The sequence below is a fragment of the Marmoricola endophyticus genome, from assembly GCF_014644415.1.
GTDB classification, from domain to species: Bacteria; Actinomycetota; Actinomycetes; order Propionibacteriales; family Nocardioidaceae; genus Marmoricola; species Marmoricola endophyticus.
In genome coordinates this window covers 2,787,213-3,012,154 of record NZ_BMKQ01000001.1, presented here as the reverse complement: position 1 = coordinate 3,012,154, position 224,942 = coordinate 2,787,213, and the positions used below count along the sequence as shown (strand labels likewise).

223 protein-coding genes, 4 tRNA genes, 1 pseudogene and 1 riboswitch (2 of these 229 cut by a window edge) are annotated in these 224,942 nt (G+C 72.9%); of the genes and pseudogenes, 105 read left to right on the top strand and 123 right to left on the bottom strand.

What is annotated here, in order from left to right; genetic code table 11:
• Together mftB and mftA are read right to left on the bottom strand one after the other, a co-directional pair.
• A protein-coding gene (gene mftB / locus IEX42_RS14780) for a mycofactocin biosynthesis chaperone MftB (protein WP_188780455.1) crosses the window boundary here: on the bottom strand, window positions 1-248 show its 5' portion. 58 nt of this gene lie to the left of the window's left edge; only the first 248 of its 306 coding nucleotides appear in the window; the start codon lies at window positions 246-248; the stop codon falls past the left edge of the window.
• Window positions 248-343 carry a mycofactocin precursor MftA gene (gene mftA, locus IEX42_RS14775; RefSeq protein WP_188780454.1) on the bottom strand — a complete coding sequence of 32 codons (96 nt, stop codon included), beginning with the start codon at window positions 341-343 and terminating at the stop codon, window positions 248-250. The genes mftB and mftA overlap by 1 nt, the downstream gene beginning before the upstream one ends.
• Window positions 344-571: 228 nt before the next feature.
• On the opposite strand from mftA, the gene mdo reads away from it, so the two are divergent.
• From mdo to mftM, 4 genes are all read left to right on the top strand, one after another.
• The gene (gene mdo / locus IEX42_RS14770) at window positions 572-1,864 is read left to right on the top strand and encodes an NDMA-dependent methanol dehydrogenase (RefSeq protein ID WP_188780453.1); all 1,293 of its coding nucleotides are present in this window, start codon (window positions 572-574) and stop codon (window positions 1,862-1,864) included.
• 205 nt (window positions 1,865-2,069) lie between these two features.
• The gene (locus tag IEX42_RS14765) at window positions 2,070-3,308 is read left to right on the top strand and encodes an AAA family ATPase (protein WP_229660888.1); all 1,239 of its coding nucleotides are present in this window, start codon (window positions 2,070-2,072) and stop codon (window positions 3,306-3,308) included.
• Window positions 3,309-3,318: 10 nt separating this feature from the next.
• Window positions 3,319-4,857, top strand: coding sequence for a VWA domain-containing protein (locus IEX42_RS14760; protein ID WP_188780452.1), 1,539 nt, complete (start codon window positions 3,319-3,321; stop codon window positions 4,855-4,857).
• Window positions 4,854-5,807: a mycofactocin oligosaccharide methyltransferase MftM gene (gene mftM, locus IEX42_RS14755; RefSeq protein WP_229660887.1), complete on the top strand. Its 954-nt coding sequence runs from the start codon at window positions 4,854-4,856 to the stop codon at window positions 5,805-5,807. The genes IEX42_RS14760 and mftM overlap by 4 nt, the downstream gene beginning before the upstream one ends.
• 87 nt (window positions 5,808-5,894) lie before the next feature.
• Here the strand turns inward: mftM and IEX42_RS14750 are convergent, their stop codons facing one another.
• The 8 genes from IEX42_RS14750 to bar all read right to left on the bottom strand — a co-directional run bounded on the left by IEX42_RS14750 (window position 5,895) and on the right by bar (window position 14,448).
• The gene (locus tag IEX42_RS14750; RefSeq protein WP_308422238.1) at window positions 5,895-6,548 is read right to left on the bottom strand and encodes a MadR family response regulator transcription factor; all 654 of its coding nucleotides are present in this window, start codon (window positions 6,546-6,548) and stop codon (window positions 5,895-5,897) included.
• A complete protein-coding gene (locus tag IEX42_RS14745) occupies window positions 6,545-7,963 on the bottom strand; it encodes a MadS family sensor histidine kinase (protein ID WP_229660886.1) in 1,419 nt (472 codons plus the stop codon). Before IEX42_RS14745 ends, IEX42_RS14750 begins: the two co-directional genes overlap by 4 nt.
• Before the next feature lie 7 nt (window positions 7,964-7,970).
• The gene (locus IEX42_RS14740; RefSeq protein WP_229660885.1) at window positions 7,971-9,218 is read right to left on the bottom strand and encodes an iron-containing alcohol dehydrogenase; all 1,248 of its coding nucleotides are present in this window, start codon (window positions 9,216-9,218) and stop codon (window positions 7,971-7,973) included.
• An 82-nt stretch (window positions 9,219-9,300) separates the two neighbouring features.
• On the bottom strand, window positions 9,301-9,570 hold the full coding sequence (locus IEX42_RS14735; RefSeq protein ID WP_188780451.1) for a DUF4242 domain-containing protein: 270 nt from the start codon (window positions 9,568-9,570) through the stop codon (window positions 9,301-9,303).
• A 144-nt stretch (window positions 9,571-9,714) separates the two neighbouring features.
• Complete coding sequence (locus IEX42_RS14730) at window positions 9,715-10,521, bottom strand: mycofactocin-coupled SDR family oxidoreductase (RefSeq protein ID WP_188780450.1); 807 nt, start codon at window positions 10,519-10,521, stop codon at window positions 9,715-9,717.
• Complete coding sequence (gene mftD, locus IEX42_RS14725; protein ID WP_188780449.1) at window positions 10,518-11,699, bottom strand: pre-mycofactocin synthase MftD; 1,182 nt, start codon at window positions 11,697-11,699, stop codon at window positions 10,518-10,520. The genes IEX42_RS14730 and mftD overlap by 4 nt, the downstream gene beginning before the upstream one ends.
• 140 nt (window positions 11,700-11,839) lie before the next feature.
• Entirely contained in the window at window positions 11,840-13,330 is a 1,491-nt protein-coding gene (locus IEX42_RS14720) for a carboxyl transferase domain-containing protein (RefSeq protein ID WP_188780448.1), read from the bottom strand.
• Window positions 13,327-14,448 (bottom strand): barbiturase, encoded by a 1,122-nt coding sequence (bar, locus tag IEX42_RS14715; protein WP_188780447.1) that lies wholly within the window; start codon window positions 14,446-14,448, stop codon window positions 13,327-13,329. Before bar ends, IEX42_RS14720 begins: the two co-directional genes overlap by 4 nt.
• A gap of 272 nt (window positions 14,449-14,720) precedes the next feature.
• Between bar and IEX42_RS14710 the strand changes: the two genes are divergently transcribed.
• A complete protein-coding gene (locus IEX42_RS14710) occupies window positions 14,721-15,887 on the top strand; it encodes a CaiB/BaiF CoA transferase family protein (protein ID WP_188780446.1) in 1,167 nt (388 codons plus the stop codon).
• Window positions 15,888-16,019: 132 nt separating this feature from the next.
• Here the strand turns inward: IEX42_RS14710 and IEX42_RS14705 are convergent, their stop codons facing one another.
• The 11 genes from IEX42_RS14705 to IEX42_RS14655 all read right to left on the bottom strand — a co-directional run bounded on the left by IEX42_RS14705 (window position 16,020) and on the right by IEX42_RS14655 (window position 30,353).
• Window positions 16,020-16,955, bottom strand: coding sequence for a carbamate kinase (locus tag IEX42_RS14705; protein ID WP_188780445.1), 936 nt, complete (start codon window positions 16,953-16,955; stop codon window positions 16,020-16,022).
• Window positions 16,952-17,626 carry an SDR family oxidoreductase gene (locus IEX42_RS14700; RefSeq protein ID WP_188780444.1) on the bottom strand — a complete coding sequence of 225 codons (675 nt, stop codon included), beginning with the start codon at window positions 17,624-17,626 and terminating at the stop codon, window positions 16,952-16,954. Before IEX42_RS14700 ends, IEX42_RS14705 begins: the two co-directional genes overlap by 4 nt.
• Window positions 17,623-19,581, bottom strand: coding sequence for a hydantoinase B/oxoprolinase family protein (locus IEX42_RS14695; RefSeq protein WP_188780443.1), 1,959 nt, complete (start codon window positions 19,579-19,581; stop codon window positions 17,623-17,625). Before IEX42_RS14695 ends, IEX42_RS14700 begins: the two co-directional genes overlap by 4 nt.
• On the bottom strand, window positions 19,578-21,662 hold the full coding sequence (locus tag IEX42_RS14690; protein ID WP_188780442.1) for a hydantoinase/oxoprolinase family protein: 2,085 nt from the start codon (window positions 21,660-21,662) through the stop codon (window positions 19,578-19,580). Before IEX42_RS14690 ends, IEX42_RS14695 begins: the two co-directional genes overlap by 4 nt.
• A gap of 75 nt (window positions 21,663-21,737) precedes the next feature.
• Window positions 21,738-23,129 (bottom strand): amidase, encoded by a 1,392-nt coding sequence (locus IEX42_RS14685; RefSeq protein WP_188780441.1) that lies wholly within the window; start codon window positions 23,127-23,129, stop codon window positions 21,738-21,740.
• A complete protein-coding gene (locus tag IEX42_RS14680) occupies window positions 23,126-23,779 on the bottom strand; it encodes an SRPBCC family protein (RefSeq protein WP_188780440.1) in 654 nt (217 codons plus the stop codon). The genes IEX42_RS14685 and IEX42_RS14680 overlap by 4 nt, the downstream gene beginning before the upstream one ends.
• The gene (cutA, locus tag IEX42_RS14675) at window positions 23,776-26,181 is read right to left on the bottom strand and encodes an aerobic carbon-monoxide dehydrogenase large subunit (protein ID WP_188780439.1); all 2,406 of its coding nucleotides are present in this window, start codon (window positions 26,179-26,181) and stop codon (window positions 23,776-23,778) included. Before cutA ends, IEX42_RS14680 begins: the two co-directional genes overlap by 4 nt.
• A 3-nt stretch (window positions 26,182-26,184) precedes the next feature.
• Window positions 26,185-26,769, bottom strand: coding sequence for a (2Fe-2S)-binding protein (locus IEX42_RS14670; RefSeq protein ID WP_188780438.1), 585 nt, complete (start codon window positions 26,767-26,769; stop codon window positions 26,185-26,187).
• Window positions 26,766-27,605 carry an FAD binding domain-containing protein gene (locus IEX42_RS14665; RefSeq protein ID WP_188780437.1) on the bottom strand — a complete coding sequence of 280 codons (840 nt, stop codon included), beginning with the start codon at window positions 27,603-27,605 and terminating at the stop codon, window positions 26,766-26,768. The genes IEX42_RS14670 and IEX42_RS14665 overlap by 4 nt, the downstream gene beginning before the upstream one ends.
• Window positions 27,602-28,972, bottom strand: a complete 1,371-nt coding sequence (locus IEX42_RS14660) for a uracil-xanthine permease family protein (RefSeq protein ID WP_229660884.1) — start codon at window positions 28,970-28,972, stop codon at window positions 27,602-27,604. Before IEX42_RS14660 ends, IEX42_RS14665 begins: the two co-directional genes overlap by 4 nt.
• A gap of 115 nt (window positions 28,973-29,087) precedes the next feature.
• Window positions 29,088-30,353: a PucR family transcriptional regulator gene (locus IEX42_RS14655; RefSeq protein ID WP_188780436.1), complete on the bottom strand. Its 1,266-nt coding sequence runs from the start codon at window positions 30,351-30,353 to the stop codon at window positions 29,088-29,090.
• 77 nt (window positions 30,354-30,430) lie between these two features.
• On the opposite strand from IEX42_RS14655, the gene IEX42_RS14650 reads away from it, so the two are divergent.
• The 3 genes from IEX42_RS14650 to IEX42_RS14640 are packed head-to-tail and all read left to right on the top strand — an operon-like array spanning window position 30,431 to window position 33,929.
• A complete protein-coding gene (locus IEX42_RS14650) occupies window positions 30,431-31,111 on the top strand; it encodes an oxamate carbamoyltransferase subunit AllH family protein (protein WP_188780435.1) in 681 nt (226 codons plus the stop codon).
• The gene (locus IEX42_RS14645) at window positions 31,108-32,511 is read left to right on the top strand and encodes an AllF/FdrA family protein (protein ID WP_188780434.1); all 1,404 of its coding nucleotides are present in this window, start codon (window positions 31,108-31,110) and stop codon (window positions 32,509-32,511) included. The genes IEX42_RS14650 and IEX42_RS14645 overlap by 4 nt, the downstream gene beginning before the upstream one ends.
• A gap of 8 nt (window positions 32,512-32,519) precedes the next feature.
• Window positions 32,520-33,929, top strand: a complete 1,410-nt coding sequence (locus IEX42_RS14640) for a YlbE family protein (RefSeq protein WP_188780433.1) — start codon at window positions 32,520-32,522, stop codon at window positions 33,927-33,929.
• 3 nt (window positions 33,930-33,932) lie between these two features.
• Here IEX42_RS14640 and IEX42_RS14635 read toward each other — a convergent pair whose 3' ends face one another.
• The 4 genes from IEX42_RS14635 to IEX42_RS14620 are packed head-to-tail and all read right to left on the bottom strand — an operon-like array spanning window position 33,933 to window position 37,652.
• On the bottom strand, window positions 33,933-35,069 hold the full coding sequence (locus tag IEX42_RS14635) for an XdhC family protein (protein WP_188780432.1): 1,137 nt from the start codon (window positions 35,067-35,069) through the stop codon (window positions 33,933-33,935).
• A complete protein-coding gene (locus IEX42_RS14630; RefSeq protein ID WP_188780431.1) occupies window positions 35,062-36,177 on the bottom strand; it encodes a vWA domain-containing protein in 1,116 nt (371 codons plus the stop codon). The genes IEX42_RS14635 and IEX42_RS14630 overlap by 8 nt, the downstream gene beginning before the upstream one ends.
• Entirely contained in the window at window positions 36,174-37,058 is an 885-nt protein-coding gene (locus IEX42_RS14625; protein ID WP_188780430.1) for an AAA family ATPase, read from the bottom strand. Before IEX42_RS14625 ends, IEX42_RS14630 begins: the two co-directional genes overlap by 4 nt.
• 9 nt (window positions 37,059-37,067) lie before the next feature.
• Window positions 37,068-37,652, bottom strand: coding sequence for a nucleotidyltransferase family protein (locus IEX42_RS14620; RefSeq protein ID WP_188780429.1), 585 nt, complete (start codon window positions 37,650-37,652; stop codon window positions 37,068-37,070).
• Window positions 37,653-37,709: 57 nt separating this feature from the next.
• Here IEX42_RS14620 and IEX42_RS14615 point away from each other — a divergent pair, with 57 nt between their 5' ends.
• The 10 genes from IEX42_RS14615 to IEX42_RS14570 all read left to right on the top strand — a co-directional run bounded on the left by IEX42_RS14615 (window position 37,710) and on the right by IEX42_RS14570 (window position 51,310).
• On the top strand, window positions 37,710-39,074 hold the full coding sequence (locus IEX42_RS14615) for an MFS transporter (RefSeq protein ID WP_188780428.1): 1,365 nt from the start codon (window positions 37,710-37,712) through the stop codon (window positions 39,072-39,074).
• A gap of 153 nt (window positions 39,075-39,227) precedes the next feature.
• Window positions 39,228-40,463: a S53 family peptidase gene (locus IEX42_RS14610; protein ID WP_229660883.1), complete on the top strand. Its 1,236-nt coding sequence runs from the start codon at window positions 39,228-39,230 to the stop codon at window positions 40,461-40,463.
• 99 nt (window positions 40,464-40,562) lie between these two features.
• A complete protein-coding gene (locus tag IEX42_RS14605) occupies window positions 40,563-41,189 on the top strand; it encodes an alpha-ketoglutarate-dependent dioxygenase AlkB (protein ID WP_188780426.1) in 627 nt (208 codons plus the stop codon).
• A 259-nt stretch (window positions 41,190-41,448) separates the two neighbouring features.
• Window positions 41,449-42,948, top strand: coding sequence for an MFS transporter (locus IEX42_RS14600; RefSeq protein ID WP_229660882.1), 1,500 nt, complete (start codon window positions 41,449-41,451; stop codon window positions 42,946-42,948).
• Window positions 42,945-45,041, top strand: coding sequence for a molybdopterin oxidoreductase family protein (locus tag IEX42_RS14595; RefSeq protein ID WP_188780424.1), 2,097 nt, complete (start codon window positions 42,945-42,947; stop codon window positions 45,039-45,041). Before IEX42_RS14600 ends, IEX42_RS14595 begins: the two co-directional genes overlap by 4 nt.
• Window positions 45,038-46,477 carry an FAD-dependent oxidoreductase gene (locus tag IEX42_RS14590; RefSeq protein ID WP_188780423.1) on the top strand — a complete coding sequence of 480 codons (1,440 nt, stop codon included), beginning with the start codon at window positions 45,038-45,040 and terminating at the stop codon, window positions 46,475-46,477. Before IEX42_RS14595 ends, IEX42_RS14590 begins: the two co-directional genes overlap by 4 nt.
• A complete protein-coding gene (gene nirB / locus IEX42_RS14585; protein WP_229660881.1) occupies window positions 46,474-49,041 on the top strand; it encodes a nitrite reductase large subunit NirB in 2,568 nt (855 codons plus the stop codon). Before IEX42_RS14590 ends, nirB begins: the two co-directional genes overlap by 4 nt.
• Window positions 49,038-49,451: a nitrite reductase small subunit NirD gene (gene nirD / locus IEX42_RS14580; RefSeq protein WP_188780422.1), complete on the top strand. Its 414-nt coding sequence runs from the start codon at window positions 49,038-49,040 to the stop codon at window positions 49,449-49,451. Before nirB ends, nirD (IEX42_RS14580) begins: the two co-directional genes overlap by 4 nt.
• Window positions 49,444-50,583: a uroporphyrinogen-III synthase gene (locus IEX42_RS14575; RefSeq protein ID WP_188780421.1), complete on the top strand. Its 1,140-nt coding sequence runs from the start codon at window positions 49,444-49,446 to the stop codon at window positions 50,581-50,583. The genes nirD (IEX42_RS14580) and IEX42_RS14575 overlap by 8 nt, the downstream gene beginning before the upstream one ends.
• Complete coding sequence (locus tag IEX42_RS14570; RefSeq protein WP_188780420.1) at window positions 50,576-51,310, top strand: sirohydrochlorin chelatase; 735 nt, start codon at window positions 50,576-50,578, stop codon at window positions 51,308-51,310. The genes IEX42_RS14575 and IEX42_RS14570 overlap by 8 nt, the downstream gene beginning before the upstream one ends.
• A 7-nt stretch (window positions 51,311-51,317) precedes the next feature.
• On the opposite strand, the gene IEX42_RS14565 is transcribed toward IEX42_RS14570, so the two are convergent.
• The 4 genes from IEX42_RS14565 to IEX42_RS14555 form a co-directional block, all read right to left on the bottom strand.
• A complete protein-coding gene (locus tag IEX42_RS14565; protein WP_505712076.1) occupies window positions 51,318-52,130 on the bottom strand; it encodes an EamA family transporter in 813 nt (270 codons plus the stop codon).
• The gene (locus IEX42_RS18380) at window positions 52,040-52,498 is read right to left on the bottom strand and encodes a DoxX-related protein (RefSeq protein WP_505712075.1); all 459 of its coding nucleotides are present in this window, start codon (window positions 52,496-52,498) and stop codon (window positions 52,040-52,042) included. The genes IEX42_RS14565 and IEX42_RS18380 overlap by 91 nt, the downstream gene beginning before the upstream one ends.
• 236 nt (window positions 52,499-52,734) lie before the next feature.
• Complete coding sequence (gene groL, locus IEX42_RS14560) at window positions 52,735-54,366, bottom strand: chaperonin GroEL (protein ID WP_188780418.1); 1,632 nt, start codon at window positions 54,364-54,366, stop codon at window positions 52,735-52,737.
• Window positions 54,367-54,561: 195 nt separating this feature from the next.
• Window positions 54,562-55,314: an SDR family oxidoreductase gene (locus IEX42_RS14555; protein WP_188780417.1), complete on the bottom strand. Its 753-nt coding sequence runs from the start codon at window positions 55,312-55,314 to the stop codon at window positions 54,562-54,564.
• Window positions 55,315-55,378: 64 nt separating this feature from the next.
• On the opposite strand from IEX42_RS14555, the gene IEX42_RS14550 reads away from it, so the two are divergent.
• Entirely contained in the window at window positions 55,379-56,467 is a 1,089-nt protein-coding gene (locus IEX42_RS14550) for a right-handed parallel beta-helix repeat-containing protein (protein WP_229660880.1), read from the top strand.
• Here IEX42_RS14550 and IEX42_RS14545 read toward each other — a convergent pair.
• From IEX42_RS14545 to IEX42_RS14520, 6 genes are all read right to left on the bottom strand, one after another.
• Entirely contained in the window at window positions 56,461-57,309 is an 849-nt protein-coding gene (locus IEX42_RS14545) for an ATP-grasp domain-containing protein (RefSeq protein WP_188780416.1), read from the bottom strand. The genes IEX42_RS14550 and IEX42_RS14545 overlap by 7 nt on opposite strands.
• Window positions 57,263-58,216 carry an oxygenase MpaB family protein gene (locus IEX42_RS14540; RefSeq protein WP_188780415.1) on the bottom strand — a complete coding sequence of 318 codons (954 nt, stop codon included), beginning with the start codon at window positions 58,214-58,216 and terminating at the stop codon, window positions 57,263-57,265. Before IEX42_RS14540 ends, IEX42_RS14545 begins: the two co-directional genes overlap by 47 nt.
• A gap of 54 nt (window positions 58,217-58,270) precedes the next feature.
• Window positions 58,271-59,506, bottom strand: a complete 1,236-nt coding sequence (thrC, locus tag IEX42_RS14535) for a threonine synthase (protein WP_229660993.1) — start codon at window positions 59,504-59,506, stop codon at window positions 58,271-58,273.
• A gap of 88 nt (window positions 59,507-59,594) precedes the next feature.
• Window positions 59,595-59,739: riboswitch (SAM riboswitch) on the bottom strand.
• Between the two features lie 219 nt (window positions 59,740-59,958).
• Complete coding sequence (otsB, locus tag IEX42_RS14530; protein ID WP_188780413.1) at window positions 59,959-60,807, bottom strand: trehalose-phosphatase; 849 nt, start codon at window positions 60,805-60,807, stop codon at window positions 59,959-59,961.
• Between the two features lie 113 nt (window positions 60,808-60,920).
• A complete protein-coding gene (locus IEX42_RS14525) occupies window positions 60,921-61,529 on the bottom strand; it encodes a LytR C-terminal domain-containing protein (RefSeq protein ID WP_188780412.1) in 609 nt (202 codons plus the stop codon).
• 52 nt (window positions 61,530-61,581) lie between these two features.
• Window positions 61,582-61,872: a DUF3263 domain-containing protein gene (locus IEX42_RS14520; protein WP_188780411.1), complete on the bottom strand. Its 291-nt coding sequence runs from the start codon at window positions 61,870-61,872 to the stop codon at window positions 61,582-61,584.
• A gap of 170 nt (window positions 61,873-62,042) precedes the next feature.
• On the opposite strand from IEX42_RS14520, the gene IEX42_RS14515 reads away from it, so the two are divergent.
• From IEX42_RS14515 to IEX42_RS14495, 5 genes are read left to right on the top strand one after another with little or no spacing between them, the layout of a single operon-like run.
• Window positions 62,043-63,053 carry a Gfo/Idh/MocA family protein gene (locus IEX42_RS14515; protein WP_188780410.1) on the top strand — a complete coding sequence of 337 codons (1,011 nt, stop codon included), beginning with the start codon at window positions 62,043-62,045 and terminating at the stop codon, window positions 63,051-63,053.
• Window positions 63,053-64,588, top strand: coding sequence for a DUF2207 family protein (locus tag IEX42_RS14510; protein ID WP_188780409.1), 1,536 nt, complete (start codon window positions 63,053-63,055; stop codon window positions 64,586-64,588). The genes IEX42_RS14515 and IEX42_RS14510 overlap by 1 nt, the downstream gene beginning before the upstream one ends.
• Window positions 64,589-64,637: 49 nt before the next feature.
• On the top strand, window positions 64,638-66,068 hold the full coding sequence (locus IEX42_RS14505) for an alpha,alpha-trehalose-phosphate synthase (UDP-forming) (protein WP_188780408.1): 1,431 nt from the start codon (window positions 64,638-64,640) through the stop codon (window positions 66,066-66,068).
• Window position 66,069: 1 nt separating this feature from the next.
• Window positions 66,070-67,260, top strand: coding sequence for an alpha/beta fold hydrolase (locus IEX42_RS14500; RefSeq protein WP_229660879.1), 1,191 nt, complete (start codon window positions 66,070-66,072; stop codon window positions 67,258-67,260).
• Window positions 67,257-68,132, top strand: a complete 876-nt coding sequence (locus IEX42_RS14495) for an SGNH/GDSL hydrolase family protein (protein ID WP_188780407.1) — start codon at window positions 67,257-67,259, stop codon at window positions 68,130-68,132. Before IEX42_RS14500 ends, IEX42_RS14495 begins: the two co-directional genes overlap by 4 nt.
• Window positions 68,133-68,220: 88 nt before the next feature.
• On the opposite strand, the gene IEX42_RS14490 is transcribed toward IEX42_RS14495, so the two are convergent.
• Window positions 68,221-68,293, bottom strand: a tRNA-Arg gene (locus tag IEX42_RS14490).
• Window positions 68,294-68,423: 130 nt separating this feature from the next.
• Here IEX42_RS14490 and tpx point away from each other — a divergent pair.
• The 6 genes from tpx to IEX42_RS14460 are packed head-to-tail and all read left to right on the top strand — an operon-like array spanning window position 68,424 to window position 73,014.
• Window positions 68,424-68,912 (top strand): thiol peroxidase, encoded by a 489-nt coding sequence (tpx, locus tag IEX42_RS14485; protein WP_188780406.1) that lies wholly within the window; start codon window positions 68,424-68,426, stop codon window positions 68,910-68,912.
• A gap of 16 nt (window positions 68,913-68,928) precedes the next feature.
• The gene (locus IEX42_RS14480; RefSeq protein ID WP_188780405.1) at window positions 68,929-69,267 is read left to right on the top strand and encodes an MGMT family protein; all 339 of its coding nucleotides are present in this window, start codon (window positions 68,929-68,931) and stop codon (window positions 69,265-69,267) included.
• Between the two features lie 11 nt (window positions 69,268-69,278).
• The gene (locus tag IEX42_RS14475; RefSeq protein WP_188780404.1) at window positions 69,279-70,826 is read left to right on the top strand and encodes a magnesium transporter MgtE N-terminal domain-containing protein; all 1,548 of its coding nucleotides are present in this window, start codon (window positions 69,279-69,281) and stop codon (window positions 70,824-70,826) included.
• Between the two features lie 44 nt (window positions 70,827-70,870).
• Window positions 70,871-71,470, top strand: coding sequence for a DUF1003 domain-containing protein (locus tag IEX42_RS14470; RefSeq protein WP_373286204.1), 600 nt, complete (start codon window positions 70,871-70,873; stop codon window positions 71,468-71,470).
• Window positions 71,471-71,488: 18 nt separating this feature from the next.
• On the top strand, window positions 71,489-72,649 hold the full coding sequence (locus IEX42_RS14465) for an Mrp/NBP35 family ATP-binding protein (protein WP_188780402.1): 1,161 nt from the start codon (window positions 71,489-71,491) through the stop codon (window positions 72,647-72,649).
• A 32-nt stretch (window positions 72,650-72,681) separates the two neighbouring features.
• Entirely contained in the window at window positions 72,682-73,014 is a 333-nt protein-coding gene (locus tag IEX42_RS14460) for a sec-independent translocase (protein ID WP_188780401.1), read from the top strand.
• 15 nt (window positions 73,015-73,029) lie between these two features.
• Here IEX42_RS14460 and IEX42_RS14455 read toward each other — a convergent pair whose 3' ends face one another.
• From IEX42_RS14455 to sigE, 3 genes are read right to left on the bottom strand one after another with little or no spacing between them, the layout of a single operon-like run.
• Entirely contained in the window at window positions 73,030-74,340 is a 1,311-nt protein-coding gene (locus IEX42_RS14455) for a S1C family serine protease (protein ID WP_188780400.1), read from the bottom strand.
• 4 nt (window positions 74,341-74,344) lie between these two features.
• Window positions 74,345-74,881, bottom strand: coding sequence for an anti-sigma factor (locus tag IEX42_RS14450; RefSeq protein WP_188780399.1), 537 nt, complete (start codon window positions 74,879-74,881; stop codon window positions 74,345-74,347).
• Complete coding sequence (gene sigE, locus IEX42_RS14445; protein WP_188780398.1) at window positions 74,881-75,498, bottom strand: RNA polymerase sigma factor SigE; 618 nt, start codon at window positions 75,496-75,498, stop codon at window positions 74,881-74,883. Before sigE ends, IEX42_RS14450 begins: the two co-directional genes overlap by 1 nt.
• Before the next feature lie 216 nt (window positions 75,499-75,714).
• Between sigE and IEX42_RS14440 the strand changes: the two genes are divergently transcribed.
• Window positions 75,715-76,425, top strand: coding sequence for an O-methyltransferase (locus IEX42_RS14440; RefSeq protein ID WP_444543243.1), 711 nt, complete (start codon window positions 75,715-75,717; stop codon window positions 76,423-76,425).
• Between the two features lie 15 nt (window positions 76,426-76,440).
• On the opposite strand, the gene IEX42_RS14435 is transcribed toward IEX42_RS14440, so the two are convergent.
• Both IEX42_RS14435 and IEX42_RS14430 read right to left on the bottom strand, forming a co-directional pair.
• Window positions 76,441-77,835 carry an MmgE/PrpD family protein gene (locus tag IEX42_RS14435; protein WP_188780397.1) on the bottom strand — a complete coding sequence of 465 codons (1,395 nt, stop codon included), beginning with the start codon at window positions 77,833-77,835 and terminating at the stop codon, window positions 76,441-76,443.
• 11 nt (window positions 77,836-77,846) lie between these two features.
• Window positions 77,847-79,244, bottom strand: a complete 1,398-nt coding sequence (locus IEX42_RS14430; RefSeq protein WP_188780396.1) for an MFS transporter — start codon at window positions 79,242-79,244, stop codon at window positions 77,847-77,849.
• 313 nt (window positions 79,245-79,557) lie between these two features.
• Between IEX42_RS14430 and IEX42_RS14425 the strand changes: the two genes are divergently transcribed.
• From IEX42_RS14425 to IEX42_RS14405, 5 genes are read left to right on the top strand one after another with little or no spacing between them, the layout of a single operon-like run.
• On the top strand, window positions 79,558-80,094 hold the full coding sequence (locus IEX42_RS14425) for a MaoC family dehydratase (protein WP_188780395.1): 537 nt from the start codon (window positions 79,558-79,560) through the stop codon (window positions 80,092-80,094).
• Window positions 80,091-81,320, top strand: a complete 1,230-nt coding sequence (locus tag IEX42_RS14420) for a CaiB/BaiF CoA transferase family protein (protein WP_188780394.1) — start codon at window positions 80,091-80,093, stop codon at window positions 81,318-81,320. The genes IEX42_RS14425 and IEX42_RS14420 overlap by 4 nt, the downstream gene beginning before the upstream one ends.
• 30 nt (window positions 81,321-81,350) lie before the next feature.
• Window positions 81,351-82,511, top strand: a complete 1,161-nt coding sequence (locus tag IEX42_RS14415; RefSeq protein WP_188780393.1) for an acyl-CoA dehydrogenase family protein — start codon at window positions 81,351-81,353, stop codon at window positions 82,509-82,511.
• Complete coding sequence (locus IEX42_RS14410; RefSeq protein ID WP_229660878.1) at window positions 82,508-83,347, top strand: HpcH/HpaI aldolase/citrate lyase family protein; 840 nt, start codon at window positions 82,508-82,510, stop codon at window positions 83,345-83,347. The genes IEX42_RS14415 and IEX42_RS14410 overlap by 4 nt, the downstream gene beginning before the upstream one ends.
• Before the next feature lie 51 nt (window positions 83,348-83,398).
• Window positions 83,399-84,112, top strand: coding sequence for a FadR/GntR family transcriptional regulator (locus IEX42_RS14405; protein ID WP_188780392.1), 714 nt, complete (start codon window positions 83,399-83,401; stop codon window positions 84,110-84,112).
• Between the two features lie 7 nt (window positions 84,113-84,119).
• Here the strand turns inward: IEX42_RS14405 and IEX42_RS14400 are convergent, their stop codons facing one another.
• Together IEX42_RS14400 and IEX42_RS14395 are read right to left on the bottom strand one after the other, a co-directional pair.
• Window positions 84,120-85,664: a leucyl aminopeptidase family protein gene (locus IEX42_RS14400; RefSeq protein ID WP_229660877.1), complete on the bottom strand. Its 1,545-nt coding sequence runs from the start codon at window positions 85,662-85,664 to the stop codon at window positions 84,120-84,122.
• 309 nt (window positions 85,665-85,973) lie between these two features.
• Window positions 85,974-86,141, bottom strand: coding sequence for a DUF3117 domain-containing protein (locus tag IEX42_RS14395; protein WP_188780391.1), 168 nt, complete (start codon window positions 86,139-86,141; stop codon window positions 85,974-85,976).
• A 131-nt stretch (window positions 86,142-86,272) separates the two neighbouring features.
• Here IEX42_RS14395 and IEX42_RS14390 point away from each other — a divergent pair, with 131 nt between their 5' ends.
• Window positions 86,273-87,064 (top strand): enoyl-CoA hydratase/isomerase family protein, encoded by a 792-nt coding sequence (locus tag IEX42_RS14390; RefSeq protein ID WP_188780390.1) that lies wholly within the window; start codon window positions 86,273-86,275, stop codon window positions 87,062-87,064.
• 69 nt (window positions 87,065-87,133) lie between these two features.
• On the opposite strand, the gene IEX42_RS14385 is transcribed toward IEX42_RS14390, so the two are convergent.
• Genes IEX42_RS14385 through dapE form a run of 3 tightly spaced genes read right to left on the bottom strand, consistent with a single transcriptional unit; the run spans window position 87,134 to window position 89,297 of the window.
• Window positions 87,134-87,460, bottom strand: a complete 327-nt coding sequence (locus IEX42_RS14385; RefSeq protein WP_229660876.1) for a DivIVA domain-containing protein — start codon at window positions 87,458-87,460, stop codon at window positions 87,134-87,136.
• Window positions 87,457-88,203, bottom strand: a complete 747-nt coding sequence (locus IEX42_RS14380) for an LOG family protein (RefSeq protein ID WP_229660875.1) — start codon at window positions 88,201-88,203, stop codon at window positions 87,457-87,459. The genes IEX42_RS14385 and IEX42_RS14380 overlap by 4 nt, the downstream gene beginning before the upstream one ends.
• Window positions 88,200-89,297, bottom strand: a complete 1,098-nt coding sequence (gene dapE / locus IEX42_RS14375) for a succinyl-diaminopimelate desuccinylase (RefSeq protein ID WP_188780389.1) — start codon at window positions 89,295-89,297, stop codon at window positions 88,200-88,202. The genes IEX42_RS14380 and dapE overlap by 4 nt, the downstream gene beginning before the upstream one ends.
• A 101-nt stretch (window positions 89,298-89,398) precedes the next feature.
• Between dapE and IEX42_RS14370 the strand changes: the two genes are divergently transcribed.
• Window positions 89,399-90,100 (top strand): NADPH-dependent F420 reductase, encoded by a 702-nt coding sequence (locus IEX42_RS14370; protein ID WP_188780388.1) that lies wholly within the window; start codon window positions 89,399-89,401, stop codon window positions 90,098-90,100.
• 55 nt (window positions 90,101-90,155) lie between these two features.
• Here the strand turns inward: IEX42_RS14370 and IEX42_RS14365 are convergent, their stop codons facing one another.
• Window positions 90,156-90,842: a VOC family protein gene (locus IEX42_RS14365; protein WP_188780387.1), complete on the bottom strand. Its 687-nt coding sequence runs from the start codon at window positions 90,840-90,842 to the stop codon at window positions 90,156-90,158.
• A gap of 50 nt (window positions 90,843-90,892) precedes the next feature.
• On the opposite strand from IEX42_RS14365, the gene dapD reads away from it, so the two are divergent.
• On the top strand, window positions 90,893-91,870 hold the full coding sequence (dapD, locus tag IEX42_RS14360; RefSeq protein ID WP_373286193.1) for a 2,3,4,5-tetrahydropyridine-2,6-dicarboxylate N-succinyltransferase: 978 nt from the start codon (window positions 90,893-90,895) through the stop codon (window positions 91,868-91,870).
• Window positions 91,871-91,874: 4 nt separating this feature from the next.
• Window positions 91,875-92,765 (top strand): hypothetical protein, encoded by an 891-nt coding sequence (locus IEX42_RS14355; RefSeq protein ID WP_188780386.1) that lies wholly within the window; start codon window positions 91,875-91,877, stop codon window positions 92,763-92,765.
• Between the two features lie 6 nt (window positions 92,766-92,771).
• Here IEX42_RS14355 and IEX42_RS14350 read toward each other — a convergent pair whose 3' ends face one another.
• The gene (locus IEX42_RS14350) at window positions 92,772-93,536 is read right to left on the bottom strand and encodes a crotonase/enoyl-CoA hydratase family protein (protein WP_188780385.1); all 765 of its coding nucleotides are present in this window, start codon (window positions 93,534-93,536) and stop codon (window positions 92,772-92,774) included.
• Between the two features lie 243 nt (window positions 93,537-93,779).
• Complete coding sequence (npdG, locus tag IEX42_RS14345) at window positions 93,780-94,463, bottom strand: NADPH-dependent F420 reductase (RefSeq protein WP_188780384.1); 684 nt, start codon at window positions 94,461-94,463, stop codon at window positions 93,780-93,782.
• An 83-nt stretch (window positions 94,464-94,546) separates the two neighbouring features.
• Between npdG and IEX42_RS14340 the strand changes: the two genes are divergently transcribed.
• The 4 genes from IEX42_RS14340 to IEX42_RS14325 are packed head-to-tail and all read left to right on the top strand — an operon-like array spanning window position 94,547 to window position 98,309.
• Window positions 94,547-95,299, top strand: a complete 753-nt coding sequence (locus IEX42_RS14340; protein ID WP_188780383.1) for an SDR family oxidoreductase — start codon at window positions 94,547-94,549, stop codon at window positions 95,297-95,299.
• Entirely contained in the window at window positions 95,299-96,072 is a 774-nt protein-coding gene (locus IEX42_RS14335; RefSeq protein ID WP_188780382.1) for an SDR family oxidoreductase, read from the top strand. The genes IEX42_RS14340 and IEX42_RS14335 overlap by 1 nt, the downstream gene beginning before the upstream one ends.
• Window positions 96,069-97,085 carry a phosphotransferase family protein gene (locus IEX42_RS14330; protein ID WP_188780381.1) on the top strand — a complete coding sequence of 339 codons (1,017 nt, stop codon included), beginning with the start codon at window positions 96,069-96,071 and terminating at the stop codon, window positions 97,083-97,085. Before IEX42_RS14335 ends, IEX42_RS14330 begins: the two co-directional genes overlap by 4 nt.
• Before the next feature lie 9 nt (window positions 97,086-97,094).
• Complete coding sequence (locus tag IEX42_RS14325; protein WP_188780380.1) at window positions 97,095-98,309, top strand: acyl-CoA dehydrogenase family protein; 1,215 nt, start codon at window positions 97,095-97,097, stop codon at window positions 98,307-98,309.
• A 13-nt stretch (window positions 98,310-98,322) separates the two neighbouring features.
• Here IEX42_RS14325 and IEX42_RS14320 read toward each other — a convergent pair whose 3' ends face one another.
• Complete coding sequence (locus IEX42_RS14320) at window positions 98,323-98,709, bottom strand: winged helix-turn-helix transcriptional regulator (RefSeq protein ID WP_229660874.1); 387 nt, start codon at window positions 98,707-98,709, stop codon at window positions 98,323-98,325.
• Between the two features lie 89 nt (window positions 98,710-98,798).
• Here IEX42_RS14320 and IEX42_RS14315 point away from each other — a divergent pair, with 89 nt between their 5' ends.
• Complete coding sequence (locus IEX42_RS14315; protein ID WP_188780379.1) at window positions 98,799-99,452, top strand: NAD(P)-dependent oxidoreductase; 654 nt, start codon at window positions 98,799-98,801, stop codon at window positions 99,450-99,452.
• 16 nt (window positions 99,453-99,468) lie between these two features.
• On the opposite strand, the gene IEX42_RS14310 is transcribed toward IEX42_RS14315, so the two are convergent.
• On the bottom strand, window positions 99,469-100,695 hold the full coding sequence (locus IEX42_RS14310) for a PucR family transcriptional regulator (protein ID WP_188780378.1): 1,227 nt from the start codon (window positions 100,693-100,695) through the stop codon (window positions 99,469-99,471).
• Window positions 100,696-100,867: 172 nt separating this feature from the next.
• Here IEX42_RS14310 and IEX42_RS14305 point away from each other — a divergent pair, with 172 nt between their 5' ends.
• The 5 genes from IEX42_RS14305 to IEX42_RS14285 are packed head-to-tail and all read left to right on the top strand — an operon-like array spanning window position 100,868 to window position 105,745.
• Entirely contained in the window at window positions 100,868-101,662 is a 795-nt protein-coding gene (locus tag IEX42_RS14305; protein WP_188780377.1) for an ABC transporter ATP-binding protein, read from the top strand.
• Window positions 101,659-102,405 carry an ABC transporter ATP-binding protein gene (locus IEX42_RS14300; RefSeq protein WP_188780376.1) on the top strand — a complete coding sequence of 249 codons (747 nt, stop codon included), beginning with the start codon at window positions 101,659-101,661 and terminating at the stop codon, window positions 102,403-102,405. Before IEX42_RS14305 ends, IEX42_RS14300 begins: the two co-directional genes overlap by 4 nt.
• A gap of 12 nt (window positions 102,406-102,417) precedes the next feature.
• Complete coding sequence (locus IEX42_RS14295; RefSeq protein ID WP_188780375.1) at window positions 102,418-103,296, top strand: branched-chain amino acid ABC transporter permease; 879 nt, start codon at window positions 102,418-102,420, stop codon at window positions 103,294-103,296.
• Complete coding sequence (locus IEX42_RS14290) at window positions 103,296-104,417, top strand: branched-chain amino acid ABC transporter permease (protein ID WP_188780374.1); 1,122 nt, start codon at window positions 103,296-103,298, stop codon at window positions 104,415-104,417. The genes IEX42_RS14295 and IEX42_RS14290 overlap by 1 nt, the downstream gene beginning before the upstream one ends.
• Window positions 104,418-104,422: 5 nt before the next feature.
• Window positions 104,423-105,745: an ABC transporter substrate-binding protein gene (locus IEX42_RS14285; RefSeq protein ID WP_229660873.1), complete on the top strand. Its 1,323-nt coding sequence runs from the start codon at window positions 104,423-104,425 to the stop codon at window positions 105,743-105,745.
• A gap of 46 nt (window positions 105,746-105,791) precedes the next feature.
• Here the strand turns inward: IEX42_RS14285 and IEX42_RS14280 are convergent, their stop codons facing one another.
• Window positions 105,792-106,490, bottom strand: a complete 699-nt coding sequence (locus tag IEX42_RS14280) for a maleylpyruvate isomerase N-terminal domain-containing protein (RefSeq protein WP_188780372.1) — start codon at window positions 106,488-106,490, stop codon at window positions 105,792-105,794.
• A gap of 88 nt (window positions 106,491-106,578) precedes the next feature.
• On the opposite strand from IEX42_RS14280, the gene IEX42_RS14275 reads away from it, so the two are divergent.
• From IEX42_RS14275 to IEX42_RS14255, 5 genes are all read left to right on the top strand, one after another.
• Window positions 106,579-107,064, top strand: a complete 486-nt coding sequence (locus tag IEX42_RS14275) for a pyridoxamine 5'-phosphate oxidase family protein (RefSeq protein WP_188780371.1) — start codon at window positions 106,579-106,581, stop codon at window positions 107,062-107,064.
• Between the two features lie 23 nt (window positions 107,065-107,087).
• Window positions 107,088-107,627, top strand: a complete 540-nt coding sequence (locus IEX42_RS14270; RefSeq protein ID WP_188780370.1) for a phenolic acid decarboxylase — start codon at window positions 107,088-107,090, stop codon at window positions 107,625-107,627.
• A 28-nt stretch (window positions 107,628-107,655) separates the two neighbouring features.
• Window positions 107,656-108,321 (top strand): SDR family NAD(P)-dependent oxidoreductase, encoded by a 666-nt coding sequence (locus tag IEX42_RS14265; protein ID WP_188780369.1) that lies wholly within the window; start codon window positions 107,656-107,658, stop codon window positions 108,319-108,321.
• Between the two features lie 79 nt (window positions 108,322-108,400).
• Window positions 108,401-108,613: a hypothetical protein gene (locus IEX42_RS14260; RefSeq protein ID WP_188780368.1), complete on the top strand. Its 213-nt coding sequence runs from the start codon at window positions 108,401-108,403 to the stop codon at window positions 108,611-108,613.
• A gap of 66 nt (window positions 108,614-108,679) precedes the next feature.
• Complete coding sequence (locus tag IEX42_RS14255) at window positions 108,680-110,047, top strand: acyl-CoA dehydrogenase family protein (RefSeq protein WP_188780367.1); 1,368 nt, start codon at window positions 108,680-108,682, stop codon at window positions 110,045-110,047.
• On the opposite strand, the gene IEX42_RS14250 is transcribed toward IEX42_RS14255, so the two are convergent.
• From IEX42_RS14250 to IEX42_RS14230, 5 genes are all read right to left on the bottom strand, one after another.
• A complete protein-coding gene (locus IEX42_RS14250) occupies window positions 110,033-110,482 on the bottom strand; it encodes a hypothetical protein (protein ID WP_188780366.1) in 450 nt (149 codons plus the stop codon). The two genes, IEX42_RS14255 and IEX42_RS14250, sit on opposite strands and share 15 nt — an antisense overlap.
• 671 nt (window positions 110,483-111,153) lie before the next feature.
• Window positions 111,154-111,615, bottom strand: a complete 462-nt coding sequence (locus tag IEX42_RS14245) for a GNAT family N-acetyltransferase (protein ID WP_188780365.1) — start codon at window positions 111,613-111,615, stop codon at window positions 111,154-111,156.
• Window positions 111,612-113,171 (bottom strand): glutamine-hydrolyzing GMP synthase, encoded by a 1,560-nt coding sequence (gene guaA / locus IEX42_RS14240; protein WP_229660872.1) that lies wholly within the window; start codon window positions 113,169-113,171, stop codon window positions 111,612-111,614. Before guaA ends, IEX42_RS14245 begins: the two co-directional genes overlap by 4 nt.
• A 310-nt stretch (window positions 113,172-113,481) precedes the next feature.
• Entirely contained in the window at window positions 113,482-115,215 is a 1,734-nt protein-coding gene (locus tag IEX42_RS14235) for a GMC oxidoreductase (protein WP_188780363.1), read from the bottom strand.
• Window positions 115,212-116,822 carry a succinic semialdehyde dehydrogenase gene (locus IEX42_RS14230; RefSeq protein WP_188780362.1) on the bottom strand — a complete coding sequence of 537 codons (1,611 nt, stop codon included), beginning with the start codon at window positions 116,820-116,822 and terminating at the stop codon, window positions 115,212-115,214. Before IEX42_RS14230 ends, IEX42_RS14235 begins: the two co-directional genes overlap by 4 nt.
• 80 nt (window positions 116,823-116,902) lie before the next feature.
• Between IEX42_RS14230 and IEX42_RS14225 the strand changes: the two genes are divergently transcribed.
• Window positions 116,903-117,301, top strand: coding sequence for a GtrA family protein (locus IEX42_RS14225; protein WP_188780361.1), 399 nt, complete (start codon window positions 116,903-116,905; stop codon window positions 117,299-117,301).
• 53 nt (window positions 117,302-117,354) lie between these two features.
• Here the strand turns inward: IEX42_RS14225 and ligD are convergent, their stop codons facing one another.
• The 3 genes from ligD to IEX42_RS14210 form a co-directional block, all read right to left on the bottom strand.
• The gene (gene ligD, locus IEX42_RS14220; protein WP_188780360.1) at window positions 117,355-118,275 is read right to left on the bottom strand and encodes a non-homologous end-joining DNA ligase; all 921 of its coding nucleotides are present in this window, start codon (window positions 118,273-118,275) and stop codon (window positions 117,355-117,357) included.
• 158 nt (window positions 118,276-118,433) lie between these two features.
• Window positions 118,434-119,324, bottom strand: a complete 891-nt coding sequence (ppk2, locus tag IEX42_RS14215) for a polyphosphate kinase 2 (protein ID WP_188780359.1) — start codon at window positions 119,322-119,324, stop codon at window positions 118,434-118,436.
• 46 nt (window positions 119,325-119,370) lie between these two features.
• Complete coding sequence (locus tag IEX42_RS14210) at window positions 119,371-120,003, bottom strand: MSMEG_1061 family FMN-dependent PPOX-type flavoprotein (RefSeq protein WP_188780358.1); 633 nt, start codon at window positions 120,001-120,003, stop codon at window positions 119,371-119,373.
• A gap of 63 nt (window positions 120,004-120,066) precedes the next feature.
• Here IEX42_RS14210 and IEX42_RS14205 point away from each other — a divergent pair, with 63 nt between their 5' ends.
• Window positions 120,067-120,687 (top strand): LysE family translocator, encoded by a 621-nt coding sequence (locus IEX42_RS14205; protein WP_188780357.1) that lies wholly within the window; start codon window positions 120,067-120,069, stop codon window positions 120,685-120,687.
• A 190-nt stretch (window positions 120,688-120,877) separates the two neighbouring features.
• Here IEX42_RS14205 and IEX42_RS14200 read toward each other — a convergent pair whose 3' ends face one another.
• From IEX42_RS14200 to IEX42_RS14190, 3 genes are read right to left on the bottom strand one after another with little or no spacing between them, the layout of a single operon-like run.
• Window positions 120,878-121,504, bottom strand: coding sequence for an HAD family hydrolase (locus IEX42_RS14200; protein WP_188780356.1), 627 nt, complete (start codon window positions 121,502-121,504; stop codon window positions 120,878-120,880).
• A gap of 9 nt (window positions 121,505-121,513) precedes the next feature.
• On the bottom strand, window positions 121,514-121,945 hold the full coding sequence (locus IEX42_RS14195) for a hypothetical protein (protein WP_188780355.1): 432 nt from the start codon (window positions 121,943-121,945) through the stop codon (window positions 121,514-121,516).
• Window positions 121,946-121,969: 24 nt separating this feature from the next.
• A complete protein-coding gene (locus tag IEX42_RS14190) occupies window positions 121,970-122,758 on the bottom strand; it encodes a 3'(2'),5'-bisphosphate nucleotidase CysQ (RefSeq protein ID WP_188780354.1) in 789 nt (262 codons plus the stop codon).
• A 24-nt stretch (window positions 122,759-122,782) separates the two neighbouring features.
• On the opposite strand from IEX42_RS14190, the gene IEX42_RS14185 reads away from it, so the two are divergent.
• Window positions 122,783-123,787, top strand: a complete 1,005-nt coding sequence (locus IEX42_RS14185) for an aldo/keto reductase family protein (protein ID WP_188780353.1) — start codon at window positions 122,783-122,785, stop codon at window positions 123,785-123,787.
• Between the two features lie 274 nt (window positions 123,788-124,061).
• Here IEX42_RS14185 and IEX42_RS14180 read toward each other — a convergent pair whose 3' ends face one another.
• The gene (locus IEX42_RS14180; RefSeq protein ID WP_188780352.1) at window positions 124,062-124,742 is read right to left on the bottom strand and encodes an NUDIX hydrolase; all 681 of its coding nucleotides are present in this window, start codon (window positions 124,740-124,742) and stop codon (window positions 124,062-124,064) included.
• A gap of 86 nt (window positions 124,743-124,828) precedes the next feature.
• Here IEX42_RS14180 and IEX42_RS14175 point away from each other — a divergent pair, with 86 nt between their 5' ends.
• Window positions 124,829-125,797 carry an SPFH domain-containing protein gene (locus IEX42_RS14175; RefSeq protein WP_188780351.1) on the top strand — a complete coding sequence of 323 codons (969 nt, stop codon included), beginning with the start codon at window positions 124,829-124,831 and terminating at the stop codon, window positions 125,795-125,797.
• Window positions 125,794-126,672: an NAD(+)/NADH kinase gene (locus IEX42_RS14170; protein WP_188780350.1), complete on the top strand. Its 879-nt coding sequence runs from the start codon at window positions 125,794-125,796 to the stop codon at window positions 126,670-126,672. Before IEX42_RS14175 ends, IEX42_RS14170 begins: the two co-directional genes overlap by 4 nt.
• 2 nt (window positions 126,673-126,674) lie before the next feature.
• Here IEX42_RS14170 and pth read toward each other — a convergent pair whose 3' ends face one another.
• From pth to glmU, 4 genes are all read right to left on the bottom strand, one after another.
• A complete protein-coding gene (gene pth / locus IEX42_RS14165) occupies window positions 126,675-127,301 on the bottom strand; it encodes an aminoacyl-tRNA hydrolase (protein WP_188780349.1) in 627 nt (208 codons plus the stop codon).
• Window positions 127,298-127,993, bottom strand: a complete 696-nt coding sequence (locus tag IEX42_RS14160; RefSeq protein WP_188780348.1) for a 50S ribosomal protein L25/general stress protein Ctc — start codon at window positions 127,991-127,993, stop codon at window positions 127,298-127,300. Before IEX42_RS14160 ends, pth begins: the two co-directional genes overlap by 4 nt.
• 262 nt (window positions 127,994-128,255) lie before the next feature.
• A complete protein-coding gene (locus tag IEX42_RS14155) occupies window positions 128,256-129,236 on the bottom strand; it encodes a ribose-phosphate diphosphokinase (RefSeq protein WP_444543242.1) in 981 nt (326 codons plus the stop codon).
• 31 nt (window positions 129,237-129,267) lie between these two features.
• A complete protein-coding gene (gene glmU, locus IEX42_RS14150) occupies window positions 129,268-130,731 on the bottom strand; it encodes a bifunctional UDP-N-acetylglucosamine diphosphorylase/glucosamine-1-phosphate N-acetyltransferase GlmU (protein WP_188780347.1) in 1,464 nt (487 codons plus the stop codon).
• A 71-nt stretch (window positions 130,732-130,802) separates the two neighbouring features.
• On the opposite strand from glmU, the gene IEX42_RS14145 reads away from it, so the two are divergent.
• Window positions 130,803-131,906, top strand: a complete 1,104-nt coding sequence (locus tag IEX42_RS14145; RefSeq protein ID WP_229660871.1) for a sulfite oxidase — start codon at window positions 130,803-130,805, stop codon at window positions 131,904-131,906.
• A gap of 21 nt (window positions 131,907-131,927) precedes the next feature.
• On the opposite strand, the gene IEX42_RS14140 is transcribed toward IEX42_RS14145, so the two are convergent.
• A complete protein-coding gene (locus IEX42_RS14140; RefSeq protein WP_188780346.1) occupies window positions 131,928-132,338 on the bottom strand; it encodes a Crp/Fnr family transcriptional regulator in 411 nt (136 codons plus the stop codon).
• 70 nt (window positions 132,339-132,408) lie between these two features.
• Here IEX42_RS14140 and IEX42_RS14135 point away from each other — a divergent pair, with 70 nt between their 5' ends.
• Window positions 132,409-132,900, top strand: coding sequence for an NUDIX hydrolase (locus tag IEX42_RS14135; RefSeq protein ID WP_188780345.1), 492 nt, complete (start codon window positions 132,409-132,411; stop codon window positions 132,898-132,900).
• Here the strand turns inward: IEX42_RS14135 and IEX42_RS14130 are convergent.
• The 4 genes from IEX42_RS14130 to katG all read right to left on the bottom strand — a co-directional run bounded on the left by IEX42_RS14130 (window position 132,881) and on the right by katG (window position 138,318).
• Window positions 132,881-133,609 (bottom strand): polyprenol monophosphomannose synthase, encoded by a 729-nt coding sequence (locus IEX42_RS14130; RefSeq protein ID WP_229660870.1) that lies wholly within the window; start codon window positions 133,607-133,609, stop codon window positions 132,881-132,883. The genes IEX42_RS14135 and IEX42_RS14130 overlap by 20 nt on opposite strands.
• A 199-nt stretch (window positions 133,610-133,808) precedes the next feature.
• Window positions 133,809-135,407, bottom strand: coding sequence for a M4 family metallopeptidase (locus IEX42_RS14125; protein ID WP_188780344.1), 1,599 nt, complete (start codon window positions 135,405-135,407; stop codon window positions 133,809-133,811).
• 163 nt (window positions 135,408-135,570) lie between these two features.
• Window positions 135,571-135,649, bottom strand: a tRNA-Gln gene (locus tag IEX42_RS14120).
• A gap of 491 nt (window positions 135,650-136,140) precedes the next feature.
• Entirely contained in the window at window positions 136,141-138,318 is a 2,178-nt protein-coding gene (gene katG / locus IEX42_RS14115) for a catalase/peroxidase HPI (protein WP_188781149.1), read from the bottom strand.
• Between the two features lie 301 nt (window positions 138,319-138,619).
• On the opposite strand from katG, the gene IEX42_RS14110 reads away from it, so the two are divergent.
• Together IEX42_RS14110 and IEX42_RS14105 are read left to right on the top strand one after the other, a co-directional pair.
• Entirely contained in the window at window positions 138,620-139,774 is a 1,155-nt protein-coding gene (locus tag IEX42_RS14110) for a hypothetical protein (RefSeq protein ID WP_188780343.1), read from the top strand.
• Between the two features lie 79 nt (window positions 139,775-139,853).
• A complete protein-coding gene (locus IEX42_RS14105; RefSeq protein WP_188780342.1) occupies window positions 139,854-141,959 on the top strand; it encodes a beta strand repeat-containing protein in 2,106 nt (701 codons plus the stop codon).
• Between the two features lie 184 nt (window positions 141,960-142,143).
• On the opposite strand, the gene IEX42_RS14100 is transcribed toward IEX42_RS14105, so the two are convergent.
• Both IEX42_RS14100 and IEX42_RS14095 read right to left on the bottom strand, forming a co-directional pair.
• Window positions 142,144-142,518: a VOC family protein gene (locus IEX42_RS14100; RefSeq protein WP_188780341.1), complete on the bottom strand. Its 375-nt coding sequence runs from the start codon at window positions 142,516-142,518 to the stop codon at window positions 142,144-142,146.
• A gap of 1 nt (window position 142,519) precedes the next feature.
• A complete protein-coding gene (locus tag IEX42_RS14095) occupies window positions 142,520-143,299 on the bottom strand; it encodes a methyltransferase domain-containing protein (protein WP_188780340.1) in 780 nt (259 codons plus the stop codon).
• Window positions 143,300-143,364: 65 nt separating this feature from the next.
• On the opposite strand from IEX42_RS14095, the gene IEX42_RS14090 reads away from it, so the two are divergent.
• The gene (locus tag IEX42_RS14090; protein WP_188780339.1) at window positions 143,365-143,856 is read left to right on the top strand and encodes a MarR family winged helix-turn-helix transcriptional regulator; all 492 of its coding nucleotides are present in this window, start codon (window positions 143,365-143,367) and stop codon (window positions 143,854-143,856) included.
• Window positions 143,857-144,024: 168 nt separating this feature from the next.
• On the opposite strand, the gene IEX42_RS14085 is transcribed toward IEX42_RS14090, so the two are convergent.
• From IEX42_RS14085 to rsmI, 8 genes are all read right to left on the bottom strand, one after another.
• On the bottom strand, window positions 144,025-145,818 hold the full coding sequence (locus IEX42_RS14085; protein ID WP_188780338.1) for an ABC-F family ATP-binding cassette domain-containing protein: 1,794 nt from the start codon (window positions 145,816-145,818) through the stop codon (window positions 144,025-144,027).
• Entirely contained in the window at window positions 145,818-146,720 is a 903-nt protein-coding gene (locus IEX42_RS14080; RefSeq protein WP_188780337.1) for a 4-(cytidine 5'-diphospho)-2-C-methyl-D-erythritol kinase, read from the bottom strand. Before IEX42_RS14080 ends, IEX42_RS14085 begins: the two co-directional genes overlap by 1 nt.
• Window positions 146,717-147,580 carry a 16S rRNA (adenine(1518)-N(6)/adenine(1519)-N(6))-dimethyltransferase RsmA gene (gene rsmA, locus IEX42_RS14075; RefSeq protein ID WP_188780336.1) on the bottom strand — a complete coding sequence of 288 codons (864 nt, stop codon included), beginning with the start codon at window positions 147,578-147,580 and terminating at the stop codon, window positions 146,717-146,719. The genes IEX42_RS14080 and rsmA overlap by 4 nt, the downstream gene beginning before the upstream one ends.
• A gap of 92 nt (window positions 147,581-147,672) precedes the next feature.
• A complete protein-coding gene (locus tag IEX42_RS14070) occupies window positions 147,673-149,118 on the bottom strand; it encodes a CoA transferase (protein WP_188780335.1) in 1,446 nt (481 codons plus the stop codon).
• A 39-nt stretch (window positions 149,119-149,157) separates the two neighbouring features.
• The gene (locus tag IEX42_RS14065) at window positions 149,158-149,913 is read right to left on the bottom strand and encodes an IclR family transcriptional regulator (protein ID WP_188780334.1); all 756 of its coding nucleotides are present in this window, start codon (window positions 149,911-149,913) and stop codon (window positions 149,158-149,160) included.
• 18 nt (window positions 149,914-149,931) lie between these two features.
• Window positions 149,932-151,098: a resuscitation-promoting factor gene (locus tag IEX42_RS18310; protein WP_308422236.1), complete on the bottom strand. Its 1,167-nt coding sequence runs from the start codon at window positions 151,096-151,098 to the stop codon at window positions 149,932-149,934.
• A gap of 243 nt (window positions 151,099-151,341) precedes the next feature.
• Window positions 151,342-152,226: a TatD family hydrolase gene (locus IEX42_RS14055; RefSeq protein WP_188780333.1), complete on the bottom strand. Its 885-nt coding sequence runs from the start codon at window positions 152,224-152,226 to the stop codon at window positions 151,342-151,344.
• 14 nt (window positions 152,227-152,240) lie between these two features.
• Entirely contained in the window at window positions 152,241-153,092 is an 852-nt protein-coding gene (gene rsmI, locus IEX42_RS14050; RefSeq protein WP_229660869.1) for a 16S rRNA (cytidine(1402)-2'-O)-methyltransferase, read from the bottom strand.
• 60 nt (window positions 153,093-153,152) lie between these two features.
• Between rsmI and IEX42_RS14045 the strand changes: the two genes are divergently transcribed.
• A complete protein-coding gene (locus IEX42_RS14045) occupies window positions 153,153-154,778 on the top strand; it encodes a dolichyl-phosphate-mannose--protein mannosyltransferase (protein ID WP_188780332.1) in 1,626 nt (541 codons plus the stop codon).
• A 119-nt stretch (window positions 154,779-154,897) separates the two neighbouring features.
• Here the strand turns inward: IEX42_RS14045 and IEX42_RS14040 are convergent, their stop codons facing one another.
• Entirely contained in the window at window positions 154,898-155,245 is a 348-nt protein-coding gene (locus tag IEX42_RS14040; protein WP_188780331.1) for a hypothetical protein, read from the bottom strand.
• Between the two features lie 17 nt (window positions 155,246-155,262).
• On the opposite strand from IEX42_RS14040, the gene IEX42_RS14035 reads away from it, so the two are divergent.
• Both IEX42_RS14035 and IEX42_RS14030 read left to right on the top strand, forming a co-directional pair.
• Entirely contained in the window at window positions 155,263-155,598 is a 336-nt protein-coding gene (locus IEX42_RS14035) for a DUF202 domain-containing protein (protein ID WP_229660868.1), read from the top strand.
• Window positions 155,599-155,943 carry a DUF202 domain-containing protein gene (locus IEX42_RS14030; RefSeq protein ID WP_188780330.1) on the top strand — a complete coding sequence of 115 codons (345 nt, stop codon included), beginning with the start codon at window positions 155,599-155,601 and terminating at the stop codon, window positions 155,941-155,943.
• Here IEX42_RS14030 and IEX42_RS14025 read toward each other — a convergent pair.
• From IEX42_RS14025 to IEX42_RS14005, 5 genes are all read right to left on the bottom strand, one after another.
• Window positions 155,927-156,376 (bottom strand): CBS domain-containing protein, encoded by a 450-nt coding sequence (locus IEX42_RS14025; protein WP_188780329.1) that lies wholly within the window; start codon window positions 156,374-156,376, stop codon window positions 155,927-155,929. The genes IEX42_RS14030 and IEX42_RS14025 overlap by 17 nt on opposite strands.
• 14 nt (window positions 156,377-156,390) lie before the next feature.
• Window positions 156,391-156,768: a fluoride efflux transporter CrcB gene (crcB, locus tag IEX42_RS14020; protein ID WP_188780328.1), complete on the bottom strand. Its 378-nt coding sequence runs from the start codon at window positions 156,766-156,768 to the stop codon at window positions 156,391-156,393.
• On the bottom strand, window positions 156,765-157,232 hold the full coding sequence (locus IEX42_RS14015) for a fluoride efflux transporter FluC (protein WP_229660867.1): 468 nt from the start codon (window positions 157,230-157,232) through the stop codon (window positions 156,765-156,767). Before IEX42_RS14015 ends, crcB begins: the two co-directional genes overlap by 4 nt.
• Window positions 157,229-157,729: a universal stress protein gene (locus IEX42_RS14010; protein WP_188780327.1), complete on the bottom strand. Its 501-nt coding sequence runs from the start codon at window positions 157,727-157,729 to the stop codon at window positions 157,229-157,231. The genes IEX42_RS14015 and IEX42_RS14010 overlap by 4 nt, the downstream gene beginning before the upstream one ends.
• A gap of 141 nt (window positions 157,730-157,870) precedes the next feature.
• Window positions 157,871-158,941, bottom strand: a complete 1,071-nt coding sequence (locus tag IEX42_RS14005; protein WP_188780326.1) for an oxygenase MpaB family protein — start codon at window positions 158,939-158,941, stop codon at window positions 157,871-157,873.
• Between the two features lie 90 nt (window positions 158,942-159,031).
• Here IEX42_RS14005 and IEX42_RS14000 point away from each other — a divergent pair, with 90 nt between their 5' ends.
• From IEX42_RS14000 to IEX42_RS13985, 4 genes are all read left to right on the top strand, one after another.
• Window positions 159,032-159,691, top strand: a complete 660-nt coding sequence (locus IEX42_RS14000) for a TetR/AcrR family transcriptional regulator (RefSeq protein WP_229660866.1) — start codon at window positions 159,032-159,034, stop codon at window positions 159,689-159,691.
• Window positions 159,688-160,149, top strand: coding sequence for a hypothetical protein (locus IEX42_RS13995; RefSeq protein WP_188780325.1), 462 nt, complete (start codon window positions 159,688-159,690; stop codon window positions 160,147-160,149). The genes IEX42_RS14000 and IEX42_RS13995 overlap by 4 nt, the downstream gene beginning before the upstream one ends.
• Window positions 160,146-161,072 (top strand): NADP-dependent oxidoreductase, encoded by a 927-nt coding sequence (locus IEX42_RS13990; protein ID WP_188780324.1) that lies wholly within the window; start codon window positions 160,146-160,148, stop codon window positions 161,070-161,072. Before IEX42_RS13995 ends, IEX42_RS13990 begins: the two co-directional genes overlap by 4 nt.
• A 74-nt stretch (window positions 161,073-161,146) precedes the next feature.
• Window positions 161,147-162,133 (top strand): NAD-dependent epimerase/dehydratase family protein, encoded by a 987-nt coding sequence (locus IEX42_RS13985; RefSeq protein WP_188780323.1) that lies wholly within the window; start codon window positions 161,147-161,149, stop codon window positions 162,131-162,133.
• 28 nt (window positions 162,134-162,161) lie between these two features.
• Here the strand turns inward: IEX42_RS13985 and IEX42_RS13980 are convergent, their stop codons facing one another.
• Window positions 162,162-162,377, bottom strand: coding sequence for a hypothetical protein (locus IEX42_RS13980; protein ID WP_188780322.1), 216 nt, complete (start codon window positions 162,375-162,377; stop codon window positions 162,162-162,164).
• A 213-nt stretch (window positions 162,378-162,590) separates the two neighbouring features.
• On the opposite strand from IEX42_RS13980, the gene IEX42_RS13975 reads away from it, so the two are divergent.
• A complete protein-coding gene (locus IEX42_RS13975) occupies window positions 162,591-163,400 on the top strand; it encodes a CPBP family intramembrane glutamic endopeptidase (protein WP_188780321.1) in 810 nt (269 codons plus the stop codon).
• 77 nt (window positions 163,401-163,477) lie between these two features.
• On the opposite strand, the gene IEX42_RS13970 is transcribed toward IEX42_RS13975, so the two are convergent.
• From IEX42_RS13970 to IEX42_RS13940, 7 genes and pseudogenes are all read right to left on the bottom strand, one after another.
• Window positions 163,478-163,550: transfer RNA gene (locus IEX42_RS13970), tRNA-Ala, on the bottom strand.
• A gap of 60 nt (window positions 163,551-163,610) precedes the next feature.
• Window positions 163,611-164,399, bottom strand: coding sequence for a divisome protein SepX/GlpR (gene sepX, locus IEX42_RS13965; RefSeq protein WP_444543251.1), 789 nt, complete (start codon window positions 164,397-164,399; stop codon window positions 163,611-163,613).
• 78 nt (window positions 164,400-164,477) lie between these two features.
• Window positions 164,478-164,987: a GNAT family N-acetyltransferase gene (locus tag IEX42_RS13960; RefSeq protein WP_373286203.1), complete on the bottom strand. Its 510-nt coding sequence runs from the start codon at window positions 164,985-164,987 to the stop codon at window positions 164,478-164,480.
• A gap of 98 nt (window positions 164,988-165,085) precedes the next feature.
• Window positions 165,086-165,607: a MogA/MoaB family molybdenum cofactor biosynthesis protein gene (locus IEX42_RS13955; protein WP_373286192.1), complete on the bottom strand. Its 522-nt coding sequence runs from the start codon at window positions 165,605-165,607 to the stop codon at window positions 165,086-165,088.
• Window positions 165,600-166,061 (bottom strand): annotated as a pseudogene (moaC, locus tag IEX42_RS13950) (cyclic pyranopterin monophosphate synthase MoaC); the annotation flags it as partial. The gene IEX42_RS13955 and the pseudogene moaC, both read right to left, overlap by 8 nt.
• Before the next feature lie 404 nt (window positions 166,062-166,465).
• Window positions 166,466-167,710 (bottom strand): molybdotransferase-like divisome protein Glp, encoded by a 1,245-nt coding sequence (gene glp, locus IEX42_RS13945; RefSeq protein ID WP_188780318.1) that lies wholly within the window; start codon window positions 167,708-167,710, stop codon window positions 166,466-166,468.
• Between the two features lie 10 nt (window positions 167,711-167,720).
• On the bottom strand, window positions 167,721-169,151 hold the full coding sequence (locus tag IEX42_RS13940; protein WP_188780317.1) for a UTP--glucose-1-phosphate uridylyltransferase: 1,431 nt from the start codon (window positions 169,149-169,151) through the stop codon (window positions 167,721-167,723).
• A 23-nt stretch (window positions 169,152-169,174) separates the two neighbouring features.
• Between IEX42_RS13940 and IEX42_RS13935 the strand changes: the two genes are divergently transcribed.
• On the top strand, window positions 169,175-169,777 hold the full coding sequence (locus IEX42_RS13935) for a 5-formyltetrahydrofolate cyclo-ligase (RefSeq protein ID WP_229660865.1): 603 nt from the start codon (window positions 169,175-169,177) through the stop codon (window positions 169,775-169,777).
• Between the two features lie 46 nt (window positions 169,778-169,823).
• On the opposite strand, the gene IEX42_RS13930 is transcribed toward IEX42_RS13935, so the two are convergent.
• Complete coding sequence (locus IEX42_RS13930; RefSeq protein WP_188780316.1) at window positions 169,824-172,391, bottom strand: penicillin acylase family protein; 2,568 nt, start codon at window positions 172,389-172,391, stop codon at window positions 169,824-169,826.
• Between the two features lie 147 nt (window positions 172,392-172,538).
• Here IEX42_RS13930 and IEX42_RS13925 point away from each other — a divergent pair, with 147 nt between their 5' ends.
• The 3 genes from IEX42_RS13925 to IEX42_RS13915 all read left to right on the top strand — a co-directional run bounded on the left by IEX42_RS13925 (window position 172,539) and on the right by IEX42_RS13915 (window position 174,091).
• Window positions 172,539-172,922, top strand: a complete 384-nt coding sequence (locus tag IEX42_RS13925) for an FmdB family zinc ribbon protein (RefSeq protein ID WP_188780315.1) — start codon at window positions 172,539-172,541, stop codon at window positions 172,920-172,922.
• Window positions 172,923-173,002: 80 nt separating this feature from the next.
• Window positions 173,003-173,659, top strand: a complete 657-nt coding sequence (locus IEX42_RS13920) for an SAF domain-containing protein (RefSeq protein ID WP_188780314.1) — start codon at window positions 173,003-173,005, stop codon at window positions 173,657-173,659.
• Window positions 173,660-173,725: 66 nt separating this feature from the next.
• Complete coding sequence (locus IEX42_RS13915) at window positions 173,726-174,091, top strand: MscL family protein (protein WP_188780313.1); 366 nt, start codon at window positions 173,726-173,728, stop codon at window positions 174,089-174,091.
• A 27-nt stretch (window positions 174,092-174,118) separates the two neighbouring features.
• On the opposite strand, the gene IEX42_RS13910 is transcribed toward IEX42_RS13915, so the two are convergent.
• The 3 genes from IEX42_RS13910 to IEX42_RS13900 form a co-directional block, all read right to left on the bottom strand.
• On the bottom strand, window positions 174,119-174,325 hold the full coding sequence (locus tag IEX42_RS13910; RefSeq protein WP_229660864.1) for a hypothetical protein: 207 nt from the start codon (window positions 174,323-174,325) through the stop codon (window positions 174,119-174,121).
• Entirely contained in the window at window positions 174,322-175,197 is an 876-nt protein-coding gene (locus IEX42_RS13905; protein WP_188780312.1) for an NAD-dependent epimerase/dehydratase family protein, read from the bottom strand. The genes IEX42_RS13910 and IEX42_RS13905 overlap by 4 nt, the downstream gene beginning before the upstream one ends.
• A 93-nt stretch (window positions 175,198-175,290) precedes the next feature.
• The gene (locus IEX42_RS13900) at window positions 175,291-176,553 is read right to left on the bottom strand and encodes an LCP family protein (protein WP_188780311.1); all 1,263 of its coding nucleotides are present in this window, start codon (window positions 176,551-176,553) and stop codon (window positions 175,291-175,293) included.
• A gap of 122 nt (window positions 176,554-176,675) precedes the next feature.
• Here IEX42_RS13900 and IEX42_RS13895 point away from each other — a divergent pair, with 122 nt between their 5' ends.
• Both IEX42_RS13895 and pdxY read left to right on the top strand, forming a co-directional pair.
• Window positions 176,676-177,377, top strand: a complete 702-nt coding sequence (locus tag IEX42_RS13895; RefSeq protein ID WP_188780310.1) for a uracil-DNA glycosylase — start codon at window positions 176,676-176,678, stop codon at window positions 177,375-177,377.
• A 45-nt stretch (window positions 177,378-177,422) separates the two neighbouring features.
• Entirely contained in the window at window positions 177,423-178,277 is an 855-nt protein-coding gene (pdxY, locus tag IEX42_RS13890) for a pyridoxal kinase PdxY (RefSeq protein ID WP_188780309.1), read from the top strand.
• 97 nt (window positions 178,278-178,374) lie between these two features.
• On the opposite strand, the gene IEX42_RS13885 is transcribed toward pdxY, so the two are convergent.
• The 5 genes from IEX42_RS13885 to IEX42_RS13865 form a co-directional block, all read right to left on the bottom strand.
• On the bottom strand, window positions 178,375-180,117 hold the full coding sequence (locus tag IEX42_RS13885) for a sulfatase family protein (protein ID WP_188780308.1): 1,743 nt from the start codon (window positions 180,115-180,117) through the stop codon (window positions 178,375-178,377).
• 75 nt (window positions 180,118-180,192) lie between these two features.
• A tRNA-Thr gene (locus tag IEX42_RS13880) sits at window positions 180,193-180,264 on the bottom strand.
• Window positions 180,265-180,317: 53 nt separating this feature from the next.
• On the bottom strand, window positions 180,318-181,760 hold the full coding sequence (locus IEX42_RS13875) for a carboxyl transferase domain-containing protein (RefSeq protein WP_188780307.1): 1,443 nt from the start codon (window positions 181,758-181,760) through the stop codon (window positions 180,318-180,320).
• Entirely contained in the window at window positions 181,757-182,950 is a 1,194-nt protein-coding gene (locus tag IEX42_RS13870; protein WP_188780306.1) for a CaiB/BaiF CoA transferase family protein, read from the bottom strand. The genes IEX42_RS13875 and IEX42_RS13870 overlap by 4 nt, the downstream gene beginning before the upstream one ends.
• 44 nt (window positions 182,951-182,994) lie before the next feature.
• The gene (locus IEX42_RS13865; RefSeq protein ID WP_188780305.1) at window positions 182,995-184,314 is read right to left on the bottom strand and encodes an SLC13 family permease; all 1,320 of its coding nucleotides are present in this window, start codon (window positions 184,312-184,314) and stop codon (window positions 182,995-182,997) included.
• 102 nt (window positions 184,315-184,416) lie between these two features.
• Here IEX42_RS13865 and IEX42_RS13860 point away from each other — a divergent pair, with 102 nt between their 5' ends.
• The 3 genes from IEX42_RS13860 to IEX42_RS13850 all read left to right on the top strand — a co-directional run bounded on the left by IEX42_RS13860 (window position 184,417) and on the right by IEX42_RS13850 (window position 187,247).
• The gene (locus tag IEX42_RS13860; RefSeq protein WP_188780304.1) at window positions 184,417-185,136 is read left to right on the top strand and encodes a FadR/GntR family transcriptional regulator; all 720 of its coding nucleotides are present in this window, start codon (window positions 184,417-184,419) and stop codon (window positions 185,134-185,136) included.
• Window positions 185,133-185,891 carry a sulfite exporter TauE/SafE family protein gene (locus IEX42_RS13855; RefSeq protein WP_188780303.1) on the top strand — a complete coding sequence of 253 codons (759 nt, stop codon included), beginning with the start codon at window positions 185,133-185,135 and terminating at the stop codon, window positions 185,889-185,891. Before IEX42_RS13860 ends, IEX42_RS13855 begins: the two co-directional genes overlap by 4 nt.
• Window positions 185,892-185,954: 63 nt before the next feature.
• Window positions 185,955-187,247, top strand: a complete 1,293-nt coding sequence (locus IEX42_RS13850; RefSeq protein WP_188780302.1) for a DUF4032 domain-containing protein — start codon at window positions 185,955-185,957, stop codon at window positions 187,245-187,247.
• On the opposite strand, the gene IEX42_RS13845 is transcribed toward IEX42_RS13850, so the two are convergent.
• From IEX42_RS13845 to cysS, 5 genes are all read right to left on the bottom strand, one after another.
• Window positions 187,172-188,782: a metallophosphoesterase family protein gene (locus tag IEX42_RS13845; RefSeq protein WP_188780301.1), complete on the bottom strand. Its 1,611-nt coding sequence runs from the start codon at window positions 188,780-188,782 to the stop codon at window positions 187,172-187,174. The genes IEX42_RS13850 and IEX42_RS13845 overlap by 76 nt on opposite strands.
• A gap of 27 nt (window positions 188,783-188,809) precedes the next feature.
• The gene (locus tag IEX42_RS13840) at window positions 188,810-189,280 is read right to left on the bottom strand and encodes a hypothetical protein (protein WP_188780300.1); all 471 of its coding nucleotides are present in this window, start codon (window positions 189,278-189,280) and stop codon (window positions 188,810-188,812) included.
• Between the two features lie 95 nt (window positions 189,281-189,375).
• Window positions 189,376-189,834, bottom strand: coding sequence for a hypothetical protein (locus tag IEX42_RS13835; protein ID WP_188780299.1), 459 nt, complete (start codon window positions 189,832-189,834; stop codon window positions 189,376-189,378).
• 316 nt (window positions 189,835-190,150) lie between these two features.
• Window positions 190,151-191,131 (bottom strand): 23S rRNA (guanosine(2251)-2'-O)-methyltransferase RlmB, encoded by a 981-nt coding sequence (rlmB, locus tag IEX42_RS13830; protein ID WP_188780298.1) that lies wholly within the window; start codon window positions 191,129-191,131, stop codon window positions 190,151-190,153.
• Between the two features lie 3 nt (window positions 191,132-191,134).
• Window positions 191,135-192,577: a cysteine--tRNA ligase gene (gene cysS / locus IEX42_RS13825; protein ID WP_188780297.1), complete on the bottom strand. Its 1,443-nt coding sequence runs from the start codon at window positions 192,575-192,577 to the stop codon at window positions 191,135-191,137.
• An 84-nt stretch (window positions 192,578-192,661) separates the two neighbouring features.
• On the opposite strand from cysS, the gene IEX42_RS13820 reads away from it, so the two are divergent.
• The gene (locus tag IEX42_RS13820) at window positions 192,662-193,900 is read left to right on the top strand and encodes a C39 family peptidase (protein ID WP_188780296.1); all 1,239 of its coding nucleotides are present in this window, start codon (window positions 192,662-192,664) and stop codon (window positions 193,898-193,900) included.
• Between the two features lie 19 nt (window positions 193,901-193,919).
• Here the strand turns inward: IEX42_RS13820 and IEX42_RS13815 are convergent, their stop codons facing one another.
• Window positions 193,920-195,500 carry a molybdopterin-dependent oxidoreductase gene (locus IEX42_RS13815; protein ID WP_229660863.1) on the bottom strand — a complete coding sequence of 527 codons (1,581 nt, stop codon included), beginning with the start codon at window positions 195,498-195,500 and terminating at the stop codon, window positions 193,920-193,922.
• Between the two features lie 55 nt (window positions 195,501-195,555).
• On the opposite strand from IEX42_RS13815, the gene ispF reads away from it, so the two are divergent.
• Window positions 195,556-196,029, top strand: a complete 474-nt coding sequence (gene ispF / locus IEX42_RS13810; RefSeq protein WP_268236443.1) for a 2-C-methyl-D-erythritol 2,4-cyclodiphosphate synthase — start codon at window positions 195,556-195,558, stop codon at window positions 196,027-196,029.
• Between the two features lie 91 nt (window positions 196,030-196,120).
• The gene (locus IEX42_RS13805; RefSeq protein ID WP_188780295.1) at window positions 196,121-197,008 is read left to right on the top strand and encodes an alpha/beta fold hydrolase; all 888 of its coding nucleotides are present in this window, start codon (window positions 196,121-196,123) and stop codon (window positions 197,006-197,008) included.
• An 18-nt stretch (window positions 197,009-197,026) separates the two neighbouring features.
• Here the strand turns inward: IEX42_RS13805 and nirD (IEX42_RS13800) are convergent, their stop codons facing one another.
• Both nirD (IEX42_RS13800) and IEX42_RS13795 read right to left on the bottom strand, forming a co-directional pair.
• Window positions 197,027-197,368, bottom strand: coding sequence for a nitrite reductase small subunit NirD (gene nirD, locus IEX42_RS13800; RefSeq protein WP_188780294.1), 342 nt, complete (start codon window positions 197,366-197,368; stop codon window positions 197,027-197,029).
• An 85-nt stretch (window positions 197,369-197,453) separates the two neighbouring features.
• Window positions 197,454-198,413, bottom strand: a complete 960-nt coding sequence (locus IEX42_RS13795) for a helix-turn-helix transcriptional regulator (RefSeq protein ID WP_188780293.1) — start codon at window positions 198,411-198,413, stop codon at window positions 197,454-197,456.
• 103 nt (window positions 198,414-198,516) lie between these two features.
• On the opposite strand from IEX42_RS13795, the gene IEX42_RS13790 reads away from it, so the two are divergent.
• Together IEX42_RS13790 and IEX42_RS13785 are read left to right on the top strand one after the other, a co-directional pair.
• The gene (locus IEX42_RS13790) at window positions 198,517-198,957 is read left to right on the top strand and encodes a VOC family protein (protein WP_188780292.1); all 441 of its coding nucleotides are present in this window, start codon (window positions 198,517-198,519) and stop codon (window positions 198,955-198,957) included.
• 10 nt (window positions 198,958-198,967) lie between these two features.
• Window positions 198,968-199,684, top strand: coding sequence for an IspD/TarI family cytidylyltransferase (locus IEX42_RS13785; protein ID WP_188780291.1), 717 nt, complete (start codon window positions 198,968-198,970; stop codon window positions 199,682-199,684).
• On the opposite strand, the gene IEX42_RS13780 is transcribed toward IEX42_RS13785, so the two are convergent.
• On the bottom strand, window positions 199,662-200,258 hold the full coding sequence (locus IEX42_RS13780) for a 2-C-methyl-D-erythritol 4-phosphate cytidylyltransferase (protein WP_229660862.1): 597 nt from the start codon (window positions 200,256-200,258) through the stop codon (window positions 199,662-199,664). The genes IEX42_RS13785 and IEX42_RS13780 overlap by 23 nt on opposite strands.
• Window positions 200,259-200,329: 71 nt before the next feature.
• Entirely contained in the window at window positions 200,330-200,815 is a 486-nt protein-coding gene (locus tag IEX42_RS13775; protein ID WP_188780290.1) for a CarD family transcriptional regulator, read from the bottom strand.
• A 201-nt stretch (window positions 200,816-201,016) separates the two neighbouring features.
• Between IEX42_RS13775 and IEX42_RS13770 the strand changes: the two genes are divergently transcribed.
• From IEX42_RS13770 to IEX42_RS13760, 3 genes are all read left to right on the top strand, one after another.
• Window positions 201,017-202,123, top strand: a complete 1,107-nt coding sequence (locus IEX42_RS13770) for a UbiA family prenyltransferase (RefSeq protein WP_188780289.1) — start codon at window positions 201,017-201,019, stop codon at window positions 202,121-202,123.
• A gap of 88 nt (window positions 202,124-202,211) precedes the next feature.
• Window positions 202,212-202,838: a hypothetical protein gene (locus IEX42_RS13765; RefSeq protein WP_188780288.1), complete on the top strand. Its 627-nt coding sequence runs from the start codon at window positions 202,212-202,214 to the stop codon at window positions 202,836-202,838.
• On the top strand, window positions 202,835-203,578 hold the full coding sequence (locus IEX42_RS13760; protein WP_188780287.1) for a phosphoglyceromutase: 744 nt from the start codon (window positions 202,835-202,837) through the stop codon (window positions 203,576-203,578). Before IEX42_RS13765 ends, IEX42_RS13760 begins: the two co-directional genes overlap by 4 nt.
• A 280-nt stretch (window positions 203,579-203,858) precedes the next feature.
• Here the strand turns inward: IEX42_RS13760 and phoU are convergent, their stop codons facing one another.
• The gene (phoU, locus tag IEX42_RS13755; RefSeq protein ID WP_188780286.1) at window positions 203,859-204,509 is read right to left on the bottom strand and encodes a phosphate signaling complex protein PhoU; all 651 of its coding nucleotides are present in this window, start codon (window positions 204,507-204,509) and stop codon (window positions 203,859-203,861) included.
• Between the two features lie 104 nt (window positions 204,510-204,613).
• On the opposite strand from phoU, the gene IEX42_RS13750 reads away from it, so the two are divergent.
• Together IEX42_RS13750 and IEX42_RS13745 are read left to right on the top strand one after the other, a co-directional pair.
• Window positions 204,614-205,888 carry a sensor histidine kinase gene (locus IEX42_RS13750; protein WP_188780285.1) on the top strand — a complete coding sequence of 425 codons (1,275 nt, stop codon included), beginning with the start codon at window positions 204,614-204,616 and terminating at the stop codon, window positions 205,886-205,888.
• Window positions 205,885-206,562: a response regulator gene (locus IEX42_RS13745; RefSeq protein WP_188780284.1), complete on the top strand. Its 678-nt coding sequence runs from the start codon at window positions 205,885-205,887 to the stop codon at window positions 206,560-206,562. Before IEX42_RS13750 ends, IEX42_RS13745 begins: the two co-directional genes overlap by 4 nt.
• 162 nt (window positions 206,563-206,724) lie before the next feature.
• Here the strand turns inward: IEX42_RS13745 and IEX42_RS13740 are convergent, their stop codons facing one another.
• Together IEX42_RS13740 and mshA are read right to left on the bottom strand one after the other, a co-directional pair.
• On the bottom strand, window positions 206,725-207,246 hold the full coding sequence (locus IEX42_RS13740) for a type III secretion system chaperone family protein (protein WP_229660861.1): 522 nt from the start codon (window positions 207,244-207,246) through the stop codon (window positions 206,725-206,727).
• A gap of 10 nt (window positions 207,247-207,256) precedes the next feature.
• The gene (gene mshA, locus IEX42_RS13735) at window positions 207,257-208,546 is read right to left on the bottom strand and encodes a D-inositol-3-phosphate glycosyltransferase (RefSeq protein ID WP_188780283.1); all 1,290 of its coding nucleotides are present in this window, start codon (window positions 208,544-208,546) and stop codon (window positions 207,257-207,259) included.
• Window positions 208,547-208,666: 120 nt separating this feature from the next.
• Between mshA and IEX42_RS13730 the strand changes: the two genes are divergently transcribed.
• Window positions 208,667-209,068, top strand: coding sequence for a thiol-disulfide oxidoreductase DCC family protein (locus tag IEX42_RS13730; protein WP_188780282.1), 402 nt, complete (start codon window positions 208,667-208,669; stop codon window positions 209,066-209,068).
• Window positions 209,065-209,808, top strand: coding sequence for an SDR family oxidoreductase (locus IEX42_RS13725; protein WP_188780281.1), 744 nt, complete (start codon window positions 209,065-209,067; stop codon window positions 209,806-209,808). The genes IEX42_RS13730 and IEX42_RS13725 overlap by 4 nt, the downstream gene beginning before the upstream one ends.
• 148 nt (window positions 209,809-209,956) lie before the next feature.
• Here IEX42_RS13725 and IEX42_RS13720 read toward each other — a convergent pair whose 3' ends face one another.
• Window positions 209,957-210,877, bottom strand: coding sequence for an alpha/beta hydrolase (locus IEX42_RS13720; RefSeq protein ID WP_188780280.1), 921 nt, complete (start codon window positions 210,875-210,877; stop codon window positions 209,957-209,959).
• Window positions 210,878-211,095: 218 nt separating this feature from the next.
• Between IEX42_RS13720 and typA the strand changes: the two genes are divergently transcribed.
• The gene (gene typA / locus IEX42_RS13715; RefSeq protein ID WP_188780279.1) at window positions 211,096-212,976 is read left to right on the top strand and encodes a translational GTPase TypA; all 1,881 of its coding nucleotides are present in this window, start codon (window positions 211,096-211,098) and stop codon (window positions 212,974-212,976) included.
• 25 nt (window positions 212,977-213,001) lie between these two features.
• Entirely contained in the window at window positions 213,002-214,045 is a 1,044-nt protein-coding gene (locus IEX42_RS13710; protein WP_188780278.1) for an acyltransferase family protein, read from the top strand.
• Between the two features lie 3 nt (window positions 214,046-214,048).
• Here the strand turns inward: IEX42_RS13710 and IEX42_RS13705 are convergent, their stop codons facing one another.
• Window positions 214,049-214,801, bottom strand: a complete 753-nt coding sequence (locus IEX42_RS13705) for an FkbM family methyltransferase (RefSeq protein ID WP_188780277.1) — start codon at window positions 214,799-214,801, stop codon at window positions 214,049-214,051.
• Between the two features lie 54 nt (window positions 214,802-214,855).
• On the opposite strand from IEX42_RS13705, the gene IEX42_RS13700 reads away from it, so the two are divergent.
• From IEX42_RS13700 to IEX42_RS13690, 3 genes are read left to right on the top strand one after another with little or no spacing between them, the layout of a single operon-like run.
• Complete coding sequence (locus IEX42_RS13700; protein ID WP_188780276.1) at window positions 214,856-215,269, top strand: VanZ family protein; 414 nt, start codon at window positions 214,856-214,858, stop codon at window positions 215,267-215,269.
• 31 nt (window positions 215,270-215,300) lie between these two features.
• Window positions 215,301-216,029, top strand: coding sequence for a glycosyltransferase family protein (locus IEX42_RS13695; protein WP_188780275.1), 729 nt, complete (start codon window positions 215,301-215,303; stop codon window positions 216,027-216,029).
• Window positions 216,026-216,991 (top strand): glycosyltransferase family 2 protein, encoded by a 966-nt coding sequence (locus IEX42_RS13690; RefSeq protein WP_188780274.1) that lies wholly within the window; start codon window positions 216,026-216,028, stop codon window positions 216,989-216,991. The genes IEX42_RS13695 and IEX42_RS13690 overlap by 4 nt, the downstream gene beginning before the upstream one ends.
• On the opposite strand, the gene IEX42_RS13685 is transcribed toward IEX42_RS13690, so the two are convergent.
• A complete protein-coding gene (locus IEX42_RS13685; RefSeq protein ID WP_188780273.1) occupies window positions 216,965-218,791 on the bottom strand; it encodes an ABC transporter ATP-binding protein in 1,827 nt (608 codons plus the stop codon). The two genes, IEX42_RS13690 and IEX42_RS13685, sit on opposite strands and share 27 nt — an antisense overlap.
• A gap of 106 nt (window positions 218,792-218,897) precedes the next feature.
• Between IEX42_RS13685 and IEX42_RS13680 the strand changes: the two genes are divergently transcribed.
• Genes IEX42_RS13680 through IEX42_RS13665 form a run of 4 tightly spaced genes read left to right on the top strand, consistent with a single transcriptional unit; the run spans window position 218,898 to window position 222,937 of the window.
• Window positions 218,898-219,986, top strand: a complete 1,089-nt coding sequence (locus IEX42_RS13680) for a glycosyltransferase family protein (RefSeq protein WP_188780272.1) — start codon at window positions 218,898-218,900, stop codon at window positions 219,984-219,986.
• Complete coding sequence (locus IEX42_RS13675) at window positions 219,979-220,818, top strand: alpha-1,2-fucosyltransferase (RefSeq protein ID WP_188780271.1); 840 nt, start codon at window positions 219,979-219,981, stop codon at window positions 220,816-220,818. Before IEX42_RS13680 ends, IEX42_RS13675 begins: the two co-directional genes overlap by 8 nt.
• Window positions 220,815-221,831 carry a glycosyltransferase family protein gene (locus IEX42_RS13670; protein WP_188780270.1) on the top strand — a complete coding sequence of 339 codons (1,017 nt, stop codon included), beginning with the start codon at window positions 220,815-220,817 and terminating at the stop codon, window positions 221,829-221,831. The genes IEX42_RS13675 and IEX42_RS13670 overlap by 4 nt, the downstream gene beginning before the upstream one ends.
• A complete protein-coding gene (locus tag IEX42_RS13665; RefSeq protein ID WP_188780269.1) occupies window positions 221,822-222,937 on the top strand; it encodes a glycosyltransferase in 1,116 nt (371 codons plus the stop codon). Before IEX42_RS13670 ends, IEX42_RS13665 begins: the two co-directional genes overlap by 10 nt.
• Before the next feature lie 21 nt (window positions 222,938-222,958).
• Here IEX42_RS13665 and IEX42_RS13660 read toward each other — a convergent pair whose 3' ends face one another.
• Window positions 222,959-223,819: an FkbM family methyltransferase gene (locus IEX42_RS13660; RefSeq protein ID WP_188780268.1), complete on the bottom strand. Its 861-nt coding sequence runs from the start codon at window positions 223,817-223,819 to the stop codon at window positions 222,959-222,961.
• Window positions 223,820-223,940: 121 nt separating this feature from the next.
• Here IEX42_RS13660 and IEX42_RS18305 point away from each other — a divergent pair, with 121 nt between their 5' ends.
• Complete coding sequence (locus IEX42_RS18305; protein ID WP_308422235.1) at window positions 223,941-224,486, top strand: acyltransferase; 546 nt, start codon at window positions 223,941-223,943, stop codon at window positions 224,484-224,486.
• Window positions 224,483-224,942: the 5' portion of a glycosyltransferase family 2 protein gene (locus tag IEX42_RS13650; protein WP_188780267.1), read on the top strand. It continues 425 nt past the right edge of the window; only the first 460 of its 885 coding nucleotides appear in the window; it begins with the start codon at window positions 224,483-224,485; the stop codon falls past the right edge of the window. The genes IEX42_RS18305 and IEX42_RS13650 overlap by 4 nt, the downstream gene beginning before the upstream one ends.

The window sequence follows — 224,942 nt, the reverse complement described above, 5'->3', positions numbered from 1 at the left end:
GACGACTCCTGCTGCGGCGTGACGCCGGCCGCGGTCAGGGCCTCACCGGCGGTGTCGTGGTCGGCGAGACCGCGGACCACGTCGACCAGGGTCGGCGTCTTGAGGAAGCTCAGCCGTCGGGTGCGGAAGTCGTAGGCGAGGGCGCCGAAGGGCTCGGGGCGCAGCGACACGGAGTCGCTGAGGCGCCAGGCGGCCTCCGCCCGGACGCGGAGCGGAGTGCCCCGCTCCGCGTCGGGCGTGGCGGTCATCAGTAGACGCCGCACATGCCGTCGATGGAGACCTCCTCGACGAGGACCTCCTCGGCCGGCGCCTCCACCTGGTCCTGCACCTCGGGCTCGTTCATCGCACAGCTCCCCTCGTCGCGTGCCCACGGTTCGCGGGCACCTCGTGGCGTCACGCTAGTCAGGAGGTGACCTGAGCCACAACCGTCCCAGTCGCGTCGCCTACCTGTGCGAACGGACAGGTCGGGCACTGCCTCGCCGGTGCGTTTGTCGAAACCCGCCTGTTGCGCAGGTCACAGCGCTCCTAGGTTCGCCGTACAGCCACGGACGACACCCAGGAGGTCCACGCCATGCAAGTTGACGAGCTGCTCAAGCCGTTCCCGATCAAGGAGTTCCACCCCTTCCCGCGGGCGCTGATGGGCCCCGGCGGGCACGAGATGATCGGCCCGGAGGCGCTGAAGCTGGGTTTTCAGAAGACGCTGGTGATGACCTCCGGTCTGCGCGGCACCGACATCGTCCACAAGATCTGCGAGTCGATGAAGTACCACGGCCTCGAGGTGGTGCTGTACGACAAGGTCGAGTCCAACCCCAAGGACTACAACACGATGGACGCCGTCGCGCTCTACCAGGAGAACAAGTGCGACTCCTTCGTCTCCATCGGCGGCGGCTCCTCGCACGACGCCTGCAAGGGCGCCCGTGTCTCCGTCGCGCACGACGGCCGCAACGTCAACGAGTTCGAGGGCTTCAACATGTCCGAGAACCCGAAGAACCCGCCGCACATCGCCGTCTCCACCACGGCGGGCACCGGCTCGGAGACCTCCTGGGCGTACGTCATCACCGACACCACGACCGACCCCGACAACCCGCACAAGTACGTCGCCTTCGACGACGCCGCGGTGACCACGCTGGCCATCGACGACCCGGTGCTCTACTACGACTGCCCGATCGACTACACGGCCCAGTGCGGCTTCGACGTGCTCGCGCACGCCTCCGAGCCGTACGTCTCGCGGCTGAACTTCGAGCCGTCTCTCGGCAACGCGATCCGGGCGATCAAGCTGACCGCGGAGAACCTGCGCGAGGCCACCTGGAACGGTCAGGACCTTAAGGGCCGCGAGGGCATGATGTACGCCCAGTACATCGCCGCCCAGGCCTTCAACTCCGGCGGCCTCGGCATCATCCACTCGATCTCGCACGCGGTCTCGGCGTTCTACGACACCCACCACGGGCTGAACAACGCGATCGCGCTGCCGCGGGTGTGGGCGTTCAACATGCCCACGCAGTACGCCCGCTTCGCCGACATCGCCGAGGCGATGGGCGTCGACACCCACGGCATGACCAAGCCGCAGGCCGCGGACGCCGCCCTCGCCGCCGCGATCCGGCTGCTGCGCGACGTCGGCATCACCGAGAAGTTCACCGACGTCACCAAGGACACCTACTCGAAGAACCGGCTGGGCGAGGGCCCGACGAAGTACTACGAGGGTCGCGGTGTCATCAAGGGCGACGAGGAGGACGTGGACGCGATCACGAACCACGTCCTCGACGACGCCTGCACCCCGGGCAACGCCAAGGAGTGCACCTTCGAGACGGTGCGCCCCGTGGTCGAGCACTGCATGAACGGCGACCTGGACGACCTGCTCACCTGAGCACCCCGGACACCGGACCGGGTGGCGCGCGATCGCGTCGCCCGGTCCGGTTCGGGCCGCCAGCTCGTACGGAGGTCTCGACGCGCTCGCTGCTCGACCGCCTAGGCCCTCCGCGGGTGGTCGAGCCCGAACCGAGCGCTAGCGAGGGAGGACGTCGAGACCTCCCGCACCGACCCACCCACCGCCACCCCGGCAGGAGCACCGCGTGACCGACACCGACGACCCAGCCGCCGTCCACCCCGGCTTCACCGACGTCGCAGACGCCGCCCGACAGTTCCAGGACGCGGGCTACCTCACCGACGACCGGCTGGCCACGACCGTCTTCCTGCAGACCCGGATGAACAAGCCGGTGCTGCTCGAGGGCCCCGCGGGTGTCGGCAAGACCCAGCTGGCGACGAGCCTGGCCGAGGTCACCGGCCGGCGGCTGCTGCGGCTGCAGTGCTACGAGGGGCAGGACGAGACCAAGGCGCTCTACGAGTGGGACTACGGCAAGCAGATGCTGTACACCCAGATCCTGCGCGAGAAGATCGGCCAGGTCGTCGAGGACGCCGCCGACCTGGCCGAGTCGGTCGAGCGGATCGCCGAGCAGGACAGCGTGTTCTTCTCCGAGCGGTTCCTGACCCCCCGCCCGCTGCTGGAGGCGATCACCTCCGAGGAGCCGGTCGTCCTCCTCATCGACGAGGTCGACCGGGCCGACGAGGCCCTGGAGGCGGTGCTGCTCGAGCTGCTCAGCGAGTTCCAGATCTCCATCCCCGAGGTCGGCACGGTGCGCGCGAGGACGATGCCGTACGTCGTCCTCACCTCGAACAACACCCGTGACCTCTCCGCCGCGCTCAAGCGCCGCTGCCTCCACCTGTTCCTCGACTACCCGACCGCCGAGCGCGAGCTGGACATCATCCGGTCCAAGGACACCGGGCTCTCGGAGTCGCTGGCACGCCGGCTGGTCGACATCGTCCGGGAGCTGCGCGAGATGGAGCTGCGCAAGGCGCCGAGCATCTCCGAGACGATCGACTGGGCGCGCACGCTGGCGGTGCTCGGCGTGAACGAGCTGACCTCCGACGTCTTGTCCAGCACGCTCAACGTGGTGATCAAGTACGAGCGCGACCTCAAGCGCGCGGTCAGCGCCATCCCGCACCTCGTCGACCCCAACGCCGAGGTGCCCGACTCCCTCGATCACGGGCACGGTCACGGTCATGGCCACGGGCACGGGGCGGACCACTCGCACGACGACGCGGGCGACGCCGACGCCGGCGGTGCAGGAGGTCCGGACGGACGCGACGTACGGGCTCGGCGCGACGACCCCGGTCGTCACCCGGGGACGTACGGCGGCCCCGATGCCACCGGCTCGAAGCCGAAGTCGACCCGCTCGGCCGGCGGCGGACGGTCGGTGTCGGCCGGCCAGGGCTCGCGGTCCTTCGGCGGCGCCCGCAAGCGGCCGGTGTAGGGGGCGGGTCGTGGAGGGCGCGGTCCACCGGTTCATCCGGCTGCTGCGGCTGCACGGCGTACGCGTCTCGACCGCCGAGGCGCTGGACGCCATGCACGCGGTCGCCCAGCCCAGCGTGCTGGAGCAGCGCGAGGTGCTCCGCTCGGCGTTGTCGGTGAGCCTGGTCAAGGACCGTCGCGACGCCGAGACCTTCGACCGCGTCTTCGACCGGTTCTTCGGGCTGCGGGCGGTGCTCGATGAGCAGGTCGGGCACGGTCACGGGCACGACGACCTGACCGACGAGGGCGAGACCCAGGAGTTCACGCTCTCCGAGGAGCCCGGCGACACCCCGGAGGAGGGCCACTTCCACGGGGCGCCGGACGACATCAAGGACTACTTCGACCCCGAGGACCTGGCGCAGCAGTACAACCTGCACCAGGAGGCCAACAAGATCGACATGGCCGCCCTGACCGACGAGATCGTGCTGTCCAACGAGAGGACCGGGGACGACAGCGAGGACGCCGCGCGCGTCCAGATCACCACCAACCGCATGCACAACCCCGGCAACCCCGGCGAGCTGCAGACCAACCCCGGGATGGAGCTGGACACCGAGCTGACCGTCGCCCAGGAGATGGCGCTGCTGGCCTGGCTCGACGAGGTCGACCCCGACGACCAGCTCCTCGACGACGGCGACACCCTCGGCTCGCTGGCGGCACTGCGCGACCGGCTGGCGCCGTTCCTCGAGGGGCTCCCCGAGAAGCTCAAGCAGCACCTGGAGAGCCTGCTCGCGATGGAGCACGAGCTCGAGGAGCGGGAGGTCCAGGCGGCCCAGGCCGAGACCGTCGAGGAGCAGGAGCGCGCCGACCTCGAGGAGGCGCTGCGCCGGCTGCTGCGCAGCCTGCACGGCGCGCCGAGGCCGCGGCGCAAGGCCGCGGCGCGGGGCGTGGTCGACGGCGCACGGACGATGCGGGCGAACATGAGGTACGACGGCGTCCCGTTCCGGCCGGTGACGGTCAGCAAGGTGGAGGACCGCCCGCACCTGCTCGTGCTGTGCGACGTCTCGCTGTCGGTGCGCTCGGCCGCACGGTTCACCCTGCACCTCGTGCACAGCCTGCAGTCGCTGGCGTCCTCGGTGCGTACCTTCGCCTTCGTCAAGGACGTCGTCGAGATCACCGACCTGTTCTCCGAGCACCACATCACCGAGGCGCTGTCGCTGGTGATGTCCGGCCTGCCCGCCGGTGGGGTGCTCGACGTGGACGCCGACTCCGACTACGGCTCGGTCTTCGAGGACTTCCTCGAGGAGTACGGCTCCGCCGTCACGCGCCGCACCACGCTGGTCGTGCTCGGCGACGGCCGCGGCAACGCCCACGACCCGGGGCTGCGGCACTTCGAGGAGCTGACCCGACGGGCCCGGGAGACGGTGTGGCTCACGCCCGAGCCGAAGTACTCCTGGGCGCTGGGGCGCTGCGACCTGCCGTCGTACGCCGAGTACTGCGATCGTGTACAGGTGGTGCGCAACCTCTCCGGCCTCGACCAGGTCACGCTCTCCATGGCCGAGCCGAGCCAGTGAGCCTCGTCGTGATCGGCGCCGGACCGCACGCCGTCCCGCCACCCGCGCGCCCGATCGACCCGTTCGCGGCGCTCGTCGAGGGCGCGTACGTCGACGACCTCGTCGCCGTCCGCCCCGCCGGTGAGCCCGTACGAGGTGCCGTACGCGCGACGACCGCGCACTTCGACGTCGCCCGCGACGGCGGCCGTGTCGAGATCGGTCACCGGGTGCCGACGCACCGGCTGGACGACGACCTCGCCGGCCTGGTCGAGCACGAGCTGTTCGGCCCCGGCTGGCTGCGCGGCACCGACCTGTTCGAGCGGGTGCTCACCGGCCTGGTGCGCTCCAGCGACCCCGACCCGGACGCCGCGTGGGAAGGCTTCTACCGACACACCCTGACTCGGATCGAGGCGGTGCTGCACGACGGACCGGGCGGTCGGACCGCCGACGGGCACGGCTCGATCGCCGACTACGCGCCCGTCTACGAGCGGGCGGAGTCGCTCGTCGGGCCGGGGTCGGTGCTCGAGCTCGGCTCGTGCTTCGGCTTCCTCTCGCTGCGCCTGGCCGCGGCGGGGCGTCGTACGACGGCCTCGGACCTCTCGGCAGGCACCATGCGGCTGCTGGACCGGATCGCGCCGCGCCTCGGGGTGTCGCTCGAGTGCGGGGCCGCCGACGCCGCCCGCTACCCCGCGCCCGCGCGCTGCGCCGACACCGTCCTCGCGATCCACCTCCTCGAGCACCTCGAGCCCGACCACGGCGACCGCGTGGTCACCGAGGCGCTGCGCCTGACCCGGCGCCGCCTCGTCGTCGCCGTCCCCCTCGAGGACGTCGCCACCGAGGCGTACGGCCACGTCCGCACCGTCTCCCTGGACGATCTCGCCGCCTGGGGCGCGTCCTGCGCGGCGGCCGTGCCCGGGGCGTCGTACGAGGTCAGCGAGCACCACGGCGGTTGGCTCGTCGTGAACCGCTGACCGCGCAGCCGCTCGGGACGTCATACGAAGTGGCTGCCAGAGCGACCAGCTCGTATGACGTCCCCCGTCTGGTCGCGCGAGCGCGTGCTAGATGACGCCCATCTTCGACGCCTCGTACACCGCCTCGGCGCGGCGGGAGACCCCGAGCTTGCGCAGGATGTTGCCGACGTGGAACTTCGCGGTGGTCTCGGAGATGAACAGCGTGGCGCCGATGTCGCGGTTCGACAGCCCGCGGGCGAGCAGGCGCAGGACCTCGCACTCGCGCTCGGTGAGGTGGCGGACGTTCTCCTCGGCGGGGGCGTTGAGACCGCGGACCATGGCGGCGGCGGAGCGGGCGTCGAAGGCGGAGTCACCGCGGCTGACGTCACGGATCGCCCGGACGAGCGCGGAGGTGTCGACGTCCTTGACGACGTACCCCTTGGCGCCGGCGCGGATGGCCTGCAGGACGAGGTGCTCGTCGAGGAACGTGGTGAGGACGAGGACGCCGATGTCGGGGTGGCGGCGTACCAGCTCGGCGCACAGCTCGAGCCCCTCGGTGTCGGAGGACGAGGAGAGCTTCAGGTCCAGCAGCACGATCCGCGGCTGCGCCCGGCCGACGAGGACGAGCGCCTCGTCGGGCTTCGCCGCCTCGGCCACGACCCGCAGGTCGTCCTCGCGCTCGAGGATCGAGCGCAGCCCCTGCCGCACGATCCCGTGGTCGTCGACCAGCATGATGCCGATGACGTCGCGGTCCTGGGTCACTGCCGACACTGTTCCTCCTGGTGGTCCGGTCCGCTGAGCAGGTGGTCGATCAGGCCCGGCCGGACCGCCTCGGGCAGCGGCAGCGGGACGGCCATCTCGACACGTACGCCACCGAGCCGGGCCCGGCCGAACGTCACCGCGCCGCCGAGGTCGGTGATCCGGGCCTCGATGTTGACCAGGCCACGGTGCCGGCCGTTCACCGACGAGCCCCGCTCGATGCGCAGCTTGCGGTGCAGCGCGGCGGGGTCGCCGTCGCCGTCGTCGGTCACCGAGACGGTGAGCAGGTCGGCGGCGTACCTCAGGCGTACGACGGCCCGCGACGCGTGCGCGTGGGCGGCGACGTTGAACAGTGCCTCTCCGACGGCCCGCGCGATCTCGTGGTGGGCGTCGGCGCGCAGGGTGAGCTCCTCGCCGCAGCTGCGCACCTCGACCGACAGCTCGGGGCGGCAGTGCTCGGCCACCTCGCGGACCAGCGCGACGAGCCGCGGCGTCGTCTCGTCGTGGGCGCGGTGCAGCGCGTAGATCGCACGCCGCAGCTGCTCGACGGCCTCCTGGCTCAGCTGCTTGGCCGTCGCCAGCTGGGCGAGGATGCGCTCCCCCGCCTCCCCGAGGTCCGCGGCGTCGCCACGGGCCATCTCCACGGCCATGCCGGCCGAGAGGACGTACTGCGTGACGCTGTCGTGCAGCTCGCGCGCGATCCGGTGCCGCTCCGCGTCGACCACCTCGCGCTGGCGGGCCTCGGCCAGCCGCTGCTCGACGGCGCGCAGCTCGCCGGTTCGCCGCTCCAGGTCGCGAGCACGGGCCTGCGCCTCGTCGTAGAGCAGCTGGGCACGGCGGTGCAGCGCGGTGCCGGCCTGGTACTGCTCCGAGGTGTGCAGCGAGACCGCCGCCTGGTTGGCGAGGATGCGCAGGATCGCGTGGTCGTCGGGGTCGGCCTCGTCCGCGAGCCCGGGGATCGCGGCCAGCTCCCCGACCTGCATCCCCTCCAGCACGAGCGGCGCACGGACCCAGCCGGGCTCGGGACCCGTCCGAGTCTCGACCCCGGCCCGGATCGCGACCAGCTCCCGCCGGACCACGCTCGGCAGGTCGGCCTCCTCGTCGTACGCCGACCCGTCCGGCCCGACCACCAGGAACCGCGGCCGGGCGCCCGGCAGGCACCCGTCGGTCAGCGCGAGCATCGTCCACGGTGACGACAGGTGCTCGGCGGCGGCGCCCACGACCTCCTGGATCAGTCCCCGCGGCCCCTCGACGGTGCGGACGACGGCGCGGGAGATGGAGTCCATGGCGCGCACGGCGCGCTGGGTGCGCTCGTCGGAGCGGACGTACGCGCGGTAGTAGGACCGCTTGCCCGAGCGCACGCCGGTCAGCGCGGCCAGGTCGGGCCGCTGGAGATCCGTGTGCTGCAGATCGGTCACGGGCGCCTCACAGCGCCTCGCGGAACAGCCGCTCCATGTCGGTGGCCGACGCCGAGCGCGGGTTGGTCGCCAGGCAGGCGTCCTCGAGGGTCGTGCTGGCCAGCCTGGCGAGGTCGGCCTCGCAGACCCCGAGCGCGCGCAGGCCCTTGGGGACGCCGATGTCGTCGGCCAGGCGGCGTACGTGGTCGGCGAGGAGGTCGGCGGCCTCGTCGCCCGGCATGCCCTCCACGGACAGCCCCGCGACCCGGGCGAGGTCGAGGAACCGGTCGGGGGTGGAGCGCGCGTTGTAGCGGATCACGTGGGGCAGCAGCACGCCGTTGATCACCCCGTGCGGGGCGTCGAGCAGCCCACCGACCTGGTGGCTCATCGCGTGGGTGGCGCCCAGGATCGCGTTGGTGAACGCCAGCCCCGCCTGCAGGCTCGCCTGCGCCATCTTCGAGCGGGCCAGCTCCTCGGCCGGCGAGGTCATCGTCGTGCGCAGGTGGTGCGTGACCAGGCCGACGGCGTTGAGCGCGTGGGTGTCGGCCAGCGGGTTGTGCGCCAGCGACACGAAGGACTCGATGCCGTGGGTCAGCGCGTCCAGGCCGGTGGCCGCGTTGAGCCAGTCGGGCATCGTGACCAGCAGTCGCGGGTCGGTGATCGAGATGTCGGGCACCAGCGCGCGACCGAGGATGGTGATCTTCACCGACCGCTCGGTGTCGGTGACGATGCAGAACTGCGAGACGTCGGCCCCGGTGCCCGAGGTGCTCGGGATCATCAGCAGCGGCGGGATCGGGTCGACCACCTGGTCGACGCCGGCGAAGTCCAGGATGTCGCCGCCGTTGCCGGACAGGATGGCCAGCCCCTTGGCGGCGTCGATGCACGACCCGCCGCCGATCGCGATGATCACGTCCGAGCCGGTCTCGACGTATCGCCGGTGGGCCGCCCGGATCTCGTGGTCCTTGGGGTTGGGGGTGACGTCGGTCCACACGACCGGCTCGAGTCGTACGTCGCGCAGCAGCCCGACCAGCTCGTCGACCCACCCCGCCTCGACGATCCCCGGGTCGGTCACCACGAACGGTCTCCGCGCGCCGAGACGACCCGCGGCGAAGCCCGCCTCACCGAGCGAGCCCGGCCCGAAGACGATCTCCGGGGCGTGGAACTTCACCAGCGGGTCCGCCGCGCTCGCCTGCTCCGTCGCGACGTGCGGCCGCTGCGCGGGTGGTCGAGGGGGGAGACCGTCGGTCACGGACTCCTCGCGCACGGTGGTCGTCACGAGTTCCTCCGAGGTGGCTGTCTCCTCACCCTAGTGGGCGAGGTCACATCCGGGTAGACGCCGGGTGCTCGTCGGTCTCGTCTCAGCGTCCCGACTCCGGCGAGATGGTCCCGCGCACGGCGCTGACCCGGTCGCACGGGAACCCGCCCTCCGCGGCGTGCTGCTCGATCTGGGCGGGGTCGTCGGCCTCGTAGACGCAGTACAGCTTGTCGTCGGTGACGTACGACTCGACCCAGGCGATGTCGTCCATCCCCGCGAGCACCTCGTTCGACTTGGCACTGATGTCGTGCAGCTCCTGCTCGGAGAGCGATCCGGCACCGGGAAGGGTGCGCTCGACGACGTAGCGGTCCATGGCTGTCTCCTCGCGTGGGTCCGGCCCGGAACGGGCGCCGAGTCGCCGGCACCCCGTGGCCTGCGGCCAGCCTAGGAGTGGCACCGGTCACACGGACCGGTCACGCAGCGAGGCCCCGACCTGTCCGGTCGGACAGGTCGGGCGTCACTCGGCTCCGCCGGTCGCGGCGACCACCGAGCCGTTGAGCGCGGCGCCGTCGTACGAGCAGCAGAACGCGATGGTCGCCGCCACCTCCTCGGGTCGCAGCGGGCGACGCAGCAGCTGCCGGGCGACGAGGGGCTGCACGTCGTCGAGGGCGTACGACGCCGCCGTCGCACGCAGCATCGCGGTGTCGGTGGAGCCGGGCGAGACGGCGACGGCGGTGACCCCCGTGCCGACGAGGTCGGCGGCGAGGCCGCGGACGACGCCGACGACGGCGTGCTTGGCCGCGTTGTACGCCGCCAGCCCGAACAGCCCCTTCTCCGCGGCCAGCGAGGCGACCGCGACGAAGCGGCAGCCCGACGGGTCCGGCCCGGCGAGCATCCGAGGGACGCAGGAGCGCGCGACGTGCCACACGCCGGCGACGTCGACCGCCCACAGCGTGTCGAGGTCGGCGAGCGGGGTCTCCCAGGCGGGCGTACCGCCGGACATCACCGCCGCGGCGGCGACCGCCACGTCGAGACGACCCCAGCGCTCGACCGCCCGGGCGGCGGCGCGCTCCACGGCCGCGGGGTCTCGTACGTCGGCCACCACCGTCTCGACGGCGTCGCCGAGCGCCGCCAGCTCCTCGAGCTCCGCACGCGTGGCGAGGTCGTAGCCCACACCGGGCAGGCCGTGTTCCTCCCCCGACGCGACGTCGACCGCGACGACCCGCAGCCCACGCTCGACGAGCAGCCGCACGGTGGCGGCGCCGATGCCACGGCCGGCGCCGGTCACCAGCGCGACGCGCTGCTCCGAGGCGTTTTCGCTCAAGCCGGGACGTCGCCCAGCACGCGCAGGAAGCCGTCCGGGACGAGGACGTCGTCGCGCCGCAGGTCGCCGATGTCGGTCTTGCCGAGACCGAGCAGCGCGGAGTCGATGCCGCCGCGCAGCACGTCGAGGACGTTCTCCACCCCGGCCTGGCCGTTGGCGGCCAGGCCCCAGAGGTACGCCCGGCCGATCATCACCGCGCGCGCCCCGAGCGCCACCGCCTTGACCACGTCGCTGCCGCGGCGGATGCCGCCGTCCATCACGACCTCCACGTCCTCGCCGATGGCGTCGACGACCGACGGCAGCATCCGGATCGCGGCCGGCGTGCCGTCGATGTTGTTGCCACCGTGGTTGGACACCGAGACGGCGGTGACGCCGGCGTCGCGCGCTCGGTGGGCGTCGTCGACCCGGGAGAGGCCCTTGAGCATGAACGGGCCGCCCCACTCCTTCGCCATCCAGGCCACGTCGTCCCACGACGGCGGCGGGGTGCCCATCCACTCGCCGTACGCCCCGAAGAAGGTGGGCGCGGGCTGGGCGTCCACCGGGATGTTCGGCGTGGTCAGGTCGGGCAGCTGACCCGAGCGGGCGAAGTCCAGCAGCCAGCGCGGCCGGCGCAGCACCTCGGGCGCGAAGGTGAGCATCGTCTTGACGTCGACCTTGTCGGGGATCGACGGGCTGCCCCAGTCGCGACCGTGCGAGAACGACCAGTCGAGGGTCGCGATCAGCCCGACGCAGCCGGCCGTGCGGGCCCGGTCCATGCGCTGGGCCATCGTGTCGCGGTCCCCCATCCAGTACATCTGGAAGAAGGTCTGGGGGTTGGCCGCGACGACGTCCTCGACCGGCTTGCTGGCGAAGGAGCTCAACCCCATCGCGGTCCCCCGCGCCGCCGCGGCCCGGGCGACCGCCACCTCGCCGTCGGGGTGGACGGCCTGCACGCCGGTCGGGGAAATGATCACGGGCATCGAGATCTGCTGGCCCATGACGCTGGTGCTCAGGTCGTGCTGGGAGGTGTTCCCAGCGACGTGCGGCGCGAACCCGAGCTCACCGAAGGCGCGCAGGTTGTCGTCGTACGTCGAACCGCGCTCGGAGCCCGCCAGGAGCGCGGAGTACACCGACGGGGGCAGCCGCTTCTTCGCCCTGCGCTGTGCCTCCAGCACCGTCTCGAACCAGTCGTTCGCCATCGTGTCCGCGCCCTCTCCCTCGCTGCGTGCCGTGAGTGCCGAGGTTAGGGGTGAGCGCCGACACACGGCCACTGCCCGTCCGGAGGGGCGGGTACCCACCGGCCGGCCGACGACGGTCTCGCCGTCGCCCGCGTGGCTCCCTAGCCGAGACGGGCGTACCGCTCCAGCCGGTCTCGGAGCCGGTCTCGGGGATCGACGCGGACGAGCACGGCGAGCTCGTGCTGGAGCACCAGAGCCAGCCGGTCGCAGAAGACCTCGGCGTCCTGCCCGGCGTCCGCGGGCTCGGCGACGACCCGGTCCACCACGCCCAGGTCGAGGAGGTCGCGGGTGGACACCCGCTGGGCGGCCGCGACCTCCGCAGCCCGCCCGACGTCACGGTGCAGGATGGCGGCCGCGCCCTCCGGGGGCAGCGGTGAGAGCCATGAGTGCTCGGCCGCGACGACCCGGTCGGCCGGCAGCAGGGCGAGCGCCCCGCCGCCGGCACCCTCGCCCAGCATCAGGCACAGCGTCGGCGCCTCGAGCACGACGAGCTCGGCGAGGCACCTCGCGATCTCACCCGCCAGGCCTCCCTCCTCCGCAGCACGACTGAGCTCGGCACCCGCGGTGTCGATGACGCTGACCAGCGGCAGACCGAGCTCTCGGGCCAGGGACATGCCGCGGCGCGCCTCGCGCAGCCCGGCCGGACCCAGCGACGTCGTGCCGCTCTGGTGCCGCCGGTCCTGACCGAGCACCACGCACGAGGTCGTGCCGAAGCGGGCCAGGCACAGCAGCATCGTGTCGTCGACCTCGCCCTGCGCCGTGCCGCTCAGCGGGATGACCACGTCGGCCGCCCGCCGGAGCAGGTCGCGGACCCCTGGTCGGTCCGGCCGGCGCGAGCGCTCCACCGACTCCCAGGCGTCGGCGGTCCCGAGGTCCTCGAGCGGCAACCCGGGCGGTACGGGCACGACCTCCCGCGGAGCCATCAGCACGTCGAGGACCTGGCTGGCGACCTGGGCGAGGTCGTCGACCTCGATGACCGCGTCGAGGAGACCGTGGGCGAGGAGGTTCTCCGCCGTCTGCACGCCCTCCGGGAAGGGCCGGCCGTGCAGCGCCTCGAAGACCCGTGGCCCGAGGAAGCCGACGAGAGCGCCCGGCTCCGCGGCCGTGAAGTGACCCAGCGAACCCCAGGAGGCGAAGACGCCGCCGGTCGTGGGGTGGCGCAGGTAGACCAGGTACGGCAGCCCCGCCCCGCGGTGCGCGGTGATCGCCGCGGCGACCTTGACCATGCCGAGGAACGCCGGGGTCCCCTCCTGCATCCGGGTGCCCCCCGAGCAGGGAGCCGCGACCAGCGGCAGGCCCTCGCGGGTCGCCCGCCGCACCGCGTCGTGGAGCCTCGCCGAGGCGGCGCGCCCCATCGAGCCGCCCAGGAAGCCGAACTCGCTGGCGACGACGGCGACCGGTCGGCCCGAGACGGTGCCACGGCCGGTGATGATCGACTCGTCCGTCCCCGCCCGCGCGCGGGCGGCGGCGAGCTCTGCGGCGTACGCCGACCCGGGTTCGGCCGGCTCGTCCGCCTCGGCGTCCCAGGAGACCCACGACCCCGCGTCGAGGACCCGGTCGATCAGCTCCTGGGCGCCGAGGCGTCGGCTCACGGCGCGGTGTAGCCGGTGGGCTCGTCGCCCAGGTCGACGATCGCGGCCACGGGGCCACCGCCGTCGGGGCCCTGGTGGGCCGCCGAGACCGACACGAACACGGCGGGGTCCCCGGTGACCGAGGCGGTCACACCACCGACGGCCGCCTTGATCTGGCGGTGCCAGTGCACGTCGGAGTCGTCGAGCATCGCGTTGCGGCGACCTCGGACCTGGCCGTCCTGCGAGGTCTCGCACTTGAGGAACACGTTGACCAGCCGGCCCTGGAGATCGCTCGTGCGAGGCCGCTCGGGCAGGTCGAGACCGGCGTCGCGGATCGCGTCCCAGATGCCGTCCGCGTCGAGGGCGTCGTCCATGACCGAGTGTCCGATGCGGAAGCGACCGCCGATGCCCGTCGCGTTGCCGACGACCACGACCTGGGCCCGGTCGAGCTCGACGCCGGAGGAGCACGAGGCGACCGAGGAGAACAGCGTGCGGTCCTTGAGCACCTGCTCGTCGCTCGGCATGTCGATCTCGCCGAGCGCGACGGCGATGCCGAGCGCGGTGCCGCCGTTGGACACGTCCATCGAGTAGAGCGTGTCCTCGGTGAACACGTCCTTGCCCCGCGACTTGGCGTCCTCGATGGTGGAGAGCGTCAGCAGCGGGGTCTTGGTCTGCACGTAGTGCACGTCGCCCGCATCGGAGATGCCGGCCCGCTCCATGGCGACCTTCACCGCGTCGGCGACCTTCGAGACCATCGCCACCCGTCCGATGTCCTCGGGCTGGAGCACCTCGCTCATCGCGAAGCCGACGCTGAGGCGCGGCTCGTCGACCGGCTCGGCGTCGGTGGTGGCGAAGATCGTCGCGTGGGGGCTGATCACGCCGTCGGTCCCACCCGACCAGACGATCGGGATCTCCTTGACCTGCTCGGCGTCGGCGCCCCGGCTGACGAGCGCCTCGCGGAAGGCTCGGTCGGCGAGGATGCGGGTGTAGTCGTTGACCCCGCCGTTGCCCTCGGTCTTGCCGATGATCGCGATCACGCGCTCGGGTGCGAGGACACCGTCGTCGATGAGCTCGAGGAGCCCGCTGGCGTCGGTCACCGAGTGGATCGGGACCTTGCGTACTTCGATGGCGCTGGGCATGGGTTCCTCCGTCTGTGGTGGCTCTCGGGTCGTGTCGCACGTCGGCGACGGGTCGGCTCCGCCTCATCCTCCCCACGGCGGGCGGCACGGGGTACGTCGCACCTCCCCGGGCCGAACCGGAGGGTTTTGGCAGGTGTTGCCAGCAGAGCCGGCACCGGGTCGCGACCGCCCGGTCGGCATCGCCCGCCGGGCAGAGGTTGCCCACGAGGCACGCAAGCCTTGTCAGACATGGCCATAGGGCGTCGCGGAGCGCCGGTCGTAGCGTCCCTGGCATGGCTGAGAATCCCACCGGTCCGCTCGCCGACGTGCTCGTGCTCGACATGACGCGGGCCCTGGCCGGCCCGCACGCCGCCATGATGCTCGGCGACATGGGCGCACGGGTCGTCAAGATCGAGTCCCCGGCCGGGGACGACACCCGGTCGTGGGGACCGCCCTTCGTCGGGCCGGAGGACGATCGCCAGTCGACGTACTTCCTCTCGGCGAACCGCAACAAGGAGTCCATGGTCCTCGACCTCAAGCAGGCGGCGGACCAGGACGTGCTCGCCCGCCTCGTCGAGCGGGCCGACGTCTTGATGGAGAACTTCCGCGTCGGGGTCCTCGACCGCCTCGGCTTCTCGGTGGCCCGCCTGCACGAGCTCAACCCGCGCCTCGTCGTCCTCTCGATCACCGGGTTCGGCCACGACGGCCCCGAGGCCCGGCGCGCCGGCTACGACCAGATCGCGCAGGGCGAGGGCGGGCTGATGTCGATCACGGGCACCGCCGGGCCCACCAAGGTGGGGGTCCCGATCGCGGACCTGATCGCCGGCATGAACGGCGCCTACGGCGTGGTGACCGCGCTGCACGAGCGCGAGCGGACCGGCCGTGGTCGCGTCGTGCGTACGAGCCTGCTGGCCGGCATGGTCGGGGTGCACGCCTTCCAGGGGACCAAGTGGACCGTCGCCGGCGAGGTGCCCGGCCTGGCTGGCGACCACCACCCCTCGATCGCGCCGTACGGGATGTTCGCCACCGGTTCGGCCCCGATCCAGATCGCCTGCGGGTCCGAGGGCCTCTGGCGCCGGCTGTGCGAGGCCGTCGGCTGGGACGCGACCCAGGAGGGGCTGGCCACGAACCCCGAGCGGGTCGCCCACCGCGATCACCTCGTCGCGCGGATGGAGGACCTGTTCGCCACGGAGCCGGCCGAGCACTGGCTGCAGCTGCTCGAGACGGCCGGGGTCCCGGCGGGCAAGGTCCGCACGATCGACGACGTCTACGCCTGGGAGCAGGTGCACTCGCAGGGACTGCTGATCGAGGTGGACCACCCGACGCTCGGCGAGGTCCGGCTGCCTGGTTCGCCGTTGCGCTTCGACGACAACAGCCACAGCGGCGGCCGCGCGGAGCACGTCGCCCCGCCGACGCTGGACCAGCACGGGCCGGCGATCAGGCGGTGGCTGGACGACTGAGCGGGCGGGCGACCGGCAGCGGTCCGCTCGCGGCAACCCCGCTCAGCGGCTGCCGCTGCCGCTGCCGACGGAGTCGACCCGCGGGGTCGCACGGTGGTCGGCAGAGCGCGCCGGGCGCCGGAGGTCGCCGACTCAGCCGGGCAGGATCGCCGTGCCGACCGTCCCGGTCACCGCGTCGGTGATCCGGTCCAGGCTGGTGATCACCGACCGGCCGCCGCCCTGCTCGACGAACCGGCAGGCGGCGTCCACCTTCGGCCCCATCGATCCCGAGGCGAAGTGCCCCTCGGCAGCCAGGGCACGCATCTCGGTGACCGTCACCGTGCCCACCTCGCGGGCCTGCGACGTCCCCCAGTGCAGCACCGCGTGCGGCACGTCGGTCGCGATGACGAGCACGTCGGCCGCCACCGATCGCGCCAGGAGCGCGGCGCCGAGGTCCTTGTCGATCACGGCCTCGACGCCCTGCAGGCGCCCGTCGGACCCGCGCACGTGCGGGATGCCGCCTCCACCGTTGGCGATCACCACGAACCCGGCCGCGCACAGCGCCAGCACCGCCTCGGCGTCGAGGATCTCACTCGGCTCGGGCGAGGCGACCACGCGCCGCCAGCCCCTCTCGCCGCGGTCCTCCCAGGTCTCGCCGTGCTCGACCAGGAGCCGCGCCTCCTCCGCGGGAAGGTAGCGTCCGATCGGCTTCGCGGGCGAGGCGAAGCCCGGGTCGTCGCGGTCGACGAGCGTACGGGTCAGCACCGCCGCCGCTCTCCGGTCGACACCACGCGCGTCCAGGGCCGCCTCGAGCGCGTCGACCAGCACGAACCCCAGCGTGCCCTGCGTCTGCGCACCGCACCAGTCCAGCGGGACCGGCGGCACCACCGCCGCCGCGAGCTCGTTCTTCACCAGCAGGTTGCCCACCTGGGGACCGTTGCCGTGCGTGACGACGACGTCCACGTCGTGCTCGAGCAGCTCGGCGACGGAGGACATCGCCACCTGTGCGGCGGCGATCTGGTCCTCGGGCCGAGCGCGACCGTCCGTGCTGGTCATGGCGTTGCCGCCGAGGGCGAGAAGGACTCTCATCGTGGTGCGCCTTCCAGGAGCATGGTCAGGGTGCGGGTGCCGACCGGCAGCCCGTGCCGGTCGTAGTAGGCGAACATCGCCGAGAGCGGGGCCGGTGCGCTGTCCTCGACCCGGACGGCACGGACGCCCGCCTCCTCGGCGAGCTCACGCACCGAGGCGATCCGGCTCGCCAGCTCGTAGGTCGCGCCCTCGTGGCCGGGCTCGACGAGCACGGTGGCGGCGGCCTCCCCCACCTCGTCGAGGTCGGCCAGGCCGAAGACCCGGTCGACGTCGTAGGGCACCTCGACGTCGGCACCGAGATCGAGGTTCTGCAGGTACGCCCCGGGCTGCAGGATCGTCCAGGGGAGCCCGGAGCGGCGGACCACGTCCTCGGAGACCGCCTTGCCCAGGTGGTGCGGCATCTGCGGGACGTACGGCGAGGCCACCGAGTGGTAGACCACCCGACCGACCCCGGCCCTGGTCAGCGCGGCGAGCGCCTCGGTGACGTACGCAGGCTCGTCGGGGTGCAGGTTCGGCGCGATGAGGTACGCCGCGTCGCAGCCCGCCAACCGCTCGGCCAGCTGCGGCCCGTCGGCGCGGCCGAGCAGGCGGACCGCGACTCCGCGGCGCTCGAGTGCGGCCGCCACGGAGCGACCGGTCTTGCCGTGGCCGCCGAGGATGCCGACTCTCATCGCAGCAGATCGACCTCGGCGTGGGCCGCGCCCCCTGCCAGCTGGGCGTAGCCCGGGCCTCGGTCGAAGAAGGCCTCCGACGGCGCCGGTCGCGACGCGCGCTCCGCCGCCGTGGCGGCCGGGTCGTGGTCGAGCGTGTCGTCGGCGAGCGAGCCGGTGAGCACCACGCCGTAGTCGGCCAGAGCCGCAGCCGGCGAGACCTTGCGCCACACCACGTCGCGCACCACCGTCGCAGGGTCGCGCTCGAGCGGTGAGCCCCAGCCGCCACCCCCGGTCGTCCGGATCCGGATCACCTCACCGGCCTGCACCGGCTCGTCGTCGGCCAGGGCGTCGACCTCGCGCTCGCGCGGACCGCCCGGGTCGATGGTCACCTGGAACGGCTTGCCCGCCAGCCCGCCCTTCACGCCCCAGCAGGCCAGGATCGAGCGGTCGGCGATGGACATGAAGTGGCCGTCCTTGAGCATCCGGATGTGCTTCTCGTAGCCCAGGCCGCCACGGAACCTGCCCGCACCGCCGCTGTCCGTCGCGAGGGTCAGCGCCTCGACCCGGAAGGGGAACCGGGCCTCGGTGAACTCCGTCGGCAGGTTGCGCGAGTCGGGCACGACGTGGATGGTGTCCTCCCCGTCGGCGTAGTAGCGGCCGCCGGAGCCGCCTCCGAGCACCTCGCGCATCAGGTACGGCCTGCCCTCGTGGTCCTCGCCGTACACGCCGGTGTACCGGATCGTCTCCTGGTCGGCCGGCATCCTGCCGTCGACCGCCTTCGCGACCACCCCCGCGAGCACGCCGAGCAGGCGCAGGATCACGAACGTGCGTGCGTTCGTCGGCGCCGGGAAGACGGGGGTCAGCAACGTGCCCGGCGGCGGGAAACGCATCTCGATCAGCGGCACGATGCCCTCGTTCACGTCGAGCTCGGCCATCCGCTCGGGAGTGTCGGCGAGGTTGCGCAGGATCGGGGCCAGCCACTTCTTGAGGAAGACGCCGTCGCTGTGGTCGCCGCAGTGGTTGATCGGGCCCTTCGCCTGGGCGCTCGTGCCGGCGAAGTCCAGGATCAGCCGCTCGCCGTCGGGGTCCTCGGCCGAGGTACGGGTCAGCGTGATCCGCTGGGTGTGCAGCATCGGGTCCTCGACGCCGTCGTGCTCGGCGTAGTCCTCCCACGTCCAGGTGCCGACCGGGATCTTGCCGAGGATCTCACGGCGGTACGTCTCGGTGGTGCGGCTGATGATCGCGTCGAAGCACGACTCGACGGTCTCGACGCCGTAGCGGTCGAAGAGCTCGCCCAGGCGGCGTGCACCCATCAGGCAGGCCGAGCACTCGGCGTCGAGGTCGGCGGCCAGCGAGTCGGGCATCCGCGAGTTGCGGGTCATGATCGACAGGGCGGCACGGTTCGGCACGCCGGCGTCCCACAACCGGATCGGCGGGACCATCAGGCCCTCCTCGAACACGCTCGTCGCGTGCGAGGGCATGGAGCCGGGCACGGCGCCGCCGATGTCGTCGTGGTGGCCGAACGCCTGGACGAATGCGACGACCCGGCGCTGCCCGTCGGCCACGGTGGCGAACACCGGCACCGTCACGCACAGGTCGGGCAGGTGGCCGATGCCGCCCTCAGAGCGGTAGACGTCGTTGTGGAAGAAGACGTCGCCCTCGCGCATCTCCTCGATCGGGAAGTCTCGGGCCACCGGGTGCACCAGCGCGGAGTAGGAGCGTCCGGTAAGCTTGCGCAGCAGACGGTCGTGGATGCCCGCGCGGAAGTCGTGGGCGTCGCGGATCATCGGGCTGCGGCTGGTGCGGCCGATGGCCGTCTCGACCTCCATCTCGACGCTGGCCAGCGAGCCTTGGACGATCTCGACGAGCACCGGGTCGGCGCTCGCACCGGCGTCGGCGGTGAGGTGGGCGAAGGGGAACTCGGTCGGCGCGCGTCGGCTGGCGGTGGGGCTGGGGTTCTGTGCGGTGCTCACTGGTCTGTCTCCCGGGTCACGATGATGTTGAGGTACTCGTCGACGCGGGCGGTGAAGCCCGGGTGCAGCGGCACGGTGGAGCCGAACTCCTCGATGATCGCCGGGCCGTGCACCACCGAGCCGGGTGCCAGCTCGGGACGCCACAGCACGGGGGTGTCGACGTAGCCGTCGGCGGCGTCGAAGCAGACGCCGCGGCGGCTCCTCTCCGGGGGCAGGGTGCCGTCGCCGAGCTCGTGCCGGGCGATCTCCGGACGCTGGATCGGGCCGATGCCCGAGACTCGCAGGTTGACCCACTCGACCTGCTGGGAGGCGTCGGCGGAGAAGTCGTAGCCGTAGAGCGCACGGTGCTCGGCGTGGAAGCGGTCGGCCACCTCGGCGAGCACGGCCGCGTCGACCGGTCCGTCCGGGACCGCGACGCGCACCTCGAATGCCTGGCCGAAGTACCGCAGGTCGGCGGTGCGCACGAACTGGTGCTCGGCCTCGACGAAGCCCTCGGTGCTCAGGGCGCCCGCAGCCTTGACGGTGAGCGCGTCGAGGGTCTGCCCGACGTCGGCGGGGTCCAGGGCCTCCTGGAGCGCGACGTGGGTCTGCACGTAGTCGTTCTTCACGTCGACCGTGAGCAGCCCGAAGGCCGAGACGTTGCCCGGGTTGGGCGGCACCAGCACGGCGCGCAGCCCGAGCACGTCGACCAGCCGGCACAGCAGCAGAGAGCCGGAGCCACCGAAGGTCGTCAGCGTGAAGTCACGGACGTCGAGCCCCCGCTTGACCGTCACCTGGCGCAACGCGTTGGCCTGGTTCCACGCCGAGATCTCGAGCACGCCGGTCGCGCAGGCCTCCGGGGTGAGCCCCAGCTCGCCGGCGAGGGCCTCGATGCCCTTGGCCGCCGCCTCGGTGTCCAGCGGGATCTCGCCGCCCAGCAGGTGCGGGGGGATCCGGCCGAGGAAGACGTGCGCGTCGGTGATCGTCACCTCGGTGCCGCCCTTGGCGTAGCACAGCGGGCCGGGATCGGCGCCGGCAGAGTGCGGGCCGACCTTGAGCGTGCCCTCGGGCGACAGCCACGCGACCGAGCCGCCGCCGGCACCGACGGTCACCACGTCGATCATCGGGATCTTCGACGGGAACGCTCCGACCGAGCCCTCCGTCGTCAGTGTGGGCTCGCCGTCGATCACCACCGAGACGTCGGTCGACGTACCACCGCCGTCGGAGGTGAGGACCTTGTCGAAGCCCGCGACCTGGGCGATCATCGCGGCCCCGAGCGCACCGGCGGCGGGTCCGGAGAGCACCGTCGTGATCGGCTGGTGCACGACCTCGTCGGCGCTGAGCACTCCGCCGTTGGACTTCATCACGTAGAACGGGATCTCGCGGTCGTCGTAGGCGCTCAGTCGGGTCTTGATGTTGGTGACGTACGCCGAGAGCCGCGGCTTCACGGCGGCGTCGACCAAGGTGGTCATCGCCCGCTCGTACTCGCGGTACTCGCGCAGCACCGCGCTGCTCAGCGAGACCGTCGCTGCGGGGTGCTCCTCGCGGATGATCTCCAGGACGCGGTCCTCGTGGGCCGGGTTCGCGTAGGCGTGCAGGAAGCAGACGCCGAGCGTGTCGATGCCCTGGTCACGGAACCAGCGCACCGCCTCACGGGCTCCCGCCTCGTCGAGCGGCCGCACCTCCTGCCCGTCGACGTCCATGCGGCCCTCGACGCCCTTGACCAGCTCGCGCGGCACGATCCGGTCCGGCTTGACCCAGAAGTAGGAGTTGCCGTACCCGTCGGGGACGGACTGGCGCGCGATCTCGAGCATCGACTCGTAGCCGGTGTTGGTGAGGAACCCGAGCCGGTCGACCTTGCCCTCCAGCAGCTGGTTCGTCGCCACGGTCGTGCCGTGGCTGACCGCGTCGATCGTCTCGCCGCCGGCGCCGAGCAGCCCGAGCACCTTGTCGATCCCCGCGAGGAAGCCGTCGGCCGGGTTGCTCGGCGTCGAGGGGGTCTTGGTGGTGACCAGCTCGCCGCTGCTCTCGTCGAAGGCGACGACGTCGGTGAACGTCCCGCCGGTGTCGATGCCTATCCGGATGTCCCGCGCTGTCGCCATGTGCTGAAGTCAAGCCCACCCCCGAGCCCGCATCCACGGCAGAAGTTGCCTACGGGAGGGCCCTTCTCGGGCAGGTCATGCCAGGGCCGACTCCAACGCGGCGGCCGCTTGGAGCAGGAACCGGTCGCGGCCGTGCGCGGCGACCAGCTGCAGCCCGACCGGAAGGCCCGTGGCCGTGCGCCCGAAGGGCACCGACACCGCCGGGCAGCCGGTCACCGTGATCAGGTAGGCGGCGCGCATCCAGTCGAGGTAGGTCTGCATCGGCTCGCCGTCGATGTCGCTCGGGAACTCCTGGTCGGCCGGGAACGGGGGCACCTGCGAGACCGGCAGCACGAGGAGGTCGTGGGTCTCGAAGAAGACCCGCATCCGCTCCGAGAGCATCGTGCGACCGGCGTACGCAGCGGCCACGTCGGCACCGGTGAGCGGAGCCCCGGCGTCGATGTTGTCGGCGAGAGAGGTCTTCAGGGCACCGGGGTGCGCGGCGTGGAGGGCGCCGAGCTTGGCGTGCAGGTGCCACGCCCGGAGCGTGCGGAACACCGCGTCACCGGCGGCCAGGTCCGGTTGCTCGTGGACGACCCGCGCCCCGGCGTCGCGGAAGGTCCCGGCGCTGCCGGCGACGATCTGGGCCACCTCGCGGTCGACCGCGATGGTGCCTGCGAGATCGGGCGAGAGCGCCACCCTGAGCCCGTCGAGGGAACCCCCGAGCGGGGCGGCGAACACCGACCCGGGGTCCCCGAGCGCCTGCGGCGCCCGTGGGTCCGGACCGGCCATCACCGAGAGCAGCAGCGCGAGGTCACCGACGTTGCGCGCCATCGGCCCACCGACCGAGGTGGTCTCCCACTGGTTGTAGTGCGGCCACTCCGGCACCCGCCCCAGCGACGGCCGCAGCCCGACCACGCCGCAGAAGGACGCCGGGTTGCGCAGCGAGCCGCCCATGTCCGAGCCGTCGGCGAGCGGCACCATGCCGCTGGCCAGCGCGCACGCGGCGCCCCCGCTGGACCCTCCGGCCGACCGGGTCGGGTCGACCGGGTTGAGGGTCGTCCCGAAGACGGTGTTGAAGGTGTGCGACCCGGCGGCGAACTCGGGGACGTTGGTCTTCCCGATCACCACCACCCCGGCGGCACGCACGCGCTCGACGATCAGCTCGTCCTGCTCGGGGACGTTGTCGGCCATCAGCGGCGAGCCGTACGTCGTGCGCCAGCCCGCGACCGCGTGGGTGTCCTTGAACGCGAACGGCAGGCCGTGCAGCGGCCCGGTCGGCCTCCCCGCGGCCAGCGTGCGGTCGGCCTCGGCCGCCCCGGTACGGGCCCGCTCCTCGTCGAGCGAGACGATCGCGTTGAGCTCCGGGTTGCGCTCGGCGATGCGGGTCAGGTGCAGGTCGAGCAGCTCGCGCGCGGAGATCCGCCGCTCGGCGACCGCGGCCGCCTGCTCGCGAGCGGTGGAGTCGACGCCGACGTCGTCGCTCAACGCTGCCGACCGACCCGGGAGCCGACGATCACTCCGACCAGCACCAGCGCGGCGCCGGTCCCGACACCCTTGAGGAAGTCGGCCGAGGATCCCACGGACGATGCCGCGGCGCGCTTCGCCGGTGGCGTGAACGTGGTCGCCGGCGCGGCCGCGTCTGGCTGCGTGGCCACGGGGGCCGCGCCTGCGCCCTCGGGTGCGCCCGCGGCCTGCGGTGCGCCGATCGCGCCGGCGACGTTGCCGAAGAACTCGGCGGCCATCCGCTTCGAGACGCTGGTCAGCATCCGCTGTCCCACACCGCCCACCATGCCGCCCACGGTGGCGTCGGCCTGGTAGTCGATGCGGGTGCCGTCCTCTCCCAGGTCGGCGAACGCGACCTCGACGCTGGCGTCGATGGTGCCCGGCGCCCCAGCACCCTTGAGCTTCATCACCAGCGACTCGCGCTCCACGAGGTCCTGCAGCGCGCAGGACCCGGCGTAGGTGCCCTTGATGGAGGCGACACCGGCGGTCACGGTCATCGCGTACTCGTTCTCACCGGTCGTCTCGAGCCGCTCGCACCCGGGGATGGTGCTGACCAGCACGCGGGGGTCGAGCAGGGCGTCCCACACCTGCCCCACGGGGAAGGCGAGGGTGTTGGACCCACTGATCTTCATGCGGTGTGCTCCTGTCGCAGGGTGTACAGCTCGGAGGGGGAGATCGGCATCGCGGCGATGGACATCGACGGTCGCGAGTGCCGCTCGGCGTCCTCGATCGCGGAGGCGATCGCCGCGGCGGTGGGGATGACACCGGCCTCGCCCGCACCCTTGATGCCGAGCGGGTTGAGGGGGGACGGCGTCTCCAGGTGGTCGACATCGATGCCGTCGGGGATCTCGGTGACGTAGGGCATGAGGAAGTCCATGAAGGAGGCGTTGAGCAGCTGCCCCGACTCGTCGTAGGCCATCTTCTCGTAGAGCGCTCCGCCGATCCCCTGGGCGACGCCGCCGTGGATCTGTCCCTCGACGATCATCGGGTTGATGATCGTGCCGCAGTCGTGGACCACGGCGTACTTGAGGATCGTGATCTCGGCGGTGCGCGGGTCGGTCTCGACGATCGCGGCGTGCATCCCGGAGGCGAAGGTCGCCCGGTCCGGGCTGTAGAAGTCCCTGCCCTCCAGGCCCGGCTCGTCGTCCTCGGCGACCGGCGGCTTGCCCGGGTCCCCCACGGAGAACTGGGTGGCCGCCTGGGAGGCCTCGTCGAAGGCGTAGCGCAACGGGTTCGAGAGCACCGAGACGGTGCCGAGGTCGATCGCGCTGGACGGCGCGCCCTTGACCGACACGACCCCGTCGACGATCTGGAGGTCGGACTCGTCCACCTCGAGCGCGTCCGCGGCGACCTTGAGCGCCTTCTCCTTCGCGCGCCTCGCCGCGAGGTGCACCGCGGAGCCGCTCATCACCGCGGCACGGGAGGCGAAGGTGCCGACCGAGTAGGCCATCCGCCTGGTGTCGCCGGAGACGACCTCCACGTCCTCCATCCGCACGCCCAGCTCGTCGGCGACCAGCTGGGCGAACACCGTGGCGTGGCCCTGGCCCTGAGTGGTCAGGCCGATGGCGACCTTGACCTTGCCGGAGGTCTCGATGTGGACGTGGGCGCCCTCGTACGGCCCGACGCCCGTGCCCTCGACGTAGCAGGCCAGGCCGATGCCGACCTCGCGCCCCTGCGCCGCCATCTCCTGCTGGAAGGCGGGGAACTCGTCCCAGCCCACCAGCCGCTTCAGCTTCTCCAGCGAGGCCGGGTAGTCGCCGGAGTCGTACACCAGCGGCCGCCCGTCCTGGAACACCAGCTGGTGGTCGTAGGGGAACTCCTCCGGCTGGATGAAGTTGACCGCGCGCACCTCGGTGCGGTCCTTGCCGAGGTAGTCCGCGATCGCGTCCATCGTGCGCTCCATCGCGAAGCAGCCCTGCGGACGACCGGCGCCGCGGTAGGGCGTGACGATCACGGTGTTGGTGTAGACCGAGTCGAAGCGGACCCGGTAGCTGCCCGGCTTGTAGGGCCCGAGCAGCTGCGTCGAGGTGATGATCGGGACGATCAGCCCGTACGGCGTGTAGGCGCCGTTGTCGTGCCAGAACCGGACGTCGAGCCCGACCACCCGTCCCTCGTCGTCGAAGCCGACCTCGATGTGCTGCTCCTGGCCGCGCTCGTGGGCGGAGGAGATGAAGTGCTCGCGCCGGTCCTCGGTGAACTTCACAGGCTGGCCGAGGACCCGCGCCGCCATCGGCACCAGCACCTCCTCGGGCCAGGGGTGGTTGATCTTGACGCCGAAGCCGCCTCCCACGTCGGGGGTGATCACGTCGACCTGCCCGAGGTCGAGGCCCATCTTCACCGCGACCGCGGCCCGGACCCCGGTCGAGGTCTGCGTCGAGGTCCACAGCTGGAGCCGATCGGTGTCGGGGTCCCAGCGGGCCACCGTGGCCCGGCCCTCCATCGGCATGCACGCGCTGCGCTCGATGCTGAGGTCCAGCTCGAGGCGGTGCGCAGCGGCGGCGATCGCGGCGGGCGCGTCGCCGACCCTCTGGTCGAGGTGCGCGGCGACGTTGCCCGGCACGTCGTCGTGGACCAGGTGCTCGGCGCGACGTGCGGCCTCGACGCCGACGACGGCAGGCAACGTCTCGTAGGAGACGCGGATCAGGGCGACGGCGTCCTCGGCCAGGTAGCGGTCCTCGGCGACGACGAAGGCGATCGCCTCGCCGACGTAGTTCACCTCGTCCCTCGCCAGTGCGAACTGGGTGCGCCCGTGCGTGAGCGCCGGGTGCGGGATCAGCAGCGGGAGCGGCTCGGCCATCGGCCCCTGCAGGTCCTCGTAGGTCCACACGGCGTGGACGCCCTCGGCGTCGAGGACCGCCTCGACGTCGATGTCGAGGATCCGCGCGTGGGCGTGCGGAGACCGCAGCACCGCGGCGTGCAGCACGCCGGCGCCGCTCGCGGTGACGAGCACGTCGTCGGTGTAGCGCCCCTGCCCGCGCAGGAAGCGCTGGTCCTCGACCCGCTGGACCTTCTGCCCCATCAGCTTGGTGGTCACCGCTCAGCCCCCCAGACCGGTGGTCGCCTGGTCCTCGGTCCGGTCCTCGACGCCGAGCTGCCCGTCCTGCGGCGGCGAGGCCGGCGCCGGGACGTCGCCCGGGACGTCCTCGCGCGCGATCTCGGCGGCGCGCTCCACGGCGGCCACGATGTTCTGGTAGCCGGTACAGCGGCACAGGTTGCCCGCGACGATCTCGCGGGCCTCCTCGTGCGTCGGGTCGGGGTTGGCCCGGATGCCCGCGGTGATCGTCGTGAGGAAGCCCGGTGTGCAGAAGCCGCACTGCAGACCGTGGCACTCGGCGAAGGCCTGCTGGACCGGGCCCAGCGAGCCGTCGTCGCGCGTCAGGCCCTCGACGGTCGTCACCTCGTGCCCGTCCAGGGTCACGGCGAACAGCAGGCACGCGCGCACCGGTGCGCCGTCCACCAGCACCGTGCAGGCGCCGCACACGCCGTGCTCGCAGCCGACGTGCGTCCCCGTCAGCCCGAGGTCGTGGCGCAGCGCGTCCGAGAGCAGGCGCCGGGCGGGCACCCGGAGCTCGCGGTGGACGCCGTTCACGATGAGGCGTACGTCGTGCAGGTCCTCGGTCATCGGGTGCCTCCCTGGGTGCGGGTACGGGCGTGCTCGCGGGCGGTGGCGACGACCCTGGGGGTCATCACGCGTACGAGCTGGGCGCGGTAGTCGGCGCTGGCGTGGATGTCGCCCACGGGATCGAGCGACGCCAGGGCGAGGTCGGCCATGTCCTCGGCTGCGACGCCGCTGAGGTCGACCACGGTGGGCAGGTCGCTGACGGAGAGGAACCCGGCGCGCACGACGTCCCCCTCGACCACGGCCGCCACCCCGGCCAGGGCGTAGTCGCCCTGGCGTCGGGCCAGCTCCTCGAAGGCCACCCCGGCGTGCGCCGCCAGGCCGGGCACGAACGCCGACACGGCGACCTCGTCGTGGCGCACCGTGGACTCCAGCGGACCGACGTAGAGCTCCTCGACGGGGATGGTCCGCGGGCCGTCCGGTCCCACGACGTCGAGCGAGCCGCCGAGCAGCCGCAGCACGACCGGCATCTCGCCGGCGGCGTCGGCGTGGACCAGCGATCCCACCGTCGTGCCCCTGTTGCGGATGGTCGCGTGCGCCACGTTGTCCAGCGCGAGGTGCAGCAGCGGCTGGACGCGCCGCACCAGCGGCGAGGCCAGCACCGCCGCGTGCCGGACGAGTGCGCCGATCCGCACTCCCCCGGCCTCGGCGGTGATCTCGTCGAGGCCGGGGATCGCGTTGATGTCCACCAGCGCGGTGGGCGCGGCCAGGCGCATGTTGAGCAGCGGGACCAGGCTCTGACCCCCGGCGAGGACCTTCGCGCCCGGGTCCGCGGCCAGCGCGGCGACGGCCTCGGCGAGCGTGCCTGGGCGCACGTACGCGAACGGTGCGGGCTTCACAGCGCCTTGGTCACCTCGCCGGACGTCCGCTCGGCGACGACGGGGCCGCGACGGTTCACCAGGTGGAAGTAGACGATGACCATGATCGTCCCCAGGGCGATGCCGCTGAGCGAGAAGTTGTCGGAGAACTTCAGGCTCACGCCACCGATGCCGGCGATGATCCCGCCGGCCAGGCCGACGAGGTTGACCGGGTTCCCGAAGTCGACCCTGTTCTCCACCCAGATCTTGGCGCCGACCAGGCCGATCATCCCGTACAGCACCACGGTGATGCCGCCGAGCACTCCGCCGGGCGTGGCGTTGACGACCGCCCCGAACTTGGGACACAGGCCGAGCAGGATGGCGACCACCGCCGCGACGTAGTAGGCGGCGGTGGAGTAGACCTTGGTCGCACTCATCACGCCGATGTTCTCCGCGTACGTCGTGGTCGGCGACCCGCCGAACAGGCTGGCCAGCGCGGTGGCGGCGCCGTCGGCGCCGATCGCACGGCCCATGTAGCGGTCGAGGTCCTGCCCGGTCATCTCCGCAACGGCCTTGACGTGGCCGGTGTTCTCGGCGATCAGCGCGATGACGCCGGGGAGGACGAGGAGGATGAAGCTCAGGGAGAAGCTCGGGCCGTGCACCACGCTCACCCCATCGGCGAGCGTGCCGCTGGGCAGGCCGATCCAGTCGGCCGCCTGGACGCCGGCCCAGCTGACGCGGTCGTGCGTGGTCGCGTCCGTGGCACCGCCGAGGACCGAGGTGATCGGCCCGAAGATGCCGTCGAACGCCCACGAGACCAGGTAGCCGAAGACGAGCGCGAGCGCGACGGCGACGCGGGAGAGGAAGCCCGGCAGCATCACCGAGGCCGCGACGAGGAAGGTCGTGGTCAGCAGCGCGACCCACTGGTCCTGCGGCCAGTACGTCCCGGCCACGACCGGCGCGAGGTTGAAGCCGATCAGCATGACCACGGCGCCGGTGACCGCCGGCGGCAGCACCCGGTGGATCACGCCCGCGCCGGCGAAGTGCACCAGCACGCCGATGACCAGCAGCACCAGGCCGGCCACCAGGATCGCGCCGGTGACCTGGGCGGAGTCGCCGCCCTGCGCTCGGATGGCCGCCACGCCGGCCACGAAGCTGGCGCTGGTCCCGAGATAGCTCGGGACGCGGTTGGCGCACACGAGGAGGAACAGGATCGTGCAGATGCCCGAGAACATGATGGCGAGGTTGGCGTCGAGGCCCATCACGAGCGGGAAGACGAACGTGGCGCCGAACATCGCCACGACGTGCTGTGCACCCAGACCGATCGTCTTGCCCCACGGCAGACGCTGGCTCGGCCCCACCGCCTGACCGGGCTCCGGATCGACGACGTCCCACTTGAACATTGACATTGGTTCACCCTTCGGGGCCGGCGGCGGGGGGCCGCATCGCGAGAGACCTCAACGTAATGAGTCGTGGCTCACGTCCCCCATGTCAACACCTGCCCAAGGACGGCGCAGCCGACTGTCAGGTGATGGCGAGGTCATACACACGTAACGCCACCGCAACGTTCAGGCGCAGGTGCGGGTCGCTCGACAGCGGACCCAGCAGCCGCTCGAGCTTGGAGAGCCGGTAGCGGATCGTGTTGTAGTGGAAGAACTGCAGGCGTGCGGCCTCGGCGAGGTTGAAGTTGACGTCGAGCAGCACCTGCAGGGTCTCCCGGAGCCCCTGCGCGTCCTCGCTGTCGTCGGCCAGGGGGCCCAGGACGTCGCCGACGAAGGAGCGCAGCTCCCTCGAGTCCGGGATCAGCGCGATCAGCCGGTGCAGACCGAGCTGGTCGAAGAACGAGGTCGAGCCGACGCCGCTGACGCGGACGCCGACCTCGAGCGCGCGGCGCGCCTGGTCGTAGGCCTCGGGCAGGTCCGCGATCGAGCGCGTCATGCGGCTCACCCCGACGGCGAACGGTCGCCGCCCGCCTCCCTTGTCCCCGGCGATCGCGGTGACCGCGCGGGTCACGACCCGTTGGCCCGGCAGGGGGTCGAGGTCGTCGGCGTCGACGGGGAGCAGCGTGACGACCTCGGAGGAGAAGTCGACCGACGCGATCCCGTCGCCGAGCGTGGCGCTCACCTGTCGCCACGCCGCCGAGAAGCGGTCCTGCCAGGCGCGCCGCTCCGGGCTGGCGACCGGCTCGTCGTGGGTCGGGTCGATCTCGGCGGCCACCACCACCATGGGGCGGTCGAGGTCCCAGCCGAAGGTCTCGGCGTGCTCAGCGACGTACGCCGGGTCGGCGCTGCGACGCAGCAGCAGGTCGCGCAGGAAGTCCCCCTGGTACTTGTTCTCGACGGCGGTCACCGCCTCCTGCCGCGAGATCAGGAGCGCCGCGACGGCGGCCGCCCGCTCGAGGCCGTGGACGTCGTCGGGGCTGAGCGGGCGGTCGGCTCGCACGCAGACCAGCCGCGCCAGGTCCACGCCCCCGGCAGCCACCCGCAGGGCCCGGGCCTCTCCCGCACCGACCGGCGCTGGTCGGCTCATCCGCTCGGTGCGCAGCCGTCCTGTCGGGTCGAGCAGGTCGCTGGCGCTGAGCAGCGCCCGCACCTCGTCGGTCAGTGCGCCCACCCGCTCCCGGCCGTCGGTCGAGGTGAAGAGCACCCCGACCTCGAGCACCCGCCCGACCTCGGCGGCGATGCCGGACAGCTCTCCGCCCTCGAGAGCGATCTCGGTCAGCCCGGTGTGCAGGGCGTCGACCCGGGCCAGGGCGGCGCTGGCCCGCTCCTCCCGCTCACCGCTTATCAAGTCTTGCGCTCCTCGTCCGCCGTCGTTGGCAACCTTGCACGTCGGCAAACGCTAGCGCCCCGCAATAGCGTCGAGGAATGACACCCGCCAGCGCCTCCGTGTGGATGCGCGACCTCGTGGCGGCAGCGCCCGACGGAGCCGTCCCGCTGCTCCACCCCGGCCACCTGGCGATCTACGTCGAGATCTCCGGTCGCTGCGTGGGGGTGCTGTCCAAGCACGCCAGCGCGGTCCCCTGCGGTCTGCGCACGGTGCGGGACTCGCTCGAGGCCACGACCGCCCACGTGCACGCGGGCGTGCTGCACCTCGACGACGAGGCGTTCCCCGTCCGCCGGGTCGTGGACGTGTCGGTGCCTCGGCTCGCCTGCGCGACGTCCACGCCCGCGCCCGCACCGGGTGACGTCGCCTCAATGGTCGGACGCGGCGACGGGCTGACGCCCTACGGCGACGACGTGCTGTGCGGCTGGCTGGCCACGCACCGCGCCGCCGGCCTGCGTACCCCCGCGGTGGACGCGGCGATCGCCGCCTGTGCCCACCGCACCACCGCGCTGTCGAGGGCCCTGCTGGAGTGCGCGGGTCGGGGGGAGGTCCTCCCGGAGTTCGCCGCCTGGCTGAGCGCCGTCGGCACGGACCAGGAGGACGCGCGGGCGGCCGACCTCGTCCGCGTCGGGCACTCCTCCGGCCGCGGCCTGCTCGAGGGCGCTCGCCTCGCCCTCGCCCACCTTCGTCCCCTGGCCCCCACCCACCGAGGAGCAGCATGACCAACCACGTCGAGGTCCGAGCCGGTGCGTACGCCGACTCCGTCACCCTCCTGCAAGTCAGCCGCACGGTGCAGGCGGTCGACGGCGTGCTCGCCGCCCAGGTCGCCATGGCGACGGCGCTGAACGTCGACGTGCTCGCCTCCATGGGGTTCGACGTGCCCGGCGAGACGACCAGCAACGACATGGTGGTCGCCCTCCGGCTGGAGACCGCGGCGTCGCTCGACGCGGCCCTCGCCGCGGTCGACGAGGCCCTCAGCAGCGCCTCGCGACGCGAGAGCGGCACGACGGAGGTCGCCCCGCCCCGCACCGTGGCGAGCGCCGAGCGCCGAGCGCCGGCGGGGTCGGTCGTGGTCGTCTCGGTGCCCGGCGAGAACGCCTTCGTCGAGGCGGTCGACGCTCTGGAGGCCGACAGCGACGTGATGCTCTTCAGCGACAACGTCCCCGTCGAGCAGGAGGTCCGGCTCAAGACGCTGGCGGCCGAGCGCGGCCGGCTCGTCATGGGCCCCGACTGCGGCACGGCGGTCGTCGACGGGGTGGGACTCGGGTTCGCCAACGTCGTCTCGCCCGGACCTGTCGGCCTCGTCGCCGCCTCGGGCACCGGCTGCCAGCAGGTCCTCGCCCTGCTCGACCACGCCGGCGTCGGCGTGCGTTACGCCTGGGGCGTCGGTGGCCGCGACCTCTCCGCGGAGGTCGGTGGCCGCTCCACCCGGGAGGCGCTGGACCGCCTCGAGCGCCAGGAGGACGTCGAGCTCGCCCTGGTGGTCTCCAAGCCTCCCGCACCCGACGTCGCCGTCGCCGTGCACGAGCACGCCTCCCGGCTCACGACCCCGGTCGAGCTCGCCCTGCTCGGCAGCGGACAGCCCGACCTGACCGCTGCCGTGGAGCGCGTGCTGGAGCGACTGGGGCGCACCGTCCCCTCCTGGCCGGTCACCGGCGCCGCCACGGCGTCCGGCGGAACCTTCCTGCGTGGTCTCTTCGTCGGCGGGACGCTCGCCTCCGAGGCGCGGATCATCGCGACGGACCGCCTCGGAGGCGACCGCGGGCACACCTTCGTCGACTTCGGTGACGACGCCTACACCACCGGGCGCGCCCACCCGATGATCGACCCCACCCTGCGGCTGGAGCACCTGGCCGAGGCGGGGGCGGACCCGGACACCGCCGTGCTGCTGCTCGACGTGGTCCTCGGCCACGGCGCCGAGGCCGATCCCGCGGCCGTGCTCGCGCCGGTCCTCGCGGAGATCGAGCGGCCTGTCGTCGCGGTCGTCGTCGGCACCGCCGCGGACCCCCAGGACCTCGCCCGCACCGTCGACGCGCTCGCGTCGGCTGGCGCCGAGGTGCACCTGTCCAACGCGCACGCCACCCGGCGTGCGGTCGAGATCGTGGAGGCAGCCCAGAGATGAGTGCAGCGATGAGTACGGTCCCCTCAGTCATCAACGTCGGCGCCGACCTGCTCGCCGACGCCGTGTCGGCGCAGGCGGTCGAGGTCACGCGGGTCGACTGGCAGCCGCCGATGCCGGGAACCGCCGGCGACCTCGCCACCGTGGTGGGCGACCCCGCTCGCGCGGGAGCCAACGACCGGGCGCTGCAGGCCGTGCTCGGCGTCACCGCGCGGCTGGTCGACGTCCTGCCCGCCTCCGAGGCCGTCGGCCTCCAGCCCGGGGAGTTCCTGCACGCCGGGCCGCCGATCACCTGGGAGCGGGCATCGGGCCCGATGCGCGGTGCGCTGATGGGCGGTGCGGCGCTCGAGGGGCTGTGCGCCTCTCCCGAGGAGGCACCGACGCTGTTCGAGTCGGGGTCGGGCGTGTCGCTGGCCCCCTGCCACTCCCGCTCCGCCGTCGGACCGATGGCCGGCGTCGTCACGCCGTCGATGTGGATGTTCGTCCTCGAGGACACCGCCACCGGCAGGCGCACCTACTGCTCGCTCAACGAGGGCCTCGGCAAGGTCCTGCGGTACGGCGCGTACGGCCCGGAGGTGCTCGAGCGGCTGCGCTGGATGTCGGAGGTCCTCGGTCCCCTCCTCCAGGCCTCGGTCAGGGCCACCCGCGACAGCGTCGGGCCGGTCGACGTCACCGGGATCCTCACCCAGATGCTGCAGATGGGGGACGAAGCCCACAACCGCAACCGTGCCGGCACGCTGATGCTGATGCGTGACCTGGCCCCGGCCATGGTCACCTCCGGCGGCGAGGCGACGCACGTCGCGGAGGCCCTGCGCTTCATCGGCGGGAACGACCACTTCTTCCTCAACCTCGCGATGCCGGCCTGCAAGCTCGCCCTGGACGCCGCTCGCGGCATCGAAGGCTCCTCGATGGTCGTGGCGATGGCCCGCAACGGCACCGACTTCGGCATCCAGGTGGCCGGCACCGGCGACGAGTGGTTCACCGGTCCCGCGCAGGTGGCCGAGGGGCTCTACCTCGGCGACTACGACCGCAGCGACGCCAACCCGGACATCGGGGACTCGGCCATCACCGAGACCGCGGGCATCGGCGGGTTCGCGATGGCCACGGCGCCCGCGATCGTCCGGCTCGTCGGCGGGTCCGTCCCGGACGCCCTGGCGACCACGCGACGCATGCACGAGATCACGCTGGGCGAGAACCCGCGCTGGTCGGTGCCGGTCCTGGAGTTCCAGGGCACGCCGACCGGGATCGACGTGACTCGGGTGTGCCGCACGGGCATCCTCCCGCAGATCAACACCGGGATGGCCGGTGCGGTGGCCGGGGTCGGGCAGGTCGGCGCGGGGCTGGTGACGCCACCCGCCGAGATCTTCCCCCTGGCGCTGTCGCGCCTGGCCGAGCGGGCCCGGGATCGCGTCGACGACTGACGCTCAGCCCTCCCCGTGGATCCGCCCGGACGACTCCTGCAGCCGGGTGCCCGAGCCGCCCCACTGGGTGGCGATGATCTCGGCGGCGATGCTGACGGCCGTCTCCTCGGGCGTACGACCGCCGAGGTCGAGGCCGATCGGGCTGGACAGCCGCGCCAGCTCCTCCTCGGTCAGGCCGATCTCGCGCAGCCGGGTCACCCGGTCCTCGTGGGTGCGCCGCGACCCCATCGCACCGACGAAGCCGACGTCGGGCAGGCGCAGCGCGACCTCGAGCAGCGGCACGTCGAACTTCGGGTCGTGGGTGAGGACGCAGATGACCGTCCGGGAGTCGATCGCCCCGGCCTCGGCCTGCGCGGTGAGGAAGCGGTGCGGCCAGTCGACGACGACCTCGTCGGCCTCGGGGAAGCGGGTCGCGGTGGCGAAGACGGGCCGCGCGTCGCAGACCGTCACGTGGTAGCCGAGGAAGGATCCGACCCGCGCCACCGCGGCGGCGAAGTCGATGGCCCCGAAGACCAGCATCCGGGGCGGCGGCGCGAAGGCCCAGACGAAGACACGCATGCCCTCGCCGCGCCGCTCGCCGTCCGGGCCGTACGTCAGCGTCGCGTTGCGACCCTGCGCGAGCAGGCCGAGGGAGTCGTCGGCCACGGCGGCGTCGGCCCGCGGGCTCCCGATGCCGCCCGTGACCCGGTGCCCGCCGTCCTCCTCGGGGCGTACGGTCATCCGCCGCCCGACCCAGCTCGGGTCCGGGTGGTCCACGACCGTGGCCACGGCGACGGGGCGGCCGTTCTCGATGTCCTCGGCGATCTCGGCCAGCTCGGGGAAGCTCTCGCGGTCCACCTTCTCGACGTACACGTCGAGGATCCCGCCGCAGGTCAGCCCCACCGCGAAGGCGTCGTCGTCGGAGACGCCGTAGCGCTGGAGGACCGGCGTACCGTCCTCGACGACCGACCCGGCCAGCTCGTAGACCGCGCCCTCGACGCAGCCCCCGGAGACCGACCCGACCGCCTCCTCGGCCGGACCGACCAGCATCGACGCACCCGGCGGGCGCGGCGCGGAGCGGAAGGTCGCGACGACCGTCCCCATGCCGATCGTCTCGCCGGCGTCGTACCACCGCATCAGCTCGGGCAGCACCTCACGCATCGCCCACCACCTCCAGGACCTGCTCGAAGGACCGCAGCGAGTGCCCGGCCACCAGGGCGTCGCAGTGCGGCAGCGCCGCCACGATGCCGCCCTGCACCGGCTGGTAGCCGGCCTTGCCGCGGTGCGGGTTCACCCACACCACCCGGTGCGCCAGCCGGCGCAGTCGCCGCATCTGCTCACCGAGGAGTGCCGCGTCGCCGCGCTCCCAGCCGTCGCTGAGCACCACGACGACCGCCCCCCGCGCCATCCCGCGCGCGCCCCACCGGTCGAGGAACGCCTGCAGCGTCTCACCGAGCCGGGTCCCGCCCGACCAGTCGGGGACCTCGCCGCCCGCGCGCACCAGCGCCCGCTCGGGGTCCGCGGTGGACAGCGCGGCGGTGATCCGGGTCAAGCGGGTCCCCAGGGTGAACGCCTCGACCGGCGCACCCGTGCGGACCAGGACGTGGCACAGCCGCAGCAGCGCGTCGGCGTACGGCCGCATGCTCGCCGAGACGTCGACGAGGAGCACGACGCGCCGCGGGCGCACGTGCCGGCGGTGGTGCTCGATGCGGACGGGCTCGCCGAGGTGGCGCAGGCTGCGGCGGAGGGTACGACGGACGTCGACGTCACCGCGCCGCCACGGGGTACGTCGCGCGGCGCGCCGTCGTGGCGGCCGCGGCCGCAGGGCGCGGATCATCGCGTCGAGCAGGGCCTTCTGGTCGGCGCTGAGGGCGGCGACGTCGCGGTGGCGCAGGATCTCGGCCTCGGACGCGGCCGCGTCGACGGTCTCGGCCTCGTCCTCCGCGCCGCCGGACCCGGAGTCGTCGGTGAGGGGCAGCGGCGAGGAGACCTGCCGCGGCTGCTCGCGGGGTACGACGCGGGGCGTGCCCTCGGCGTCGCCGAACCACGCGTGGAAGACCTGGTCGTAGCGCTCGAGGTCGTCCGGCCCGGCGCACAGGGTGGCGCGGCCGGCGACGTACACCCCGGAGGCGTCGCGCAGGCCGACCAGCGAGCTGGCCGTGACGAACGCCGCCGAGCGGTCCTGGGTGACCGGGAGCCCGGCGGCACGCAGCGCACGGGCGAAACCGAGGAGGATCTCCTCCGGCGGTCGAACCACCTCGGCCGTCATCGGGCCAGCATCCGGTCCAGGGCGTGCTTCACCCGGTCGGTGTCCTCGCGGTACTTCACCACCGCGCCGAGCGTGCGCGCCGCCGTGGCGAGGTCGAGCTCCTGGGTGCCGAGGCGCTGCAGCGCCCGGGTCCAGTCGATGGTCTCGGCCACACCCGGCGGCTTGAGCAGACCCTCGTCCCGCAGGCCCTGCACCACCGTGACCACCTGCCGCGCCAGCTCGGCGGTGACCTCGGGCAGCCGCGAGCGGACGATCTCGACCTCGCGCTCGAGTCCGGGGTGGTCGATCCAGTGGTAGAGGCAGCGCCGCTTGAGGGCGTCGTGCAGGTCGCGGGTGCGGTTGGAGGTGAGGACGACGCGCGGCGGTGTGGCGGCGCTGATCGTGCCCAGCTCGGGGATGCTCACCGACCACCCGGAGAGCACCTCGAGCAGGAACGCCTCGAACTCGTCGTCGGCGCGGTCGATCTCGTCGACGAGCAGCACCGCCGGGGACTCACCGACGGACTCGCGCAGCGCACGGAGGACCGGGCGCGCCAGCAGGAACCGGTCGTCGAACAACGACTTCTCGGCCTCGTCGGCGTCCAGGCTGCCGTCGCCGGCCGCGGCCTCCAGGGTCCGCAGGTGGAGGATCTGGCGCGGGAAGTCCCAGTCGTAGAGCGCCTGCGAGGCGTCGATGCCCTCGTAGCACTGCAGCCGGATGAGGGGGACGCCGTCGACGGCGGCCAGCGCCTCGGCCAGCGCGGTCTTGCCGGTGCCCGGCTCGCCCTCCAGCAGCAGCGGCCGCTCCATCGCCCCGGCGAGGTAGGTCACCGTGGCGAGGTCCTCGTCGCACAAGTAGCCGGTCGTCGCCAGGGCGCGCGCGACCTGCTCCGGGGAGTCCATGCGCCGACCCTAGGGTGCGGCGGTTGGTCCCGGGTTGGGGTCCTCGACCGCGGTGCCGGGCGGGCGGTCCTGGTCGGCCCCCGTGGCCAGGTCCCCGCACTCCACGAGCACCGGGGGGTGCTCGCGCAGGTAGTCGCGGGCCCCGCGGTCGCCGGCGCTGGTCCGCCGTACGCCCGCCCAGTGGTCGCGCCCGAGCAGCACGGGGTGGCCGGGGACGTCGTCGTACGAGGCCCGCGCCAGTGCGCCGCGCCCGGCCGGTACGCCCGCGAGCACCCGCGCGCAGACGTCGCGCCCCACGTCGGGGAGGTCGACGAGGGTCACCAGCGCGCGCTCCGCCGTACCGTCCTCGAGCAGCGCGAGCCCGGCGGCCAGCGAGGCCCCCATCCCGCTCACCCAGTCCTCCGCGACGGTGACTCTCGCTCCCTCGGGCACCAGCGCCCGTGCCTCCTCAGCCCTCGCTCCGAGCACCACCACGACGTCGTCGCAGTCGGCCAGCGACGCCACCGCGTGCGCCAGCCAGCCCTCGACCAGCGCCTTCGGCCGGCCCATCCGACGACCGGCACCGGCGGCCAGCAGCAGCCCCGTCGTCGTCACGGCGCACCTCCGATATCTCGTTGGCTCGTTGTCGGTCCCCGCTGACATCCTGCCGCGGTGAGCACCTCGGGGGCAGCACCGCGCAGCGGACTTCGCACGTTCTGGTCCGACCTGCCGCGCGAGGGCCGGCTCCTCCTCTCCGTGGTGGTCGTGGAGTTCGTCGGCTCGGGCCTGGTGCTGCCGTTCTGGGTGGTCTACCTCCACGAGGTGCGCGGGTTCTCGCTCTCGGTGGCCGGCCTGCTCCTCGCCGTGCAGCCGCTGTTCGGGATCCTGGCCGTGGGTCCGGGTGGGGCGCTGATCGACCGGTACGGCGGCCGCGTCGTCCTCGTCGGCACGCTCGTCCTCGTGCTGCTCGGCCAGCTGGTGATGAGCCAGGCGTCGACCGTGCCGCTGGCGGCGCTCGGCCTGGCCCTGTCCGGAGCCTCGTTCGGGGTCTCGTTCCCCGCCTCGCAGTCGATGATCGCGACCGTCGTGCCGAGCGCGATCCGGCAGCGGTACTTCGGCGTCAACTTCTCCCTGCTCAACCTCGGCATCGGCCTCGGTGGGCTGCTGGGCGGCGCGTTCGTCGACGTCGACCGGCTGTGGACCTTCCAGGCGATCTACCTCGTCGACGCGGTCACCTACGCCCCCGCCCTCGTGCTGCTGCTCGGCCCGCTGCGCCACGTCGCCGGCCGTCCGCCGCGCACCGCCGGCGAGGCGGGGCCGTCGTACGCAGAGGTGCTGCGCAACCCGACCGTGCGGACGCTGACTCTGCTGACCTTTGTCGGGTCGTTCGTGGCGTACGCGCAGCTCAACACGGGGATGCCCGCGTACGCCCGCGCCGTCAGCCGGATCTCCACCGAGGCGCTCGGGGTCGCGTTCGCCGCCAACACCGCCGTCATCGTCGCGCTGCAGCTGGTCGTGCTGCGCCGGATCGAGGGGCGCCGCCGCACGCGGGTGGTCATGGTGATGGCCGTGGTCTGGGCCGCCTCGTGGCTGCTGCTGGGCGCGTCCGGCCTGGTCCCCGGCACCTGGGGGGCGAGCGTCCTCGTCGCGGCCTGCGCGTCGGTGTTCGCGCTCGGGGAGACGCTGCTGCAGCCGACGCTGCCGGCCATCGTCAACGACCTCGCCACCGACCGCACCCGCGGGCGCAGCAACGCCCTGAACTCCGCGGCGTTCCAGACCCCGATGGTCCTCGCACCGCCGTTCGCCGGGTGGCTCGTCGCCCACGACCTCGAGGGCGCGTACGTCGGCGTCCTCGTCGTCGGCTGCCTGGCCGTCGGGCTGCTCTCGCGCTACCGGCTCGAGCCGCGTCTGGACCCGACCGCCAACGGCGTCACCGCGGCGTCCGGCGAGCCGGCCCCGGCGGCGCACGGCACCGAGACGACCCCGGTGCGCCCGAGCCCGACCCGGAGCCCTCCCGGCCGAGCGCAGACGCCCTGACGTCCGTGCCGGCGAGGGCGTTCCGGTCCGCGCCCGCACGTTCGTGCAGGACACCATCCTGCACCCGGGAGGACGTAGCGCGCCCCGGCGCGATCGGTTGTCGTGGTCAAGGGTTCGCCGCTCGGGCGGACGGATGACCAGAGGAGTCGACTCTTGACCAGGAAGATTCTCGCCGCAGCAGCGGCAGCCGGCGCGGCAGCGATCCTGACCGCGGTGGCCCCGGCCGGACCAGCCACTGCGGCGCCCGCACCCGCCGCGACGCAGGCCGCCCAGGTCCAGCAGCAGGTCACCGGCAAGCACGCCGAGCGCCTGTGCGCCCACGCCGCGAAGAAGACCGTCGCGTCCTGCTACGCGGAGGTGCTGGTCAACGACTCGACCGACCTCGCGCCGCGTGCCGCCGCACCGGTGTCGAGCGCGAAGACGCCCGCGCAGATCCAGAGCGCCTACAAGCTCACCGGCAAGAAGTCGGGCGGCCGTACCGTGGCCATCGTCGACGCCTACGGCTACCCGAACCTCGAGCGCGACCTCGGCGTCTTCCGGAGCCAGTACGGCCTGTCGTCCTGCACCAAGGCGAACGGCTGCCTGAAGGTCGTCAACCAGACCGGCGGCACCTCGCTGCCCTCGACCGACGTCGGCTGGGCCGGCGAGCAGGCCCTCGACGTCGACGCCGTGTCCGCGGCGTGCCCGGACTGCAAGATCGTCGTGGTCCAGGCGAACAGCTCCTCGATCACCGACCTCGGCAAGGCCACCCAGACCGCGGCCAAGCAGTCCGGCGTCGCAGCGATCAGCAACTCCTACGGTGGCGGAGACCTCTCCGACTCGCAGTTCGGCACGTACTACAACCACCCGGGCATCGCCGTGACCGCGTCCACCGGTGACGACGGCTACCAGGGCGCCAGCTACCCCGCCTCCTCCAGCTACGTCACCGCGGTCGGTGGCACCTCGCTCAGCGCGTCGAGCAGCTCGCGCGGCTGGACGGAGTCGGCGTGGTCCGGCGCCGGGTCCGGCTGCTCGTCCTCGAACGCGGCCCTCAGCGCGGCGTCGTCGTACGACACGGGCTGCAGCAAGCGCGCGATGGCCGACGTCTCCGCGGCGGCCGACCCGTCGGCCGGCGGCCTTTCGGTCTACTACCCGACCTCGGCCTCGTCCTCGACCTGGGGCCAGATCGGCGGGACCAGCGAGTCCGCCCCGATCGTCGCCGCGGTCTACGCGCTGTCCGGCAACACCTCGGGCTACGCCAACGCCAAGCCGTACGCCACCCCCTCGGGCCTCTTCGACGTGACCACGGGCAGCAACGGCTCGTGCTCGCCGGTCCAGCGCTGCAGCGCCGGCAGCGGGTACGACGGCCCGACCGGTCTGGGTACGCCGAACGGCACGAGCGCCTTCTGACCCCTCTCCCCTCCCCCCTCGCGAGGCGTCGTCCCGGTTCTCGGGGCGGCGCCTCGCGCTTGCCTGGCATCGAACACGCGTTCGGGTAGCCTGCACCGCATGACCCCCGGTTTCCAGGCCTCGCTGCTCGACGTCGCCGACGAACCTGCGCCGGGCGGCCTCGACGCCGTCGCCCGTCGCCCGCTCTCGCACGACGCGTGGGTGGACCACCTGCCCGGCTGGTTCGAGGGGGCCGACGAGATGTTCGCCCACCTCGTCGCCGAGGTGCCGTGGCACGCCGAGCGCCGGGAGATGTACGACGGGGTCGTCGACGTGCCGCGGCTGCTGTGCCAGTACGCCGCCGGCGACCCCCTGCCCCACCCCGCACTGGAGTCCGCGCGGGCCGCGCTCTCGGCGCACTACGCCGACGAGCTCGGCGAGCCGTTCGTGACCGCCGGCCTGTGCTACTACCGCGACGGTCGGGACTCCGTGGCCTGGCACGGCGACAACATCGGCCGCGGGCGCCACCACGACACGATGGTCGCGATCGTCTCCTTCGGCACCCCACGCCGGCTCACCCTGCGCCCCCTCGGCGGGCGCACCGAGGCGGCGTACCCCCTCGGTCACGGCGACCTCGTCGTGATGGGCGGCTCCTGCCAGCGCACCTGGGAGCACGCCGTCCCCAAGACCGCCCGCCCCACGGGCCCTCGCGTCTCGGTGCAGTTCCGCCCCCGCAACGTCTTCTGAGGCGGCCACCGCCCAGCACCGGCGCGGGGCCTCTCGGACGCGACGTCCCTGCGCGTCGACCCGCCAGGAGACGCGACCGCGGAGCCTCGATCAGCGAGCGGTCGTCACCAGGGGTCGAGGCCTCGACGAGCCCGGCCTCCGCCTTGCGGCGACAGGCGTGAGGTCGTGAGGAGGAGTTGACGCTGACCGCGGGCGCGAGGACACATGCTCGAAACACGCGCTGCGCATGGTGGCTGTCCCCCAGCAACCAGGAGCACCCGTGCCCGTCGACACCGCGCCCATCAGCCCGACCACCCCGCCCAGCGCGGCACCGAGCCGCCGGACAGGGCGGTGGATCGAGGAGTGGCGTCCCGAAGACACCGAGTTCTGGGAGGAGACGGGTCGACCGATCGCCCGCCGCAACCTGTGGTGGTCGGTCTTCGCAGAGCACCTCGGCTTCTCGGTCTGGCTGATCTGGAGCGTCAGCTCGGCGCTGCTGCTGGCCCAGGGCTTCGACTTCAGCGCCCAGCAGCTGTTCGTGCTCGTCGCCGTGCCCAACCTGGTCGGCTCGCTGCTGCGCGTGCCCTACACCTTCGCGGTCGGGCTCTTCGGCGGGCGCAACTGGACGATGGTCAGCGCGGGCCTGCTGCTGGTCCCCACGGTCGGCTTCGCGATCGCGGTGGCGAACACCGCGACGCCGTACTGGGTCTTCGTCGTGATCGCGGCGACCGCGGGCTTCGGGGGCGGCAACTTCGCCAGCTCCATGGCCAACATCAACTTCTTCTTCCCCTCCTCGGAGAAGGGCGCCGCGCTCGGGCTCAACGCCGCCGGGGGCAACATCGGCGTGTCCATCATCCAGCTGTTGCTGCCCGTGATCGTCGGCGGCGCCGGCATCTTCGGGCTGGTCAAGGCCAGTGAGAGCGGCACCCACCTCGCTCGTGCCGGCTGGGTGTATGCCGCCCTGGCTGTCGTCGCCACGCTCGCGGCCTGGCGGTTCATGGACAACCTCGGCACCGCGAGCGTGAAACCCCGCGAGCAGCTGCAGGTCGTGCGCGAGCCGCACACGTGGATCCTCTCGGTGCTCTACATCGGCACGTTCGGGTCCTTCATCGGCTACTCCGCCGCGATGCCGCTGCTGATCAAGCTGAACTTCTGGGTCCCCGACCCGGCCCCGCTCGGCACCGGCATCTACTTCGCGTACTACGCGTTCCTCGGCGCCCTCGTCGGATCCGTCACCCGTCCGCTGGGCGGCTGGCTGGCCGATCGGCTCGGCGGCTCGCGGGTCACGCTGGCGGCGTTCGCGGGGATCCTGGTCTTCACCCTCGGCATCCTGTGGACGCTGGGCCGACTCACCCCCAACCCGGGCGCCGACCCGGCCGTGGCCAGCGACAACCAGGGCTGGTTCCCGCTGTTCCTCGGCTTCTTCCTGCTGCTCTTCGCCGCCACCGGGATCGGCAACGGCTCCGTCTACAAGATGATCCCCTCGATCTGGCGGGCCCAGGCACTGGAGTCCACCACCGCCGGCACACCCGAGCGCGACGCCGCCGTCCTCGACTCGAACCGCAAGGCCTCGGCCTCGCTCGGCATCATCGGGGCGGCCGGTGCGGTGGGCGGCTTCTTGATCCCCCTGGCCTTCAGCGCACCGTGGGTGGACAGCCCGCTGTCGGCCACCAAGGGCGCCTTCTGGGTGTTCCTCGCCTACTACGCCGTGTGCGCCGTCGCGACGTACGCCGTCTACCTGCGCCGTACCCAGGCGAAGACCGCGATCGTGACCGTATGACGCCCCCCGTCACGCAGGCTGCCGCCGGCGCGCCGGACGCGACGGCGACCCACTGCCCGTACTGCTCCCTGCAGTGCGGCATGCAGCTGGTCGCCTCAGGACCGCGCGGCCGGTCGCTCGAGGTGCAGCCGTGGCCGGAGTTCCCCGTCAACGAGGGCGGGCTGTGCCGCAAGGGCTGGACCAGCACCGGGCTGCGCGGGCACCGCGAGCGGCTGACCACCCCACTGGTCCGCGACCGGGCGACCGGTGAGCTGCGCGCCGCCGAGTGGGATGAGGCCCTCGACCTGGTGGCCGACCGGCTGCGCGCACTGCAGGCGGCGCACGGCGCCGACGCGGTCGGCGTCTTCGGGGGCGGCGGGCTGACCAACGAGAAGGCCTACCTGCTGGGCAAGCTGGCCCGGGTCGCGCTCGGCACCAGCCAGATCGACTACAACGGCCGCTGGTGCATGAGCTCGGCCGCCTCGGCCGGCAACCAGGCCTTCGGGATCGACCGCGGCCTGCCCTTCCCGCTGGCCGACGTCGAGCAGGCCGACGTCGTCGTGCTCGTCGGCTCCAACCTCGCCGAGACCATGCCGCCCGCCGCCCGGCACCTCGACCGGGTCCGCGAGCGGGGCGGCCAGGTGGTCTGCATCGACCCGCGTCGTACGCCGACCGCCGAGCGCAGCGACGTGGTGCTGCAGCCCGTGCCGGGCACGGACCTCGCGCTGGCGCTCGGCGTGCTGCACCTGCTCGACGCGCGCGTCGCCGTCGACGAGGAGTACGTCGCCGCCCGGACCAGCGGGTGGGAGGACGTCCGCGCCACCGCCGCCGGCTGGTGGCCGGAGCGGGTCGAGCGCACGACCGGCATCGGCACCGCCGAGCTGCACGCACTGGTGGACCTGCTGGCCGGTGCCGAGCGTGCGATGGTGCTGACCGCGCGCGGCGCCGAGCAGCACAGCCAGGGCACCGCGACCGTCCTGGCCTGGATCGACGTCGCGCTCGCGCTCGGCATGCCCGGCAAGCCAGGCGCCGGCTACGGCTGCCTGACCGGCCAGGGCAACGGCCAGGGCGGGCGCGAGCACGGGCAGAAGTCCGACCAGCTGCCCGGCTACCGGATGATCGACGACCCGGCCGCCCGCGAGCACGTCGCGGCGGTGTGGGGCGTCGACCCGGCCACGCTCCCGGGCAAGGGGAGGTCGGCGTACGAGCTGCTCGACGCGCTCGGGCAGCCCGACGGGCCCCGGTCGCTGCTGGTCTTCGGCTCGAACATCGTCGTCTCGGCGCCTCGCGCCACCCACGTCTCCGAGCGGCTGGCCGCGCTGGACCTGCTCGTCGTGTGCGACATGGTGATGTCGGAGACCGCGGCCCTGGCCGACGTCGTGCTGCCGGTGACCCAGTGGGCCGAGGAGACCGGCACCATGACCAACCTCGAGGGTCGGGTGATCCTGCGGCGCCAGGCCGCCAGCGCCCCGGCAGGTGTGCGCTCGGACCTCCAGGTGATCGCTGGGCTGGCCGAGCGGCTGGGCTCGACGGCGACTTTCCCCACCGACCCGGAGGAGGTCTTCGCCGAGCTGGCGCGCGCCTCGGCCGGCGGCAAGGCCGACTACGCCGGCATCGACTACGCCCGGATCACCGCCGAGCACGGCGTCTTCTGGCCGTGCCCGGACCACGAGCACCCCGGGACGCAGCGGATGTTCGCCGACCGCTTCGCGCACGCCGACGGGCGGGCCCGCTTCGTCGACGTCGACCACGTCGGCACCGCCGAGCCCACCGACGCCGACTTCCCGGTGCACCTCACCACCGGGCGGGTGCTCGCTCAGTACCAGTCCGGCGCGCAGACCCGCCGGGTGAAGGACCTCCCCGACACCGGTCCCTTCGTCGAGCTCCACCCGATGCTGGCCGGCCGGGTCGGCGCCCGCGACGGCGAGCCGGTCTGCGTGCGCACCCGGCGCGGCACGATGACCGCGCCCGCTCGCGTCGTCGGCACGATCCGGCCCGACACGGTCTTCGTGCCCTTCCACTGGGTCGGCGCCAACCGGCTGACGAACGACGCGCTCGACCCGAGCAGCCGGATGCCCGAGTTCAAGGTGTGCGCCGCGGCGGTGAGCGCATGAACGGGGCGGACGGGATCGTCGTGGTCGGGGCCGGGATGGCCGCGACCCGGCTGGTCGAGGGGCTGGTGCGGCGCGGCATCGGCCCGGTGACCGTGCTCGGCCGCGAGCCGGACGCGCCGTACAACCGGATCCTGCTCTCGGCCCTCCTCGAGGGCACCCACCGCGAGGACGCGCTCGCGCTGCGCCCCGCGAGCTGGTGGGCCTCGCACGACGTCGAGCTGCGCACCGACGCCCGGGTCGAGGCGCTCGACCGCGAGCGGCACGAGGTGCGGCTGGCCGACGGCACGGTCGTGCCCTACCGCACGCTGGTCCTCGCCAGCGGCTCGATCCCCGTGCTGCCGCCGGTGCGTGGCGTCGTCGGCGAGGACGGTGCGCTGCACCCGGCCGTGCACGCCTTCCGCACGCTCGCCGACGTACGACGGCTCGAGGCGGCGCTGGCGCCTGGCGACGTACGGCGCGCGGTCGTCGTCGGTGGTGGCCTCCTCGGCCTGCAGGTGGCCCGCGCCCTGACCGTTCGCGGCCTGGTGGTCGAGGTGGTCGAGGGCGCCGAGCACCTGATGCGCAGCCAGCTCGGCGAGCGGGGCGGCGCGGTGCTGGCCCGCGACCTGGAGCGCCGCGGCACCCACAGCTACACCGGCGCCCGCGCAGTGCGGGTGACCGAGACGTCCGAGGGCACCGGCCTCGTGCTCGACAACGGCTACACGCTGAGCACCGACCTCGTCGTGCTCAGCGCGGGCGCGCGCCCGGCGACGGGCCTGGCGCAGCGCGCCGGTCTGGCGGTCGGCCGCGGCGTCGTGGTCGACGAGACCCTGACCACCAGCGACGCCGACGTCCACGCGATCGGCGACTGCGCCGAGCACGCGGGGCGCACCACCGGCTTCGTGGCCCCGGCCTGGGAGCAGGCCGAGACGCTCGCCGCCCACCTCGCCGGAGCGAGCGCGCGCTACACCGGGACCCGGACGGTGGCACGGCTGCGCGCGACCGACCTCGACGTCGCCGTCCTCGGCGAGCCGCGCGAGGCGGCCGCGGAGCCCGGCGCGCAGGTGGTCGAGATGACCAACCCGGTCACCTGCTCGCACCGTCGGCTCGTGGTGCAGGGCGGCGCGGTCGTCGCCGCCGAGCTGGTCGGCGACCTCTCCCGGATCGGGCTGATCACCCAGCACTTCGACCGCCGCACCGTCCTCGGCCCGCTCGAGCCGGGCGCCCTTCTCAGCGCCGACCGCCCCTCCTCCGGGTCGGCGGCGTCGGTGACCTCGATGCCCGACGAGGCCGAGGTCTGCACCTGCGCCGGCGTCAGCGCCGGCGCGATCCGAGCCTGCTCCTCGCTCGAGCAGGCCCGTGACAGCACCCGCGCCGGCACCGGCTGCGGCGGGTGCGCACCCGTCGTACGCCAGCTGCTCGCCACCCGTCCCTCGACCCAAGGAGCACGATCGTGACCACCCGCAGGATCGTCGTCATCGGCCACGGCATGGTCGGCCACCGCTTCGTCCAGGCCGCCGTCGACCGCGGCCTGACGCGAGACGCCGAGGTCGTCGTCATCGGCGAGGAGCCCCGCGTCGCCTACGACCGCGTGGCATTGACCTCGTGGTTCGAGGTCGGCAGCGAGGAGCTGTCGCTGCTGCCCACCGGGGCGTACGACGACCCCGGCATCCGCCTGGTCACCGGCACCGAGGCCACCTGCGTCGACACCGGCACGCGCACCGTCACCCTCGCCGACGGCGAGGAGCTGGCGTACGACGACCTGGTGCTGGCCACGGGCGCGGCACCGTTCGTCCCGCCGGTCGACGGCACCGACCTCGAGGGCGTCTTCGTCTACCGCACGATCGAGGACCTCGAGGCGCTGAAGGCGGCCGCCGAGCGCGGCGGCACCGGGACCGTCGTGGGCGGCGGCCTGCTCGGCCTGGAGGCGGCCAAGGCGCTCTCCGACCTCGGGCTGGAGACCCACGTGGTCGAGATGGCGCCGCGGCTGATGGCCGTCCAGGTCGACGACGCGGGCGGCGCCACCCTGCGCCGCCACATCGAGGAGCTCGGCCTGCACGTGCATGTCGGCGCGCGGACCACCGAGGTGATCGGCGAGGACGGCCGGGTCACGGCGCTCGGGCTGGCCGACGCCGACCCGCTGCCCACCGACGTCGTCGTCTTCTCGGCGGGCATCCGACCCCGTGACGCGCTGGCCCGCGAGGCCGGCCTCGACCTCGCCGAGCGCGGCGGCGTGCTGGTCGACAACCGGTGCCGCAGCAGCGACCCGCACGTGTGGGCCATCGGCGAGTGCGCCGCCCCGGCGGGGACGATGTACGGCCTCGTCGCGCCGGGCTACGCGATGGCCGAGGTGGTCGTCGACGCACTGGTCGCGGGCGACGACGCCGCCGGCCGCTTCGACGGCGCCGACATGTCGACCAAGCTCAAGCTGATGGGCGTCGACGTGGCCTCCTTCGGCGACGCCTTCGCGACCACCGAGGGCGCGCTGGAGCTGGTCTACGCCGACGCCGTGGCCGGGGTCTACAAGAAGCTGGTCGTCTCCGCCGACGGCACGACGCTGCTCGGCGGCATCCTGGTCGGCGACGCGACGGCGTACGGCGCGCTGCGGCCGATGGTCGCCTCCGCGCTGCCGCTGCCGGAGAACCCCGAGGAGCTGATCCTGCCTGCGGGCCGCGGCGGCGCCGAGATCGGGCTTCCGGACGAGGCCGTCGTCTGCTCCTGCAACACCGTCACCACGGCCGAGATCGTCGAGGCGGTCTCGGGCGACGACGCCTCCTGCGACACCCCGGCCTGCGTCACCGCCTGCACGAAGGCCGGCAGCACCTGCGGCTCGTGCAAGCCCGTGGTGAAGAAGATCGTCGAGGACCACTTCGCCTCGGTCGGCAGGGAGGTCGACCGCAGCCTGTGCGAGCACTTCGCGCTGACCCGCCAAGAGCTCTGGGACGTCGTCGCGGTGCACGGGCACACCAGCTTCGAGGCTGTCCTCGAGGCGCACGGCACCGGCCGCGGCTGCGACATCTGCAAGCCGGCCGTGGCCTCGATCCTCGCAACGAGGCTCAACCACCACGTCCTCGAGCCGGGCAACCGGACCCTGCAGGACACCAACGACGCCTACCTCGCCAACATCCAGCGCAACGGCACCTACTCGGTGATGCCGCGGATCGCCGGCGGCGAGATCACCCCGGAGAAGCTGATCGTCCTCGGAGAGGTGGCCAAGGACTACTCGCTCTACACCAAGATCACCGGCGGACAGCGCATCGACCTGCTCGGTGCCCGGATGGAGGACCTGCCGGCGATCTGGACGCGGCTGGTCGAGGCCGGCTTCGAGTCCGGCCACGCCTACGGCAAGTCCCTGCGCACGGTGAAGTCGTGCGTGGGCACGAACTGGTGCCGCTACGGCGTGCAGGACTCCACCGCCATGGCCATCGCCCTGGAGATGCGGTACCGCGGGCTGCGCTCACCGCACAAGATCAAGGCCGGGGTGAGCGGGTGCGCCCGCGAGTGCGCCGAGGCGCGCAGCAAGGACTTCGGCGTGATCGCGACCGAGAGGGGTTGGAACCTGTACGTCGGCGGCAACGGCGGCGCCACCCCCGCGCACGCCCAGCTGCTGGCCGGCGACCTCGACGACGAGACGCTGGTGCGCTACATCGACCGCTACCTGATGTACTACGTCCGCACCGCCGACCGGCTGCAGCGCACCTCGACCTGGATGGACTCCCTGGACGGCGGGCTCGAGCGGGTCAAGGAGGTCGTGGTCGAGGACGCACTCGGTCTGGGTGAGGAGCTCGAGGCCGCGATGGCGCACCACGTGGACACCTACTTCGACGAGTGGAGCGCGACGCTTGAGGATCCGGAGAAGCTCAAGCGCTTCGTGTCCTTCATCAACGCCCCCGACGTGCCGGACGCGAACATCGCCTTCGACACCGAGCGCGGCCAGTCCCGGGCAGCGACCGGCGACGAGCCGGTGGCCAGCGGGCCGGTCCCGCTCGGCGCGAGCATCCCGGTCGGAGCACCTCGGTGACCGCGCCGACGGAGAGCTCGGCCTCGCACCCGGCGGCGGGCTGGACGCGAGTGTGCCGTCTCGAGGACATCGAGGTCGAGGGTGGGGTGACCGCACTCGTCGACGGCAGGGCCGTCGCCGTCTTCCGTACCCACGAGGACGAGGTCCTCGCAATGGACAACTTCGACCCGTTCTCGCACGCCTCGGTCCTCTCCCGAGGGATCGTGGGCACTCGCTCGGTAGCAGGTGAGAGCGTTCCCTTCGTGGCCTCCCCGATCTTCAAGCAGGGCTTCGCGCTGCGCACCGGCGCCTGTCTGGACGACGACACCGTGCGCGTGCAGACGTACGCCGTGCGACTGGAGCCCGGCGACGAGTCCGGCGGTCCGACGATCCTGGTCGGCTCGCCCCACCAGCAGGGGACTGATGACTGAGGATCAGACCGAGAGCGCGGGCGCACCGCTCTCAGGCTTCCGTGTTGGCGTGACCGCCGCGCGCAAGCTGGACGAGCAGGTCGCACTGCTGGAGCGCCGCGGTGCGGACGTCGTGCGGGCTCCCGCTCTCTCGCTGGCGCCGAACCACGTCGACCAGCGGGAGCTGAGGGCGACCACGGAGGAGGTGCTCTCCGCCCCGGTGGACCTGTTCCTCGCCACCACCGGCGTCGGCATGCGTGCGTGGCTCGCCGCTGCCGACGAGTGGGGTCTGCAGGAGCGGCTCATCGAGCACCTCGGACACGCCGAGATCTTGGCACGTGGCCCGAAGAGCGTCGGCGCGCTGCGTCGGTTCGGACTGCGCGAGCTGTGGGCGCCGGAGTCCGAGGAGTTCGACGACGTGCTGGACCACCTGCGCGGGCGAGACCTGGGCGGTCGCCGGATCGTGGTGCAGGAGCACGGTCAGTCGCTCTCGATGGCAGGCCACGCGCTGCGCCGGCGAGGTGCCGAGGTGGTGACCGTCGGCGTGTACCGCGTCGTCCCCGCCGAGGACCCGGAACCGATGTTCGCCCTGATCGACCTGGTCGCCGACCGGGAGGTCGACGCGGTCACCTTCACCTCTGCCCCCGCAGTCGCGGCGATGATGGATGCTGCCGGCTCGACGGGGCGGCGCGACGAGCTGGTCTCCGCCTTCCAGGCCGACGTGCTCGCCTCGTGCGTCGGGCCGGTGACCTCGGCGGCCTTCGAGATGTGGGGCGTGCCCACCGTCTACCCCGAGCGCTCGCGACTCGCTGCGATGGTCAAGCAGCTCGAGGTCGAGCTGCCCTCGCGCCGAGACGGCCTGGGCGTCGAGCTCGCCGGCGGCCACCAGCTGCTGCTGCACGGTGACGAGGTGCTGCTCGACGGGACCGAGGTACGGCTCTCCCCCGCCACCAGCGCGGTGCTGCAGGCGTTGGTCAGCAACCCCGGCCACGTCGTCTCGCGGCAAGCGTTGCTGGCGATGCTGCCCAGTGGCACCGCCGGCTCGGAGCACGCGGTCGAGATGGCCGTCGCCCGCCTGCGTGCCGCGATCGGGACCCGATCGGTGCAGACCGTGGTCAAGCGCGGCTACCGACTGGCGGTGGCGCATGGGTGAGCCCGCGGACGGCGTGGACAGCCCCGTCACCCCTCGTCTGGTCACCGTCGCGCACGGCACCCGCAAGACTCCCGCCAACGCCGTCGCCGTGCGGACCACAGCCCTGGCGGCGCAGCGGATGGGCATCGGGGCGGTGACAGCGTACGTCGAGCTGTCGACGCCGCTCCTCGGCGACGTCCTCGCGGCCACGGCGCAGCCCACGGTCGTCCTCCCGATGCTGCTCTCGACCGGCTACCACCTGCGCCACGACCTGCCGCGGGCACTCGAGGCCAGCGCGGGGCCGGCGCTGCTGGGCCGCTCGCTGGGTCCGCACGCGCTGCTCGCCCGCGCGCAGGTCTCCCGGCTGCGCGAAGCCGGAGCCGTGCCGGGGAGCCCGCTGGTCATGGTGGCGGCCGGCTCCAGTGACGAGCTGGCCACCCGCGACCTGGAGCGGGCCGCCCAGCTCCTGGCCCACGCGTGGGGTGCCTCGGTCCGGGTGGCGACGCTCTCGGGCCGCGGCGAGCGACCCGAGGACGTCGTGCGCCGCGGCGACTGCGTCTCGCGCTACCTTCTGGCCGGGGGCTTCTTCGCCGACCGTCTGACCCGCGTGGCGCGCGACGCCGGGGCGCACGCGGTCGCCGAGGTCATCGGTAGTCACCCCGACGTGGTCGAGCTGGTCTGCCGCCGCACGCGCGCCCTCCTGGCGGCCCGCGTCCCGGGCTCGGAGAGGCCGGTCCTGGCCGGCTGAACGCGCCTCACCCCAGCGCGATCGCCGCGATCCCGGCGAGCACGATGCCCGCGCCGAGCAGGCCCCGGACCGGGCGCGCCTCGCGCAGCACGAGCCAGGACAGCAGGGCACCGATGACGATGCTGGTCTCGCGCACGGGTGCGACGAGCGCGACCGGCGCCAGCCGCATCGCCTCCAGCACCAGCACGTACGCCAACGGCGAGAGCAGCGCGACGACGAGCACCCGCCCGCGCTCGGCGCGCCACGCCGACGGCAGCGTCCGGCGTCCCTCTCGGCCGAGCATCACCGTCAGCCACGGCACCTGGAGGGCCTCGCCGAGCGCGAAGTACGGCACCGCGGGGATGGCGAGGTCGGTCACCGCGTGGTCGTCCCACAGCGTGTACGCCGCGATGGTCAGCCCGGTGGCCACGCCCCACGCCAGTCCGGCGCGCGCACCGGCACCGCCGGCGGCGACCACGAAGACGCCCACCAGGACCGCACCGACCCCCACCGCCGCGGCGAGGCCGAGCGACTCGCCCAGGAAGACCACCGCGACCACGGCCGTGACCAGCGGTCCGACCCCTCGGGCGACCGGGTAGACGACGTTGAGGGCACCTCGCGCGTACCCGCCCTGCAGCACCAGCGCGTACGCCGTGTGCAGCACGGCCGTCCCGAAGCCGCCGAGCAGCCACACCCAGCTGGGCCGGTCGCCGCTCACCACCACCCAGACGACCGCGACGGGCAACCAGATCAGCGCCGACCCGACGGTGTAGAGCCAGACGAAGGTCGTGCCCGGGATCGTGACCTGCTTGGCGGCGAAGTTCCACAGCGCGTGCAGCACGGCCGCGGTGAGCACGAGGGCGAGCGCGTCGGCCGGCACGGGTGCGACCCTGTCACGCCCCCGTGGGGGTCTCGTCCTCGGGCAGGCGCGCGGCTCGCCAGCACCACCAGATCAGCGGCAGCTGCAGCGGGAGTCGTACGAGCACAGCCGCGCGCTCGCCGCCCGAGGACCCCGCCGTCCGTCCACGTGTCGTACGCCTGCCAGAGGTTGCCGGGGAAGACCACCACCAGCAGGACCGCAGCGGCCAGCGCGCCGTAGCGTCGCGTGCGCGGCCACACCATCGCCGCGGCGCAACCGAGCTCGGCGACGCCGGAGACCGCTAGTCCCAGGGCGAGCCGCGCTTCCCACGGTGAGCTGCCACTCCCCACGGTGGGTACGCCGTGGGCAGTGAGTGTTCGTCTGCATACCGTGATGAACCGGCACGCGAAAGGGCCCCGGAGCAGTGCTCCGGGGCCCTTCGCTGTGGCGTACACCGATGAGTCGGCGGCGCGGGAGGTCTCGACGCCGGTCACGCGCGGGCTCGCTTCGCAGCGCCCGCGCGTCGACCGGCTCGACCTGATCGCCCACGGCCCCGCCCCGGCTTCGCCGGTGCGGGGCCTGGCGATCAGAAGTCCATGCCGCCCATGCCGCCCATGTCGCCGCCGCCGGGCATCGGCGCCGCCTTCTCGGGCTTGTCGGCCACGACGGCCTCGGTGGTGAGGAACAGCGCGGCGATCGAAGCGGCGTTCTGCAGCGCCGAGCGGGTCACCTTGGCCGGGTCGATGATGCCCGTGGCGACCATGTCGACGTACTCGCCGTCGGCCGCGTTGAGACCGTGACCCGGGGTCAGGCCGCGCACCTTCTCGGCCACGACGCCGCCCTCGAGGCCGGCGTTGACGGCGATCTGCTTCAGCGGCGCCTCGGCGGCCAGACGCACGATGTTCGCGCCGGTCTCCTCGTCACCCTTCAGCTCGAGCTTCTCGAAAGCACCGGCAGAAGCCTGCGCGAGGGCGACGCCACCACCGGCGACGATGCCCTCCTCGACGGCCGCCTTGGCGTTGCGCACGGCGTCCTCGATGCGGTGCTTGCGCTCCTTGAGCTCGACCTCGGTCGCGGCACCGACCTTGATGACCGCGACCCCGCCGGCCAGCTTGGCCAGCCGCTCCTGCAGCTTCTCGCGGTCGTAGTCGGAGTCCGACTTCTCGATCTCGGCGCGGATCTGGTTGACGCGACCCTGGATCTGGTCGGCGTCGCCCGAGCCCTCGACGATCGTCGTCTCGTCCTTGGTCACGACGACCTTGCGGGCCTGGCCCAGCATGTCGACGGTGACGCTCTCGAGGGAGAGCCCGACGGTCTCGGAGATGACCTGGCCACCGGTGAGGATCGCGATGTCCTGCAGCATGGCCTTGCGGCGGTCACCGAAGCCCGGCGCCTTGACGGCGACCGACTTGAAGGTGCCCTTGATCTTGTTGACCACCAGGGTCGACAGCGCCTCGCCGTCGACGTCCTCGGCCAGGATCAGCAGCGGCTTGCCGGTCTGCATGACCTTCTCGAGCACCGGCACGAGGTCCTTCACCGAGGAGATCTTGGACTCCACGATCAGCACGTACGGGTCGTCGAGGACGGCCTCCATGCGCTCGGGGTCGGTGAAGAAGTACGCCGAGATGTAGCCCTTGTCGAAGCGCATCCCCTCGGTCAGCTCGAGGTCCAGCCCGAAGGTGTTGGACTCCTCGACGGTGATGACGCCTTCCTTGCCGACCTTGTCCATCGCCTCGGCGATGATCTCGCCGACGGTGGAGTCGGCCGCGGAGATGGACGCCGTGGAGGCGATCTGCTCCTTGGTCTCGATGTCCTTGGCCATCCCGAGCAGCTGCCCGGACACGGCCTCGACGGCCTTCTCGATGCCGCGCTTGAGCGCCATCGGGTTGGCGCCGGCGGCCACGTTGCGCAGGCCCTCGCGGACCATGGCCTGGGCCAGGACGGTCGCCGTCGTCGTACCGTCACCGGCGACGTCGTCGGTCTTCTTGGCGACCTCCTTGACGAGCTCGGCCCCGATCTTCTCGTACGGGTCCTCGAGCTCGATCTCCTTGGCGATGCTCACACCATCGTTCGTGATGGTGGGCGCGCCCCACTTCTTCTCGAGGACGACGTTGCGGCCCTTGGGGCCCAGCGTCACCTTCACCGCGTCGGCCAGGGTGTTCATACCCCGCTCGAGACCGCGGCGGGCCTCCTCGTCGAAAGCAATAAGCTTCGGCATTCTCTGCGATCCTTTTCGCTGAGACGGGTGACTCCGAGGGTGCCCGCGACGGACGGCCCTGCGCACCGGCCGGACCCTTCCCGGCGGCCGCTGGGACCTCACCACCGGAGTCGGTGGATGGTCCTGCTGAATCAGCACTCTCGCCAGGAGAGTGCCAGCAGCCAGTCTGGCACTCGCCCCCCACGAGTGCAAACGTCAGCCGGGTGCTCCCGCGGCGACCCACTCGTCGAGAGAGCGGCCGTCGATCTCGGTGTCCTCGCCCGCCAGCGCCGCACCTCGCCGGGCCGCCCTCGCCGAGGCTCCCGGGAGCACCAGCGGTACGACGACCCGCCGCCGGCCGCGCGCCGCGTACGCCCTCCGCGCGGCCGTGGTCATCGAGACCACCTGGGGACCCGCCAGCTCCACCGTCCGCCCTTCGTCCGCGCCGTCGACCAGCCGTACGAGGTGGCTCACGACCGTGTCGACGTCCACCGGCTGCACCGGCTGACGCAGGCACAGCCGCAGTGGCCCGACACCGAGCTGGGAGGCGAGCTGCAGCGGGAAGGTGTGGAACTGGGTGGCGCGCAGGATGGTCGCGGGTACGTCCCCGGCCCGCGTCGCCTCCTCCTGCGCGAGCTTGCCGGCGTAGTGGCCCAAGCCCGGCATCCGGTCGATCCCGACGATGCTCAGGGTGACCACGCGCCGCACACCCGCCCTTGCCGCCTCCGTCTGCAGGTGGCGCGCCACCGCACCGAAGAAGTGGACGCAGCGCACCCGGGACTGCGCCGGCGTCGAGGTGCAGTCGAGCACGGCGTCCACGCCGTCGAGGGCGCCGGCCAGCCCGGCGCCGGACTCCAGGTCGACCCCCGCGGACCGGCCCAGCACCACCACGTCGTCGCCACGCTCCCGCAGCCGCGACACGACCCGGGCCCCCACCTGGCCGGTGCCACCGGCGACCGCCACCCGCATCTCGTCCCCCCTCGTCTGGACCGCAGGTTCCAGAGTGTCACCACCCGTACCGCACGATGTCTCCATGGCCACCTGGGCGCGTGTCGCGGCCGTCGTCGTCCTGCTGCTCGCCGGTGCCGGACTGGCGGCGGTGCTCCTGCGCGCCGGGGCGGACGACACCGCGGGGCAGCACACCGTGGCCTGTCGCAACGACGACGGCGACGCCGACCGGATCCAGGACGCCATCGACGACTCGGCGGACGGTGACGAGATCGTGCTGGCCGGCACCTGCCTGGTCGACGAGACGATCGTGCTGCGCGGGGCGCGCGGCTACCGCGGCGCGAGTGCCGCGACCGTCGTACGCGAGGCGCGCGGCAGCAACCTCCCCGCCGTCCTCGCCTCGGACTCGTGGGCGGCGAACAGCCAGGACACCGGCTCCCCGATCAGCCTGCGCGACCTGACGATCGACGCCAACGCCAAGGAGAACCCGCGGGCCGGCGACGGTGTGGTGATCAGGTCCTGGCGCTCGCAGATCGCGGACCTGCACATCATCGACGCCAAGCAGAACTGCCTGCGCCTGACCAGCCGGTCGCAGAACGGCACCGACCTGACCAGCACCCAGGTGGCGGGCACCATCCGCGGGGTGTTCGCCCAGCGCTGCGGCGACAACGGCGTGTACGTCGAGGACAAGGTCAACTCGGTCACCGACTGGAACCTCGTCGAGACCGTCGTCGGCGAGACCGGCGGGGACGGCATCGCGATGGAGAACGCCGGGGGATGGACGGTCCGCGCGAACCACGTCTACGACGCCGGCGGGAGCGGGATCGACGTCTTCCGCCTCTTCGCGACCACGATCACCGCGAACTACGTCGAGGACTTCGGCACCGGCAGCGGGCTCAAGGCGTACCTCCAGGGCGACGCCGCCAGCGTCATCGACGGCAACAAGCTCTTCCAGGCCGGGGACCGGCAAGACGGTGTGCTGCTGGACCTGATCGGGTCGTCGCAGGGACGCAGCGTCGCCACGGTGACGGCCAACGTCCTGGTGGGCAACGGCACCGGGACCGGGCTGAGCTACCGCACCGAGGGCGCCACCTTGGCCGTCACCTCGACGGGCAACAGCGTCAGCGGCGTCGCGACGCCCCTGACCGGGGTCCCGCCCGACGCGGGCTACTGAGCCGCCAGCGCGGCGCGCGCCAGCGCGTCGGCGTTGGCCGGGAGCACGTCGAGGTAGAGCCCCGGCTCGGTGACCTCGAGCTCACCGACCACGAGGTCGCCGTCGTACCGCAGGAGGTCGACCCGGGCGTACGCGAGCGGGACGCCGAGATGCTCCTCGGCCGCGGCGACGGTGCGCTCGGCGAGGGACACGGCCGCCGGCTCGAGGGGTACGCCACGGGTCGCGCCGCCGTAGCGCGGGTGGACGCGCACCTCCTCGCCCCCACCGGTCGTCTTGACCGCCTGCGAGACCGCCCGGCCGCCGAGGACGAAGACCGACCGCTCGCCCTCCGTCCGCACCGACTCGACGAGCGGCTGCACGATCCACGGGCCGGGGCCGAGCCCGGCCTCGTCGAGCCCGGGGACGCCGCCGTCTCGTCCGTCGAAGACCACGAGGCCCCGTCCGCCCGCACCGACGACCGGCTTGACCACCGACTGCTCGGCGGCGGCGAGCGCGGACGGAAGGTCCTCCTCCCCCTCGACCAGCTCGGTCGGGACGACCGGCAGGCCGGCGGCGACGAGGTCGAGCAGGTAGCCCTTGTGCGTGTTCCACGCGAACACGTCGACGCCGTTGAGCAGCGAGGGAACCTGCCGCGCCCAGGAGAGGAACTCGCCCAGGCGGCTCTCGTAGTCCCAGGTCGAGCGCACGACGACGCGGTCCACCGCGGTCCAGTCGACGCTCGGGTCGTCCCAGACCGCCCACGACGCCTCGGCGCCGGCAGCGGCGAACGCGTCGATCAGCAGGGAGCCGCCCGGCTCACCCTCCGGCAGGTCGTGCGAGGTCGCCAGGAGCACCGTCGTCATGGGCCCCAGCCTGCCAGTCGCCGGTCGTCGCGGCACCGTCCGCGTGCGGGCACGAGGGAAAGGTGCCGAGGTCGGCGACGTCGTACCCGTCAGGGTAGCTACGGATCTGCGGCATCTCCCGGACGTACGACGGCCTCTCCCGCGCCGGCCGCGTCGCGACGAACCGTGCGCGCAGCTTGACCCCGCCACGGAACGCGAGACGCTCGAGGGCACTCGGGCGGGCGTACCCGAAGGCGTCCAGCAGCGCGTCGTCCATCAGCGCCTTGGAGAAGCGCCGGACCAGCCATGCCGGCAGCATCGACTGCGGCGGGAAGGTGGCCATCAGGTCCAAGGTGGCCTCGGAGACCGCGACGGCGCCCGCGTCGTACCCGAAGCGCTCGGCCTCGTAGGCGTCCATCGCCTCGCCGAACGCGCGCCAGGTCGCCGGGACGTCCTTGATGTTCATCAGCCTGCCGAGGCGGCGGTAGTAGTTCGCCGAGGCGACCTTCTCGTGCTCGGTCAGCGGGCGGTAGCCGTACTCGTCGAGCCAGCGGATCGGCACCACCACGAAGGTGCAGAGCACGTAGCGCAGGTCGTCCTGAGGGATGTTCCAGAAGCCGTGCATCTGGTTCATCCGGCGCACCGCCCGCCGGCCCTGCGGCGACTCCAGACCGTGCTCGGAGGCCGCCTCGAGGATCAGGGCGGTGTCGTCGTAGCGCTTCTGGGTGCGCTCGGTGAACTCGCCCGTCCGGGCGAGCAGCCCGCCGATGGACGGGACGGCGTACGTCCGGTAGAGCGCGAGCCCGAGCGACTGGTTCATGTCCCAGGGGAACTCGTGCGCGGCGAGGATCCGGTAGATCTCCTCGAAATCCGACTCGGCGTCGAGCGCGGCGACGTGCCGCTGCCAGTGCGTGCGGTCCAGGCTCATCACCGTGACAGTAGTGCTGTCACGGTTGTGCGACAAGGGTCACACGCGCCCCGGTCAGACCAGTCCGGCCTCGGCGAAGGCGTCGTACGAGGCCTTGATCGTGGCCCGCGGGCCGACCTGGTCGGAGACCGCGTCGAGGGTCTTCAACCCGTGCCCGGTGTTGATCGCGACGGTCTCCTTGGTCGGGTCCAGGAGCCCGGCGGCGACCAGCTTCTCCAGCACCGCCATCGTGGTGCCCCCGGCGGTCTCGGTGAAGATGCCCTCGGTGCGCGCGAGCTTGACGATCGCCGCCCTGACCTCGTCGTCCGTCACGTCCTCGACCGCGCCGCCGGTGCGCTTGGCGACGTCGAGGACGTAGATCCCGTCGGCGGGGTTGCCGATCGCCAGGCTCTTGGCGATCGTGTCCGGCTTGACCGGACGGATCGCGTCGACGCCGGCCTTGTACGCCGTCGAGACCGGCGAGCAGCCCTCGGCCTGCGCGCCGAACACGGTGTAGGGCTTGTCCTCGACCAGGCCGAGCTCGATCAGCTCGCGGAACGCCTTGTCCACCTTGGTCAGCTGCGAGCCCGAGGCGACGGGGATGACGATCTGGTCGGGCAGCCGCCAGCCGAGCTGCTCGGCGATCTCGTAGCCCAGGGTCTTCGATCCCTCGGCGTAGAACGGGCGGACGTTGACGTTGACGAACGCCCAGCCCTCCTCCTCCGCAGCGATCTCCTGGGCGAGCTTGTTGACGTCGTCGTAGTTGCCGTCGACGGCGATCAGCGAGTCGGTGAAGACGGCGGAGTTGACCTGCTTGGGGTGCTCGAGGTTGCTCGGGATGAGGACCACGGTGCGCATGCCGGCGCGCGCCCCGGCCGCGGCGACCGCGTTGGCGAGGTTGCCGGTGCTCGGGCAGGCGAAGACGGACGCACCCAGCTCGCGGGCAGCGCTCAGCGCGCACGCGACGACGCGGTCCTTGAAGGAGTTGGTCGGGTTGGTCGAGTCGTCCTTGACCCACAGCGTGTCGATGCCGAGCTCGCGGCCGAGGTTCTCCGCACGCAGCAGCCGGGTGAAGCCGGGCTCGGTGTTCGGGCTGGACTCGATGTCCGCCGGGACCGGCAGCAGCGCCTTGTAGCGCCAGATGTTGTTCGGCCCCGCCTCGATCTCGTCGCGGGTCAGCGCCGGGAAGGAGTAGGCCACCTCGAGGGGGCCGAAGCACTCGGGACAGGCGTACGACGGCCCCAGCGGCTGCACCGCGCCGCACTCGCGGCACGAGAGCCCGGTGGCGTTGCCGAAGGCGCCCTCGCGCAGCTGCGGGTCCTGGGTGACCGCCTTCTCGGTGGTCGGGTCGGCTGCTTCGTCGGCGACGGATGTCGGCTGCGGGCTCACGCGGATCTCCTCCTCATCTTCCCCGAGCGACGGATCTCGACCTCGGGACGGATGTGGCACCAGCTCCGCGCGCAGCGACCCAGGTCGGTCGGTGCGCTCGCGGACGGTTGCCGGGGCTTCAGCGGGCCGTGTCCCTCTGCCCCTCTCGATGAGCAGCGCCAGCCTAGGGAACGCGCGACCTCCGCCGTGAACCGGCGTCCCGCATGTCGGGATACGCGTCCGTGATGCGAGACGGCGAGGCGGTCTCGTCGCCTACCTCACGGGGTCTCGACGCGCTCGCTGGCGCTCGCTGCTCGACCACCCACGTGATCGAGCCCGACCGAGCGCCCAGCGAGGGAGGGACGTCGAGACCACCTGCCCTGGCTCAGGTGTGCTCAGCCGGCGCGGACCCCGGTGTCGGCGGCGAGCCTGCGCAGGAACTCCTGCACACCGTCCGGACCGTCGACGACGACGTCCGCGAGGTCGACCAGTGCGCGCTCCTCCGGGGAGCCGGCGCAGACCAGGAGGCCTGCGACGGCCCCCTGCTCCCGCAGGTCGCGGACCGCACGGAAGGCCGCGACGTCGCCCAGGTCGTCGCCGACGAAGCAGAAGGCCTGCGCCCCGACCTGCTCGACGAGCCGGCGGACCGCGGCCCCCTTGTCGGTCCCCGGGGCGCGGACCTCGATCACCAGCCTCCCCGGCTCGACCTGGAGGCCGAGCTCCTCGGCCAGCCCGCGCACCGGGTCGAGGAGCCGGTCGAAGGCGCCCCTGGGGTCGTCCAGGCGCCGAGTGTGTATCCCGACGGCGAGGCCCTTGTCCTCGACGTACGCCCCCTCGGCGTCGTACCGGCGCAGCAGACCGGGCAGCCGCGACTCGAACGTCGACAGGCCGCGCGGGGGCTGTGGCGAGAGGATCCGGCGGTCCACCGAGGACCAGCGCTCGTTCCCGTACTGCCCGAGGACGTGCAGCACCCGGCCGTGCTGTCCGACGGCCACCCCGACCTCCTCCAACCCGCCCAGGGCGAGCACCTGACGCGCGGGTCGACCGGTGATCACGGCGAGGGCGGAGACGGACTCGGCGAGGTCCACCAGCAGGTCGCCGGTCCCGGGAAGGATGGTGGCCGCGGCCGGGTCCTCGACGATCGGGGCCAGGGTCCCGTCGAAGTCCATGCCGACCACCAGGCCCGAGGCGTGGGCGACGACGTCCTCGTAGTGCCGCTCGGCCTCGGCGCTGCGGAAGTCCATGGCCACGATTCTGTCCCACCCCGGCCATATCAGTACGCCGAAGGCCCTGGAGCGGACCTGGAGCGGCTCCGCACGACTCCGCAACGGCTCCGGAGCGACCTCCGGCCGGCCGGTCAGGCCCGGTAGTCGGCGGTGACGATCAGGGTGAGCCGGTCGTTGCGCATCGGGCTGACCGCCGGCTTGACCCGGTCGATCCCGAGGTCCTTGGCCAGCAGCCGGGCGGCGGGCTCGAGGGACGCCGGGTAGTACACGGTCGGCTGCGGGATGGTGCCGTACCAGTTGTCGGTCCCGATCACCTTCCACCCGGCGCCCTTGACCTTGCCGGAGGTACGGGCGGCGAGACCGGTGGTCGAGGAGTTGTTGAACACCGACACGCTGACCTTGCCCCGCTCGACCGCAGGAGAGGCCGCGGCGGTGGGTGAGGACGTGGCCGAAGGCTTCGCGGAGGGCTTCGTGGACGGCGTCGTCGACGCACTGGGGGTCGACGGGGTCGACGCGGCGGGGGCGCTGGTCGAGGCGCTCGGCGTCTGGCGCGAGGAGGCGGTGGTCGCGGTGTCAGGCTCGTCGGAGCCCTTGCCGAGCCCGGCGACGTACGTCGCCGCGGCGATCGCGACCAGCACGATCGCCACCAGCATCACGCGGGACGGGGCGACGACGCCGGACTCGTCGTGACGCGGCCGCCCGCTCGCCGGGTCGGCGGCGTTGTCGGTACGTCGGGTCATCTGGTCCTCCACGTGCTCTGGGGAAGTGTGGGGCGTGGGGCGCGGGGAGCGCTCAGACCTCGAAGCCGAGGCGACGGGCCTGGCGCTGGCGCTGGCGGCTGGCGCGCAGACGACGCAGCCGGCGGACCAGCAGCGGGTCCGCCTCGAGCGCCTCCGGCCGGTCGATGAGGGAGTTGAGTACCTGGTAGTACCGGGCGGCCGACATGTCGAACTGCTCGCGGATGGCCTGCTCCTTGGCGCCGGCGTACTTCCACCACTGGCGCTCGAAGTCGAGGATCGCGACGTCTCGCTCGGAGATCTCGCGGGGCTCGGGTCGGTCCACGGCGGCACTCTCGGCAGACATGGTCTTCGATCGGCTCCTTCGACGGCGGCGGCACGACGCCTCGTGGCAGCACGAGCGCGTTCCCTGCACTGTAGGCGAGGAATGACAGCGCTGTCATTCGATGCGCGGCGAGTCGCGCGACCGGCCGGGGCCGGTGCCGCACCGGCGGGGACCTGTCTACCGTGTCGGTCATGGACGAGATCGAACCCGTCGGCTGGGGAATCTGCTCGACCGGCACCATCGCCCACAGCTTCGCCACCGACCTGCACCTGCTCAACTCCGCCCGGGTGGCGGCGGTGGGGTCGCGTGAGCTGTCCTCGGCGGAGGCCTTCGCCGCGGAGCACGGCGGCACGGCTCACGCGTCGTACGCCGCGATGCTCGAGGACGACACCGTCGACGTCGTGTACGTCGCCTCCCCGCACGCGCTGCACCCCGAGCACGTCGCGATGGCGCTGGACGCCGGGAAGCCGGTGCTGTGCGAGAAGCCGGTCGCGCTGAACGCGGGCCTGACCTCGACGATGCTGGACCACGCCACCGCCAGCGGGCTGTTCTTCATGGAGGCCATGTGGATGGCCTGCAACCCGCTGGTCCGGCACCTGCGCGAGCGCCTCGCCGCCGGCGACTTCGGACAGCCGCTGCAGCTCGTCGCGGACCTCGGCTTCCGCGTGCCCGACGACGCCTCCCCGCGGATGTGGGACCCGGCGCTGGGCGCGGGCGCGCTGCTGGACATGGGGATCTACCCGCTGACCCTGGCACAGCTGCTCCTCGGGGACCCGGCCGAGCTGGCGCCGGTGGCCCAGCTGTCGTCCTCGGGAGTCGACGTGAACGTCGCGATCTCGGCACGCTACGAGTCCGGCGCCGTGGCGGCACTGACCGCCTCCATGACCGCCCAGTCGCCGCGCACCGCCAGCATCGCCACCGACCGCGGGCGCCTGGACCTCCCCTCGGGCTTCCACCACCCCTCGTACGCCACCTGGACGGCGTACGAGGACGGCCGGGCCACCGAGCCGGTCCGCATCGACCCTCCGTCTCCGCTGATCGGCACCGGGCTGGGCAACGAGGCGGTCGAGGTCGGCCGCTGCCTCCGGGCCGGCGAGCTGCAGAGCCCGCTCGTCCCCCACGCCCAGACGCTCGCCCTGATGCAGCAGATGGACCTGATCCGCTCCGAGATCGGGGTCGTCTACCCCCAGGAACGCGACTGATGAAGCGGGCCGGGGTCGCCCTCGCGCTGCTTGTCGCAGTGCTGGCGACCCTCGCGCCCGCGGCGTACGCCGACGCCGCAGACTTCCCGGACCTCACCGCCGGAACGAGGGTGTACGACGAGACCGGCCGCTCACTCTCGACCACGCAGACCGCCGCCCTCCAGCGCCGGCTGGACGCGCTCGAGGCCCGTACCGGAGCCGACGTCGTGGTGCTCGTCCGCGACCGTGAGGCCGATCCCGAGGAGACCCTGGAGGAGGTCGAGGCCCTGCAGCAGGCCTGGGTCGCGGCTACCGGGACCGACCAGGACACCGCCGGCGCCCTGCTGGTCGACCGCGAGCCCGGCAGCGACGACGACGCCCGCGCCGGCGTCTTCCTCGGGTCGACGTACGACGACGGCAACGTCCCCCGCCGTGAGCAGGAAGACCTCGTCGAGGAGGCGCTGATCCCGCCGCTGCGCGACGGCGACGTCGCCCGCGGCCTGACCGCCGCCGTCGACCGGCTCGAGAACGACATCCGTGACGGCCCCCCGGCGGAGACCGGGCTGCGCGGGCTGGTGGACCGGTCCCCGGCGCTGCAATGGGGGTACGCGGCACTAGTGGCGCTCGGGTTCCTCGCCGCCCTCCTCCTCTTCCTGAGGAGTCACCGGCCGACGTCGCGCCGCCCGCCTCGCACGACCCACCGCCCCGACGAGGACACGCCGCATGCCCTCGTCGCCACGCTCGTCGGACCGTCCGCGCTCTTCCTCACGCACACCGTGCCCGCCACCCTCCTGGCACTGGCGGACCGCCGAGCGGTGGCGTTGGAGCAGGGGCAGGGCCCGTCAGGCCCCTCCGGGCTCCAGGTCCGGCTGGTCGACGAGGACGCGGTCGGGCCCGCGCAGATCGACCGGGCCGTCTGGCGAGAGCTGCGAGGGTGCTCGCACGGCGACGTGGTGCGTGGCGCCGACCTGCGCAGGGTCAGCGCGCCGCGGCCGGCGTACAAGGAGGCCATCCGCGAGGACCTCCGGAGCCGTGGGTGGTACGACGACGGCTACCGCCGCGGACTGCTCCGGTGGGGTCTCGTGGGCGGCTGGGGCGCCGCGCTGCTCGGTCTCGGCTTCGCGATCGTCACCGACGACGGCTGGGTGGTGGGCGTTGCCGCCCTGTCGACCTTCGTCCTGGTCCTCGGCGTGGTCTTCCTCGCCCTGGCGCACCCCGTCCTGTCCTCCGCCGGACGCGAGGCCAGCCAGGCCTGGAAGGCGTACAAGGCGGGGTTGCGGAAGGCCGACGTCGCGACGCTGCGGAGCATCGGGGTCGACGACCTGCTGGCCGACATCGTCGCGCTCAACCTGCGCCGACCGATGCGGCGCACTCTCGCCAGCGCTCTCGAGAACCGCCCGGACGGGCCACATGGGGCCCTCGCGGTCGTCGCGACCGGCTCGGCGGTCGACGGCTGGCGGCTGTTCAACAACACGTTCCCCCGGTCGAGCGGCGGCGGCGGGACGGTGTCCGGCGGCGGCGCCGGTGGTGGAGGCGGCGCAGCCGGCAGTACCTGAGGCGGCGTACACCCACGCGGGTGTCGACACGCTCGCCTAGGCTCACGGCGTGAGCCGGTCCCGACGCAAGCTGCCGCCAGCGGACCTCGTCGTCGTGGCCAACCGGCTGCCGGTCGACAAGGTCGTCGAGGACGACGGGTCGGTCTCGTTCCGCCGCTCCCCTGGGGGTCTGGTCTCCGCCCTGATGCCGGTGATGAAGGCCAACGAGGGCGCCTGGATCGGCTGGCCCGGCGGCACCGGTGATGACGACCAGCTCGACCCGTTCGTCGACGACGGACTGCAGCTGGTCCCGGTCTCGCTCACCGAGGACGAGTACGCCGAGTTCTACGAGGGCTTCTCCAACGCCACCCTCTGGCCGCTCTACCACGACCTCGTGGCGAAGCCGGAGTTCCACCGGGAGTGGTGGGAGTCCTACGTCCGGGTCAACCGCCGCTTCGCCGAGCGCGCGGCGGGCGTGGCCGCCGAGAACGCCGTGGTGTGGGTGCAGGACTACCAGCTGCAGCTGGTCCCGCAGATGCTCCGCGAGCTGCGGCCCGACCTCCGGATCGGGTTCTACCTGCACATCCCCTTCCCGCCCGGCGAGCTGTTCTCCCAGCTGCCCTGGCGCCGCCAGCTCCTCGAAGGCCTGCTCGGCGCGGACCTGGTCGGCTTCCAGCGTCCCGGCGCGGCGCAGAACTTCGTCCGTCTCGTCCGCCAGCGCGTCGGTCACCGCACGCAGCGCGACCAGGTGTTCATGCCCGACGGGCGCACCGTCACCGCGAAGGCGTTCCCGATCTCGATCGACGTCGAGGTCTTCGACACCCTGGCCCGCTCCGAGGGCGTGGAGAGGCGCGCCGCCGAGATCCGGTCCGCGGTCGGCGACAACCGGACGATCTTCCTCGGCGTGGACCGCCTCGACTACACCAAGGGGATCTACGCCCGGCTGCGCGCGTTCTCCGAGCTGGTCGCCGAGGGCGAGCTGAGGGTCGAGGACTGCGTGTTCGTGCAGGTGGCGACACCCTCCCGCGAGCGCGTCGAGCAGTACCGCCTCATGCGCGACGACATCGACCGTCTCGTCGGGCGGGTCAACGGCGACCACGCGCTGATCGGCCGACCGGCGATCAGCTACCTGCACTCGTCGTACCCGCAGGAGGAGATGGCCGCGCTCTACCGCGCCTGCGACATCATGGTGGTCACGCCGTTCCGCGACGGCATGAACCTCGTCGCCAAGGAGTACGTCGCCTGCCGGCTCGACGAGACCGGCTCGCTGGTGCTCTCCGAGTTCGCCGGGGCGGCCGCCGAGCTGCGGCAGGCGTACCTCGTCAACCCGTACGACATCGACGGGATGAAGGCGCAGATGCTGGCCGCCTACCACGCCGACGAGCGGGAGCAGCGGCGACGGATGCGCGCGATGCGCAAGACCGTCGCCGAGCACGACGTCGCGCGGTGGGCCTCGAGCTTCCTGAGCGCCCTCGACGGACCCGAGGACGGAGTGGCCTGACGTGGACCTGATCCCCAAGCCCGACCAGCTGGTCGCCGCGGCGAGCAACCTCGCGACGGGGGTGCTGTACGGCGGCGTCGCCGACCTGCGGCCGATGGCCCGTACCCAGATGGCCAGCGGCGACCGCTGGGAGCTCTACCACTACCGCCCGCGCCGGACCGTCCGCGAGGACGAGGACCCCGTCCTGCTGGTGACGCCGCTGGCGGCGCCGGCGATCTGCTACGACCTGCGCAGGGGGTGCTCCCTCGTCGAGCACCTCGTCGAGGTCGACCGGCCGACGTACCTCGTGGAGTACTCCCGCGTCTCGTTCGCCGACCGCGCCCTGGGCATGGAGCACTGGGTCGACGGGGTCGTCCCCGACACGATCCGCGAGGTCAGCCGGCACGCGGGCGGGCGACCCGTGCACGTCGTCGGCTGGAGCCTCGGCGGGATCTTCAGCCTGCTCGCCGCGGCGGGGGGCAAGGAATTGCCGATCGCCTCGATCGTCGCGCTCGGCTCGCCGGCCGACACCTCGAAGGTCCCGATCATCGCCCCGATCCGGCCGATCCTGAGCCTCGACACCGGGCTGGCGACCCGGCTCTACCGGATGCTCGGCGGCGCACCGCAGCCGTTCGTCCGCGCTGCCTTCCAGCTCTCCGGGCTGCAGAGCCTGCTGACCAAGCCGTTCGTGCGCGCGATGTCGCTCGACGACCGCGACCACCTCGCGCAGCTCGAGGCGGTCGAGCGGTTCATGGACCAGATGACGGCCTACCCCGGCCGGACGTTCGGGCAGATCTACCACCGCATGATCAAGGGCAACGAGCTGCGCGACGGTGCGCTCGAGCTCGGCGGCCGCTTCCTCGAGCTGTCGGCGATCGACGTGCCCGTGCTGGTGGTGGCGGGCAACACCGACGGGATCGCCCCGATCGAGGCGGTCCGTCCGCTGACCCGGCTGCTGTCGGGGTCGCCGGAGGTCCGCCTGGAGATCGTCCCCGGCGGGCACCTCGGTCTCCTCACCGGCAGGGCGGCGCGGTCGACGACCTGGCCCGCGCTGGACGAGTGGTTCGACGACGTCGCGGCGCGCGAGCCCGTGGCGCGCGGGGAGCGGGCTCGCACCCCCGCCGCGGACTCGTCGGCAGGCGGGCGCTCGATCGGTACCGACCCCAAGCGGCGGTACGGCTCCAAGTCCTCCCGGGGGTTGGCGCCCCAGTGAGGCGGCTGCGCGTCGGGGCGGTCGCGCTGCTGGCCCTGGCCGGGTGCGGCGGCCCCTCGCCGGCGCCGGGCGAGCCGGCGCCCAGCACCACGCCGCCGGCGGTGTCGTCGTACGTCGCGCTGGGTGACAGCTACACCTCCGCGCCGTACGTCCCGCTCACCGCCGTGGCCGACGGCTGTCTGCGCAGCGACGGCAACTACCCCGCGCGCATCGCCGACGCGCTCGGGCTCTCCGGCGCGAACGCCGTCGACCGCTCCTGCGCCGGAGCCACGACGCCCGACCTGACGGCCGGCCAGCGCACCTTCGCGGGTGCGCGGGTGGCTCCGCAGCTGGACGCCGTGGACGAGGACACGGCGCTGGTGACGCTGGGCATCGGCGGCAACGACTTCGGGCTGTTCGGCGACCTCGCCGGCTCCTGCGTCTTCCCCGGCCAGGCGGGCACCTGCGGCGAGGTCGACGCGACCCGAGCCACCCGGGTGCTGCCACGGATCGGCGACCGGGTCACGCGTGTGGTCCGGGCGATCCAGGCGAAGGCACCCGACGCCGAGGTGGTGGTCGTCGGATACCCGCGGATCGTCGACGCCTCGACGAGCTGCCCCGCGCAGCTGCCCCTGGACGCCGCCGCGCGGACCGCCCTGGAGCGGGTCAACCGTGAGCTCGACGCGCAGCTGGCCGCGGCGGCACGTCGCACGCGCGCGGCGTACGTCGACATGTACGCCGCCGGCACCGGCCATGACGTCTGCGCGGGCAAGGACGCCTGGGTCAACGGCGTGCGTACCGACACCGACCGCGCGGCCGCCCTGCACCCCTTCGCCGCCGAGCAGCAGGCCGTCGCCGAGAAGGTGCTCGACCTGGTGCACGCCGGCCGCTGAGGGGCGACCCCGCAGCGTCATACGAGGTGGTCGCCCGGGCGACCAGGTCGTATGACGAACCGCGCCGGAGCGGGCTGGTGGCCGTGCGTGCCCCAGGCCAGAGTCGAACTGGCGACCTTTCGCTTAGGAGGCGGCTGCTCTATCCACTGAGCTACTGGGGCCTGGGCGTCATCCTCTCACCGGTCGGGCGGACCGGGTCGTGGGTGTCGGGCGACCCGGTGGGTTCACCTGGGGCCCACGACCCGGGCTCCCGGCTCAGCGCGAGGTCCACGACTGCGGTTGAATGCGGTCATGGCCACCACCGCCCTCGGCGAGACCCCCGTCCAGACCTCCGGCGACCTGCCCGCCGTCGGGAGCGCCGCCCCGGCGTTCACCCTCGTCGGCACCGACCTCGGCGACGTCAGCCGCGGCGACGCTCGCACCGTGCTCAACATCTTCCCGAGCGTCGACACCGGCGTGTGCGCCGCGAGCGTGCGCGAGTTCAACCAGCGCGCGGCGGACCTGGAGAACACCACCGTCGTCTGCGCCTCGATGGACCTGCCGTTCGCGGCCAAGCGCTTCTGCGGCGCCGAGGGGATCGAGAACGTCACGGTCGCCTCGGCCTTCCGCTCGGGGTTCGGCGAGGACTACGGCGTGCTGATGGTCGACGGCCCGATGCGCGGCCTGCTCGCCCGTGCGGTCGTCGTGCTCGACACCGACGGCACCGTGCTGCACACCGAGCTGGTCCCGGCGATCGGGCAGGAGCCCGACTACGACGCCGCGGTCGCCGCACTCGGCTGACCGGCCGCCACGGCCCGTGACCGCCAAGCGCACCGAGGAGTACGTCGAGCGGGTCCTCTCGCTGGTCGAGCAGGTGCCGCGCGGGCGCGTGACGACGTACGGCCTGATCGCCGAGGTCGTCGGCAGCGGCCCCCGTCTGGTCGGCAACGTGATGTCGACCGAGGGAGGCGGCGTGCCCTGGTGGCGCGTGGTCCGCGCCGACGGCACGCTGCCGCCCTCGCACGGTGACGAGGCACGGCAGGCGTACCTCGAGGAGGGCACTCCGCTGCGCCCCAGCGGGGCCGTCGACCTGCGGGCCGCCGTCTGGCTCCCCGACGAGGCGGACTGCGGTCCCGGGGCCGGGCCCCGCCGATAGGATCGGGGCTCGTGAGCGCCACTCCGAGCCGTGTCTTCGTCGCCCGCCTGGCCGGGCTGCCCGTCTTCGACCCGTCCGGGGACCAGGTCGGCAAGGTCCGCGACGTCGTCGTGGTGCTGCGCTCGGAGTACTCCCCCGCCCGCGTCGTCGGGCTGGTCGTCGAGGTGTTCGGCCGCCGCCGCGTGTTCGCCCCGATGACCCGCATCACCAGCATGGACCCCGGCCACGTCATCACCACCGGGCTGCTGAACATGCGCCGCTTCGAGAAGCGCTCCACCGAGACCCTCGTCATCGGCGAGATGCTCGACCGCACGGTGAGCACCCGCGGCGAGGACTCCGTGACCGGCAACGTGTACGACGTCGCCATGGAGCAGGCGCGCAGCCGCGAGTGGGTGCTCAGCCGGGTCGCGCTGCAGGAGCCGGGCCGCGGGCTGCGCCGCAAGGGCCAGACCCACGTGGTGGAGTGGCGCGACGTCGAGGGCCTGGTCGCACCGGTCACCAACACCCAGGACGCCACCCACCTCGTGGCCTCGATCGCCGACCTGCGCCCCGCCGACGCCGCCAACGTCATCCACGACCTGCCGCCGCAGCGACGCGGCGCCGTGATCGCGGCGCTCGACGACGACCGGCTCGCCGACATCCTCGAGGAGATGCCCGAGGAGGACCAGGTCGAGATCCTCGAGCGCCTGGAGTCCGAGCGTGCGGCCGACGTGCTGGAGGAGATGTCGGCCGACGACGCGGCCGACCTGATGGCCGAGCTCCCCGACGACACCCAGCAGATGCTGCTGGCGCTGATGGAGCCCGAGGACGCCGAGGACGTGCGGCGGATGATGTCGTACGACGACGACACCGCCGGTGCGATGATGACGCCGGAGCCGGTGATCCTCTCCCCCGACGCGACCGTCGCCGAGGCGCTCGCGCACCTGCGGCAGGCGGAGCTGACGCCGTCGCTGGCGGCCATGGTGTACGTCTGCCGCCCGCCGCTGGAGACTCCCACCGGGAAGCTCATGGGCGTCGCGCACATCCAGCGGCTGCTGCGCGAGCCGCCGTCCTCGCTGGTCGCCGGCACGGTCGACTCCGGGGTCTCCCGGCTGCGCCCGGAGGCCAGCACGGAGGACGTGGCGGGGCTGCTCGCGACCTACAACATGGTCGCGGCGCCGGTCGTCGACGAGGAGGGCCGCCTGCTCGGCGCGGTCACGGTCGACGACCTGCTCGACCACATGCTGCCCGAGGGCTGGCGCGACGACCGGCTGGCCGAGGACCGGCCGTGGGCGGCCGCCACGAAGTCCGCCGCACCCAAGAAGGCCACACCAGCCAAGAAGTCCGCCGCGACGAAGAAGACGGCCACGAAGAAGGCGGCGGCCAAGAAGACCGCCACGAAGAAGTCCGCCACCAAGACCACAGCGGCCAAGAAGACCACGACGAAGAAGACCGCCACGAAGAGCCCGGCCAAGCGCACCGCGGCCAAGAAGAGCACCACCACGAAGGCGGCCTCCGCCGCTGCCGCCCAGCGGGAGGTGTCCAGCCCCTCCGGCCCGACCGACGAGAGCACCTCGTGAGCTCGCCGGAGGAGCGCAGCGCGCGGCGTGACCGGCTCAACGCCCTGCGCAGCCGGGGCAGCACCTCCAGCCGGCTGGACACCCCCGCCGACACGCAGCGGCCGCTGGTGCGCCGGCCGAGCGTCGACCGGGACGCGTTCGGCGTGTTCGCCGAGCAGTTCGCGCGGTTCATGGGGACCGCGACCTTCCTGCTCTACATGACCGCGTTCGTGGTCGTGTGGATCGTGTGGAACCTGCTCGCCCCCGACGCGGCGCGCTTCGACGGCTACCCGTTCATCTTCCTCACGCTGATGCTCAGCCTGCAGGCGTCGTACGCCGCCCCGCTGATCCTGCTCGCGCAGAACCGGCAGGAGCAGCGCGACCGGATCGTGGCCGAGCAGGACCGCCACGAGAACACCCAGTCGCACGCCGACATGGAGTTCCTGGCCCGCGAGATGGCCTCGCTGCGGATGCTGCTGGGCGAGGTGGCGACCCGTGACTACGTCCGCTCCGAGCTGCGCTCGCTGCTCTCCGACATCGAGGAGCGGTGGGCCGACGAGCCCGACGAGGAGCCGGACGACGACCCGTCGTCGCTCGACCGGCCGGTGGAGGCCGGCGCCGGTGAGACCGATCCCACCTCCGGGGCGTACGACCCGCGTGCGTGACGTCGTACCGTGGAGCCCATGAGCACCCCCGACGTGAACGCCCTGCGCACCGCGCTCGACGGGGTCAAGGACCCCGAGATCAAGCGGCCGATCACCGAGCTGAACATGGTCGACACGCTGGAGGCAGACGACGCGGGCGTGGTCACCGTGACGGTGCTGCTGACCGTGGCCGGGTGCCCGCTGAAGGACACCATCACGCGCGACGTCAACGCCGCGCTCCGTGCCGTCGACGGCGTCACCGACGTCGACCTGACGCTCGGCGTGATGACCCCGGAGCAGCGCGAGGGGCTCAAGGAGATCCTGTCCGACGGCAAGGCCGAGAAGGAGATCCCGTTCGCGCAGCCCGGGTCCCTGACCAAGGTGATCGCGGTGGCCTCCGGCAAGGGCGGGGTCGGCAAGTCCTCGGTGACGGTCAACCTCGCGCTGTCGATGGCCGAGCAGGGCCTCAAGGTCGGCATCGTCGACGCCGACATCTACGGCCACTCGGTCCCGGCGATGCTCGGGGTGGCTGACGTGCGCCCCACCCAGGTCGAGGACCTGATCATGCCGGTCCCGACCGAGAGCGGCGTGTCGGTGATCTCGATCGGGATGCTCAAGCCGCGCCGCGAGCAGGTCGTCGCCTGGCGCGGCCCGATGCTCGACCGCGCGCTCGTGCAGATGCTGGCCGACGTGTACTGGGGTGACCTCGACGCGCTGCTCCTCGACCTGCCGCCCGGCACCGGCGACATCGCGATCTCGCTCGGGCAGCACCTCCCGAGCTCGGAGATCGTCGTCGTCACGACCCCGCAGGAGGCGGCCGCCGAGGTGGCCGAGCGCGCCGGGACGATGGCCTCGATGATGCACCAGCGCGTGGTGGGCGTCGTGGAGAACATGTCGTACCTCCTCTGCGAGCACTGCGCCGCCGAGGGCAAGGACCACCGCATCGACGTCTTCGGCTCCGGTGGCGGTCAGCGGGTGGCCGAGACGCTCGGCGCCCGGTTCGGGTACGACGTCCCCCTGCTCGCCCAGGTGCCCCTGGACACCCGTCTGCGCGAGGGCGGCGACGCCGGCACGCCGATCGTGGCGGCCGACCCGACCGCGCCCGCCGCCCAGGAGCTGAGCAAGGTCGCCACCGCGCTGACCAGCAAGGGCCGCGGCCTGGCAGGCATGCAGCTCGGGCTCACCCCCACCGCACGCTGAGGACGCTGGCACCACCTCGGTAGGTTGACCTCGTGTTCGACGTCGGCATCCCCGAGATCGGGGTCATCCTGATCGTCGCCGTCATCGTCTTCGGTCCCGACCGGCTCCCGGAGTTCGCCCGTCAGGCGGCCCGGATGCTGCACACCCTGCGTACGTTCGCCCGCAACGCGCAGAGCGACCTGCGCAGCGAGCTGGGCCCGGAGTACAAGGACCTCCGTCTGCGCGACCTCGACCCCCGACAGGTCGTGCGCCAGCACGTCCTCGACGCGATGCAGGAGATCGACGACGAGGAGCAGCGCAAGGCCGTCGCCGCGCGCGGGCTCAAGCCCGGCGAGCGGCCGCCGTACGACACCGAGGCGACCTGAGCGAGAGCCGCTGCGTCAGGACACCTTCTCCCTGCGGGAGGTGAGGGTGACGCTGACGTCCCGGCTGGACCCGCCCCGCTCCACGCTCAGGCGCAGCTTGTCCCCCGAGACGTGGCTGCGGATCGCCACCACGAGATCGATCGGGCTGGTCACCGGCTTGCCGTCGACGCGGGTGACGACGTCGCCGGACTGGAGCCCCGCGTCGTCGGCGGGGTCGCCGTCGCTGATCGTCGAGAGCTCCGCGCCCTCGTCGCTGCCGCGGGTGGCGACGACCCCGGCACCGATGACGGGGTAGCGGGCCGAGCCGCTCTTCAGGATCTGGTCCACGGTGGTGACCACCTGCTCGACCGGGATCGCGAAACCGACCCCGATGTTGCCGCCCTGGTCGCCGGTGCCCTGCCCGAGCGAGGCGATCGCGGAGTTCATCCCGACCACCTTGCCCTGCAGGTCGACCAGCGGGCCGCCGGAGTTGCCGGGGTTGATCGCCGCGTCGGTCTGCACCGCGTTGATGTACGACTGGTCGTCGCTGGTGCTGCCGGTCGAGACCGGCCGGTTGAGCGCGCTGACGATGCCGGAGGTGACCGAGCTGGTCAGCCCGAGCGGCGCACCGAAGGCGACGACCGTCTCGCCGACGCGCATCTGTGTCGAGGAGCCGAGCGCGGCGGGCGTGAGGCTCTTTGCGGCGTCGACCTTCAGCACCGCGACGTCGTACACCGCGCTCCGGCCGATCACCTCGGCGCTCGTCCGCCGGCCCTTGGAGTCCACGACGGCGATCGGCCCGCCGTCGGAGGCCGCTTCGGCGACGACGTGGTTGTTGGTGATGACGTGGCCCTCGCGGTCCAGCACGAAGCCGGAGCCGGTCGCTCCCTCGGCGGCGCCGTCGTACTCGGCGATGATCTGGACGGTGCTCGGCAGCACCGCCTGGGCCACCGCGGGGACGCTGCCGTTGTCGGCCTCGAGCGGCGCCGCAGTGCGGCGCTCGACCCGCAGCACACCTCCCGGGACGGTGCCCTCGTCGTCGCCGCCGACCAGCGCACCGCCGATCAGTCCGCCCAGGAGGCCGAGCACGAGCGCGGTCGCCGCAATCGTGGGCCAGGCCCAGCCGGGGAGCCGGCCGCCGGCACGCTCGGGCGTCGGGGCGGCACGGTGGACGCCGAAGCCGGAGTACGGCGGCGGCCCGGGCACCGGCGCCTGCGGGGGAACCGGCGGCGGCGCGGGCCGCGACCAGTCGGGGTACGGCGCCGGCGGCCGCTGGTCGGGGGCGCGCCAAGGGTCACCGCCGGACGTGACGCCACGCTGACCGTCGGGCCCGCCGTCCTCGCTCACGCCTCTAGTGTGCGGGACCCCGCAACCCGACGGGCACCGGTCCGAAGGATGGCGCGCGCCGGGGCTCGGGCAGCCCACGGGGCGCGGCACCGGTGCCGGCGAGCGTGGCGCCCAGCCGCGCGGGGGCGGGACGGGTGACCGGCTCGTTCAGCCCCGCGGGCGCACCGGTGAGCGCGAGCACGCCGATCACGGCCGCCGACAGCGAGCCGGCCCCGACGACCGTCAGGGTGCGCCGACGGGTGCGGGCCGCGATCAGGTCGGTCTCGTGCCAGGCCGTGCGCGTCTGCTCGTCGACGTCGTACAGCGCCCCCATCAGGCCTGCCGTCGGTGCCGGGTCCGCGGCCGGCGTGGAGAACGCCGACAGCCTCGACTTCAGCCAGGAGTGCCGCTGGACCTCCTGGTGGCAGTCCTCGCACGCCTCGACGTGGTCCCACGCCCGTGCCGCCTCGGCCGCGGACAGCTGGCCGTCGACCAGCGCGCTGGCGCGGTCACCGAGGTGGGGGCCCGAGGACGGCCCCGGGAGCGAGCGGAGGCCGAGCATCACGTCGGCCGGGAGGCCAGCGTCGGTCCGGAGTAGCGGACGCGGCCGGGCGCCGGGGCTCGGTGCGCCAAGGCCTTGCGCAGCAGCGAGCGACCGCGGTGGATCCGCGAGCGCACGGTGCCGAGCTTGAGCTGCAGCACGTCGGCGATCTCGTCGTACGAGAGCCCCTCGACGTCGCAGAGCACGACCGCGGCGCGGAAGTCCGGCGGCAGGTCGGCCAGGGCGGCCTCGATGTCGGCGTCGAAGCTCTGGTCCATGAGCAGGCGGTCGGGCGCCGGGAGCGTGCTGGGCAGCCGCTGGTCGGCGTCGTCGGCGAGTGCGTCGAAGCGGATCCGGCTCTTGCGGCGGGCCTGGTCGAGGAACAGGTTCGTGGTGATCCGGTGCAGCCAGCCCTCGAAGGTGCCGGGGGTGTACTTGTCCAGCGAGCGAAACACCCGTACGAAGACCTCCTGGGTGAGGTCCTCGGCGTCGTGGGCGTTGCCGGTCAGGCGGTACGCCAGCCGGTAGACCCGTGCGGAGTGGTCGGTGACGACCTGCTCCCAGGTCGGCGGCACCCAGTCCTCGACCTGCCCGTGGGCGCCGTCGTGGCTGTCGCGGTCGAGGGTCTGCTGCTCCATCGGGTGCCTTCCGTCGACCCTGTGCCGCCGGGAGGCCACTCGTCGGGTCGTGCTGCTCGTCATCGGTGCTGCTCGTCCTCGCTCACGCTAGGGATCCGGGATGAGAGGAGCCTGAGGGTAGGCCCCCGTGTTGCTGTGATCAACGCCCGGGGAGCGACACGCGTTCCCGCGGCGGCGCGCTGCACCGTCAGCGGTGCCCGCGCCAGTAGGGTCGCGGTGACCCGGCCGAGCAGCGACCACCCCGCCCGGCCCCGCCGACGAGGTGCCCAGGAGGCCGTCATCACCGCACCACTGGCTCCGGCGAGCTGGGAGTACGCCGAGCGCTACGTCGCCGAGGACGACGTCCTCGTCCGGGCCCGGGAGCGGGCCGAGCAGATCGGCGTGGCCCCGATCGGTGCCGGCGGTGGCGCGGCCCTGCGCTTCCTGGCGTCCGTCCTCGACGCCCGTGCGGTGGTGGAGATCGGGACCGGCAGCGGCGTCTCCGGGATCTGGCTGCTGCGCGGCATGTCCTCCGAGGGGGTGCTGACCTCGGTCGACATCGAGGCCGAGCACCAGCGGCTGGCCAAGGAGGGCCTGACCGAGGCCGGGTTCACGGGCGCCCGTGCGCGGATGATCCCGGGCGCGGCGCTCGACGTGCTTCCCCGGCTCACCGACGGGCACTACGACCTGGTGTTCTGCGACGGGGACAAGGAGGAGTACCCCGCCTACCTCGACGCGGCCATGGTCCTGCTGCGCGTCGGCGGGATCGCCTGCTTCGACAACGCGCTGTGGCACGACCGCGTCGCCGACCCGGCCCAGCGCGACCCCGAGACCACCGCGGTGCGGGAGGTCCTCCGCACGGTGACCGAGCGCGACGACGTCGTCCCCCTGCTTCTACCGGTCGGCGACGGGCTGCTGGTGCTGCAGAAGGTCGACGGCGCCGCGTAGGCACGCGACCACGGCTCAGACGCGCGCCTCGACCCGCGGCCGGGCCTCACGCACGACGGCGTACGACGACAGGTCGGGCGCCTCGGCGAGACCGGTCAGCAGGCGGTCGAGCGTGTCCACCTGCTCCTCGCCCAGCCCCAGCGACGCGTTGTCGCGGTACTTCGCACGGACCTCGTCGTCGGTCATCGGGAACTCGGTGCCACCGCGCTGGTGCTGCAGCTCGTGCTCGAGGACCCGACCGTCGGTGAGCGACACGCGTACGCCTCCCCCGAAGGAGCCGGGTCGGTCGCTGTAGCGGCGCTCCTCGTAGGAGACGCGCGGCGTGATCGCGAGGACGGCCGGATCGGCGATCGCCGGTGCGGTGAAGCTGGCCACCGGCAGGCCCCCGTGCACCAGCTGGTGGGCGAGGCAGTACGGCAGGCTGAACTTGGCGTCGTACGCGGTTCGCGGTGTCAGCTTGTCGGCCGCGGGCTCGAGCACCACCGGCACCCCGGTGGGCTCGGCGTACACCACGATGCTCTCGACGTCCTCGGCGCCCAGCCCCTCGCGACGCACCAGCGCGGCGAGCGCGTCGACCGGTGCGTGGGTGAAGTGGCAGGCGGCGTACGGCTTGTACGCGATGCGCGGCGTCTCCCACCGCTCGCCGAGGTCCGCGATCTCCCCCGTCGCGTCCGTGTCGACCCCGTGCAGGTACGTCGCGTAGAAGCCGCGCGACCCCTCGAGCACGGTCGCCGGCCCGGTCGCGCCGTGCCGGGCCATTCGGACCGCCGACAGAGCGGCCCGGGCGGCCCACCCCGCGTGCAGCGGCTTGGTCTGGGAGCCGTCGGAGAGGAACTCCAGGACGCCGCCGGCCATCGAGCCGGCCAGCCCGAGCGCGTGCGCGGTCATCCGCGCGCTCAGCCCGTGGACGCGCGCCGCGGCGACGGTCGCACCGAAGATCCCGACGACGCCGGTCGGGTGGAAGCCCCGGTCGTGGAACTCCCCGGCTCCGGCGGTGCCGACCCGGATCGACACCTCGCTGCCGGCGACGAGCGCTGCCAGCACGTCGGCGCCGCTGGCGCCGATCTCCTCCGCCGCGGCGAGGGCGGCGGGGACGACCGCGGTGCTGACGTGCGTGACCGCGGCGGCGTGGGTGTCGTCGTAGTCCAGCGCGTGGCAGCGGACGCCGCCGACCAGCGCCGCGTCCTCGGCGCTCATCGGCAGGCTCGAGCCGATCGCCGAGGACGACCCCGGCGCGTGGCTCTCCTCGGCGGCGTGCTGCACGAAGTCGGCCTCGCCGAGGCCGACCGCGGCCACGCCGCAGCCCACCGTGTCCAGGGCGTGCATGCCGGCAGCGGCTCGTACGTCGTCCGGCAGCTGCGCGACGGTCAGGGTCGAGGAGAAGTCGGCGATCCGGGTGGAGAGGGTCATCTGCGGTCCTTTCATCGGGCGGGGTCGGCGGTGCCGCCGGCCCCGACGTCGTCGAGGGAGACGTTGGTGGTCCGCTCGCCCAGCACGACGAGCACGAGACCCATCAGCAGCGCGGTGGCGGCGAGGTAGGTGAAGACGGCGGTGAAGCCCAGGCCCTGGTAGACCCAGCCGACCACGGTGAGCCCGATGACGCCGGAGAGCCGGCCGGTGCCGTTGGCGATCCCGGAGCCCAGCCCGCGCAACGGCGTCGGGAAGGTCTCGGGGAGGTAGGTGTAGATCACGGCGACGCCGCACTGCAGCATCATCGTGGCGAGGAAGCCGCTGACCACGAGAGCAGCCGGGTCCGACACGAACCCGAAGATCAGCAGCAGGACCGCGGCGAGGACCTCGATGCCGGCCAGCAGCCAGCGCCGGTCGAAGCGGTCGATCAGCGGCACGGCGAGGAACGCACCGGGGGCGGCGGCCAGCGAGAGGATCGCGGTGTACGTGAGGGTCTGCGAGGTGGAGTACCCGTTGTCGACCAGGAGGGTGGGGACCCAGGAGTTGAAGCCGTAGAAGCACAGGATCAGGCAGACGCAGACCAGCATCGTCGAGATCAGCCGGCGCAGGTTGCGCGGCCGGAACAGCTCGATCGCCGGCGCCGGCGCGGCCAGGACGGGCTCCACCGGCTCCGCCAGGGTGGCCCCAGCAGAGCGGGCCTCCTGCTCGAGGTGGTCCAGCGTCCTCGCGGCAGTCTCCGGGTGCCCGTTGACGACCTGCCAGCGGATCGACTCCGGCAGCATCCGCCGAGCGAAGCCGAGGCCGAGGATCCCCAGGCCGCCGATCACGAAGACCCAGCGCCAGTGGTCGCCCCCGAGGGGGACGACGACGCGTGCGGTCAGTGCGACGACGGGCACCCCGACGAACCCGATGCCGAGCGTCAGCGCCTGGTAGCGGCCGCGCAGCGCCTTGGGGAACATCTCGCTGAGGTAGACCAGCAGCACCCCGGTCATCGCCTGCAGCCCCAGGCCGGTGAGGAAGCGCAGCACCATCATCTGGGTCGCGTCCTGGGCCGCGGCGGTCGCCAGCGAGAACACCGAGTAGAAGACGACGGACCCGAGCAGGACCGTCCGGCGACCGATCCGGTCCGAGACGCGGCCGCCGATGATCGCGCCGAGGAACATCCCGGCGAAGCCGATCGAGTTGATGTGCCCGATCTGGTCGATCGAGAGGTCCCACTGCTCGCGCACGGCCGGAGCGGCGTACGCGAACGTGTTCAGGTCGATCAGGTCGAAGGCGAACAGGAAGCCGAGCACCCACATCCACCGGCGGTGGCTGGCGGTGGCGATCGGGATCCGGTCCAGGCGGGCGAGCGGACTGGGCCGGCTGGGCGTCGTGCTCGCTGCCAACGCGTCGGGCGGGAGCGTCATGGATCCTCCTGGGCACTGGTCACCGGCGAGTGACGCCGGTCACGGTGGACAGTAAAGGTTGGATATTCAAGACGCAATAGGCGTCGAGCAATCCCTGCCGCCGCGCGAGTGCGGCAGGCCCAGCCCAGCCGGGCTATCCAGGTACTTCAAGGGATTTTTAGAGATTCGTGACGACCCCGTTGCCGAGAGAAGGCGAGCGTCGGCACCCGACGGCCACGCTTCTAATGTTGGATCTTTTGTGCTCCAATGGTGGTGACGCTGATCACGACGTGCCGCCCACCGGGCCGTGCGTCCGGACGACAAGGAGCACCCCATGACGGTCGAGTCGGGATGGCAGGGACGGTTCTTCGAGGACTTCGAGCCCGGCGCGGTGTACCAGCACCCGCTGGGCCGGACGGTCACCGAGGCGGACAACACCTGGTTCACGCTGCTGACGATGAACACCAACCAGATGCACTTCAACACGACGTACGCCGAGAGGTCGGAGTTCGCCCGCCCCATCGTCGTGTCCACCCTGACCGTGGCGATCGCCGTCGGGCAGAGCGTCACCGACATCACGCAGAACGCCTTCGCCAACCTCGGCTGGGACGCCATCGAGATGACGCACCCCGTCTTCGCCGGCGACACCCTGTGGAGCGAGTCGCTGGTGATCGAGAAGCGCGAGAGCAAGAGCCGCCCGCACGCCGGGATCGTCACCGTGCGGACCCGGACGCTGAACCAGGACGCCGTGGAGGTCTGCACGTTCCTGCGCACCTTCCTGGTGCACAAGCGCGGCTCCGAGCAGCTGGGCGAGGTGTTTCCCCAGGCCGCCGAGCCGATGACCGCCGAGGGTCGCGGGGCGCGCCGATGAGGCCGCTGGAGGACGTCCGGGTCCTCGCGCTGGAGCAGTACGGAGCCGGCCCCTGGGGCTCCCTGCACCTGGCCGACCTCGGCGCGGACGTCATCAAGATCGAGGAGCCCAGCTCCGGAGGCGACGTCGGGCGCTACGTGCCGCCGTACGCCGAGGAGGAGGACTCGCTGTTCTTCGAGGCCTTCAACCGCAACAAGCGCAGCATCTCCCTCGACCTCGCCAACCCCGAGGGCCGCGCCGTCTTCGAGCGGCTGGTGGTCGGCGCCGACGCGGTCTACTCGAACCTGCGCGGTGACGTGCCGGAGAAGATCGGCATCACCTACGACCAGCTCAAGCACCTGAACCCGGCGATCGTGTGCTGCTCGCTCAGCGGCTTCGGGATGACCGGCCCGCGCTCGACCGAGCCGGGCTACGACTACATCCTCCAGGGCCTGGCCGGCTGGATGGACCTCACCGGCGACCCGGCCGGGCCACCGACCAAGAGCGGGCTGTCCCTCGTGGACTACTCGGGCGGGTACGTCGGCGCGCTCTCGATGCTCGCCGGCATCCACGCGGCACGACGCGACGGGGTGGGGATGGACTGCGACGTCAGCCTCTACGACGTCGCGGTGACGATGCTGAACTACCCGGCCGCCTGGCACCTGAACCGCGGCTTCACCCCGGCGCGCACGGCGAGCTCCGCCCACCCGTCGCTGGTCCCGTTCCAGGCGTTCGAGGCCTCCGACGGCTGGCTGGTGATCGGCTGCGCCAAGGAGAAGTTCTGGGTCCGCCTCGCCGAGCGGCTCGACCACCCCGAGTGGGCCACCGATCCCCGCTTCGTCGACTTCGGCGCGCGGTACGCGCACCGCGACGAGCTGATCCCCCTGATCGAGGACGTGCTCCGCGGCGGGACCGTGGAGCACTGGATCGACCTGCTCAAGGCCGCACGCGTCCCCTGCGCCCCGATCCACAGCGTGGGCGAGGCCCTGACCGACGAGCACACGCTCGCCCGGGACCTGGTCGTCGAGACCGAGCACCCACGGTGGGGCGGGCTGCGCCAGGTCGCCTCCCCCGTACGCGTCGGGGCGGAGCGGCCGACGTACCGCCGGGCGCCCCAGCGCAACGAGGACCTGCGCGCCGTCCTGCAGGAGCTCGGCGGGTACGACGACGCCGAGATCGAGGTGCTCGACAAGGAGGGCGCCTTCGGTGGCGTCCCACTGCCCGCCTCCGACCTGCCGACCAGCTGACCCCGTCCCCACCGACCCCAGGAGGCCCCCATGGACTTCACCCTGACCGAGGAGCAGCAGGACTTCCGCCGCGTGCTCCGATCCTTCGTCGAGAAGGAGATCATCCCCGTCGCGCGCGACTACGAGCACGAGGGCCGCTACCCGACCGAGATCGTCGAGGGCTTGAAGGACCTCGGCCTGTTCGGGATCACCGTCCCCGAGGAGTACGGCGGGCTCGACCTCGACCCCGTCTCGTTCGCCCTGGTCTTCGAGGAGCTGGCCCGCGGCTGGATGGGGGTGGCCGGCATCCTCGGCAGCCACTCGCTGTCGTGCCGGATGATCGCCGTGCACGGCACCGAGGAGCAGAGGCAGACCTACCTGCCCGGTCTGGCGACCGGTGAGATGCGCACCGGCCTGGGGCTCACCGAGCCCGGTGCCGGGACCGACATGCAGGGCATCCTCACCACGGCGAGGCTCGAGGGCGACCACTACGTCCTCAACGGCTCGAAGATGTGGATCACCAACGCCCGCTACGCCTCCGTGCTGCCGGTCATCGTCAAGACCGACCCCTCCGCCACACCCGCCCACAAGGGGATGAGCGTGATCCTCGTGGAGGCCGGCACCCCGGGGTTCGAGGTCCTCAAGGACATCGACAAGCTGGGCTACAAGGGTCCGGAGTCCTGCGAGCTGCTCCTGGACAACGTCCGGGTCCCCCAGGAGAACCTCCTCGGCGGCGTCGAGGGGACGGGCATGCAGCAGACCCTCTCCGCGCTGGAGTGGGGGCGCGTCAACATCGCCGCCCGCTCGGTCGGGGTCGGCCAGCGAGCGTACGAGGAGGCGCTGCGCTACTCCCAGGAGCGGGAGGCCTTCGACCAGCCCATCTCGGCGTTCCAGGCCATCCAGCTCAAGCTCGCCTCGGTGGCGACGAACCTCCAGGCCGCGCGGCTGATGACGTACTGGGCGGCGAGCGCGGTCCGCGAGGGTCGTGCCGACGGCGAGACCGGGATGGCGAAGATCTTCGCCTCGGAGATGGCCCTGGACGCCGCCATCGACTCGATGAAGGTGCACGGCGGCTACGGCTACTCCAAGGAGTACGAGGTGGAGCGGCTCTACCGCGACGCCCCGCTGATGAGCATCGGCGAGGGGACGAACGACGTGCTCCGCACCGTGGTCGCCAAGTCGCTGCTCGCCGGCCGTACGGCCGTCGGGTGAGCGGCGGCAGGCTGCCGCGGTCGTACCTCTACGCGCCGGGCAACCGCCCCGACCTGATCCCGAAGGCGTGGTCGGGTGCCGCCGAGGCGGTGATCGTCGACCTCGAGGACGCCGTCCCCCTCGCCGAGAAGGACGCCGCGCGCGCGCAGGTCGCCGCCTGGGCGGCGGGCGTGGACGCGGGCTCCGGCCCCGAGCTGTGGGTCCGGGTCAACCCCGGCCCCACCGCGGCCGAGGATGTCGCGGCGATGTGTGGCGCCCCGCTGACCGGGGTGGTGCTCGCGAAGGCCACCGCGACCGGGGTCGAGGAGCTCACGGCGCTGATCCGCGACCAGGGCGACGACTGGCGGGTCAGTCCCCTCCTGGAGACCGCCGGCGCCGTTCTCGAGGCCCCGCGCATCGCCGGGCTGCCGGGGGTCACCCGGATGCAGCTGGGCGAGTACGACCTCTGCGCCGAGCTCGGGGTCGTTCCCGGCGAGGACGAGCGCGAGCTGGACTGGGCGCGGGCGCAGGTCGTCGTCGCCAGCTCGGCGGCCGGGATCGCGCCACCGGTCGCCCCGGTCTCGATCGAGGTCGAGGACACCGCGCTCTTCCGCGAGCGCACCGTGCGCGCCCGCCGGCAGGGGTTCTTCGGCCGGGCCTGCATCCACCCCGCCCAGCTCGAGACCGTCCACGACGCCTTCACCCCCTCCCCCGAGGAGGTCGCCGCGGCCCGGGACACCCTGCGGCTGCTCGCCGAGGCCGAGGAGCGCGGGCACGGGACGGTCCTCGACGACGCCGGCCGGCTGGTCGACGAGGCGACGATCCGTACCGCCCGCCGCGTGCTCGGCCTGGTCTGAGGCGTACGTCGGTGCGCGATCCGCGGGCCACGGACCGGTAGCGTCCCCTCCATGGCCCGCGGCACCCCGCTGGAGTACGAGCGCGTGGCGCAGGCACTCCGCGACATGATCGTGCGCGGTGACCTGCGCCCGGGCGACCGGCTCCCCGTGGAAGACGAGCTCACCGCCCGGATGGGGGTCAGCCGGAACACCCTGCGCGAGGCGATCCGCGTGCTCACCACGCAGAAGCTGCTGCGCCCGGTCCGCGGCGTCGCCGGCGGCACGTTCGTCGCCGAGCCGACACCGGCCGACGTCGCCGACTACCTCGAGACCTCGCTGACGGTGCTCAGCCGGAGCCGGCTCAGTGTCGCCCAGCTGCTCGAGGTGCGTACCCACCTCGAGGTGCCGGCGGCGGCCAGCGCCGCCCGCAACCGGACCGACGCCGACCTCGAGCGCCTCCAGGCCTCCATCGTCGTCGTCAGCGACTCCAGTGAGCAGAACGTCGAGCGCTGGTGGGCGAACATCACCTTCCACGGGCTGCTGGTCGAGGCCGGTGGGAACCCGCTGATGGACATGGTGACCAGCCCCGTCCTGTCGGTCCTCCGGGACCGGTTCCTGCGCGACCAGGCCGAGCCCGCGTTCTGGCGCAAGGTCGCCGACGAGCACCAGGGGATCCTCGACGCGGTCCGCGCCCAGGACGCCCGCGCCGCTGAGCGGGCGATGCGCTCCCACCTCTCCGCGCTGCGGGACACCTACACACGCATCGACGCCGCGCGCATCCGGTGAGGGCCGGTCAGGAGCGCCGGCGACCGGTGCGTACGCCGGCCAGCGGCTCGGCCAGCTCCAGCCAGTAGAGCAGCGCGCGTACGCCGAACCCGGTCGGCCCGCTGGTCCACTCGGCGTCGGTGTCCGCCGCGTCGCCGACCGACGCGATGTCCAGGTGGGCCCACGGCAGCCCGCCGGTGAACGGCTCGAGGAACAGCGCGGCGATCACCGCGCCCGGCCCGCCGGGCGCGTTGTCGGCGTCCGCGACCGCGCTCCTCAGCTTGTCGCGGTAGTCCGCGGCCAACGGCATCCGCCAGAACGGCTCTCCCGCGGCCGCACCGGCCAGGTGGATCAGCCCGTGCAGCGCGTCGTCGTCGGTGAACAGCCCGGCCAGGCGCTGCCCCAGCCCGACCTTGACCGCGCCGGTGAGCGTGGCCACGTCGACCAGCGCGTCGGGGGCGAGCTCGGCGGCGGCGTACGCCAGGGCGTCGGCCATCACCAACCGGCCCTCGGCGTCGGTGTTCGTCACCTCGGTGGTGCGCCCGCCGTAGTGGGTGATCACGTCGCCGGGACGGGTGGCGTCGCCGTCCACGGCGTTCTCGGCCAGCGCGACCAGACCGGTCACGCGGATCGGGCAGCCGACCGCCCGCAGCGCGGTCATCACCCCGAGCACGACCGCGCCGCCGGTCATGTCGCGCTTCATGTTCTTCATGTTCTCGCCGCCCTTGAGGGACAGCCCTCCGGTGTCGAAGGTGATCCCCTTCCCGACCAGGACGACGTGGGGCAGCTTCGCGGCCTTGCGCCCGGAGACCCCTTCGGGGACGTAGTCCAGCCGCAGCAGGCGCGGCGGCGTCGCCGAGGCGCGACCGACCGCGACGATGCCGCCGAAGCCCTCGTCCTCGAGCCGGTGCTCGTCCCACACCTCGGTGGCCAGGCCCAGCGGCGCCGCCTCGCGCGTGGCCTCCTCGACGAACCACTGGGGGTTCTTCACGTTGGACGGCACGGTCGCCAGGGTCCGCGCGAGCCTGCTGGCCCCGGCGACCGCCAGTGCCCGGTCGAGGACCGGCTGCCGCTCCGGGTCAGCGGTGACGACCAGGCCGCTCGGCGGCTGCTCCGCCGGTCCGTCGCGTCGCATGGAGAAGACGAAGGAGCCGAGCACGGCGCCCTCGACGAAGGCCCGCAGGCCGGCGTCGTCACCGACCGAGGGGATCGACGTCGCGACCCTGCCCTGCCCCGTCGTACGACGTACCAGCACCGCGCCGGCGCGACGCAGGTCAGCGGGCTGCCCGCTCCCGACGCCGACCATGAGGACCAGGAGCGGCCCGCCGCTCGCCGTGGCCGCCGGCAGCGGGGTGACCTCTCCCGCCCGCCCGGTGGCGCCGGCCCGCTCGAGGACCGCGAAGACGTCGGCGTCGACCTCGTCGAGCAGCTCGGCGAAGCCGGGCCCCAGCGTCGGCCCGGCGCCGTCGGGGTCGCGGAGCACCGGGAGCGCCACGACCGCCACGTCCGCCTGCTGCGTCGGGACCGACGGGCTGAGCGTGATCTCGGGGGTCGGCATCTGCGGAGGGAGCACATGGCGAGGCTAGGGCATGGCTCTCGAGCTCTGGCCGTCCGCTGAAGGTCGTCCAGCGCGTGCGCTGGCAACTCCGGGGTCCCTTCGGGAGCGCGAGCGCAGCGAGCGCTCTCGTGGGGTGGTGGCTTGGCGCGGGAGCGAAGGCGGGCCGGCGGCCTGTCGAGCTCGCGCAACGCAGCCAGCGTGCGTGAGGGGCGGCGGGCAGCAGGCCAGAGGTGAGAGCCGTGCCCGGGTCAGGCGGCTCGAGACAGAGCACGACGGCCCCCGCCGTGGTGGCGGGGGCCGTCGGAGGCGAAGAGGAGTCGGCGCTCAGCCGACCACGTCCTTGAGCGCGTTGCCCAGGTCACCGGCCTCGTCCGGCTTGAGCTCGACCACGAGGCGGCCTCCGCCCTCCAGAGGAACACGCATCACGATGCCGCGACCCTCCTTGGTGACTTCGAGCGGGCCGTCGCCGGTCCGTGGCTTCATCGCCGCCATGGTCTACCTCTTCCTGGTCCGTGCGGTCGCGCCGTGCGCGCGGGGTGCCCGCCTGCTGTGCTCGCGACCATTATTCCCCATGCCACCCCCAGCGGCGACTCGACCGGTCCGCGCCGTCCTACAGTGACCCGATGAGCGACTCCCCGGTGACCTACGAGGTCCACGACGGCATCGGCACGATCACGCTGGCGCGGCCCGAGGCGATGAACGCGCTCGACATCGCCACGAAGGAGGCGCTGCTCGAGGCCGTCACGTCGGCCGCCGACGACGACGCAGTGCGATGCGTGGTGCTGACCGGCTCCGGCCGCGCCTTCTGCGTCGGTCAGGACCTCAAGGAGCACGTCACGTCGCTGAAGGACCCGGACTCCTCGCTGGGCTCGACGGTCGAGACGCACTACAACCCGACCGTCCTCGCCCTCGCCACCATGGACAAGCCGGTCGTCGCCGCGGTCAACGGCGTCGCCGCCGGCGCGGGCGCCTCGCTGGCGTTCGCCGCCGACCTCCGCGTGCTCGCCGAGCCGGCCGGGTTCAACCTCGCCTTCACCGGCATCGCGCTGTCCTGCGACACCGGGTCCTCGTGGACGCTGCAGCGGCTGGTGGGACGGGCCAAGGCGCTGGAGCTGCTGTACTTCCCGCGCACCATCGACTCCGCCGAGGCCCTCTCGCTCGGCCTGGCCACCTCGGTCGTACCCACCGACGCCTTCGATGCCGAGGTCTCCGCGCTCGCGCGCCGCCTGGCCGACGGGCCCACCCGGGCGCTGGGCGCCGTCCGCCGCTCGGTGCTGCACGCCGCCTCCGCCCCCTTCGACGAGGCGCTGGCCTTCGAGGCACGGATGATGAACGAGACCGGCGCCACCGAGGACCACCGCGCTGCCGTCGACGCGTTCCTCGCCAAGGAGAAGCCCACCTATCACGGCCGCTGACCGGGTAGTCCCTGACGTTGTCGTCGCTGAGAGCGCCACGGGACGACAGATTCGTCCTGGACTACCCGCCTACCCGGCCGGGGGCGGGGTCTCGTACGGCGAGCGTGCCGGCTCCTCGACCGGCGGGGTCGGCTGCGGGCCGCGCGCGTCGTCCAGCTCCCGGGCCAGCCGCTCGAGCACGGCGTCGACGTCGCTGGCGCGGTAGCCACGCAGCGCCGTGCCGAACCGGACGCCGCGCAGGTCGGCCGCGGTGAGCGGCCGCCCCTCGGGAAGGCGCAGATCCGAGCGGTCGACGCCCACCTCGCGCATCGCCACCGCGTCCCCGCCCCCTCCGACCGCGACGACGACGATGCCACCGATCACGACCACGACGAGGACGGCGAAGAGCAGGCTCACGAGGGGGCCTCGGCGTCGTTCTCGACCATGATCCGCACGGCCTCGGAGACGTCGTCGGTCAGCGTGACCAGGTCGAGGTCGCGCGGCCAGATCCGCCCGCTCTCGGCGACCGGGCCGCGCAGCCAGTCCAGCAGCCCGCGCCAGTAGTCGACGCCGATCAGCACCACCGGGAAGGAGGTGACCTTGCCGGTCTGCGCCAGCGTCAGCGCCTCGAACATCTCGTCCAGCGTGCCGAGGCCGCCGGGCAGGACGCAGAAGCCCCGTGAGTACTTCACGAACATCGTCTTGCGGGCGAAGAAGTAGCGGAAGTTGACGCCGAGGTCGACCCACGGGTTCAGCCCGGACTCGAAGGGCAGCTCGATGCCGAGCCCGACCGAGACCCCGCCGGCCTCGCAGGCGCCCTTGTTGGCCGCCTCCATCGCGCCGGGTCCGCCGCCGGTGATCACCGCGAAGCCCGCCTCGACCAGCGCGCGGCCCAGCTGCTCGCCCAGGGCGTACGACGGGTCGTCCTGCGGTGTGCGCGCGGAGCCGAACACCCCGATCGCCGGGCCCAGCTCGGCCAGCGCACCGAAGCCCTCGACGAACTCGGCCTGGATCCGCATCACCCGCCACGGGTCGGCGTGCAGCCAGTCGGCCGGCCCCGTGTGGTCGAGCAGCCGCTGGTCGGTGGTGGCACCGTCGACCGCACGGCCGCGCAGGATCGTCGGGCCCTTGGCCTTCGCCGGACGTGGTCGCTCGGTCACCGGTCCTCCCCCGTCAGCCAGGAGCGCATCGCGCGCTCGCAGCGGCGCAGGGCCGCGATCGGCACCCGCTCGTCCGCCCGGTGCGCGAAGCTCGCGTCGCCGGGGCCGTAGTTCACCGCCGGGATGCCGAGCGTGCTGAAGCGGGCGACGTCGGTCCAGCCGTACTTCGGGCGTACGGCTCCACCGATCGCCTCGGCGAAGGCCGCCACCGCCGGGCGGTCCAGCCCGGGCCGGGCCCCCGGGCTGGTGTCGGTGAGGCGGACGTCGTACCCGGCGAAGAAGTCCTGCACGAACGCCAGCGCCTCCGCCTCGGAGCGGTCGGGGGCGAAGCGGTAGTTGACGGTGAGCGTGCACGAGGGCGGGATGACGTTGGTCGCGGTGCCGCCCTCGATGAGGACCGCGTTGAGGCCCTCGTGGTACTCCAGCCCGTCGACGACCGGTCGACGGGGCTCGAAGTCGGCGAGCCGCTGCAGCAGCTCGCCGGCCCGGTGCACGGCGTTCTCGCCGCGCCAGGCGCGCGCGGAGTGGGCCGCCTGCCCGGGGACCGTGACCTCGACGCGCAGCGTGCCCTGGCAGCCCGCCTCGATCTCGGCGTCGGAGGACTCCATGAGGATCGCGAAGTCGCACGCCAGGACCTCCGGGTGTTCCTCGGCGATCCGGCGCAGCCCGTTGGCCTCGGCCTCGATCTCCTCGCAGTCGTAGAACACGTACGTCACGTCCCGCACCGGTTCCGGCACGTGCGCGGCCATCAGCAGCGCGACCGCGACGCCGCCCTTCATGTCCGAGGTGCCCACGCCGTGCAGGAACTCGTCGTCGCGGCGGACCGGGAGGTTGCCCGCGACCGGCACGGTGTCGAGGTGGCCCGCGACGACGACCCGCTCGTCGCGCCCGAGCTCGGTGCGCGCCACCATCGCGTTGCCGGAGCGCTCGACGCGCAGGTGCGGCTGGGCGAGAAGCACGTCGTGCACGAGATCGGCGAGGTGCTGCTCGTGCCGGCTGACCGACTCGACGTTGCAGAGCTGCTCGGTCAGCGACACCACGTCGAGCTCGAGGTCCAGGGCGGCGAGGGCGTCCGGGCCCGCTTCGGTGCTCACGCGGTCATGGTGCCAGGCGGACCCGTGCCGCGCGGCGGCCTCCTCACGGCGTGCCGACCAGCGCCGGGGAAGCGGTGGCGGTGCCGGTCGGTTGGCGTGTCATGAGCACTCTCGGGACACTCGGAGCCGGGCACATCGGCAGCACCGTCGCACGCCTGGCGCTGGAGGCCGGGTACGACGTCGTGCTGAGCAACTCGCGCGGGCCGGACACGTTGCGCGACCTGGTCACCGACCTCGGGCCGCGGGCGCGCGCGGGGACCGCGCAGGAGGCCGCCGCGGCCGACCTGGTGCTGGTGACGGTGCCGTTCGCGCGCTACCGCGACCTGGACCCGGACCTGCTGTCCGGCCGGGTCGTGCTGGACACGATGAACTACTACCCCGAGCGCGACGGACGGGTGCCCGAGCTCGACGAGCACCGCACGACCACCAGCGCGATGCTGCAGCAGCACGCGCCCGGGGCGCGGGTCGTGAAGACGTTCAGCGGGATCCGGTGGGACCACCTGGGCGACCTCGCCCAGCCGAGCGGCGCGGAGGACCGTTCGACGCTCCTGGTGGCCGGCGACGACGCCGAGGCGAAAGAGCGGGCCGCTTCGTTCCTCGACGCCATCGGCTACGACGCGCTCGACGCCGGCTCGCTGGCGGAGAGCTGGCGCTTCGAGAACGGGCAGCCGGCGTACACCGCGGCGTACGTCCGCGACGGCCAGACCGGCCGGGTCGTCGGCGAGGTCGAAGGAGTGCCCGCCGACGCCGCCCGGCTTCGTGACCTGCTCGGCCGCGCGGACCGCGGGCTCGTCCTGCCCTGACCGTTCTCTCTCCCCCGGATGAGGGTCTCGTCGGCACGCGAGAAGCCGACCACGGTCACGGCTCCGGGAAGACGCAGAACTCGTTGCCCTCGGGGTCGGCCAGGACGGTCCAGCGCGGCATCTCCCACAGCAGCCGTGCGCCGCGGTCGACGAACTCCTGCTTCGTTCCGTAGAGGTCCCAGTGCAGCCGGTTCTTCACCGTCTTCGGCTCGGGCACCGGCGCGAAGTCCCAGGTGAAGGTGTCGTCGGGGGTGGCGTGCTCCACCGTCCACCAGCCGTCGCCGTGCGCCGTGTGGTCGACCAGCTCGGCGTCGAGCGCCTCGGCCCACCACCGGGCGATCGCGGCGGAGTCGACCGAGTCGATGCCCATCCCGTGCACGCGCCAGGCCGGAAGCGCTGAGAGGTCCGGGCGCACGAAGACGCACAGCTCGTTGCCCTCCGGGTCGAGCATCGTGGTCCAGCCGAAGCCGGTCTCCTCGGCCGGACGGTCGACCCGCGCACCGAGCGCCACGACGTCCTCGACCGCACGGGCGTAGACGTCGAGGTGGACCCGGTTCTTCGCCGTCTTCGCCTCCGGGACCGGGCAGATCGCGATGTTCTGGTGCTCGAGGGCGCCCACGACGTCGGGCACCTCGGTGGAGGTGTACGACTCGGCCCTCCCACCGCCCACCGCGGCCCAGAACTCCGCGATGCGGCCGTCCTCGGCGGTGGTGTCCAGACAGAGCTCCTTGAAGCGCGCCATGCCCCGAGACGCTAGTCCTTCCGGGTGGTCCCGATCCGTAGGCTGGCGCGGTGACCTCCTCGACTGCGACAGACCCGGTGACCGGACCTGCCTGGGCGCACGGCGTGGCGACGTACGCCGTCGGCGGCGATGCCGACGGGGCCGTGCTGGACGCCTGGTTCCCCGTGCCCTTCCTCGGGGCGTACGACGACTCACCCGTCCCCGACGACCTCGCGCCGCTCGTGGGGGAGGACGAGGCGCGCGGCGTGCGTCGCGCGACCGTGACGGTGAGCATCGAGGACCTGCAGTCCGCGCCGGTGAGCACCCTCGAGGTGTGGCTGCGCCTGCAGCTGATCTCGCACCGGCTGGTGGCACCGCGCACGATCAACCTCGACGGGATCTTCGGGCTGCTCACCAACGTGGTGTGGACCAGCGCCGGACCGTGCGCCGTCCCCGACTTCGAGCGCACCCGGCTGCGCCTGCGGACGGCCGGGCAGCACGTGACGGTGCTCGGCGTCGACAAGTTCCCCCGGATGGTCGACTACGTCGTCCCGTCCGGGGTACGCATCGGCGACGCCGACCGCGTACGCCTCGGCGCCCACCTCGCCGAGGGCACCACGGTGATGCACGAGGGCTTCGTGAACTTCAACGCCGGGACGCTCGGCGCCTCGATGGTCGAGGGTCGGATCTCCGGCGGCGTGGTCGTGGACGACGGATCCGACGTCGGCGGCGGCGCCTCGATCATGGGGACGCTGTCGGGCGGCGGCAAGGAGGTCGTCTCGGTCGGGAAGCGCTGCCTGATCGGCGCCAACGCCGGGCTCGGGATCTCGCTGGGCGACGACTGCGTGGTCGAGGCCGGCTGCTACGTCACCGCCGGCACCAAGGTCACCACGTACGCCGCCGACGGCACCAGCAGCCTGGTCAAGGCCGCGACGCTGTCGGGCGCCGACAACGTGCTGTTCCGCCGCAACTCGGTCACGGGCGCGGTCGAGGCCGTGGCCTGGCGCAGCGAGGGCGTGGCGCTCAACGAGGCGCTGCACGCGAACTAGCGCCGTGGCCGTCCGTACTCCCCCTCCCCCGCTGGCGCAGCCCGGCCAGCGGCGCGCCCGCCGCTGGCCGGTGGTGCTGCTCGTCGTGGCGGTCGTGGTGGGGACGGGCGTCTGGATGTGGAGCGACGGCGTCGGTCCGCTGCCGAAGCGGCCGCAGTGCACCGCGAGCGTCGGCGGCACCGTGGTCGACCTCAGCCCCGAGCAGGCCGAGAACGCCACGCTCATCTCCGCCGTCGGGGTACGCCGCGGACTGCCGGCGCGGGCGGTCTCGATCGCGCTGGCGACGGCGTACCAGGAGTCCAAGATCCGCAACCTCGACCACGGCGACCGCGACTCGCTGGGGGTGTTCCAGCAGCGCCCGTCGCAGGGGTGGGGCACGGCGGAGCAGGTGCGCGACGTCCGCTACGCGAGCAACGCCTTCTACGACGCGCTGGCCAAGGTCGACGGCTACCAGACGATGCGGATCACCGAGGCCGCCCAGAAGGTGCAGCGCTCCGGCTTCCCGGAGGCGTACGAGCCGCACGCCGAGGACGCCCGCGCCCTGGCCTCGGCGCTGACCGGCTACTCCTCCGACGGCGCGTTCACCTGCGTGGCCCGCACGCCGTCGGGCGGGTCCGTGTCCGCCGCACGCAGCGACCTGATCTCGGCGTTCGGCGCGCTCGGGATCTCCCGTACGGGCCCGCGCTCCCTCGCGGTGCCGGTCGGCGGGGGCGAGCAGGACCAGCGTCGCGGCTGGGCGGTCGCGCAGTACGTCGTCGCCCACGCCGACTCGCTCGGGGTGGCGTCGGTGTCCTTCGACGGGCTCGGCTGGTCCTCTGGGCGGGACTCGGAGGACGGCTGGGTCGAGCGCGCCGCGGGGCCGCGGCGCGTCGACGTACGCCTGACCCAGGGCTGACCGCCGCTAGCGGCCCTTCCAGACCGGGTCGCGCTTCTCGGCGAAGGCGGCGGCGCCCTCCATTGCGTCCTCGGAGCCGAAGACGGCGGCGGTGAGCCGGTCCTGCTCGGTCCATGCCTGCTCGCTGGACCAGTCGTGGGTAGCGGTCGCGATCTGCTTCGTCGCCGCGACCGCGAGCGGACCGTTGGCCGCGATCCGGGCGGCCAGCTCGAGGGCGCCGTCGAGCGCGGCGCCGTCCTCGACGACCCGGTTGACCAGGCCGAGCGCGGCGGCGCGCTCGGCGCCGACGGGGTCACCGGTGAGCAGCAGCTCCATCGCGACCGCCTGCGGGATCCGCTTGGGCAGCAGGATCGCCGCCCCGGCAGCGGCGACCAGCGAGCGCTTGACCTCGGGTACGCCGAGCTTCGCGCCCGCACCGGCGACGACGAGGTCGCAGGCGAGGACCAGCTCGAAGCCGCCGGCGACGGCGTACCCCTCGACGGCGGCGATCATCGGCTTGGCCGGCGGGCGCCGGGTGATCCCGCCGAAGCCGCGACCCTCGACGAACGGGCTCTCACCGGTCATGAACGCCTTGAGGTCCATCCCCGAGCAGAAGGTCCCGCCCGCGCCGGTCAGCACCCCGACCCGCAGGTCGTCCTCGGACTCCAGCCGCTCGACCGCCTCGGCGACGCCGTGCGCCACCGCGGCGTTGACCGCGTTGCGCGCCTCGGGCCGGTCCAGCGTGATGAGAAGCACCCCGTCGCGGGCCTCGGTCCGTACCTCGTCGGTCATGGGCGTGACGCTAGTGGACGTGTCGGCGCGATGCGCGGGGTGGTTTCGACGCGCTCGCTGGCGCTCGCTGCTCAACCACCCGTGTCGCGCTCGCTGGCGCTCGCTGCTCAACCACCCGTGTCGCGAAAAGGTGGTCGAGCCCGAACCGAGCGCAGCGAGGGAGGCGATGTCCTGAGCAGTGACCGAGGAACGAGGGAACGCGTCGAAGGGACGACGAGACCACCCGGCACGCCGCGAGAGCCGCTACAGGTCGGTGATGCGTACGCCGGCGTGGGTCTTGTAGCGCCGGTTGATCGCGATCAGGTTCGCGGTGAGGGCCTCGACCTGGTGGGCGTTGCGGAGGCGGCCGCCGTACAGGCCGCGCATGCCGGGGACCACGGAGGCCAGGTCGCAGACGAGCTCGACGGCGTCGCGGTCCTCGCCGAGGACGAGGACGTCGGTGGGGACCTCGGCGACGGATGCGTCCTCGAGCAGCACGGCGCTCACGTTGTGGAAGGCCGCGACCACGGTGCTGTCGGTGAGGATCCGTGCCGCCTGCTGGGCCGCGGAGCCGTCCTCGACGTCGAGCGGGTACGGCCCCTGCTTGTCGAAGCCGAGCGGGTTCACGCAGTCGACGACGACCTTGCCGGCGAGGTCGCCGGCCAGGGACTCCAGCAGCTCGCCGTGACCGTCCCAGGGGACGACGACGAGCACGATGTCGCCCTGCGCCGCCGCGCCGGCGTTGTCGGAGCCCGTGATCGGGGCGTCGGCCCCGACGTCCGCCTTCAGCGTCTCCGCCGCCTGCTCGCCGCGGGTGGCGTCCCGGCTGCCGAGGACGACGGGGACGCCGGCCATCGCCAGGCGCCGCGCCAGGCCGCGGCCCTGGGGGCCGGTGCCGCCGAGAACGGCGACGGTCGTCGTACGCAGGGACTCAGGCAGCTCGCTCATCCCGGCAGCCTCCCACCTGGCCGCCGTGGGCCGCGCCCCGGTCCGGGCGTAGCCTCCGTCACACCAACCGAGTAGGAGCGCACGTGGTCGACCTGCAGGGACGAGTGGCCGTGGTGACCGGCGCCAGCCGTGGCATCGGGCTGGGAATCGCACAGCGCCTGGTCGACGCCGGCGCGAAGGTGTGCCTCACGGCGCGCAAGCAGGAGGCGCTCGACGCCGCCGTCGCCGAGCTCGGCGGGCCCGAGCACGCGATCGCCGTGGCGGGCAAGGGCGACGACGTCGAGCACCAGGCCGACGCGATCGCCCGTACGGCAGCGGCGTTCGGCCCCGTCGACGTCCTCGTGAACAACGCCGGCATCAACCCGGTCTACGGCCCGATGATCGACATCGACCTCGACGCCGCCCGCAAGATCGTCGAGGTCAACGCGCTCGGCGCCCTGTCCTGGACCCAGCAGGCCTACCGGGCCGGGATGGACCAGCACGGCGGCGCGGTCGTCAACGTCGCCTCCGTCGCGGGTCTGCGGCCGGCACCCGGGATCTCGATGTACGGCGCGAGCAAGGCGATGCTGATCCACCTCACCGAGGTGCTCGCGGTCGAGCTCGGCCCGGACGTGCGCGTCAACGCGGTCGCGCCGGCGGTGGTGAAGACCAAGTTCGCCGAGGCGCTGTACGCCGGCCGCGAGGACGAGGTCGCCTCGGCCTACCCGCTCAAGCGGCTCGGCGTCCCCGACGACATCGGCTCGGTCGTGGCGTTCCTCGCCTCCTCCGACTCGGCCTGGATGACCGGGCAGACGCTGGTCGTCGACGGCGGCGTGACCCTGACCGGCGGCGTCTGATGCAGTGGCAGGGCGCTCGCGTCGTCGTCACCGGCGCCGGTCGCGGCATCGGCCGGGCGCTGGCCGAGCGGGCCGCGGCCGAGGGTGCGCAGGTCCTCGTCAACGACCTCGACCCGCAGACCGCTGCGGACGCGGCGGCCGCCGTCGGCGGGACGTCGTACGCCGGTGACGTCTCGACCACCCAGGGCGCTGCCGGCCTGGTCGACGCCGCCTTCGAGCACCTCGGCGGCATCGACGTCTTCTTCGCCAACGCCGGCGTCGACCTCGGCGGCGGGCTGGACGCCTCCGACGAGGACTGGGCGCGCTCGCTGGACGTCAACGTGATGGCCCACGTGCGCACCGCCCGCGCGCTCGTACCCCGTTGGCTGGAGACGGGCGCGCCGGGCCGCTTCGTCGTGACCGCCAGCGCGGCGGGACTGCTGACGATGATCGGTGCGGCGCCGTACTCCGTCACCAAGCACGCCGCCGTCGCCTTCGCCGAGTGGCTCTCGATCACGTACGCCGACCAGGGCGTCACGGTGCACGCGATCTGCCCGCAGGGCGTCAACACCGCGATGCTGCAGGGCAGCGGCCCGGTGCAGGGTCTGCTCAGCCACGACGCGGCGATCGAGCCCGCCGACGTCGCGGACGCGGCGTGGGCCGCGATCGAGGAGGGGTCGTTCCTGATCCTCCCGCACCCGGAGGTCGCGGGCTACTACGCCGCCCGGGCCGCCGACACCGACCGGTGGCTCGGCGGGATGCGCAAGCTGCAGAGGAAGGTGTTCGGCGCGTGAGCGACTCCCCGAAGGGCCTCGACCTCGAGGTCTTCGCCCCGTGGTTCGCCGAGCGGACGCAGGTCGACGGCGACCTGTCCGCCGAGCTGATCGCGGGCGGCAAGTCCAACCTGACCTACCGCGTCACCGACGGCGCGCACCGCTGGGTCGTACGACGTCCTCCGCTGGGCCACGTGCTGGCCACCGCGCACGACATGGGTCGCGAGCACACCGTGATGGCTGCCCTGCACGACACCGACGTCCCCGTGCCCGCGATCGTCGCCACCTGTGCCGACGACGCCGTGCTGGGCGCACCGTTCTACGTCATGGAGCAGGTCGACGGCACGCCGTACCGCACCGCGGCGCAGCTGACCGAGCTCGGCGCCGACCGCACCCGCACGATCTCCACCCGCATGGTGCAGACGCTCGCCGCGCTGCACGCGGTCGACCCGGAGGCGGTCGGGCTCGGCGACTTCGGCCGACCCGAGGGTTTCCTCGCCCGCCAGGTGCGCCGCTGGAAGAAGCAGGTCGAGGCCTCGCACTCTCGCGACCTGGCCGGGTTGGACGAGCTGGTCGGCCTGCTCGAAGGGGTGGAGCCGCCCGAGCAGCCGCCGGGGATCGTGCACGGCGACTACCGCCTGGACAACCTGCTGGTCGAGGACGACGAGGTCCGCGCGGTCATCGACTGGGAGATGTCGACGCTGGGCGACCCGGTCACCGACGTCGCGCTGCTGCTGGTCTACGACAAGCTGGCCACGCTCACCGGCGGTGACTCCGTGGCCGACGCCTCCGCCGCCCCAGGCTTCCTCGGCGAGGACGAGATCCTCTCGACGTACGTCGCCGCCGGCGGACGCGAGCCGTCGGGCGGCTTCGGCTTCCACACCGGGCTGGCCTACTTCAAGCTCGCCGCGATCCTCGAGGGGATCCACTACCGCTACGTCAACGGCCAGACGGTCGGCGAGGGTTTCGACTCCGTCGGCGAGGCCACCGAGCCGCTGATCGCGGCCGGCATCGCCGCCCTGCGCGAGAACTGAGAGGACACCATGGACTTCGCCCCCGACGCCCGCACCCTCGAGCTGACAGCACAGCTCGAGGCGTTCATGGACGAGCACGTCTACCCCAACGAGCAGCTCTTCTACGACCAGGTCGACGCCCTGGACGACCCCTGGCAGTTCACCGCGACGCCGGTCCTCGTCGAGCTGCGCGCGGAGGCGAAGAAGCAGGGTCTGTGGAACCTCTTCCTGCCCGGCGAGGAGGGCGCGGGCCTGACCAACCTCCAGTACGCCCCGCTCGCCGAGATCACCGGCCGCTCGGGCGGGCTCGCACCGGCCGCGCTGAACTGCGCCGCGCCGGACACCGGCAACATGGAGGTGCTGCACGACTTCGGCACCCCGGAGCAGAAGGAGCAGTGGCTCGCGCCGCTGCTCTCGGGTGAGATCCGCTCGTCGTTCGCGATGACCGAGCCGGACGTCGCCTCCTCCGACGCCACCAACATCGAGACGCGGATCGAGCGCGACGGCGACGAGTACGTCATCAACGGCCGCAAGTGGTGGATCACCGGCGCGATGAACCCCGACGCGAAGATCTTCATCGTGATGGGCAAGACCGACCCCGACGCCGCTCGGCACCGTCAGCAGAGCCAGGTGCTCGTGCCGCGCGACACCGCGGGCGTGGAGGTGGTGCGCGGCATGCACGTCCTCGGCTACGACGACCACGACCACGGCGGGCACGCCGAGCTGCGTTTCACCGACGTACGCGTGCCGGTGAGCAACGTGATCGGCGAGGAGGGCGGCGGGTTCGCCATCGCCCAGGCCCGGCTCGGGCCCGGCCGGATCCACCACTGCATGCGCAGCATCGGCGTGGCCGAGCGGGCGATCGAGCTGATGTGCCAGCGGGCCGCCTCGCGCGAGGCGTTCGGCAAGCCGCTCTCGGACCAGGGCGTCATCCGCACCTGGATCGGCGAGGCGCGGGTCGCCGTCGAGCAGCTGCGGCTGCTGGTGCTCAAGACGGCCTGGCTGATGGACACGGCCGGCAACAAGGCGGCGCACTCGGAGATCCAGGCGATCAAGATCGCGACGCCGCGGATCGTGCAGGAGATCCTCGACCGGGCGATGCAGGTGCACGGTGGCGGCGGACTGTCGCAGGACTTCCCGCTGGCCAGGATGTTCGCGGGCATCCGCACGCTGCGCTTCGCCGACGGCCCCGACGAGGTGCACCTGAACTCGCTGGCGAAGAACGAGATCCGCTCGCACACCTGACCCGGCGGCGGCGTCAGGCTCGGTCGTACTCCTCCTGCGACGCCGTGACCTCACCCAGGTGCTCGACCGACCACTCCTGGAGCGCCTGCAGCGGGACCAGCAGGGTGCGACCCGCCTCGGTGAGGTCGTACTCCACGCGTACCGGCACCTCGGGGTGGACCGTCCGACGCACCAGCCCGTCCCGCTCGAGGCCGCGCAGGGTCTGGGTCAGCATCTTCTGCGAGACGCCCTCGACCCGGCGGCGCAGCTCGGAGAAGCGCAGCTCGGCGTCGGCGAGGGCGACCACGACGAGCACTGTCCACCGGTCGCCGATGCGGTCGAGGATGCGACGGGTGGGGCAGTCCGCCCGGTACGGGTCGCCCAGGAGGCCTGCCGCCCGGACGTCGGAGATGGTTACCACAAAGTGCCTACTTCCCAACGGATACCAGGACTCGTACGGTAACCGCTGGTGACGATCCGTCACCACCCCCATGCACAGGAGGAACACCCATGTCTCGCCTCACCGTCATCGGCGCAACCGGGTACGCCGGATCGGCGATCGCTGCGCAGGCCGCGGCCCGCGGTCACCAGGTGACCGGGCTGAGCCGGACCACACCGAGCACCCCGGTGGCCGGCGTGACGTACGTCCAGGGCGACGCCACCAATCGCGAGACGCTGGCCTCGGTCGTCGAGGGAGCCGACGTCGTCGTCGCCGCCCTCGCCCCGCGCGGACCGCTCGCCGCCACGTTCCGCGAGGTCAACCGCACCCTCGCCGGCCTCGCCGACGCGGCCGGGGCCCGCCTCGTCGTGGTGGGCGGCTACACCTCGTTGCGGCCCGCGCCCGGCGCCGACCGCTTCGTGAGCGACGTCAGCGAGGTGCCGGAGGCGATCCGCGAGGAGGTCCTGGCCGGCGCCGCGCTGGTGCTCGAGGACCTGCCCGCGACGCCGGAGAGTCTCGACTGGCTCTTCGTCAGCCCACCGCTCGGCTTCGGCGCCCACGCACCCACCGCGATCCTGGGCCGCTACGAGCTCGGCGACGAGGTCGCCGTCGAGCCGACCACCGGAGGGGTCATCTCCGCCGAGGACTACGCCCTCGGGGTGGTCGACCTGATCGAGGCCGGCGGGCGCCCGCGTCGCCAGGTCAACCTCGGCAACCCGGCCTGAGGAGTGGACGGCCGGGTCAGCGGGGCGCGAGCAGCCCGAGCGTGAGCAGCAGCTTGTCGCCGGGGTCCGTCAGCGACCGGCCGGTGAGCTCCTCGATCTGCTTGATCCGGTAGATGACCGTGTTGCGGTGGCAGAAGAGCTGCGCCGCCGCCCGGGTGGGTGACCCGTCGCAGCCGAGCACCGCCCCCAACGTCGTCAGCAGCACCTCGGACTGCGGTGCCGGCATGGCCAGGAGCGGCCCGACCGACTCGGCGACGACCAGCCCGGTGACCTCGGGACTGGCGGCGAGGAGGAGCTCGGGGAGACGCTCGGTGGCCAGGGCGACCCGCGCCTGCCCCCGCGGCAGGCTCTGCGCGGTGCGCGCCGCCAGCGCGAACGCGACGGCGAACCCGCGGATCCCCTTGACGGACTCGGCCACGCCGACCCGGCCGGTGGCGTGCGGCTCGAGCAGCGCGGCCAGGTCGGCCGGCGTGCCGCGGTGGGCGACCAGCCCGAAGTACAGCTCGCCGCGTACGTGCCAGTGAGCCACCACGCCCTCGCGCGCCAGCCGGTGCTCGGCGGTCACGGGCGGGTTCGGGTCCCCGTCGTACGGCGCGACGACGCAGGCGACCGCCGCCTCCGCGACGATGCCGAGGTCGTCGCGGGCCGAGGCGGCGAAGTCGTCGTCGGCCCCGCGTCCGGCGACGAGGCCGTCGAGCACGCTCTGGTGGCGCTGGAGGTCCTGCCGCTCGATCCGGGCGCTCTCCTGTCGGTACGCCTCGACCATGATCGCGGTCTGCGGGTCCAGGGACGCCCACAGCGCCTGACCGGCGTCGATGAGCGCCCGGTCGTCGACGCCCGGCCCGGCGGGCGCGGAGTCCATCAGCGCCTGCCACAGCGTGCGGGTGCCGAGCGTGTAGGCGTTGATCACCATCTCCATCGGTACACCCTGCCGAGCCCGGCGCCGCCCGGTCTCGCGCCACAGGTCGACCGCCTCCTCCGAGGCTCCGGGGACGCCCGACTGACCGGCCACCCCGAGCCGGATGTGCTCGCGGGTGCTGCGGCGGATGTCGGCGATGATGTCGGGCGCGAGCCGGTCGTACGCCGCCGGGTGGTTGCCGATCATCGTCAGTGCGATGTCGTCGCCGATCGCGTCGACCCTGCCCCGCAGCCCTGCCCAGGCGCGGCGCATCCCGCTCACCCGGTCGGCGCTCTCCGGACCGCTCTCCGGGCCGGGCTCGGCGTCGTCTGGGGTGGACTGCACAACGGGACTGTCCCACCGCCAGCACAACCGGCACCAGGGATCGGCAGCGAAAAGGGTGCGGCGCCCGGACTTCTTTGTGCGCTGCGCCCATACCGACCCCGAAGGGTGGTTGCGATAGTGGTGCACGTCACACCGGGCTCGCCCGGACACCCACGACCCCCGGGGAGGCCCGATGCCGCACGCGCCGGCGTTCGCGATGAACGGCGTCACGGTGCGCTTCGGCGGCATCACTGCCCTCGACGCGGTCGACCTCGAGGTGCCGCGCGGCCGGGTGCTCGGGGTGATCGGCCCCAACGGCGCCGGCAAGACCACGCTGTTCAACGTCGCGTGCGGCTTCGTGACCCCTGCGGAGGGCAGCGTCCGGCGCGACGGGCAGCCGCTGACCGGCCTCAAGCCGCACCACCTCCCCCGGCACCGGATGGCCCGCACGCTCCAGGGCCTCGGCCTCTTCGAGCGGGTCTCGGTGCTGGAGAACGTCATGGTCGGCGCGGACCGGACCGCCACGAGCGGCTTCCTCTCCTCCCTGCTGGCACTGCCGCGCAGCGCCGCCGACGAGCGGCGACTGCGCGAGCGGGCCCTGACCACGCTGGACGAGCTGGGGATCGCCGACTACGCCGACCGCGTGCCCGGGAGCCTGCCGTACGCCATCCGCAAGCGCGTCGCCCTCGCCCGCGCACTGGTCGGCGAGCCGGAGCTGCTGCTCCTCGACGAGCCCGCCAGCGGGCTGTCCGACGAGGAGATGGAGTCCCTCGGCGACCTCATCCTCGCCTGCCGGGAGCGGATGTCGGTGATGCTCGTCGAGCACCACATGGACCTCGTGATGCGGGTGTGCGACTCGATCGTGGTCCTCGACTTCGGCCGGGTGATCGCCCACGGGACACCCGACGAGGTCCGCGAGGACCCGGCTGTGCTGGCCGCCTACCTCGGCGACGAGGTCGACCGTACGGCTGCGGAGGTCCCCCGGTGAGCGCCGCCGTGAGCACCGACGGTCGCGAGACCGGCACCGCGCTGGACATCCGCGGCCTCACCACGACGTACGGCGCCGTCCGCGCGCTCGACGACGTCTCCTTCGCGGTGCCGTCCGGGCGGATCACCGCGGTGCTGGGTGCCAACGGCGCCGGCAAGACCACCCTGCTGCGCACGATCTCCGGGCTGGTCCCGGCCACCTCCGGCACCGTCGCGCTCGGCAGCCACGACCTCTCGCGCACCCCCGCGGAGCGGATGCCCGGCCTCGGCCTCGCCCACGTCCCCGAGGGGCGCGGCGTGATCACCGAGATGACCGTGGAGGAGAACCTCCGGCTCGGCGGGCTGGGTCGTCGTACCGGGACGGAGCCGGTCCCCCTCGAGCGCGTCTTCGACCTCTTCCAGGTCCTCGGCGAGCGGCGCCACGGCGTGGCCCACCAGCTCTCGGGCGGCGAGCGGCAGATGCTGGTGATCGGCCGCGCCCTGATGGCGTCACCGACCGTGCTGCTGCTCGACGAGCCGTCCCTCGGGCTCGCACCGCGGATCGTCGCCCAGATCCTGGACCTGCTCGGCGGCCTGGCCCGCGACGAGGGCCTCACGGTGCTGCTCGTCGAGCAGAACGCCCGCAGCGCCCTCTCGGTCGCCGACCGGGGCGTGGTGCTCAGCCTCGGTCGGGTCGTCGCCGACGAGTCCGCCGCGACGCTGGCCGGCGACGACCAGCTCCGACACGCCTACCTCGGGTTCTAGGAGGCACGACACGTGCAACAGCTGCTGTCCACGACGCTGACCGGGCTCACGCTCGGGATGGTGTACGCCGCCTTCGCGCTCGCGCTGGTGCTGATCTGGCGGTCCACCCGGATCGTCAACTTCGCCCAGGCGCCGATGGCGATGGTGACCACGCTGGTCGCACTGCAGGTGATCGACGCCGGCGCGCCGTACTGGGTCGGCTTCCTGGTCGCCCTGGTCTCCGGGCTGGTGCTCGGCGCCGTGGTCGAGCGGGTGCTCGTACGTCCCGTCGAGGGCAAGGCCGAGATCAACGCCGTGATCCTCACCCTCGGCCTGTTCATCGTGCTGCACGCCGTGGCGGGCCTGGTTTTCGGCAACGACTACCAGTCCTTCCCGGCGCCGTTCGGGCTCTCCGGCTTCCGGGTCGGCGACCTCAACGTCGCGCTCACCGGCTTCGGGATCTTCACGATCGTCATCGTCCTGGTGGTGATGGCGGCGCTGGCGGCGCTCTTCCGGTTCACCGACCTCGGCCTGCGGATGCGGGCAGCGGCCTTCAACCCCGAGGTGTCCCGGCTGCTCGGGGTGCCGGTCGGCCGGATGCTGACGATCGGCTGGGCGCTCGCCGCGGTCGTCGGCTCGCTGGCCGGGCTGCTGATCGCGGGCGGCTCGCTGGTCTACCCGTCGTACATGGACTCGGTGGTGGTCTTCGGCTTCGTCGCCGCGGTGCTCGGCGGGCTGGACAGCCCCGTCGGCGCCGTCGTCGGCGGCCTGCTGCTCGGGCTCGCGCTGAGCTACGTCAGCGGCTACCTCGGCGCCCAGCTGGTGACGCTGGCCTCCTTGGTGATCCTCATGCTGGTGCTCACGCTGCGCCCCGGCGGGCTGTTCTCCTCGGCGTCGGCGAGGCGGGTCTGATGGCGACGTCGTCCGCCCTGCCCGTACGCGCCTGGCGGCGGGTCTGGTCCGGCACCGGCAGCCGGCACCTGCTGCTGGCGCTCCTCGGCCTGCTGGCCGTGATCGTGTACGTCGAGGCCGCCTCCGACTTCCGCAACCTGCAGTTCGCCGCCTTCGGCTACCTCGGCATCGCCGCGGGCGGGCTGACCGTGCTCACCGGGCTCAACGGTCAGCTCTCGCTCGGCCACGGCGCCTTCATGGCGATCGGCGCCTACACCACGGCGCTGTTCCTCGACGACGGCTCCCCGGTGGTGCCGCTGCTCGGGGTGCTGGTGGTGGCGACCCTGGTGACGGTCCTCGCCGGCGCGCTGATCGGCGCCGCGGCGGCCCGCCTGCACGGCCCGTACATCGCCGGCGCGACCCTGGCGCTGGCCGTCGGCGTGCCCGGCATCGCCCTGCACTTCAGCGACACCCTCGGAGGCGAGCAGGGGCTGGGGGTCGTCGCGCCACCGGTGCCGGTGTGGCTGCTGGACCTCGACTACTTCTTCACCGGGCGCGACCTCACGCCGAGCCGCTACCTGTCGTACGTGGTGTGGGTCTGCCTGATCGTCACGTTCGTGCTGCTGGCGAACCTGTCGCGCAGCCGGGTCGGACGCCGGTGGCGGGCCGTGCGCGACGACGACGTCGCGGCGGAGGTGGCCGGCATCCACCTGGGTCGCGCCCGGGTCTCGGCCTTCGTGGTGAGCACCGCCTGCGCCGGCCTCGCGGGAGCCGTGATGGCGCTGGTCGTACGCCTCACCGCACCCGGCGGCTACACCCTCACGCTGAGCCTGACCCTGCTCACCGCGGTCGTGCTCGGAGGCCTGGGCAGCCTGTGGGGCGCGCTGATCGGCGCGGGGCTGCTCAGCTACCTGCCCCAGCTGGCCACGAACGTCGGCGAGAGCCTCGGCCTGGACCAGACGCGGGCCGCCGAGCTGGCGCCGCTGGTGTACGGCGCCGTGATGATCGCGGTCATCCTGCTCGCCCCCACGGGCATCGCGGGCGCGGTCCGCGCGCTGCGCGCGCGTCGTACGGCCCGGGCCGAGCGGCCGCCCCCCCAGACCACCGAAAGCACCGTCCAGCAAGGGGAGATGAGCAGATGAGATCGATGACCGGATGGCCGAAGGTGGCCACCACAGCCGTGGCGGTGACCGCGGTCGGCGCCCTGCTGGCCGGGTGCGGCGGCTCGCGCCCCTCCGACGGCGGCGGGTCCAGCGACCCGGGGATCACCGACAGCACGATCAAGGTCGGCGCGCACTTCCCGCTGACCGGGGTGGCCGCCCCCGGCTACAGCGAGATCCCGACGGGCGCCAAGGCGTACTTCGACTACGTCAACGCGAACGGTGGCGTCGACGGCCGGAAGATCGACTACACGTACCGCGACGACGGCTACAACCCGACCAACACCAGCAGCGTGACCAACGAGCTGGTGCTCAAGGACAACATCTTCGCCATGGTCGGCGGCCTCGGGACCCCGACCCACAGCGCGGTCGTCGACTTCCTCAACCAGCAGAAGGTCCCGGACCTCTTCGTCTCCTCAGGAGCGCTCGCGTGGGGCGACGACCCGGACGAGCACCCGTACACCTTCGGCTGGCAGCCCGACTACGAGATCGAGGGCAAGATCATCGGGCAGTGGGTGAAGGAGAACATGCCCGACGCGAAGGTGGGTCTGTTCCTGCAGGACGACGACCTCGGGCGCGACTCCGAGAAGGGCGTGCGGCAGTACCTCGACGACCAGATCGTCGCGACCGCGCGCTACACCTCGGGCAACACCGACGTCGCGCCGCAGGTCAGCTCGCTGGCCTCCAAGGGCGCCGACCTGGTGCTGTCGTTCAACACCCCGTCGTACACCGCGCTCACGCAGCTCACCGCCCAGAAGCTGAACTTCACGCCGCAGTGGTTCTACTCCAACATCGGCTCCGACCCGGCCCTGGTCGGCTCGCTGCTCTCCCGCTTCTCCGAGGGCGCGGTCAAGGGCACGAACTCGGCGCTCGACGGTGTGCTCACCACGGAGTACATCCCCGGCGTCGACGCGGCCGACAACCCTTGGGTGAAGCTGTGGCAGAAGGTGTGGGACGAGAACGGCGGCGACGGCGAGCTGACCAACTACCGGATCTACGGCATGTCCGAGGCGTACGCGTTCGTGCAGGCGCTCAAGGACGCCGGCCCGGACCCGACGCGGGAGGGCCTCGTCAAGGCGATGGAGGAGGACATGGCCGACTCCGACGGACCGCAGCTGGCACCGTTCCGCTACAGCGAGGACAGCCACTTCGGGATCTCGGGGATGCAGATCGTGCGCCTGAAGGGCGGAAAGTCCGAGCCGGTCACGAAGGTCCTCACCACCGACGTCGGTGACGCCGACATCGACGAGGACGACTCCGGCCAGGCCGACGACGCGCCGCCCTCGAGCGGCATCCCCGACAAGTCCTGACGACGCCGACCCGGCGCTCGTGGGGGTGCCACCCACGAGCGCCGGGTCAGGGTTCGACGAGACGTGCCTCGGGCAGCGGACCGAGGTGGGCGAGTGCGTCGAGGTACGCCTCCACGTCGCCGCGGACCGTCCACTCCCGCAGCTCCGCCGGCGTACGACGGCACATCGCCGCCCGCGCGAGGTCGAAGTCCGAGGCCTCCAGCACCGTCTCCGCGTCCTCGACCGATCCGCGGGAGACCCACTCCAGCTCCGTGCCGCACAGCGCGATCGGCGGCAGGTCGCCGACCCGTCCCGCGATCCGCTCGAGCAGCGTGTCCCGCACGATCGCCAGCTCGGTGGTCTCACGCGCTCCCGGGCGGTCCACGGCGCCTCGAAGGTCCTGCTCGTGGATCACCGCGTCGTTCAGCGGACGGGGGCCGTGCTCGGTCATGTACGCGCTCAGGCGCGGCACCAGCGCCTGCCACTCCTCGACCAGCGCGGCGAGGGGGACGCCGGCGCGCCGGTCGACCTGCGCCTGGGTCCACGCCTCGTCGTGGTCGTCGGGCTCGTTGCCGTCGGCGGTGTCGGCGCCGAGACCGATCATGTGCGCGAGCAGGTCGCGCACGGTCCAGTCGGGGCAGGCGGGCACGTACCGCTGCGCCTCCTGATCGGACAGCGACAGCGCGAGGTCGCACACACGCACGACGACGCCGCGCCACAGGGCAATCGGGTCCTGGCTCATGGTGCCGACGTACCCCTCACCCACCGGGCCACACCTCCGCGGGATGCGCCCCACACCGGGCGTACCCGCTCGGGTGGGTGCTGCGCTCCCGCCGGCACCTAGCGTGAGAGCCATGACTGAGCAGAGCGAGCAGGAGCGAGTGGTCGAGCTGATCCGCGGCGCGGGCGTGGCGATGATGACGTACGCCGGACCCGACGGCGCGCTGGTGAGCAAGCCGATGGCGACCCAGGAGACCGAGTTCGACGGGACGATCCGCTTCATCGCGGAACGCTCCTCGGACAAGGTACGAGCGCTGCAGGCCGACCCGCGCGTCAACGTGACCTACAACGACAAGGGCTCGTGGGTCTCGGTGGCGGGCACGGCGCGCATCGTCGACGACGTCGAGAAGCTGGAGGAGCTGTGGAGCTCGTTCACCTCCTCCTGGCTCGAGGGCGGCCCGGACAACCCCGAGAACGTGCTGATCGAGGTCGAGGGCGCGACCGCGGAGTACTGGGCGGCGCCCGGAGGCAGCACCGTCACCTCGCTGGCGAACCTCGTGAAGTCGAAGGTCACCGGCAAGCGGATCGAGGGCGACAACGCCACCGTCGACCTGGGCTGAGCACGACGTGGGACGGTGGCGGGGTGACCAGCGTCGAGCACCCCGCCCCCGCCCAGGACCTGTCCGGCATCGTCGGACACCGCTTCGTCTACACCTACGCCAACGGCTGGCAGTACGAGATGTATGTGAAGAACCCGACGACCATCGACTACCGCATCCACTCCGGCATGGTCGGTGGGCGCTGGGTGAAGGACCAGGAGGTCGACCTGGTCGCGCTGGACGACGACGTCTTCAAGATCTCCTGGCACGAGCCCACCGGCACCTCGGTAGTCGTCAACGTGCTGCCGTCGCGGCGCCGGCTGCACGGGACCATCTTCTTCCCCCACTGGGTCGAGGAGGACGGATCCCGGACGGTGCTGTTCCAGAACGAGCACCTCGAGGAGATGCGCGCCTTCCGCGACGCGGGACCGACGTACCCCGTGATGGTGGTGCCGGAGTTCGCGTACCTGACCCTCTTCGAGCACGTCGGCAGGGACGACGAGTCCGTGATCGCGGCCCCGCCCAGCGACCCGTCGGTCGACGTCGCCCACCGCACGGGGTGGAATCAGGTCCGCTCGGAATAGTCGCCCGACCGTGCCCGCTGCGCATGGCATGACGACTTTGGCGATCATCGGTGCAGGCAAGGGGCTCGGCGCTGCCGTGGCCCGACGCTTCGGCAGGGAGGGCTTCTCGGTCGCGCTGATCTCGCGCCATCAGGGCCGCCTCGACGCGCTGGCCAGCGACCTGGAGTCCGACGGCGTGCAGGCGAAGGGCTTCGCCGCCGACGTCCGCGACCCCGACTCGATCAGCCGCGCGCTGGAGCAGGCCACCAACGAGCTCGGCCCGGTCGAGGTCGTGCAGTACTCCCCGCTGCCGCAGAAGGACTTCATGCGGCCCGTCCTCGAGACGATGCCGGACGACCTGAAGGGCCCCGTCGAGTTCTCCATCTACGGCCCGGTCGCCGCGGTGCACGCGGTCGTGCCCGGGATGCGCTTCCTCGGCGAGAACAAGGGCTCGATCCTCTTCGTCAACGGCGGATCCGCGGTCAAGCCCGGCCGCAACGTGACGGGGACGTCGGTGGCCTTCGCCGGGCAGGCGGCCTACGCCGAGCTGCTGCACGAGGTGCTCGGCGAGGAGGGCATCTACGTCGGCCAGCTGATCATCGGCGGCGCGATCGTCGAGGGCGACGACGAGAAGGACCCCGACGTCCTCGCCGAGAAGCTGTGGGCGCTGCACACCGAGCGCGACACGTTCCGGGTACAGGTCTCCAGCGACTGAGCGCACCATCGCGGCCGGTCGTGAGCAGACCACCCCGGCGGGCGGGGTGCGGCCTGCGCCGACGGGGTACGACGCCGGCATGGACACCGATCGCGCAGAAGCCATGCAGGCCGTCGTCGACCGCGTCTCGTCGTACCAGGACGCCGCACCGGAGAGCACGCTCGACAAGGAGCTGCGGGAGGCGTTCGGCGAGACGGACCTCGAGGTGACAGAGCAGGAGGTCGCTGCCCTGGTCGCCGCGATCGACGAGCACGGCGAGGTCTCCGTCGCTTCGGTCCTCGGCACCGACTGACCTGGTGCCACGGCCGGGGAGTGCACGAGCGTACTCTCACGGCACCTGGTCGATCCGGAGGTCCGCATGACGTTCGAGCTCACCCTGACCGGCGCGCAGCACGAGCTGGTGCGACGAGCGCACACGTTCGCCGAGGACGTGATCCGTCCGGTCTCGGCGAAGTACGACAAGCTCGAGGAGTGTCCCTGGGACATCGTCGACGAGGCGGCCGGCCAGGGGTTCTACAACGCGCTGTTTTACGCCGACCTGATCGCCGACCCGACCGGGCTGTCGCTTCCGCTGTTCCTGGAGGAGATCTTCTGGGGCTGTGCGGGGATCGGGCTGACCATCGTGCTCCCCGCGCTGGCGCTGTCCTCGCTCAACCAGGCCGGGACGCCGGACCAGATCGCGCAGTGGGCGCCGGAGATGTTCGGCACGCCGGGCGACATCAAGCTCGCCGCGCTCGCGGTCTCGGAGCCCCAGGGCGGGTCCGACGTCGCCCACCTGCAGACCCGCGCGGTCCGCGACGGTGACGACTGGGTGCTCGACGGCACCAAGATCTGGATCGGCAACGGCGGCATCGCCGACGTCACCATCGTCAACGCCGTCGTCGACCCGGACCTGGGCACCAAGGGGCAGGCGCTGTTCGTCGTACCCAAGAACACGCCGGGGATGACGCAGGTCCGCAAGCTCACCAAGCTCGGCCACCGGGCCTCGCACACCGCCGAGCTCGCCTTCGAGGGCTGCCGGATCCCGGGCGAGAACCTCCTCGGCGGCGTCGACAAGCTCGAGCACAAGCTGGCCAAGGCACGCGAGGGCGGTGAGACGCGGTCGGGAGCACTGGGCACCTTCGAGCAGACCCGGCCGATGGTCGCCGCGATGGCGCTCGGCGTGGCCCGGGCGGCGTTCGAGTACGCCTGCCAGTACGCCGCCGAGCGCGAGGCCTTCGGCGGCCCCATCATCGACAACCAGGGCGTCGCCTTCCCGCTGGCCGACATCGGCGCCGACATCGACGCCGCGCGACTGCTGTGCTGGCGTGCGTCGTGGATGGCCGCCTCCGGCGTGCCGTTCCGCATGAGCGAGGGGTCGATGTCGAAGCTGAAGGCGTCCGAGGTCGCCGTACGCGCCACCGAGCAGGCGGTCCAGGTCCTCGGTGGTTGGGGGTACGTCGACGACCACCCGGTGGAGAAGTGGTACCGCGACGCCAAGCTCTACACGATCTTCGAGGGCACCAGCGAGATCCAGCGCATGGTCATCGGCCGCACCCTCCCCGGCGCGACCGCCGAGGGGCCGCTGCACCACCACCTGCCCGGAGACCACGACGGGCTGAGCCGCCGCTTCGGGCACGGCTCGCTGGCCCGGGCGCGCGCCGGCGAGGTGTTCCTCAAGATGGCCGAGAAGGCGCCCGGGGCCCTCCTCGAGCTCGGCGGCAGGCTGGCCTCACCGGGCCGATGAGACGTACGGCGACGTTCCTGCCCCTCGACGGTCCGGCCAGGGGCGCGAACGTCGCCGGCTGGCGACGCTGTCGAGGTGCACCCACCCCGCTGGCGGCTCGGCGGTCCAGCACGGTGACGGGCGCGCCGCCATCGCTCGGGTCCGCGCACGGCGGAGACGCTCGGCGAGTCGCGCGTGGTCGTGCAGCTCGGCACCCAGGACCGTGAGGTACGACAGCCCTGCCTCGCGCAGCCCGTCCTCCCGCCGGCTGTCCACGAGCCGACGTGTGCCGCCGTGGTGCTCGGCGCCGTCGTGCTCGACGGCCAACCCGGCCTCGACGTCGAGCAGGTCCGGCGTGCCGAGGTGACGGCCGTCGAGGTCGAAGACCGGCGCGTTGACCGAGAGCGGGGGCAGCCCGGCGACCAGCCGCCAGACCAGCCGCAGCCGGGTCTCCATCGGCGACCACGAGTTCTCGTGGGCCAGAGCGAGCGCGCGACTCGCCTGCGCGTTGCCCTGGCCCCGGGACGGTCGTCCAGAGCGGCGACCAGCTCCTCGATCGAGGCGAGGTTCGAGAAGGCCACCATGTCCGCAGCCACGACGCCCTCCACCAGCGACGCTGGCCGACGTACGGCGAACGCGGCCGCGAGCGCCGGGGCCGTGAGGCGCAGACCGTCGTACGTCGGGGCGCAGCCACGTCCGGCAGACCGTGATGCCCCGCTGCGGCCGCAGGCAGGCACCCGGAAACGCTGACCGGAGTCTCGGTTCGGCCGCCGTCTGTGGTGCCGTCGAACCAGCGCCCGCCGTACCACCGGAGCGCGGCCCAGCCGGTGAGCGCACCGCCGCCCGGCACGAGCACGGACGCCTCGACAGCTCGTTGCTCGGGCGACCGCTCGGTCGTGGACCGCACGTAGAGTCCTCGACTCGTGCGCCGCCAGCCCGGGCCGCGCACGGCCTTCGCCGAGGGCCCGACGCTGCCGTCAGCGGCGACCCTGACCGGCACCACGACACTGTGGCTGAACGGTCCGACGGTTCGTTGCACGGGCCCACCGTGGCGAGAAGTGCTCGGATCCCGTGTGCACGATCCACAGCCGGTGAGCCGGCGACGTTCGCGCCCCTCGTGTGGGCGGTCAGGGGTCGCAACGTCGCCCGCGGCGCGGTGGGTCGCCGGCCACCGGCTTCACCCAGCGTGACCAGTCGGGCTGCGGCGCGAAGCCGGCCGCCGACCACAGCGCCCGGCCCGCCTCGTTGTCGTCGAGCACCATCGCGTCGATCCGCTCGGCTCCGAGGGCGCGCAGCCGTTCCTCCGCGGCGTCGAGCAGGCGCCGTGCGATCCCCTGCCCGCGCAGGTCGGGGTCGACGGCGAGGCGGTAGAGGTGGGCGCGCCAGCCGTCCCAGACGGCGACGACCGTGCCGACGAGGCGGCCGTCGACCTCGGCCAGGATCACCGCGTCCGGGTCGCGCTCGAGGAGTCGTACGACGAGGTCGTCACGGTCCGTGGGTCGCGCACGGTTCTCCCCCGCCCGCGCCCAGAGCTCGACCAGCGCCGGCGCGTCGGAGATGTTGGCCGGGCGCAGGACGGGAGTGCTCACTCCCACTCGATCGTGCCGGGGGGCTTGGAGGTGATGTCGAGGGTGACCCGGTTGATCTCGTCGACCTCGTTGGTGATCCGGGTGGAGATGGTCTCGAGGACCTCGTACGGCACACGCGCCCAGTCGGCGGTCATCGCGTCCTCGGAGGTGACGGGGCGCAGGACGACGGGGTGACCGTACGTGCGCCCGTCGCCCTGGACGCCGACGGAGCGTACGTCGGCGAGCAGCACGACCGGGAACTGCCAGATGCCGCGGTCGAGCCCGGCTCGGGTCAGCTCCTCGCGGGCGATCGCGTCGGCGGCGCGCAGGATGTCCAGGCGCTCGCGGTCGACGGCGCCGATGATCCGGATGCCCAGGCCGGGGCCGGGGAACGGGTGGCGCCAGACGATGTCCGCAGGCAGCCCGAGCTGCTCGCCGACGAGGCGGACCTCGTCCTTGAACAGCGTCCGCAGCGGCTCCACGAGGGTGAACTCGATGTCGTCGGGCAGGCCGCCGACGTTGTGGTGCGACTTGATCGTCGAGGCGCCGGTGCCGCCCCCGGACTCCACCACGTCGGGGTACAGCGTCCCCTGGACGAGGAAGTCGACCGCGCCGGGCTCCCTGGCGACGACGTCGGCCTGCGCCTGCTCGAAGACGCGGATGAACTCGCGCCCGATGATCTTGCGCTTCTCCTCGGGCTCGACGACCCCGGCCAGCGCGGAGAGGAACCGCTCCTCGGCGTCGACCACGACGAGGTCGGCACCGGTGGCGGCGACGAAGTCCCGCTCGATCTGCTCCGTCTCGCCCTGGCGCATCAGGCCGTGGTCGACGTACACGCAGGTCAGCCGGTCGCCGATGGCGCGCTGCACGAGCGCGGCGGCGACGGCGGAGTCGACGCCGCCGGAGAGCCCGCAGATCGCCCGGCCCGCGGGGCCGATCGCGGCCTGGATCGCCTCCACCTGCTCCTCGACGATGTTGACCATCGTCCAGGTCGGCTGGCACCCGGCGATGTCGTGCAGGAAGTGCTCGAGCACCGCCTGGCCGTGCTCGGAGTGCATCACCTCGGGGTGCCACTGCACCCCGGCCAGGCGGCGGTCGACGTCCTCGAAGGCCGCCACGGTGGCGCGCGGCGACCGGGCGTTGACGGTGAACCCGGCCGGAGCCGCGGTCACCTCGTCGCCGTGCGACATCCAGGAGACGAGCTCGCCGGGCACTCCGTCGAGGAGGGTGCCGGGCTCGAGGACGGAGACGCGGGTACGCCCGTACTCGCGCTGCCCGGTGCGCGACACCGTGCCGCCCAGCGCCTGTGCCATGGCCATGAAGCCGTAGCAGATGCCGAAGACGGGGACGTCGGCGTCGACCAGGCCCGGGTCGATGGCCGGCGCGCCCCGCTCGTAGACCGACGACGGGCCTCCGGACAGGATGATCGCCTTCGGCTCCCGCGCGAGCATCTCCGCGACCGGCATGTCGTGCGGCACGATCTCGGAGTAGACCTTCGCCTCGCGGACGCGACGGGCGATGAGCTGGGCGTACTGCGCGCCGAAGTCGACGACGAGGACGAGGTCGTGGTCGGTCACGGGCACGATCCTAGGTGGCGGCCGGCGCGCGACTCACCGGGTCTCGACGTCCTCGTCGCTGGCGCTCCTCGGGCTCGACCACCTTGAGGACACCGCGTTGCTGGCGCTCTTCGGGCTCGACCGCCTGCCTGGCGCGAAAAACAGGTCCGCGGCCCGAGGTACACACCAGGAGCCGACCGGGGAGGGAGGGTGGTCGACTCCTGGCATGTCCACGAACCGCGGACGGTGGAACCCGTGCGCTGGTTCCATGTGCCTCAACGAGCCGACCCGGAGCGGGTTACGCGTCGCGCATGACAGATTTCGGCCGATCTCAGGACACGCCGACGATCGGCAGCCGGAGCGCCCCGGGGGCGTCAGCGGGCACCGCCGGCTGCTTCGGCGCCACCGGCTCGACCCGCTCGTACCTCGTGCCGAGCGCGGGCCGAGGGTCGACCTGGCCCTTGTTCGGCCACATCGCGAGGGCACGCTCGGACTGGGCGGTGATCGTCAACGACGGGTTGACGCCGAGGTTGGCCGAGATCGCCGAGCCGTCCACGACGTGCAGACCGGGGTGGCCGTAGACCCGGTGGTACGGGTCGATGACGCCGGTCTCCACGGAGTCGCCGATCGTGCAGCCGCCGATGAAGTGGGCGGTCAGCGGCATGTTGAACGGCTCGCCGATGGTGCCGCCAGGAGTGCCGCCGACGATCCGGGCCATGATCCGCACGGCGCGGTTGGCGATCGGGATCCAGGTCGGGTTCGGCACGCCGTGACCCTGGCGCGACGTCAGGTGGCGGCGGCCGGTGAGGCGGTTCTTCTTGGCGTAGACGGTGATGGAGTTGTCGATCGTCTGCATCACCAGTGCGATGACGGTGCGCTCCGACCAGTGCTTGAGGTCGTAGAACGAGCCGACCTTGCTCCGCTGCTTCCACAGCTCCTTGAGCCAGGTGCCCCAGCGCGGGCCGGGTCCGTCGCCGTCGGTGAGCACGGTCTGCAGCAGCGAGATCGCGTTGGAGCCCTTGCCGTAGCGGCACGGCTCGATGTGGGTGTGCTCGTCGGGGTGGAAGGAGGACGTGATCGCGACACCCTCGGTGTAGTCGACGTCCTTGCGGTCGGAGATCGCGCCCAGGATCGACTCGGAGTTGGTGCGCGACAGCTCTCCGAGACGGTCGCTGAGGTGCGGCAGGTCCCCGCGCTCCCGAGCGGAGAACAGCAGCCGCTGGGTGCCCAGCGCCGAGGCCGAGAGGATCACCTGCTCGGCCCGGAAGACGACCTTCGATCCCGCTCCCGGCCGCTTCGACTTGGTGAACCGCGCGCTCACCTCGTAGCCGCCCGTGGCGTCGGGGCGGACCCGCGTGACGGTCGTCAGCGGGAAGATCCGCGCACCCATCGACTCGGCGAGGTACAGGTAGTTCTTGGCCAGGGTGTTCTTGGCGTTGTGCCGGCACCCGGTCATGCACTCCCCGCAGTTGCGGCACGGGTTGCGGTCGGGACCGGCGCCTCCGAAGTACGGGTCGGCGACCTCGTGGTCCGGGTCGAGCCCGTCGCCGTCGTTGTTCGGGCCGCCGAAGAACACCCCGACCGGGGTCGGGTGGAAGGTGTCGCCGACTCCGAGCTCGTCGGCGGTCTGCTTCATCACCTCGTCGGCGGGCGTGAAGTGGGGGTACTCGACGACACCCAGCATCCGCTTCGCCTGGGCGTAGTACGGCGCCAGCTCGCTCTTCCAGTCGGCGATGTGCGACCAGGACGGGTCGGTGTAGAACGGCGCGAGAGGCTCGTACAGCGTGTTGGCGTAGACCAGCGACCCACCGCCGACGCCGGCACCCGAGAGGATCAGGCAGTCCCGCAGGGCGTCGATCCGCTGGATGCCGTAGCAGCCGACCTCGGGCCGGAACAGGTAGTTCTTCAGGTCCCACGAGGTGTCCGCGAAGTCCTCGTCGGCGAAGCGCTTGCCCGCCTCGAGCACGGCGACCGAGTAGCCCTTCTCGACCAGGCGCAGCGCACTGACCGAGCCGCCGAAGCCCGAGCCGATGACGAGGACGTCGACGTCGTACGTGGAGCTCATGCGCGACCGAGCTTCTTCATCAGGCGCAGGTTGGCGGTCATCACCTTGGCGTACATCTCGTCGCTCATGCCCAGCACCGGGGCGAACCGCAGCAGCCGCTGCGTCGCCACCGACTGCGACTCGGTGTAGCGGTGGACGCCCTCGGCACCCTGGCGTCGGCCCATCCCGGACTGGCGCATGCCGCCCATCGGGGAGTCGATGCTGGCGAAGGTCGCCGCGAACGCCTCGTTGACGTTGACCGTGCCGCACTTGATCTGGGAGGCCAGCTGGCGGGCGCGGGCGGTGTCGCGGGAGTAGATCGAGGCGTTGAGGCCGTACTCGCCCTCGTTCGCGCGGCTGACCGCGTCCGCCTCGTCGTGGAAGCGGTAGACCGAGATCACCGGGCCGAAGGTCTCCTCGCCGAAGCAGGTCATGTCCGGCGTGACGCCCTCGAGGATGGTGGGCTCGTAGTAGAACCGCCCGAGGTCGGGGCGGGCCCGGCCGCCGGCGAGGACCCGCGCACCCTTGTCGACGGCGTCCTCCACGTGCGCGGTGACGGTGTCGAGCTGGTCCTGGGAGATCAGGGTGCCCATGTCGTTGTCCCAGCCCAGGCCGTTGCGCAGCCGCATCGCCTCGGTACGGGCCACGAAGCGCTCGACGAAGCGGTCGTAGACCTGGTCGGCGACGAAGAGGCGCTCGGTCGAGACGCACAGCTGACCGGAGTTGGAGAACGAGGCGCGTACGGCACCCTCAGCGGCGCGGTCGACGTCGGCGTCGCGCAGCACGAGGACCGGGTTCTTGCCGCCCAGCTCGAGGCTGCAGCCGATCAGCTGCTCGGCGCACTGCGCCGCGATGATCTTGCCGGTGGCGGTCGAGCCGGTGAAGCAGACGTAGTCCGAGCGCTCGATCATCGGCGTGCCCAGCTCACGGCCGGGACCGGCGACGACGTTCCACAGCTCGCGCGGGAAGCCCGCCTCCTCGAGCAGCTGCGCGCCGAGCAGACCGGTGAGCATGGTCTGCGCGTCGGGCTTGGTCACCACGGCGTTGCCGGCGAGCAGCGCCGGCAGGCCGTCGCAGACCGCGAGGGTGAACGGGTAGTTCCAGGGCGCGATGATCCCGACGACACCCTTGGGGACGTGGTTGACGTCGATCCGGGTCAGGCCCGGCACGACGCCGGGACGCCGCTCGGGGTCGAGGTGGCGGTGGGCGGTGCGGCCGTAGTAGCGCGCGGTCAGGGCGACGTGCAGCACCTCGTCGTACGCGTGCTTGCGGGCCTTGCCGGTCTCCCAGCAGACCAGGTCGATGATCTCCTCCTGGCGGTCCAGGACCAGGTCGTGCAGCCGGAGCAGCACCGACTGGCGGTGGTCCAGCGACGTACGCGCCCAGGCCGCTTGGGCGCGGCGGGCGCGGTCGTACGCCTCGGCGACGTCGGCCTGCGTCGACTGCGGGATGTTCGCGACCGGCTGACCCGTGATCGGGGTGTACGACGGCACGGTGCGCCCGCTGGTGGCGATGATCCGGTCGGTCAGAGCCTCGACCATGTCCGGCTCGAGCGCGTACGACGCTCGGGGGTCGACCTCGGGGTCGGAGGGGCCGGTGATGCTCGGGTGCTCCGGAGACAGACTCATGTTGGCGAGACTACGCGTCACACCTACTTCCGGGTAACCCTTCCAGAGGTGGTTCTGCCCACCGCCTATCGTTGCGGGCTGTGCCGCAGCGACCCCTCGTCTCCCCCGCCCAGCGGCGCGCACTGGGTCAGCTGCTGCGCTTCGGCGTCGCCGGCGCGGGCAACGCGCTGCTCACCGCCGGCCTGACCTCGGGCCTGGCGACGGTGATCGACCCGCGGGCGGCGTACGTCATCGCCTATGCGGTCGGGCTGGTCACCGCGACCTGGTTGATCAGCAAGGTGGTCTTCAAGGCCCGGCTGACGGGCTCGAGGGCGGTGAAGTTCGGCGCGCTGTACGTCGCCGTCTTCCTCGTCGGCCTGCTCGCCCTGCAGATCGCGCTGGCCCTGGGGCTGCCGCGCCACCTCTCCGGCGGCGTCATCCTCGTCACGGCCCCGCTGTCGTTCCTGGGCAGCCGGGTGATCTTCCCGCCGGGTCGGTAGTCCCTGACGTTCTCGCGGCCGAAACGGCCGATCGGCCACGAGAACGTCCTGGACTACCCGTCGCGGTCGGCCCACTCCAGCAGCGGAGCGAGGTCGAAGACCGCGTCGTCGATGCCGGCGTGCAGGTCGCCGAGGGCGGCGTACCGTCCGGGAACGCTGGCGATCGTGAAGTCGTCGGGCTCGCAGTCGTCCACCTCGTCCCAGCGGACGGGGGTGGAGACGGTGCCGATCGGGTTGCCGCGCACGGAGTACGCCGCCGCGATCGTGTGGTCGCGCGCGTTCTGGTTGTAGTCGATGAAGAGCTTCGAGGGGTCGCGGTCCTTGCGCCACCAGGTCGTCGTCACGTCGTCGGGCGCGCGCCGCTCGACCTCGCGAGCGAAGGCCAGCGCGGCACGTCGTACGTCGGCGAAGCCGTGCGCGGGCGGGACCCGTACGTAGACGTGCAGCCCGGTCCCGCCCGACGTCTTCGGCCAGCCGACCGCTCCCAGCTCGTCGAGCACCTCGTGCACCACCCCGGCGACCCGCTGCACCCGGGACCACGGGCACGTCTCGCCCGGGTCGAGGTCGATGCGCCACTCGTCCGGCTGCTCGACGTGGTCGCGGCGGCTGTTCCACGGGTGCAGCTCCACGGTCGACATCTGCACCGCCCAGATCACCTGCGCCCGCTCGGTCACGCAGAGCTCGTCGGCGGTGCGCTTCCAGCGCGGGAAGAAGACCTCGACGGTCTCGACCCAGTCCGGTGCTCCTCCGGGCAGCCGCTTCTGGTGCACCTTCTCCCCGGTGACGCCGGTCGGGAAGCGGTGCATCATGCACGGCCGCTCCCGCAGCGCGTTGACGATCCCGTCGCCGACGGCGAGGTAGTACTCCACCAGGTCGAGCTTGGTCTCCCCCCGCGCCGGGAAGTAGACGCGGTCCGGGTTGGTCACCTTGACGACGCGGTCGTCGACCGCGACCTCGACGAAGGGACTGGCCACGCCTGCGATTGTGCCTCTCGAGGGGTCTCGACGTCTCCCTCGCAGAGCTCGGTCGGCTCGACCACCTCCGGGCGACGGCGGTCCAGCCAGCGAGCGCACCGGGTGGTCGAGCAGCGAGCGCCAGCGAGCGCGTCGAGACCCCACCGGCCAACAGACCGTCAGTCGCCGACGGCCTCGATGCCGCGCCGGACCAGCTGTGGGTCGGGGACGCCGACGATGTCCGGCGACTTGTCGTCGTACTCGAACTGGGAGAGGAAGAACCGCATCGCGCTGAGCCGGGCACGCTTCTTGTCGTTGGACTTGATCGTCGTCCACGGCGCCCACGCGGTGTCGGTGCGCCGGAACATCTCCTCCTTCGCCGCGGTGTAGTCGCCCCACTTGTCCAGCGACTGCAGATCGATCGGCGAGAGCTTCCACTGCCGCACGGGGTCGACCTGGCGGATGATGAAGCGGGTCCGCTGCTCGGACCGCGTGACCGAGAACCACAGCTTGGTCAGGTGGATCCCGGCGTCGACGAGCATCTTCTCGAAGACCGGCGTCTGGTCCATGAAGAGCTGGTAGTCGGCCTCGCCGGTGAAGTCCATGACCCGCTCGACGCCGCCTCGGTTGTACCAGCTGCGGTCGAACAGGACCGTCTCGCCGGCGGTCGGCAGGTGCTTGACGTAGCGCTGGAAGTACCACTGCTCGGCCTCCCGCTCCGTCGGCTTGCTCAGCGCGACCACCCGGGCGTAGCGCGGGTTGAGGTGCTCCATGAACCGCTTGATCGTGCCGCCCTTGCCAGCGGCGTCGCGCCCCTCGAAGAGCACGACGGTCTTCTGGCCGGTCTCGGTGGCCCAGTTCTGGAACTTCAGCAGCTCGACCTGGAGGAGGTACTTCTGCTCGTCGTAGTCGCGGCGGTCCAGGCGCTCGTCGTACGGGTAGTTCTCGCGCCAGGTGTCGACCGCGCGCCCGGAGGCGTCGAGCAGCTCGGGGTCGTCGTCGTGGTCCTCCCCGATCCGGTGTCCGTCCACTCCCAGGGCGTCGATGTACTCGCGTACGTCAGTCAGCACGGTCGGGACGCTAGCCAGCCCCGGTGAACGGGTGTTGAACGACCGCTCAGGCGCGGTACAGCTCGGACTCGTACGCCGCGGGCGCGTAGTGGGCGTCGACCTCGGCGGGGTCGTCGCCGGCGCGCCAGAGCAGCTTCGCGATGTCGGCGTACGACGGCACCGCGTCCGGCCGCCAGGTCTCTGGGGACCAGGCGCGCGAGCGCATGAAGGCCTTCGGGCAGTGGTAGAAGACCTCCTCGATCTCCACCACCGTCGCCACCGCGGGCCGGTGTCCACCCACGACGAGGTCGTCGAAGAACGGGCCGTCGGTGACCAGGCGGGCGGTGCCGTTGACCCGCAGCGTGTCCCCACGGCCCGGGACCACGAACAGCAGCCCGATGTGCGGGTCGAGGAGGAGGTTGTGGAAGCCGTCCATGCGCCTGTTGCCCGGCCGCTCCGGGATCACCAGGGTGTGCTGGTCGAGCACGTGGGCGACCCGGTCGGGGTCGCCCTTGGGTGAGACGTCGAGGCGCCCTTCTGCGTCGGAGGTCCCGATCAGCACCAGCGGCGCGACGGCGAGGAACTGCTCGTGGACCGGCAGAAGGGAGGGGAGCACCTTGTCGCGCACTCGCGGCTGGGGCACCCCGAAGGCGGCGAGCTCGTCGGGGCTGGTGAGGGTGGGGAGGGCGTCGAGGTCCACGGGCCCAGTCTCGCTGGTGGAACGCACCCTCCGCACCCGGGTTCCGGCCCTACGCTGGCGTGCGTGACGTCGTACCTCACCTTCGTGGCGCTGGCCACCCTGCTCGCCGTGGCGCCGGGGCCCGACAGCTTCCTCACGCTGCGCGCGACGCTGGTCAGCGGACGCCGGCGGGGGCTGCTGACCTGCGCCGGGATCGCGGCGGCGAACACCGTCCAGGGGGCGCTGGCCGCGACCGGGCTGGGCGCCGTGCTGGAGCAGTCGGAGACGCTGTTCGCGGTGATCCGGTGGGCGGGCGTCGCGTACCTGACCTGGATCGGCGTGCAGGCGCTGCGGACCGCGCTCTCCCGGGACCTGACCCCGATCTCGCTGGCCGGGCCGCGGCGCGGCCGCGGCACCTGGCAGGCCGTCCGGCAGGGGTTCCTGTGCAACATCACCAACCCCAAGGTGCTGGCCTTCAACCTGGCCGTGCTGCCGCAGTTCGTCGGGGCCGGTGCCGGCTGGCCGCTGCTGATGACGTACGCGCTGACCCTGATGGTCGTCGGCGCTGTGGTGCTGCTGGGCATCATCTGGCTGGCCGGCTACGCCGCCGACGCGCTCGCCCGGCCGCGGGTACGACGCAGCGTCGAGGGTGTCGCCGGCACCGCGATGCTCGGCTTCGCGGTCGGTCTCGCGGCGGAGGCCTGAGCCGGACCACACTCGGCGTCGCGGGTTCCCCACGGTATGCAGGGACACCTCGGGCGAACCGGACGCGCGAACGTACTCCCCACGACGGGCCGGCACTTCCCACGGTGTACTCGTCGTGGGAAGTGCGATTTCGTCTGCATACCGTGATGAAGCCGCAGGGGACGCCACCCACCAGGCCCCGCGCCCCCGCTCAGGCGCGGATACCGTGCTCCGCGAGCGTCACCCGCAGCGCCTCGACACCGTCGGTGAAGTGCCACTGCTCGGCGTGCAGGCCGACCGCGCGGGCGGCGGCGACGTTCTCGGCCATGTCGTCGACGAACAGCAGGTCCCCGGGATCCTCGCCGAGCGCGTCCGCCACCCGCTCGAAGAACACCGGGTCGGGCTTGGCGGCACCGACCGCGCAGGAGTAGAAGACGCCGTCGGCGAGCTCGTCGTACCCCATCTGCTGCATGGTGCGCATCCGCAGCGTGTCCTGGTTCGTGGCGAGGTAGCAGGGCACCTGGGCGCGCACCCGGGCGAGCACCTCCAGCGAGTCCGGCAGGGTCTCGACCTGCTCCCAGGTGGCGAGCAGCACCTCGCGGTGGTCGTCGAGCCCGTGGGCGCGGATCGTCGCCTCGACGTGCTCGACCATGTCCCACCGTCCGGCCACGGCGTCGTCCCACGCCGACGTCCACAGGTCCTCGGCCAGCGCCTCGCCGACCCCGGCGGGCAGCCCGGCGCTGAGCAGCCGCGGCACCCGTTCCGGCCCGCTCTGCAGCACCCCGTCGGCGTCCCAGAGGACCGCGCGGGGCAGTGGTCGTACGTCGGACTCCGGCACGGGAGGAGCCTAGGAGACCGACTCCTCGGGCGTTGCACCGTCCCGCTCTCGCAGCCGCCGGGTCTCGTCGCGGAAGTCGGTACGGGCGTGGTGCCAGCGCTCGGCCAGCACCAGCGCGCACACGACGCCGAAGGCGACGAGCACCTCTTCACCGCCGTCCTCCTCGCCCGGGGCGAAGGACCACGCACCGGCCCCGACGAGGTTCGCGACCACGGCGTAGCCGGTGGTCGTCAGGTAGACCATGACGAGGAAGGTCAGCCGTCGCGCCAGCGGGCGCGGGTAGAGGGCGTACCACGCGGCACCGGCGGCCAGGCCGAGAAGCAGGCACACCGCGGGCACGGCGCGGTCCGGCACGAGACCGCCCGCGACCCCGGGCCCGCCCGAGACGGCGAAGCCGGGCACCAGCCAGCAGAACGCCGGTCCCCGCGTCCGCTCGGCCATGGGAGAACTGTGCCTCCGGCCGGCTCAGTCCGTCCCGTGTTCGGCGAGGAAGGCGAGGATCCGCTCGGCGTACTCCGGTCGGCAGACGACCAGGTCCGGCAGCCAGACGTCCTCCTGGTTGTAGACCAGCGGGCTGCCGTCGATGCGGGAGGTGTGCAGGCCGGCGGCGCGGGCGACCGCGACGGGGGCCGCGGAGTCCCACTCGTACTGCCCGCCGGCGTGGACGTACGCGTCGGAGACGTCGCGCGCCACGGAGATGACCTTCGCACCAGCGGACCCCATCGGGACCAGCTCGCCCCCGAGGTGCTCGACGAGCGCGTGCACGAAGGCCGGCGGGCGCGAGCGCGAGGCGACGATCCGGACGGGGCCCTCGGCCCGCGGAGGCACCACGGGCGGGTGCCCGGTCGAGAACGTCTCCCCCAGCCCCGGCTGCGCGACGGCGCCGGCGACCAGCTCGCCGCGCTCCCACAGCGCGACGTGGATCGCCCAGTCGTCGCGGGGCGGCTCGGAGAACTCGCGGGTGCCGTCGACGGGGTCGACGATCCACACGCGGTCGGCGGACAGCCTGTCCTTGACGACTCCCCCTTGAGGACCCTCCTCGGAGAGCACCGCGTCGTCGGGACGGTGCTGGGCGAGCAGCTCCATCAGCAGCTCGTGCGAGGCGGCGTCGCCGGCGTCCTTGAGCTCCTTGCCCTCGAGCCCGCCACGGCGTACGTCCACCAGCAGCTCGCCCGCCGCCGTGGCCAGCCAGGCCGCCATCACGTGGTCGTCGGCGCCCTCGGGGGCCGGGGTGGAGGGCAGGAAGTCGCTCATGGACGTCAAGCCTAGGGTGACGACATGGAGCACAGGTACCTCGGCAACAGCGGGATGAAGATCTCGGAGATCATCTACGGCAACTGGCTGACCCACGGCTCGCAGGTCGAGAACGACGCGGCCACGGCGTGCGTACGCGCCGCCCTCGATGCCGGCGTGAGCACCTTCGACACCGCGGACGTGTACGCCAACGGCGCCGCGGAGACGGTGCTCGGCGAAGCACTGAAGGGCGAGCGGCGCGAGTCGCTGGAGATCTTCACGAAGGTCTACTTCCCCACCGGCCCCGGCGGGCACAACGACACCGGCCTCTCGCGCAAGCACATCATGGAGTCGATCGACAACTCGCTGGACCGGCTGCAGACCGACTACGTCGACCTCTACCAGGCGCACCGCTTCGACCACGAGACGCCGCTGGAGGAGACGATGCAGGCCTTCGCCGACGTCGTCGGCTCCGGCAAGGCGCACTACATCGGCGTGTCCGAGTGGACCGCCGACCAGCTCCGGCGTGGGCACGCGCTGGCGCGCGAGCTGGGGATCGGGCTGATCTCCAACCAGCCGCAGTACTCCATGCTGTGGCGGGTCATCGAGGACGAGGTCGAGCCGGCCTCCCGCGAGCTCGGCGTCTCCCAGATCGTCTGGTCGCCGATCGCGCAGGGCGTGCTGACCGGGAAGTACAAGCCCGGCGAGCAGCCGCCGGCCGGCAGCCGCGCGACCGACGAGAAGGGCGGCGCGGACATGATCAAGCGCTTCCTGAACGACGAGACGCTCACGGCCGTGCAGGGTCTGGAGCCGATCGCCTCCGACCTCGGCCTGTCGATGGCCCAGCTCGCCGTCGCGTGGACCCTGGCCAACGACAACGTCGCCGGGGCGATCATCGGCGCGTCCCGCCCCGAGCAGGTCACCGACAACGTCGGCGCGGCCGGCGTGGCACTGGGGGCAGACGTCCTCGCGAGGATCGACGAGGTGCTCGGCGACCTGCCCGAGACCGACCCGACCAAGACCGCGTCACCGAAGACCCGCATCGCCTGAGGTCCGTAGCCGGGCGTACCCAACGGGTGGCGAACCGCGGTCTCACCCGGCCCGGTCGACCCGGAGGCCGGGTGGGGTACGTCCGGCGACGACGAGCTCGAGGATCCGCCGGACCATCACCTCACTGAGCTCCACGGTCACCAGTCTGCCGCTGATCCGTGGCCGGCTCAGGGTTGTCCACACGCGTAGTCGGACGTACCGCCCGCTTGCGAGGAGACGGAGATGTCGCGTCTTCTGGCGCTCGAAGGACCGGTACGTCGGTCCACGTCCCGACTCAGCGCTGCCGGGTGATCGGCGGGTGGAGGACGCCGGCCGGACCGGCGGTGAAGAGCGCCGCCGGGCGACCGCGCTCGGTCCGCGTCTCCCCGGTCGGCTCGAGGAAGCCGGCGACGCCGGTGACCTTGCGGTGGAAGTTCCGCGGGTCCAGCGACTCGCCCCAGACGATCTCGTAGACCCGGCGCAGCTCGGCGACGGTGAACGGGCTGCCCAGGAGCGCCGCACCGAGAGCGGAGTACTCCAGCTTCGCGCGGGCGCGCTCGATCCCGTCGGCGAGGATCCGCTCGTGGTCGAAGGCGAGCTCGCGGCCGGGCACCTCGCGCACCGGGACCCATGCGGCCTCCGCGGCGTCGCTGCCGCCGCGCGGCTCGCCCGGGTCCGACACCAGCGCGAGGTGGGCGACGGTGACCACCCGCCCACGCGGGTCGCGGGTCGCAGCGCCGTACGTCGCCAGCTGCTCGACGTGGACACGTGCCCGGTCGAAGCCGGTCTCCTCCGCCAGCTCGCGTGCCGCGGCGTCCGGCAGGTCCTCGCCGTCGAGGACGAACCCGCCGGGCAGCGCCCAGGCGTCGGCGTACGGCTCGATGCCGCGGCGTACGAGCAGCACCTGCAGGTCGTCGGCGCGCACGCTGAGCACCACCAGGTCGACGGTCAGCAGGACGGGAACGGGTTCACTCACCCGGCCAGCCTACGTGATTGTCGTCAACTTGACGATTACTCCGGAGATCGCTTATCGTCTAACTGACGACAACAAAGGAGAAGCTCATGGCTGACATCACCGGCTACCCGTTCGTGAAGCACCTGCGCAGCACCGGCAGCGTGTACGTCCAGCACCTGGCCCGGGGTCGGGTGCGGCACGAGGGACGCGGGGTGTCCTTCTGGTTCCGCCCGCTCAGCGCCGCTCTGGCCGAGGTCCCCGTCGAGGACCGCGAGCTGCCGCTGCTCTTCCACGCGCTGACGGCGGACTTCCAGGACGTGACCGTCCAGTCGGCGCTCACGTACCGCGTCGCCGAGCCGGCGGCCGCCGCGCAGCGGCTCGACTTCTCGCTCGACCCGCGGACCGGTCGCTGGCGCGGGACCCCGCTCGAGCAGATCGCGGCGCTGCTCACCGGCACCCTCCAGCAGAGTGCGCTGCAGCTGGTGGCGACCATGCGGCTCGAGGAGGCGCTGACCACCGGCGTCGAGCAGCTGCGCGGCACCGCGATGGAGACCCTGACCGCCGACCCGCGGCTGACCGAGACCGGGCTGGAGGTGATCGACGTACGCATCGTCGCGGTGCGACCCGAGTCCGACGTCGAGCGGGCGCTGCAGACCCCGACCCGGGAGCGGGTGCAGGGCGAGGCCGACCGGGCGACGTACGAGCGCCGGGCCACCGCGGTCGAGCGCGAGCGCGCGATCTCGCAGAACGAGCTGGCCACCAAGGTCGAGCTCGCCCGGCGCGAGGCGGAGCTGGTCGACCGGCGTGGCGCCAACGCGCGGCGCGAGGCCGAGGAGGCCGCCGCGGCCGACAAGGTGCGCGCCGGCGCGGAGGCGGACCGCACGCGCACCCTCGGCGACGCGGAGGCGGCGGCGCAGTCCGCACGGCTGGCGGCGTACGCCGACGTGCCGGCAGAGGTGCTGTGGGCGCTGGCCGCGCAGGAGCTCGCCGGTCACCTGCCGGACATCGACAACCTGACGCTGACCCCCGAGCTGCTCACCCCGGTGCTGGCCCGGCTGGCCGGAGGCGCGCGATGAGCCTGGCTCCGCGCGTGGTCGTGGTGCACCGGCGCACCGAGCTCGAGGAGCTCCTGGAGCGCCACGGCACGCGCGGGCAGGCCCGGTTCTTCCTCTCCACGCGCGGGCGCGACCTGGCCGAGGTCGAGGAGAGGTACGAGGCCCAGCAGGCCGCCCTGCGCTCCGTCGAGGCGGCGATCCCCGTGGACTGGCGGCGCGGGCGCGTCGAGCGGGGCGACCTGTCGCGCTTCCTGTTCGCCGACGACGACGTCGTGGTCAGCGTGGGCCAGGACGGGCTGGTGGCCAACGTGGCGAAGTACCTCGCCGGGCAGCCGGTGATCGGTGTCGACTCCTCGCCCGGGCGCAGCGTCGGGGTGCTCGTACCCCACCGCGCCGAGGCGGTCGCCGACCTCCTGCACCACCCCGGCGCCGTGGCCGAGCACACCATGGTCCGCGCGCTGACCGACGACGGGCAGGAGCTGCACGCCCTCAACGAGGTGTACGTCGGCCACCCCAGCCACCAGACCGCGCGCTACGAGCTCGACGCGGGTGCGGCCGAGCACCAGGCGTCGTCCGGGCTGGTGGTCGCCAGCGGCACCGGCGCGACCGGCTGGTGCCGGTCGCTGTGGCTGGAGCGGCACAGCTCGCTGGTGCTGCCGGCCCCGACCGCGCCGGACCTGGCCTGGTTCGTCCGCGAGGCCTGGCCGTCGCCGGCCACCGCGACGACCGCCACGGAGGGCCTGCTCGCCGCGGGTACGACGCTGCGCCTGCGGGTCGAGTCCGAGCGCCTGGTCTGCTTCGGCGACGGCATCGAGGACGACCGGCTCGACCTCACCTGGGGCCAGCAGGTCACCGTCGGCGCGTCGGAGCGACACCTGCGGCTCGTCGTCGGCTGAGACTAGCCGTTGAAGCGGGTCTGGGTGAGCGGGAGCCCGACGTCGAGCAGCGACTCGACCGCGTCGGCCGCACGGTCGACCTCGAACGGGAGCTCCTTGCGCTCGACCTTGCTCCACGCGCCGAGCACGAAGTCGGCAGGGTCCTGCCGGCCGGGCGGACGGCCGATCCCGCAGCGCACGCGGAAGAAGTCCGGTGAGCCGAGCGAGCCCTGCATCGACTTCAGCCCGTTGTGACCGCCGTTGCCGCCACCCTGCTTCACGCGCAGCGCACCGAACGGGATGTCGAGCTCGTCGTGGACCGCGACGACGGCCTGCACCGGGACCTTGTAGAACGTCGCCAGTGCCTTGACCGGTCCGCCGAGCTCGTTCATGAACGCCCTCGGCCGGGCCAGCACCACGCGCGGCCCCGGCGTGCCCGGCGGCGTCAGGCGGCCCTCGACCACGTCGGCCCGTCCGGACTTGTGGGCGCGGAACCCACCGCCCATCCGCCGGGCCAGCTCGTCGCAGACGAGGTAGCCGACGTTGTGGCGCGTGTCGGCGTACCTCGGGCCGGGGTTGCCCAGGCCCACGACGAGCCAGACCCCGGGACGCGTCGTCCCGGGGTCCTGCTCAGGTACGGACGAGCTCACTCCTCGTCGGAGTCCTCGGAGTCGGAGTCGGAGTCGCCCTCGGCAGCGGCGTCGTCGCCCTCGGCGTCCTCGTCGGACTCCTCGCGCTCGATGCCGGCCTCGGCCTCGGCCTCCTCCAGCTCCTCCTCGAGCTCCTCGGCGGTCGGGGCGTGCGTGACGTTGACGATCAGCATCTCGTCGTCGTCGAGCAGCGTCGCGCCCTCGGGCAGGACGAGCTCGGAGGCCTGGACCAGGGTGCCGACCTCGGCGCCCTCGATGGAGAGCTCGATGTACTCGGGGATGTGCGTCGCCTCGGCCTCGAGCGAGATCGTGGTGTTCTCCGTGACCACCAGGGCGTCGGGCTTGGCCTCGCCGGTCAGGTGGACGGGGACGTCGACGGTGACCTTCTGGCCACGCTTGACCTCGACGAAGTCGATGTGCTCGAGGAAGCCCTTGATCGGGTCGGCCTGGACCTGCTTGGTCAGGGCCAGCACCTCCTTGCCCTCGATGTCGAGGTAGAGCAGCGCGTTGGAGCCGCCGTTCTTGATCGCCATCATCACGTCGTGGCCGGGCAGCGTCAGGTGCGAGGGCGCGTTGCCGGCGCCGTAGACGACCGCGGGCACCTTCTCGTCGCGGCGGATCCGGCGGGCGGCGCCCTTGCCGAACTCGGTACGGGTCTCGGCCTTGATGGTCTCGGTCTTGTTCTCGGGCATCGCAATCCTTCGCAGACGTACTCGTGGTCGGTCGGTGTCCAGCGGGGTGTGCTGGTGGTCGGTGGTCGCCCCGTGGTTGATCGGTGGCCGAGATGCGAGATGCACCGCGCTCGAACGGGCGCGGTGCATCGAGTGAGCAACCGGCCACGTCGATCACGGAGCTCCCTGGTGGGGCTCGCTCCCTCGCCGAGGCAACCCGAGAACTCTAACGGTCCCGCCCGGTACGACGAAACCCGGGCCTGCCTCAGCCCGCCGGACGGCGTCAGGCGTTGCCGTCGAACATCGAGGTCACCGAGCCGTCCTCGAAGACCTCCTTGATCGCCCGGGAGATCAGCGGAGCGATGGAGAGGCAGGTGAGCTTGTCGAAGCGCTGCTCGTCCGAGAGGGGCAGCGTGTTGGTGACCACGACCTCGGTCGCCGAGGAGTTCTTCAGCCGGTCCACGGCGGGGCCGGAGAGGATGGGGTGGGTGGCGGCGATGATGACCCCGGCGGCGCCGTCGGCCATCAGCGCCTCCGTGGCCTTGGTGATGGTGCCCGCCGTGTCGATCATGTCGTCGACCAGCACGCAGATCCGGCCCTGGACGTCGCCGACCACCCGGTTGGCGACTGTCTCGTTGGGCCGGTCGGTGCGCCGCGACTTGTGGATGAACGCCAGCGGGACGCCACCGAGCCGGGCCGACCAGCGCTCGGCGACCTTGATCCGCCCCGCGTCGGGCGAGACCACAGCGAGCTGCTGGTCGCCGTACTTCTCCTTGACGTAGTCGGCCAGGATCGGCAGCGCCATCAGGTGGTCGACGGGTCCGTCGAAGAAGCCCTGGATCTGGTCGGCGTGCAGGTCGACCGAGATCAGCCGGTCGGCGCCCGCGGTCTTGAACAGGTCGGCCATCAGCCGCGCGGAGATCGGCTCCCGGCCGCGGTGCTTCTTGTCCTGGCGGGCATAGCCGTAGAACGGCATCACCACCGTGATCCGCTTGGCCGACGCCCGCTTCAGCGCGTCGACCATGATCAGGTGCTCCATGATCCACTCGTTGACCGGCGCGGTGTGGCACTGGATCACGAACGCGTCGGAGCCGCGCACGGACTCCTCGTAGCGGACGTAGATCTCCGAGTTGGCGAACTCGTACGCCGCCGTGGGGACGAGCCCGGTGCCGAGCTGCTGGGCGACCTCCTCGGCCAGGTCGAGGTGTGCCCGACCGCTGAAGACCATGAGGTTCTTCTCGGTGGTCCGCTTCATGCCGCTCACGGGCGTGTCTCCCTGGTGCCGGGTGCGAGGACTACGAGGATTCTCCACCCTCGGCGGCGTCCGGCCCACCCGGGTCCGGCGTCGGCGCCGCCGCCGCGGCGGCCTCCGCCGCGGGGGTACCCGCCCGCTTGCGGAACACCCACCCCTCGACGTGGCGCTGCGGACCGCCGCTGACGGCCAGTGCGCCGGGCGGCACGTCGCGTCGTACGACGGTCCCGGCGCCGGTCACGGCACCGTCCCCGACGTGGACCGGTGCCACGAAGCTGTTGTGCACGCCGGTCTTCACCTGGCGCCCGATCACCGACCGGTTCTTCACCACGCCGTCGTAGTTGGCGAAGATCGCGCCGGCCCCGATGTTCGTGCCCTCGCCGATGTCGGCGTCGCCGACGTACGACAGGTGGGGGACCTTCGCGCCCGCACCGATGGTGGAGTTCTTGACCTCGACGAACGCGCCGGCCTTGGCGCCCTCCTCCAGCCGGGCGCCGGGTCGCAGATACGACCACGGGCCGACGCTCGCCCCGGCGCCGACCACCGCGAGCTGGCCGTGCGTACGGACGACCCTCGCGCCGGCGCCGACCTCGGTGTCCTCCAGGGTGCAGTCCGGTCCGATGACCGCGTCCTCGGCGATCGCGCAGGCGCCGAGGAGCTGGACGCCGGGCAGCAGCGTCACGTCGGGCGCGAGGCTCACGTCGGCCTCGACCCAGGTGGTCGCCGGGTCCATCACGGTGACCCCCTCGGCCATCCAGCGGCTGACGATCCGGTCGTTGAGCACGCGCCCGAGGGCAGCGAGCTGAGCACGGTCGTTGGCGCCGAGGGTCTGCGAGACGTCGTCGAGACGGAACGCGTCGACCCGCTCGCCGGCCGCGCGAGCCAGGGCGACCGTGTCGGTGAGGTAGTACTCCCGCTTCGCGTTGTCGTTGCCGATCCGCGGCAGCGCGTCGGCGAGGAACCCGGCGTCGAAGGCCACGATCCCGGAGTTGATCTCGCGCAGTGCCCGCTGTGCGGGCGTCGCGTCCTTCTCCTCGACGATGGACTCGACCGAGCCGTCCGCGCCGCGCACGATCCGCCCGTACCCCGTCGGGTCGGCCAGCTCGCCGGACAGGATGCTCATCGCCCGACCCGAGGCGGTGTGGTCCTCGGCGAAGGCGCGCAGGTTGGCACCCTCCAGCAGCGGGGTGTCGGCGTACGTCACGAGCACCGTGCCCGTGGTCTCGCCGGCCGCCCGCATCGCGGTGCTGACGGCGTGCGCGGTGCCGTCCTGGGTCTCCTGCACCGCCAGCACCACCTCCGGCATCAGCTGGGCGATGTGCGCAGAGACCGCCTCGCGCTGGTGACCGACCACGGCGACGACCCGGGTCGGGCGCACGGCCGCGACGGCGTTGAGCACGTGCCCGACCATGCTCCGCCCGGCGACCGGGTGCAGCACCTTCGCGGTCTTCGACTTCATCCGGGTGCCGCCGCCGGCGGCGAGGACGATCACGGTCAGGTCAGGCATCGGGCTCCTTCGGTCTGTGCTCTCGGTGCCGCGCGGGGCTCCGATCGAACATAGGCCATCGATCGGGAGGCATGGTCGGGACCGACCCGGACACCGGTCAGTGCATGTGCATCCCCTCCCACGGGAAGCGTCTCGGGACCACGGTCCACGAGCAGTCACCGTTCAACGCCGAACCGCCTGCCGCGGCGCTCGCCGACCCGGGCCTGACCAGGCAGGACGCCTTCTACAGCCGCAACCACGGACCGGTCCCCGAGATCGATGCGCACGAGTGGCGACTCGACGTCGAGGGCACGTCCTACTCCCTCGACGAGCTCGCAGCGGGCTTCGACCAGCACACGGTGACCGCGACGATGCAGTGCGCGGGCAACCGCAGGGCCGACCTGGTCGAGGTGCGCGAGATCCCGGGCGAGGACCCCTGGCGGCGAGCGATCGGCACCGCACGGTGGACCGGTGTCCGCCTCGGCGACGTGCTGGCGGCGGTGGGTGCGCCGCTCGAGGGACACGTCGCGTTCTCGGCGCCCGACGTGTCCACGATCCCCGACCCTGCGAGCGGCTACGGGTCGTCGGTGCCGATGACGAAGGCCCGGGCCCCCGAGACGTTGCTCGCGTGGAGGATGAACGACGTCCCCCTGCCGGCGCTGCACGGCGGCCCGGTCCGCGTGGTCGTCCCCGGCTACGTCGGTGCGCGCAGCGTCAAGTGGGTCGAGCAGGTCCGCGTCCAGCCCGAGCCGTCGGAGAACTACTTCCAGGCGACGGCCTACCGTGTGCTGCCGCCCGAGTCGGACCCCGACGCCGCGGGACCCGGCGACGGCATCTCGCTGGGTCCGTGGGCCCTGAACTGCGACATCCTCTCGCCCCAGGCCGGAGACCTCGTCCCCTCCGGCGACCTGCTGGTGGAGGGCTACGCGCTGGCCGCCGAGCACCGCGCCGTCGCACGCGTGGACGTCTGTGTCGACGGCGCGACGTGGACCCAGGCCGAGCTGCTCAACGACCTCGGCCCGTGGGCCTGGCGGCGGTGGCGGGTGCGGTTGCCGGTCACTGCGGGGCGACGGACCGTCGTGGCACGGGCCTGGGACGACACCGGCGCACAGCAACCGAGCGACCCGGCACACCTGTGGAACCCGAAGGGCTACGCCAACACGGCGTGGCCGCGGATCCCCGTCGAGGTGCGCTGAGCCTCCACCCGTCTGGCGGGGTCAGCGCGCCTGGTTCTCCTCGCGGCGCCGGTCGGTGGTCTCGGTGACCAGCCGGTCGAAGTCGGGGATCTCCTCACGCAGCCGCTGGAAGTCCGCGCGCGGCCAGGCGATCGCGAGCACGGGCTGGACCACGGTCACGCGGGCCGAGCGCAGCGTCTTGCCGACCAGGCCCATCTCGCCGACGAACTCGCCTGCCCCCAGCTCGGCGAGGACGACGTCGCCGTCGACCGCCTCGACGGACCCCTCGAGGAGGAGGTACGCCTTGTCCGCAGGCTCGTCGGCCCGGATCGGCGACCAGCCGACCGGGATGTGCACGAGCCGACCGAGGTCGATCAGCCGCTGCACGGCGTCGGGGTCCAGCGCCGCCACACCGGGCACGGCTCCGGCGTCGAGTCCGTCGTCACGGGCCATGGGTGTCCTCCGAGTCAGTAGGTGCGAGGTCACCCTGCCACGCCGGAGCCCGGCGTGCTGGGATGAGCGGGTGCCGATCCCGCCGTACGTCGCCGACCTCCGCCGTCACGTCGAGCACACCGAGCTGTGGCTGCCCGGGACCACCGCGGTCGTCCTCGACGACGACACCGAGCCCACCCGGGTCCTGCTCGTCCGCCGGTCGGACAACGGCGCCTGGACCCCCGTCACGGGCATCGTCGACCCGGGCGAGCACCCGGCCGTCACCGCCGTGCGGGAGGCCGCCGAGGAGGCGTGCGTCGAGATCCGCGTCGTCGGTCTGGTCGCGGTGGGGGTGGTGGACGAGGTGACGTACGACAACGGCGACCGAGCGCGCTACCTCGACCACACCTTCCGGTGCGTGTGGGTGAGCGGCGAGCCCGCGGTCGGCGACGACGAGTCGAGCGAGGTGCGCTGGTGGCCGCTGGACGACCTCACCGCACTGGCGCCGCGGATGCGCGAGCGGATCGAGCGGGCGCTGGCGTGGGACGGCACCACGGCGCTGGTCACGGACGGCTTCGTCTGAGGCGCTGAGCGAGTCCCCACCGGGTGACCCGCCACAGCGACTCCGCGGCGACCCGGGGCGTCATCTTGGACTGCCCCCGCTCGCGCTCGACGAAGTCGATCGGCACCTCGACCACCCTCAGCCCCGCGCGGACGGCGCGATAGGCCAGCTCGGCCTGGAAGACGTAGCCCGTCGAGACCACCGTGTCCAGGGCCACCCGCTCCAGGGTCTCGCGGCGGAAGACCCGGAACCCCGCGGTCGCGTCGCGGACCGCGATGCCCAGCAGCGCCCGGGTGTAGAGGTTCCCTCCTCGCGAGAGCAGCTCACGGCGCGCGGGCCAGTCGACGATGCTGCCGCCGGGCACCCACCGCGAGCCGATCGCCAGGTCGGCCGCCGGCATCTCCGCGAGCAGCCGGCCCAGCTGCTCGGGCTGGTGGGACCCGTCGGCGTCCATCTCCCCGATCAGGTCGTAGCCGGCGTCCAGCGCCACGGTGAACCCGTGGACGTACGCCGCGCCGAGGCCCGCCTTCGCGCGGCGGTGCAGCACCGAGACCCGGGGATCCTCCGCCGCGAGGGCGTCGGCGAGCTCGCCCGTACCGTCCGGGGACCCGTCGTCGACCACCAGCAGGTCGACCTCGGGCTGGGCCCGACGCAGCCGCTCGGCCACGGCGCGCAGGTTCTCCACCTCGTTGAAGGTCGGCACCACCATCACCGTGCGGGTGTCCGGCACCGGTCTCTCCTTGCGTACGTGGTCGGGCAGGAGCCGGTCGACCCCGGAGGACACGGGGTGGTCGAGCGCGCGGGGCGTCCCCGCTCGAGGACGGCTCCCCGGTGCTCGAACCTACGTCCCCTCCCCCGACGTGCGGCGACGGGGCGGTGGGGACCGTGACGGCCCCACCGCCCCGTCGCCGAGGTGCAGCGTCTCGAGGTCACATCTGGGTGGCGGTCACCACCTTCTTGACCTGGGCGCAGTTCGTGGTGGTGATGCCGGCGGTGCCCTGCGAGGCCATCGCCGCGCAGGAGGTGTTCAGCTGGGCACCGAGCTCGGCGTAGTCGGCGGAGCTGGTGAGCGCCGCCTGGGTCCGCCAGTACAGCTGCTCGGCCTTGGCCTGCCCCAGCCCGGTGATGGTCTGGCCGTTGAAGCTGCCGCCGTCGGTGATGAGGTACGCCGCCTTGTTGCCGACGCCGGAGTTGTAGTGCACGCCGCCGTTGTCAGCGCTGCCGCGGTAGTACAGCGAGCTCCCGGTGCGGTCGGGCTGGTTGTAGGCGGGCGGGTTCTTCATGTCGCGGATCACGCCGATCGAGGAGGGCAGGTCCTCGCCGAGCTTCCAGCGCGCCGCGCTGGAGTCGTTGCCGGTGCCGTCGGCGAGGTCCTCGAACTCGCCGAAGACGTCCGACATCGACTCGTTGATCGCACCGGACTCGTAGGAGTAGTTCAGCCCGTTGGTGTGCTCGGTGACGCCGTGGGCGAGCTCGTGGGTGACGACGTCGTCGGCGGTGGTGAACCCCTGACCGAAGACCATCCCGTAGCCGTTCCAGAACGCGTTCTGCGAGCCCGGGCACTGCTCACCGGTGATGCAGGCGCGAGTGATCGCCCGCAGCGTCGGGGAACCGACGGCACCGCCGATCTTGGTGGTGAGGTCGTAGCCGAAGCGGCTGCTGTAGTACGAGGACGAGGAGCCGAACTGGTTGTACGCGCTGTCGACGTCGGTGTTGCCGGTCGCGGCCTGCCCCTCGGTGCGTACCGGCCTCTGGCAGTAGGCGGAGTCCGCGACCCGGGTGTTGTTCGCGTCGCAGATGCTGCGCTTGAGCGCGTCTCGCCGGTCCGACTGCGTGAGCAGCGTCTTCCCGCTCGTCGCGTCCACGATCACCGTGCCGCCGTCGGTGTCGAAGGAGGTCGGGGTGAGGTCCACGCGGTACGCGAGCGTCAGGTCGCCCGTCGAGGGCCGGTTGGCGTAGAGCGCCGCGTCGTACCAGCTGAGCCGGGTGGCCGCCTTGGGGGCCGACGCCGGCGCCTTCGCCCCGCGGGTGAGCAGGTCGGTCGCCTTGCTCGCCGCCGTTCGCGCAGCGACCTTGGCAGTGCCCGTGCGGGCCCTGGTCGGGCTCAGCCGGCCGTTGACGCCGTACAGCGCGCCGGCGGAGTCGAGCTGGACCGACAGCTGGCCACCGAGCACCGGCTTGTCGTCGAGGTACTGCTGGAACCGGGCGATCGTGCCGCCGGGAACCTCGACCAGCTTGTCCAGCCGCACGCTGCCGGCACCGACGCCGAACCGCTCGGCGTAGCGCTTGGCGTAGCCGCGCGCCGCCGACGCGTCGTCCGAGGACGCCGGGCGTGCGATCGGCGCGGACGTCGTGGCGCGCACGCTGGTGACCACGCCGCGCTCGTTGGCGGACTGCTGAGCCTGCCCCGCGTCGTCGGCCGACGATGGTGAAGCCAGTGCGAGTCCGGCGGCGGCGAGGGTCATCGCCGAGGTCAGACCGACGATCGCGCGACGCCGGGATGCGGCGGTACGTGATGCAGCGTTCATTGAGTTGTCTCCTCATGGGTCCGAGATGGAGACCTGATCCCACCAAAACCTCGGACCTGGTGTCGCGACTCGCGCAGGTCACGATCACGCGCCGCACAAATGCGCAGCAGCCGGTCGGGCACGGGCACCGACCGGGCGGTGACCCCGGGCAGACGCGGGCGAGCTCCCCGGGTAGGAGTCGAACCTACGTCGCTTGTCCTGATTCAAAGTCAGGCGGGCCCTGCCGGCAGACCAACCGGGGATCGGTGCGGGTCGAGGGTATCGCCGAGTCGTCCACCACCCCCGCGGCGGAGCGGACTCCATCGACCGAGGTCACCGACGGCGCCCGCGTCGCCGGGTCTCGACGCGCTCGCTGACGCTCGCTGCTCGACCACCGGTGGTCGAGCCCGACCGAGCGCCAGCGAGGGCGGACGTCGAGGCCCCGACCCGCCAGACGTCGCCGGGTCTCGACACGCTCGCTGACGCTCGCTGCTCGACCACCGGTGGTCGAGCCTGACCGAGCGCCAGCGCGGCATGCGACGTCCTGAGCAGCGACGAAGGGACGTCGAGGCCCCGACCCGCCAGACTTCGCCAGGTCTCGACGCGCTCGCTGACGCTCGCTGCTCGACCACCGGTGGTCGAGCCCGACCGAGCGCCAGCGAGGGAGGACGTCGAGACCACCACCCGCCGGACGCCGCCGGGTCGCGACGCGGGCGGGCCCGCGACCGGGGTGGTCGCGGGCCCTCGCGGTGGGTCAGCGGTGCAGGTCGAAGCGGTCCGCCTCCATGACCTTCGTCCACGCCTTCGCGAAGTCGGCGACGACCTTCGCGGCGGCGTCGCCGGAGGCGTACACCTCGGCGACGGCGCGCAGCTCGGAGTTGGAGCCGAAGACGAGGTCTGCCCGCGTCCCGGTCCAGCGGACCTGCCCGTCGGAGCCGCGGCCCTCGAAGATCGTCTGCGACTCGTCGGTCGCCGACCACGTCGTCCCCATGTCGAGCAGGTTGACGAAGAAGTCGTTGGTCAGCAGACCGACCCGGTCGGTGAGCACCCCGTGCGTCGACCCACCCGTGTTGGCGCCGAGCACCCGGAGGCCGCCGAGGAGGACCGTGGCCTCGGGGGCGGTCAGGCCGAGCAGGTTGGCGCGGTCGACGAGGTGGTACTCGGCAGGCATCGTCGCCGCCTTGCCCAGGTGGTTGCGGAACCCGTCGGCGGCCGGCTCGAGCCAGGTGAACGACTCGGCGTCGGTCTGCTCGGCGGTCGCGTCCGTACGACCCGGGGTGAAGGTCACCTCGACCGGGTGCCCGGCGTCGGCGGCGGCCTTCTCGACCGCGGCGGACCCGGCGAGCACGATCAGGTCGGCCAGCGAGATCCGGTGCGGGGTGGAGGAGCGGATCCCGTCCAGCGTGCTCAGCGTGGTGGCCAGCTCGTCGGGGTCGTTGACCTCCCAGCCGGACATCGGCTCCAGGCGTACGCGGGCACCGTTGGCGCCGCCGCGCTTGTCGCTGGCCCGGAAGGACGAGGCCGACGCCCAGGCCGCCTTGACCAGCTGGCTCACCGAGAGACCGGAGTCGAGCACCTGCTGCTTGAGCTCGGCCTGCGCGGCCGCGTCGACCAGCTCGTGGTCGACGGCGGGCACGCGGTCCTGCCAGATCAGCGGCTCGGCCGGGACCTGCGCGCCGACGTACCGCTCGATCGGGCCCATGTCGCGGTGGGTGAGCTTGAACCAGGCGCGCGCGAACGCGTCGGCGAACTGGCCGGGGTTCTTCCAGAACCGGCGCGAGATCTCCTCGTAGACCGGGTCCGTGCGCAGAGCGAGGTCGGTGGTGAGCATCGTCGGCTTGCGCTTGTTCGGCGTGCCGTCCGGGTCGGGGATGCTCGGGTGGTCGGTCTTGGCGATCCACTGGTTGGCGCCGGCGGGGCTCTGCTCGAGCTCCCACTCGTACGTGAACAGGTTCTCGAAGAAGCCGTTCGACCAGGCCGTCGGCGTGGAGGTCCAGGTGACCTCGAGACCGGAGGTGATCGCGTGCTCGCGTACGCCGGACTCGTACGACTGCTTCCATCCCAGGCCCATCTGCTCCAGCGGGGCACCCTCGGGCTCGGGCCCGACGTACTCCTCCGGGTCGGCGGCGCCGTGGGTCTTGCCGAACGTGTGGCCACCGGCGATCAGGGCGACGGTCTCCTCGTCGTTCATCGCCATCCGGGCGAAGGTCTCGCGGATGTCGCGGGCGGCGGCCATCGGGTCGGGCACGCCGTTGGGGCCCTCGGGGTTGACGTAGATCAGCCCCATCTGGACCGCGCCGAGCGGCTTCTCCAGGTCGCGGTCGCCGGTGTAGCGCTCGTCGCCGAGCCAGGTCCGCTCGGGCCCCCAGTACACGTCCTGGTCGGGCTCGTAGACGTCCTCGCGCCCGCCGGCGAAGCCGAAGGTGGGGAAGCCCATCGTCTCCAGCGCGCGGTTGCCGGTGAAGATGATGAGGTCGGCCCAGGAGACCTGGCGGCCCCACTTCTGCTTGACCGGCCACAGCAGCCGGCGGGCCTTGTCGAGGTTGCCGTTGTCGGGCCAGGAGTTCAGCGGCGCGAAGCGCTGCATCCCGGCGCCCGCTCCCCCGCGGCCGTCATCGACCCGGTACGTGCCTGCAGAGTGCCAGGCCATCCGGATCATGAAGCCGCCGTAGTGCCCGAAGTCGGCCGGCCACCAGGGCTGGGAGGTGGTCAGCACCTCGTCGACGTCGGCGGCCAGCGCATCGAGGTCGACCCCGGCGAACGCGGTCGCGTAGTCGAAGTCGGCGTCCATCGGGTTGGACGCGTCGCCGTGCTTGCGCAGGATCGAGAGGTTGAGCTGGTCGGGCCACCAGTCGCGGTTGGACCCTCCCTGGACGGGGTGCAGCAGTCGATCGCCGTGTGCCACCGGGCAACCGCCGGTGGGCTCGTTCATGTCACCTTCGACGGCGTTGGGGTGGTCGGTGTGGCGCTCGGTCACGGGGGCGTCCTCTCGGATCGGCAGGGGTTCGACGACGCCTCCGACCCTCGCGCGAATACTTGAACTAGTCAAGATTGGTCGAACCCTTCCGCACGGCGACGCACGTACCGGGACGTCGCTCGCCGGAACGGTCCCGGCCGCGGCGAGGTCGCTCGACGTACGGGCCGACCGCCGGAGCACTGGCCTGGACCAGCACTGCTCGACAGTAACTTTGGTCGCTCTGTACCGTTTTGCTGACGAAACGCCCATTTGTCGCGTGAGGGACGTCATGTCGATCCAGCTGAGCGAGGCCGCACCCGCGGACCGCTGCACCTGGGTCCGTCGCGGCCTCGTCCTGCTCGGCCTGGCGGTCGGAGTCGTTCTCGCCGGCGTACTCCTCAGCGGTCCCGCGCACGCCGACGACGGGTCGGGTCACGGCCTGCTGTCCGGCAGCACCGCGCGGCCCGAGTCCCCCCAGCAGCGACCCGGCGCCCTCGAGGCGGTCACCCAACGCACCCGCGGAACCGCGGACGAGGTGACGCAGCGCGCCGAGGCGGTCGTACGGACGACCACGCGGGTGGTCGGCCAGGCCGCCCGATCCCAGGCACGCCCGGCGCCCTCGTCGCCCACCCCGTCGGAGGCCACCACGTCGGACCGGTCTCGCTCGGTGACACAGGTGGCCCGCGACGCCCAGGAGCCCAGCACCGACCGGCGGGAACCGCGTACGACCCACGCACCGCACCGGCCCTCCGCGACGCACGACGCTCGGGCGACGCGGATCGACGTGCCGTCGACGGTGCGGGGCACCACGACCCACACCACGCGCGCACTCGTCTCACTCACCGACCGGACCACCGACGCGCTGCGTCGCGTGACGGACGCGGTCGCACCGGCACTCTCGCCCGTCGTGCGCGGAGTGGGCACCACGGTCGACGGCATCGCTCGTCGCGTCGACACCACCGTGAACCTGTCGACGCGAGGCCTCGACACCGGGATCAGCCGTCTCGAGGGCCACGTGCTCCCTGCCGACCACGTGGTCGACCCGGCCGGGTCGACCGTCGTGCGGCCGGCGCGTACGCCCGCGCACGACGTCACCCGAGCCGCCACGACCTCGCAGCACGGCACGGTCCGTCCGGCGGAGCCCACCTCCGTCCCGGCGTCGTCCGCCGCCGCCCCAGGTGACCACGACTCGGCCTCGATGCTCGACCCCGCGCCGCTCCCCCGTCCCGGTCAGCCCTCCCTCGGCGACCCGATCGCCGCCTGCTCGAGCACGTCGGGCGGCTCCTCCGCCTCCCACAGCGGCGGAGCTGCACCCGCGGCACTGCTGGACGACGCGGCGGTGACCGACGCACGAACCGTGACGCTTCCCCGGGGCTACGACCACACCCTTCTCAGCGGTCCGTCCTTCGACCCGGGTTCTTCTCCCGACTGAGGTGCGGCGGGCGCTGCTGAACGCGCCACGCCGATCGCGGCGCACCGCCGCGAATCTCACCCACCTCAAGGAGAAGAACATGCGTACATGGATGACCCGTGTGCTGTGCTCGCTCGGCGTCACCGGGGGCTTCCTGCTCCTCGGCGTCGTGCTCGCCAGCACTGCTTCAGCGGAGGACCAGGGGTCCTCCACAAACGGTGACCACGCTGTGGTCAGCGGCAACCAGGCCGGCACCGGCAACCTCGGTTCGGTGGGCGCCTCCGGCAACCAGGTCACCGTCCTGGGCGACCACAACACCAACAAGGGCGGTTCCACGAGCGGCACCAGCAGCTCCCCGGACCCCGCCGACACCACCTCGGGCGACCACAGCCTGCTCGGCGGCAACCAGGCCAGCACCGGCAACGTCGGCTCGGCCGACGCGAGCGACAACCAGGTCACCGTCCTCGGCGACCACAACAAGGTAGAGCCGAAGAGCACCGGCGGCACGGACAGCAGTGACGGTTCCGGTGACAACCGCACGACCTCCGGGGACGACAGCGCGCTCGGCGGCAACCAGGCCGGCACCGGCAACGTCGGTTCGGTCGACGCCAGCGACAACCAGGTGACCGTCATCGGCGACGGCAACAAGGCCGAGCCGAAGGGCACCGGCACGGCCGGCGACGACGGTTCCGCCAACACCGTTGCGGGCACCACCGACGGCACCGACGGCGCGGGCTCCGGCAACCAGGTCGGGCTCGGCAACGTCGCGCCCGTCGACGCCTCGGGCAACCAGGTGACCGTCATCGGCGACGGCAACAAGGCCGAGCCGAAGGGCACCGGCACGGCCGGCGACGACGGTTCCGCCAACACCGTTGCGGGCACCACCGACGGTACCGACGGCACCGGCTCCGGCAACCAGGTCGGGCTCGGCAACGTCGCGCCCGTCGACGCCTCGGGCAACCAGATCACCGTCCTCGGCGACGGCAACACCAACGCCGGCGGCACCAACCCGGGCACCTCCGGGACCAGCACCGGCACCACCGGCGGGGGCACCACGTCGGGAACCGACGGCACCGGCTCCGGCAACCAGGTCGGGCTCGGCAACGTGCTGCCCGTCGACGCCAGCGGCAACCAGATCACCGTCATCGGCGACGGCAACACCAGCACCGGCGACAGCACGGCCACCAGCGGCACCGGCAACACCGGCAACACTGAGACGAGTGTCACCGACGGTACCGACGGCACCGGCTCCGGCAACCAGATCGGACTCGGCAACGTCGCGCCCGTCGACGCCTCGGGCAACCAGGTGACCGTCATCGGCGACGGCAACACCAGCACCGGCGGCACCAGCACCGGCGGCTCCAACCCGGGCAGCTCCGGGACGAGCACCGGCACCACCGACGGCACCGACAGCACCCTCGGTGGCAACCAGGTCGGGCTCGGCAACGTGCTGCCCGTCGACGCCAGCGGCAACCAGATCACCGTCATCGGCGACGGCAACACCAGCACCGGCGACAGCGCGGCCACCAGCGGCACCGGCAACACCGGCAACACTGGTACGAGTGCCACCGACGGTACCGACAGCACCGGCTCCGGCAACCAGATCGGACTCGGCAACGTCGCGCCCGTCGACACCTCCGGCAACCAGATCACCGTCATCGGCGACGGCAACACCAACGCCGGTGGCGGCACCACCACCGGCAGCGACACTGGCACCGGCACCACCGGCGGAAGCACCACCTCGGGCACCGACGGCACCGGCTCCGGCAACCAGATCGACACCGGCGGCATCATCCCCATCGACACCTCCGGCACCCAGATCACCGTCATCGGCGACGGCAACACCAATGGCGGCGGGACCACCGGTGGCGACGACCCCGGCGGTGACAACCCCGGCAGTGACAACCCGGGTGGTGACAACCCCGGCGGTGACAACCCCGGCGACGGCAACCCCGGCGACGGCAACCCCGGCGACGGATCCGGGACCATCGTGACCGCCGTCGACACCACCCGGACCGGTAGCACCGGAGCGGCGACCGTCTCCTCGAGCACGACGGGTTCCTCAGCGACCCCGACGGCCGGTCCTACGACCGGCGTGCTGCCCCAGACCGGCGCACCGGCCTCGACGGCGTACCTGCTGCTCCTGGCCCTCGGGATGCTGATCGGGGGGCTGTCTCTGCTGCGGCGGCGACCGCGACGCGGCTGAACCGGCTGTTCGACGCCCGGGGCCGAGCCGTCCGCGGCTCGCCCCGGGCTCGGACGCAGGCGTCGCACAGTGCCACCGTGACGGCGCGCCGGGCTCGGTGCCCGCCCGGCTCAACGTCGGGCTGTCCCGACGCTGGTCGCGCACCGCGGCGGCGAAGGCCGGCGCGGCCGGCCGGAGCCGTGACTCACCTCGCGAGCAGCTCCACGCGGTTGCCGTGGGGGTCGACGGTGTGCAGCCGGACGAACCCCGGGAAGGTGTCGCGCTCGGAGTCGTCGACCGGGTGGCCCGCGCTGCGCAACGCGTTGGCAGCGACGTCGAGGTCGTCCACCACGAGCGCCGGGTGCGCCTTGCGGGCCGGCGTCATCGGGTCCTCGACACCGACATGGATCTCGGCAGTGACCGTGCCGGTGTAGTCGTACGAGCGGAACCAGCAGCCCCCACGACCGGCCAGCGCGTCGGGCTTGGGCACCTCGGTCATCCCCAGGCACCCGACCCAGAAGGCACGCGCGGCCTCCTCGCCCCCTGGCGGGCAGGAGACCTGCACGTGGTGCAGCCGCACCTCAGCGGCCCACGACGCAGAACACGCGCCGGAACGGCATGACGACGCGCCCCTCGGCCGGTGGGTACGCCTCGCGCAACCGCTCCTTCAGCTCTGCGACGAACCGTGCCCGCAGCTCCGGCTCGGGCTCCAGCGCCCCCAGTGCCGGGCGTGCGCTGGTCGCCGAGATCCAGGTGAAGACCGGGTCGGGGTCGGTGGTGGCGTCGAGGACGTGGAGGTACGTCGTCTCCCACGCGTCGACCACGTCGGCGAGCGGCCGGACGGCGTCGGCGTACGTCGGCGCGTCGTACGAGCCGGGGCGGGCGAGGTCGCGCAGGTGCTCGCGGTACGGGCGCTCGCGCTCCAACTCGAGGCGCACGGTGTGGCTCGGCTCGTCGAAGTTGCCGGGGACCTGCATCGCGAACCAACCGTCAGGAGCCACCCGTGCGACCAGGCCACGGACCAGGTCGAGGTGGTCGGGGACCCACTGCAGCGTGGCGTTGGTGACGACGACGTCGACGCGGTCGTCGGGGTTCCACTCCCGCACGTCGCCGACCTCGTAGCGCACGCCGTCGCCCAACGCTCGTGCCTTCTCGATCATCGCCGGGGAGGAGTCGATGCCGGTGACGTCCGCGTCGGGCCAGCGCTGTGCGAGCAGACCGGTGAGGTTCCCCGGACCGCAGCCCAGGTCGACCACGGCTCGCGGCGCGCTCGCACGGACGCGGGCGAGCATCTCGACGAACGGTCGCCCCCGGTCGTCGGCGTAGGTGAGGTAGCGGGCGGGGTCCCAGTCGGCGGCCATGGGTCGATCCTGCGGCGACTTTATCTTGATGTCAAGATTCTCGACTCGTGGCCTAGGCTGGCGTTGTGGAGGACGAGGTCGACGCGCTGGTCGCTGCGTGGCAGCGGGAACGGGCCGACCTGGACCTGGGACCGGTCGAGGTGTTCAGCCGGATCTCCCGTCTCTCCCGCCTGCTGGACCGCGCACGCCGGCAGGCCTTCACCGCGCACCGGATCGAGCCGTGGGAGTTCGACGTGCTCGCGGCGCTTCGACGCGCCGGTGTGCCGTACGAGCTCTCGCCCGGCAAGCTGCTCGTCGAGACCCTCGTGACCAGCGGGACCATGACCAACCGAGTCGACCGGCTGGCCGCCCGCGGTCTCGTCGTCCGCGAGGCCGACCCGGCGGACCGCCGCGGCGTGCTCGTACGACTCACGGCCGACGGCAAGACGGCCGTCGACGCCGCCTTCGAGGCGCTGATCGACTCCGAGCGTGAGCTGCTGGCGTCGCTGCCCGAGCCCGACCGGGTACGCCTGGCCGGACTGCTGAAGACGCTGATGGGGCCCCTGGGCGAGCGCTGACCCCGCGAGACGTCGCGTGTACGGGCCGCCTCGCGACCCGGCCCCGCGAGACGTCGCGTGTACGGGCCGCCTCGCGACCCGGCCCCGCGGGACGTCGCGTGTACGGGCCGCCTCGCGACCCGGCCCCGCGAGACGTCGCGTGTACGCGACGTCTCGCGGAGAGGGCGGCTACTCCGCGAGCTCTGCGGCCTCCAGCCACTCGGCCTCGAGCGTCTCGCGCTCGGCGGCGAGGTCGGCCAGCCGGGCCGAGAGGTCGGCGAGGGCGACGTGGTCGGTGGCCTTCTCGGCCGCCTCGGCGTGCAGCTTCTCCTCCTGCTCGGAGAGCTTCGCGAGCTGACGCTCGGCCCGCTCCATCGCCTTGCGGGCCGCACGGGCCTCGGCGCTGCCGGCACGGGTGGTCGGCGCGGGAGCGGTCGCCGTCGTCGACGCCTCGGGCCCGGTCGGCGCCGGCAGCCGGCGCCGGTGCTCGAGGTACTGCTCGACCCCGCCGGGCAGCATCGAGAGCTGGCCGTCTCCCATCAGCGCCCAGGTGGAGTCGGTGACCCGCTCGAGGAAGTACCGGTCGTGGGAGACCACCACCAGCGTCCCCGGCCAGCCGTCGAGGAAGTCCTCGAGCACGTTGAGGGTGTCGATGTCGAGGTCGTTGGTCGGCTCGTCGAGCAGCAGCACGTTCGGCTCGTCGAGCAGGATCCGCAGCAGCTGGAAGCGCCGCCGCTCACCGCCGGAGAGGTCGCCGAGCCGAGCAGTCAGCTTGTCGCCGGTGAACCCGAAGCGCTCCAGCATCGAGGAGGCGGAGACGTCGCGCCCGTCGGCGGTGCGGGTGAGGCGTCGTACACCCTCGACGGTGTCGAGGACGCGCGCGGTCGGGTCGACCTCGAGGACCTGCTGGGTCAGCTCGGCCAGCGCGACGGTACGACCGGTCCGCACCCGCCCGTGCTGCGGCTCGACCCGCCCGGCGAGCAGCCCGAGCACCGACGACTTCCCCGCTCCGTTGACCCCGACGACGCCCACCCGGTCACCGGGCCCGAGCCGCCAGGTGGCGTGCGAGAGCAGCTGCTTGTCGCCGCGGGTCAGGTCGACGTCCTCGACGTCGAGCACGTCCTTGCCCAGTCGCTGCGTCGCGAACCTCTGCAGCTCCATCGAGTCGCGCGGCGGCGGCTCGTCGGCGATGAGCGCGTTGGCGGCGTCGATGCGGAACTGCGGCTTCGAGGTCCGCGCCGGGGGGCCTCGACGCAGCCAGGCCAGCTCCTTGCGCATCAGGTTCTGCCGGCGCTGCTCGGACGCGGCGGCCTGGCGCTGCCGCTCGGCCTTCGCGAGGACGAAGGCGGCGTACCCGCCGTCGTAGGTGTCCACCACGCCGGCGCCGTTCGCCGCCGGGTGCACCTCCCAGGTCCGGGTGGACACCTCGTCGAGGAACCAGCGGTCGTGGGTGACCACCACCAGTGCAGTACGACGACGAGCCAGGTGACGCGCCAGCCAGGCGACCGCCTCCACGTCGAGGTGGTTGGTCGGCTCGTCGAGCAGCATCAGGTCGTGCGGCTCGAGCAGCAGCCGGGCCAGCGAGCAGCGCCGACGTTCACCGCCGGACAGACCGTCGACGGAGCGGTCGAGCGCGAGGCCGGCCAGCAGCACCTCGACCACCTCGCGCGTGGTCGCGTCCGCCGCCCACTCGTGGTCGGCCCGGCCCCCGAGCACGACCTCGCGGACGGTGTGGGTGTCCTCGAGCTCGTCGCGCTGGTCGAGGTAGCCCAGGTGCAGCCCGCGGGTCCGCGCCACCCGCCCCGAGTCGGGCTCCTCGCGGCCGGCGATGAGGTTCATCAGCGTGGTCTTGCCGTCACCGTTGCGACCCACGATGCCGATCCGGTCGTCCTCGGCGACGCCGAGCGAGACCTCGTCGAGCAGGATCCGTACGCCGTAGGACTTGGAGACCTTCTCCAGCGAGACGAGATTGGCAGCAGGCATCAGTACGACACCTCGTGCGCGCCCGCCACGGGCCCCGTCGTCGCCTGGACCCGCTCGTGGCCGGCCTCGGTCAGCCGGCGTCGTACGTCGATCGCGTGGTCGCCGTCGCGGCACAGGAACAGGCAGGTCGGTCCGGAGCCGGACAGCAGCCCCGTCAGCGCGCCGGCCGCGACGCCGGCGTCGAGCACCTCGCGCAGGTCCGGCCGCAGCTGCAGCGCCGGCGCGGCCAGGTCGTTGCCGACCGCCGCGGCCAGCGCGTCGGCGTCCCCGGAGCGCAGCGCGGCGAGGAGCGGCTCCGGCACCTCGGGGGCGGGGTCCCCACCGCCGGCACGGTCGAGCTCCGCGTAGACCGCCGGGGTAGAGAGCCCGATGTCGGACTCGACCGCGACCCACCACCAGGTCCCGTTGTCCTCCACCCGCTCGACGACCTCGCCGCGACCGTGGCCGGTCGCGCTCCCGCCGACGAGCGCGAACGGCACGTCGCTGCCCAGCCGCGCGGCGAGCGCGAGCAGGTCCTCGTCGGAGGTCTCGAGCTGCCAGAGCCGGTCCAGCGCGAGCAGCGTCGCGGCGGCGTCCGCGCTGCCGCCGGCCAGCCCGGCCGCGACCGGGATCTGCTTCTCGATCCGGATCGCCGCGGCGCGGCGCACGCCGTGGTGCTCGGTCAGCATCCGCCCGGCCCGCACCGCGACGTTGTCGGTGCCGCGCGGCACCTCCGAGCCGTCGATCCGCTCGTGGCAGCGGACGTCGAGGTCCCAGCGCGGAGCGTCGGTGACGGTGACGTCGTCGTAGATCCCGACCGCCTGGTAGAGCGTCGCCAACGGGTGGAAGCCGTCCTCGCGCACCCTCCCGACCCCGAGGTGGAGGTTGATCTTCGCCGCTGCGCGGACGGTCAGGCCGCTCATGCCGCGTCCAGCGTCGCGTCGAGGGACTCGGCCAGCCGGGCGAACTCGGTCACGTCGAGCCGCTCGCCGCGCGTCATCGGGTCGATCCCGGCGCCACGCAGTGCCGCCTCGGCCACCTCGGCCGAGCCGGCCAGGTCGCGCAGCGCGGGTCGCAGCGCCTTGCGCCGCTGGGCGAAGGCGGCGTCGACGACCGCGAAGACACGTTCGCGGCTCGCGGTCGTGACCGGCGGCTCGCGCCGGGTGAGGGCCACCAGGCCGGAGTCGACGTTGGGTGCGGGCCAGAAGACGGAGCGGCCGACGGCGCCGGCGCGGCGCACGTCGGCGTACCAGGCCGCCTTGACCGAGGGGACGCCGTACGTCCTCGACCCGGGGCCCGCGGCCAGCCGGTCGGCCACCTCGGCCTGCACCATCACGAGTCCGCGCCGCAGCGACGGCAGGAGGGCCAGCAGGTGCAGCAGGACGGGGACGGCGACGTTGTACGGCAGGTTCGCCACCAGTGCCGTCGGCGCGGGGCCGGGCAGGTGGACCACGCGCATCGCGTCGTCCTCGACCACCTCGCAGCTGCGACCCGGGGCACGCTCGGCCAGCGTCTCGGGAAGGGCGGCGGCGAGGACGGGATCGACCTCCACGGCCGTCACGTGGTGGGCCACCTCGAGCAGCGCCAGCGTCAGCGACCCGAGGCCCGGACCGACCTCGAGCACCACGTCCTCGGCGCTCACCCCGGCCTCGCGGACGATGCGCCTGACCGTGTTGGCGTCGATGACGAAGTTCTGGCCACGCTGCTTGGTCGGGCGCACGTCGAGGCGTTCGGCCAGCCCGCGCACGTCGGCCGGGCCGAGCAGACGGACGGGCTCTGGCATTCCGCGAGGCTAACCGAGCCGATTCTGGCGAGCGCAGTCGGCACGGGCCGGGGCTGCCGTCGGACCGGCCCGCCGCGCCCGTGCCGACCCGGTCAGCACCAGGACAGCGCAGAGGTCCCCAGCGGACGCCGGTCCCCCGGGTCCGGGACTGCCCGTCCGTCGAGGGTGTACGGGGCCGCCGGCTCGACGACGCGACCGAACGTGGTGTCGTACGACGCCAACGCACCGAGCGGCGCGGACGGACGCGGCAGCGCGAGCACCGTGTCGCGGTCCAGCAGCCCCAGTCGCTGCACCCAGGTGCACACCCCGGCCAGGCTGATCCGGATCCGCCACGAGCCACCGTCGACCGCGCGGCGGCGCAGCACCGACGCCACGGCGGCGGCACCGAGGTAGGCGGCGAGGTAGTCGTTGAGCAGGCGCGTCGGCGGCAGCGCCGGCCGGTCGGTCCACTCCTCCGCCGCGAAGCCGGTCGCTGCGCAGGCCAGCTGGTCGAAGCCGCCCCGGTCACCCCACGGACCGGTCTCGCCCCAGGCGTGCAGGTCCAGCTCGACCAGCCCCGGCCCGTCGGTCCGGCCGCGCCGCTCGGCGAGCACGCCCCACTGCTCGGTGTGCCGGTAGGAGTTGACCAGCACGTCGGCGCCGTCGAGCACCTCGGCGTACGCCGCCCGCTCGTCGGGCCGGCGCAGGTCGCAGAAGGCGTTGCGCTTCCCCGCCCCGGTCAGGACGAGCATGCCGTTCGGGTCGGGCCGGTCGGCGCGCGAGACGTGGAGCACGTCCGCCCCGTTGCGCGCGAGCAGCTGGGCCGCGACCGGGCCGGCGATCACGTGCGTGTGGTCGAGCACGCGTACGCCGTCGAGCGCCTCGCGGTCCTCGCCCAGCACCGGTAGCGGCGCCGGCGGCGCGTCGCCGACCCGCTCGACCTCCACCACCGGCCGCGACGCGACGTGGCGTCCGGCCGGGTGCTCCGCCCACTCGGCGGCCGCACGCACCATCGCCGCGACGCCGCCGCGAGCGCAGATCGCGCCCTCGAGGTCGAGGGCGCGCCAGCGCGCGACCGCTCGCGCGATCGCCGTGCGGTCGCTCAGCGGCCCCGCGTCGCCGAGGACCGACCAAGCGGCGTCGCGCAGGTGCGGGTACGACGTCAGGACGAACACCCACCTGTCGTCGGCGGTGCGGTAGAAGTCGCAGTCACCCAGCAGGCGGGGGTCCTCCATCAGCCCGTGGACGGGGATCCCGGCGACGGTGGTGTGGAAGGCGCCCATCAGCTGGTCGATCGCGGCGCCGGCGTCGACGGTGACCGCGCGGGGCGCTCGCCCGCGATCGGTCCCCAGCGCGGCGGTCTGCTGGGCGAACACGCCGATCGCGGCGGACATCGCGTCGGCGAGCCGGTGCACGGAGGGGACGAGCGGGTCACCGCCGACGACGCTGACCTTGTCGGACTCGGCAGCGCGCGCGCCGAGGGTCGTCAGGAGGTCACGTACGACGGCACTGGTCGCGGGAGGAGCAGCGGGCGTCTCGGGTACGAGGTGGGTGGTCATGCAGCGACCCTCGTGCGAGGAGAGGAGTCGGCGAAGAGATCACGGATATCCGTGGTCGTGGCCGTCGACGGCGGCCAGGACGCGCCGGGCGGCACCGTCGAGGCGTACCCGCTCCGAAGCCCCGCGGCCCTCGCCGACCAGGACGAGGGCCGCGACGACGCGTCCGCCCCGGGTGACGGGCACCGCGACGGCGGAGACCCCGGGGTCGGCGGCGCCGTCGCTGTGCGCCACCCGGGAGGCGCGGATCGCCGGCACCGCACGGACCAGCTCGGCGGTCGCCTCGGCGTCCTCGAGGTCGAGCTCGGCGACCAGGTCGCGCCGCTCCGACTCGTCGGCCAGGGCGACCAGGAGCCGACCCGCCGCCGTCCGCAGCAACGAGCGGGGGTGGTGCTCGTCGGCGACGTACGACAGCCGGGGCACCTCGTCGGGGCCGCCGCGACTGACGTAGACCGCCTGTGCCCCGACGCGGACCGCGAGCAGGAGCGTCGTACCGGCCAGGGCGCCCAGCCGGTTCAGCTCGTCCTGGGAGAGAGCGGGGAGCGGGACCCCGTCGATCAGCGTGAGCACGTGCAAAGCGGGCCCGAGCCGGAAGCGGTGCTGGTGCTCGAGCAGGAAGCCCGTCGCGACCAGTCCGTTGGCCAGGTCCTGGATGGTGCTCGCCGGGACGCCGAGCGCACGGCCGAGCTCCGCGGTCGTGGCACCCCGCGGGGCGCGGGCCACCTCCTCGAGGATCGCCGCGACCCGGTCGACACCGCGGTGGTGCGCACGCCGGCCGTGACCGTCGACAGGGGTCACGGCCGGGCGCTCACCGGATCAGAACCCGGCGCCGCAGTTCGGCCAGGCGCCGTACCCGCCGCGGGCGTCGCGGACCTTCTCGGCCACCGCGATCTGCTCGGAGCGGCTGTGCTGGTCCGGGCGGCCGGAGCCGCCGTACGCGTGCCAGGTGCCCAGGTCGAACTGCAGGCCGCCGTAGTAGCCGTTGCCGGTGTTGGTCGACCAGTTGCCGCCGGACTCGCAGGCCGCGATCTTGTCCCACACGGAGTTGCCGGAGGCGAAGTTGGGCGCCGAGACCTCGGGCTCCTTCGTACCGACCCGGACGATCGCCTTGCGCGCGGGCTTCACGGTCTTCGCGGAGACGACCGCGCGCTTGTCGAGCTTGCCGTTGCGGAAGGTCAGCCGGTACGTCACGTCGCGGACCCCGTCGACCCCCGAGCGGACCGTCTCGGTGTCGCCCTTGTCCATCGAGTCGTCGTCGCGGCGGATGGTGCCGGCGTCGACCTTCTCCTGCGGCACGCGCTTGGTCGCGGTACGGATCCGGGTCACGACCACCTTGGTGCCGTCGGCGATGGTCGCGTCGAGCCCCGGCTTGGTCTGGTCGTCCGCGTCGGCCGGGACGTCGAGCTTCTCCAGCGCGTCCTTGACGTCGCTGGCGGCCACGGTCACCTTGCGCTGCTTCTTCGCGCCGTCGACGAGCACGATCTTCTTCGGCGTGGTGATCGTGAGCGCGAAGCCCTCACGGTCGATCGAACCGCGGTTCTGGGAGTAGTCGGCGCCGGTGATCCGCACGCCCAGGTCGTCGATGGCGTCGGAGACGGTGCGCGCGGTCGTCCACTCGGTGGACTTCTGGCCGTCGACGTCCAGGTCGACCGGCTTGCCGTAGCGCACGGCGATCCGGGTGTTGTCGTCGACCGGCTGGTCCGGGCTCGGGGCGACCACGTCGTGGGAGCCGACCGAGATGTTTTCGGACTTCAGCACGTCACCGACGGTGTCGGCGGTCGTGCTGACCTCCTGCTGCTTGCCCTCGACCGAGAGCGTGACGTCCTTGGTCATCGCCGAGTAGCCGACCGTGGTCAGCGCCAGGGCGGCGACGATGAGGACCGCCAGACCGGCGACCCAGCCGCGGCGGGCGCCGCGGGCTCGCGCCAGGAGGGCGCTGGGGGTCAGGCGGGACAGGACACGGGGGGAGGACGGAAGTCGCACACAGATCCAGACGTCGAGCTCTCCGGGTCACGGAAGGGATCCGGCGCACCCGTCTCGGGAGGGGATCCCGACGTGGAGGCACGCCGGGAGAGTCGTGCGGTCCGTTCCCGGCCAACAAGTCCTCGACCGTACGGACGACGTACGGGCTCTGCAAACCCTGGCTGTGGACGGTGAGCGGGCTCACGACACATGCGTCACACCAGTCTCGCGCGTCTCTGTCGTGCCCACCCGTGGGGGTCGATCTCAGCCCCAGGGACCTCCGTACGCCGCGAACGTGTTCGTCTCGATCGCCCGGCACAGGTCGGCCAGGTCGTGCTGCAGCGTGTCGGCCATGGAGCGGACCGTCAGCGGCACGAGGTACGACGCGTTCGGCCGGCCGCGGTGCGGGGTCGGGGTGAGGAAGGGCGCGTCGGTCTCGACCAGCACCCTGTCGGTCGGCGTCGTGCGCAGGGCCTCGCGCAGCGGGTCGGCGTTCTTGAACGTCACCGTGCCGGAGAAGGACAGGTACGCCCCGCGCTCGAGGCACGCCTCCGCGAACGCGGCATCGCCGGAGAAGCAGTGCATCACCCAGCGCTCCGGCGCACCGACCTCGTCGATGATCCGGAGCACGTCGTCGTGGGCGTCGCGGTCGTGGATCTGCAGCGTGCGGTCCAGGTCCTTGGCCAGCACGACGTGCCGCCGGAACGACTCCTGCTGCGCCGCGCGCCCCTCCTCACCGGTGCGGAAGTAGTCCAGCCCGGTCTCCCCCACCACGCGCACCTGCTCGTCGCCGGCCAGCTCGGCGATCTCGGCCAGGGCGTCGTCCAGCTCGCCGCGCTCCGCCAGCAGCGGCGCCTCATTCGGGTGCAGCGCGACGCCGGCGACGAGGGCGTCGTACTCCCTGGCGGCCTGCACGGACCACCGTGCACTCGGCAGCTCGCAGCCGATCTGCACGATTCGCGGTACGCCGACCGCCGAGGACCGGGCCAGGGCTTCCTCGATGGAGAGCCAGTCGCCGTCGCTGCCCGCCATGTCGAGGTGGCAGTGGTTGTCGACGACCGGGTACGGCAGCGGGTCGGGCGCCGGCGGCCGCTCGGCGGAGCGGGTGTCTCGGCGGGTGCGGACGGGCTGGTCGAGCGGTTCGGTCACCCCTCCAGTGTCGGTCACCGCTTGTGCACGGCGTCGTACACCAGGCGCTTGGGGACGCCGGCCCGCCGCGCGACGACCACGATCGCCTCCTTGCGGGAGGTCCCGGCGGCCTCCTCGGCGGCGACCTGCGCGACCAGGCTCTCCGGGTCGTCGTCCGGCTCGGGCTCGGGCGCGCCCTCGACGACGAGGGTCACCTCGCCGCGCACCCCCTCGGCAGCCCAGGCCGCCAGCTCCGGGAGCGGCCCGCGCACGACCTCCTCGTGGGTCTTGGTCAGCTCGCGACAGACCGCCGCGCGCCGCTCGCCACCCCACGCGTCGGCCATCGCCAGGAGCGTCTGCTCGGTGCGGTGGGGCGACTCGAAGAACACCAGCGTGCGGCGCTCGTCGGCCAGGGACGCCAGCAGACGGGCGCGCTCGCCCGCCTTGCGCGGCGCGAACCCCTCGAAGCAGAACCGGTCGACCGGCAGGCCGCTGACCGCCAGCGCCGTGAGGACCGCGCTCGGCCCCGGGACGGCGGTGACCGCGACTCCCTCCTCGACGGCGGCGGCGACCAGCCGGTAGCCGGGGTCGGACACCGACGGCATCCCCGCGTCGGTCACCAGCACCACCCGCTCGCCGCCGAGCAGCGCCTCGAGCAGCTGCGGGGTCCGCCCCTGCTCGTTGCCCTCGAAGTACGACAGCACCCGCGCCTCGGTGCGTACCCCCAGGTCGGCGAGCAGCCGCTGCAGCCGGCGCGTGTCCTCGGCGGCGATCACGTCGGCGCCTGCGAGCTCGGCCGCCAGCCGGGGCGGGGCGTCGGCGTACTGCCCGATCGGCGTGCCGGCCAGCACGAGGACTCCGGCGGCCCCGGTCACTTGGTCGCTCACACCTACGATGATCGCGCACCACCCGCACGCAGCCCGTCCCCCGCCTCCAGGAGCACCCGCGTGACCCAGGCCCCGCTCGCTCCGGCGCGTGCCGACGTCCCGGACGAAGGCGCCGCGCCCGGCCCGTTCGCCGTCTCCGACCGCGTCGCCGGCTGGGTGGCCACGTTCGCGGTCGGTGGCCTCGCGCTGTTCCTGCGGCTGTGGCACCTCGGACGGCCGCACGCGTTCGAGTTCGACGAGACGTACTACGCCAAGGACGCCTGGTCGCTGCTGCACTTCGGCTACGCCCAGAACTACGTCGACGACGCCAACGACAAGATCCTCGGCGGCCAGACGACCGGCATCTGGAAGGGCACCCCCGAGATGGTGGTGCACCCCGAGGTCGGCAAGTGGCTGATCGCGGCCGGCGAGCACCTGTTCGGGATGAACCCCTTCGGCTGGCGCTTCGCCTCCGCGATCGTCGGCACGCTGATGGTGGTGGTGATGGTGCGCCTCGCCCGGCGGATCACCGGGTCCACGCTGCTCGGCGTCGTCGGCGGTCTGCTGATGTGCCTCGACGGGCTGCAGCTGGTCCTCTCCCGGCTGGCGCTGCTGGACATCTTCCAGGCGTTCTTCGTGCTCTGCGCCGTCGCCTGCCTGGTCGCCGACCGGGACTGGGGCCGGGCGCGGCTCGCCGAGCTCGCGCCGGACGGCGTACGCGACGGCTTCGGGCCCGTGCGCCGGATGCTGCTGCGCCCCTGGCGGGTCCTCGCCGGCGTCTGGTTCGGCTTGGCCTGCGGGACCAAGTGGAGCACCGTGTTCCTCATCGCCGGGTTCGGGCTCCTCGTGTGGGCCTGGGACGCCGGCGCGCGCCGGCGGATCGGCGTCCGGGAGGCCTGGCTGCGCTCGGCGCTGGTCGACGCGCTCCCGGCCTTCGGCTGGCTGGTGCTGCTGCCGGTGGTCATCTACACGGCCACCTGGACCGGCTGGCTGCTGCACGCCTCGGTCTACGAGGACGCGCTGTCGAACACGCAGTACGGCCCGTACTGGGGCTCCTACCTCCAGCAGGACACGCACGGCTTCCTCGCCGAGGCGGTGCGATCGCTGCGCTCGCTGTGGCACTACCACCACGACGTCTACTCCTTCCACACCGGACCGGGGCTGGCGCAGGCGACGCACCCGTACCAGTCGAACCCGCTGGGCTGGACCCTGCTGAGCCGTCCGGTCGGCGTCGACGCACAGCTCGACATCAAGCCCGGCGTCGACGGCTGCACCGCAGCGACCGACAGCACCTGCCTGCGCCAGGTGCTGCTGCTGGGCAACCCCGCCGTGTGGTGGGGCGGCACCGCGGCGCTCGCGTACGCCGTCGCCGGGTGGTTCGGCCGTCGCGACTGGAGGTACGGCGTCGTGCTGGTCGGCGCGCTCACCGCCTGGCTGCCGTGGCTGCGCTACGACGACCGGCCGATCTTCAGCTACTACGCGATCGTCATCGAGCCGTTCCTGATCCTCGGGCTCGTGCTCGTCCTCGGCCGGGTCCTCGGTCCGCGAGGGGCGTCCGCCGTGCGCCGACGGGTCGGTGCACTCGCGGCAGGGGCGTACGTGCTGGTCGTGGTCCTGCTCTTCGGCTGGTTCTGGCCGATCTGGACCGACGCGCTGATCACCACGCCCGACTGGCTGGACCGGATCTGGTTCAAGCGCTGGATCTGAGGCGGCAGGCGGTCGCGGTTCGCCCACGGTATGCAGACGAACCCGCAGGTCCCACGGGTCATCACTCATGGGAAGCGCGGGTACGTCGCGGGAAGGACGACGCGGTTCCGGCGCGAGCGTCAGCCGTTGAGCAAGTCGTCCTCGGCCTCGACGGAGGTGACCTCCAGGCGCAGCCGCGCAATCACGGCGTACGGCACGGACAGGCGCGTGAGCAGCACCTGCACCTGCGGCAGCAGCCAGGCCTGGGCCTGGAGCTCGACCCGCTGGATCTCGGTGCGCACCCGCAGCCAGACGACGGGTTCGCCGGCACGATCGGGCAGCCAGTGCGCGTCGAGGACCCCCGCTCCCCCGAGCGAGGCGACCATGGGCACCATCGCGGCGTCGACCGCCCGGCGCAGCGCCTCACCCTCCACGTGGCGACAGTACGACGGTCCGGTCTCCTTCACACCGTGCACCCGGAAGGCCATGCCCTAGCGTGGTGCTCGTGAGCGACGAGCCCGACTACCGCTTCACCCTCGCCAACGAGCGCACCTTCCTCGCGTGGATGCGCACCTGCCTCGCGCTGCTCGCAGCCGCGGTCGCGGTCGTCCAGCTCGCGCCGGACCTGGGGTCGCGGCCGTTCCGCGAGGTCTGCGCGGTGGTGCTGGCCCTGCTCGCTGCGGCCTCTGCGGTCGCCGGGGTACGACGCTGGGTCCAGGCCGAGCGCGACATCCGCGCCGGCGCGCCGCTACGCCAGGGGCGCTCGCCGTACGTCCTCGCCGCGGGCCTCGCGCTGGTCGCCGCGGCGGTGGTCGTCGTCACCGTCGTCAGGATCGCCTGAGTGGGCCTCGTCCCGAGCGACCTGCTCGACCGCGACCCGGGCCTGGCGCTCGAGCGCACCAGCCTGGCGTGGAACCGCACCGCGCTGGCGCTGCTGGTCAATGGGGTGCTCGCGGTGGTCCACCACGAGGGCGGTCTCCCCCAGCCGGTCGGGCTGACCCTGCTGACCGCGTCCCTCGTCATCGCCGCGGCGGCCAGCACCCACGCCGCGGTCCGGGGTCGCCGGGTACGGCGCTCCACGACGTGTCCCGGCCCGAGCACGGTCGCGGTCGTGGCGCTCGGCACGGCGCTGACCGCGCTCTGCCTGGGCACGGCGGTCGCCGTCGTGGTCAGCGTGCCGGGCTGAGCCGCGTCTCCGCTCGCTCGGCCGCCCGGGCCGCGACACCGGCGTCGTCGCAGAACCCGCGCCGGCTGCGCTTGAGGCACAGCAGCCCGACGAGGACGCCCTGCCCGTCGACCACGGCGAGACGGCGGGCGACGGCGCCCTCCAGCAGTGGCAGCACCTCACGCACCGTTGACGTCGGCCGGACCACGCGACCCCGCAGGGTCCCGGCGCCGATCGCGGGGGCTGCGTCGGTCACCCCCGACAGGTCGTCGCGCACCACGGTGCCCACCAGCCGACCGTCCGGGTCGACGAGGAGCACGAGGTGGACGTGGTCGTCGCGCAGCGCCTCGCGAGCCGCGCCGACGGTCGCGTCGGCGGCCAGCACCTTGGGCGAGCGCACCATGACCTGACCGACCGTGCGGTCGGCGTACGCGCCCAGGTCGACGGTGCCCACGGCTCAGACGCTACTCACCCGGCGGAGCCGAGGGCGTACCCCAGGCCCGCGAGCGCCACCCCGAGCACCAGCGTGCCCAGCGCGTTCAGCGTCGAGGCCCGCCAGCGTCGCTCCTGGGCCAGCCGGACGGTCTCCACGCAGTGGGTGCTGAAGGTGGTGTAGCCGCCGAGGAGCCCCGTGCCCAGCACGAGACGGAGGTCGTCGGAGACCACGGCCGAGGCGGCGAGACCGGTGACCAGACCGAGCAGCAGGGACCCGGAGAGGTTGATCAGCGTCGTGCCGACCGGGTACGTGCCGCTCGTACGCTCCCGCACCAGCCCGTCGACCACGAAGCGCAGCGCCGCGCCGACGCCACCGGCGAGGCAGAGGCCGACGAAGAGCGCCGGCGTCACCGCTCACCCTCCGGCACCAGGCTGGCGACGGCGACGCCCGCCGCCGTGGCGAGGACACCGAGCACGACGGTGCCCAGGGCGTAGGCCAGCGCCGTGCCCGGGTCGTCGCGCAGCAGCACGGTGTCGGTCGCCAGCGAGGAGTACGTCGTGAAGCCGCCCAGCACCCCGGTGCCGACGCTCAGCCGGATCGCGCGGCGGTGCGCGTGGTCCTCGCCGCGACGCAGCAGCGCCTCCAGCAAGGCGCCGAGCACGAAGGCGCCGACGAGGTTGACGGTGAACGTCGCCCAGGGGACGTGCGTCGTGGGGAGCAGCAGCGCCAGCCCCTCACGACCGGCGGTGCCGAGGACGCCCCCGAGAGCGACGAGCAGCACGAAGCGCAGCCTCAGGTGCACCGGCCGCAGCCGGTTCGCGGACTCCTCGACCTCGACGTCGCTGTCGAGGGGCAGCTCCTCGCGGCCGGTCACCGGTCCTCCTGCCACGGAAGCAGCCCGTCGACCTGCGGGGCCTGCGGCACGACCAGCACCGGTCGGTGCTGGCGGTGCGAGAGGTGGACGGCCACCGACCCCTCGAAGAACTCCCCGATCGCTCCTCGGATCCCGGGCCGTCTCGTGCCGACGACGATCATCTCCGCGTCGAGCAGGTCGGCGACCCGGGCGAGCGCGTCCCCCGGCTCCCCCGCCACCTCGCGCGCCTCGCCGGCGGCACCCTCGACGGCGAGCGCGTGCTCGACGCGCTCGCGCAGCGACTCGGGGAACGCTGCCGGTCCCGTGTCCTCGAGGTCGGGGTCGACCGGCGCAGTCACCTCGGTGCCGTCCTCCTCGCCGACCACGACGCGCCCGGCGTCGGCGTGGACGCAGACCAGCCGGGCACCGAGTCGGACCGCGAGCGCGGCGGCGGCCTGCACCACCGTCGGGCTCTGCTGTGGCTCCACGCCGACCACGAGGGTCCGGTTGCCGCTCATCGGGGTCTCCTGTCTGCGGGCGTGCGTCGGTCTCAGACAGGGACCGTTGTCGGCCAGACGACCGAGGTTGGGTGCGGTGGGCCCCACCGCCGCGACGCCGCACGCGTCGAGTCGATCATGGCACGCGTGACGCCGACGGCGTCAGCCGGTGAAGCTGAGCAGCTCGTCGGTGTGCCCGTGCGTGTACGGCGCCGGACCCTCGCCCGCCCGGCGGGCGGCGAGGATGTCGTCGTACATCTCCCGGGGGGTCTGCTCGTGGCCGAACACGCGACGTGCCTCCGTCGGGGTGTAGGTCACCGGGTTCGCGCTCGGCGTGCCCATCAGCGCCGGCGCGAGGATCGGCGTGGTGCGCGGGGTCAGCCTGTCCAGCACCTCCAGCATCCGGCGCGGGTCGCGCTTCAGTGCACTCATCGCGGTGCGGGTCGCGGCGATCGCGGCCGCGTCCACGGCGGGCGACTGCTCGACCCCGACCAGCGGGCGCATCCAGCGCGGCATGGTGGCGATGGTCGCGTGGCGGACCAGCGCGTTGCCGATCCGCGGCAGCGGCCCGGGGAGCACCTGCGGCAGCAGGTGGCTCTGCAGGTCGAGGAGGAAGTCCATCAGCCGCAGGGCGGGCTCCGTGGTCACCAGGCGCGGCCGGTAGTCCTCGAAGTACGCCCGGACGCCCGCGCGGGTGCGCGGCACGTCGCGGGGGTCGATGGTCTGCAGCTCGGCGGCGATCGCGCACTGCTGCCAGTACGCGGCCTCGTCGATCGCGCTCAGCCGGCCCGGCCCGAAGACCTCGTAGCAGTAGAGGATCGAGTGCCACGCGGTGACGTGGATCCACAGCTGGGAGTCGGGGTCGTTGGCGTCGAACGGGCGCCCGGTCACCGGCTCGGTGCCCACCGCGCGGGAGTGGATCCTGACCAGGATCTCCGACATTCTCAGCGCCGTCTCGGCGTCCCCGAAGGCGACCTGGGCGAAGTACTCCATCGTCCGGTCGTAGCGCAGCGCCGTGCGCGCCTCGACCTGGCCGCTGGCGTCGACCGACGCGGCGAGGAAGGGGTCGAGGTGCTGGATGACGACCGAGCGCATGAACCCCACGTTGACCGAGACGGGGTGGCTCCAGACGCGCCAGGTCACCGAGCCCGGGCCGAAGAAGCCGTGGTCGGCAGCCGGGGTGGCGATCATCTGGTCCAGCGTGGGTCGGTCCTGCGTCCTGCTCAGCGTCATGATCGGTCCTCTCGACAACTGGTACGTCGCGTACCGGACAAGTTACTGTGACGTCGCGTCACTGGCAAGCGCTTCCGTAGGATTCGAGCCGTGAGCGACTCGGCGGCGATCCCCACCGACGGCCGGGCCGCGCGCTGGGCCGGGCAGCGGGAGCGGCGCCGCGCCGAGTTCGTCGACGCGGTGCTCGTGCTGGTGGACGACGAGGGGCCGGACGTGACGCCGGCGCAGGTGACCGAGCGGCTGGGCATCTCGCGCACCAAGCTCTACCGCTACTTCGACGACGCCGAGGACCTGCGCGGCGCGGTGGCCGCGCGGGTGGAGGCGATGCTCACCGCCGAGCTGGCGCCGGTCTTCGACCTCAGCGGGTCGCCGCGGCAGATGATCGAGGGCGTGGTCGGCGCCCACGTGGCCTGGCTGACCGCGCACGGCAACCTCTACCGCTACCTCGCCGGACAGGCGCCGGCCGGCATCGCCGATCTCCAGCGGGCGATCGGGCGCCACCTCGCCGACTTCATGCGGACCTGGCTGGACGCCCTGGAGGTCTCCTCCCGCGCCGCCGACCCGCTGGCCCACGGCATCGTGGGGCTGGTCGAGGCGGCGACCGCCCGGTGGCTGGAGGCGCCCGGCGAGCTCGACCACGAGGAGCTGACCGAGGACCTGTCGGCGTGGATCTGGGTGCTGGCCGACGGCATCCTGCGTCGCGGCGGCGTCGCGCTGGACCCCGACGCGGCGCTGGTGCCCGCGTCGTGAGCGAGAAGCCGGACACGACCGGTGGCCGGGTTGCCTGGCCGTGGGCCGTCCTCCTCCTGCTCGTCAGCATCGTCGCCGCGGCGTTCTTCGTCGTGGCCGGGTTCGCCGAGAACACCAAGACGGGCACGACCACCGGTCGTCTCAACGACTCCCACACGGTGAGCACGGACGGCGGGCCGAAGTGTGTGGGCCGGCTGAGCTTCACCGTCGACGGCACCGAGTTCGGCGGCAAGGCACCGAGCCAGGACGCGTGCCCCGAGGACGGCTCGGACCCGACGGTGACGGTGCACTACGACCCGGAGAACCCGACGTTCTTCGACACGCAGGGCTCGCAGTCGTGGGTCTTCTGGCTCATCGCGCTCTTCCCCGCCTTCTGTGCCGGGGTGCTGGCGACCGGGCTGGTCAACCGTGTCCGGGAGCGCAGGCAGCGGCGCACCGGTGCCACGATGGGGGCATGACGCTGCGCTGGGTCGCCCGCTCGCCCGGAGAGCTCGACGTGTTCGAGCTCGAGGACCACGAGGTCCCCGACCCGGGATCCGGCGAGGTCCGCATCGCGATCCGCGCCGCCGGGATGAACCCGGCCGACTACAAGCACGTCGCGAGCGGCGACGCGGCCGACTTCCCCAAGCCGGTCGGCTACGAGATCGCCGGCGTGGTCACCGCACTCGGGCCGGGCACCGAGATCGCCTCGGGCGGGGGTGCGGTGGGCGAGGAGGTGCTCGCCTTCCGGGTGTACGGCGGGTGGGCGGAGGAGATGGTCGTCCCCGCCCGCGACGTCTTCGCCAAGCCGGCGGGGCTGTCGTACCCCGAGGCCGCCAACCTGCTCCTCGCCGGCACCACCGCCGCCGAGATGCTGCACGTCACCGGGGTGAGCGAGGGCGACACCGTCCTCGTCCACGGCGCCTCGGGCGCGGTGGGGGTGAGCCTGCTGCAGCAGACGGCCCTGCTCGGCGTGCGCGTCGTCGGCACCGCGAGCGAGTCCCGGTTCGAGGAGGTGCGCCGCTTCGGCGGTACGCCCCTCGCGTACGGCAGCGGGCTGGAGCAGCGGGCCCGCGAGCTGGGCCCGTACGCCGCCGCTCTCGACTGCGTCGGCACCGACGAGGCAGTCGACGCCTCGCTGGCTCTCGTCGCCGACCGGGAGCGGATCGTGACCATCGCGAACGCCGGGCGGGCCGAGACGGACGGGATCGTGTGGGTGCGCGGCTCGCTCCCGGCGAGCGCGGCGTACCGCGACGGCGTCCGCGCCCACCTCATCGGGTTGGCTGGCGAGGGTCGGCTGGTCGTCCCGGTCGCGCGGACCTACCCGCTGGCCGACGCGCTCGACGCCGCACGCTTCCTGCAGACCGGTCATCCCGGCGGCAAGGTCGCGCTGGTCCTGTGACCCACCCCTGGAGACGGTGAGCAGCAGACGTCCGGCTGCAAGGATCGACCCATGACCCCAGCTGTCCGGACCGCATGAAGGTCCTCGTCACCGGCGCCCGCGGGTACGTCGGCTCCCGCCTCGTCCCGCTGCTCCTCGCCGCCGGCCACGACGTACGCATCACGGCGACCTCCTCCCCCGACCCCGACACGCTGTGGTGGCTGAGCCACGTCGAGGTGGCACGGACCGACGTCCTGGACGCCGACGACGTGCTGCGGGCGACCGACGGGGTGGACGCCGTCTACTACCTGGTCCACGACCTCGGCGACGCCGACTTCGCGCGCACCGACCGGCAGGCTGCGGAGAACCTCGCCGGCGCGTGCGTCACCAACGACGTCGGACGAGTCGTCTACCTCTCCGGGCTGGTCCCCGACGTCCCTCGCGAGGACCAGTCGGCGCACATCGACTCGCGGCTCGAGGTGGAGCAGATCCTCACCTCCGCGGCCGGCGTGACCGCGCTGACCCTGCGGGCCGCGGTGCTCGTCGGCGCCGCCTCGACCAGCTTCGAGATCATCCGTCAGATCTCCACCCGGCTGCCCGTCCAGCCGATCCCGACGTGGATGAAGGACTGCCGCGTCCAGCCGATCGCCACCGTCGACGCACTCGCCGCGCTCGTCGGCGCACTCACCGTCGAGTCCGGCTCACGGCACTGGGACGTCGGCGGCACGGAGGTGCTGTCGTACGGCGACCTCGTGGCGACGTACGGCGAGGTGGCCGACCTGCACCGGCTGCAGATCCCGGTCCCGCTGCTGCCGACGGGCCTGGTGGGCGCCCTGGCCGGACTGCTCACCGACGTCCCGAAGCAGACCGTCGAGTCGCTCGTCGAGAGCCTGCACCACGACATGGTGTGCGCCGACGACGAGTTCGTGCGCGACCTCCTGCCCGCCGATCACCGCCTGGTGGGGCTGCGAGAGGGGATCGAGCGGGCGCTCGACCGTGCGCAGCAGGACCTTCCCGGTGAGCACCGCGACCCCATGACCCTGATGCCCCAGGACCCCGAGTGGGCGCGACGGAGCTTCTGAGCGCCCGGAACCGAGGGCGACCCGCTCCTCAGACAGGAGTACGTCGCCGTCCGGCCGCCAGCACCAGCAGCGGACCCAGGACGGGCAGGAAGAGCACCAGGAACCACCCTGCTGCTCCGAGCCGCCCGAGTCGGCCGGTCAGCGCGAGGCCGACCACCGCCAGCACGAGGGCCGTGTCGAGCACGACCAGCAGGCTGGCGACGATCTCGGGGACGCTCGGCAAGAGCGGGGGCAGCTCGGTCACGTGGAGGAGCGTACGGAGCCACGGCGTCCCGCCGCAGCCGATCGGCAGCACGCAAGCGGTGCCTCGGACCTCGACCGAACCGAGAAGCGGTCGTCGCACCCCTGGCCGCTCTCGTACGGCTGCTCGAGGGTGGGGCCGCGGGAGCCGGACACGGCGCCGAGTCGTCACGCCGTGCACGGACTACCTCGGCCGGCTCACTCGTAGCCTCTCCGTGTGACGACGCCGGCGAGACAGGGACCGCGGCACCTGTCGTACCCCGGGCTGATCGCCGTGGTCGTCGGCTACCTGACGATCATCAAGGGCGTCGGCTACGCCGCGGCGTCGATCTGGGACCTGGACGGCGAGATCTACACCGCGCGAGACGTCGTGGTCCTCATGTGGCTCCCGTTGGGTCTCGCGCTCGCCTACACCTACGCGGTGATCACCTGGCTCGGCTGGTTGCGTCCGGTGTGGCACGACGACCGGCCGGTGCGGCGATGGGTGTGGGCGGTGCCCGTGGTCTTCGTGGCGTGCATCGCGCTGGCCATCGACTACGGCGACCTCGCGGCCAAGCCTCTGGGGTACGTCCTCGCGCTGCTGGTCGCCACCCAGATCGTGGGGTGGGGCGAGGAAGGCATGTTCCGCGGAATCGGCGTCGTCTCGCTGCGATTCCACGAGCTCAGCGAGGGCAAGGTCGCGCTCTGGTCGTCGGTCCTGTTCGGCGCCGTGCACCTCACCAACGCGCTGGGACCGGGATCAGTGAGCAAGGCGCTCCCGCAGGCTGTCGCCGTCAGCTTTGCGGGCTACTTCTTCTACCTGATCCGCCGAGTCAGCCGCGGCAACGCCGTCAACTCGGTCGTCCACGGTCTCTTCGACTTCTCCGTCATCTCCGGCACGGCGATCGCCGCCGGCCAAGGAAGCTACCTCGGGTCCGGAGCAGCGATTCTCGCCTATGTCGTGACCGGCGCGCTCCTCGTGATCCGCCGCAAGCACATCGAGACGGCTCGGTCGACGAGTGCCCTGAGCACCCCGGAATCACCCTGAGTCACGTCGCGCCTTCGCGTGTCGACGACACGAGGAGCGGCCCGGTCCCGACGTGGATACTTCGGACCTCTGATCGGTGGAGCTGAGGGGATTCGAACCCCTGACCTTCTCATTGCGAACGAGACGCGCTACCAACTGCGCCACAGCCCCATGCGCCCCGAAGGCGCGACGACGAAGGTACCACCGGGACCGGCGGCCCTCCCAATCGGATCAGCCGGCCGCCTGGCGCCGCTGAGGCTGGGCCGGCTCGTCGGTCTCGGTCGACCGGGCGCCCTTCGCGAGGGCCGAGTCGGCGGCGTCGTGGCCCGAGGACGTGACGCCCTCCCCGGTGAGCTCGATGGTGCGCACGGTGCGCCGCGCGGCGGGCTTGGTGACGTACGTCGGGAGCGTGACCGGGACCGGGTCCCACAGCGCGGGGGCGGCGGCGAGCTCCTCGGCGGCGTGCTCGACGACCTCGGGCTCGGGGACGCTGGCCACGGTCTCGACCGCAGCCGCGGCGAGCGAGGGGGCGACGACGGCCTCGACGTCCTCGGCCTGGGTGGAGGGGTGCACCAGCGGCGGGGCGGCCGGGACGCGCGCCGCCGCCGTGCGTGCCGCCTGGCGGCACACGATCAGCCAGCAGGCGACCAGGAACCCGGGCAGCCACACCCACAGCGCGGCGACCTGGCCGAGCACGGCCAATGTGGCGACGACGACGGTCACGACCAGCAGGCCGACGAGGACGACGCGACGTCGACGAGCGGAGGCTCGGGCAGCGCGGATCGCGCGGCGGCGCGCGGCCGGCGAAGGGACGGGTGTCTCGACGGAGGCGGCCCGGACGGCGAGCGCCTCACGGGTCAGCGCGGAGGTGCGCGGGAGGACGCGGGCGGCGTCGGCGTGGTCGACGTACTCCGCGAAGTCGGTGAGCGGGACGTCCTCGGCGGGGTCGCGGCGCAGCGCCTGGGGGATCAGGTACGCGGCCCAGCCGACCGCGAGGGCGACGAAGATCAGCGCTGACATGTCCACGCGACGACCATAAGGAGCCGGGCGGCTCGGACCCGGCTTCTCGGCCCGTGTGTCGTCTGTGAACTCGTGTGACTACTGAGGTCGAGCCTTCTGGAGTCGCCGCACCATGCCGCCGGGAACCTCCTCGACGGTCACCGCGAACAGCCGGTGGTCGCGCCAGTCGCCGTCGATGTGGAGGTAGCGGGGGGCGTAGCCGTACTCCTTGATCCCGAGCTTCTCCACGACCCGCAGGGACGCAGCGTTCTCGGGGCGGATCGCCACCTCGACCCGGTGCAGCCGGGCGGCGTAGAAGCAGTGGTCGATCACCATCGCGACCGCCTGCGTGGTCAGGCCGCGGCCGGCGTACGCCTCGTCGATCCAGTAGCCGATCGAGGCGAACTGCCCCGACCCGCGCACGATGTTGTTGACCGTCACCTGCCCCGCCAGCTGGCCCTCGACGACCACCATGAACGGGAGCGTCTGGCCGGCACGCGCCTGGCGGCGGTAGGTCGAGACCATCTCGCCGAAGCTGCGCGGCCCGCTCACCCCGGCCGGGGACGTCGCGTCCCAGCGCCGCAGCCAGTCGCGGTTGCGGTTGCGCAGCCGGTGCCACGCCCGCTTGTCGCGCCGCCGGACCGGACGCAGCAGCAGGTCGCCGGCGCGGAGCTCGACGGGCCAGATGTCGACCGGGTACGTCGTGGTCAGTGGTCGCTCCCCCGCACCTGCTCCACCGCGTGGACCAGCAGCGGCTCGAGGACGGCCAGGCCGTCCTTCACCCCGCCCTTCGAGCCGGGGAGGTTGACGACCAGCGCGTCGCGGTGCACCCCGGCGAGCCCGCGCGAGAGTGCCGCCGTCGGCACGCCCTGGTCGACGCCGTACCGGCGGATCGCCTCGGCGATGCCGGGCACCTCGAAGTCCAGCAGCTCCCGGGTCACCTCCGGGGTGCGGTCCGTGGGCGTCAGGCCCGTGCCGCCGGTCGTGACGACCAGGCGCGCGCCGGACGACACCGCGATCCGGATCGCCTGACCGACGGGCTCGCCGTCGTGCACGACGTCCGGACCGGTCACGTCGAAGCCGAGCCCCTCCAGGGCCTCGACGATCAGCGGGCCGGTGGTGTCGTCGTACACCTTGTCCGCGGCGCGGTTGGAGGCGACCACCACGGTCGCCGTCAGCGCCTCGGGCAAGGTTTCGCCGGCGGGGTCCTCGGGTGGGTGCTCACTCACGGCGCCATTCTCCACTCCGCCCGCCGGACTTGGCCTCGACGCGCACGTCGGCGATCACCGCGCCCTTGTCGACCGCCTTGACCATGTCGACCACCGTCAGCGCTGCGACGCTGACGGCGGTCAGCGCCTCCATCTCGACGCCGGTGCGGTCCGTGGTGCGCACCGTCGCCGCGATCGCGACGTGGTCGTCGTGGACGTCGAGGTCGACGGTGACGCCGGAGATGGCCAGCGGGTGGCAGAGGGGTACGAGGTCGGGCGTGCGCTTGGCAGCCATGATCCCCGCGACCCGCGCGACCCCGAGCGCGTCGCCCTTGGGCACGTCGCCGGCCCGCAGCAGCGCCACGACCTCGGCGCTCACCAGCACGCGCCCGGTGGCCGTGGCCTCGCGCGTCGTCACGTCCTTGGCGGAGACGTCGACCATGCGGGCCGCGCCGGACTCGTCGACGTGGGTGAGGTGCGGGGTCTCGACAGCCTCGACCGACGGCGGCTGCGGCCCTGCCTCGGGTGCGGAGGTCTCGACGCGCTCACTGGCGCTCGCTGCTCGACCACCCGAGGTGGTCGAGCCCGACTGAGCGCTAGCGAAGGAGGCGGTGTCCTGAGCAGACGACCGAGGTACGAGGTCGTCGTGTCGAAGGGACGTCGAGACCCCCGAAGCTGACCCATCATCGCCAGGGGTGGAGGTCTCGACAGGCTCGACCGACGGTGGCTGCAGCCCTGCCTCGGGTGCGGAGGTCTCGACGCGCTCGCTGGCGCTCGCTGCTCGACCACCCGAGGTGGTCGAGCCCGACTGAGCGCTAGCGAAGGAGGACGTCGAGACCTCCTCGGGTCCCTCGCCGAGGGCTCGGTCGTCTCCGGACATCAGAAGTCCCGGTCGAGGACGAGCACGGGGACGGGCGTACCGGCGTCGACACCCGACTGGTCCTCGTTCAGCACGACGAGCGCGTTGGCGACGGCGAGGTCGCCGATCAGGTGCGAGCCGTGGCCGCCGACGGGGGTGACCGTGGCACCGGTCCGCGTGACGTCGTACCTCGCCCGGACGAACTGCCGCTTGCCCAGCATCGAGCCGATCGCCTCGGTGGTCGTCGCCTTCATCAGCGGGCGCTGCAGCCGGCGGCGACCCATCAGCTTGCGCAGCGCCGGCACGACGAACACCTCGAAGGAGACGTACGACGACACCGGGTTGCCCGGGAGCGTGAAGATCGGCACCCGCTCCTCGCCGACGAAGCCGAACCCCTGTGGCTTGCCCGGCTGCATGCCCACCTCGGTGAACTGCACGCCGCCGGAGCGGGTGAGGACCTCCTTGACGACGTCGTACGCCCCCTTCGAGACCCCGCCGCTGGTCACCACGACGTCGGCGCGGACCAGCTGGTCGGAGAGGACCTCCTCGAAGTCGTCACCGGTGTCGGAGACGATGCCGACCCGGTACGCGATCGCCCCGAGCGAGCGGGCCGCCGCCGCCAGCATGAACGAGTTGCCGTCGTGGATCGCGTCGCCGTCGAGCGGGCGACCCGGCTCGCGCAGCTCGTCGCCGGTGGAGATGACGACCACGCGCGGGCGCGGGTGCGCCTTGACGGCCGGGCGGCCCATCGAGGCCAGCAGCCCGATCTGGCGGGGGCCGAGGATCTGGCCGGCCTCGAGGATCACGTCCCCGGGCGAGACGTCCTCGCCGCGGCGGCGCACGTGCTGCCCCTCGTCCGGCGCCTGCGTGATCCGCACCTCGACCGTGCCCTCGTCGGTCCACTCGACGGGTACGACGGCGTCGCACCCGGGCGGCACGGGCGCCCCGGTCATGATGCGTACGCAGGTCCCCGGCTGCAGCGCGACCGGCTTCGCGCCGGCCCGGCCGGCGGCGATCTCGCCCACGACGGGGAGGTGCACGGGCCGGTCGTCGGAGGCGGTCACGACGTCGGCGTGGTGGACGGCGTACCCGTCCATGCTGGAGTTGTCGAAGGCGGGCAGGGCGCTCGTGGCGACGACGTCCTCGGCCAGCGGCAGGCCCATCGCCTCGAGCAGCGGCTGCTCGTAGGCCGGCAGTGGTTCCAGTGCGTCGAGGATCGAGCGCAGCTGGTCGTCGACCGAGGTCAGACCGGGTGAGACAGGCATACCTCGCAGACTAGACCGGAGCCGGAGCTTCCTCGCCGAGAACCGTGCCCGCGTCGACGCGGCGCTGGCCGCCGGGCTCGTCGAGCTCGACGTCGCCACGGACGCGGACGCCCTCGCCGAAGACCCAGTCGCCGTGGACGACCAGCGACGTGGCCTCCTTCAGCGACGGCACGCCGGCCGGGAAGCGCTTGTCGAAGTCCTTGACCAGGGAGTACGGCCCGTCGAGGTCGACGTACGGCGTGTGCTCGGGGCCGAGGTCGAGCACGAAGTCCTCGCCGACCGTGTAGCAGTCCGAGCGCAGCAGCATCAGCTGGGCGGTGTTCTTGACCGGCACGAACCGGTCGCGGCCGACCTCGATCAGCGCGGCGTCCTCGAAGACCTCGATCGCGGCGCCCATCGCCGTCTCCAGCTGCAGCACCTTGGGGCTCTGCTTGTCGGCGGGGTCGACGGTCTTCTCGTTGCGGATCAGAGGCAGGCCGAGGATGCCGTCACGCCGGTCCAGCTCGGCGCGCAGCGCCCGCAGGTCGATCCAGACGTTGTTGGTCGAGGCGAAGCGGTGCCGGTCGAGGTCCGCGAGCGCCTCCTTGTCCTCGGGCAGCGTCTGCGCGGTCTCGCGCAGCACCAGGCGTCCGTCGCTGAGCCGGCGCGCGAAGTGCCCGCCCTTCTTGTCGTTCGCGTCGCGGCGTACGGCCTCGATCGCGAACGAGGCGCCGGACTGCGCGAACCAGCCCGCGACCCGCGGATCCGGGACCGCGCCGAGGTTGTCGGAGTTGGAGCAGAACACGTAGCGGTAGCCGGCGTCGATCAGCCGGTCGAGCAGGCCGGTGCCGCGCAGGGCGGTGTAGATGTCGCCGTGGCCGGGCGGACACCACTCGAGGTCGGGGTCGTCGAGCCAGGTCACCGGCTCCAACGAGTCGACGAGGATCTTCGGCTCCTTGTTCTGCAGGAACTCCAGCGGCAGCCCCTCGACGGGGAGGTCGTCGTACCGCGCGAGGGCGGCCAGGCTGTCGGCCGAGGTGCGGAACGAGTTCATCAGGATCAGCGGGAGCGGCGCGGCGTGCTCGCGGCGCAGGTGCTGGACCTGTCGGGCGATGACGTCGAGGAAGGACATCCCCCGGCGTACGCACAGCAGCGACTTCGCACGGTCCATGCCCATCGAGGTACCCAGCCCGCCGTTGAGCTTGATGACGGCGGTGGCGCGGATCGCCTCGCTCGCGGTCTCCTCGGAGACCTCGACGTCGGCCAGCGCCGGCATGTCGACCGGCTCGATCGCGCTCTCCGGGATCATGCCCGTCTCGCCGTGCTGGACCAGCCGCCAGTAGTGCGCGAACGTGTCGATGGCGACCGGGTCGACCCCGGCGTCGGCCATCTTCTGCTTGCACCGCTTCAGAGCCTTGTCGCCCGCCTTGTCACCGGGGGCCGACTGGCGCTTGTCACCCATGCCACCGATCGTAGGCTGCGGCCGTGGCAGCCGCACATCTCCCCGACGATCGGGCCGCGGGGGCCAAGCTCGCGCTGCGCGACCAGCTGCTGACGGCGCGTGGGCGCCTGCCCGTCGCGGTGATCGCGGCGCGCGCACGCTCGCGGGCGGAGCACCTGCTGGCGACCGAGGAGGTACGCCGGGCCGCCACCGTCGCGGCGTACGTCTCGGTGGGGCGCGAGCCCGGCACCGGCCCCCTGCTCGACGCCCTCGTGGCCGCCGGGAAGCGGGTCGTGCTGCCGCTGCTGCTGGCGGACATGGACCTGGACTGGGGCGTCTACCGCGGGCCGGAGTCGCTGGTGCGCGCCGGGCGCGGGCTGCTCGAACCCGCCGGGGAGCCGCTGGGCGCGGACGCGGTGGCGACGGCCGACGTCGTCCTCGTGCCGGGGCTGGCCGTCGACCGCACCGGGGTACGGCTCGGCCGCGGCGGAGGGTCGTACGACCGCGCCCTCGGCCGGGTGCCCGTCGGCACCTTCACCTGCGTGCTGCTCGACGCCGCCGAGATCCTCGACGACGTACCCCACGCCCCCCACGACCGTCCCGTCACCGCGGTCGCCACCGAGGACGGGGTGCTGCGGCTGCGCTGAGGCGCCGCCTCCCGCAAGGGAGAGTGTGAGCGCAGGACGCGACGCCTCAGCGGGTCGGACGCAGGACGAGGGTGTCGGACGAGGCGGCGCGGACGGCGTGCGGTGTCGAGGGCCAGGGCGACGAGGAGCCGTCGCGCCAGGCGGGCAGCTGGTCGAGGAGGTGCGGTCCGAACACGTGGCCCGAGGTGCCGCCGAGGACCGCCCACCGGCTGCCGTCGGGGTCGGCGAGGTCGCTGACCAGCCAGCCGGCGGGCGCCGCGTCCGCGGAGTACCCGCTGCGCGGGTCGTACGCCGTGTCCATCACCGCGCCCGGTCCACCCGGTGCGCCGTGCCCGTCGCGGTCGAACAGCACCCGTCCCAGCCACCGCTCGGACAGGGCCGGGCTCCGCAGCTCGAGGCGGTGCAGGTGTCCCCAGCTCCAGCCGCGAGGATCGCGCGCCTGCAGCCTGGTCATCTCGTCGCGCGCCTCGCGCATCGCCCGGACGAGCACGTCGTCGCGCTTCTCGACGCGCTTCGGCGTGGTCGCGTCGTCCCACCACGGGTCGTCGGGGTGGTCGAGCAGTCCGCGGACCACCTCGTCCCACCGCGGGTCCCCGTCGGGCCACAGCGTCGGCGGCAGCTGGTCGTGGAAGGTGTCGCTGAGCAGGTTGCGCCACACGGCGTTGTAGTACGCCGCGGCGGCCGACCCGGTCGGTTGCGAGTAGTCCCACCCGCGCAGGGTCCGCTGCCCCTGCCGGACGTACGCCGAGCGCAGCGGGACGTCGAGCAGGTGCGGCACCAGCGCCGGCGCGGTCGGGCTGCGCGTGTCGGTCGCGACCCGTACGAGGTCGGTCGCAGTGACGTCGCCGCCGGCCGCGGCGAGGAGCCGGCGCACGCGGTCGGCCTTGGCGGCGTACGACCAGGAGTCCCCGAGGGTCGTGGTGTCGGCCGAGGGTGGTTGTCCCGCCGCGACGACGATCCCCGACGCGGGATCCTCCTCGTGCGGCAGCCGGTCGTCGGGCACCGGCACGAGCGGCCGGGTCGACGCCCATCCCGGCGCGGGCCGCAGACCGTCGCCGGGCACCCTCGACGGGATGGCGCCGGTGGCCTGGTAGCCGATCGACCTCCGGTCGGCGTACACCACGCCGGACGCCGGGGCCCGCAGCCGCCGGGCGGCGGCGCGGACGTCGCTCACCGACCCGGCGGCGTCCATCGCGAGCACCGCCTCCATCGAGCGGCCCGGCGTGCTCCCCGTCCACCGCACGGCCACGGCGTAGCCGTCGCCCCGTGGCGGCGCGCCGGACGGCACCGGCATCTCCCGGCCGATCTCCCTCAGCCGGTCCGACACGTCGGAGAGCAGCGGTCCGTGCCCGGTCGCGCGCACGGTGATCTCACGGGTCGACCCGCCGGCGACGCGGATCCGCTCGGTGCGCGTCTCGAGCGGTTCGCGGCGCCCGGCCCGCACCGACGTCCCCCCGGCGACGGACTCCAGGAACAGGTCGACGGTGTCGGCGCCCAGTGCGGTGACCGCCCACGACACGTCGTCGTTGTGGCCGGTGACGATGCCGGGGAGGCCGGCGTAGGCGAACCCCGAGACGTCGTACGGGCAGTCGGCGGAGACGCGTCGGCAGTGCAGACCGCTCTGGTACGCCGACCCCGGCAGCGCCACCTGCTGCCCCGGGACCGCGGCCAGCAGCGGCCGGCCCGACACGGTCGACCGGCCGGCCACGGCGAAGGCCGTGCCACCGGTGCCCGGACGGGCCGCGACGAGCGGGTCCTCGGCGGCGAAGCCGTCACCCAGCTCGTTCACCAGGGCACTCCTGCCCCGGGGCTCGGCTCCGCTCGGGGCGCTGCCGGGCTGCACCCGGGCACCGGCGCCCGGGGTGGTCCCACCGGTCACGGCGGCGCGCTCGTCCAGGGGGTACGACGGGTAGAGGGTCGCCGCGCCCGCCGGCGCCGGGGAGACGGCCAGCTCGGCGCGCTGCACCTCCTCGTGCAGCCCTCCTGCCTGCTGCCAGGCCGCCAGCTTCAGGTACGCCAGCGAGTCCACCGGCGTCCAGTCGCCCGGTCGGTAGTCGCCGTCGAGCGACACGAGGGTGTACTCCAAGGAGTTGTCCGAGCCGATGTGCTGGTCGAGGTAGGCGTTTACGCCGTCGCTGAAGGCCTCCAGCGCCTGCCGGGTCGGCGCGTCGAGCAGCGCGAGCTCACGCTGGGCGGTCCGGCGCCAGCCCAGCGTGCGCGCGACCTCGTCCTGCCGCAGCAGCCGGCTGCCGAAGATCTCGGCGAGCTGGCCCGACGCGGCGTGGCGGCGCAGGTCCATCTGCCAGAACCGGTCCTGCGCCTGGACGAACCCCTGCGCGGCGAACAGGTCGTGGCTGGTGCCGGCGTAGATCTGCGGCACCCCCTGGGCGTCACGTCGTACGACGACCTGCCCGTCGAGGGTGCCGAGCCGCAGCGCGCCGTCGGTCTCGGGCAGCGAGCGGCGCGCGACCCACCAGGCCCCGCCGACGGCCAGCAGAGCGAGCACCAGCGCCACGACCAGCACGTACACCGCCCAGCGGAACGGTGCCGGCCAGTCGGAGAAGCGGTCCCGCTCGGGCACGGGTCGCTCCCCCACGCCTCCCGAGACCGTCACGCGGCACATTGTGCCGGGTCGTCACCGGGGGCCGCCGGGCGCCACCGACGCCCGCGGGACGGTCCCGACGTCCCCCGGGCACGGCGTAGACTTGGCACTCGGCAGCAGGGAGTGCCAGCCCGCTCGGCCGCGCAACCAAGGAGAGACGTGCCCACCTACCAGTACCGCTGCACCGAGTGCGGCCACTTCCTCGAGCAGTTCCAGGCGTTCACCGACGACGCGCTGACCGAGTGCCCGGTCTGCGGCGGGCAGCTGCGGAAGGTCTTCAACGCGGTGGGCGTCGTCTTCAAGGGCTCCGGGTTCTACCGCAACGACAGCCGCTCTGACTCGTCCTCGAAGGGCTCCGACGGCTCGTCCTCGAGCTCCGGCTCCGCCGAGGGCTCATCCTCGAAGGACTCCGGCGGCTCGACCTCGAGCTCCGACTCCTCGGGAGGCTCGGGAAGCTCGGCGACCTCGAGCAGCTCCGCAGGCTCCACCGGCTCCGGCTCGAGCTCCTCGTCCTCGTCGTCCTCCACCTCGTCGTCGAGCTGAGTGCACCTCTGACCTGGGACGACACCGCGCCTGTGGGCAACCCGGGCCGTCCGTGAGCCGCACCGCCTAGCGTCCGAGGCATGGCCACAGACGACCCCTCACACAGCCTCCGCGGACTCCTGGCCGGCCTACGCCGGCGGGTCCTGCTGCACCGCCGGGGCCTGGCCGCACTGCTCCTCGCCGTCGCCGTGGCCGCCGGGGTGGGTGCCGTACGCGCCCCGGCGCAGGCGACCACGACGGTCTGGGTGGCGGCCCGCGACCTCGACGGCGGCGGCGCGCTCACCGGGGCGGACCTGCGTCGCGCACGACTCCCCGAGGCGGCGGCGCCCGCGGGCGCTGTCACGCGGGAGGAGCTGGTCGGGCGCCGCCTGTCCGGCCCGGTCCGCGCCGGCGAGCCGCTGACCGACCGCCGGGTGCTGGGCGCCGCACTGCTGGAGGCCTACCCCGGTCGTTCGGCGGTGCCCGTACGACTGGCCGACCCCGGCGTCGCGGAGCTGCTGCACCCGGGTGACCGGGTCGACCTGATGCGGGCGGACCCGCGAGGTGACGGCCCGTCGACACTCCTCGTCCCGCGGGCGGTCGTGCTGAGCGTGATCCGCGACACGCCGTCCGCCATCGGAGTTCCGGACGGTCCGGATTCCGGGGGGATTGTCCTGGTGGCTGTCGACGCAGCCGCCGCTCCGGAGGTGTCTGCCGCCGGAGTGGCGGGCTTCCTCACCGTCGCCCTTCCTCGCTAGGTTGTGGCCCCCACACAACCCTGAGAGGCACCGGCCCTGGTGTCCGGTCACCAGAAGGAGCGTCAGATGGACGGCTTCAAGGCTTTCATTCTCCGCGGCAACCTCGTCGAGCTCGCTGTCGCGTTCATCATGGGCGGCGCTTTCGCCACCGTGGTCGACGCGACCGTGAAGATCATCATGGACCTCATCGGCAAGATCGGCGGCACGCCGAACTTCTCCTCGTACACGCCCGGCGGCGTCTCGGTCGGCGCCTGGATCACCGCGGTGATCGGCTTCCTGATCTTGGCCGCGGTCGTCTACTTCCTCATCGTCACGCCGTACACCAAGGCCAAGGAGCGGTTCTTCCCGGCCGAGCCCGTCGCCGAGGAGGGCACCCCCGAGGACATCGTCCTGCTCACCGAGATCCGCGACGCCCTGGCGGCACGCGGCTGAGCTCAGCACCGCACCACGGGGCTGAGCTCAGCCCCCGTGGTGCGGCGGCACCTGCTCACGCAGCCAGGTGTCGCCGCGCCCCCCGGCGTCCGGGCCGGTGGCGTCGACGTCGTCGCTGGTCTGCTCGGGCATCGTCGTACCGAAGACCTCGTCGAGGCGACGGCGCCGAGCGGCCGCCCGCTGCGCCTCGCGCCGACGCTCCGCGCCCGAGGAGTCGGCCACGTCCTCGCTCACGAGCGCGCCTGGTGCGATTCCCAGGCTCCGAGCCACTCCGGGCTCCACCGCTGGTGCCACGGCGCCCAGCCGGTCGTGGCCGTGAAGTGGTCGGAGGAGACCCGCAGCGACCGCGCGTGCGGCTCCAGCCGTCCTGCCCCCAGCCGGCGGGTGAGCAGCCCCGGCCGGCCGAGCACGCCGGTCTCGACCTCGCTGCGTCGCAGCGGCTCCGCCCCGACGTTGTAGGTCCCGGTCGGCGCTCGCAGTGCCGCCACCACCGCCTCGGCGGCGTCGTCGGGGTGGACCAGGTGCATCCAGGACTCCGGCGAGCCGATCCCCAGACCGACCGGGTGGGTCTCCCCACCCCCGACGACGTGGCCGAGCCTGAGCACGACCGCCGCGCGGGTCGGCCCGGCCAGGTCGAGCACCTGCGACTCGGCGACCGCGAGCGGCTCGGTGGCCGACGTGACGTCGACCGGGTGGCCCTCGCGCACCCAGCCCTCGCCTCCGTCGGCGTACAGCACCGAGGAGCTCTGCAGCACGACTCGCCGCACGTCCGCGAGGTAGGCCGCGGCGACGAGGTTCTCCACCCCGCGCGTGAGCAGCTGGTCCTGGCGGCGCCATGAGCCCGGCACCGCGATCTGCCAGTGGTCCGGCTCGTGCGAGGCGAGGTCCACGACCGCGTCGCAACCATGGACCAGGTCCAGCAGCGAGTCGGGGTCGAGCACGTCGCAGACCACCGTCCGCGCCGCTCGCCCGTCGCTCCCGGTCGGCACCCGGGCGGCCTCGTGCGGGCGTCGTACACCGGCCACGACGTCGTACGAGGCGTCGAGGAGGGCGGGGACGGCCCGCCGGCCGATCCGACCGGAGGCGCCGATGAGGGCGACCTGCATCGACTCAGTCTCGGATAACGAAACGATCACGGCAAGCCAGGCGCGCCTTGCCCGCCGCCGCAGCGCGGTGCGACGGGGCGGTCGGGCACCGGCTCAGGCGCACAGGCCGTTGTCCTCGGCACGCTGCTGCTTCTGCTGGGTCTGCTCCTCGACCTTCTCCAGGCGGTCGCGTCCGGCCGCGGCGGCCACGTCGACCGCCGAGCGCGCCTTGCCAACGGCAGGCCCCTTGCGGCCGGTCGACGGCGTGGAGTCCGACGCCTTGACCGCCTCCTCGGAGGTGGAACGGCTCAACGGCTGGTCGTTGCGGATCCGCTTGAACACCTCGTCGGCGTCGGGCGAGAGCTCGACGCGGTTGGGGTCGGGCGCGTACTCCTGGAAGGGCACCGTCAGGAACTGCACGTTGCCCAGGCCGATGTTCTTCAGCGACGAGCCGAGCGAGGCCAGGTCGGAGAGCTTGGCGAAGCCGGGGTCGGTGGTGAGCGCGTTGGTCGCAGCGTTGAGGAACCGGACCAGCTTCACCGGGTTGGCGAGGGTGCCGGCCGAGACGGCCTTGGAGATCATCGCCGCCACGAAGGTCTGCTGACGCCGCATCCGGCCGATGTCGCCGTTGGTCGACAGCGCGTGCCGCACGCGTACGTAGTCCAGCGCCTGCTCACCGGTGACGTTGTAGGTGCCCTTGCGCAGATGGATGTCGCCGATGTCGTCGTCGACCTTCTCCGGCACGCACACCTGGACGCCGCCGAGCGCGTCGACCATCGTGCGGAAGCCGTTGAAGTCGATCACCACGAAGTGGTCGATGTAGACGTCGGAGATCGACTCGACCGTCTTGATCGTGCACGCCGGCCCGCCGACCGCGTAGGCGGCGTTGAACTGGGTCAGCCCTCCCGGGTCGGAGCCCTTGCCGTCCTTGCGCTGGCACGACGGCCGCTCGACCATCGCGTCGCGCGGGATGGAGATGCCGTACGCGCGCTTCCGGTTCGCCGAGAGGTGCAGCAGGATCGTGGTGTCGGACAGGCCCGGCGTCGAGCCCTTGACCGCCTTGCCCTGCCCCTTGCGGGTGTCCGACCCCATCACCAGCACGTTGAGCGGACCACCGCTGCCGACCTTGTCCGGGCGCTTGCCCAGGGCGTCGGAGACGCTGAGCTGGTTGATGTTGCCCTCGAGGTGCTTGTAGAAGTACGCGAAGACCCCGCCGAGGATCAGGGCCAGCACCACCACGACGACCGAGACCCGCTTGAGCACGCGGCGCACGCGCGCCCCCGACGTCCGCGCCACCTTCTGCTCGCGGCGCGCGTCGGCACGCCGGAGGGCGCGGTGTCCCGGCTGCTTGGGCTCGGGAGGAGGGGTGTCGCTCACGGGTGGGGCGGACCTTGTCTGTGGTGTCCCGCGCGAGTGCGACGCAGGGATGGAACGGGCAACTCGTTCCATTGTGCGGTGCCGACCCGCACGACTCCAACTGTCCGCGCGATGATCGGTCCATGAGCGGCACCGGCGACGGCACCCTGGAGGCACTCGTACGACGCGACCTCGTGGCTCCCGACTGGGCGCAGGCGCTGGCGCCGGTCGAGGGGGCGATCGCCGCGATGGGGGTGTTCCTGCGCGAGGAGCTGGCCGCCGGCCGGTCCTACCTCCCCGCCGGCGACCTGGTGCTGCGCGCCTTCGCGCGGCCGATGGCGCAGGTGAAGGTGCTGATCGTCGGGCAGGACCCGTACCCCACTCCGGGGCACCCGGTCGGGCTGAGCTTCTCGGTGTCGCCGGAGACCCGGCCGGTGCCCAAGAGCCTGGCCAACATCTACACGGAGCTGGTCGAGGACCTCGGTGTGCCGCGACCCACGTCCGGCGACCTCTCGCCGTGGGCCGACGCCGGGGTCCTGCTGCTCAACCGGTCGCTCACGGTCAGCCCCGGCCGGCCGGCCTCCCACCGCGGCAAGGGCTGGGAGGCCGTCACCGAGCAGGCGATCCGTGCGCTGGCCGCCCGCGGCGGGCCGCTGGCCGCGATCCTCTGGGGCCGCGACGCGCAGTCGCTCGAGCCGATGCTCGGCGGGGTCCCGTGCGTGACCTCGACCCACCCGAGCCCGCTGTCGGCGCACCGCGGCTTCTTCGGCTCCCGCCCGTTCAGCCGGGTCGACGCGCTGCTGAGCGAGCAGGGCGGGGAGCCGGTGGACTGGGCGCTGCCCTGACGACCCCCGCCGCTGCCGGCGGGGCCGGGCGGCATGATCGGCCCGGTGAGCATCCTCTCCATCCAGTCCAGCGTCGCCTACGGGTACGTCGGCAACTCCGCCGCGGTCTTCCCCGTGCAGCGGCTGGGCGTGGAGGTCTGGCCGGTGCCGACCGTGGTCTTCTCCAACCACGCCGGGTACGACGCCTGGCGCGGCCCGCTGCTGCCTGCCGAGGACGTGCGCGCCGTGATCCGCGGTGTCGAGGAGCGCGGTGTGCTGCCCGAGGTCGACGTGGTGCTCTCCGGCTACCAGGGCGGTGAGGACATCGGCGCGGTGGTGCTCGAGGCGGTCGCCGCGGTCAAGGCCGCCAACCCCGAGGCGGTCTACGCCTGCGACCCGGTGATGGGCAACGCCGAGTCCGGGCCGTACGTCCGCCCCGCCATCCCCGCGCTGATGCGCGAGCAGATGGTGCCGGCCGCGGACCTGGTGACGCCCAACCAGTTCGAGCTGGGCATGCTGACCGGCAGCGACCCCCGGACGCTGCGCGAGACGCTGGCCGCGGTGGACGCCGTCCGCGCGGCCGGTCCGGCGACGGTGCTGGTCACCAGCGTCCTGCGGCCCGACGCGCCGGCCGGCACGCTGGAGATGCTGGCCGTCCACCGCGACGAGGCGTGGCTCGTACGCACCCCGCGGCTCCCCGAGAAGTCGCACGGCTCCGGCGACGTGACCGCGGCGCTGTTCACGACGCACCTGACCCGCAGCAGCGGCGACGTCCGAGACGCCCTGGAGCGCACCGCCTCCAGCGTCTTCGACCTCCTCCGGCTGACCCACGAGAGCGGTCGCTGGGAGCTGCAGCTGGTCGCCGCGCAGGAGTACTTCGCCAGCCCCGCCATGCAGTTCCGCGCCGAGCGCGTGGCATGAGCGAGGGCGCGCCCGCTCACACTCACTCCACGGTCCGGCCGGGGAAGTCGCACCCCGCCGGCGGCCACCGACGACCGCTCCCGCCGGTCCGGACGGGTCAGTTCTGGTAGAAGGCGTTGGTCCGGTAGGCCTCGTTGAGGGTGAGGTCACGGTTCTGCTGCGACGTCAGCCGCAGGTCCGCCGGCAGCGGCACCCGGCACTGGGCCTGGGCGCAGCTGCTGTACTGCTGCCACACCCGGCGCAGCTCGGCGACCACACCGGCGTACGCCGGGTCGGAGGCCACGCTGTCCATCTCCAGCGGGTCCTTGGCCAGGTCGTACAGCTCGGTCTCGCCGCTGGCGTACTCGACCCACTTGTAGCGCCCGGTGCGCACCCCGCGGATGTTCAGCCCGGTGTCGAACCCCGGGACGTCGGAGGGCGACTCGTAGCCCGGCAGCTGGGCCAGCCCCTCGGTGACCAGGGGCAGGTCCCAGCCCCGGTCCGGCCCGGCGATGGTCGCTCGCAGGTCCCGGCCGTCGGCGCCCGGCATGGCCGTGCCGGCGTACCCGGCGAACGTCGGAGCGAGGTCGATCGTGGTCGCCGGGTCGTACCGCACGCCGGTCGGCACCCCCGGTCCCGCGATCAGCAGCGGCACCCGCAGCGACGGCTCGTGCGGGAGGGTCTTGCCCTGCCGCTTGCGGTGCTCGCCGAGGAAGTAGCCGTTGTCGGAGGTGAACACGATCAGTGTCCGCGCCAGCTGGCCCGTCGTCCGCAGCCGCTGGAGGGTGGCACCGATCTGGCGGTCGAGGGCGTACAGCGCCTCCGCGCGCTGGCGGGCCAGCTCGGTGACGGCCCGCTTCTCCTGCGCGTCCGCCTCCGGGACCGAGCGCAGGTAGCGGGGCTTGTCGCTCATGTCGGCCTCGGCCGGGCCGTGCGGCGGCATGCCCGGCGGGTGGTCGATCCGGTCGTCGAAGAGCCCCTTGACCCAGTCCGGCCGCGCCGGGGTCGCGATGAACTCCTTCTTCCCGTCCGTCCGCCTCATCGGCTTCGGGTCGTCGGGCTCGACCGGCACGCCGAAGTGGGGAGCCGTGGGGGTCCACCACACGAACCACGGCTTGCTCCTGCCCGCCGGCGTGCGCGCCGCGCCGAACCGGTCGATCGTCGCGCGGGTCTGCTGGGCGGTGAGATCGGTGGAGTACTCCCCGGGGTGCGGGACGACGCGACCGTTGTCGTTCTGCGTCATCGCGAAGTAGTGGTACGTGCCGCCCCGGTTGGGCGAGCTCCGGGGCCACCGGTGGTCCAGGCCGGCCTGCCACGAGGCCCACCCCGGCGGGACGTACCGCACCGACGAGCGGCGGGTGAGGTGGGTGGGCTGCTGGCCGTAGCCGTTGAGGTACTTGCCGATCAGGCCCGTGCTGTAGCCCTGCTTCTGCAGCACGGTCGCGATCGTCGTGCGGTCGTCGAAGGCCCCGAAGCCGTACGGGTCGATCTGGCTGTAGACCTTGTGGTTGTGGGAGTACTTCCCGCTCAGGAACGACGCCCGCGACGGGCAGCACAGCGGGTTCGGGGCGTAGGAGTTCTGGAAGCGCAGGCCCCGGTCGGCGATCAGCTTCTCCACGTTGGGCATGGCGTCGAAGTCGTCGGCACGCATGTCGTCGGTCTCGATGACGAGGATGTTCGGCTTCGCCACGGCCGGGTACGACGCGGCCGGCAGGCTCGCGCTCGCCGTCAGCGGGGGGCGCCGCTTGGCCTCCTGCGAGGGTGTCGGCGACGAGCCGGTGCTGCAGGCGGCGACGGCCGCCACGCACGTGAGAGCCAGGGTCGCCGCGAGGGGCCGGCGGGCGTGGGGGGTGAGGCGCACTGCGCGAGGGTAGCCAGCGGATCCGCCGACTTCACGGGCGGCACGCTGCCCCTCACGCGGCTCGGCGACATCTCGAGCCGCGTGTCAGGATTGAACTGACGACCGTCCGCTTACAAGGCGGGTGCTCTACCACTGAGCTAACGCGGCGTGCTGACCCGGCGACCCTACCGAGACCGGCGGGGCACGCCCGTACGCCCCTGTCAGCGGCGCTGGGTGCGGATCAGCCGGGCGACCTCGACCGCGACGCCGACGGCCAGCTCCTCGGGCGTGCAGTCGAGCGGCTCGGGCACCAGGTGCCCGACCGTGCCGGTCGCCAGCAGGTCGCGGGCCCGGACGTGCTGGGCCTCGGCCAGCTCGGCCGCGTGGTCGGTGTCGCCGTGGACGATGACGCTCGCGCCCTCCGGCGGGAGCGGCGAGAGCCAGGCGTTCTCCACCGCCACCGTCTCCCGGGCGGGCACCAGCGCGAGCGCACCGCCGCCGCAGCCCTGGCCGAGGATCACCGAGACCGTCGGGACCGTCATCGTGGTCAGCGTGGCGATGCACCGGGCGATCTCGCCGGCGATCGCCCGCTCCTCCGCCGACACGCTCAGCTCGGCGCCCGGGGTGTCGACGACGGTCACCAGCGGCAGCCCGAGCTCCTCGGCCAGGCTCATCGCGCGCCGCGCCTCCCGCAGCGCGCCCGGGCCCATCGGCGAGGACTCGCTCTGCCGCTCGCGGTCCTGCCCGACGAGCACGCAGGGCTGGCCGTCGAGCCGGGTGAGGGCGACCAGCATGGCGGCGTCCCGCTCCCCCTCGTCGGTGCCGCGCAGCCGTACGGTGCCGGCGCCGGCGTACCGCAGGAGCTCGCGGACGCCGGGCCGGTCCGCCCGCCGGGTGACCTCGATCGACTCCCACGCCGTGCGCTGCTCGTCCGGCAGCTCCTCGACGCTGGTGACCGCCACGCGACCGGCCAGTCGCGGCTCGGTCGGCTCGTCGACGAGCACGCCGAGCGCGAGGTCGACCAGCCCGGGCAGCTCCTCGGCCGCCACGACCGCGTCGATCACGCCCTTCGCGGCGAGGTTCTCCGCCGACTGCACGCCCTCGGGGAACGCCTCGCCGTGGAGGGCCTCGTACACCTTCGGGCCCAAGAAGCCCACGAGTGCGCCGGGCTCGGCGACCGTGACGTGACCCAGCGACCCCCAGGAGGCGTACACGCCGCCGGTGGTGGGGTGGCGCAGGTGGACGAGGTACGCCAGCCCCGCCGCGCGGTGCTCCATCAGGGCACGGGAGATCTCCACCATCCGTACGAACGCGACGGTGCCCTCCTGCATCCGGGTGCCGCCGGACGAGGTCGAGGCGAGCACCGGCAGCCGCTCGGCGGTCGCCCGTCGGACGGCGCTCTCGATGCGGCGGGCCGCGTCGGTCCCGATCGAGCCGGCGAGGAAGCCGAACTCGTTGACCACCACCGCCACCGGACGGCCCCGGACCAGGCCGCGGCCGGTCAGGACGGACTCGTCGGTGCCCGCCTTCTCGGCCGCGGCGAGCAGCTGCGTGCGGTAGTGCTCCGGGTGGCCCGTGACGTCGATCGGCTCGTCCCAGGACTCGAAGGAGCCCGCGTCGAGGACCAGCTCCAGCAGCTCGCGGGCGCTCCAGCGCCTGCTCACACGTCCTCCCCCGCCAGCTCGGCGCGGATGGCGTCGCCGTGCTCGTCCAGCAGCGGCGGCGGACGGTGGTCGCGGCGCGTGGTCTCACCGTCCGGGCCGAAGAACCGCAGCGGCGGACCGGGCAGCGTGACGTTGCCGAGGGCGGCGTGGTCGACGTCGATCAGCAGGCCCTGGCTGCGGGTCTGGTCCCACTCGTACACCTCGTCGATCGCGCGCACGCGTCCCGCCGGCACGCCGACCTCGGCCAGCCTCGCCAGCAGCGGCTCGGGCGCCCAGTCGGCGAAGGCCCGCTCGACGACCTCGATCGCCAGCTCGCGGTTCGCCACCCGCTCGGAGTTGGTGGCCAGCCCCGGCGTCGCCGGGTCGATCCCGAACCCGCGGCACAGCCGCGCCCACAGGCCCTCCGAGCCCACCGAGATCTGCACCGCGCCGTCGCGGCAGCGGAACAGCCCGTACGGCGAGATCGACGGGTGGTGGTTGCCCTGCGCCCGGCCGACCTCGCCGGCCACGGTCCACCGGGTGCCCTGGTAGGCGTGCGTGCCGACCAGCGCAGCGAGCAGCGAGGTGCGCACCACCTGCCCGCGGCCGGTGCGCTCGCGCTCGTGGACGGCGGCGAGGACGCCGTACGCGCCGTACATCCCGGCGAGGAGGTCACCCACCGGTACGCCCACCTTCTGCGGGTGCTCGGGGTCGGTCCCGGTCAGCGACATCACCCCCGCCTCCCCCTGGGCGATCTGGTCGTAGCCGGCGCGGCCGCCTTCCGGCCCGTCGTGCCCGAAGCCGGTGATCGACAGCGCCACCAGCCGCGGGTTGCGCGCGCACAGCTCCTCCAGGCCGAGGCCGAGCCGCTCGAGGACACCGGTCCGGAAGTTCTCCACCACCACGTCCGCCCGGTCCACCAGGGCGAGCAGCACCTCGCGGTCGGCCGCGTCCTTGAGGTCGAGGACGATCGACTCCTTGTCGCGGTTCGCCGAGAGGAAGTACGTCGACTGCCGGCGACCGGCCTCGTCGGGCTCCCCCACGAAGGGCGGCCCCCAGTCGCGGGTGTCGTCGCCGAGCCCCGGCGCCTCGACCTTGACGACGCGTGCCCCGAGGTCGCCGAGCATCATCGTCGCGTGCGGCCCGGCGAGGGCGCGAGTCAGGTCGACGACGAGAAGGTCGGCCAGCGGTCCGTCGGGTCGGGTCGTCATGTCTCCAGCCTCGTGCATCGTCGGGTCTTCGCCGCTCGCGGGGCTCACCATCCCGGGAGCACGAGCGCGGCCCACACCAGGAGCGGTCCGACGACGACCACGACCACGCTGTAGGTGAGGATCTGGCGGTAGTACGTCTGCTCGCTGACTGAGTCGGGCCGGTTGGCCAGCATCAGGGCGCCGTTGGTGGAGAACGGGCTCACGTCGACGATCGTCGAGCTGACCGCCAGCGCCGCCACGAACAGGCCCGCGTTGAGGCCGCCCTCGGCGATCAGCGGGATCGCGATCGGCACGATCACCGGCAGCAGCGCGGTCGAGCTCGCGAAGGCCGAGACGACCCCGCCGACGTAGCAGAGGACCGGCGCGCCCACCGCGGCCACGCCGAGGCCGGCGGCCCAGCCGCCGACGTACTCCGGGACCTCGGCGGTGGTGAGGATGGTGGCGTACGTCGAGACTCCCGCCACGAGCAGCACCGTGGGCCACGCGATCTGCTTGACCGCGTCCTTGTGCTCCTGCGGCTTGAGCATGGCCAGGACGACCGCGGCGGTGATCGCGGCGAACCCGATGTTCTTGTCGAAGGCCAGCGAGACCACCGCCACGGCGACGAACGCCACCAGGGTCAGCACCTGGTCGCGGCGTACGCCGACCGCGGTCGTGGCGCCCTCGGTGAGGGTGCCGGTGCCGCGCGCCGGGACGGGCGGTCCGCCGCGGTGCAGGTCGGCGGCCACCAGGTCGCCCTCGTCGGCCTCGATCCGGCGGTGCATCAGGTCGCGGCCACCGAGGACGAAGAAGAGCACAGCGGCGATGGCGAGGTTCACCAGCAGGCTGGCCAGGAAGACGGTGACCTCGCTGGAAGGCAGACCGCTGTCCGTCATCACCGAGCTGGTGATCGTGCCGTAGATGCTGATCGGCGAGAAGCCTCCACCCTGGGCGCCGTGGACCACGAACATCCCCATCAGCAGCGGATTGATCCGGTAGCGGCCGGCGAAGCCGAGAGCGATCGGGCCGATGATCGCGCACGCCGCCGGACTGGCCGCGCCGATCGCGGTGAGCAGCGCCGTGACGGCGAACATCACCCACGGGATCAGCGCCACCCGTCCCCCGACCGCGCGGACGGCGGTCTGGACGATGAGATCGACCGTGCCGTTGTTGCGGGCGATGGCGAACAGGTAGGTGACCCCGATGAGGGTGAGGATCAGGTCGCCGGAGACCCCGCCGAGGATCGTCTTCTCGTCCAGGTCGAGGGCGTACATGCCCACCAGCCACGCCGCGACGTACGCCAGCGCTCCCATGTTGATCGGCAGCACCGTGCCGATCACGAACAGCGCGACCAGGGCGAGGATCGCCACCAGCTCGACTCCCATGCGGACCTACTTCCGTCGGGCGGACCCGAGATGTGACCGGGCTCACGTGGACCAGTGGCCTAGCCAATAGGCCAGCGAGCCCGGTGTCAATATCCTGGGCCCGTGAGCACCGCTGTCCCCGCCGGCGACCCGGGCGTCGGTCCGTTGCCACGCACCCGGCTCTACGCACAGGTGGCCGAGCAGATCACCGGCTGGATCCGCAGCGCCGGCCTGAGCGCCGGCGACCGTCTCCCGCCGGAGCGCGAGCTCGCCCAGCGGCTCGGCGTCAGCCGCGCCACGCTGAGTCAGGCGCTGGTCGCCCTGGAGGTCGTCGGCGTGGTCACGGTGCGCCACGGCGACGGCACCGTGGTGACCGAGCGGCCCGCGGCCGGCCGTACCGTCGAGGCAGTGCGCGCCCACGCCGACCGGCTGGGCGAGGTCATCGACACGCGCGACGCGCTGGAGTCCAAGCTGGCGGCCCTCGCGGCCCAGCGTCATACCGAGGGGGACCTCGCGCGCATCGACGCCGCGCTGGAGCAGATGGCGGCCGACGTCGAGGCCGGCGGGCGGGGCCTCGCCGGCGACGAGGCCTTCCACGGTGCGGTCACCGCCGCCGCGCACTCGGCGCTGCTGGCCCGGTTGATGGGCGAGATCTCCGGGCTGATCAAGGAGACCCGTGTGGAGTCGCTCTCGCAGCCCGGGCGTCCGCAGGACTCGCTGGCGGGGCACCGCGCCATCACCGCCGCCATCCGGGACCGCGACCCCGACGCGGCCACCGCGGCCATGCACGCCCACGTCGAGCTGGTCAGCGACGTGGCCCTGACCCGCGACGACCCCCGGTGAGCGGTTTGGAGGCCCTCGCCGTGCTGGGTGCCGGCTTCGGGGCCGGCGTCCTCACCGCGACCGTCGGCGTCGCCTCCCTGATCAGCTTCCCGGTGCTTCTCGCGGTCGGCCTGCCGCCGGTGACGGCCAACGCGAGCAACACCGTCGGCCTGGTGCCGGCGGGGCTGTCCGGTGCCTTCGGCTACCGCGCGGAGCTGCGCGCCAGCGCGCGGGTGACGGCCGTGGTGATGGTGACGAGCGGGCTCGGGGCGGTCGTCGGTGCCGTGCTGCTCCTCGCACTGCCGCCGAGCGTGTTCGAGGCCGTCGTGCCGTGGCTGATCCTCTTCACCTGCCTGCTGGTCGGTGCCCAGCCTCGCATCTCGGCGTGGCTGCGGCGGCGCAGCGGCTCGGTGGAGGAGCGGCTCGCGCTCGGACCCGTCACGCGGGTCTTCGCGCTGGTCACGGGGGTGTACGGCGGGTACTTCGGCGCCGGTTCCGGCGTGATGATGGTCGCCGTCCTCGGCCTGGGCACCGACCTGCCGCTGCACGTGGTCAACGCCGTCAAGACCACGGCCATCCTCGCCGGCAACGTCGTCGCCTCCCTCGTCTTCGTCGTGGTGGCCGATCTCGACTGGACCGCGGTCGGCCTGGTCTCCGCCGGCTCGCTCGTCGGGGGCTACGTCGGCGCCCGCGTCGGCCGTCGCCTGCCTCCCACCCTGTTCCGAGGCCTCGTGGTGCTCGCCGGGGTCGTCGCGGCCGTCGCCCTGCTGCGCTGAGTGGCAAGCGGCGCACCACGACCGACCCACCTGACTGCCCGGTCAGCGGACTAGCGTGGGCCCATGGCGCTGCGGATCGTCGCCAGCCGGGCCGACCCGGGGCTCTACACCCTGCCCTGGCACCTGCCGCTCGAGCAGTGGAGCGAGCACGTGGTCGCGCTGCCGCGCGGGCTCTCGCGCCACGTCGTACGCATCATCCGGCTCGGTGGTGAGGTCTACGCCCTCAAGGAGACCCAGGAGCCGATCGCCTGGCGCGAGCACGCGACGCTGCGCGACCTGCGGCGCATGGACCTCCCGACGGTGGTCCCGCACGGCGTGGTGACGGGACGGGTCGACGACGAGGGCGACCCGCTCCCCGCGGTCCTGATCACCCGCCACCTCGGGCACGCGATGCCGTACCGCACCCTGTTCTCGCACGGGGTGCGCGCCGACAGCCTGCCCCAGGTCGTCGACGCCCTCGTGGTGCTGCTCGTACGACTGCACCTCGCGGACTTCTACTGGGGTGACGTGTCGCTGTCGAACGTGCTGTTCCGGCGCAACGCGGGCGCGTTCGCGGCGTACCTCGTCGACGCCGAGACCGGCGAGCTGCGCGACGAGCTGCCCGACCGGATGCGCGAGTACGACCTCGAGGTCGGCACCGCGAACGTCTTCGCCGAGCTGATGGACCTCAAGGCCGGCGGTCTCGTCGACCACGACACCGACGAGCGGCACGTGATCGAGCTGATCCGTGAGCGGTACGACGACCTGTGGGCCGAGCTGACCGCCTCCGAGCAGTTCGACGTCACGGAGATGTGGCGCATCGAGCAGCGTGTCGAGCGGCTCAACGACCTCGGCTTCGACGTCGAGGAGCTCGACGTGGTCACCGACTGGGACGGCGCGACGGTCCGGGTGCAGCCGCGGGTCGTGGAGCTCGGCCACCACTGCCGCGAGCTGCGCGACCTTACCGGCCTCGACGTCGAGGACAACCAGGCGCGGCGGCTGCTGAACGACCTGGCCGCGTTCACGGCGTTCTTCGGCGCGGAGGGCGAGGACCGGATGGTGGTCGCGTCGACCTGGCTGCACGAGGTGTACGAGCCGGTGCTGGCGATGGTCCCGCCCGAGCTGCGGGGGAAGCTCGAGGGCCCGGAGATCTTCCACGAGATCCTCGAGCACCGGTGGTTCCTCAGCGAGCGGGCCGGGGCCGAGCAGGGGATCCTCGAGGTCGCGCGGGACTACGTGGACACCGTCCTGCCCCGGCGACCCGACGAGGCGCTCCCGGCGCCGGGCGGTGAGGCGGGCGGTCAGGACGAGGGGCTGCTGCTCGGCGAGGGCGACGTCGACGCGCCGGCCGCGGGCTCGTCCGCACCGGCGGAGTAGTCGAGGGCGGTGTAGTCGCCGACGACGAACACCCCGTCGGTGCGCAGCGCGACGGGCTGGACGCCGACCGGGCGCTCGTCGTCGTACGTCACCAGGGTCATGCCGGCCTCGCGCCGCAGCTTCGAGCCCACCGCGATGGCGTACGCCGCGCCGCCGGTCGTGCCGTTGGTGTAGCTGTAGCCGACCGAGCCGTTGCTGCCCACGACCCTCGTCGGACCGACCTGCACGTGCAGGTGCCCGGCGAGCACCAGGTCGACGCAGCCGCGGGCCAGCGCCTCCTCGCCGGAGTTGGCGTCGTGGACGACGAGGGTGCGTACCCGCTCCCCCTCCTCGTCGGCCCGGCAGACCTCGTCGGCGATCTGCTCACGCTGCTCGTCGAAGGAGATCCCGACCGCCTCCCGCGACGGCCCGAGGCCGCTGGAGCGCGGGTCGTCGATGCCGTACATCGGGGTGCCGGCCGGGCCGTCGACGACCTTCCCGTCGAGGTGCGTCCAGCCGAGGTCGGCGAGGTACGAGGTCACGAAGTCGCCGTGGTCGTGGTTGCCGGCGATCGACCAGCGGTGCTCGATCCCGTCGGGGGTGTCGAAGGCGCGGTCGAGGGAGTCGAGGCTGAACGCCTCCCACTGCGAGCCGGTCGAGGTGTCGTCGCCGGCGTCGATCACGTCGCTCGCGCCGCCCCGGTCGGCCACGGCACGGGCGACCGCGTCCATCCCGACGTTGTCGTGGCGGTCGCTGACCTCGAGGACGACGCTCTGGTCCTCGGCCGGCTCGTGCAGGCCGTCGAGGTCCTCCGCAGCCTCCCGGGCATCGGCGTAGAACCGCTTCGACCGGTCGTAGGTGTCCAGCGCGCTGGCGATCAGCTGCTTGGTGCCGGCGGTCGCGAGGTCCATGCGTACCTCGATGCCGCGGGTCTCGCTCGGCAGGTCGACGCCCGGCGCGAGCGCGGCGAGCGGTCGCCAGGTCTGGCCACCCCCGACGGTGGGGGCGTCGGCGCGCCACGGCTCGCGGACGAGCACCCCCGCGGCGACCACGACGACGAGGGTGCCCACGACGAGCACGGCGCCGCGGGGCGTGGGCAGGTGCCGTACGACCTCGGCGCGGCGACGGCGGCCCAGCAGCAGCCACAGCCCGAGCGGTACCAGCCCGGCCACCGCGCCCAGGCCGACCGACTGCCAGGCGACGTCGGTGATCGCGGACCGCGCCTTGGCGAGCTGCGGTTCGGGGTCGGAGGCGATGAAGCCGTAGCGCTGGACCAGCTCCTGCAGCGACGAGGCCTCGGTCTTGCCCAGCGTGATGTCGGCGCCGACCCGGCTCCCGGTCGAGTCGCGCAGGTCCGGCAGGAACGGGCCGAGGTGGATGGTGGCCCGGCCGTCGAGGGTGGGGCGTACGACGGCGTCGTGGCTGGCCAGGACGGTCGAGCGCGAGGTGTTGAGGAACAGCAGCAGCGCCACGCCTGCGGCCACCACCAGCCAGACCAGCGCTCCGCCGGCGACGTGGAGGAGTCGACGTACGACGACGGGGTGCGGTGCGCTCATGCCACCGCAGAGGTTACCTGCGAGGGTTCAGGAGGGCGGGCGCTGCTGGACGGAGGCGACGGCGTCCACGAGCGCACGCGTCCGCCTGCTCGAGACCCCGGACTTCACCTGGAGCAGCTCGGTGCCCTCACCACGGTCTCGCACCGTCACCGTGTTGAGCTTGCCCGTCGGCCCGTCCAGGGTGAGGGCCGCGACCGGCGCCTCGAACAGGGCGGTGCCGAACGGGTTGCGGAACAGGCCGGTGACCTTGGTGAACACCAGCATCCGCTGGTCGGTGACCACGCACCAGCCCGCAGGGAGGACCACGCCGGCGACGGCGGACCCACCCGTGACCAGCGCCGCACCGACACCGATCGCGAAGGCGGCCGCCGTCGAGGCAGCGACGGAGGACCGCGACACCTTCAGGCCGAAGGGCTCGCAGAGGAGGATCTCCTCCTCCGCACCGAGCCGGTCGCCGAGCCGGTCGCCGAGCTTGCGTCGTACCTTCGACTGGTCCACGGGATCCTCCGCGCTCGTGCGTTCCCGGCTCCGTGCCGAGTCGGCTGGAGATTATCCGGGGGCAGGCCCGAACGGAAGACGCTGCGGCAGGCCCCTCAGTCGTCGGACGGGCCGGGGAGGCTGAGCACCCCGCCGACCAGGGCTGCGACGCCGGCGCCGAAGTCGAGCATCCGCAGCGTGAGCGGGTAGTCGACCAGCACCGCGACCACGATCATCACGACACCGCAGAGCATGGCGGCGCCGGTGGCGACCTTGCTGCGACCGAAGAAGGTGAGCACGAGACCCGCGAGGGTGAGCACGATGCTGTAGCCGTTCTCCCGCCACGACGCGTGCTCCGCGGAGATCTCGATCGGGTAGATCTCGAAGAAGTTCAAGACGATGAACACCACGCCCGCGAGCAGGATCAGCAGCCCGCCGCCGCGCTTGGGCGACCAGCTGACCGCGGGGTGCACGTCGTTCGCCCCGGTCGAGACCGGGGGCTGCGGACGAAGCGACAGGGTCTGGTCGTGGGACGGCTCGTGGGCCTGGGGCTCCAGCTCGGACGACTCGGCCATCGCGGACTCCTGACGTGTGCGGGTGTGCGAGCGCAACGGTACCCAGCCCGCGCCGTGGTCCGCCTGTGGGTGCCGGTGAGTGCCGGGCACCTGCCCGTCGAGTCATCAGCTCTGCAGGTCCGAGTCGTCAGCTCTGCGGGGTCGAGTGGTGCCTCGTGCATGGGCAGCGCCCGGCCGTCGACGTCGTACGACCACCGGCGCGAGCCGCGCGTACGGTCGCCGGGCGGAACCCGCAGCTCGGCCCTGCAGTGCGCACCACTCGAGCCTGCAGTACGCACCACTCGAGCCTGCAGAACTGACGATTCGACGGGGCAGGTCAGGCGCGCTCGGCGGCGACGGCGTAGAGCGTGACCGAGGCGGCCACGGAGGCGTTGAGCGACTCCAGGGTGCTGCTCATCGGGATCGAGACCAGGTGGTCGCAGGTCTCGGAGACCAGGCGGGACAGGCCCTTGCCCTCGGAGCCGACGACGACCACCAGGGGGCCGGAGGCGAGGTCGAGCTGGCCCTCGCCGCGACCGACGAGGTCGGGCAGGGACACCTCGCCGTCGGCGGCGAGGCCGACCACCATGCAGCCGGCCTGCTGGTACGCCTTGAGCTGGCGGACCAGGTTCACCGCCTGCGCCACCGGCACCCGGGCGGCCGCGCCGGCGGAGGTCTTCCACGCGCTGGCCGTCATGCTCGCCGAGCGGCGCTCGGGGATCAGCACGCCGTGGGCGCCGAAACCGGCCGCGCTGCGGACCACCGCGCCGAGGTTGCGGGGGTCGGTGACCGAGTCCAGCGCCACGAGGAGCGGGGGGTGACCGCTGCCGGCGGCGGCGTCGAGGAGGTCGTCGGGGTGGGCGTACTCGTACGCCGGCACCCGGGCGGCCAGCCCCTGGTGCACCGCGCCGGCGGTCATCTTGTCCATCTCGTGGCGCGGCACCTCCATCAGGCTGATCCCACGCTCGGCGGCGATCTCGAAGGCCTCACGGAGCCGCCCGTCGCGCTCGGCTCCCTCGGCGACGTACAGCGTCGTCACCGGCGCCTCGGCGCGCAGCGCCTCGACGACGGAGTTCCGCCCGGCCACCCACTCCGAGTCGGTGCCGCGCTTCCCGCCGACCGGGCGGCGGCCGCTCTGCCGCGGCGCCGGTCCCTTCTTCTGGGCCGCCTTGTACGCCTTGTGGTTCGGCCGGTCGGCCGCCTTCGGCGTCGGCCCCTTGCCCGCGAGCCCGCGGCGCACGCGCCCGCCGGACCCGGCGGTCGGGTTGCCCTTGCCGCCCTTGCTCACCGCTCCGCGGCGCGAGGAGTTGCCTGCCATGTCTCAGTCCTTGTCCGGGCGGGCGAGCGACCATGCGGGGCCGCTCGGGGTGTCGGTGACCTCGACGCCCGCGGCCGCGATCCGGTCGCGGATCGCGTCGGCGGTGCCGAAGTCCTTGGCCGTGCGCGCCTCGCCGCGCTGCTCGAGCAGCCCGCGCACCAGCACGTCGACCGCCTCGGTGAGCCGGCCGGCGCGCGCGTCGTCGCCGCCGCGCGCGGCTCCCCACGCGGGGTCGTACGGGTCGACCCCGAGCACGTCGAGCATCGCCCGCACCGACGCCACGACACCGCGCAGCGCGGGCGAGTCGCCGCCCGCGAGGAGCTTGTTGCCCTCGCGCACCACGTCGAAGACGGCACCGACCGCGGCCGGCGTCCCCAGGTCGTCGTCCATCGCGTTGACGAACTCCGCGCAGGCGACGCCAGGGGCCGGCACCTCGCCGACCACGTCGACCGCCCGGGCGAGGAAGCCCTCGATGCGGCGGAACCCGGCCGCGGCCTCGTCCAGCGCCTCGAAGGAGAACTCCACGGTGGAGCGGTAGTGCGCGCCGACCATGTAGTAGCGCAGCTCGATGCCGCGCACCCGGCGCAGCACCTCCGGCACCAGCAGCGAGTTGCCCAGCGACTTGCTCATCTTCTCGCCGGCCGTGGTGATCCACGCGTTGTGCAGCCAGTACGACGCGAACGGCCGGCCCGCGGCCCGCGACTGGGCCTGCTCGTTCTCGTGGTGCGGGAAGCGCAGGTCGACGCCGCCGCCGTGGATGTCGAAGGCGGGACCGAGGTACTTGCCCGCCATCGCGGAGCACTCGATGTGCCAGCCCGGCCGGCCACGACCCCACGGCGAGGCCCAGGAGGCGGACTCGGGCTCGCCGGACCCGGGCTGGCGGCCCTTCCACAGCGCGAAGTCCCGCGGGTCACGCTTGCCTCGGGGGTCCGCGTCGGCCGCCGCCTCCATGTCCTCGGTGCGCTGGCCGGTGAGGCCGCCGTACTCCGGCCAGGACCGCACGTCGAAGTAGACGTCGCCGGAGCCGTCCGGCGCCGGGTAGGCGTGGCCCTTCTCGACGAGCTCGCCGATCAGCTCGACCATCTCGGGGACGTGGCCGGTGGCCAGCGGGACGTACGTCGGCGGCAGCACGTTGAGGTCGTCGTACACGCCGTCGAGGACGCGGGTCATCGCGTACGCCAGCTCGTACCAGTGCATCCCGGCCGCCGCGGCCTTGGCGAGGATCTTGTCGTCGATGTCGGTGACGTTGCGGACGAAGTCGACCGCGTAGCCGCTGGCCAGGAGCCAGCGGCGCAGCACGTCGAAGGCGACCGCGGAGCGCACATGCCCGACGTGCGGCTCCCCCTGGACGGTGAGCCCACAGACGTACACGCCCACCCGTCCCTCGGTGAGCGGCTCGAAGTCGCGCACCTCCCGGGTGGCGGAGTCGTGCAGGCGCAAGGACATGCGGTCAACCCTAACGACTTCCGGACCGTGTCCCGACCTGTGACGTGAGTGACAGATGAGGCATTTGAGACTTACTCTTCGCGCATGCGTCCGCTTCCCGCCGCCGTCGCCTCCCTCCTCCTGGGCGCCGCGGCGCTCACCGTCCCCGCGGGCGCGGCCTCCGCGGCAGCGCCCGCCCCGGGAAGCCCCCGCTACGCCTCGGTCGTCGGCGCCGGGTTCGCCGGTGGCACGCACAACGGCACCGCCTACCGCTCCGGGCGGCTGGTGCTCGACCACGCCACCAGCACCACCGCCTCCGGGCGAGGGACGCTGGAGAACGCGAGCTGGTACTCCGGCTGGGTCACCCCCGGCACCTCGTTCACCGAGCTGATCGCCTCCTGGAAGGCGACCACCGCGCCGGGCAGCTTCGTCCGCATCGGCCTGCAGGCGAAGACGACGGCCGGCACGTACACCTCCGTCGACGACACCGCGACCTGGGCCGAGCAGGACGACGTCGTCCGGCGGGCCTCCGCCAGCGCGCAGCCCGACGACACCGCCTCCGTCGCCACCGACACCTTCAAGGCGCACGCCGGCACCCGGTTCGTCGCCTGGCGGATGCGGGTCGTGCTCACCCGCCCGGCCGGCAAGCCCGGACCCAGCGTGGTCAAGGTCGGCGGCGTCGCCTCGACCCCGACGCCCTGGAGCGGGCACACCTCGGCCCCGCTGTACGGCGCACGCACGCTGGCGGTGCCGACGTACAGCCAGATGACGCACCGCGGGGAGTACCCGCAGTACGGCAACGGCGGCGAGGCCTGGTGCTCCCCCACCAGCGTCGCGATGCTGCTCGGCTACTACAAGCGGCTGCCGCCGGCCTCGTCGTACGCCTGGGTGGCGGCCGGCGACGCCGACCGGTACGTCGACGGCGTCGCCCGGATGACATACGACTACGCCTACCAGGGCACCGGCAACTGGCCCTTCAACACCGCGGTCGCCGCGACGTACGCCGGCGACGCCTTCGTCACCCGGCTGACCAGCCTGCGCGACGTCGAGCAGCTGGTGCACGCCGGCATCCCGGTGGCGATCTCGGTGTCGTTCGGCAAGGGCGAGCTGTCCGGCGCACCGATCTCGGCCAGCAACGGCCACCTCGTCGTCGTCTCCGGCTTCACCGCCGCCGGCAACCCGGTCGTCAACGACCCGGCGGGGCCGAGCAACGGCTCGGTGCGCCGGACGTACGACCGCGGCCAGCTGGAGCGGGCCTGGATGGGGCACTCGTACGGGACGGCGTACATCGTCCGCGACGCCGCCCACCCGCTGCCGCCCGCCGGGAGCGCCCCGCGCTGGTGACCCCCACGAGCGCCGGGTCTCAGCCCTGGACGGTGAACGTGCGGCTGTGCCAGCCCGTGGCCCCGTCGGGGAGCACGTCGGCGCGCGCGGCGGTCTGCGTGTATCCCGAGCGGTCCGTCGCGCGGACCACCGCCGTGTGCTCGCCGGCGTCGAGCTCGGTGTCCAGCACCCACTGCACCCAGGTGTCGACGCCCGGCACGGTGCCCAGCCGGGCGTCCTGCCAGGACCCGCCGTCGAGCTGGACCTCGACCTTGTCGATGCCGGTGTGCTGCGCCCAGGCGACACCGGCGACGGCCACCCGGCCGGCGTCGACCGCCTCGCCGTCGACCGGTACGTCGATGCGCGACTCGGTCTTCACCGGGCCCTTCTCGCCCCAGCCCCGCTCGGTCCAGTAGGCCGCGAAGTCGTCGAACCGGGTGACCTCGAGGTCGACGAGCCACTTGGTGGCCGAGACGTAGCCGTACAGCCCCGGCACGACCATCCGGACCGGGAAGCCGTGCTCGATGGGCAGCGGCTCGCCGTTCATCCCCAGCGCAAGCATCGCCTGGCGGTCCGGGTCGGTGAGGGCCGCCAGCGGGGTACCGCAGGTCCAGCCGTCCTCGGAGGTCTGCTTGACCGCGTCGGCGCCGTCCTTCACGCCCGCCTCCGCGAGCAGGCTGCGGATCGGCACCCCGGACCAGTACGCGTTGCCGATCAGCGGCCCGCCGACCTCGTTGGACACGCAGCACAGCGTGATCCAGTCCTCGGTGCGCTCGCGCCGCGCGAGCTCGGCGAAGGAGATGGTCAGCTCGCGCTCGACCATCCCGTGGATGCGCAGGCTCCAGTCGTCGGGCGCGACCTGCGGGACCGCGAGCGCGGTGTGGATGAGGTAGAAGTCGCTGTCAGCGGTACGCCAGGACGCTTGGCCGGCGACCCCGAGGTCGGCGCCCGACGGAGTCGTACCCCGGCCGAGGCGCAGCCGGAGGGCCTCCCGAGCCGCCTCGACCCGGTCGCGGCCCGAGGCCAGCGCCCGCGAGGCGCCGCCGAGGACGAGGGCGCCCACCACGACGATCGCGGACCGCTCGAGGAAGACCCGTCGCGAGTGGCCGACGGCGGCCGGTGACGCCGACGGCGCGGCACGGACCTCGACGTAGCGCTGAGCCACGCCGACCAGCATCGGCAGCACCAGGGCCCAGACGACGAAGCCGATGACGACCGGGATCGCCGCTGCCGGGCTCCCGCCGGAGCCGGTGCCGCCGCCGGTCTCGGTGCCCGGCGCGGACGAGGTGGCGATGAAGCCGATGACACCGAGCGCCCCGAGCAGGGCGTACGCCAGGGGTGCCGACCGGGCCTGCAGCACGCCGGCCGCCCCCGCGACGAGCAGCACCACCAGCGTCGTACCGGCGATCAGCAGCGGCTTGTCGGCGTGACCGACGAGCCCGATCAGGGCCTCGGCGACCGGGCCGGGGGTGAGGTCGCGCACCACGGAGGCGACCGCGGTGACCGGGTTGCCGGGCAGGTGCAGCAGCGCGGCGGCGAGCAGGCTCGCCGCCAGGCCGGCGAGACCGGTGACGACACCGGCGGCGGCCAGGGGCAGGCGCTCGCGCCGGGACGTGCTCACCCCTCCAGTGTGCCGAGCGGGCACACGCGCCCCAAGAGAGGACACAATCGCCCTCGTGAGCACACGCGTGGGGATCGGCACCGACGTCCACCGGCTGGTCGAGGGCCGCCCGATGCGGCTCGCCGGGCTGGACTGGCCGGAGGAGCCCCGCGGGCTCGAGGGCCACTCCGACGCCGACGTCGCCGCGCACGCGGCCTGCGACGCGCTGCTCTCGGCAGCCGGCCTGGGCGACCTGGGCAGCACCTTCGGCACCGACGCCCCCGAGTGGGCCGGCGCCGCCGGCACCATGATGCTCGCCGAGACCGCGTCGCGGGTCCGTGCGGCCGGCTTCGAGATCGGCAACGTCGCGGTCCAGGTGATCGGCACCGTGCCCCGGCTGGGCCCGCGCCGCGACGAGGCCGTACGCGCGCTCTCGGACGCGGCCGGCGCCCCGGTGAGCGTCACCGCCACCACCACCGACGGTCTCGGCCTCACCGGCCGCGGCGAGGGCGTCGCCGCGATCGCGACCGCCCTCGTCACCGCTCGCTGAGCCACCAGTCGACGCCGCGACGGCCACGCAAACCGATCTCACACGCACGACCCGAGACGCCGGCGGAGCGCCGGGGCCACAATGGCCGGTCATGGAGACCCTGCGCACCCATGACGACCTCGACGTCGCGGTCTACGCCAACGGCCCCGAGGACGCCGCGGTGACCGTGCTGCTCGCCCACTGCTGGACTTCCGACGCCGAGGACTGGCGCTACCAGCTGCGTGACCTCGCCCAGGTGCTCCCTGGTCGGGTACGCACGATCGCCTGGGACCACCGCGGGCACGGCGCCTCGCAGGCCGTCCCCCGACGCGACTGCACCGTCGGCAACCTCGCGCGGGACATGGCCGACATCATCGACACCTTCGCCCCGACCGGCCCGCTGGTGCTGGCCGGTCACTCGATCGGCGGGATGACGATCATGGCGCTGGCCGAGCAGCGCCCCGACCTGTTCTCCGAGCGGGTGCAGGGCGTCCTGCTCACCTCGACCTCGGCCGGCGACATGGGCAGCGTGGACCTCGGGCTGCCCGAGATCGGGGACAACGTCCGCAACCAGATCCCGCGACTGCTGGCGCTGCGGGCCAAGACGCTCTCCAAGCGGGTACGACGTCGCACGCCGATCATCGAGCGGCAGATCATGTCGCGGCTGGTCTTCGGCCAGCCCCAGCGGGTGCGCGACGTCGCCCTCGCCGTCGACGGGCTGGTCAACTCCCCCGGCGACAGCGTGGCCGGCTTCTACGAGGACATCGTGCTCCACCACGAGCGCACCGACGCCCTCAAGCACCTGAGCGGGATCCCGACCACCGTGCTGGTCGGCGCGGCGGACCGGCTCACCCCGGTACGCATGGCCCGCCACATCGTCGACCACGTCGACTCGGCCTCGCTCTACGTCGCCCCCGACGCCGGGCACATGCTGCCGCTGGAGCGCGACGCGATGGTCTCCGACGCCCTGCTCGGGCTGGTCCGTCCCCTGGCGGGCTGAGTCGGCGCGACGCCCGGCTCAGCCCCTGCGGCGTGCGCCGACCTCCACCATCGCGTTGCGCACCCGGACGTCGTACGTCGAGATCCGCACCTGCGGGTCCTCGAGGCAGACCCCCGTGTCGAGGTCGAAGGTCTGCAGGTGCGTCGGGCAGGAGACGTACGTGACGCCGCCCGACGTCCCGACCAGACCGCGCGACAGCGCACTGGCGCGGCTGAACGGGTCGCGGTTGGCCACCGCCAGCACACGGCCCTCGGCGGAGCGGAACACGGCGACGCCGCGCCCGTGCACCAGCACGGCCACGCCGTGCTCGGCGTCGAGGTCCTCGTAGCGGCACACCGCCACCCAGGTCGGATCGCTCATGACGCTCGCGAAACTAGGAGCGCTGTGTGTTCCACGCGTGCCGGTCGTGTTTCGGCCAGGAAACAGGTTCGGACCGAGGCCGACCTCAGGTGCCGGCGGCGGCGTACCGCCGGGCCAGCGCGGCGAAGGCCTCGCGCAGCGCGGGCGGACCGACCACCTCGACGTCGGCGTCGAAACGGCCCAGCGTGGCGGCCAGGCCCCGCCACGACCAGGCACCGAGGCGTACCCGGCACCGGTCGGGCCCCCACGCCTCCACCTCGCCCTCGAGGAGGTACGGCGCGACCTCCGCGGCCGGGCAGGACAGCAGCACCTCACCCGAGCACGGCCACCGGTCCACCCCCGAGCTGCCCTTGAAGTGGGCGTTCACGAAGGTCTCGACGTCGTCGCCGGGCAGCCGCCGCGGGACGAACCTCGGTCCGTTCGGGGTGCGCAGCGCCATCCGGTCGACCCGGAAGGTCCGCCAGGCGGCGCGGTCGAGGTCCCACGCGACGAGGTACCACCGTCCCGCCCGACTGACCACGTGGTGCGGCTCCGCGCGCCGCGGTGAGGCGTCCTCGGGTCCCGCCGGCGTCGCGTAGTCGAAGCGCACCACCTCGTGGGCGCGCACCGCGGCGGAGAGCGAGACCAGGACCTCGGGGTCGACACCGGCCCGACCCGGGCGACCGACCACGTCGACCTCGAGTGTCTCCACCCGGTGCCTGAGGCGAGCGGGCAGCACCTGGCCGAGCGTGGTCAGCGCACGCAGCGCCGCCTCCTCGACGCCGGCGCCCGCGCCGGCCGCGACCCTCAGGGCCACGGCGACGGCGACGGCCTGCTCGTCGTCCAGCAGCAGCGGCGGCAGCGAGGACCCGGCACCGAGCCGGTAGCCCCCGTCGGGGCCCTTGGTCGCTCGCACCGGGTAGCCCAGGTCGCGCAGCCGCTCCATGTCGCGCCGCACGGTGCGCTCGCTGGTGCCCAGCCGCTCGGCCAGCGCACGGCCGGGCCAGTCCCGTCTGGCCTGGAGGAGGGACAGCAGCGTCAGCAGGCGTCCGGTGGGTCCGGTCATAGGGTCGAGTGTCCTCCGAGTAGCGGACAGAATCTGGCCTTTTCATCAGCCACAGTGGTGCGTGTCGACCAGGTCGGTCGACCGCACGGACCGAGGAGGACCCATGGCCCTGATCCCCACCACCCACCTGAACTTCCGCGGCCAGGCGCGCGAGGCGCTGACCTGGTACCAGCAGGTCGTCGGCGGCGACCTGCTGCTCGTGACGTACGCCGACGCGGCCGCCGGCGCGGCCCTGGCGGGCGACGTCGCCGAGGACGAGCTGAACCAGCTGATCTTCGGCCAGGTCGCGACCGAGAGCGGCTTCCGGATCATGGCGTTCGACGTGCCGGCCGCCCGCCCCTTCGAGCGCGGCGAGAACTCCTTCTTCATCTCGGTGCACGCCACCTCCGAGCAGGAGCTGCGCGCGCTGTGGGACGGGCTCAGCGACGGCGCCGAGGTGCGCACGCCGCTCGGCCCGGCGATGTTCTCCCCGCTCTACGGCATGCTCACCGACCGGTTCGGCGTGGTCTGGGTCGTCGACCTGCAGACCGAGCAGCCCGGGTAGGTTCGCCGCCATGACCTCGGCAGCCCGCGGCGGCACCCGGCGTGCCGCCGCGGTCCTGCTCGCCGGCGGGTCCGGGCGTCGTACCGGCTCCGGGACGAACAAGGCGCTGCTCCCCCTCGGTGGCTGGCCGGCGCTGGCCTGGTCGGTACGCACCGTCCTCGACCTCGCCTCGGTGCACCGCCTGGTGGTCGTCTGCCGGGCGGAGGAGCGTGCGGACGTGGCCGAGGCGCTCGGCCCGCACCTCGGCGACCAGGACGTCTGGCTGGTCGACGGCGGCGCGGAGCGCCAGCACTCAGAGAAGGCCGCACTCGACGTGCTGCGCGCCGACGTGGGGACCGGCGAGGTCGAGCTGGTCGCGATCCACGACACCGCCCGCCCGCTCGCGACGCCGGCACTGTGGGAGCACGTGCTCGCGGCGGCGGCGGAGCACGGCGGGGCGCTGCCCGCACTCGACCTCCCCGGGCTGGTTCCGGCCGACGGCACCACCACCCTGCCGGCGCTGGTCGGCGTGCAGACCCCTCAGGCGTTCCTGGCGCGCGAGCTGCTGCAGGCGTACGACGCCGCCGCCGCGGGCGGGTTCGTCGGCACCGACACCGCCTCGGTGGTGGCCTCCTACTCCGGGCTGACCGTCGTCACCGTCCCGGGCGAGCCGACGAACCTCAAGGTCACCTGGCCCGAGGACCTCGCGGTCGCCGACCGGCTGCTCAGCGACCGGGTGCGCCGCTGAGGCTCTCCAGCAGCTCGACGTCCTCGACCCGGGCGACCCGGGCCGCGGTCGTCGGGGCCTCGAGCCACTCCACGTCGTACGACGCCCCGAGCGCGAGCGCGGAGGCGGCCAGGTCGTCGAGGTCCAGGGGCCGGCCGGGTGCCGGCGCCGCGAGCTGAGCGAGCACGTCGGCCGGGAGCACCAGCGGCGAGACCACCTGCCGCAGGCCCTCGCGGTCGCGGGTGCCGACCACGCGGTCGCCGTCGGTCTCCTTGACGGTGTCGGTCACGGGCCGGTAGGCCACCACGACGCGGCCCGACGCGGCGGCCAGCGCGGCCGCCTCGGCGAGGAACGCGGGCGGGGTCAGCGGGCACAGGGGGTCGTGGACGACCAGCGGGCGACCGGAGTGTCGTACGTCCTCCCACGGCACGGTGAGGTCCACGAGCTCCACCTCGGCCTCACCCATCGCCCAGGCGGCGCACGCCACCAGGGACTCCCCGTGGAGGAGCGCGAAGGGCAGCGACCCGCGCCCGGTGTCCGGTACGACCCCGGCCGGCCGGGGGGTCTCGTCGTACAACCAGGTCCCGTCGGTCACCGGGCCAGCCTAGGACGCAGCACGGGCCCCGACCGTGACGGTCGGGGCCCGTGCTCGTGCTCAAGACGTGCTCAGGAGGCGAGGACCTCGTCGAGCATCGTCTCGGCCTTGTCCTCGTTGGTCTTCTCGGCCAGGGCCAGCTCGGAGACGAGGATCTGGCGCGCCTTGGCCAGCATCCGCTTCTCACCGGCGGACAGCCCGCGGTCGCGCTCACGGCGCCACAGGTCGCGGACGACCTCGGCCACCTTCATCACGTCTCCGGAGTGCAGCTTCTCGAGGTTCGCCTTGTAGCGGCGCGACCAGTTGGTCGGCTCCTCCACCTGCGCGAGCCGGAGCACGTCGAAGACGCGGTCCAGGCCCTCCTTGTCGACGACGTCGCGGACGCCGACCAGGTCGAGGTTGCACGCGGGGACCCGGACGACCAGGTCCTGCTGGGCCACGATCCGTAGGACGAGGTACTGGGTGTCCTCCCCCTTGATCTTTCGCATCTCGATGTTCTCGATGACAGCGGCGCCGTGATTGGGATAGACGACCGTCTCGCCTACGGTGAATGTCATGTGTAGTTGACCCCTTTCGAGGTGACCATCTTAACACGGCTCCCGAGGTCGTCCCGCGGCGTTTGCGCAGGTCAGACCGGGTGCAGAGGGTTGACAGATCCTCGCCGGGTGTGCATCTCGCGGGCTCGTACGTCCGCCTCCCCCGCGCCCGGCGTGTCGATCGGGTCGTCCGGCGGCGGGTCAGGGTCGATACTGCGGGACATGACAGAGGAGCCCGACGCTCGCCCCGGCGTCGATGCCGGGGGGAGCCCATCCAGCACTCCCCCGCCCGCCCCCGACGAGAAGGCGCCGCGCAAGCGCCGGTTCGGCCGGAGGAGGGCCGAGGTGTCCGCGACCGACGCCGACCGGCCCGCGGAGCGGCTCGACGAGGCGCCCGCGGAGACCGCAACGGAGGAGCCGCCCGCCTCGGCGGCGCGTTCCCAGCGCAGCACCGACCGTCGAGCGCGCCGGGAGCTGGCGGTGGCGATGCGCCAGGAGCGTCGCCGCGTCACTCCCGACGACCAGCGCCGAGCCCGGCTCGCCGCGCTCGGCCACCACCCGGGCGTGCTCGGCGGGCAGGCGGGCGTCGCTGCCGAGCCGACCACCGTCGGGGGCAGCGTCCGCGAGGTCCTGACCCAGGTGGCCGGCATCGTCCGGGCGCTGCACCCCCGCGTCGCGGTGGTCGGCGGCCTGATCGTGGGGGTCCTCGCGTACGTCTCCGAGCGGCCGCTGCGCGAGGCGGTCGTCGCCGGTGCGGGCGTGCTGGTGACGTCCGCCGTCCTCGGGCTGGTCAACGACGTCCGCGACCAGGACCGCGACCACGCCAACGGCATCCGCCGCAAGCCGGTCGCGGCCGGGCGGCTGCCCGCGGGCAACGCCAGCTTCGTCGCGGCCTGCCTGACGCTGCTCCTGGTGCCGCTCTCGCTGCAGAACGGCGTCCTCGCGGCCGCCGCGCTCGCCGGCATCCTCGTCTCGGGGCTGCTGTCGAACCTGTGGTTCCGGCGTACGTGGTTGTCCTGGCTGCCGTGGGCGGTCAGCTTCGCGCTGGTGCCGGCGTACCTCTCGTACGGCGGCTGGGGCATCTCCGTCCAGGGCGGTCCGCCGACGCTGTCGGTCACGGTGCTCGCGGCCCTGCTCGGGGTGGCCGTGCACTTCCTCCTGGCGCTGCCGGACCTCGTGGCCGACCGGCGCTCCGGCTTCCGGCACCTGCCGCTGCGGATCGCGCTACGCACCGGCGCGACGGCGCTGCTGCTGGTCAGCATCGTCTTCACCGGTGCGGTCACCCTCGGTCTGGTGGCGGGCACGATCTCGGCCGGCCTGACCCGCTGACCACACCGGCCCGACCGCGGCCGGGTGGCCTACGCTGGACCCGCGCCTCCTGGCGCCAGACGCCGACACTCCCCGAGGAGAACCCGCCGTGCCCCACCACCTCCGGTTCCCCCTCCGTCGCCGGGTGGCCACGGCCGCCCTGGTGCTGCTGGCCCCGGTCGCCGCCGGGTGCGGCTTCGACGTGCAGACCGACGCGGCGTACCAGCCGGCCCAGGGCTCCAACGAGCGCGTCGGCCAGGTGGACGTGCTGGGCGCCGTCGTCGTGTCGGACGCCAAGGGCAGCGGTCGGCTGATCGCGACCTTCGTCAACCGCGGCGGCCGGCCCGCCAGCCTCACCGGGATCACGGGGCGCAACGTGTCGATCACCGGTCCGAGCAGCATCGCGATCCCGTCGTACAACGCCGGGTTCACCAACCTCGCCGACTCCGACGAGCAGCCGATCGTCGTGAGCAACGCCGACGTCGACGCCGGCTACTACGTGCGGATGCGCTTCTCCTTCTCCGGCAGCGACGCGGTGACCCTCAACGTCCCCGTCGTCGCCGCGGACGGCCCGTACGCCGGCCTCGCGCCCGGCCAGTCCGAGAGCGGTACCGGGTCCTCGGCGGGCGACGAGGTCGCCGCGACCGGTTCCCAGGGCGCCTTCGGCGGCGATGCCGCCACCGACGAGGACCCGGTCAACAGCGACGGGACCTCCGCGGAGGTGGGCGGCCAGTGACGCACACCCTCGTCCTGCTCCGCCACGGCGAGAGCGAGTGGAACGCGAAGAACCTGTTCACCGGCTGGGTGGACGTCGCGCTGACCGACCAGGGCCGCAGCGAGGCGACCCGCGGTGGCCGACAGCTCGTCGAGGCCGGGATCCTGCCCGACGTCGTGCACACCTCGCTGCTGCGGCGCGCGATCACGACCTGCCACCTCGCGCTGGACGAGGCCGACCGGCACTGGATCCCGGTGCGCCGCTCCTGGCGGCTCAACGAGCGGCACTACGGCGCGCTGCAGGGCAAGGACAAGAAGCAGACGAAGGACGAGTACGGCGAGGAGCAGTTCATGCTCTGGCGCCGCTCCTTCGACGTGCCGCCCCCGCCGATCGACCCCGACGACCAGTACTCCCAGGCCGGGGACCCGCGCTACGCCGACCTCGGCGCGGAGATGCCGGCCACCGAGTGCCTGAAGGACGTCATCGCGCGGATGCTGCCGTACTGGGAGTCGGCCGTGGTGCCGGACCTGCAGGCGGGCAACGTCGTCCTGATCGCCGCGCACGGCAACAGCCTGCGTGCGATCGTGAAGCACCTCGACGGGATCAGCGACGAGGACATCGCCGGGCTGAACATCCCCACCGGCATGCCGCTGGTCTACGAGCTGGACGACCAGATGCGGCCCACGACGCCGGGCGGCCGCTACCTGGACCCCGAGGCCGCGGCCGACGCCGCCGCCGCCGTGGCCAACCAGGGACGGTAGCGAGCGAGGCCGCGCCAGCGGACTCGCTGGTGGTGGTTGAGCAGCGAGCGAGGCCGCGCCAGCGGACTCGCTGAGGGTGGTTGAGCAGCGAGTCCGACCGAGGAACGAGGTCGGAACCGAGCGTGTCGAAACCCCGGCCAGCTCGACGAAGGCCCGCTCGCCCCGTCGATCTCGGGACCGAGCGTGTCGAAACCCCCAGCACGCACTGGTGCGACACCGACCCCACCCGCGAGCCGAACGCGGCAGGCGTACGTCCCGGGCAGTCGTGACCTCGCGAGCCTCAGACGGCGGCCGGCATGTCGCCGGTGACGAGGAAGACCACGCGCCGGGCGATGGACACGGCGTGGTCGGCGATGCGCTCGTAGTAGCGGCCGAGAAGGGCGACGTCGACGGCGGCCTCGACGCCGTCCTTCCAGTCCGAGCCGAGGAGCTCGCGGAAGCTCGTGCGGCGCAGCTTGTCCATCTCCTCGTCGGCCTCCTCGAGCGCCTTCGCGGCCTCGACGTCCCGGTCACCGATGATCCGCTCGACCTGGCCCACCATCACGGCCGCGATCGTCGCCATCCGCGAGATCGTGGGCTCGACGCGGGTCGGCACCGCGATCTCGGGGACCCGGAGGCGGGCGATCTTCGCGACGTGCACGGACAGGTCGCCCATCCGCTCGAGCTCGCTGACCATCCGCATCGCGGCGATCACCATCCGCAGGTCGCCGGCGACCGGTGCCTGTAGGGAGAGGATCTCGAAGGCCTTCTGCTCGATGTCCTCGCGGAACTGGTCGACCTTGGTGTCGTCGGAGATGACGGCCTCGGCCGTGGCCGCGTCACCTTCGAGCAGGGCGTGGGTCGAGCGGGACACCGCATCGAGGACCAGCCGGGACATGGAGACCAGATCGGTGCGGATCGAGTCGAGCTGATCGGCGTAGGCGTCGCGCATGCGGGCAGCGTAGGCGCGTGGAGGTGACGCCCGGACGACGTTCGGTGAACGCGCGGTGAACTCGGTGCCACCAACAGCGTCGCGGGCGAGGAGCACCTGTACGGATGCGTACCATCGCCCGTGTGGGCGACGGTCTGCACTCCTTCCTGCTCGTCCTGCTCGGCGTGGTGCTGGGCGGGTCGGCAGTGCTCGCGTGGCGGATCAGTGAGATCCAGCAGGCGCGGGCTCGGGCCGCGCCCCCTCCCACGCTCCCCGAGGGGGTGACCGGGGTGCTCTCCGTCCTGCGCAGCAGCGCTCTGGTCGTCGACAGCGACGACCGGGTGCGGAAGGCGACCGCGCCGACGTACGCGATGGGTGTGCTCGAGGGCGACCAGATCGCCGACGAGAGGTTGCGCGAGGAGGTCCGCGCCGTCCGTCGCGACGGGCAGATCCGTGAGCTGGAGCTGCAGCACCCTCGACCCGGCGAGGGGCCGGCCCGGACGCTGGCGGTCCGGATCGCCCCACTCGGGGTACGTCTGGTCCTGGTGCTGCTCGAGGACCGCACCCGCGAGCGGCGGGTCGAGGCGATCCGGCGTGACTTCGTGGCCAACGTCAGCCACGAGCTGAAGACTCCGGTCGGAGCCATCCGGCTGCTCAGCGAGGCCGTCGAGGAGGCCGCCGACGACCCCGAGGCCGTGCAGCGGTTCGCCTCGCGGATGGGTGTGGAGAGCCAGCGGCTGGGGCGCCTGGTGCAGCAGATCATCGAGCTGTCCCGGCTGCAGGACGACGACCCCATCGAGGCGTTGTCCAGCGTCGACCTCGACGCGGTGATCGACCGGGTGATCGACGAGAACGCCACCGACGCCGCCGACAAGCAGATCGCCGTGGTCCGCGACGGCGACGCCGACGTCGCGCTGCTCGGCAACACCGAGCAGGTCGCCCTCGCGCTCGGGAACCTCGTCGCCAACGCGATCGGCTACTCCCCCGACAGCTCGCGGGTGGTCATCCACGTGACCGCACGGTCCGGCGACGTCGACATCGCGGTCACCGACCAGGGCATCGGCATCCCGGCGCCCGAGATCGACCGGATCTTCGAGCGGTTCTACCGCGTCGACCCCGCGCGCCACCGGTCCACCGGCGGCACGGGTCTGGGGCTCTCGATCGTCAAGCACGTCGTCGCCTCGCACGGCGGCGAGGTGAAGGTGTGGTCGGTCGAGGGGGCCGGCTCGACGTTCACCCTCACGCTGCCGCGCAAGCAGGCGGCCGCACGGCGCACGTCGTACGACGACATCGACCTCGACGAGGACCTCGAGGACGGGCCCGTGGAGGGTCTGCCCGAGACCGAAGAACGACGGCCGGCCACGGTGGCCGGCCGCCCGAGACAGGAGGAACGCCGGTGACGCGAGTCCTGGTGGTGGAGGACGAGGAGAGCTACTCCGACGCCCTCTCCTATATGCTGCGCAAGGAGGGGTTCGAGGTCGCGATCGCGGTCACGGGCACCGACGCCGTAGCGGAGTTCGACCGGGCCGGCGCCGACCTGGTGCTGCTCGACCTGATGCTGCCCGGGATACCCGGCACCGAGGTGTGCCGGCAGATCCGTCAGACCTCGAACGTGCCGGTGATCATGGTGTCGGCCAAGGACGACGAGGTGGACAAGGTCGTGGGGCTCGAGCTGGGCGCGGACGACTACGTCACCAAGCCGTACTCCCCCCGCGAGCTGGTCGCCCGGATCCGCGCGGTCCTGCGGCGCGGCGTCGAGCCGGACCCGGAGCCGAGCGCGCTCGAGGCCGGCCCGGTGCGGATGGACGTCGAGCGGCACGTGGTGACCGTCAACGGCACCGACACCAGGCTGCCGCTCAAGGAGTTCGAGCTCCTGGAGATGTTCCTGCGGAACCCGGGCCGGGTCCTGACCCGGGGGCAGCTCATCGACCGGGTCTGGGGCTCCGACTACGTCGGGGACACCAAGACCCTCGACGTCCACGTCAAGCGGCTGCGTACCAAGCTCGAGCCCGACCCCGCCGAGCCGAAGTACCTCGTCACCGTCCGTGGGCTGGGCTACAAGCTCGAACTCTGAGCGCGGCACCTGCACCGCTGAGTGGTGCCTCCCACCGGGTCGAGTGGTGGGTTGTGCGATCGGCACCTGCAGAACCGACCACTCGTACCGGCGGAAGGCACCATTCAAGCCAGGAGAAGTGAGTACTCGACGGGCAGGTGAGGCGCGCTGCCGTCGACCGGGTCAGCTGGTCTCGAGCCAGCCGCGGAAGGCCTCGAGGTTGGCGGTGGACTCGCCGTTGGCACGGCGCCAGTCCCACTCCTTGCGGATCGCGGACGCGAAGCCGAGCTCGAGGATGGTGTTGAACGACTCGTCGGCGTACGACAGCACCGAGCCGAGCAGCCGGTCGACCTCGTCCGGGGTGACGACGCCGAGCGGGAGGCGGGAGTCGAGGAAGATGTCGCCGTGGTGGTCGACGGCGAAGGCCATCGCGAACATCTTCAGGTTGCGCTCCAGCAGCCAGCGGTAGACCACCTCGTGGTTCTCGTCGGGACGACGGCACACGAAGGCGTGCACGGCGAGCGCGTGGCTGCCGACCTGGAGCCGGACCGGGGTCTTCAGCTTCCGCTCCCCGGGGAGTACGACGTCGAACGTCCCGCCGCTCGGCTCCTCCCAGTCGATCCCGCCCTGGTCCAGCGCCGCCCGGATCACCTCCGCGGCAGCCAGGGCGTCGGCCGGCAGGTCCTGCTCCAGTGGCTCGCTCACCGCACCATCCTCAGGCACGAGGCACCAGGTCCTCACGGCGGCGCAGCGCGGCGGTCCGGTACGCCGCCAGCGTGCGGTCCGCCGTACGGTCCCAGCTGAACCGGGAAGCACTGCGTACCGCCCCGTCCGCCAGCCGCTCGCGCAAAGCAAGATCGGCGACGATGCGGCCCAGGGCAGCGGCGTAGTCGACCGGGTCGTGGCCAGGCACCAGGAGCCCCGACTCCTCATGTCGTACGACGGTGGGGAGCCCGCCGACCGCGGCCGCGACCACGGGGGTCCCCACCGCCTGCGCCTCGGCGGCGACCAGGCCGAACGACTCGTTGTACGAGGGCACGCAGACCGCGTCGGCGGCGGCGTACCAGTCGACCAGCTCGCGCCGCTCGACCGGTGGGACGAACCGGACCGCGTCGCCCAGGCCGAGGTCGGCCGCGAGGTCGACCAGGGCGGTGGGCCGCTCCAGCCCGCTGCCGGACGGACCACCCACGACGGCGACCTCGAGCCGCCCCGCGAGCGTGGGGTCGCGCCGAAGCATCTCGGCCGCGGCGCGCAGCAGGATGTCGGGAGCCTTGAGCGGCTGGATCCGGCCGACGAAGACGAGCAGGTGCTTGTCGGGCGCGATACCGAGGCGGGCGCGCGCGGCGGTGCGGTCGGTCGCCGTGAACAGCTCGAGGTCGACTCCGGGTGCGACGACCTCGATGCGGTCCGGCTCGGCCCCGTAGTGCTCGACCAGCTCGCGCGCCTCGTCGTCGGTGTTGGCGATCAGGAGGTCGGCCGCGGCGACGACCTGCTCCTCGCCGATCACCCGGACCGCGGGCTCCGGCGGGTCCCCGTCGGCCAGCGCGGCGTTCTTGACCTTGGCCATCGTGTGCATCGAGTGCACGAGCGGGACGCCCCAGCGATCGCGCGCGAGCGCCCCGACCTGGCCGGAGAGCCAGTAGTGGCTGTGGACGGCGTCGTACCAGCCGGGCTCGTGGCTGGCCTCGGTCCGCAGCACCTCACGGGAGAACGCACACAGCTGGGCGGGCAGGTCCGCCTTGTCCAGCCCTTCGAACGGTCCGGCGGTGACGTGCTGGACGCGTACGCCGTCCTCGGCCTGCACCAGCGGCTCCAGCTCCGAGGAGGTGGCCCGGGTGAAGACGTCGACCTCGACGCCGCGTCGGGCCAGTCGACGCGCGAGCTCGACGACGTACACGTTCATGCCGCCCGCGTCGCCGGTGCCGGGACGGTCCAGCGGCGAGGTGTGCACGCTGACCATGGCCACGCGGCGCAGAGGGCGTTCCACGCCGTGCACGACACTCATCCGCCGGCCTCCTGTCCACACTGCTGCCCGGGTCAACCCGCGCCTCCGGCACCCTATTCCGACCCGAGGTGACGGCCTTCACCCCGGCGGAGGGTGCACGAGGGTGCGTAGGGTCGTCGTATGACCACGAGCCGAGGACCCGGACTGCGGCACGCGCTACTCCACGACGCGGACTGCGGCTTCTGCGTGCGCTCGGCCCGATGGGTGCAGCGGCTCGGGTGCGACGTCGAGATGGTCGCCTGGCAGGACTTCGACGAGCTGGCGGCGTACGCCATCACGCCGGAGGCCGCCCACGCCGAGATCCACCTCGTCGACGGCGACCGGGTGCTGCGCGGGCACGAGGCGATCGCTGGCGCGCTGCGCCGGTCGTCGTACGCCGTGGTGCGTGCGGCGGGTGCCGTCCTCGGCTCGCGGGCGGTGCGCCCGGTCGCGTCCAGGTCCTACACGTGGGTCGCCGCGCACAGGCAGTCGCTGCCGGGCGGTACGGCGACCTGCTCGCTCGAGGAGAGGAAGGCGTCATGACACGACTCGCCGTGGTCACCGGAGCCAGCTCGGGGATCGGCGCGGCCACCGCGCGGGCCCTGGCGGGGGACGGCTTCGAGGTGGTCTGCGCGGCACGGCGCGAGGACCGCGTACGCGCACTCGCCGAGGAGATCGGCGGCCGCGCCGTCGCGTGCGACGTCACCGACGCCGAGGACGTGGCGGCCCTGGCCGACGCCGTCGGCGGCTCTCTCGACGTCCTCGTCAACAACGCCGGCGGCGCCTTCGACCAGGCGACGGTGGCGGAGGCCGACATCGACACCTGGCGTGCGATGTACGAGGTCAACGTCCTCGGCACCGTGCGCGTCACCCAGGCGCTGCTGCCGGCGCTGATCGCCTCGGGCAACGGCCTGGTCGTGCAGACCGGGTCGACGGCCGGGCGCGTGGCGTACGAGGGTGGCGGCGGCTACACCGCTGCCAAGCACGGCGTGAACGTCGTCAACGAGACGCTGCGCTTGGAGCTGGTCGACCAGCCGGTCCGGTTCACCGAGATCGCGCCCGGGATGGTGCGGACCGAGGAGTTCAGCAAGGTGCGCTTCGGCGGCGACCAGGACAAGTACGACGCGGTGTACGCCGGTGTCGCCGAGCCGCTGGTCGCCGAGGACGTCGCCGAGGCGATCCGCTGGGTCACCTCGCTGCCGCACCACGTCAGCATCGACGAGCTCGTCATGCGCCCGAAGGCGCAGGCCGCCCAGCACAAGGTGCACCGGGTCGGGGTCTAGCCCGCGCGCCCTCTCCCCGGGGTGAGCGGTCTCGACAACCGCACCCCCGCTGTCGCGCGCACCTCACCGGCTCTCGACGTCGGTCGGCGCTGGCGCGCCTCACGGCTCGACCACCTCAGGGCCGGTCTCGACGTGCAGGTGAGACCGCTCAACCGTGCAGGAGCGTCCGGAACCGGGCGAGGAGGTCCATGATCGCGGCGCGGGAGGACTCGGCGAGGAAGTCGAAGTTCACGAAGCCGTGGATCTGGCCGTCGTACCGCTTCGCGTCGACGGGTACGCCGGCGTCGGCCAGCGCGGCGGCGTAGGCCTCGCCCTCGTCGCGCAGCGGGTCCATCTCGGCGGTCGCGACGACGGCCGGGGCGAGGCCCGCGAGGTCGCCGTGCAGCGGCGCCATCAGCGGGTCCGTGCGGGTCTCCTCGTCGATGCCGGCGGCGTAGTGGCCCTGGAACCACGCCATCCCCGCCAGGTCGAGGAAGTAGCCCGACCCGTTCTCCTCGCGAGAGGCCCACTCGCCGTACGGGTCGACGACGGGGTAGATCAGCAGCTGGGCCTGCAGTCGCAGGTCGCGGCACTGCTGGGCCACGACCGCGGAGAGGTTCCCGCCGGCGCTGTCGCCGCCGACGGCCAGCCGGTCGTCGCCGCCGTACGACTCCCGCCGCGCGGCCACCTCGCGCATCGCCCGCACCGCCGTCTCGGGTGCGGCCGGGAACGGGTGCTCGGGCGCGAGCGGGTAGTCCACCGCGACGACGGTCGCCCAGCACTCACGTGCGAGCAGCCGGCAGATCGCGTCGTGCGTGTCCAGGTCGCCCACCACGAAACCGCCACCGTGCAGGAACAGCATCGTCGGCATCGGACCGGTGGCGCCCTCGGGCCGGTAGACCCGGGCCGGACACCCGGCGACCTCGTCGGGCGCGGTCTCGACACCGCCGACCTCCTGGTCGGGCCGGCGCAGCTGCTCGGTCATCCCGATCATCTCGCGCGCCTCCTGCGGCGTCCCGTCCTGGATCGGACGCGCCTCGGGCGCGGCCATGGCGTCGAGCAGCGGCTGGAGGTCGGGGGCGACTGGCATGCCCGCAGTGTGTCACCCGTCACGGACACCGACCGGCAGGGCGCCGCAGGACCCGCGGCGGGCGGGGCACCCGCGCCCACGCGATAGGCTGGGCCGGGCTGCGCAGGCCGAGGACCGGCCTCGCGCGCCCCGCCGTACGAGCGACACTGCCGCACGGCCCGCCCTCGTCGTACCCCTCTCGCCCGCCCGAGGTGGGAGACCGAAAGGCCTGCACGCACATGACTCTCCGCTCCGACCTGCGCAACGTCGCGATCGTGGCCCACGTCGACCACGGCAAGACGACCCTCGTGGACGCGATGCTCTGGCAAGGAGGCGCGTTCGGCGAGCACCAGCACGTCGACGAGCGGGCGATGGACTCCGGTGACCTCGAGCGCGAGAAGGGCATCACGATCCTCGCGAAGAACACCGCCATCCACTACGCCGGCCCGTCGGCCGGTGGCGAGCCGATGACGATCAACATCATCGACACCCCCGGGCACGCCGACTTCGGCGGCGAGGTCGAGCGCGGGCTGTCGATGGTCGACGGGATCGTGCTGCTGGTCGACGCCTCCGAGGGACCGCTGCCGCAGACCCGCTTCGTGCTGCGCAAGGCGCTCAACGCCAAGCTGCCGGTCATCCTCGTCGTGAACAAGGTCGACCGCGCGGACGCGCGGATCTCCGAGGTCGTCGACGAGACGTACGAGCTGTTCATGGACCTGCTCGACGACTCCCACGACCAGGATGCGCTGGACTTCCCGGTCGTGTACGCCAGCGCCAAGGCCGGCAAGGCGTCGCTGGAGGTCCCGGACAACGGTGGCCTGCCCGACTCGCCCGACCTGGAGCCGCTGTTCCGTACGATCCTGGAGACGATCCCGGCTCCGGAGTACACGGACGAAGCGCCGCTGCAGGCGCACGTGACGAACCTCGACGCCAGCCCGTTCCTGGGCCGGATCGCGCTCGTACGCGTCCACGAGGGCACCCTGCGCAAGAACCAGACCGTCGCCTGGATGCGCACCGACGGCACCACCAAGAACGTCCGCGTCACCGAGCTGCTGATGACCGAGGCGCTGGAGCGCAAGCCGGCCGAGTCGGCGGGCCCCGGCGACATCGCCGCGATCGCCGGCATCCCCGACATCATGATCGGCGAGACGCTCGCCGATCCGGAGAACCCGGTCGCCCTGCCGGTGATCACGGTCGACGAGCCGGCCATCTCGATGACGATCGGCACCAACACCTCGCCGCTGGCCGGGCGCGGTCCGACGAAGAACACCAAGGTCACCGCGCGGCTGGTCAAGGACCGCCTGGACTCCGAGCTGGTCGGCAACGTCTCGCTGCGCGTCCTGCCGACCCAGCGCCCGGACGCCTGGGAGGTCCAGGGCCGCGGCGAGCTGGCGCTGGCGATCCTCGTCGAGCAGATGCGCCGCGAGGGCTTCGAGCTGACCGTCGGCAAGCCGCAGGTCGTCACCCGCGAGGTCGACGGCAAGGTCCACGAGCCGGTGGAGCGGTTGACCGTCGACGCCCCCGAGGAGTTCCTCGGCGCGATCACCCAGCTGCTGGCGCTGCGCAAGGGCCGCATGGAGCAGATGACCAACCACGGGACCGGATGGGTGCGGATGGAGTTCCTCGTCCCGGCACGCGGGCTGATCGGCTTCCGCACCGAGTTCCTCACCGAGACCCGCGGGTCCGGCATCGCCCACCAGGTCTTCGAGGGGTACGAGCCCTGGGCCGGCGAGATCCGCTCGCGGCAGCAGGGCTCGCTGGTCGCCGACCGCGCGGGCGCGGCGACGTCGTACGCCATGACGAACCTGCAGGAGCGCGGCACGATGTTCCTCGAGCCGACCACCGAGGTCTACGAGGGCATGATCGTCGGCGAGAACTCTCGCGCCGACGACATGGACGTCAACATCACCAAGGAGAAGAAGCAGACCAACGTCCGCTCCTCCACCTCCGACAACTTCGAGAAGCTGATCCCGCCGAAGAAGCTCTCCCTCGAGCAGTCCCTGGAGTTCTGCCGCGAGGACGAGTGCGTCGAGGTCACCCCCGACGCCGTACGGATCCGCAAGGTCGACCTGATGGCCAGCGACCGCGCGAAGACCGCGGCCCGGGCGCGCAAGGGCTGAGCGGACGATCGGGGACACTGGGCCGGTGCGCACCGGCCTGTCCTCGCGCTACCTGGAGCTGGACGGGCTCCGGGGGATAGCCGCCGGGTCGGTGGTGCTCTACCACCTGTTCCACCTGTACGACGTGTACTTCGACCCGGCCGGCGACCGCCCCGTCGTGGAGTTCTCCCTCGGCTTCTACGGCGTGCACCTGTTCTTCCTGATCAGCGGGTACGTCATCCTGCTGACCGCGCAGCGCGGGGACGCCGTGGACTTCGCGGTGTCCCGGGTGAGCCGGCTCTACCCGACGTACTGGGCCTGCCTGACGCTGTCGTGGGTGGTGGTGCTGGTCGCCGGCGTCGGCGGGCTGTTCCGGAGCCCGCTGGAGATCGCGGTCAACTACTCGATGGTGCAGCGGCTGGTCGGGGTGCGCAGCGTCGACGGCGCCTACTGGTCGCTGTCGGTGGAGATCGTCTTCTACGCCCTGGTCTTCGTGCTGCTGGCCTGGCTGGGCACGCTCACCGCCGGCACCGTCCGACGGGTCGTGGTCGGCTGGCTGGCCCTCAGCGTGCTCGTCGCGGCCGCGTCGCGCGCGCTGCCCGGGTCCCGGCTGCTCGACCTCGTCCAGGTCGTCACCGTCACCGAGTACGCCGCGCTGTTCAGCACGGGGATGCTCCTGCTCCTGAGCAGGCGCAGCGGCCGGGTCGAGCCGCTGACGGCACTCAGCGTCGTCGTCGGCTTCGCGGTCACCTGGTCGCTGCAGGGGCTGTCGGCCGCGCTCGTCGTCACCGCCCTCTCCCTGGCCTTCGCCGCGGTCGTGCTGGTCCCGGGCGTTCCGGTGCTGCGCTGGCGGCCGCTGGTCCTCCTCGGTGAGATCAGCTTCCCGCTCTACCTCGTCCACCAGAACGTCGGCTACGTCGTCCTCGAGCGGCTGGTCGGGCACGTGGACCGGACCCTGGCCTCGGTCCTCGCCGTGCTCGTGGTGCTGGTGCTGGCCTGGGGCGTTCACCACGTCGTCGAGGTGCCGGCGAGCCGGTGGGTACGCCGCTCGCTGCGAGCGGTGCTGCGGCGCGACGCGGCACCGGCCTGAGCGTCAGCCGGCCCGTCGCTGCGCCAGCAGGGCCGCGCCGGCGACGCGTCGTACGGACCCGTGCCGCTCGTAGGCGACCGTCCCAATCAGTGGCAGCAGGTCGTCCGGCACCGCGGCGAGCAGCGCCGTCTCGCTCCCCTCGGTGTCGATCTTGAGCAGGTCGATCCCGCCGTGCCGGGCGATCACCTCCTCGAGCTCCGGTCCGACGGCCTCGCAGGTGACCTCGACGGTCTCGGTCTCGAGGTCGTGCTCGTAGTAGTCGGCGAGCCCGCTGTAGCGCCCGACCGCCTCGACGCGGAACGCCGCGAGCCCGGCCGCAGGCGCCAGGGCCGACTCGTGGACGACGGCGCGGTCGGCGTACGGGCCGAGGTTGTGGCGCAGGGTCGACAGGTTGGCCAGGACCGGCTCCCAGCAGTGCACGACCGCATCGGGGCGCCGCGAGAGGAAGTACGCCGACGCGACGCCGATGTTGGCGCCGACGTCGACGACGACCCGTGGCGCCGCGTCGCCGTAGTCGCGGCGGAAGAACACCTCGTTGAGGGTGCGGACGTCGTGCGGGTGCGGCAGCCGCAGGGCGAGCGGGCCGGTCGGCGTACGTACGGTGGTCGTCCACGGGTACTCCCCCGCGTCGGCGTCGACGTACCGGCGGAGCGTGGTCAGCGGCCGCCGGCTGAGGCGCAGCAGCTCGAGGACCGACCGGTAGCGCGTCGGGTCGAGAACGCCGCGGCGCAGCCGCGCCACGTCGCTGGGCCTCATGGGCACATGCTGGCACGTCCGCGGACCGCTCCGTGCGCTCCATAGGATCGCGCCATGACAGCGCGACGGGCCGTGTGGCTGACGGCCGGCCTCTACGCCGCCGCCCTCGCGGCCCTCGTGCTCTCCCCCGTCGGCCGTGAGCTGAACGAGCTCACGGTGCGCATGTACGGCGTGTGGAACTACGACCTCGCGCTGCCCGGTCGGCCGCCACCGGAGGTGTTCGGGTTCGGCCTCAACGTGCTGCTCTTCATCCCCGTCGGGATCCTGCTCGCAGTGCTGCTGCGCCTTCCCTGGCTGCTCACCGCGCTGTGCTGCGTCGCGCTGTCGGCTGCAGTCGAGCTGGTGCAGATGATCCCGGCCCTGCACCGCGTCTCCAGCCTCACCGACCTCGTCGCGAACGGTCTCGGCGGCCTGGTCGGCACGCTGCTCTCAGTGCCGGCGCGTCACAGGTGGGGCCGAGGCCGGTGAGACCGGCGCGGCTGCGTGCCATGATCGGCCGATGATCGACCACGCCAGGCTGGTCGCCCACGCTCGGGCCCGCGTGCGGCACCGACCGGTCGGCTTCGACCCCGCCATGCCGGTCTTCGTCGTCTGCCGGGACCGGGTGAGCTCGCTGCTCCGCCTGCTCGGGTGGCTCGACGACGAGGGCATGACCAACATCGTGCTGGTGGACAACGCCTCGACGTACCCCCCGCTGCTGAGGTTCTACGAACGCACGCACCACCGGGTCGTACGACTCGGCGCCAACCTCGGCCACCACGCGGCCTGGGACGCTGGTCTCGTCGACTCGGTGGCCGGCCGGAAGCCCTACGTCGTCACCGATCCGGACGTCGTGCCCGAGGAGGCCGCCCACGGCGCGGTGCGCACGTTCATCCGGCTGCTCAACCGTCACCCGACCTACGTGAAGGTGGGTTTCGGCCTGCGTATCGACGACCTCCCCGACCAGTACGCCGGCAAGCAGGACGTCTTGGACTGGGAGGCCTCGGCGTGGCAGCACGCGATCGGCCCAGAGGTGTTCCACGCGCCCATCGACACCACCTTCGCCGTCTACCGCCCGTCGGTGCGCGCGCCCACCCTCGGACCTGCGATCCGCACCGGAGGACGACTCGTCGCACGTCACGAGCCCTGGTACGTCGACAGCGCTCGCCTGGACGAGGAGGAGCGGTACTACCGCGACCATGCCCGCGCCGACGTGACGACGTGGGCCGGGCCGACGGGTTCCCCGTGACCGGAGCCGGGGGCGAGGGCGAGGGCGAGGGCGTCAGCGTGGTCGTGCCGCACTACGGCGGCGCCTCCTTGGCAGAGGGAGCTGTCTCTGCAGTCCGCGACCAGCACGGGGATCGGCCGGTCCAGCTGATCGTCGTCGACGACCACTCGCCTGAGCCGTTCGCGCCGCGACCGGGCGTCACGGTGATCCGCCACGATCTCAACCTGGGCTTCGGCGCCGCGATCAACACCGGAGCGGCGCATGCACTGCACCCTTGGCTGCTGGTGCTGAACAGCGACGTCACGATGCCGCCGGGCACCCTCGACAGGCTCGTCGCCGCGGGCCGTTCCACCCGGCCGTCGGTCTCGAGTCCGCTGCTGATCGAGAGCGGGCGCCCGACCTCCACCGCCAATCGTTGGCCGGCCGCTTACCGAGGGCTGGGCGCTCTCCAGCCCCTCGCTCGCTGGTCACAGCATGCGTGGATGCGTCGACTGGTCGGCTTCGACGTCGACTGCGTCGCCGGCAGACGTCGTCGCACCGACTGGCTGACCGGAGCCTGCCTGCTGATGCAGACGGCCGACTTCTGGGCCGTGGGCGGCTTCGACGAACGCTTCCACATGTACTTCGAGGAGGTCGACCTGCAACGCCGCCTGGCCCGGCACGGAGTGCCCGCCTACTTCGTGGGGGACGTCGCGGTCACCCACCTCGGCGGTGGGACGACCGGGTGGGGTGGCCGAGTCCGCGCGCTGTCGGTGTCCGCCACCCTCTACGCCCGCATCTGGGGGTTCCACCGGCGCGCGACCCTCGTCGCCGCGACCGTGTCCGCGGTCAACCTCGCCTACAACGTTCTGCGTCGTCTCAGTGGGCGCCCGACCACCCCGCTGCGCAGCATCCGGACCGACTTCGGGCACCTCGCCGCTGGCCTGTCGGAGTCGCGCGCGGCGCTGCGACGGCCCTCAGGACGCCCTCTCGCCCGTCCCTGACCTCTCGCTCGGGGACGTCCTCTCGTCGTCCAGGCGCCCCAGCCGCACCATCCGCTCGAAGTCGGGGACCGTACGACGCAGGTCGGCGAACGTGCCGACCCCCTCCACCCGGCCGTCCTTCAGGAAGGCGATCTGGTCGCAGTGGCGGACCGTCGAGAGCCGGTGGGCCACGACGACGAGGGTGACCTCGCCGTGCAGCGCCTCGACCGTCTCGATCACCTCGTGCTCGGTCTCGTTGTCCAGCGCGGAGGTCGCCTCGTCGAGCACCAGCAGGGACGGCCGACGGAAGAGTGCGCGTGCGATGCCGACCCGCTGCCGCTGACCACCGGAGAGCCGCTGGCCGCGGTCACCGACCGACGAGGCCACCCCGTCGGGCAGGCTGCGGACCAGGTCCCCGAGCCGGCTCTGCTCGATCACCTCGAGCAGACGCGCGTCGTCGGGGTCGTCAACGTCAGGGGAGAACCGGATGTTGTCTCGCAGGCTCTCGTCGAACAGGTAGACCTCCTGCGGGACCATCGCCAGCCCCTGCTGCCAGGCGGCGAGGTCGCGGCGTACGTCCTCGCCGTCGGCGAGGACTCGACCGGACACCGGCGCGTGCAGGCCGAGGAGGACGTCGACCAGGGTGGTCTTGCCGGCGCCGCTGCTGCCGACCAGCGCGAGTGAGCTGCCGGCCGGGATGTCGAGGTCGACCCGGTCCAGGACCAGCGCGTCGTGTCCCTCGTAGCGGAAGGAGACGTCCTGCACGGTGAGGCCGCGGCTCCACCGCATCCGCTCCGGCCGCTCGGCGGGGACCCGCTCGGTCGCGCGGGCCAGGTCCAGGTCGTGCTCGACGAGGTCCAGCGAGCCCGTACCGGCACGCAGCGAGGTCAGTGCACTCATCGCCCGCACGATGCTCGGCAGGACCCGGAACCCGGCGACCGCGAACAGCGCGACCGAGGCCAGCGCCGAGCGGGACCCGTCCTGGGCGTAGACGAGCGCGGTGACCAGAGCGATCCCGAGCACGAAGAGCAGCTCCATGGCGTACTTCGGCACGTCGGAGAGGAAGCTGGACGTCCGCAGCGCGTCGGCGGCGCGCTGCCTGGCGGCGGCGTATCGGCGGACGAACACCTCCTGCTCGCTGCGCAGCTTGATCTCCTTGACCCCGCCGAGGGCCTGCAGGCCGGTCTGCGTGGTGACGTACGCCGCGTGGATCATGTCCTCGCCGGCGCGGACCGCCCGAGCGCGGACCAGCCGCTGGAGCAGCAGCGCCGCGACCGCGAAGTACACCGCCACCGCGATCGTCGGCAGCGGGTTCACCACCAGGAGCGTGACGACGAGGGTGACGATGGTGACCGCCTCGGTCAGGATCGTCACCCCGCCCATCACCACCTGGGAGTAGACCTGCCCCACCGCGTCGTTCATCGTGCGCAGCAGGTCCGCCGGCCCGCGGCGCAGGTGCAGGGAGTACGGCGCGGTGAGGTAGTAGCGCATCAGGTCCTCGGCGGTCCGCACCCCCTGGCGCAGCAGGAATCCGAGAGACCACCAGCGGATCGCCAGCGAGACCAGGCCCTTGACCAGGAAGCCGACGAACACCGTCGCCGCGACGTACGCCGCGAGCCGGGAGGGCGGCGGGTCGCCGAACACGTCGCTGGCCACCCGCAGCGCGCCGGACGGGCGGCCGGCGTCGTCGTAGCCTCCGGTGAGCAGCTCGAGCAGCGGCAGCACGGCGACCACGGCGACCACCTCGGCCAGCGCGATCACCACCGAGCCGATGACGGCCAGCGCCAGCCGGCGACGGGTGCGGGCGTCGAAGAGGGCCACGACACGCCGCGTCAGACCGAGCATCGCCGTGCTCACCCCCCGCCGGATCGAGCCGTCAGTATAGGAACGCACACCTCCGTCCACCCGCACCCGACCCGGGAGAGCAGTGATCCTCGTCCTCGCACCGGACATCGCCGAGCCCTCCGGCGGGATCAAGGTGATGTACGACGTCGTCGACCGGCTCAACGACGCCGGCCGGGAGGCGGCGGTGTGGCACGGTCGCGAGGGGTTCGCGGCGTCCTGGTTCCCGCACCGCACCCGGATCGTGCACGGCCTGCGCCGCGAGCTCGCCACCGGTGACGTGCTGCTGGTGCCGGAGGCGGGTGGTCCGCGGCACCGCCACCTGACCGGCGACGCGAAGGTCGTGATGCTCAACCAGGGGCACCACTTCACCTTCGGCGGAGTGGATCCGGGCACCCGGTTCGATGAGCCGTACCCGGGCTGGCCCAACGCGGTGGCCGCGGTCGCCACGTCGCGGGCGATCGAGACCTTCCTTCGGCGCCTGGTCCCGGTGCACTTCCCGGTTCACCACGTGCCGCTCCACGTCGACGCCGCGCGGTTCGCCCCGGGCCCGAAGGAGCGCCGGGTCGCCGTCACCACCGCCCGCCGCCCGTGGGACGTCGCGGCGCTGAGCGAGCTGCTGCGCCGTAGCGGCGCCCTCGACGACGGCTGGCAGGTCGACCTGCTGCACGGCCTGGACCGCGACGCGATGGCCGCGGCGCTGGCCCGCGCCGCCGTCTTCGTCAGCACCGCCGAGCGCGACGGCTTCGGTCTGCCTGGCGCCGAAGCGGTGCTGTCGGGCTGCCTCGTCGTCGGGTTCACCGGCGACGGGGCGAGGGAGTACCTCGACCCGGCGTGGTCGGTGCCCCTCGGCGACACCGACCTGGTGGCCCTGCACGACGCGGTCGTGGCGGCCTGCCGGCTCTTCGACGACGACCACGACGAGTGGGCGCGACGTACGACGGCCGGGCGGGAGCACGTGGCGCGGACGTACACCGCCGCCGCGATGTCGGCCGCACTCGAGGACGCCTTCGCCCGGCTCGACGCCGAAGGCTCCCCCGCCCGTCAGCCGGCGCCGGCGCTGGTCGAGCACTTCGCGGCCCACGCGCCCGGGGAGAGCGCCTGGGACCGCTCGTGGGTGGCCTGGCGCAGCGCGGCCCGGCAGACCCTCGACGCGTGGCGGACACGTGGCTGACCACTCCCTGCTCGGCCCGCTGGTCAACGCCGTACGCCGCCACGGCGACCCGGTGACCTGGACCTTCCCCGGGGTCAACCTCGGGAACTTCCTCTACCTCTGGCAGCACGCGGCCACGGCTCGGCGGGCCGGGGTCCGGGAGTCGGTGCTGCTGCAGGACTCCGTGGAGCCGTGGCTGGAGGTCTTCCCGGCGCTGCGCGAGCTGTCCCGACGGCGGGCACAGGTCCGCCCCTGGGACCGGCGGGTGCTCGAGCACGACCACAGCGAGCTGGGGGTCGACTTCACCCTGGCGGACCTCGACGCGTTCGTCCACGAGCGGCTGCTGTCCGCGCCCGGCTTCGCCGACGCCGTCGAGCGGGCCACCGACCCCGGCGAGCTGGTGGTCAACGTGCGGCGCGGCGACTACTACTCGGTGCCGGCCTTCCGCGCGCTCTACGGCTTCGACCAGGACGGCTACCTGCGTGCCGCGGTCGCGGGCTCGGTGGCCGCCGACGGCCCGCCCCGGCGTGTCCGGGTCGTCTCGGACGGCCTGGACTGGTGCCGCGAGCACCTCGGCTGGCTCGAGGACGTCGCCCCGACCCGCTTCGGGTCGATCGACGAGGGACCCCTCGGTGACCTCGCCCAGGTCTGCGCGGCGACCCGCCTGGTGATCACCAACTCGAGCTTCTCGTACTGGGGCGCCTACGTGTCCGGGGTCCGCAGCGGACGCCCGGCGTCGGTGTGGGCTCCGCGCCTGCACCGGCGCGACATCAACGGGGGGCGCGCCTGGCAGCTGCACCCGGCCTGGCAGGTCGTCGACGAGCTCCCCGGCGGCTGGGACGAGCGCCCATGACCCGGGCGCTGCTCTTCAACGGCGCGGCCCCCGGCGAGCCGATGGCCTTCGGTGCCGAGGCGCTCGCCGAGCACGGCATCGAGCCGACCCTCCCGCGCCGGGTCCCCCTACCGGCCAAGCTCGCGGCCGTGGTCCGCGACCGCAGCGGCGTACGCCTCGAGCAGCCCGGTCTGCTGGCCGCGCGACGCGCAGACCTGCTGCTGGGCTACTTCGAGCCCAACCTGCACTGGCCGGTCCGGCTGGCCCGGCTGCCTGGCGCGCCGCCGCTGGTCTCGCTGGTCTGCTGGGTCGCAGAGGACCTGCTGCGCGGCGAGCCGTGGCAGCGCGAGCGGGCGCTGGGGCTGCTGCGGGCCAGCGCGGTGGTGGCCTACCTGTCACAGAACCAGAGCGCCGTCTTCACGGACCACGGCATCCCCGCGGAGCGGTTGCTTCCGGTCCCCTTCGGGGTCGACCTCGCACCGCACACAGACCCCGCGCCGGTGGAGCGCGACATCGACCTGCTCACGGTCGGCCAGGACGCGGGGCGCGACCCGGCGACGCTGGCATCCGCGATCCGCGGCACCGACGGCCGACTCACTGTGGTGGCGCCGCCCGAACGGGTCGGCCCGCTGGCTGGGCTTCCCGGCGTGACGCTGCTCGGCCGGGTCGCGTACGACGACCACCTCGCCCTGCTGCGCCGCGCGCGCACGGTCGTGGTGGCCACCCACGAACTCGCGTACCCCACCGGCCAGACCGTCGCGCTGGAGGCCGCCGCGGCGGGCTGCGCAGTGGTCGTCTCGGGCACGGCGGCGATGCGGGACTACTTCGCCGACGGCGAGACTGCGCTGATGCCGCCGGCCGGCGACGCCCGAGCGCTGCGCACCGCGATCGCGGCACTGCGCGACGATGCGGCACTGCGGGACAGGCTCGCCGCCGCGGGCCGCGAGCACGTGCACCGCCACCACGGCACCGCCCGGATGTGGCAGCGGCTCGCCGAGGGCCTGCGCGAGCGGGGGGTCGTGCCGTGGAGCTGACCGTGCTCGCCGGACCGGTCCCGCGGCGACCCGACGGGCGGGTGCTGGTCGCAGCCAAGACGACGACCGGCATGGCGGCGTACGCCGAGCACTGGCCCGGCACCGTCCGCATGGTCGGCCGGCCGGTGCCCAGCGACCCGTCGGCCAACCTCGACGTGGACTGGGTCGACCCCGGACAGCTTCCGTTCGCTCTCGACCTGGCCGACGACCCGGTGGCCGACACGCTGGCCCGACCGGGGCGGGGAGTCGTCCTGGCCGGGCTGGACCCGGCCCACGAGCCACTGCTGGGAGGCCACCGGCCTGTCGTGCTGCTCGCCGAGAACACGCCGGCCAACCAGGCGGCGTACACGCTGCTGGACGGCGGCACGACCGCGCTGACCCGGGCCCGGGTCCGCCTCGGCGCAGTCCGTCGCGACCTGCGGCAGCGAGCGATGGTGCGTCGCGCGGCCGGCCTGCAGTGCAACGGCTGGCCGACCTGGGACCGGTACGCCCGCGGATCGGCCGCACCGATGCTCTACCTCGACAGCCGGATCCGGCGCGAGCAGCTGGCCGCCCCGACGGCGCCCGTGGCCGACGGCCCGCTGCGGGTCGCCTTCTCCGGCCGGTGGTTGCGGACCAAGGGCATCAACACCGTCGTCGCCGTGGCGCGGGAGTGCGAGCGGCGCCGGCTGCCCGTCACCGTCGAGCTGCTCGGGTCCGGCCCCGAGGAGGAACGGGTGCGCAGGGACGCGCCAGACGGCCTCCGCCTGACCGGCGCGCTGCCCTTCGACCCCGACTGGGTGCGGCACGTGTCCCGGTCGGTCGACGTGATGCTGCTCCCGCACCCGCAGGCGGACCCCTCCGGGACCTACCTCGAGGCCCTCGCCTGCGGTGCTCCGGTGCTGGCCTGTGACAACGCGTACGCCCGGCGGCTGATCGGTGAGAGCCGCGCTGGCTGGAGCGCACCGGTGGGCGACGTCGGCGCCCTCACCGACCGGCTGGCCGCCCTCGCCCGCGATCGCGCCGAGATCGTACGAGCACGGGCCGCGGGCGTGGCCTTCATGGCCGAGCACCTGTTCGCTGACGAGTTCCGTCGACGGGTCGAGCACGTGCTCGCGCTGACCTGACTCCGGCCCCCTTGGCCGTGTTCACTCGAGGCGGTCGAGCCCCTCGGCACAGCGAGGCGAGGCGAAGAACAGGTCGGCTCCGTGGCCCGGGCACTCGTCGCGCGCCAGGTTGACCAGGCGGCCGTTCTCGGGTCGGCACCCGACGTACCCGTGCGCGCGCAGCAGGTCCCACAACGGGCGACGGCCCTCGCCCAGCACGACGTCGCTCATGTGGTTCCACTCCAGCTGCAGCACGTCGACGCGTGCCCCGTCCAGGAGCCGGGCTGCACCCTCGACGACCAGCCGCTCGACCCCCTCGACGTCGACCTTGATGCCACGGACCTCGCGGTCGCCGACGAGGTCGTCGAGGCTCCGTACGGGCACCTCGCGGGTGCCCGGCGCGTCGTCGGCACTCATCCGGTTGCTGGTGCCGAGCCCTTCGGTGATCCGCATGGTCCCGGACCCGGCGCCGACGGCACACGGGTGGACCGCGACGGCCAGCCCGCTCAGGGCGGCGTTCTCCTCCAGCCGTCCGCGCGCCTCGTCGTCAGGCTCGAAGGCCCAGACCTCGGCATCGCGGTCGGCGGCCCACAGGGAGTAGATCCCGACGTTCGCGCCGACGTCGAGGAACAGGTCGCCCGGTCTCAAGAACCCGCGCCAGAAGGTCATCTCCGCGTGGTCGACGGGGTTGGCGTAGAGCGCCTGAGAGGACCCCCAGTCGTGCAGCCGGACGACGACGCGGCCTCGTACCCCGACGCGGGCGACGCTGGAGCGGCCGAGCACGCGTGCCCTCACCTGGTAGCGCACGGCGCGGCCCACCGCCCGCACCCGAGCCCCGCGGTTGGACGGGTGGGACCACACGGCGCGGGACTGGTCGGCGACCTGTCGCAGGACCGGGTGCATCTCGCCCCCTCCGGGTCGGCTCGGCGAACGGCAGTCAACCACCAACGGCCACCTCACGCTTGGCGGCGGCGTGCTTGAATCCAAGCCTCCACCGGGTCGACCTCTCATGGGAAGGAGGGGCGTGAGCCTCGCTCGACAGGTCCTCAGCGCTCCGCCCGCCCTGCGCTGGCACCGCGCTCGGCTGCGGATGCCGCTGCTCCGCCGTGCCTTCGGGGCTCTTGGCTCTGGGACCGTCATCGTCCGGCCGCACGCGCTGCGCGGGGTCGACCGGATCCGGGTCGGTCGGGACTGCGCGATCTTCGAGGACGCCTGGCTCCAGGCCGAGGACGGCTCCCCCGGCATCGACATCGGCGACCGCGTCTACCTCGGGCTCGGGGTGCACGTGCACTCCATCGACGCGGTCCGGATCGGTTCCGGCTGCGTGCTCGCCGACGGCGTCCTCGTCACCTCCGCCGACCACGACCGCCAGGACCGGCACGCGGTGCACGGCTCCGGTCCGGTGGTGATCGGCGACGACGTCTTCCTCGGGCAGCGGGCCGTCGTGCTCGGTGGCGTGAGCGTCGGCGACGGCGCAACGGTCGGTGCGCACGCCGTGGTGACCCGCGACGTTCCGGCGGGCGCGACGGTGGTGGGCGTACCCGCTCGGGTCGTGGGGTCCCCCGCGTGACCTCGTCGCCCTCGGTGAGCGTCGTGATCCCGGTCCGCAACGGCGCGGACTGGATCGACGAGCAGCTGACCGCCTTGGCCGCGCAGGACTTCGACGGCACGTGGGAGGTGGTGATCGCCGACAACGGGTCGACCGACGACACCCGCGAGCGGGTCGGGGCCCGGGCCGACGCCTTCCCGGTCCGGCTGCGCGTCGTCGACGCCGGTCGGCGGCCGGGGATCAGCCACGCCCGCAACACCGGCCTGCTCGCGTCGACGGCACCGCTCGTCGCGTTCTGCGACGCCGACGACCGGGCGGACTCTCGGTGGCTCTCCGCCGCCGTGGGGGCGCTGGCCGATCTCGAGGTGGTCTCCGGCGAGACCCGCCTGCTCGGCGAGCGGGCGGGTCCGGAGGCAGAGGTGCTCGACCTCGCCCGCGCGGTGGTCGGGTGCAACTTCGCCGTACGCAGGGCGACGT

What these genes read in the sequence shown, in the direction of transcription:
- mftA (WP_188780454.1), bottom strand. Translation starts at nt 343, where the DNA reads ATGAACGAGCCCGAGGTGCAGGACCAGGTGGAGGCGCCGGCCGAGGAG.
- mdo (WP_188780453.1), top strand. Translation starts at nt 572, where the DNA reads ATGCAAGTTGACGAGCTGCTCAAGCCGTTCCCGATCAAGGAGTTCCAC.
- IEX42_RS14735 (WP_188780451.1), bottom strand. Translation starts at nt 9,570, where the DNA reads ATGGACCGCTACGTCGTCGAGCGCACCCTTCCCGGTGCCGGATCGCTC.
- mftD (WP_188780449.1), bottom strand. Translation starts at nt 11,699, where the DNA reads ATGGCGAACGACTGGTTCGAGACGGTGCTGGAGGCACAGCGCAGGGCG.
- bar (WP_188780447.1), bottom strand. Translation starts at nt 14,448, where the DNA reads ATGCCCAGCGCCATCGAAGTACGCAAGGTCCCGATCCACTCGGTGACC.
- IEX42_RS14710 (WP_188780446.1), top strand. Translation starts at nt 14,721, where the DNA reads ATGGCTGAGAATCCCACCGGTCCGCTCGCCGACGTGCTCGTGCTCGAC.
- IEX42_RS14705 (WP_188780445.1), bottom strand. Translation starts at nt 16,955, where the DNA reads ATGAGAGTCCTTCTCGCCCTCGGCGGCAACGCCATGACCAGCACGGAC.
- IEX42_RS14700 (WP_188780444.1), bottom strand. Translation starts at nt 17,626, where the DNA reads ATGAGAGTCGGCATCCTCGGCGGCCACGGCAAGACCGGTCGCTCCGTG.
- IEX42_RS14690 (WP_188780442.1), bottom strand. Translation starts at nt 21,662, where the DNA reads ATGGCGACAGCGCGGGACATCCGGATAGGCATCGACACCGGCGGGACG.
- IEX42_RS14680 (WP_188780440.1), bottom strand. Translation starts at nt 23,779, where the DNA reads ATGAAGATCAGTGGGTCCAACACCCTCGCCTTCCCCGTGGGGCAGGTG.
- IEX42_RS14670 (WP_188780438.1), bottom strand. Translation starts at nt 26,769, where the DNA reads ATGACCGAGGACCTGCACGACGTACGCCTCATCGTGAACGGCGTCCAC.
- IEX42_RS14660 (WP_229660884.1), bottom strand. Translation starts at nt 28,972, where the DNA reads ATGTCAATGTTCAAGTGGGACGTCGTCGATCCGGAGCCCGGTCAGGCG.
- IEX42_RS14650 (WP_188780435.1), top strand. Translation starts at nt 30,431, where the DNA reads ATGACACCCGCCAGCGCCTCCGTGTGGATGCGCGACCTCGTGGCGGCA.
- IEX42_RS14645 (WP_188780434.1), top strand. Translation starts at nt 31,108, where the DNA reads ATGACCAACCACGTCGAGGTCCGAGCCGGTGCGTACGCCGACTCCGTC.
- IEX42_RS14640 (WP_188780433.1), top strand. Translation starts at nt 32,520, where the DNA reads ATGAGTACGGTCCCCTCAGTCATCAACGTCGGCGCCGACCTGCTCGCC.
- IEX42_RS14635 (WP_188780432.1), bottom strand. Translation starts at nt 35,069, where the DNA reads ATGCGTGAGGTGCTGCCCGAGCTGATGCGGTGGTACGACGCCGGCGAG.
- IEX42_RS14630 (WP_188780431.1), bottom strand. Translation starts at nt 36,177, where the DNA reads ATGACGGCCGAGGTGGTTCGACCGCCGGAGGAGATCCTCCTCGGTTTC.
- IEX42_RS14625 (WP_188780430.1), bottom strand. Translation starts at nt 37,058, where the DNA reads ATGGACTCCCCGGAGCAGGTCGCGCGCGCCCTGGCGACGACCGGCTAC.
- IEX42_RS14605 (WP_188780426.1), top strand. Translation starts at nt 40,563, where the DNA reads ATGACCCCCGGTTTCCAGGCCTCGCTGCTCGACGTCGCCGACGAACCT.
- IEX42_RS14595 (WP_188780424.1), top strand. Translation starts at nt 42,945, where the DNA reads ATGACGCCCCCCGTCACGCAGGCTGCCGCCGGCGCGCCGGACGCGACG.
- IEX42_RS14590 (WP_188780423.1), top strand. Translation starts at nt 45,038, where the DNA reads ATGAACGGGGCGGACGGGATCGTCGTGGTCGGGGCCGGGATGGCCGCG.
- IEX42_RS14575 (WP_188780421.1), top strand. Translation starts at nt 49,444, where the DNA reads ATGACTGAGGATCAGACCGAGAGCGCGGGCGCACCGCTCTCAGGCTTC.
- IEX42_RS14570 (WP_188780420.1), top strand. Translation starts at nt 50,576, where the DNA reads ATGGGTGAGCCCGCGGACGGCGTGGACAGCCCCGTCACCCCTCGTCTG.
- groL (WP_188780418.1), bottom strand. Translation starts at nt 54,366, where the DNA reads ATGCCGAAGCTTATTGCTTTCGACGAGGAGGCCCGCCGCGGTCTCGAG.
- IEX42_RS14555 (WP_188780417.1), bottom strand. Translation starts at nt 55,314, where the DNA reads ATGCGGGTGGCGGTCGCCGGTGGCACCGGCCAGGTGGGGGCCCGGGTC.
- IEX42_RS14550 (WP_229660880.1), top strand. Translation starts at nt 55,379, where the DNA reads ATGGCCACCTGGGCGCGTGTCGCGGCCGTCGTCGTCCTGCTGCTCGCC.
- IEX42_RS14545 (WP_188780416.1), bottom strand. Translation starts at nt 57,309, where the DNA reads ATGACGACGGTGCTCCTGGCGACCTCGCACGACCTGCCGGAGGGTGAG.
- IEX42_RS14540 (WP_188780415.1), bottom strand. Translation starts at nt 58,216, where the DNA reads ATGAGCCTGGACCGCACGCACTGGCAGCGGCACGTCGCCGCGCTCGAC.
- otsB (WP_188780413.1), bottom strand. Translation starts at nt 60,807, where the DNA reads ATGGACTTCCGCAGCGCCGAGGCCGAGCGGCACTACGAGGACGTCGTC.
- IEX42_RS14525 (WP_188780412.1), bottom strand. Translation starts at nt 61,529, where the DNA reads ATGACCCGACGTACCGACAACGCCGCCGACCCGGCGAGCGGGCGGCCG.
- IEX42_RS14520 (WP_188780411.1), bottom strand. Translation starts at nt 61,872, where the DNA reads ATGTCTGCCGAGAGTGCCGCCGTGGACCGACCCGAGCCCCGCGAGATC.
- IEX42_RS14515 (WP_188780410.1), top strand. Translation starts at nt 62,043, where the DNA reads ATGGACGAGATCGAACCCGTCGGCTGGGGAATCTGCTCGACCGGCACC.
- IEX42_RS14510 (WP_188780409.1), top strand. Translation starts at nt 63,053, where the DNA reads ATGAAGCGGGCCGGGGTCGCCCTCGCGCTGCTTGTCGCAGTGCTGGCG.
- tpx (WP_188780406.1), top strand. Translation starts at nt 68,424, where the DNA reads ATGGCCACCACCGCCCTCGGCGAGACCCCCGTCCAGACCTCCGGCGAC.
- IEX42_RS14465 (WP_188780402.1), top strand. Translation starts at nt 71,489, where the DNA reads ATGAGCACCCCCGACGTGAACGCCCTGCGCACCGCGCTCGACGGGGTC.
- IEX42_RS14450 (WP_188780399.1), bottom strand. Translation starts at nt 74,881, where the DNA reads ATGCTCGGCCTCCGCTCGCTCCCGGGGCCGTCCTCGGGCCCCCACCTC.
- sigE (WP_188780398.1), bottom strand. Translation starts at nt 75,498, where the DNA reads ATGGAGCAGCAGACCCTCGACCGCGACAGCCACGACGGCGCCCACGGG.
- IEX42_RS14435 (WP_188780397.1), bottom strand. Translation starts at nt 77,835, where the DNA reads ATGACCCTCTCCACCCGGATCGCCGACTTCTCCTCGACCCTGACCGTC.
- IEX42_RS14430 (WP_188780396.1), bottom strand. Translation starts at nt 79,244, where the DNA reads ATGACGCTCCCGCCCGACGCGTTGGCAGCGAGCACGACGCCCAGCCGG.
- IEX42_RS14425 (WP_188780395.1), top strand. Translation starts at nt 79,558, where the DNA reads ATGACGGTCGAGTCGGGATGGCAGGGACGGTTCTTCGAGGACTTCGAG.
- IEX42_RS14420 (WP_188780394.1), top strand. Translation starts at nt 80,091, where the DNA reads ATGAGGCCGCTGGAGGACGTCCGGGTCCTCGCGCTGGAGCAGTACGGA.
- IEX42_RS14415 (WP_188780393.1), top strand. Translation starts at nt 81,351, where the DNA reads ATGGACTTCACCCTGACCGAGGAGCAGCAGGACTTCCGCCGCGTGCTC.
- IEX42_RS14405 (WP_188780392.1), top strand. Translation starts at nt 83,399, where the DNA reads ATGGCCCGCGGCACCCCGCTGGAGTACGAGCGCGTGGCGCAGGCACTC.
- IEX42_RS14395 (WP_188780391.1), bottom strand. Translation starts at nt 86,141, where the DNA reads ATGGCGGCGATGAAGCCACGGACCGGCGACGGCCCGCTCGAAGTCACC.
- IEX42_RS14390 (WP_188780390.1), top strand. Translation starts at nt 86,273, where the DNA reads ATGAGCGACTCCCCGGTGACCTACGAGGTCCACGACGGCATCGGCACG.
- IEX42_RS14370 (WP_188780388.1), top strand. Translation starts at nt 89,399, where the DNA reads ATGAGCACTCTCGGGACACTCGGAGCCGGGCACATCGGCAGCACCGTC.
- IEX42_RS14365 (WP_188780387.1), bottom strand. Translation starts at nt 90,842, where the DNA reads ATGGCGCGCTTCAAGGAGCTCTGTCTGGACACCACCGCCGAGGACGGC.
- IEX42_RS14350 (WP_188780385.1), bottom strand. Translation starts at nt 93,536, where the DNA reads ATGACCGACGAGGTACGGACCGAGGCCCGCGACGGGGTGCTTCTCATC.
- npdG (WP_188780384.1), bottom strand. Translation starts at nt 94,463, where the DNA reads ATGAGCGAGCTGCCTGAGTCCCTGCGTACGACGACCGTCGCCGTTCTC.
- IEX42_RS14335 (WP_188780382.1), top strand. Translation starts at nt 95,299, where the DNA reads ATGCAGTGGCAGGGCGCTCGCGTCGTCGTCACCGGCGCCGGTCGCGGC.
- IEX42_RS14325 (WP_188780380.1), top strand. Translation starts at nt 97,095, where the DNA reads ATGGACTTCGCCCCCGACGCCCGCACCCTCGAGCTGACAGCACAGCTC.
- IEX42_RS14315 (WP_188780379.1), top strand. Translation starts at nt 98,799, where the DNA reads ATGTCTCGCCTCACCGTCATCGGCGCAACCGGGTACGCCGGATCGGCG.
- IEX42_RS14305 (WP_188780377.1), top strand. Translation starts at nt 100,868, where the DNA reads ATGCCGCACGCGCCGGCGTTCGCGATGAACGGCGTCACGGTGCGCTTC.
- IEX42_RS14290 (WP_188780374.1), top strand. Translation starts at nt 103,296, where the DNA reads ATGGCGACGTCGTCCGCCCTGCCCGTACGCGCCTGGCGGCGGGTCTGG.
- IEX42_RS14285 (WP_229660873.1), top strand. Translation starts at nt 104,423, where the DNA reads ATGACCGGATGGCCGAAGGTGGCCACCACAGCCGTGGCGGTGACCGCG.
- IEX42_RS14275 (WP_188780371.1), top strand. Translation starts at nt 106,579, where the DNA reads ATGACTGAGCAGAGCGAGCAGGAGCGAGTGGTCGAGCTGATCCGCGGC.
- IEX42_RS14265 (WP_188780369.1), top strand. Translation starts at nt 107,656, where the DNA reads ATGACGACTTTGGCGATCATCGGTGCAGGCAAGGGGCTCGGCGCTGCC.
- IEX42_RS14260 (WP_188780368.1), top strand. Translation starts at nt 108,401, where the DNA reads ATGGACACCGATCGCGCAGAAGCCATGCAGGCCGTCGTCGACCGCGTC.
- IEX42_RS14255 (WP_188780367.1), top strand. Translation starts at nt 108,680, where the DNA reads ATGACGTTCGAGCTCACCCTGACCGGCGCGCAGCACGAGCTGGTGCGA.
- IEX42_RS14250 (WP_188780366.1), bottom strand. Translation starts at nt 110,482, where the DNA reads ATGGAGACCCGGCTGCGGCTGGTCTGGCGGCTGGTCGCCGGGCTGCCC.
- IEX42_RS14235 (WP_188780363.1), bottom strand. Translation starts at nt 115,215, where the DNA reads ATGAGCTCCACGTACGACGTCGACGTCCTCGTCATCGGCTCGGGCTTC.
- IEX42_RS14230 (WP_188780362.1), bottom strand. Translation starts at nt 116,822, where the DNA reads ATGAGTCTGTCTCCGGAGCACCCGAGCATCACCGGCCCCTCCGACCCC.
- IEX42_RS14195 (WP_188780355.1), bottom strand. Translation starts at nt 121,945, where the DNA reads ATGGCCGAGCGGACGCGGGGACCGGCGTTCTGCTGGCTGGTGCCCGGC.
- IEX42_RS14190 (WP_188780354.1), bottom strand. Translation starts at nt 122,758, where the DNA reads ATGAGCGACTTCCTGCCCTCCACCCCGGCCCCCGAGGGCGCCGACGAC.
- IEX42_RS14185 (WP_188780353.1), top strand. Translation starts at nt 122,783, where the DNA reads ATGGAGCACAGGTACCTCGGCAACAGCGGGATGAAGATCTCGGAGATC.
- IEX42_RS14175 (WP_188780351.1), top strand. Translation starts at nt 124,829, where the DNA reads ATGGCTGACATCACCGGCTACCCGTTCGTGAAGCACCTGCGCAGCACC.
- IEX42_RS14170 (WP_188780350.1), top strand. Translation starts at nt 125,794, where the DNA reads ATGAGCCTGGCTCCGCGCGTGGTCGTGGTGCACCGGCGCACCGAGCTC.
- IEX42_RS14160 (WP_188780348.1), bottom strand. Translation starts at nt 127,993, where the DNA reads ATGCCCGAGAACAAGACCGAGACCATCAAGGCCGAGACCCGTACCGAG.
- glmU (WP_188780347.1), bottom strand. Translation starts at nt 130,731, where the DNA reads ATGCCTGACCTGACCGTGATCGTCCTCGCCGCCGGCGGCGGCACCCGG.
- IEX42_RS14145 (WP_229660871.1), top strand. Translation starts at nt 130,803, where the DNA reads ATGGTCGGGACCGACCCGGACACCGGTCAGTGCATGTGCATCCCCTCC.
- IEX42_RS14140 (WP_188780346.1), bottom strand. Translation starts at nt 132,338, where the DNA reads ATGGCCCGTGACGACGGACTCGACGCCGGAGCCGTGCCCGGTGTGGCG.
- IEX42_RS14125 (WP_188780344.1), bottom strand. Translation starts at nt 135,407, where the DNA reads ATGAACGCTGCATCACGTACCGCCGCATCCCGGCGTCGCGCGATCGTC.
- katG (WP_188781149.1), bottom strand. Translation starts at nt 138,318, where the DNA reads ATGAACGAGCCCACCGGCGGTTGCCCGGTGGCACACGGCGATCGACTG.
- IEX42_RS14105 (WP_188780342.1), top strand. Translation starts at nt 139,854, where the DNA reads ATGCGTACATGGATGACCCGTGTGCTGTGCTCGCTCGGCGTCACCGGG.
- IEX42_RS14095 (WP_188780340.1), bottom strand. Translation starts at nt 143,299, where the DNA reads ATGGCCGCCGACTGGGACCCCGCCCGCTACCTCACCTACGCCGACGAC.
- IEX42_RS14085 (WP_188780338.1), bottom strand. Translation starts at nt 145,818, where the DNA reads ATGCCTGCTGCCAATCTCGTCTCGCTGGAGAAGGTCTCCAAGTCCTAC.
- IEX42_RS14080 (WP_188780337.1), bottom strand. Translation starts at nt 146,720, where the DNA reads ATGAGCGGCCTGACCGTCCGCGCAGCGGCGAAGATCAACCTCCACCTC.
- rsmA (WP_188780336.1), bottom strand. Translation starts at nt 147,580, where the DNA reads ATGCCAGAGCCCGTCCGTCTGCTCGGCCCGGCCGACGTGCGCGGGCTG.
- IEX42_RS14070 (WP_188780335.1), bottom strand. Translation starts at nt 149,118, where the DNA reads ATGACCACCCACCTCGTACCCGAGACGCCCGCTGCTCCTCCCGCGACC.
- IEX42_RS14040 (WP_188780331.1), bottom strand. Translation starts at nt 155,245, where the DNA reads ATGGCCTTCCGGGTGCACGGTGTGAAGGAGACCGGACCGTCGTACTGT.
- IEX42_RS14010 (WP_188780327.1), bottom strand. Translation starts at nt 157,729, where the DNA reads ATGAGCGGCAACCGGACCCTCGTGGTCGGCGTGGAGCCACAGCAGAGC.
- IEX42_RS14005 (WP_188780326.1), bottom strand. Translation starts at nt 158,941, where the DNA reads ATGACGCTGAGCAGGACGCAGGACCGACCCACGCTGGACCAGATGATC.
- IEX42_RS13990 (WP_188780324.1), top strand. Translation starts at nt 160,146, where the DNA reads ATGACGCTGCGCTGGGTCGCCCGCTCGCCCGGAGAGCTCGACGTGTTC.
- IEX42_RS13985 (WP_188780323.1), top strand. Translation starts at nt 161,147, where the DNA reads ATGAAGGTCCTCGTCACCGGCGCCCGCGGGTACGTCGGCTCCCGCCTC.
- sepX (WP_444543251.1), bottom strand. Translation starts at nt 164,399, where the DNA reads ATGTCAGCGCTGATCTTCGTCGCCCTCGCGGTCGGCTGGGCCGCGTAC.
- glp (WP_188780318.1), bottom strand. Translation starts at nt 167,710, where the DNA reads ATGCCTGTCTCACCCGGTCTGACCTCGGTCGACGACCAGCTGCGCTCG.
- IEX42_RS13940 (WP_188780317.1), bottom strand. Translation starts at nt 169,151, where the DNA reads ATGGGTGACAAGCGCCAGTCGGCCCCCGGTGACAAGGCGGGCGACAAG.
- IEX42_RS13920 (WP_188780314.1), top strand. Translation starts at nt 173,003, where the DNA reads ATGGCCACAGACGACCCCTCACACAGCCTCCGCGGACTCCTGGCCGGC.
- IEX42_RS13915 (WP_188780313.1), top strand. Translation starts at nt 173,726, where the DNA reads ATGGACGGCTTCAAGGCTTTCATTCTCCGCGGCAACCTCGTCGAGCTC.
- IEX42_RS13905 (WP_188780312.1), bottom strand. Translation starts at nt 175,197, where the DNA reads ATGCAGGTCGCCCTCATCGGCGCCTCCGGTCGGATCGGCCGGCGGGCC.
- IEX42_RS13895 (WP_188780310.1), top strand. Translation starts at nt 176,676, where the DNA reads ATGAGCGGCACCGGCGACGGCACCCTGGAGGCACTCGTACGACGCGAC.
- IEX42_RS13870 (WP_188780306.1), bottom strand. Translation starts at nt 182,950, where the DNA reads ATGACGACCCGACCCGACGGACCGCTGGCCGACCTTCTCGTCGTCGAC.
- IEX42_RS13865 (WP_188780305.1), bottom strand. Translation starts at nt 184,314, where the DNA reads ATGGGAGTCGAGCTGGTGGCGATCCTCGCCCTGGTCGCGCTGTTCGTG.
- IEX42_RS13850 (WP_188780302.1), top strand. Translation starts at nt 185,955, where the DNA reads ATGGCGCTGCGGATCGTCGCCAGCCGGGCCGACCCGGGGCTCTACACC.
- IEX42_RS13845 (WP_188780301.1), bottom strand. Translation starts at nt 188,782, where the DNA reads ATGAGCGCACCGCACCCCGTCGTCGTACGTCGACTCCTCCACGTCGCC.
- IEX42_RS13835 (WP_188780299.1), bottom strand. Translation starts at nt 189,834, where the DNA reads ATGGCCGAGTCGTCCGAGCTGGAGCCCCAGGCCCACGAGCCGTCCCAC.
- rlmB (WP_188780298.1), bottom strand. Translation starts at nt 191,131, where the DNA reads ATGGCAGGCAACTCCTCGCGCCGCGGAGCGGTGAGCAAGGGCGGCAAG.
- cysS (WP_188780297.1), bottom strand. Translation starts at nt 192,577, where the DNA reads ATGTCCTTGCGCCTGCACGACTCCGCCACCCGGGAGGTGCGCGACTTC.
- IEX42_RS13820 (WP_188780296.1), top strand. Translation starts at nt 192,662, where the DNA reads ATGCGTCCGCTTCCCGCCGCCGTCGCCTCCCTCCTCCTGGGCGCCGCG.
- IEX42_RS13805 (WP_188780295.1), top strand. Translation starts at nt 196,121, where the DNA reads ATGGAGACCCTGCGCACCCATGACGACCTCGACGTCGCGGTCTACGCC.
- nirD (WP_188780294.1), bottom strand. Translation starts at nt 197,368, where the DNA reads ATGAGCGATCCGACCTGGGTGGCGGTGTGCCGCTACGAGGACCTCGAC.
- IEX42_RS13795 (WP_188780293.1), bottom strand. Translation starts at nt 198,413, where the DNA reads ATGACCGGACCCACCGGACGCCTGCTGACGCTGCTGTCCCTCCTCCAG.
- IEX42_RS13790 (WP_188780292.1), top strand. Translation starts at nt 198,517, where the DNA reads ATGGCCCTGATCCCCACCACCCACCTGAACTTCCGCGGCCAGGCGCGC.
- IEX42_RS13785 (WP_188780291.1), top strand. Translation starts at nt 198,968, where the DNA reads ATGACCTCGGCAGCCCGCGGCGGCACCCGGCGTGCCGCCGCGGTCCTG.
- IEX42_RS13775 (WP_188780290.1), bottom strand. Translation starts at nt 200,815, where the DNA reads ATGACATTCACCGTAGGCGAGACGGTCGTCTATCCCAATCACGGCGCC.
- IEX42_RS13770 (WP_188780289.1), top strand. Translation starts at nt 201,017, where the DNA reads ATGACAGAGGAGCCCGACGCTCGCCCCGGCGTCGATGCCGGGGGGAGC.
- phoU (WP_188780286.1), bottom strand. Translation starts at nt 204,509, where the DNA reads ATGCGCGACGCCTACGCCGATCAGCTCGACTCGATCCGCACCGATCTG.
- IEX42_RS13750 (WP_188780285.1), top strand. Translation starts at nt 204,614, where the DNA reads ATGCGTACCATCGCCCGTGTGGGCGACGGTCTGCACTCCTTCCTGCTC.
- mshA (WP_188780283.1), bottom strand. Translation starts at nt 208,546, where the DNA reads ATGAGTGTCGTGCACGGCGTGGAACGCCCTCTGCGCCGCGTGGCCATG.
- IEX42_RS13730 (WP_188780282.1), top strand. Translation starts at nt 208,667, where the DNA reads ATGACCACGAGCCGAGGACCCGGACTGCGGCACGCGCTACTCCACGAC.
- IEX42_RS13725 (WP_188780281.1), top strand. Translation starts at nt 209,065, where the DNA reads ATGACACGACTCGCCGTGGTCACCGGAGCCAGCTCGGGGATCGGCGCG.
- IEX42_RS13720 (WP_188780280.1), bottom strand. Translation starts at nt 210,877, where the DNA reads ATGCCAGTCGCCCCCGACCTCCAGCCGCTGCTCGACGCCATGGCCGCG.
- typA (WP_188780279.1), top strand. Translation starts at nt 211,096, where the DNA reads ATGACTCTCCGCTCCGACCTGCGCAACGTCGCGATCGTGGCCCACGTC.
- IEX42_RS13705 (WP_188780277.1), bottom strand. Translation starts at nt 214,801, where the DNA reads ATGAGGCCCAGCGACGTGGCGCGGCTGCGCCGCGGCGTTCTCGACCCG.
- IEX42_RS13700 (WP_188780276.1), top strand. Translation starts at nt 214,856, where the DNA reads ATGACAGCGCGACGGGCCGTGTGGCTGACGGCCGGCCTCTACGCCGCC.
- IEX42_RS13695 (WP_188780275.1), top strand. Translation starts at nt 215,301, where the DNA reads ATGATCGACCACGCCAGGCTGGTCGCCCACGCTCGGGCCCGCGTGCGG.
- IEX42_RS13670 (WP_188780270.1), top strand. Translation starts at nt 220,815, where the DNA reads ATGACCCGGGCGCTGCTCTTCAACGGCGCGGCCCCCGGCGAGCCGATG.
- IEX42_RS13660 (WP_188780268.1), bottom strand. Translation starts at nt 223,819, where the DNA reads ATGCACCCGGTCCTGCGACAGGTCGCCGACCAGTCCCGCGCCGTGTGG.